This is a genomic window from Streptomyces sp. M41(2017) (assembly GCF_002078175.1).
Classification (GTDB): Bacteria; Actinomycetota; Actinomycetes; order Streptomycetales; family Streptomycetaceae; genus Streptomyces.
Map to the genome: position 1 here is coordinate 4,643,627 of NZ_MWFK01000001.1, position 228,272 is coordinate 4,871,898.

201 protein-coding genes, 1 tRNA gene and 5 pseudogenes (2 of these 207 running past the window's edge) are annotated in these 228,272 nt (G+C 72.3%); 107 read left to right on the plus strand and 100 right to left on the minus strand.

Features of this window, described 5'->3' with window-relative positions; translation table 11 throughout:
* A protein-coding gene (locus B0675_RS20250) for an MBL fold metallo-hydrolase (RefSeq protein ID WP_081220227.1) crosses the window boundary here: on the plus strand, window positions 1–641 show its 3' portion. Its footprint begins 430 nt before the window's first position; the window shows 641 of its 1,071 coding nt (coding positions 431–1,071); its start codon lies off the left edge, out of view; it ends in the stop codon at window positions 639–641.
* A 277-nt stretch (window positions 642–918) separates the two neighbouring features.
* Here B0675_RS20250 and B0675_RS20255 read toward each other — a convergent pair whose 3' ends face one another.
* Both B0675_RS20255 and B0675_RS20260 read right to left on the minus strand, forming a co-directional pair.
* Window positions 919–1,545 (minus strand): VTT domain-containing protein, encoded by a 627-nt coding sequence (locus tag B0675_RS20255; RefSeq protein WP_081221898.1) that lies wholly within the window; start codon window positions 1,543–1,545, stop codon window positions 919–921.
* A gap of 56 nt (window positions 1,546–1,601) precedes the next feature.
* Entirely contained in the window at window positions 1,602–2,375 is a 774-nt protein-coding gene (locus B0675_RS20260; protein ID WP_081220228.1) for an MBL fold metallo-hydrolase, read from the minus strand.
* A 184-nt stretch (window positions 2,376–2,559) separates the two neighbouring features.
* Here B0675_RS20260 and B0675_RS20265 point away from each other — a divergent pair, with 184 nt between their 5' ends.
* The 6 genes and pseudogenes from B0675_RS20265 to dnaK all read left to right on the plus strand — a co-directional run bounded on the left by B0675_RS20265 (window position 2,560) and on the right by dnaK (window position 8,648).
* Window positions 2,560–2,955 carry a hypothetical protein gene (locus B0675_RS20265; protein ID WP_081221899.1) on the plus strand — a complete coding sequence of 132 codons (396 nt, stop codon included), beginning with the start codon at window positions 2,560–2,562 and terminating at the stop codon, window positions 2,953–2,955.
* A gap of 140 nt (window positions 2,956–3,095) precedes the next feature.
* Window positions 3,096–5,189 (plus strand): alkaline phosphatase family protein, encoded by a 2,094-nt coding sequence (locus B0675_RS20270; protein ID WP_107482685.1) that lies wholly within the window; start codon window positions 3,096–3,098, stop codon window positions 5,187–5,189.
* A 122-nt stretch (window positions 5,190–5,311) separates the two neighbouring features.
* Window positions 5,312–5,481 (plus strand): annotated as a pseudogene (locus B0675_RS40620) (MoxR family ATPase); the annotation flags it as partial.
* A gap of 22 nt (window positions 5,482–5,503) precedes the next feature.
* Window positions 5,504–5,983, plus strand: a pseudogene (locus B0675_RS20275) (hypothetical protein); the annotation flags it as partial.
* Window positions 5,984–6,172: 189 nt separating this feature from the next.
* Window positions 6,173–6,598, plus strand: a complete 426-nt coding sequence (locus tag B0675_RS20280; protein WP_081220230.1) for an OsmC family protein — start codon at window positions 6,173–6,175, stop codon at window positions 6,596–6,598.
* A 142-nt stretch (window positions 6,599–6,740) separates the two neighbouring features.
* Entirely contained in the window at window positions 6,741–8,648 is a 1,908-nt protein-coding gene (dnaK, locus tag B0675_RS20285; protein WP_081220231.1) for a molecular chaperone DnaK, read from the plus strand.
* Window positions 8,649–8,688: 40 nt separating this feature from the next.
* On the opposite strand, the gene B0675_RS20290 is transcribed toward dnaK, so the two are convergent.
* Window positions 8,689–9,552 carry a helix-turn-helix transcriptional regulator gene (locus B0675_RS20290; RefSeq protein ID WP_081220232.1) on the minus strand — a complete coding sequence of 288 codons (864 nt, stop codon included), beginning with the start codon at window positions 9,550–9,552 and terminating at the stop codon, window positions 8,689–8,691.
* A 145-nt stretch (window positions 9,553–9,697) separates the two neighbouring features.
* The gene (locus tag B0675_RS20295; protein ID WP_081220233.1) at window positions 9,698–10,540 is read right to left on the minus strand and encodes a helix-turn-helix transcriptional regulator; all 843 of its coding nucleotides are present in this window, start codon (window positions 10,538–10,540) and stop codon (window positions 9,698–9,700) included.
* 27 nt (window positions 10,541–10,567) lie between these two features.
* On the opposite strand from B0675_RS20295, the gene B0675_RS20300 reads away from it, so the two are divergent.
* From B0675_RS20300 to B0675_RS20310, 3 genes are all read left to right on the plus strand, one after another.
* On the plus strand, window positions 10,568–11,638 hold the full coding sequence (locus B0675_RS20300) for an ADP-ribosylglycohydrolase family protein (protein ID WP_081220234.1): 1,071 nt from the start codon (window positions 10,568–10,570) through the stop codon (window positions 11,636–11,638).
* A 113-nt stretch (window positions 11,639–11,751) separates the two neighbouring features.
* Entirely contained in the window at window positions 11,752–12,057 is a 306-nt protein-coding gene (locus B0675_RS20305; RefSeq protein ID WP_081220235.1) for a 4a-hydroxytetrahydrobiopterin dehydratase, read from the plus strand.
* Window positions 12,058–12,062: 5 nt separating this feature from the next.
* Window positions 12,063–12,779, plus strand: coding sequence for a class I SAM-dependent methyltransferase (locus B0675_RS20310; RefSeq protein ID WP_081220236.1), 717 nt, complete (start codon window positions 12,063–12,065; stop codon window positions 12,777–12,779).
* Window positions 12,780–12,797: 18 nt separating this feature from the next.
* Here the strand turns inward: B0675_RS20310 and B0675_RS20315 are convergent, their stop codons facing one another.
* The gene (locus B0675_RS20315) at window positions 12,798–13,289 is read right to left on the minus strand and encodes a hypothetical protein (protein WP_081220237.1); all 492 of its coding nucleotides are present in this window, start codon (window positions 13,287–13,289) and stop codon (window positions 12,798–12,800) included.
* Entirely contained in the window at window positions 13,286–13,858 is a 573-nt protein-coding gene (locus B0675_RS20320; protein WP_241539821.1) for a hypothetical protein, read from the minus strand. The genes B0675_RS20315 and B0675_RS20320 overlap by 4 nt, the downstream gene beginning before the upstream one ends.
* Before the next feature lie 39 nt (window positions 13,859–13,897).
* Here B0675_RS20320 and B0675_RS20325 point away from each other — a divergent pair, with 39 nt between their 5' ends.
* From B0675_RS20325 to B0675_RS20345, 5 genes and pseudogenes are all read left to right on the plus strand, one after another.
* A complete protein-coding gene (locus B0675_RS20325) occupies window positions 13,898–14,851 on the plus strand; it encodes a YafY family protein (protein WP_081220238.1) in 954 nt (317 codons plus the stop codon).
* A gap of 160 nt (window positions 14,852–15,011) precedes the next feature.
* A pseudogene (locus B0675_RS20330) lies at window positions 15,012–15,140 on the plus strand (sporulation protein); the annotation flags it as partial.
* A 121-nt stretch (window positions 15,141–15,261) separates the two neighbouring features.
* Complete coding sequence (locus tag B0675_RS20335) at window positions 15,262–15,846, plus strand: TerD family protein (protein WP_081220239.1); 585 nt, start codon at window positions 15,262–15,264, stop codon at window positions 15,844–15,846.
* Window positions 15,847–16,259: 413 nt separating this feature from the next.
* Complete coding sequence (locus B0675_RS20340; protein ID WP_081220240.1) at window positions 16,260–17,243, plus strand: class I SAM-dependent methyltransferase; 984 nt, start codon at window positions 16,260–16,262, stop codon at window positions 17,241–17,243.
* A 213-nt stretch (window positions 17,244–17,456) separates the two neighbouring features.
* A complete protein-coding gene (locus tag B0675_RS20345; protein ID WP_241539822.1) occupies window positions 17,457–18,218 on the plus strand; it encodes an SDR family oxidoreductase in 762 nt (253 codons plus the stop codon).
* 116 nt (window positions 18,219–18,334) lie between these two features.
* Here B0675_RS20345 and B0675_RS20350 read toward each other — a convergent pair whose 3' ends face one another.
* The 4 genes from B0675_RS20350 to B0675_RS20365 all read right to left on the minus strand — a co-directional run bounded on the left by B0675_RS20350 (window position 18,335) and on the right by B0675_RS20365 (window position 23,646).
* Window positions 18,335–19,030, minus strand: a complete 696-nt coding sequence (locus B0675_RS20350; RefSeq protein WP_081220241.1) for a glycoside hydrolase family 75 protein — start codon at window positions 19,028–19,030, stop codon at window positions 18,335–18,337.
* Between the two features lie 178 nt (window positions 19,031–19,208).
* The gene (locus tag B0675_RS20355) at window positions 19,209–20,000 is read right to left on the minus strand and encodes an aldo/keto reductase (protein ID WP_081221902.1); all 792 of its coding nucleotides are present in this window, start codon (window positions 19,998–20,000) and stop codon (window positions 19,209–19,211) included.
* A gap of 257 nt (window positions 20,001–20,257) precedes the next feature.
* Window positions 20,258–22,084 (minus strand): AMP-dependent synthetase/ligase, encoded by a 1,827-nt coding sequence (locus B0675_RS20360; protein ID WP_081220242.1) that lies wholly within the window; start codon window positions 22,082–22,084, stop codon window positions 20,258–20,260.
* 689 nt (window positions 22,085–22,773) lie between these two features.
* Window positions 22,774–23,646: a LysR substrate-binding domain-containing protein gene (locus B0675_RS20365; protein WP_081221903.1), complete on the minus strand. Its 873-nt coding sequence runs from the start codon at window positions 23,644–23,646 to the stop codon at window positions 22,774–22,776.
* Between the two features lie 185 nt (window positions 23,647–23,831).
* Here B0675_RS20365 and B0675_RS20370 point away from each other — a divergent pair, with 185 nt between their 5' ends.
* Entirely contained in the window at window positions 23,832–24,941 is a 1,110-nt protein-coding gene (locus B0675_RS20370; RefSeq protein ID WP_081220243.1) for a bile acid:sodium symporter family protein, read from the plus strand.
* Here the strand turns inward: B0675_RS20370 and B0675_RS20375 are convergent.
* Both B0675_RS20375 and B0675_RS20380 read right to left on the minus strand, forming a co-directional pair.
* Window positions 24,877–26,112 (minus strand): DUF4185 domain-containing protein, encoded by a 1,236-nt coding sequence (locus B0675_RS20375; RefSeq protein ID WP_081220244.1) that lies wholly within the window; start codon window positions 26,110–26,112, stop codon window positions 24,877–24,879. The genes B0675_RS20370 and B0675_RS20375 overlap by 65 nt on opposite strands.
* A gap of 10 nt (window positions 26,113–26,122) precedes the next feature.
* Window positions 26,123–28,129 (minus strand): sialidase family protein, encoded by a 2,007-nt coding sequence (locus B0675_RS20380; protein WP_179165331.1) that lies wholly within the window; start codon window positions 28,127–28,129, stop codon window positions 26,123–26,125.
* A 398-nt stretch (window positions 28,130–28,527) separates the two neighbouring features.
* On the opposite strand from B0675_RS20380, the gene B0675_RS20385 reads away from it, so the two are divergent.
* A complete protein-coding gene (locus B0675_RS20385; RefSeq protein WP_081220245.1) occupies window positions 28,528–29,070 on the plus strand; it encodes an isochorismatase family protein in 543 nt (180 codons plus the stop codon).
* A gap of 273 nt (window positions 29,071–29,343) precedes the next feature.
* Here the strand turns inward: B0675_RS20385 and B0675_RS20390 are convergent, their stop codons facing one another.
* The 3 genes from B0675_RS20390 to B0675_RS20400 form a co-directional block, all read right to left on the minus strand.
* Window positions 29,344–29,538, minus strand: a complete 195-nt coding sequence (locus B0675_RS20390; protein WP_241539823.1) for a hypothetical protein — start codon at window positions 29,536–29,538, stop codon at window positions 29,344–29,346.
* 223 nt (window positions 29,539–29,761) lie between these two features.
* Entirely contained in the window at window positions 29,762–30,625 is an 864-nt protein-coding gene (gene fdhD / locus B0675_RS20395; protein WP_081220246.1) for a formate dehydrogenase accessory sulfurtransferase FdhD, read from the minus strand.
* 170 nt (window positions 30,626–30,795) lie between these two features.
* Window positions 30,796–31,767 (minus strand): 2-dehydropantoate 2-reductase, encoded by a 972-nt coding sequence (locus B0675_RS20400; RefSeq protein ID WP_081220247.1) that lies wholly within the window; start codon window positions 31,765–31,767, stop codon window positions 30,796–30,798.
* Between the two features lie 278 nt (window positions 31,768–32,045).
* On the opposite strand from B0675_RS20400, the gene B0675_RS20405 reads away from it, so the two are divergent.
* From B0675_RS20405 to B0675_RS20445, 9 genes are all read left to right on the plus strand, one after another.
* Window positions 32,046–33,377: an OFA family MFS transporter gene (locus B0675_RS20405; protein WP_081221905.1), complete on the plus strand. Its 1,332-nt coding sequence runs from the start codon at window positions 32,046–32,048 to the stop codon at window positions 33,375–33,377.
* Window positions 33,378–33,617: 240 nt separating this feature from the next.
* A complete protein-coding gene (locus B0675_RS20410) occupies window positions 33,618–34,565 on the plus strand; it encodes a beta-ketoacyl-ACP synthase III (protein ID WP_081220248.1) in 948 nt (315 codons plus the stop codon).
* A 178-nt stretch (window positions 34,566–34,743) separates the two neighbouring features.
* Window positions 34,744–35,418, plus strand: a complete 675-nt coding sequence (locus tag B0675_RS20415) for a GntR family transcriptional regulator (protein WP_081220249.1) — start codon at window positions 34,744–34,746, stop codon at window positions 35,416–35,418.
* A gap of 240 nt (window positions 35,419–35,658) precedes the next feature.
* The gene (locus tag B0675_RS20420; protein WP_081220250.1) at window positions 35,659–36,840 is read left to right on the plus strand and encodes an ROK family transcriptional regulator; all 1,182 of its coding nucleotides are present in this window, start codon (window positions 35,659–35,661) and stop codon (window positions 36,838–36,840) included.
* Between the two features lie 148 nt (window positions 36,841–36,988).
* The gene (locus B0675_RS20425) at window positions 36,989–38,527 is read left to right on the plus strand and encodes a sugar ABC transporter ATP-binding protein (protein ID WP_081220251.1); all 1,539 of its coding nucleotides are present in this window, start codon (window positions 36,989–36,991) and stop codon (window positions 38,525–38,527) included.
* Window positions 38,524–39,543 carry an ABC transporter permease gene (locus B0675_RS20430; RefSeq protein WP_081220252.1) on the plus strand — a complete coding sequence of 340 codons (1,020 nt, stop codon included), beginning with the start codon at window positions 38,524–38,526 and terminating at the stop codon, window positions 39,541–39,543. The genes B0675_RS20425 and B0675_RS20430 overlap by 4 nt, the downstream gene beginning before the upstream one ends.
* Before the next feature lie 20 nt (window positions 39,544–39,563).
* Window positions 39,564–40,613 carry a substrate-binding domain-containing protein gene (locus B0675_RS20435; protein ID WP_081220253.1) on the plus strand — a complete coding sequence of 350 codons (1,050 nt, stop codon included), beginning with the start codon at window positions 39,564–39,566 and terminating at the stop codon, window positions 40,611–40,613.
* Window positions 40,614–40,693: 80 nt separating this feature from the next.
* Complete coding sequence (locus B0675_RS20440; RefSeq protein WP_081220254.1) at window positions 40,694–41,989, plus strand: Gfo/Idh/MocA family oxidoreductase; 1,296 nt, start codon at window positions 40,694–40,696, stop codon at window positions 41,987–41,989.
* A 10-nt stretch (window positions 41,990–41,999) separates the two neighbouring features.
* Window positions 42,000–43,004: a sugar phosphate isomerase/epimerase family protein gene (locus B0675_RS20445; protein ID WP_081220255.1), complete on the plus strand. Its 1,005-nt coding sequence runs from the start codon at window positions 42,000–42,002 to the stop codon at window positions 43,002–43,004.
* A gap of 123 nt (window positions 43,005–43,127) precedes the next feature.
* Here B0675_RS20445 and B0675_RS20450 read toward each other — a convergent pair whose 3' ends face one another.
* From B0675_RS20450 to frc (B0675_RS20460), 3 genes are all read right to left on the minus strand, one after another.
* A complete protein-coding gene (locus B0675_RS20450) occupies window positions 43,128–44,534 on the minus strand; it encodes an OFA family MFS transporter (protein ID WP_081220256.1) in 1,407 nt (468 codons plus the stop codon).
* Entirely contained in the window at window positions 44,534–45,922 is a 1,389-nt protein-coding gene (locus B0675_RS20455; RefSeq protein WP_081220257.1) for an OFA family MFS transporter, read from the minus strand. The genes B0675_RS20450 and B0675_RS20455 overlap by 1 nt, the downstream gene beginning before the upstream one ends.
* Before the next feature lie 164 nt (window positions 45,923–46,086).
* The gene (gene frc, locus B0675_RS20460) at window positions 46,087–47,319 is read right to left on the minus strand and encodes a formyl-CoA transferase (protein ID WP_081220258.1); all 1,233 of its coding nucleotides are present in this window, start codon (window positions 47,317–47,319) and stop codon (window positions 46,087–46,089) included.
* 168 nt (window positions 47,320–47,487) lie between these two features.
* On the opposite strand from frc (B0675_RS20460), the gene sucC reads away from it, so the two are divergent.
* From sucC to B0675_RS20475, 3 genes are all read left to right on the plus strand, one after another.
* On the plus strand, window positions 47,488–48,618 hold the full coding sequence (gene sucC, locus B0675_RS20465) for an ADP-forming succinate--CoA ligase subunit beta (RefSeq protein ID WP_081220259.1): 1,131 nt from the start codon (window positions 47,488–47,490) through the stop codon (window positions 48,616–48,618).
* Between the two features lie 11 nt (window positions 48,619–48,629).
* Window positions 48,630–49,556, plus strand: a complete 927-nt coding sequence (gene sucD, locus B0675_RS20470; RefSeq protein ID WP_081220260.1) for a succinate--CoA ligase subunit alpha — start codon at window positions 48,630–48,632, stop codon at window positions 49,554–49,556.
* Window positions 49,557–49,725: 169 nt separating this feature from the next.
* A complete protein-coding gene (locus B0675_RS20475) occupies window positions 49,726–51,297 on the plus strand; it encodes an aldehyde dehydrogenase family protein (protein WP_081220261.1) in 1,572 nt (523 codons plus the stop codon).
* Between the two features lie 50 nt (window positions 51,298–51,347).
* On the opposite strand, the gene B0675_RS20480 is transcribed toward B0675_RS20475, so the two are convergent.
* Complete coding sequence (locus B0675_RS20480; RefSeq protein WP_107482687.1) at window positions 51,348–52,679, minus strand: DUF2254 domain-containing protein; 1,332 nt, start codon at window positions 52,677–52,679, stop codon at window positions 51,348–51,350.
* A 142-nt stretch (window positions 52,680–52,821) separates the two neighbouring features.
* Here B0675_RS20480 and B0675_RS20485 point away from each other — a divergent pair.
* Window positions 52,822–52,906 (plus strand) — tRNA-Leu (locus B0675_RS20485).
* Between the two features lie 85 nt (window positions 52,907–52,991).
* Here B0675_RS20485 and B0675_RS20490 read toward each other — a convergent pair.
* The 6 genes from B0675_RS20490 to B0675_RS20515 all read right to left on the minus strand — a co-directional run bounded on the left by B0675_RS20490 (window position 52,992) and on the right by B0675_RS20515 (window position 61,842).
* A complete protein-coding gene (locus B0675_RS20490; protein WP_081220262.1) occupies window positions 52,992–54,662 on the minus strand; it encodes an alpha-amylase family glycosyl hydrolase in 1,671 nt (556 codons plus the stop codon).
* Window positions 54,663–54,755: 93 nt separating this feature from the next.
* A complete protein-coding gene (locus B0675_RS20495; RefSeq protein ID WP_081220263.1) occupies window positions 54,756–57,284 on the minus strand; it encodes a CBM35 domain-containing protein in 2,529 nt (842 codons plus the stop codon).
* Between the two features lie 155 nt (window positions 57,285–57,439).
* Entirely contained in the window at window positions 57,440–58,324 is an 885-nt protein-coding gene (locus B0675_RS20500) for a carbohydrate ABC transporter permease (protein WP_081220264.1), read from the minus strand.
* Window positions 58,325–58,335: 11 nt separating this feature from the next.
* Window positions 58,336–59,331, minus strand: coding sequence for a sugar ABC transporter permease (locus B0675_RS20505; RefSeq protein WP_241539824.1), 996 nt, complete (start codon window positions 59,329–59,331; stop codon window positions 58,336–58,338).
* Window position 59,332: 1 nt separating this feature from the next.
* Complete coding sequence (locus B0675_RS20510) at window positions 59,333–60,688, minus strand: extracellular solute-binding protein (protein ID WP_081220265.1); 1,356 nt, start codon at window positions 60,686–60,688, stop codon at window positions 59,333–59,335.
* A gap of 146 nt (window positions 60,689–60,834) precedes the next feature.
* Window positions 60,835–61,842, minus strand: a complete 1,008-nt coding sequence (locus tag B0675_RS20515; RefSeq protein WP_081221908.1) for a LacI family DNA-binding transcriptional regulator — start codon at window positions 61,840–61,842, stop codon at window positions 60,835–60,837.
* A 152-nt stretch (window positions 61,843–61,994) separates the two neighbouring features.
* On the opposite strand from B0675_RS20515, the gene B0675_RS20520 reads away from it, so the two are divergent.
* From B0675_RS20520 to B0675_RS20530, 3 genes are all read left to right on the plus strand, one after another.
* Window positions 61,995–62,843: a DUF429 domain-containing protein gene (locus tag B0675_RS20520; RefSeq protein ID WP_081220266.1), complete on the plus strand. Its 849-nt coding sequence runs from the start codon at window positions 61,995–61,997 to the stop codon at window positions 62,841–62,843.
* A gap of 315 nt (window positions 62,844–63,158) precedes the next feature.
* Window positions 63,159–63,707 (plus strand): carbonic anhydrase, encoded by a 549-nt coding sequence (locus B0675_RS20525; protein WP_081220267.1) that lies wholly within the window; start codon window positions 63,159–63,161, stop codon window positions 63,705–63,707.
* 197 nt (window positions 63,708–63,904) lie between these two features.
* The gene (locus tag B0675_RS20530) at window positions 63,905–64,891 is read left to right on the plus strand and encodes an acyl-CoA dehydrogenase family protein (protein WP_081220268.1); all 987 of its coding nucleotides are present in this window, start codon (window positions 63,905–63,907) and stop codon (window positions 64,889–64,891) included.
* A 17-nt stretch (window positions 64,892–64,908) separates the two neighbouring features.
* Here B0675_RS20530 and B0675_RS20535 read toward each other — a convergent pair whose 3' ends face one another.
* Window positions 64,909–65,595, minus strand: a complete 687-nt coding sequence (locus B0675_RS20535; RefSeq protein ID WP_107482688.1) for a GntR family transcriptional regulator — start codon at window positions 65,593–65,595, stop codon at window positions 64,909–64,911.
* 360 nt (window positions 65,596–65,955) lie between these two features.
* Between B0675_RS20535 and B0675_RS20540 the strand changes: the two genes are divergently transcribed.
* The 5 genes from B0675_RS20540 to B0675_RS20560 all read left to right on the plus strand — a co-directional run bounded on the left by B0675_RS20540 (window position 65,956) and on the right by B0675_RS20560 (window position 72,181).
* Window positions 65,956–66,435: an NAD(P)H-dependent oxidoreductase subunit E gene (locus B0675_RS20540; protein ID WP_081221909.1), complete on the plus strand. Its 480-nt coding sequence runs from the start codon at window positions 65,956–65,958 to the stop codon at window positions 66,433–66,435.
* On the plus strand, window positions 66,432–68,045 hold the full coding sequence (locus B0675_RS20545) for an NADH-quinone oxidoreductase subunit NuoF (protein ID WP_081220270.1): 1,614 nt from the start codon (window positions 66,432–66,434) through the stop codon (window positions 68,043–68,045). The genes B0675_RS20540 and B0675_RS20545 overlap by 4 nt, the downstream gene beginning before the upstream one ends.
* Window positions 68,042–70,912 (plus strand): formate dehydrogenase subunit alpha, encoded by a 2,871-nt coding sequence (gene fdhF, locus B0675_RS20550; RefSeq protein WP_107482689.1) that lies wholly within the window; start codon window positions 68,042–68,044, stop codon window positions 70,910–70,912. The genes B0675_RS20545 and fdhF overlap by 4 nt, the downstream gene beginning before the upstream one ends.
* Before the next feature lies 1 nt (window position 70,913).
* Window positions 70,914–71,126, plus strand: a complete 213-nt coding sequence (locus B0675_RS20555; protein ID WP_239155169.1) for a formate dehydrogenase subunit delta — start codon at window positions 70,914–70,916, stop codon at window positions 71,124–71,126.
* Window positions 71,127–71,248: 122 nt separating this feature from the next.
* Window positions 71,249–72,181, plus strand: a complete 933-nt coding sequence (locus tag B0675_RS20560) for a LysR family transcriptional regulator (protein ID WP_081220271.1) — start codon at window positions 71,249–71,251, stop codon at window positions 72,179–72,181.
* Between the two features lie 26 nt (window positions 72,182–72,207).
* Here the strand turns inward: B0675_RS20560 and B0675_RS20565 are convergent, their stop codons facing one another.
* Complete coding sequence (locus B0675_RS20565; RefSeq protein WP_081220272.1) at window positions 72,208–73,797, minus strand: FadD7 family fatty acid--CoA ligase; 1,590 nt, start codon at window positions 73,795–73,797, stop codon at window positions 72,208–72,210.
* A gap of 293 nt (window positions 73,798–74,090) precedes the next feature.
* Between B0675_RS20565 and oxc the strand changes: the two genes are divergently transcribed.
* Together oxc and frc (B0675_RS20575) are read left to right on the plus strand one after the other, a co-directional pair.
* Window positions 74,091–75,842, plus strand: a complete 1,752-nt coding sequence (gene oxc / locus B0675_RS20570) for an oxalyl-CoA decarboxylase (RefSeq protein WP_081220273.1) — start codon at window positions 74,091–74,093, stop codon at window positions 75,840–75,842.
* A gap of 65 nt (window positions 75,843–75,907) precedes the next feature.
* Complete coding sequence (gene frc / locus B0675_RS20575; protein ID WP_081220274.1) at window positions 75,908–77,164, plus strand: formyl-CoA transferase; 1,257 nt, start codon at window positions 75,908–75,910, stop codon at window positions 77,162–77,164.
* Between the two features lie 95 nt (window positions 77,165–77,259).
* On the opposite strand, the gene B0675_RS20580 is transcribed toward frc (B0675_RS20575), so the two are convergent.
* Together B0675_RS20580 and B0675_RS20585 are read right to left on the minus strand one after the other, a co-directional pair.
* The gene (locus B0675_RS20580) at window positions 77,260–77,694 is read right to left on the minus strand and encodes a PAS domain S-box protein (protein WP_081220275.1); all 435 of its coding nucleotides are present in this window, start codon (window positions 77,692–77,694) and stop codon (window positions 77,260–77,262) included.
* Between the two features lie 199 nt (window positions 77,695–77,893).
* A complete protein-coding gene (locus tag B0675_RS20585; protein WP_081220276.1) occupies window positions 77,894–78,472 on the minus strand; it encodes a TetR/AcrR family transcriptional regulator in 579 nt (192 codons plus the stop codon).
* 361 nt (window positions 78,473–78,833) lie between these two features.
* Between B0675_RS20585 and B0675_RS20590 the strand changes: the two genes are divergently transcribed.
* Window positions 78,834–80,318, plus strand: a complete 1,485-nt coding sequence (locus B0675_RS20590; RefSeq protein WP_081220277.1) for an MFS transporter — start codon at window positions 78,834–78,836, stop codon at window positions 80,316–80,318.
* Window positions 80,319–80,502: 184 nt separating this feature from the next.
* Here the strand turns inward: B0675_RS20590 and B0675_RS20595 are convergent, their stop codons facing one another.
* Window positions 80,503–82,185 (minus strand): aromatic amino acid ammonia-lyase, encoded by a 1,683-nt coding sequence (locus B0675_RS20595; RefSeq protein WP_081220278.1) that lies wholly within the window; start codon window positions 82,183–82,185, stop codon window positions 80,503–80,505.
* 101 nt (window positions 82,186–82,286) lie between these two features.
* Complete coding sequence (locus B0675_RS20600; RefSeq protein ID WP_081220279.1) at window positions 82,287–83,246, minus strand: ABC transporter substrate-binding protein; 960 nt, start codon at window positions 83,244–83,246, stop codon at window positions 82,287–82,289.
* 332 nt (window positions 83,247–83,578) lie between these two features.
* On the opposite strand from B0675_RS20600, the gene B0675_RS20605 reads away from it, so the two are divergent.
* From B0675_RS20605 to B0675_RS20620, 4 genes are read left to right on the plus strand one after another with little or no spacing between them, the layout of a single operon-like run.
* On the plus strand, window positions 83,579–86,152 hold the full coding sequence (locus tag B0675_RS20605) for an ATP-binding protein (protein WP_241539825.1): 2,574 nt from the start codon (window positions 83,579–83,581) through the stop codon (window positions 86,150–86,152).
* A 2-nt stretch (window positions 86,153–86,154) separates the two neighbouring features.
* The gene (locus tag B0675_RS20610; protein WP_081220280.1) at window positions 86,155–86,628 is read left to right on the plus strand and encodes a roadblock/LC7 domain-containing protein; all 474 of its coding nucleotides are present in this window, start codon (window positions 86,155–86,157) and stop codon (window positions 86,626–86,628) included.
* Between the two features lie 56 nt (window positions 86,629–86,684).
* Window positions 86,685–87,116 carry a DUF742 domain-containing protein gene (locus tag B0675_RS20615; RefSeq protein ID WP_081220281.1) on the plus strand — a complete coding sequence of 144 codons (432 nt, stop codon included), beginning with the start codon at window positions 86,685–86,687 and terminating at the stop codon, window positions 87,114–87,116.
* Window positions 87,117–87,150: 34 nt separating this feature from the next.
* Window positions 87,151–87,678: an ATP/GTP-binding protein gene (locus tag B0675_RS20620; protein WP_241539967.1), complete on the plus strand. Its 528-nt coding sequence runs from the start codon at window positions 87,151–87,153 to the stop codon at window positions 87,676–87,678.
* Window positions 87,679–87,748: 70 nt separating this feature from the next.
* Here B0675_RS20620 and B0675_RS20625 read toward each other — a convergent pair whose 3' ends face one another.
* The 4 genes from B0675_RS20625 to B0675_RS20640 form a co-directional block, all read right to left on the minus strand.
* Complete coding sequence (locus B0675_RS20625) at window positions 87,749–88,423, minus strand: ABC transporter permease (protein ID WP_081220283.1); 675 nt, start codon at window positions 88,421–88,423, stop codon at window positions 87,749–87,751.
* Complete coding sequence (locus B0675_RS20630; protein WP_081220284.1) at window positions 88,420–89,130, minus strand: ABC transporter permease subunit; 711 nt, start codon at window positions 89,128–89,130, stop codon at window positions 88,420–88,422. Before B0675_RS20630 ends, B0675_RS20625 begins: the two co-directional genes overlap by 4 nt.
* Window positions 89,130–90,263: an ABC transporter ATP-binding protein gene (locus B0675_RS20635; protein WP_081220285.1), complete on the minus strand. Its 1,134-nt coding sequence runs from the start codon at window positions 90,261–90,263 to the stop codon at window positions 89,130–89,132. Before B0675_RS20635 ends, B0675_RS20630 begins: the two co-directional genes overlap by 1 nt.
* Window positions 90,264–90,425: 162 nt before the next feature.
* Entirely contained in the window at window positions 90,426–91,307 is an 882-nt protein-coding gene (locus B0675_RS20640) for a DNA-3-methyladenine glycosylase (RefSeq protein WP_081220286.1), read from the minus strand.
* A gap of 260 nt (window positions 91,308–91,567) precedes the next feature.
* Between B0675_RS20640 and B0675_RS20645 the strand changes: the two genes are divergently transcribed.
* Entirely contained in the window at window positions 91,568–92,872 is a 1,305-nt protein-coding gene (locus B0675_RS20645; RefSeq protein WP_081220287.1) for a hypothetical protein, read from the plus strand.
* 170 nt (window positions 92,873–93,042) lie between these two features.
* Here the strand turns inward: B0675_RS20645 and B0675_RS20650 are convergent, their stop codons facing one another.
* Complete coding sequence (locus B0675_RS20650; protein WP_081220288.1) at window positions 93,043–93,876, minus strand: CDP-alcohol phosphatidyltransferase family protein; 834 nt, start codon at window positions 93,874–93,876, stop codon at window positions 93,043–93,045.
* 106 nt (window positions 93,877–93,982) lie between these two features.
* Here B0675_RS20650 and B0675_RS20655 point away from each other — a divergent pair, with 106 nt between their 5' ends.
* The 5 genes and pseudogenes from B0675_RS20655 to B0675_RS42580 form a co-directional block, all read left to right on the plus strand.
* Window positions 93,983–94,963 (plus strand): zinc-binding alcohol dehydrogenase, encoded by a 981-nt coding sequence (locus B0675_RS20655; protein ID WP_081220289.1) that lies wholly within the window; start codon window positions 93,983–93,985, stop codon window positions 94,961–94,963.
* A 137-nt stretch (window positions 94,964–95,100) separates the two neighbouring features.
* The gene (locus B0675_RS20660) at window positions 95,101–95,499 is read left to right on the plus strand and encodes a 6-carboxytetrahydropterin synthase (RefSeq protein ID WP_081220290.1); all 399 of its coding nucleotides are present in this window, start codon (window positions 95,101–95,103) and stop codon (window positions 95,497–95,499) included.
* 71 nt (window positions 95,500–95,570) lie between these two features.
* Entirely contained in the window at window positions 95,571–96,722 is a 1,152-nt protein-coding gene (locus B0675_RS20665; RefSeq protein ID WP_241539968.1) for a glycosyltransferase family 4 protein, read from the plus strand.
* Window positions 96,719–97,666: a class I SAM-dependent methyltransferase gene (locus tag B0675_RS20670; RefSeq protein WP_081220292.1), complete on the plus strand. Its 948-nt coding sequence runs from the start codon at window positions 96,719–96,721 to the stop codon at window positions 97,664–97,666. The genes B0675_RS20665 and B0675_RS20670 overlap by 4 nt, the downstream gene beginning before the upstream one ends.
* 266 nt (window positions 97,667–97,932) lie before the next feature.
* Window positions 97,933–98,736, plus strand: a pseudogene (locus tag B0675_RS42580) (lysylphosphatidylglycerol synthase transmembrane domain-containing protein); the annotation flags it as partial.
* Window positions 98,737–98,873: 137 nt separating this feature from the next.
* Here the strand turns inward: B0675_RS42580 and B0675_RS20680 are convergent.
* On the minus strand, window positions 98,874–99,635 hold the full coding sequence (locus B0675_RS20680) for a creatininase family protein (protein ID WP_107482690.1): 762 nt from the start codon (window positions 99,633–99,635) through the stop codon (window positions 98,874–98,876).
* A 39-nt stretch (window positions 99,636–99,674) separates the two neighbouring features.
* On the opposite strand from B0675_RS20680, the gene ribA reads away from it, so the two are divergent.
* The 3 genes from ribA to B0675_RS20695 all read left to right on the plus strand — a co-directional run bounded on the left by ribA (window position 99,675) and on the right by B0675_RS20695 (window position 102,749).
* A complete protein-coding gene (ribA, locus tag B0675_RS20685; RefSeq protein ID WP_081220295.1) occupies window positions 99,675–100,382 on the plus strand; it encodes a GTP cyclohydrolase II in 708 nt (235 codons plus the stop codon).
* Window positions 100,379–101,365 (plus strand): ornithine cyclodeaminase family protein, encoded by a 987-nt coding sequence (locus B0675_RS20690; protein ID WP_081220296.1) that lies wholly within the window; start codon window positions 100,379–100,381, stop codon window positions 101,363–101,365. Before ribA ends, B0675_RS20690 begins: the two co-directional genes overlap by 4 nt.
* Before the next feature lie 148 nt (window positions 101,366–101,513).
* On the plus strand, window positions 101,514–102,749 hold the full coding sequence (locus tag B0675_RS20695; protein ID WP_081220297.1) for an MFS transporter: 1,236 nt from the start codon (window positions 101,514–101,516) through the stop codon (window positions 102,747–102,749).
* Between the two features lie 12 nt (window positions 102,750–102,761).
* Here B0675_RS20695 and B0675_RS20700 read toward each other — a convergent pair whose 3' ends face one another.
* The 3 genes from B0675_RS20700 to B0675_RS20710 are packed head-to-tail and all read right to left on the minus strand — an operon-like array spanning window position 102,762 to window position 106,125.
* Window positions 102,762–103,988, minus strand: a complete 1,227-nt coding sequence (locus tag B0675_RS20700) for a serine hydrolase domain-containing protein (protein WP_081220298.1) — start codon at window positions 103,986–103,988, stop codon at window positions 102,762–102,764.
* A 29-nt stretch (window positions 103,989–104,017) separates the two neighbouring features.
* On the minus strand, window positions 104,018–105,541 hold the full coding sequence (locus B0675_RS20705; protein WP_107482820.1) for an MFS transporter: 1,524 nt from the start codon (window positions 105,539–105,541) through the stop codon (window positions 104,018–104,020).
* A gap of 5 nt (window positions 105,542–105,546) precedes the next feature.
* A complete protein-coding gene (locus tag B0675_RS20710) occupies window positions 105,547–106,125 on the minus strand; it encodes a TetR/AcrR family transcriptional regulator (protein ID WP_081220299.1) in 579 nt (192 codons plus the stop codon).
* Window positions 106,126–106,254: 129 nt separating this feature from the next.
* Between B0675_RS20710 and B0675_RS20715 the strand changes: the two genes are divergently transcribed.
* Window positions 106,255–106,704 carry a PPOX class F420-dependent oxidoreductase gene (locus B0675_RS20715; protein ID WP_081220300.1) on the plus strand — a complete coding sequence of 150 codons (450 nt, stop codon included), beginning with the start codon at window positions 106,255–106,257 and terminating at the stop codon, window positions 106,702–106,704.
* On the opposite strand, the gene B0675_RS20720 is transcribed toward B0675_RS20715, so the two are convergent.
* Entirely contained in the window at window positions 106,660–107,601 is a 942-nt protein-coding gene (locus B0675_RS20720) for an NAD(P)-dependent oxidoreductase (RefSeq protein ID WP_081221913.1), read from the minus strand. The two genes, B0675_RS20715 and B0675_RS20720, sit on opposite strands and share 45 nt — an antisense overlap.
* Before the next feature lie 148 nt (window positions 107,602–107,749).
* On the opposite strand from B0675_RS20720, the gene B0675_RS20725 reads away from it, so the two are divergent.
* Window positions 107,750–108,349 (plus strand): TetR/AcrR family transcriptional regulator, encoded by a 600-nt coding sequence (locus B0675_RS20725; RefSeq protein WP_081220301.1) that lies wholly within the window; start codon window positions 107,750–107,752, stop codon window positions 108,347–108,349.
* 250 nt (window positions 108,350–108,599) lie between these two features.
* Here the strand turns inward: B0675_RS20725 and B0675_RS20730 are convergent, their stop codons facing one another.
* Both B0675_RS20730 and B0675_RS20735 read right to left on the minus strand, forming a co-directional pair.
* Window positions 108,600–109,952, minus strand: coding sequence for an MFS transporter (locus tag B0675_RS20730; protein ID WP_081220302.1), 1,353 nt, complete (start codon window positions 109,950–109,952; stop codon window positions 108,600–108,602).
* Between the two features lie 231 nt (window positions 109,953–110,183).
* A complete protein-coding gene (locus tag B0675_RS20735; protein ID WP_081220303.1) occupies window positions 110,184–110,849 on the minus strand; it encodes a TetR family transcriptional regulator in 666 nt (221 codons plus the stop codon).
* A gap of 201 nt (window positions 110,850–111,050) precedes the next feature.
* Between B0675_RS20735 and B0675_RS20740 the strand changes: the two genes are divergently transcribed.
* The gene (locus B0675_RS20740) at window positions 111,051–111,935 is read left to right on the plus strand and encodes a shikimate dehydrogenase (RefSeq protein WP_081220304.1); all 885 of its coding nucleotides are present in this window, start codon (window positions 111,051–111,053) and stop codon (window positions 111,933–111,935) included.
* Window positions 111,936–112,044: 109 nt separating this feature from the next.
* Window positions 112,045–113,919, plus strand: coding sequence for a sugar phosphate isomerase/epimerase and 4-hydroxyphenylpyruvate domain-containing protein (locus tag B0675_RS20745; RefSeq protein ID WP_081220305.1), 1,875 nt, complete (start codon window positions 112,045–112,047; stop codon window positions 113,917–113,919).
* A 9-nt stretch (window positions 113,920–113,928) separates the two neighbouring features.
* Here B0675_RS20745 and B0675_RS20750 read toward each other — a convergent pair whose 3' ends face one another.
* Window positions 113,929–116,055, minus strand: a complete 2,127-nt coding sequence (locus B0675_RS20750) for a TIM-barrel domain-containing protein (protein WP_241539969.1) — start codon at window positions 116,053–116,055, stop codon at window positions 113,929–113,931.
* A 956-nt stretch (window positions 116,056–117,011) separates the two neighbouring features.
* Here B0675_RS20750 and B0675_RS20755 point away from each other — a divergent pair.
* The 3 genes from B0675_RS20755 (at window position 117,012) to B0675_RS20765 (ending at window position 121,485) form a co-directional block, all read left to right on the plus strand.
* A complete protein-coding gene (locus B0675_RS20755; RefSeq protein WP_081220306.1) occupies window positions 117,012–118,496 on the plus strand; it encodes an APC family permease in 1,485 nt (494 codons plus the stop codon).
* A gap of 13 nt (window positions 118,497–118,509) precedes the next feature.
* Window positions 118,510–119,487: a hypothetical protein gene (locus B0675_RS20760; protein WP_081220307.1), complete on the plus strand. Its 978-nt coding sequence runs from the start codon at window positions 118,510–118,512 to the stop codon at window positions 119,485–119,487.
* A 549-nt stretch (window positions 119,488–120,036) separates the two neighbouring features.
* Window positions 120,037–121,485, plus strand: a complete 1,449-nt coding sequence (locus B0675_RS20765) for a hypothetical protein (protein ID WP_081220308.1) — start codon at window positions 120,037–120,039, stop codon at window positions 121,483–121,485.
* 83 nt (window positions 121,486–121,568) lie between these two features.
* On the opposite strand, the gene B0675_RS20770 is transcribed toward B0675_RS20765, so the two are convergent.
* The 7 genes from B0675_RS20770 to tkt are packed head-to-tail and all read right to left on the minus strand — an operon-like array spanning window position 121,569 to window position 130,543.
* Window positions 121,569–122,180 (minus strand): histidine phosphatase family protein, encoded by a 612-nt coding sequence (locus tag B0675_RS20770; protein WP_081220309.1) that lies wholly within the window; start codon window positions 122,178–122,180, stop codon window positions 121,569–121,571.
* Between the two features lie 8 nt (window positions 122,181–122,188).
* Complete coding sequence (gnd, locus tag B0675_RS20775) at window positions 122,189–123,067, minus strand: phosphogluconate dehydrogenase (NAD(+)-dependent, decarboxylating) (protein WP_081220310.1); 879 nt, start codon at window positions 123,065–123,067, stop codon at window positions 122,189–122,191.
* Window positions 123,068–123,073: 6 nt separating this feature from the next.
* Complete coding sequence (gene pgi / locus B0675_RS20780; RefSeq protein ID WP_081220311.1) at window positions 123,074–124,723, minus strand: glucose-6-phosphate isomerase; 1,650 nt, start codon at window positions 124,721–124,723, stop codon at window positions 123,074–123,076.
* The gene (gene opcA / locus B0675_RS20785; protein ID WP_081220312.1) at window positions 124,716–125,648 is read right to left on the minus strand and encodes a glucose-6-phosphate dehydrogenase assembly protein OpcA; all 933 of its coding nucleotides are present in this window, start codon (window positions 125,646–125,648) and stop codon (window positions 124,716–124,718) included. The genes pgi and opcA overlap by 8 nt, the downstream gene beginning before the upstream one ends.
* Window positions 125,645–127,306: a glucose-6-phosphate dehydrogenase gene (gene zwf / locus B0675_RS20790; RefSeq protein WP_107482691.1), complete on the minus strand. Its 1,662-nt coding sequence runs from the start codon at window positions 127,304–127,306 to the stop codon at window positions 125,645–125,647. Before zwf ends, opcA begins: the two co-directional genes overlap by 4 nt.
* Window positions 127,303–128,448, minus strand: a complete 1,146-nt coding sequence (tal, locus tag B0675_RS20795) for a transaldolase (RefSeq protein ID WP_081220313.1) — start codon at window positions 128,446–128,448, stop codon at window positions 127,303–127,305. Before tal ends, zwf begins: the two co-directional genes overlap by 4 nt.
* Window positions 128,449–128,467: 19 nt before the next feature.
* A complete protein-coding gene (tkt, locus tag B0675_RS20800; protein ID WP_081220314.1) occupies window positions 128,468–130,543 on the minus strand; it encodes a transketolase in 2,076 nt (691 codons plus the stop codon).
* A gap of 146 nt (window positions 130,544–130,689) precedes the next feature.
* Between tkt and B0675_RS20805 the strand changes: the two genes are divergently transcribed.
* Window positions 130,690–131,619, plus strand: coding sequence for an AraC family transcriptional regulator (locus B0675_RS20805; RefSeq protein ID WP_081220315.1), 930 nt, complete (start codon window positions 130,690–130,692; stop codon window positions 131,617–131,619).
* Window positions 131,620–131,701: 82 nt separating this feature from the next.
* Here B0675_RS20805 and B0675_RS20810 read toward each other — a convergent pair whose 3' ends face one another.
* Window positions 131,702–133,105, minus strand: coding sequence for a glycoside hydrolase family 16 protein (locus B0675_RS20810; protein ID WP_081220316.1), 1,404 nt, complete (start codon window positions 133,103–133,105; stop codon window positions 131,702–131,704).
* A gap of 238 nt (window positions 133,106–133,343) precedes the next feature.
* Entirely contained in the window at window positions 133,344–134,603 is a 1,260-nt protein-coding gene (locus tag B0675_RS20815) for an Ig-like domain-containing protein (protein WP_241539970.1), read from the minus strand.
* Window positions 134,604–134,945: 342 nt separating this feature from the next.
* On the opposite strand from B0675_RS20815, the gene B0675_RS20820 reads away from it, so the two are divergent.
* Complete coding sequence (locus B0675_RS20820) at window positions 134,946–137,696, plus strand: FAD/NAD(P)-binding protein (protein WP_179165332.1); 2,751 nt, start codon at window positions 134,946–134,948, stop codon at window positions 137,694–137,696.
* Here the strand turns inward: B0675_RS20820 and B0675_RS20825 are convergent.
* A complete protein-coding gene (locus tag B0675_RS20825) occupies window positions 137,677–138,249 on the minus strand; it encodes an XRE family transcriptional regulator (protein ID WP_107482692.1) in 573 nt (190 codons plus the stop codon). The two genes, B0675_RS20820 and B0675_RS20825, sit on opposite strands and share 20 nt — an antisense overlap.
* Before the next feature lie 150 nt (window positions 138,250–138,399).
* Here B0675_RS20825 and B0675_RS20830 point away from each other — a divergent pair, with 150 nt between their 5' ends.
* Window positions 138,400–139,032 (plus strand): class I SAM-dependent methyltransferase, encoded by a 633-nt coding sequence (locus B0675_RS20830; RefSeq protein ID WP_081220320.1) that lies wholly within the window; start codon window positions 138,400–138,402, stop codon window positions 139,030–139,032.
* A 21-nt stretch (window positions 139,033–139,053) separates the two neighbouring features.
* Here B0675_RS20830 and B0675_RS20835 read toward each other — a convergent pair whose 3' ends face one another.
* Together B0675_RS20835 and B0675_RS20840 are read right to left on the minus strand one after the other, a co-directional pair.
* Window positions 139,054–139,833 (minus strand): IclR family transcriptional regulator, encoded by a 780-nt coding sequence (locus tag B0675_RS20835; RefSeq protein ID WP_081220321.1) that lies wholly within the window; start codon window positions 139,831–139,833, stop codon window positions 139,054–139,056.
* Complete coding sequence (locus B0675_RS20840) at window positions 139,830–140,258, minus strand: MarR family transcriptional regulator (protein WP_081220322.1); 429 nt, start codon at window positions 140,256–140,258, stop codon at window positions 139,830–139,832. Before B0675_RS20840 ends, B0675_RS20835 begins: the two co-directional genes overlap by 4 nt.
* A gap of 221 nt (window positions 140,259–140,479) precedes the next feature.
* On the opposite strand from B0675_RS20840, the gene B0675_RS20845 reads away from it, so the two are divergent.
* Genes B0675_RS20845 through B0675_RS20860 form a run of 4 tightly spaced genes read left to right on the plus strand, consistent with a single transcriptional unit; the run spans window position 140,480 to window position 144,259 of the window.
* A complete protein-coding gene (locus B0675_RS20845) occupies window positions 140,480–141,397 on the plus strand; it encodes an SDR family oxidoreductase (RefSeq protein ID WP_081220323.1) in 918 nt (305 codons plus the stop codon).
* Complete coding sequence (locus B0675_RS20850) at window positions 141,397–142,281, plus strand: amidohydrolase family protein (protein ID WP_081220324.1); 885 nt, start codon at window positions 141,397–141,399, stop codon at window positions 142,279–142,281. The genes B0675_RS20845 and B0675_RS20850 overlap by 1 nt, the downstream gene beginning before the upstream one ends.
* Window positions 142,282–142,291: 10 nt before the next feature.
* Window positions 142,292–143,794 (plus strand): long-chain fatty acid--CoA ligase, encoded by a 1,503-nt coding sequence (locus B0675_RS20855; RefSeq protein WP_081220325.1) that lies wholly within the window; start codon window positions 142,292–142,294, stop codon window positions 143,792–143,794.
* A gap of 9 nt (window positions 143,795–143,803) precedes the next feature.
* The gene (locus B0675_RS20860; RefSeq protein WP_081220326.1) at window positions 143,804–144,259 is read left to right on the plus strand and encodes a MaoC family dehydratase; all 456 of its coding nucleotides are present in this window, start codon (window positions 143,804–143,806) and stop codon (window positions 144,257–144,259) included.
* A gap of 21 nt (window positions 144,260–144,280) precedes the next feature.
* Here the strand turns inward: B0675_RS20860 and B0675_RS20865 are convergent, their stop codons facing one another.
* Entirely contained in the window at window positions 144,281–145,126 is an 846-nt protein-coding gene (locus B0675_RS20865) for a hypothetical protein (RefSeq protein ID WP_081220327.1), read from the minus strand.
* 351 nt (window positions 145,127–145,477) lie between these two features.
* On the opposite strand from B0675_RS20865, the gene B0675_RS20870 reads away from it, so the two are divergent.
* Window positions 145,478–146,815, plus strand: coding sequence for a 6-phospho-beta-glucosidase (locus tag B0675_RS20870; protein ID WP_081220328.1), 1,338 nt, complete (start codon window positions 145,478–145,480; stop codon window positions 146,813–146,815).
* A 38-nt stretch (window positions 146,816–146,853) separates the two neighbouring features.
* Here B0675_RS20870 and B0675_RS20875 read toward each other — a convergent pair whose 3' ends face one another.
* The 4 genes from B0675_RS20875 to B0675_RS20890 form a co-directional block, all read right to left on the minus strand.
* The gene (locus B0675_RS20875) at window positions 146,854–147,903 is read right to left on the minus strand and encodes a D-cysteine desulfhydrase family protein (RefSeq protein WP_241539826.1); all 1,050 of its coding nucleotides are present in this window, start codon (window positions 147,901–147,903) and stop codon (window positions 146,854–146,856) included.
* A gap of 138 nt (window positions 147,904–148,041) precedes the next feature.
* A complete protein-coding gene (locus tag B0675_RS20880; RefSeq protein WP_081221917.1) occupies window positions 148,042–149,724 on the minus strand; it encodes a carbohydrate binding domain-containing protein in 1,683 nt (560 codons plus the stop codon).
* A gap of 147 nt (window positions 149,725–149,871) precedes the next feature.
* Entirely contained in the window at window positions 149,872–150,357 is a 486-nt protein-coding gene (locus B0675_RS20885) for a GNAT family N-acetyltransferase (RefSeq protein WP_081221918.1), read from the minus strand.
* 57 nt (window positions 150,358–150,414) lie between these two features.
* Window positions 150,415–151,710, minus strand: coding sequence for an ATP-grasp domain-containing protein (locus B0675_RS20890; protein ID WP_081220329.1), 1,296 nt, complete (start codon window positions 151,708–151,710; stop codon window positions 150,415–150,417).
* 272 nt (window positions 151,711–151,982) lie between these two features.
* On the opposite strand from B0675_RS20890, the gene B0675_RS20895 reads away from it, so the two are divergent.
* The 5 genes and pseudogenes from B0675_RS20895 to B0675_RS42025 all read left to right on the plus strand — a co-directional run bounded on the left by B0675_RS20895 (window position 151,983) and on the right by B0675_RS42025 (window position 155,718).
* Complete coding sequence (locus tag B0675_RS20895) at window positions 151,983–152,891, plus strand: metallophosphoesterase (RefSeq protein WP_241539827.1); 909 nt, start codon at window positions 151,983–151,985, stop codon at window positions 152,889–152,891.
* Complete coding sequence (locus tag B0675_RS20900) at window positions 152,839–153,549, plus strand: 4'-phosphopantetheinyl transferase superfamily protein (protein WP_081220331.1); 711 nt, start codon at window positions 152,839–152,841, stop codon at window positions 153,547–153,549. Before B0675_RS20895 ends, B0675_RS20900 begins: the two co-directional genes overlap by 53 nt.
* Before the next feature lie 10 nt (window positions 153,550–153,559).
* Window positions 153,560–153,775 (plus strand): annotated as a pseudogene (locus B0675_RS42020) (GNAT family N-acetyltransferase); the annotation flags it as partial.
* Between the two features lie 156 nt (window positions 153,776–153,931).
* On the plus strand, window positions 153,932–154,519 hold the full coding sequence (locus tag B0675_RS20910) for a YciI family protein (RefSeq protein ID WP_081220333.1): 588 nt from the start codon (window positions 153,932–153,934) through the stop codon (window positions 154,517–154,519).
* A gap of 170 nt (window positions 154,520–154,689) precedes the next feature.
* Entirely contained in the window at window positions 154,690–155,718 is a 1,029-nt protein-coding gene (locus tag B0675_RS42025) for a hypothetical protein (protein WP_179165333.1), read from the plus strand.
* Between the two features lie 122 nt (window positions 155,719–155,840).
* Here B0675_RS42025 and B0675_RS20920 read toward each other — a convergent pair whose 3' ends face one another.
* Entirely contained in the window at window positions 155,841–156,077 is a 237-nt protein-coding gene (locus B0675_RS20920; protein ID WP_081220334.1) for a hypothetical protein, read from the minus strand.
* A 261-nt stretch (window positions 156,078–156,338) separates the two neighbouring features.
* Between B0675_RS20920 and B0675_RS20925 the strand changes: the two genes are divergently transcribed.
* Complete coding sequence (locus B0675_RS20925) at window positions 156,339–157,382, plus strand: alpha/beta hydrolase (protein ID WP_081220335.1); 1,044 nt, start codon at window positions 156,339–156,341, stop codon at window positions 157,380–157,382.
* Between the two features lie 43 nt (window positions 157,383–157,425).
* Here the strand turns inward: B0675_RS20925 and B0675_RS20930 are convergent, their stop codons facing one another.
* From B0675_RS20930 to B0675_RS20940, 3 genes are read right to left on the minus strand one after another with little or no spacing between them, the layout of a single operon-like run.
* Window positions 157,426–158,715 (minus strand): MAB_1171c family putative transporter, encoded by a 1,290-nt coding sequence (locus B0675_RS20930; RefSeq protein WP_241539828.1) that lies wholly within the window; start codon window positions 158,713–158,715, stop codon window positions 157,426–157,428.
* Between the two features lie 13 nt (window positions 158,716–158,728).
* A complete protein-coding gene (locus tag B0675_RS20935; RefSeq protein ID WP_081221919.1) occupies window positions 158,729–159,259 on the minus strand; it encodes a toxin-antitoxin system, toxin component in 531 nt (176 codons plus the stop codon).
* Window positions 159,260–159,291: 32 nt separating this feature from the next.
* On the minus strand, window positions 159,292–159,948 hold the full coding sequence (locus tag B0675_RS20940; RefSeq protein ID WP_081220336.1) for a helix-turn-helix transcriptional regulator: 657 nt from the start codon (window positions 159,946–159,948) through the stop codon (window positions 159,292–159,294).
* Window positions 159,949–160,217: 269 nt separating this feature from the next.
* On the opposite strand from B0675_RS20940, the gene B0675_RS20945 reads away from it, so the two are divergent.
* On the plus strand, window positions 160,218–160,877 hold the full coding sequence (locus tag B0675_RS20945; protein WP_081220337.1) for a hypothetical protein: 660 nt from the start codon (window positions 160,218–160,220) through the stop codon (window positions 160,875–160,877).
* Window positions 160,878–160,916: 39 nt separating this feature from the next.
* Here B0675_RS20945 and B0675_RS20950 read toward each other — a convergent pair whose 3' ends face one another.
* Both B0675_RS20950 and B0675_RS20955 read right to left on the minus strand, forming a co-directional pair.
* Entirely contained in the window at window positions 160,917–161,696 is a 780-nt protein-coding gene (locus B0675_RS20950) for a cache domain-containing protein (protein WP_081220338.1), read from the minus strand.
* Window positions 161,653–162,471 carry a GntR family transcriptional regulator gene (locus B0675_RS20955; RefSeq protein WP_081221920.1) on the minus strand — a complete coding sequence of 273 codons (819 nt, stop codon included), beginning with the start codon at window positions 162,469–162,471 and terminating at the stop codon, window positions 161,653–161,655. Before B0675_RS20955 ends, B0675_RS20950 begins: the two co-directional genes overlap by 44 nt.
* A 121-nt stretch (window positions 162,472–162,592) precedes the next feature.
* Between B0675_RS20955 and B0675_RS20960 the strand changes: the two genes are divergently transcribed.
* Genes B0675_RS20960 through B0675_RS20975 form a run of 4 tightly spaced genes read left to right on the plus strand, consistent with a single transcriptional unit; the run spans window position 162,593 to window position 166,586 of the window.
* Window positions 162,593–163,630, plus strand: coding sequence for an ABC transporter ATP-binding protein (locus B0675_RS20960; protein ID WP_081220339.1), 1,038 nt, complete (start codon window positions 162,593–162,595; stop codon window positions 163,628–163,630).
* Between the two features lie 36 nt (window positions 163,631–163,666).
* The gene (locus B0675_RS20965; RefSeq protein WP_081220340.1) at window positions 163,667–164,863 is read left to right on the plus strand and encodes an ABC transporter substrate-binding protein; all 1,197 of its coding nucleotides are present in this window, start codon (window positions 163,667–163,669) and stop codon (window positions 164,861–164,863) included.
* A 6-nt stretch (window positions 164,864–164,869) separates the two neighbouring features.
* Window positions 164,870–165,760 (plus strand): ABC transporter permease, encoded by an 891-nt coding sequence (locus B0675_RS20970; RefSeq protein ID WP_081220341.1) that lies wholly within the window; start codon window positions 164,870–164,872, stop codon window positions 165,758–165,760.
* A gap of 10 nt (window positions 165,761–165,770) precedes the next feature.
* Window positions 165,771–166,586 carry an ABC transporter permease gene (locus B0675_RS20975; protein ID WP_081220342.1) on the plus strand — a complete coding sequence of 272 codons (816 nt, stop codon included), beginning with the start codon at window positions 165,771–165,773 and terminating at the stop codon, window positions 166,584–166,586.
* A gap of 34 nt (window positions 166,587–166,620) precedes the next feature.
* On the opposite strand, the gene B0675_RS20980 is transcribed toward B0675_RS20975, so the two are convergent.
* Entirely contained in the window at window positions 166,621–167,238 is a 618-nt protein-coding gene (locus B0675_RS20980) for a hypothetical protein (protein ID WP_143661078.1), read from the minus strand.
* 187 nt (window positions 167,239–167,425) lie between these two features.
* Entirely contained in the window at window positions 167,426–168,835 is a 1,410-nt protein-coding gene (locus B0675_RS20985; RefSeq protein ID WP_241539830.1) for an aminopeptidase P family protein, read from the minus strand.
* A 162-nt stretch (window positions 168,836–168,997) separates the two neighbouring features.
* Between B0675_RS20985 and B0675_RS20990 the strand changes: the two genes are divergently transcribed.
* From B0675_RS20990 to B0675_RS21045, 12 genes are all read left to right on the plus strand, one after another.
* Entirely contained in the window at window positions 168,998–170,149 is a 1,152-nt protein-coding gene (locus tag B0675_RS20990) for an FAD-binding oxidoreductase (RefSeq protein WP_081220344.1), read from the plus strand.
* A complete protein-coding gene (locus B0675_RS20995) occupies window positions 170,146–170,478 on the plus strand; it encodes a (2Fe-2S)-binding protein (RefSeq protein ID WP_081220345.1) in 333 nt (110 codons plus the stop codon). The genes B0675_RS20990 and B0675_RS20995 overlap by 4 nt, the downstream gene beginning before the upstream one ends.
* Complete coding sequence (locus tag B0675_RS21000) at window positions 170,471–171,895, plus strand: NAD(P)/FAD-dependent oxidoreductase (protein WP_081220346.1); 1,425 nt, start codon at window positions 170,471–170,473, stop codon at window positions 171,893–171,895. Before B0675_RS20995 ends, B0675_RS21000 begins: the two co-directional genes overlap by 8 nt.
* A 130-nt stretch (window positions 171,896–172,025) precedes the next feature.
* A complete protein-coding gene (locus B0675_RS21005) occupies window positions 172,026–172,925 on the plus strand; it encodes a dihydrodipicolinate synthase family protein (RefSeq protein ID WP_081220347.1) in 900 nt (299 codons plus the stop codon).
* A 52-nt stretch (window positions 172,926–172,977) separates the two neighbouring features.
* Complete coding sequence (locus tag B0675_RS21010; protein ID WP_081220348.1) at window positions 172,978–173,979, plus strand: proline racemase family protein; 1,002 nt, start codon at window positions 172,978–172,980, stop codon at window positions 173,977–173,979.
* A gap of 106 nt (window positions 173,980–174,085) precedes the next feature.
* Window positions 174,086–174,775 carry a GntR family transcriptional regulator gene (locus tag B0675_RS21015; protein WP_081220349.1) on the plus strand — a complete coding sequence of 230 codons (690 nt, stop codon included), beginning with the start codon at window positions 174,086–174,088 and terminating at the stop codon, window positions 174,773–174,775.
* 79 nt (window positions 174,776–174,854) lie between these two features.
* Window positions 174,855–175,853 carry a LacI family DNA-binding transcriptional regulator gene (locus B0675_RS21020; protein WP_179165334.1) on the plus strand — a complete coding sequence of 333 codons (999 nt, stop codon included), beginning with the start codon at window positions 174,855–174,857 and terminating at the stop codon, window positions 175,851–175,853.
* 167 nt (window positions 175,854–176,020) lie between these two features.
* On the plus strand, window positions 176,021–177,376 hold the full coding sequence (locus tag B0675_RS21025) for an extracellular solute-binding protein (RefSeq protein WP_081220351.1): 1,356 nt from the start codon (window positions 176,021–176,023) through the stop codon (window positions 177,374–177,376).
* An 8-nt stretch (window positions 177,377–177,384) separates the two neighbouring features.
* Window positions 177,385–178,356 carry a sugar ABC transporter permease gene (locus tag B0675_RS21030; protein WP_081220352.1) on the plus strand — a complete coding sequence of 324 codons (972 nt, stop codon included), beginning with the start codon at window positions 177,385–177,387 and terminating at the stop codon, window positions 178,354–178,356.
* Window positions 178,353–179,228 (plus strand): carbohydrate ABC transporter permease, encoded by an 876-nt coding sequence (locus B0675_RS21035; protein WP_081220353.1) that lies wholly within the window; start codon window positions 178,353–178,355, stop codon window positions 179,226–179,228. Before B0675_RS21030 ends, B0675_RS21035 begins: the two co-directional genes overlap by 4 nt.
* Window positions 179,229–179,267: 39 nt before the next feature.
* A complete protein-coding gene (locus tag B0675_RS21040) occupies window positions 179,268–180,869 on the plus strand; it encodes a glycoside hydrolase family 13 protein (protein ID WP_081220354.1) in 1,602 nt (533 codons plus the stop codon).
* Window positions 180,870–180,922: 53 nt separating this feature from the next.
* On the plus strand, window positions 180,923–183,106 hold the full coding sequence (locus tag B0675_RS21045) for a discoidin domain-containing protein (protein ID WP_081220355.1): 2,184 nt from the start codon (window positions 180,923–180,925) through the stop codon (window positions 183,104–183,106).
* Here the strand turns inward: B0675_RS21045 and B0675_RS21050 are convergent.
* The 4 genes from B0675_RS21050 to B0675_RS21065 are packed head-to-tail and all read right to left on the minus strand — an operon-like array spanning window position 183,075 to window position 186,503.
* Window positions 183,075–183,887, minus strand: coding sequence for an ABC transporter ATP-binding protein (locus B0675_RS21050; RefSeq protein ID WP_081220356.1), 813 nt, complete (start codon window positions 183,885–183,887; stop codon window positions 183,075–183,077). The genes B0675_RS21045 and B0675_RS21050 overlap by 32 nt on opposite strands.
* 23 nt (window positions 183,888–183,910) lie before the next feature.
* Complete coding sequence (locus B0675_RS21055) at window positions 183,911–184,720, minus strand: ABC transporter permease subunit (RefSeq protein WP_081221921.1); 810 nt, start codon at window positions 184,718–184,720, stop codon at window positions 183,911–183,913.
* A 5-nt stretch (window positions 184,721–184,725) separates the two neighbouring features.
* Window positions 184,726–185,535 carry an ABC transporter permease gene (locus tag B0675_RS21060; protein WP_241539831.1) on the minus strand — a complete coding sequence of 270 codons (810 nt, stop codon included), beginning with the start codon at window positions 185,533–185,535 and terminating at the stop codon, window positions 184,726–184,728.
* Window positions 185,532–186,503, minus strand: coding sequence for an ABC transporter substrate-binding protein (locus tag B0675_RS21065; protein WP_081220358.1), 972 nt, complete (start codon window positions 186,501–186,503; stop codon window positions 185,532–185,534). The genes B0675_RS21060 and B0675_RS21065 overlap by 4 nt, the downstream gene beginning before the upstream one ends.
* A 185-nt stretch (window positions 186,504–186,688) precedes the next feature.
* On the opposite strand from B0675_RS21065, the gene B0675_RS21070 reads away from it, so the two are divergent.
* Complete coding sequence (locus B0675_RS21070; RefSeq protein WP_081220359.1) at window positions 186,689–187,504, plus strand: IclR family transcriptional regulator C-terminal domain-containing protein; 816 nt, start codon at window positions 186,689–186,691, stop codon at window positions 187,502–187,504.
* Here B0675_RS21070 and B0675_RS21075 read toward each other — a convergent pair.
* From B0675_RS21075 to B0675_RS21105, 7 genes are all read right to left on the minus strand, one after another.
* Entirely contained in the window at window positions 187,455–188,390 is a 936-nt protein-coding gene (locus B0675_RS21075) for a PDR/VanB family oxidoreductase (RefSeq protein ID WP_081220360.1), read from the minus strand. The genes B0675_RS21070 and B0675_RS21075 overlap by 50 nt on opposite strands.
* Complete coding sequence (locus tag B0675_RS21080) at window positions 188,387–188,566, minus strand: hypothetical protein (protein ID WP_081220361.1); 180 nt, start codon at window positions 188,564–188,566, stop codon at window positions 188,387–188,389. Before B0675_RS21080 ends, B0675_RS21075 begins: the two co-directional genes overlap by 4 nt.
* Complete coding sequence (locus B0675_RS21085) at window positions 188,563–189,627, minus strand: aromatic ring-hydroxylating dioxygenase subunit alpha (RefSeq protein ID WP_081220362.1); 1,065 nt, start codon at window positions 189,625–189,627, stop codon at window positions 188,563–188,565. The genes B0675_RS21080 and B0675_RS21085 overlap by 4 nt, the downstream gene beginning before the upstream one ends.
* A 259-nt stretch (window positions 189,628–189,886) precedes the next feature.
* Window positions 189,887–190,744, minus strand: coding sequence for a YhjD/YihY/BrkB family envelope integrity protein (locus B0675_RS21090; RefSeq protein ID WP_081220363.1), 858 nt, complete (start codon window positions 190,742–190,744; stop codon window positions 189,887–189,889).
* Window positions 190,745–190,854: 110 nt separating this feature from the next.
* Window positions 190,855–191,868, minus strand: coding sequence for an FAD-dependent monooxygenase (locus B0675_RS21095; RefSeq protein WP_081220364.1), 1,014 nt, complete (start codon window positions 191,866–191,868; stop codon window positions 190,855–190,857).
* The gene (locus tag B0675_RS21100; RefSeq protein ID WP_081220365.1) at window positions 191,865–192,404 is read right to left on the minus strand and encodes an isoprenylcysteine carboxylmethyltransferase family protein; all 540 of its coding nucleotides are present in this window, start codon (window positions 192,402–192,404) and stop codon (window positions 191,865–191,867) included. Before B0675_RS21100 ends, B0675_RS21095 begins: the two co-directional genes overlap by 4 nt.
* A 30-nt stretch (window positions 192,405–192,434) precedes the next feature.
* Complete coding sequence (locus B0675_RS21105; RefSeq protein ID WP_081220366.1) at window positions 192,435–193,529, minus strand: 3-oxoacyl-[acyl-carrier-protein] synthase III C-terminal domain-containing protein; 1,095 nt, start codon at window positions 193,527–193,529, stop codon at window positions 192,435–192,437.
* A 164-nt stretch (window positions 193,530–193,693) separates the two neighbouring features.
* Here B0675_RS21105 and B0675_RS21110 point away from each other — a divergent pair, with 164 nt between their 5' ends.
* From B0675_RS21110 to B0675_RS21120, 3 genes are all read left to right on the plus strand, one after another.
* Complete coding sequence (locus tag B0675_RS21110) at window positions 193,694–194,563, plus strand: UbiA family prenyltransferase (protein ID WP_081220367.1); 870 nt, start codon at window positions 193,694–193,696, stop codon at window positions 194,561–194,563.
* Window positions 194,564–194,776: 213 nt separating this feature from the next.
* On the plus strand, window positions 194,777–196,828 hold the full coding sequence (locus tag B0675_RS21115) for a phospholipase C, phosphocholine-specific (RefSeq protein ID WP_081220368.1): 2,052 nt from the start codon (window positions 194,777–194,779) through the stop codon (window positions 196,826–196,828).
* A 52-nt stretch (window positions 196,829–196,880) separates the two neighbouring features.
* Window positions 196,881–197,738 (plus strand): phospholipid scramblase-related protein, encoded by an 858-nt coding sequence (locus B0675_RS21120; RefSeq protein WP_081220369.1) that lies wholly within the window; start codon window positions 196,881–196,883, stop codon window positions 197,736–197,738.
* A gap of 171 nt (window positions 197,739–197,909) precedes the next feature.
* Here the strand turns inward: B0675_RS21120 and B0675_RS21125 are convergent, their stop codons facing one another.
* On the minus strand, window positions 197,910–198,866 hold the full coding sequence (locus B0675_RS21125; protein ID WP_081220370.1) for a hypothetical protein: 957 nt from the start codon (window positions 198,864–198,866) through the stop codon (window positions 197,910–197,912).
* Entirely contained in the window at window positions 198,863–199,792 is a 930-nt protein-coding gene (locus tag B0675_RS21130) for a phosphatase PAP2 family protein (protein ID WP_081220371.1), read from the minus strand. The genes B0675_RS21125 and B0675_RS21130 overlap by 4 nt, the downstream gene beginning before the upstream one ends.
* Before the next feature lie 230 nt (window positions 199,793–200,022).
* Here B0675_RS21130 and B0675_RS21135 point away from each other — a divergent pair, with 230 nt between their 5' ends.
* Complete coding sequence (locus tag B0675_RS21135; protein WP_081220372.1) at window positions 200,023–200,640, plus strand: TetR/AcrR family transcriptional regulator; 618 nt, start codon at window positions 200,023–200,025, stop codon at window positions 200,638–200,640.
* A 152-nt stretch (window positions 200,641–200,792) separates the two neighbouring features.
* Here B0675_RS21135 and B0675_RS21140 read toward each other — a convergent pair whose 3' ends face one another.
* Together B0675_RS21140 and B0675_RS41400 are read right to left on the minus strand one after the other, a co-directional pair.
* Entirely contained in the window at window positions 200,793–201,821 is a 1,029-nt protein-coding gene (locus B0675_RS21140) for a DUF2510 domain-containing protein (RefSeq protein WP_081220373.1), read from the minus strand.
* Between the two features lie 63 nt (window positions 201,822–201,884).
* Complete coding sequence (locus tag B0675_RS41400) at window positions 201,885–202,031, minus strand: hypothetical protein (RefSeq protein WP_179165335.1); 147 nt, start codon at window positions 202,029–202,031, stop codon at window positions 201,885–201,887.
* Window positions 202,032–202,290: 259 nt separating this feature from the next.
* On the opposite strand from B0675_RS41400, the gene B0675_RS21145 reads away from it, so the two are divergent.
* Window positions 202,291–204,957, plus strand: a complete 2,667-nt coding sequence (locus tag B0675_RS21145; RefSeq protein ID WP_081220374.1) for an AAA family ATPase — start codon at window positions 202,291–202,293, stop codon at window positions 204,955–204,957.
* Between the two features lie 135 nt (window positions 204,958–205,092).
* Here B0675_RS21145 and pcaD read toward each other — a convergent pair whose 3' ends face one another.
* Genes pcaD through B0675_RS21180 form a run of 7 tightly spaced genes read right to left on the minus strand, consistent with a single transcriptional unit; the run spans window position 205,093 to window position 211,537 of the window.
* Window positions 205,093–206,223 carry a 3-oxoadipate enol-lactonase gene (gene pcaD / locus B0675_RS21150; RefSeq protein WP_081220375.1) on the minus strand — a complete coding sequence of 377 codons (1,131 nt, stop codon included), beginning with the start codon at window positions 206,221–206,223 and terminating at the stop codon, window positions 205,093–205,095.
* A complete protein-coding gene (gene pcaB, locus B0675_RS21155; protein ID WP_081220376.1) occupies window positions 206,220–207,569 on the minus strand; it encodes a 3-carboxy-cis,cis-muconate cycloisomerase in 1,350 nt (449 codons plus the stop codon). Before pcaB ends, pcaD begins: the two co-directional genes overlap by 4 nt.
* Complete coding sequence (pcaG, locus tag B0675_RS21160; RefSeq protein WP_081220377.1) at window positions 207,566–208,129, minus strand: protocatechuate 3,4-dioxygenase subunit alpha; 564 nt, start codon at window positions 208,127–208,129, stop codon at window positions 207,566–207,568. The genes pcaB and pcaG overlap by 4 nt, the downstream gene beginning before the upstream one ends.
* A 2-nt stretch (window positions 208,130–208,131) precedes the next feature.
* Complete coding sequence (gene pcaH / locus B0675_RS21165; protein ID WP_081220378.1) at window positions 208,132–208,899, minus strand: protocatechuate 3,4-dioxygenase subunit beta; 768 nt, start codon at window positions 208,897–208,899, stop codon at window positions 208,132–208,134.
* 9 nt (window positions 208,900–208,908) lie between these two features.
* Window positions 208,909–210,111, minus strand: coding sequence for a thiolase family protein (locus B0675_RS21170; RefSeq protein ID WP_081220379.1), 1,203 nt, complete (start codon window positions 210,109–210,111; stop codon window positions 208,909–208,911).
* The gene (locus tag B0675_RS21175; protein ID WP_081220380.1) at window positions 210,108–210,755 is read right to left on the minus strand and encodes a CoA transferase subunit B; all 648 of its coding nucleotides are present in this window, start codon (window positions 210,753–210,755) and stop codon (window positions 210,108–210,110) included. The genes B0675_RS21170 and B0675_RS21175 overlap by 4 nt, the downstream gene beginning before the upstream one ends.
* Entirely contained in the window at window positions 210,755–211,537 is a 783-nt protein-coding gene (locus B0675_RS21180) for a CoA transferase subunit A (RefSeq protein WP_081220381.1), read from the minus strand. The genes B0675_RS21175 and B0675_RS21180 overlap by 1 nt, the downstream gene beginning before the upstream one ends.
* Window positions 211,538–211,782: 245 nt before the next feature.
* On the opposite strand from B0675_RS21180, the gene B0675_RS21185 reads away from it, so the two are divergent.
* Entirely contained in the window at window positions 211,783–212,247 is a 465-nt protein-coding gene (locus B0675_RS21185; RefSeq protein WP_081220382.1) for a MarR family transcriptional regulator, read from the plus strand.
* A 20-nt stretch (window positions 212,248–212,267) separates the two neighbouring features.
* Here the strand turns inward: B0675_RS21185 and B0675_RS21190 are convergent, their stop codons facing one another.
* On the minus strand, window positions 212,268–213,263 hold the full coding sequence (locus B0675_RS21190; protein WP_081221922.1) for a DUF3048 domain-containing protein: 996 nt from the start codon (window positions 213,261–213,263) through the stop codon (window positions 212,268–212,270).
* Window positions 213,264–213,430: 167 nt separating this feature from the next.
* Window positions 213,431–214,501 carry an ATP-dependent DNA ligase gene (locus B0675_RS21195; RefSeq protein WP_081220383.1) on the minus strand — a complete coding sequence of 357 codons (1,071 nt, stop codon included), beginning with the start codon at window positions 214,499–214,501 and terminating at the stop codon, window positions 213,431–213,433.
* Window positions 214,502–214,575: 74 nt separating this feature from the next.
* On the opposite strand from B0675_RS21195, the gene ligD reads away from it, so the two are divergent.
* Window positions 214,576–215,607, plus strand: a complete 1,032-nt coding sequence (gene ligD / locus B0675_RS21200) for a non-homologous end-joining DNA ligase (protein WP_081220384.1) — start codon at window positions 214,576–214,578, stop codon at window positions 215,605–215,607.
* A gap of 205 nt (window positions 215,608–215,812) precedes the next feature.
* Entirely contained in the window at window positions 215,813–216,847 is a 1,035-nt protein-coding gene (locus B0675_RS21205) for a LacI family DNA-binding transcriptional regulator (protein ID WP_081220385.1), read from the plus strand.
* A gap of 182 nt (window positions 216,848–217,029) precedes the next feature.
* Here the strand turns inward: B0675_RS21205 and B0675_RS21210 are convergent, their stop codons facing one another.
* Window positions 217,030–217,821, minus strand: coding sequence for a VOC family protein (locus B0675_RS21210; RefSeq protein ID WP_081221923.1), 792 nt, complete (start codon window positions 217,819–217,821; stop codon window positions 217,030–217,032).
* Between the two features lie 272 nt (window positions 217,822–218,093).
* Here B0675_RS21210 and B0675_RS21215 point away from each other — a divergent pair, with 272 nt between their 5' ends.
* The gene (locus B0675_RS21215; protein ID WP_179165336.1) at window positions 218,094–218,339 is read left to right on the plus strand and encodes a WhiB family transcriptional regulator; all 246 of its coding nucleotides are present in this window, start codon (window positions 218,094–218,096) and stop codon (window positions 218,337–218,339) included.
* A gap of 306 nt (window positions 218,340–218,645) precedes the next feature.
* On the opposite strand, the gene B0675_RS21220 is transcribed toward B0675_RS21215, so the two are convergent.
* The 3 genes from B0675_RS21220 to B0675_RS21230 form a co-directional block, all read right to left on the minus strand.
* Complete coding sequence (locus B0675_RS21220) at window positions 218,646–219,623, minus strand: acyl-ACP desaturase (protein WP_081220387.1); 978 nt, start codon at window positions 219,621–219,623, stop codon at window positions 218,646–218,648.
* Between the two features lie 230 nt (window positions 219,624–219,853).
* Window positions 219,854–220,630, minus strand: coding sequence for a dimethylargininase (gene ddaH / locus B0675_RS21225; protein WP_081221924.1), 777 nt, complete (start codon window positions 220,628–220,630; stop codon window positions 219,854–219,856).
* A 124-nt stretch (window positions 220,631–220,754) separates the two neighbouring features.
* Window positions 220,755–222,389 carry an ABC-F family ATP-binding cassette domain-containing protein gene (locus B0675_RS21230; protein WP_081220388.1) on the minus strand — a complete coding sequence of 545 codons (1,635 nt, stop codon included), beginning with the start codon at window positions 222,387–222,389 and terminating at the stop codon, window positions 220,755–220,757.
* Window positions 222,390–222,691: 302 nt separating this feature from the next.
* Between B0675_RS21230 and B0675_RS21235 the strand changes: the two genes are divergently transcribed.
* A complete protein-coding gene (locus tag B0675_RS21235) occupies window positions 222,692–223,372 on the plus strand; it encodes a GPP34 family phosphoprotein (RefSeq protein WP_081220389.1) in 681 nt (226 codons plus the stop codon).
* Between the two features lie 118 nt (window positions 223,373–223,490).
* Window positions 223,491–224,327, plus strand: coding sequence for an isocitrate lyase/phosphoenolpyruvate mutase family protein (locus B0675_RS21240; RefSeq protein ID WP_081220390.1), 837 nt, complete (start codon window positions 223,491–223,493; stop codon window positions 224,325–224,327).
* 15 nt (window positions 224,328–224,342) lie between these two features.
* Here the strand turns inward: B0675_RS21240 and B0675_RS21245 are convergent, their stop codons facing one another.
* Window positions 224,343–224,759 (minus strand): SsgA family sporulation/cell division regulator, encoded by a 417-nt coding sequence (locus B0675_RS21245; protein ID WP_081220391.1) that lies wholly within the window; start codon window positions 224,757–224,759, stop codon window positions 224,343–224,345.
* A 272-nt stretch (window positions 224,760–225,031) separates the two neighbouring features.
* On the opposite strand from B0675_RS21245, the gene B0675_RS21250 reads away from it, so the two are divergent.
* Entirely contained in the window at window positions 225,032–226,135 is a 1,104-nt protein-coding gene (locus B0675_RS21250) for a YCF48-related protein (protein ID WP_081220392.1), read from the plus strand.
* A 37-nt stretch (window positions 226,136–226,172) separates the two neighbouring features.
* Here B0675_RS21250 and B0675_RS21255 read toward each other — a convergent pair whose 3' ends face one another.
* Window positions 226,173–226,469 (minus strand): YciI family protein, encoded by a 297-nt coding sequence (locus tag B0675_RS21255; RefSeq protein ID WP_081220393.1) that lies wholly within the window; start codon window positions 226,467–226,469, stop codon window positions 226,173–226,175.
* A gap of 63 nt (window positions 226,470–226,532) precedes the next feature.
* On the opposite strand from B0675_RS21255, the gene B0675_RS21260 reads away from it, so the two are divergent.
* Together B0675_RS21260 and B0675_RS41405 are read left to right on the plus strand one after the other, a co-directional pair.
* Window positions 226,533–227,222 (plus strand): endonuclease V, encoded by a 690-nt coding sequence (locus B0675_RS21260; RefSeq protein WP_081220394.1) that lies wholly within the window; start codon window positions 226,533–226,535, stop codon window positions 227,220–227,222.
* 185 nt (window positions 227,223–227,407) lie between these two features.
* The gene (locus B0675_RS41405; protein WP_179165337.1) at window positions 227,408–227,554 is read left to right on the plus strand and encodes a hypothetical protein; all 147 of its coding nucleotides are present in this window, start codon (window positions 227,408–227,410) and stop codon (window positions 227,552–227,554) included.
* Between the two features lie 85 nt (window positions 227,555–227,639).
* On the opposite strand, the gene B0675_RS21265 is transcribed toward B0675_RS41405, so the two are convergent.
* Window positions 227,640–228,272, minus strand: partial view of a saccharopine dehydrogenase NADP-binding domain-containing protein gene (locus tag B0675_RS21265; protein ID WP_081220395.1) — the 3' portion only. The gene runs 540 nt beyond the window's last position; the window shows 633 of its 1,173 coding nt (coding positions 541–1,173); its start codon lies beyond the right edge, outside the window; its stop codon occupies window positions 227,640–227,642.

Below are 228,272 nucleotides of genomic sequence, written 5' to 3' on the forward strand. Positions count from 1 at the left end.
GCGTGGCCTGGAGCGCGCTGCCCCGCGTCGACGCGGTCGTCATCAGCCACAACCACTACGACCACCTGGACGCCCCGACCCTGCGCCGACTCCCGCGCGACACAACGGTGTTCGTGCCCGCCGGCCTCGGACGCTGGTTCAGGCGGCGCCGGTTCACCCACGTCACCGAGCTGGACTGGTGGGAGGCGGTCGAACTGGGCGGCGTCCGCTTCGACTTCGTCCCCGCGCACCACTGGTCCAAGCGGGGCCTCACCGACACCTGCCGCACCCTGTGGGGCGGCTGGGTCCTCACCTCGCCCGAGGGCCGGCGGGTGTACTTCGCGGGCGACACCGGATACGGCCACTGGTTCGCCCGCATCGGGCAGCGCCACCCCGGGATCGACCTGGCCCTGCTGCCCATCGGGGCCTATGACCCGCGCTGGTGGCTGAGCGACGTGCACTGCGATCCGGAGGAGGCGGTGCGGGCCGCCGTCGACCTGCGGGCCCGGCGGATGGCGCCGATGCACTGGGGGACGTTCGTCCTCTCCGCGGAACCGGTGCTGGAGCCGCTGCGCCGGGTGCGGGCCGCCTGGGAGAGGGCGGGCCTCGCCCGCGAGGACCTCTGGGATCTGCCGGTCGGAGGATCCCGGGTGCTGGGCTGAGACCGGCGCCCCGGGACGGCGGGCGGGCGGCGCCGCGCAGCGACCGCAGGCTCCCCGAGGCGACCGCAGGCTCCACGAAGCGACCGCAGGCTCCCCGAGGCGACCGCAGGCTCCCCGAGGCGACCGCAGGCTCCCCGAGGCGACCGCAGGCTCCACGAAGCGACCGCAGGCTCCACGAAGCCCCGCACGCTCCACGAAGCCCCGCACGCTCCCCGAGGCGACCGCACGCTCCACGAGACGGCTCGCCGGGAAGGGGTTTCGCTACGAAGGAGGTTCGCTACGAGGCGGCCGGCCTGCGGATCCTGCGCCACAGGCCCGGCACGGCGCTGATCGCCAGGGTCAGCGCCACCGCGGCCACCACGCCCTCCCACGGCTCACTGAACAGCGAGCCCCCGAGGATGCCGATGACCTGGTAGGTGGCCGCCCAGGCGAGGCACGCGGGTATGTCCCCGCGGGCGAAGGTCCGCAGCGGCATCTTCGCCATCAGGCAGGCCAGCATCACCGGGATGCGGCCGGCCGGGACCAGCCGGGACAGCACGAGCACGGCCATGCCGTGGTCGTGCAGCTTCTCCTGCGCCTGCGTGAGCCGGTCCTCGGGCGCCCGCTGCCGGATCGCCTCCAGCCAGCGCGAGCCGTTCTTCGAGCCCATGCCGCGCCGGCCGAGCCAGTACAGCGCGATGTCCCCGAGGAACGCCGCGAGCGAGGAGACCAGGAACACCGTCAGCAGCGCGAACGGCGCCGTCTGATGGAACGCCACCACAGCCGCCGAACTCACCAGCGCGCCCGTCGGCACCACCGGCACCAGGGCGCCGATCAGCACCAGCAGGAACAGGGTCGGATACCCGATCGCCTGCTGCGCCGACTCCTGCGATCCCCGCGCGGCCGCGGCGGACAGCAGCGTCACCGGAGCCGCGCCCTTGACCGACATCAGGAGAGAGGGGACCACGGCGGCCCAGGGAGTCACCGCGCGACCTCCGGACGCACCCGCTCGCCGTGGTCCGGACGGTGCACCGACACACCGGGCGCACGCTCGGCGGCCAGGCGCACGAACTCCTCACCCGGCGCGTGGAATTCGTGCGGGCGCACGGCGTCCATCCCGATGGGCCAGAACGTGCCGTAGTGCACGGGCACGGCGCTGCGCGGCCGCAGGTCGGCGAGTGCCTCGGCCGCCCGCCCCGCGTCCAGATGCCCCTCACCGAGATGGGGACCCCAGCCGCCCACCGGCAGCAGTGCCACGTCGACCTCCCCCACCTCCTCGGCCATCTCCGGGAACAACCCCGTGTCCCCGGCGAAATACGTCCGCGCGTCGCCCTCGATCACATACCCCACGGCGGGGGAGCGATGCGGCCCGACCGGCAGCCGACGCCCGTCGTGCCGCGCCGACACGGTCCGAACGAGGAGGTCGCCGACCCGGGTCATGTCGCCGGGCACGACCTCGGTCAGCCGCAGATGGTCCAGCCGGCGCAGACCGGGCACCGCCCGCGGGGCACCTCGCGGGACCAGCACCCGGGTGCCCGGGGCCAGTCGGGCGAGTGACGGCACATGCAGATGATCCGCGTGCAGATGGGAGACCAGGGCGACGTCGGCGACCGCGGCCGACGGCGGGGGCGGCGCCCCGCGCCGGCGGCGCAGGTGCGCGAGCCGGCGCGCGAAGAGCGGATCCGTGAGCACGCGCGTGCCGGAGTCCTCCAGCGTGCACGTGGCATGCCCCCACCAGGTGATCTCCACCGGCACCTCTTTGCCTCCTTCGCACGACTCCCCCCGAGCCTACGGGCAGGAGTAGGGTCGGCGACGAAACCCGGAGGTGAGGGGGGACACCATGGGAGAAACGGGCGGTGCCTCCGGCACCGACGCCCCGGAGCGCCCGTACGGCAGGAGCGGCCCCGCGCCACGGCACCCCGGACCACGGCCCCCGGCGCTGCGCGTCACGGCGATCGCCAGCCTGACGCCCCTGGAGGAACTCGACGCGGACCCGTTCCTCGTCGACTCCCGCAGCCAGCACGCGATGTGTGCCCGCTGGGCCGCCGAGCACGGGTACGTCGTCACCCGGGAACTCCTCGTCCGCGCCCTGCGCCCGGACCACCGCACCCTGTGGGCCGACGTCGAGGCCGGACTCGTCGACCTGTTCGTCGCCCCCAGCCGCCGCGTGCTGGAGCGGGCCCTCGCCTCCGTCGACGAGTTCACCGCCGAGTGCGCGCGCCGCGGGGTGCGCGTCGAGACGGTCGGCAGCGCCGAACCGTTCTACGACGCCCGGATGAAGGCACAGGTGCACCGCCGTCTCTCGATGCCGACCGCCGGCTACGACGGCCGCTGACCCGGTTCACCCAGTTCACGCATTGCCCCCGCACGGCCGGGGAAGGGCTGTCCGGGGGACTTCGGGGGACGTCCGCGCGTTGTGACAGGGTGGGAGCAGGCCGCGCGGACCGGGCGGGCCCGGACGTGAGGTGGCAGGACGTGGACGCAGGACGGTGGCGGCGCGTCGCCAGCGGGGTGGGGCGGAGCGTCGCCGTGTGGGCGGTGTCCACGGTCACGATGCTCGTCCTCGCCGGACTGTTGCCCGACTTCCAGGTGCAGTCGGACAGCGGGGACAGCGCGACCCGGATCGCGGTCACCGCGGCGGCCGGCGCGGGCGTCTTCGGCCTGCTGTCCTCCCTGGTGTGGCCCTTCCTGGTGCGGGCCCTGCTGCTCGTCCCCGCCCTGGTGCTCGGCGTGCTCGTCTTCTTCCTGAACGGGTCGCTGCTGCTGATCGCCCTGCGCGTCAACCCCTCGGGGCGGGGAGAGGCGGCCCCCGAGACCGCCGTGGTCGTGGCCGCCGTGATGTCCGCCGTCGCCTCCGCCACCGGCGGTGCCCTCGCCGTCCGGGACGACGACGCCTACCGGCGACGGCTCTACCGGCTGGCCGACCGGCGCCGCAGACGCGCGGCCGGGCGAGCCGGCCCCTCGACCCCCGGCGCGGTCTTCCTCCAGCTCGACGGCGTCGGATACGACGTGCTGCGGGAGGCGATGGCCAAGGGGCTGATGCCGACCGCCGCCCGGTGGCTCGGCGGACCGCGCCCCACCCACCGGATCGTGCCCTGGCGCACCGACTGGTCCAGCCAGACCGGCGCCAGCCAGCTGGGCATCCTGCACGGCAGCAACCACGACGTCCCGGCCTTCCGTTGGTACGAGAAGGAGAGCCAGGAGGTGATGGTCTGCAACCGGCCGAACAGCGCCGCCGAACTCCAGCGCCGGGCCGTCGAGCGCACCGGTGACGGAGGACTGCTCACCCTCGACGGCGCGAGCCGCGGCAACCTCTTCAGCGGCGGCGCCGACGAACTCGCCCTCGTGCTGTCCATCGCCGCCCGCAGAGGCCGCGACAACCGCTCACGCGCCGGCTACTTCGCCTACTTCTCCGACCCGGCCAACGCCGTCCGTACCGCCCTGTCGTTCGTCGCCGAGGTCTTCCGGGAGATCGGCCAGTCCCTCACGGCCCGCGTCAGGCAGCGCCGGCCGCGCGTCAAACGGGGCGGGCTGTACCCGATCATCCGTGCCTTCGCGACCGTCGTCGAACGGGACGTCGTCGTCGCCGCGGTGATCGGCGACATGCTCGCCGGGCGCAACGCCGTCTACGCGGACCTCGTGGCGTACGACGAGGTGGCACACCACTCCGGTCCGCATGGCCGGGACGCCGAGAAGATCCTGGAGCGGCTCGACCGCTCGCTCGCGCTGATCGCCAAGGTCGCCGAGCACGCCCCGCGCCCGTACCGGATCGTCGTGCTCTCCGACCACGGCCAGAGCCCCGGCGAGACGTTCCTGACCCGCTACGGCCTCACCCTCGGCAGCCTCGTCCGGGCCGGCTGCGATCTGCCCGTGCCCCGCAGGGCGCGGCGCACCCACAGCGGCGCGGAGGCGCGGACCGCCGTCCGGGCGGCCCTGCGCCGCCCCGTGGAGGAGCGCGCCGAGCGGGCCGAGCGCGAGGAGCGGCTGCGGCCGTCGGGGCGCCGCTCCGAACCCGTGGTCCTCGCCTCCGGCAACCTCGGCCTGGTCTCCTTCCCGGACGTGCCGCACCGGATGACCCGCGAGGAGATCGACCGCCGCCACCCCGCGCTGCTGACCACCCTCGCCAACCACCCCGGCATCGGATTCCTCCTGGTCCGCAGCGAGGAGCACGGCGGCGTCGTGCTCGGCGCACACGGCGTCGAGGTCCCGCTGGACCGGCTCGACGACGAACACCCGGGCCCGCTGGCCGACTTCGGACCCGGCGCCGCCGACGCCGTACGCCGCACGCACTCCTTCCCGCACACCGCCGACATCATGGTCAACTCCTGGTACGACCCCGCCGGGGGCGAAGTCCTCGCCTTCGAGGAGCAGATCGGTTCGCACGGCGGCCTCGGCGGCGCCCAGGGCAGGCCCTTCCTGCTCTCACCGGTGACCCTGTCCGCACCGGCCGATGAGGCTGCCGACCTGGTCGGCGCGGAGCAGATCCACCAGGTGCTGCGCCGCTGGCTGCGCGAGTGCGACGGACCCCAAGTACCCCTGGACATGAACTCGGACGAACGGGCGGCCTGAACGCGGCCGGGGCGCGACCGGCCCGGGACCCCGAACAGGAGGCGGGTGCGGGGGCCGGCGCGCCCACACTCACCGGCGCCGTGTTCGCGGGTCCGCGCCGGACATCCCCGAGGAGCTCGCCCGTGCAGGCAGCCGTCACCGTCACGCCCGCCCGTGTCCCGGAGCTGCTGCTCGGTCCCACCACCGTGCGGCCGGTCTTCCTGTGGGGTGCCCCGGCATCGGAAAGTCCTCCCTGCTGCGGGAGTTCGCCGAGTCGCTCGGACTGGAGTGCGTGAGCCTGCTCGGTACGCAGCCGGCTCTCCCCGGCCCGGACCCTGCGGTCGTACGCGCGTCCCTCGCGCCGGCAGGCGGCCACCCCCGACATCCCCGGGCCGGGCGCCGGTTCCCGCCGGAGGAGGTCGCCCGCTGCACCTTCGGCGTCGTCCTCGACACCTCCGCCGCCATGGACCGCATCCCGCTCGGCAAGGCGCTCGGGGCCATCGCCTCGTACGCAGCGTCCCGGGACGTACCGGCGGCACGCGGGGTGTTCTGCGACGCGGCGCCGCACGACGCGGGCTGTCTGCCGGTCGCCGAGATCGCCGCGAGCGGGCGGGTCCGCGGTCGCGGCGGCACCCTGCTGCAGCCGGGCGTCGACCTGCTGCACCGCGCCGACGACTTCGCCCGGCGCGCCGATCCTGGTGATCACGGACGGGTGGTGCGACGTGCTGCGGGTGCGGCGCGAGCACGCCTGTCCGATCCCGCAGGGCGCCCGGCTGCCGTTCACCGCCCGCGGCCCCGTGTCCCGGGTGCGCTGAACTCCCGTACCCGCAACGGCACACGCGAGGGGAGCGGGAGCGGGGCGCCGCTCCTCCGCACGCCCCTGCCGGTGAAATCCCGTACACCGTCCGGCAGGTCCACCCCCATCCGCGGGGTGGACCGGTCCCGGGTGTGATCGGATGGGAGCACGGACCCCGGCAACGGGACCACACGCGAAAGGAAACACCGTGGCTACCACGCGCACCGCACACACCGAGTGGGAAGGCAACCTGCTCGAGGGCAAGGGCGTCGTCACCTTCGACTCCTCCGGCATCGGCGAGCAGCCGGTGACGTGGGCGTCGCGGGCCGAGCAGGCGAACGGCAGGACCAGCCCCGAGGAACTGATCGCGGCCGCCCACTCCAGCTGCTTCTCGATGGCGCTGTCGCACGCCCTCGCGGGCGCCGGCACCCCGCCCACCAAGCTCCTCACCAACGCCGACGTCACCTTCCAGCCCGGCGAGGGCATCACCGGCATCCACCTCACCGTGGAGGGCACGGTGCCGGGCCTCGACAACGACGGCTTCGTCGCCGCGGCCGAGGACGCCAAGAAGAACTGCCCCGTCAGCCAGGCGCTGACCGGCACGACGATCACCCTGTCGGCGAAGCTCGCCTGACGCGAACACACCGGTGCCGCGCCTCCGTCGGGGGCGCGGCACCGTCGTGTCCCCCGCCGTCCCGGCACCACGCGCCATTGACAAGCGGGTACGGGCGTCCTGTGCTGGGGAGCGGACAGAGCCCTTCTGGAAGGGGACGGACATGACACGTGCGGTCGGGATCGATCTCGGTACGACGAACTCGGTGGTCGCCGTCCTGGAGGGCGGAGAGGCCACCGTCGTCGCCAACGCCGAGGGCGCGCGCACCACACCCTCGGTGGTGGCCTTCGCGAAGAACGGCGAGGTGCTGGTCGGCGAGGTCGCCAAACGCCAGGCCGTGACGAACGTCGAGCGCACCGCACGGTCCGTGAAGCGGTACATGGGCGACGTGGACTGGCGCTTCCCCGAGTCGGGCGGCATCGACGGCACCCGGTACCGCGCGCAGGAGCTGTCGGCGCGGGTGCTGCAGAAACTGAAGCGGGACGCCGAGGCCTATCTGGGCGAGGACGTCACCGACGCCGTGATCACCGTGCCCGCCTACTTCGACGACGCGCAGCGCCAGGCCACCAAGGAGGCGGGCGAGATCGCCGGCCTGAAGGTGCTGCGGATCGTCAACGAGCCGACGGCCGCCGCCCTGGCGTACGGGCTCGACCGCGGCGAGGAGCAGACCGTCCTCGTCTTCGACCTGGGCGGCGGCACCTTCGACGTGTCGCTGCTGGAGATCGGTGACGGCGTCATCGAGGTCAAGGCGACCAACGGCGACACCCGGCTCGGTGGCGACGACTGGGACCAGCGGGTCGTCGAGCACCTGGCCCAGCGCTTCAAGGCCTCGCACGGCATCGATCTCGGCCACGACAAGATGGCGCTGCAACGGCTGCGCGAGGGCGCCGAGAAGGCCAAGATCGAACTGTCCTCGTCCACCGAGACCACCGTCAACCTGCCCTACATCACCGCGACGTCCGACGGCCCGCTGCACCTCGACGAGAAACTGACGCGTGCCCAGTTCCAGGAGCTGACGGCCGACCTGCTGGCCCGCTGCCGGACACCGTTCCACCAGGCGGTCAAGGACGCGGGTGTGAAACTGGCCGCGGTCGACCACGTCATCCTGGTCGGCGGCTCCACCCGGATGCCCGCCGTCACCGACCTGGTGAAGGAACTGACCGGCAAGGAACCGCACAAGGGCGTCAACCCGGACGAGGTCGTGGCCGTCGGCGCGGGGCTCCAGGCCGGGGTGATCCGCGGCGACGTGAAGGACGTCCTGCTGCTCGACGTGACCCCGCTGTCCCTCGGCATCGAGACCAAGGGCGGCATCATGACCGCGCTCATCGAACGCAACACCACGATCCCCACCCGGCGTTCGGAGATCTTCACGACGGCCGCCGACAGCCAGCCCTCCGTCGGCATCCAGGTCTACCAGGGCGAACGCGAGATCGCCGCGTACAACAAGAAGCTCGGCGTCTTCGACCTCACCGGGCTGCCGCCCGCGCCGCGCGGGGTGCCGCAGATCGAGGTCGCCTTCGACATCGACGCCAACGGGATCATGCACGTCTCCGCGAAGGACCTGGCCACCGGGCGCGAACAGAAGATGACCGTGACCGGCGGCTCGGCACTGGGCAAGTCCGACATCGACCGCATGATGCGTGAGGCCGAGCAGTACGCGGAGGAGGACCGGAACCGGCGGGAGGCGGCGGAGACCCGCAACCACGGGGAGCAACTCGTCTACCAGACGGAGCGGTTCGTCCGCGAGAACGAGGAGAGCATCCCCGCCGGGACACGCACGGAGGTCGCGTCCGCCGCGGTGGACCTGAAGCAGCTCCTGGACGACTCCTCCACCGACACCGCCGCGCTGCGCACCGCGATCGAGAAACTGGCCGGCGTCAGCCAGCAGATGGGCCAGGCCATGTACGCGCGCACCGAGCAGCGCACGCCTCCGCAGGACGAGCCGCCCACCGGGCAGGCCGCGGGCGAGGACGAGGGCGTGGTGGAGGCCGAGATCGTGGAGGACGACCGGGAAGGTGACGGGTCACAGGGCAGGGACAGGGACCGGGACCCGAGGGACGGCGCCGCGTGAGCGCCGGCCCTCCCGCACCGCGCCCGCACGGGGTGGGTGCTCAGAAGCTCCGGCGGCACTCCTCCAGGATCTCCTTGGTGCGCTGCGCGGAGGCGGCGTGCGCCGTCATGTGGTCCAGCACCTCCAGGTGCAGGGCCACCTCCTCCCGCGCGTCGAGGTAGAGGGCGCCCGTCACGTACTCGCTGTAGACGACGTCCGGCAGCTCCGGCTCGGCGAACCGGAACAGCGTGAAGGAGGTGTACGTCCCCGGGTGCGGACCGTTCGCGAACTCCGCCACCTGGAGCGTCACATGGTCGAGCTCGACCCATTCGAGGAGCCGCTCCATCTGGTCGCGCATGACCTCGCCCCGGATGCTCACCGGACGCAGCAACGCCGTCTCGTCCATGATGATCCACAGGTGGGGCGGGTTCGCGCGGGTCAGCAGAGCCTGCCGCTTCATCCGCAGTGCCACGTGCCGCTCGATGGCCCCGGGACCCGTCTGCCAGACCGTTCCGGCCTCCAGCACGGCACGCGCGTAGTCCTCGGTCTGGAGCAGTCCGGGCACGAAGTGCGGTTCGTAGGAGCGGATCAGCTGGGCGGCGCCCTCCAGACTGACGTGCATGCTGAACCAGTCGGGCAGCACGTCGTGGTACCGCTGCCACCAGCCGGGCCGGTTCGCCTCCTCGGCCAGCGCGACGAACGCGGCGGACTCGTCGTCGCCCACCCCGTACGTCGTCAACAGGACCTGTACGTAGGGAATCTTGAGGGCGACCTCGGCCATCTCCATCCGCCGCACGGTCGCCGGCGCGACCCGCAGGACCCGGGCCGCCTCCTCACGCCTCAGACCGGCCGCCTCGCGCAGTTCCTGCAGCCGCCGCCCCAGTACCACCTGCCCCACGGTGGGCGCGGGTCGCCGCTCACTCACGCCACGCCTCCCCACGCGCCGAAGTATGCGTGCAGTGTGCCATGTCCGTGAAGAACCATCACGGTTCGGCCGCGACCGGTTGCGGACCGTCCCCTTTGTCACACGGGACGCCACGTCACGGGCGCTCCAGGGGGATGAGGCACCGTCAGGACGCCAGTGAATGCAGGTACTTGACCGTCGCGGGGTCCGCCGGGAGGAACGTCTCGACGGCGAGCTCGGCGACCGTCACGTCCATCGGGGTGTTGAACGTCGCGATGGAGGAGATGAACGACAGCACCCGCCCCTCGTGCTCGATCCGCATCGGCAGCGCGAAGGGCGGCACGGCACCGAACGGCTCCGCGTCCCCCGCAGGCTCCGCGTCCGCGTCCGGGACCGGATACGCGGCCACCTCCTCGTGCAGCGCGCGCAGCGCCTTCGAGCGGCGCAGCGCGATCTGCCGGTCCATCTGGGCGAGCAGATGCTCCCGCCAGGCGCGCAGGTTGCGGATGCGCGGGGCGAGACCCTCGGGGTGCAGGGTCAGCCGCATCGCGTTGAGCGGCGGCACCAGCAGGTGCTCGGGGACCCCCTCCAGCAGCATCGCGACACCCCGGTTCGCGGCCAGCACGTCGTACGTCGCGTCCACGACCAGCGCCGGATACGGCTCGTAGCCCTGGATCAGCCGCTCCACCCCCTCGCGCAACGCCTCCATCGACGGGTCGTCGAGCGGTGTCTCCGGGTAGTGCGGGGCGTAACCGGCCGCGAGCAGCAGCGCGTTGCGCTCCCGCACGGGCACGTCGAGGTGCTCGGCGAGCCGCAGCACCATCTCCTCGCTGGGCCGGGAGCGGCCCGTCTCCACGAAGCTGATGTGACGTGCCGAGGAGCCGGCCCGCAGCGCGAGCTCCAGCTGGCTCACCCGCCGCTGCTCCCGCCACCCGCGCAGCAACGGGCCGACGCCGCTCCCCGCGGGGGCACTTGAGGAGCCGGCGGCACCGGGCGGGACAATGCTCATACGAGGACCGTAGTCGAGGAGTGGCACGTGAACGAGCTGGGGAACCTGTCCTGGGACGCCGAGGCCCGATACCGGGCGCGCGTCCGCGGCTGTCTGCTCGGCGGCGCACTCGGCGACGCCCTCGGCTACCCGGTCGAGTTCGACGCGCTGGACGCCATCCGCGCGGCGCACGGCCCGCGCGGCCTGCGGGGCCCGGTCGCCGACGGCTCCGGCTCCGTCGGCCTGGTCAGCGACGACACCCAGATGACCCTCTTCACCGCGGAGGGCCTCCAGCAGGCGCACGCGCGGGAGCGGCACAAGGGGATCGGCGGCGGCTGGTCCCGGCTCGTGCGCACGGCGTACGGACGCTGGCTGGACACCCAGACCGCGCCCGGACCCGCCCCGGACGTGCGCGGCGGACTCGCCGCGCAGACCTGGCTGTACGCCCGCCGGGCCCCCGGCAACGCCTGCCTCTCCGGGCTCCGCGAGCGCGAGTACTGCCCCGACCCGGCGAGCGAACTCGGCCCGCCCGGACCCGTCAACCCGGACTCCAAGGGCTGCGGCTCGGTGATGCGCTCCGCGCCCTTCGGACTCACCCGGACCTCGGCCGAGTCGGCGTTCGCCATGGCCGCCCGCTGCTCGCGGATGACCCACGGCCACCCGACCGCCTCCTACGCGTCCGGCGCGCTCGCCGCGATCGTCACCCACCTCGTCGCCGGGGACTCCCTGGAGGGCGCGGTCCTGCGCGCGCTCCGGCTGCTCGCCCGCCACCCCGCCCACGAGGAGACCACGACGGCGCTGAACCGGGCCCTCGACCTCGCCTCCGAGGGCGCTCCGAGCGCGGAGAAGGTCGCGTCACTCGGCGCCGGCTGGATCGCCGAGGAGGCGCTTGCCGTCGCCGTCTACTGCGCCCTCGTCGAATACACGGTCACCGACGCGCTGCTGCTGTCCGTGAACCACTCGGGCGACAGCGACTCCACCGGCTCGCTGTGCGGGAACCTCCTGGGCGCCCTGCACGGCGACCACGGGCTGCCGCACGAATGGCTGGAGCAGGTCGAGGGCCGCGCCACGATCACCCTCCTGGCGGACGACCTCGCCGCGGAGTGCGTCCGCCGGTGACGCGGGGCGGCCCGGAGCCCGCGCGGCTCCCCGACGGCGCCCGGCCGGGTCCGCCCGGCTGTGGCACGCTGAGGGAACGTCCCCCAGCTCCGCCGTACGAAGGGAACCCGCTCATGGCCGTCGAACCGCTGGCGCAGAAGGACATCGAGGAGCGGCTGGCGGGGCTGCCCGGCTGGTCCCTCGACGGCGACCGGCTCGCCCGTTCCTACCGGCTCGCCTCGCACTTCGCGGCGACCGCGATGGTCGTGCACATCGCGCAGGTGCAGGAGGAACTCGACCACCACTCCGACCTCACCCTCGGCTACAACACGATCGCCCTCACCGTGAACACGCACAGCGTCGGCGGCGCCGTCACCGCCCTCGACTTCGACCTCGCCCGCAGGGTGGAGGACCTCGCCCCGGGCCACGGAGCACACTGACCCACGTGCTGGACTACGACAGGGAAGCCGACCGGTACGACGCCACCCGGGGCGGCGAGCCACGGGCCGCCGCGGCCGCCGACGCCGTCCTCACCCTGGTCCCCGGCGGAGCCCGGACGCTCCTCGACCTGGCCTGCGGAACCGGCATCGTGACCCGGCGGCTCGCCGCCGGGCGGCCGGGGCTCCGGGTGCTGGGCGCGGACGCGGCGCACGGCATGGCCCGCAGAGCCGCCACTCGTCTCCCCGGCGCCGTCGTCCGCGCCGACTCCCGCCGACTGCCCTTCCCGGAGGCGTCGTTCGACACCGTGTCGGTGGTCTGGCTGCTGCATCTGCTGGACGACGCGCGGCCCGTGGTCGCCGAGGCCGCCCGGCTGCTGCGCCCCGGCGGCGTGCTCGTCACCACCGTCGACAAGGCCGCCGCCCACGATGTCGGCAGCGACATCGACGCGCTGTGCGCGCCCCACCGGGCCGGGCACGCGGCCGACGGTTCGGCCCGCGTCACCGCGTACGCCGTCGAGCACGGCCTCACGCCGGACGGGACCGCCCTGTTCCGGGGCCACGGGCAGGGCCGGACCCCGCGCCGCGTCGCCGAGCAGATCCGGGCGGGCCGGCTGTACGTCACCGGCGGCCCGCGGCTCGCCGGCCGTGTCGAGGCACTGCCCGCCCCCGACAGCCCCCGCCCGGAACCGGAGTTCACCCTGCGGGCCTTCCGCAGGATCTGAACTCCCCCGACAGGCTGCTCAGTCGGCCGTCCGCCGGGTGAAGTCCATCGTCCAGTTGGACAGCCAGGTCCGCTCGCCGTCCAGCGAGAACGCCTGCTCCCAGCGAGCGGTGGTCGCCGAGATCCCCGACCACAGGTACCGCACCCGCACCTCCTTGCCCTCGTGGGTGTCGTCCCCGAAGAACACGCCCCGTCCGTCCGGCCCGAACCTCCCCAGCACCGGCGGGAACAGCCTCCCGCTGCGGCTGGACGACCAGTTCAGCGACCACCGTCCGCTCTCCACGTCGAAGAGCCGCAGGGTCAGCCCCTTCCAGCCCTGGTCCGGCACGTCCAGCTCGTCGAGGTTCGCGGCCCCGCCGAACAGGTTCCAGCAGCGGCTGGTCGCCGGGAACCGGACCCAGTCGCCGTCCGGGTCGAGGAAGTCCGTACGCCGGGTGTTCAGGACGTCCCAGTCGCCGTGCAGGAAGTCGAAGTCGTGGGATGCGGCGGCGGTGTCGTGGGCGGTGTTCACGAGCGGTCTCCCGTGGTCCCCTCGGGCAGCGAGTCGGCCACGTAGGCCTTCAGATCGGGCACGTCGGGGGCGAGCAGGTGCCGTACCCAGGCGTCCCGCTCGTGCAGGATCGGCGGCAGCTCCCAGACACAGCCGATCCACGGCAGGTCGGGCCGGACGAAACGGGTCGGGTCCCGGTCCGGGCATCCCAGCACCGGCTGGCCGGCGGCGGCGCCCCGGAAGTGCAGCACGTTGTCCCACACCCAGCTGTAGGCGTTCAGATAGGCGCCGGAGTCGGCACCCCGGTGCAGGACGACGAACGTGGCCGGGGGAGTGCCGTCCGGCTCGGGCAGCAGCCCCGGCAGCGCCGCGTACGCCGCGCGCTCGACGTCGGGTTCGACACCGGCCGGGTCGGAGGTGACGTGGTAGCGCTTGATCCACCGCCCCGCCACCTCGACGGGCGGCGGCACGGTGAGGAACTTCTCCCGGAAGGCGCCGGGGGACCCGGAGCCGGGGGGTGCGGGAGGGGAACCGGCGGAACCGGCCGAACCCGGGGAACCGTCGGACTGCAGGGAGGTCGTCGAAGCCATGGCAGGACGCTAGGCCCGCTCCACTGACATCCTGTGTCAGTGAAGTCCAGCCGTCTCGTCTCGATCCTCCTGCTGCTCCAGACCCGTGGACGGCTGACCGCGGCCCAGCTCGCCGAGGAGCTGGAGGTGTCGGTCCGGACGGTGTACCGCGACGTCGAGGCCCTGAGCGCGGCGGGCGTACCGCTCTACGGGGACGCGGGGCACGCGGGCGGCTACCGGCTCCTCGGCGGTTATCGCACCCGTCTCACCGGCCTCACCACCGAGGAGGCCGAGGCCCTCTTCCTCGCCGGGGTGCCCGGACCGGCCGCGGAACTCGGCCTCGGCGCGGTCCTCGCCGCCGCCCAGCTCAAGGTGCGCGCCGCCCTCCCGCACGAGCTGCGCGAGCACGCCGACCGGATCTCCGGACGCTTCCACCTGGACGCGCCGGGCTGGTACGCCGACGCCGACGCGACCCCGTACCTCCCCGCCGTCGCGGACGCCGTCTGGAACAGCCGTGTCCTGCATGTCCGTTACCGCCGCTGGCGGGAGCCGACCGACGTGGAGCGCCGCCTGGAGCCCTACGCCCTCGTCCTCAAGGCGGGCCGCTGGTACGTCGTCGCCGGCCCGGGACCGCGTACCTTCCGCGTCGACCAGATCCTCGAACTCAGGACTCCCGGCGAGGAGTTCACCCGCCCGGACGACTTCGACCTGACGGCCTACTGGACTCGGTACCAGCGTGACTTCCACGACCGGCTGCACCGGGCGGAGGCGGTTCTGCGGATCGCGCCCGGCGCGGCCCCGGGCGGCCTCACGGGACGGGCGGTCGAGGACAACGGGCGTACGGAGGAGGACGGCTGGACACGGGTCACTGTCCCCATCGAGTCGGTCGACCGGGCGCACGACGAGTTCCTGCGTCTCGGTACGGCGATCGAGGTCCTGGAACCTCCCGAACTCCGCGCCCGCCTGGGCGCGACGGTCGCCGAACTGGCCCGGAGGTACGCGCCGCGGACGTGACCACGTCCCCTCCGCCCGCCGGTCCCGTCGGGCGGGAAAGCACCTCCGATCAGGCGACTTGGGAACTTCTTTGCCACCCCGGTGAGTTCTGACAGGGCGGCCGGCGTTGCACCGGCCGGCAGGGAACGACCAGTGCGACGAGTGAAGGAGCAACGCCGGCATGGTGTTCGAACGGCTGCTGGGGGCGACCGGCGTGGGCGGCCCCGCGGTGGACACGGTCCTGGACGCCGGGGCGGTGTCGCCCGGCGGGTCCCTCTCCGGAGAGGTGCGGCTGAGAGGCGGAGGCGCAGCGGGGGAGGACGAGACATAGCGCGTGCCAGGCCCCCGATCGAAGGCCCCGGCTCACGGGCCGAGAGTCCCCAGGCACAATTTGCCTGACGCAGTCCCATCTCGCAGAGGATGATCCACGCATGATGACGCTCACCAAGGAAGACGGCCCGGCGGATCTGGACGGTGTCACCCACCTGTCCATAGGGGTGTCCTGGGACCCCACCTCCGGAAGCAGCGGCGGGGTGCTGGGCGCGCTCCGACGCAAGAGTGGAACCGACCTCGACCTGATCGCCATCGCCATGCAGGGCGGCGAACCGGTGCGCCTCGCGGGCCTCGACTCCCTCGACCCGATGGGCAACGGCTCGCTGCTGCACAGCGGCGACAACCAGACCGGCCGCGGGGACGGCGACGACGAGACCGTCACCGTCGAGTTCGCCCGCGTCCCGCCCAACATCACGTCCATCGTGTTCATCGCCGCCGCCTACAAGAAGGGAAGCTCCTTCCAGAAGGCGCGCAACATCAGCTTCAAGGTGTACGACGCCACCGGGGGCAGCAGCACGCAGGTCGCCGACATCTGGCCGAGCCTGCTGTCGCAGGACAACGGCTGCGCGGTGGCCAAGGCCCAGCGTGACGGCAATGCCTGGAAGCTCCAGGTGATCAATCTGACCGGGAAGATCAAGCAGGGTGACGAGAACGCCCTCATGCGGTTCGCCGTCAGCAAGTGACCGACGGGCGGCGGTCCTTGCCGAGCGGCCCGGGCACCGGGCCGGCGCCGGGGCCGTCGTAGCCGGCCGGACGCCGTCCGGGACGCGTGACGCTGCGCGGCCCCCTTCGCGGGAGGGGGCCGCGGCCTCCCGGCGCCGGGCAAACACCTCCCGGCCGGACGACGCCCCCGGGCCAGGCGCCCCGGGGCCGGGAGGACATCGTCCCCGCGCCCACTCCACGGATCTCCACGCGACGGCCGGCCACCCGCCCCGATCCCCCCGACGGATCACGGGCTCCACCGCGACCGGCCCCGTCCGTTCGCCGCCCCGCGGCCCTCGGGCGGAGCCCCTCTTTTTGCCGTTCGAGCAAGGCGACTGGCCGTTTCCGGGAAGCGCGGGCACGCTGTCGGCATCCCGAGAGAGAGGCTTCCGCCATGGCACAGGACCACGACCACGGGCACGACCCGGCGCACCAGCGGGACGCGGTGGCCGGTGCTCCCGCCCACCAGCACGCGCACGGCCGCACCCACGGCCCCACCCACGGTCACACCCACGTGGACTTCGCCGAGATGCTTCCGCTGCTGGTGCGGGAGGCGGAGCTGTTCTCCCCGGCCTACACCGAGGCCGCGTCGTGGCTGCGCGAGCAGCGCCCCGAGCCGGGACTGGTCGTGGACGCGGGCAGTGGCCCCGGCGTCGTCTCCTGCCTGCTCGCCGAGACCTTTCCCGGCGCGCGGGTCGTCGCCGTGGACGGCGCGGAACCACTGCTCGCGGAGGCCCGGTCCCGCGCCGAACGTCTCGGCGTCGCCGACCGCTTCAGCACCGTGGAGGCCGAACTCCAGGACGGCATCGGGGACGTCGAGTACCCCGCCGACCTGATCTGGGCCAGTCGCTCGCTCCACCACGTCGGCGACCAGCGCGCGGCCCTCGCGGCATTCGTGCGCGGTCTGGCCCCGGGCGGGACCCTCGCCCTCCTCGAAGGCGGCCTGCCCACGCGGTTCCTGCCGCGCGACATCGGCATCGGCCGGCCGGGCCTGCAGGCCCGCGTCGACGCCGTGCACGACGAGTGGTTCACGCGGATGCGGGAGGACCTGCCCGGCGCGGTGTCCGAGACGGAGGACTGGCCGGCCCTGCTCACCGCCGTCGGTCTGCGCCACGCAGCGACCCGCACCTTCCTCGTCGACCTCCCCGCCCCTCTGTCGGACGAGGCCCGCGCCTTCGTCGTCGCCTCCCTCGCCCGCCGGCGCGACGGCCTCGCCGAGGGTCTCACCCCCGAGGACGTCACCACCCTCGACCGCCTCCTCGACCCCGACGACAAGGCGAGCGTCCACCACCGCACCGACACGTTCGTCCTGACGGCGATGACGGTGCACGTGGGTGTGAAGCCGGAGCAGCGGTCCGCAGGCCCGGCACCGGAGTAGCGGTCGGCAGGCCCGGCACCGGCGAGGGTCCGTGCGACGGAGGCCCCGAGACGGCGGGCCGGTCACCCAAGTCCCCTATGCTGGGCGCCCCTTGACATCGAGAGCGCTCCAAGTGATGGACTCCCGGGGTCCGCCGTACACCGGTCCGTGGCAGTGCGGACCCGCGGACGGGCCGTCCGCGAGGCGGTCGGCCGGACTCTCTGGGGGTAGACCATGACCGACACGCGCGCCACATCCGACACCGACACCGGCCGTGACGACGGAGCCGTGCCGGCCTCCGACGCTCCCGTGGCCCTCGTCACCGGCGGCGGCAGCGGTATCGGAGCCGCGGTAGCGCGGCGGCTGCTCGGTGCCGGGCACCGGGTGGCCGTGACGGGGCGCGGGGCGGAGCGGCTGCGCGAGTTCGCGGAGGAACTCGGCAACCCCGAGGGGCTGTTGACGCTCGTCGGACACGCGGCCGAGTACGACCAGGTGCGGGCGGCGGTCGAGGCGACGCTCAAGGAGTTCGGACGGCTCGACACCGTCGTCGCCAACGCGGGATTCGCGACGCACGACACGGTCGCCGAGGGCGACCCGGCCGGCTGGACCGAGATGGTGCTGACGAACGTGCTCGGGCCCGCGCTGCTCATCAGGGCGTCCGTCGAGGCGCTCAAGGAGAGCCGTGGCCGCATCGTGCTGATCGGCAGTGTGGCGGGGCACGTGAACACGCCCGGCAACATCTACGGGGCCACCAAGTGGGCGGTGACCGGGCTCGCCGAGAACACCCGGCGTCAGGTCACCGAGTTCGGCGTGGGCGTGACCCTGATCTCCCCCGGGCGGGTGGAGACGCCGTTCTGGGACAGTTACGGGAGCCTGCCGCCGGGACATCTCCTGACGGCGGACCAGCTCGCCGACTCGATCGTGTGGGCCGTCGGGCAGCCCGCGGGGGTCGACGTGAACACCGTGGTCGTCCGCCCGATCGGCCAGCCCGCCTGAACCCGGCGGCCGGTGAGGCCGTGCCGCGCGAACGGCCTCACCGGCGCGGGAGACCGGCCACCGGCCGCTCCGCGCGAACCTGCTGCGGGGAGCGGCCGACGGCGCGGCGACGTCGGTCAGTTGGCGGCCAGGAACTGCTGGGCCAGCGAATTGCCGAGCGTCACGGCCGCGGTGTGGCTCTCGATGGGCGACACCTGCGAGTTCTTGAACACGATGTACGTCACGCCGGAGTCGGTGCCGCCCGTCTCCGGGTCGGGGTCGATGCCGAGCGCGCTCGCCGTGGCGTACGAGGCCTCACCGATGATGCTCGTCGGACCGGTGTCGCCGACCACCGCGTACTCGACCTTGTTGTTGTATATGACGGCGACCACGCCGCCGCCCTTGATGCCCGAACTCGTGTACTTCCAGATGCTGCTGGTGGACGGCACCACCACGTAGGGCAGCGAATCGGCGCGCAGCGGCTGGCCGTTGGACTGATGGAAGGCCGTGTCGTCCTGGAACCAGGGGTCGGTGTCGGCGCTGCACCTGCTGGTGACCTGGCCGTCGCAGTCGATGTCCATGTCGGCCTTCCAGAACACGGCGCCGTTCTTGCCGCACACGGGAATCGTGGCCGACGTCTCCTCGTCGGTGCGGTACTTGCCGCTGGAGATCTGCGAACAGGACGTCACCTTGGCGAGAAGGGAGGCCGCGCTGACCGATCCCTCCTGTGCCGAGCGGGGGTTGACGGTTCCTGAGGCCTGGGCCGGGAGGGCGGCGCCGGCCAGGAGCGCGGCGCAGGCGGCCGCGGACAGGGTCAGTGTTCGAGTGCGCACTGTGGGGGAACCCTTCTGTTAGGAAACTTTCCTTACTGGGTTGCCGTACAAGGTGGCCCTCCTTGCATGACCGCGTCAAGACCTTCCGCGGAGTCGGTCCGGTCCAGGATGCGAAAAACACCGCCGGCCCGGACGCTTCGAAGCGTCCGGGCCGGCGGTGGTGGCCGGTGCGGTCCGGTCAGCCGATCTCGAAGGTGGCCGGGTCCGGGCCGAGCCGGCGGTCCTCGTTCAGGGCGGAGATGGCGGCGATGTCCTCGGTGTCGAGGGAGAAGTCGAACACGTCGATGTTCTCCTTGATCCGCGACGGGGTCACGGACTTCGGGATCACGACGTTGCCGAGCTGGATGTGCCAGCGCAGGACGACCTGTGCGGGGGTGCGGCCGTGCTTCTGGGCGATCGCGACGATCGCCGGAACCTCCAGGAGGCCCTTGCCCTGGCCCAGCGGCGACCAGGCCTCGGTCGTGATGCCCTGCTCCGCGTGGAACTCACGGGCGGCGTTCTGCTGGAGGTGCGGGTGCAGCTCGATCTGGTTGACGGCCGGGATGACGGACGTCTCGTCGATCAGCTTCGCCAGGTGCTCCGGCAGGAAGTTCGACGTGCCGATGGCCTTGGCGCGGCCGTCGGCGTGGATCTTCTCGAAGGCCTTGAACGACTCGATCGCCGTGCCGCGGGAGGGCATCGGCCAGTGGATCAGGTACAGATCCACGTGGTCCAGGCCCAGCTTCTCCAGCGAGGTGTCGAAGGCGCGCAGGGTGGAGTCGTACCCCTGGTCGCTGTTCCAGAGCTTGGTGGTGACGAAGAGTTCCTCGCGGGGGACGCCCGACGCGGCGATGGCCTTGCCGGTGCCCTCCTCGTTGCCGTAGATCGCCGCGGTGTCGATGCTGCGGTACCCGGACTCCAGCGCGGTGGCGACCGCCCGCTCCGCCTCGTCGTCCGGCACCTGCCAGACACCGAAGCCCAGCTGCGGCATCTCGACGCCGTTGTTCAGGATGATCGGGGGGACCTTGCTCACGAGCTCTCGATCCTTCAGTCGTCGGGTGGTACTCCCATGGTCAACGATCACGGCCCGTGATGCATTCCTGACCGGGCCCGTGGTCCTGTGAAATACAGATTGGCCGAAAGGCCCACCGCGCCGACCCCACCGCGCCGACCCCACCGCGCCGACCCCACCGCGCCGACCCCACCGCGCCGGCCTTCGCCGCGTACCGCGCCCGCGCCGTCCTGCCGCTACGCCCGGTACAGCGCCTCGACCTCCGTCGTGTACGCCTTCTCGATCGCCTTGCGCTTCAGCTTCAGCGAGGGGGTGAGCAGCCCGTGCTCCTCGGTGAACTGGTGGGCCAGTATCCGGAACGTACGGATCGACTCGGCCTGCGAGACCAGCGTGTTCGCGGCGACCACGGCGCGCCGCACCTCGGTCTCCAGGTCGGCGTCGCGCACCAGGTCGCCGGCGGCCAGCTGCGGCTTGCCCCGCATCTGGAGCCAGTGCTCGACCGCCTCGGAGTCGAGGGTGACGAGCGCCGCGATGTAGGGACGGTCGTTGCCGACCACGATGCACTGCGCCACCAGCGGATGGTCGCGCACCCGCTCCTCCAGCACGCCCGGCGAGACGCTCTTGCCCCCGGAGGTCACCAGGATCTCCTTCTTGCGCCCGGTGATCGTGAGATAGCCGTCCTCGTCCAGGGAGCCGAGGTCACCGGTGGCGAGCCAGCCGTCGTGCAGGGTGGCGTCCGTGGCCTTGTCGTTGTTGAGGTAGCCCTGGAACACGTTGCCGCCGTGCAGCCAGATCTCGCCGTCGTCCGCGATGTGCACGGTGGTGCCCGGGATGGCCTGTCCGACGGTGCCGAACCGGGTGCGCTCGGGCGGGTTCGCGGTCGCGGCGGCCGTGGACTCGGTGAGCCCGTAGCCCTCGTAGATGACGACGCCCGCGCCCGCGAAGAACAGTCCGAGCCGCCGGTCCATCGCCGAACCGCCCGACATGGCGTGCTTGACCCGGCCGCCCATCGCGGCCCGCACCTTGGAGTAGACGAGCTTGTCGAAGACCTGGTGCTGCATGCGCAGACTCGCGGAGGGGCCGGGGCCGATGCCCCAGGCCTTCGACTCGACGGCGTCCGCGTAGCGCACGGCGACGTCGACGGCCTTCTCGAAGGGGCCCGATCTGCCTTCCTTCTCGGCCTTGCGGCGCGCGGCGTTGAACACCTTCTCGAAGATGTAGGGCACGGCCAGGAAGAAGGTCGGCCGGAAGGCGGCCAGGTCCGGCAGCAGCGCGGCCGCGTTCAGCTGCGGCTGGTGCCCGAACTTGACCCTCCCGCGCACCGCGGCCACCTGCACCATCCGCCCGAAGACGTGCGCGAGCGGCAGGAACAGCAGGGTCGCCGCCTCGTCGCCGCGCTTGGAGTGGAAGACCGGCTCCCAGCGCTCGATGACGGTGTCCGCCTCGAACATGAAGTTCTCGTGCGACAGGACACAGCCCTTGGGCCGCCCCGTCGTCCCCGAGGTGTAGATGATCGTCGCGGTCGACTCGGGGGTGACGGCCCGGCGGTGCCGGTGCACCACGTCGTCGTCGATGTGCGCGCCGGCCTCGTACAGCTCGTGCACCGCGCCCGCGTCGAGCTGCCACAGCTGCTGCAGCGTGGGCAGCCGGTCCACGACCGTGGCGATGGTCATCGCGTGGTCCTCGTGCTCCACCATGATCGCCGACACCTGCGCGTCGTGCAGCATCCAGAAGACCTGCTCGGCGGAGGACGTGGGATAGACGGGCACGACCTGGGCGCCGACCGTCCACAGGGCGAAGTCGAAGAGGGTCCACTCGTAGCGGGTGCGGCACATGATGGCGACGCGGTCGCCGAACCGCACGCCCTGGGCGAGGAGGCCCTTGGCCAGGGCCAGGACCTCGTCGCGGAACTCGGCGGCGGTGACGTCGCGCCACTCTCCCCGCTCGTCCTTGCGGCCGAGCGCGATGCGCAGCGGATCCTCCTGGGCATACTCGAAGACGACGTCGGCCAGGCCGCCCACCGGCGGCGCCGACGCCAACGGGGGGTTGGTGAACTCGCGCAATACCGCTCCTCGTGGCGCTCCGCACAGCGCCGTGAAAGCTACCCCACCCCGAGAGCGGACGGGAGGGGGCTCGAACCGCCGACGGACACGGCGTCCGCACTGGTCAGCCGAGGAAATGCCCGCACAAGGGGAAGGGCCGGACAGAATTGCCTACGGTTCCGTAGGTTTCGGGTCCGCAATCTCCACGGAATCTGTACGACCCCGCACCAGTCCGCGGCGCCACCCGCGCCGGAGAGGAATCCTCCCCCTCCGGGAGCCCCCCGAACCCTCCCGGCCGACCCCGGGACCCCCCTTCCCGCCCGGCGCGGCGCGCTTCCCGAGCCCGCGGCAGCCCCCACCGGCCCAGCATCACGCCGACGAAGGCGGGCTTGCGCGGCAGCGCCGGACCGAGCAGCGGCCCCGCCACCCGCCCCCCGCCACTCGACGATGACGAAGGCGAGCAGCGCGCCGCCGCGACCGCGAAGGAGCCGGTGGTCACGGCCGAGGCCCAGCCGTCGGACCCCGCCCGCACGACCGCGAAGGTCGTCGCTCCCGTGAAGGAGGTGACCGCCGTCGTCCCCGACACGGCCGGCCTCGCCGCGCAGCTGAGCGGCCCGCTCGGCCGGCTCGACGGTGTCCGGTACGTGGAGACCACGCCGTTCCTGCGCCGGGTCGAGCGGCTCACGTACACCCCGCCCCGCCGACCTCCGTCAGCCGCGCCGCCCCCGGTGCAGCCGGTCCCCGCCGGCCAGGACCGCCGCCGCGAGCGCGTCCGCCGCCCCCTGTGCCGACGGCCTCCGTCGCCCGTGCACCAGCACGAAGTCCACCTCGCCCAGCGTGGGCAGGCCCGCCCGCTCCGGGACCCGGACCAGCCCCGGCGGCACGAGTCCCCGGGAGTGCGCCATGACGCCGAGACCCGCGCGGGCCGCGGCGATCAGCCCGTTGAGGCTGCCGCTGGTGCAGGCGATGCGCCAGGACCGGCCCTGGAGCTCCAGCGCCTCCAGGGCGAGGGCCCGGGTGATGCCCGGTGGCGGATAGACGATCAGCGGCACCGGGCGGTCGGGGTCGAGGCGCAGCCGCGGGGCGCCGATCCACACCAGGTGGTCGTGCCAGACGAGTTGGCCGACCGGGTCCTCGGGCCGCCGCTTCGCCAGCACCAGATCGAGGTGGCCCGCCGCCAACCGCTCGTGCAGGATGCCCGACAGCTCGACCGTCAGCTCCAGGTCGACCTCGGGATGGTCGGAGCGGAACCCCTCCAGGATCTCGGGCAGCCGGGTGAGCACGAAGTCCTCGGAGGCGCCGAAGCGCAGCCGGCCGCGCAGCCGTGTCCCCGCGAAGAACGCCGTGGCCTGGTCCTGCACCTCCAGGATCCGCCGCGCGAACCCGAGCATCGCCTCGCCGTCCTCGGTGAGCTCCACGGAGTGCGTGTCCCGGGAGAAGAACTGCCGCCCCGCCGCGTCCTCCAGCCGCCGCACGTGCTGGCTGACCGTCGACTGGCGCACCCCGAGCCGCCGGGCTGCCTGCGTGAAGCTGAGGGTCTGCGCCACCGCAAGGAACGTACGCAGCTGCGAAGGGTCGTACATGCCGGCCACGTTATCGTGGAACGTGATGACAGTCAGAGCGGTGTGAAGGATTCCCGATCGCGCAGGGGGAGAGGACGATGGAGAGGGCACGATCCGGGCCGGCCCGCACGGCACCCCGGCCGGCCCCGACCGACGCACCGAGCGAGTAGTGGAGCACCGTGAAACGCCTGCAGTGGCCGAGTTGGATGCCGATCGATCCGTACATCCTGCTGTTGCTCGGGACCGTGGGGCTCGCCGCCCTGTTCCCGGCGAGCGGGACGGGGGCGGACGTCGCCTCGGGGGCGTCCACGGCGGCGATCGCGTTCCTCTTCTTCCTGTACGGCGCCCGGCTGTCGACCCGTGAGGCGGTGGAGGGCGTCAAGCACTGGCGGCTGCACACCACGGTGCTGGTGTGCACCTTCGTGGTGTTCCCGCTGCTCGGCCTCGCCGCCCGGGGCCTGGTCCCGGTCTTCCTGACGCACGACCTGTACACCGGTCTGCTCTTCCTCACCCTCGTTCCCTCGACCATCCAGTCGTCGATCGCCTTCACCTCGATCGCGCGCGGCAATGTGCCCGCCGCGATCTGCGCCGGCTCCTTCTCCTCGCTGGCCGGCATCGTCGTCACGCCGCTGCTCGCCGCCGCCCTGCTCGGCAACAGCGGCGGCGGGTTCTCCGCCGACTCGCTCGTCAAGATCGTGCTGCAACTGCTCGTCCCGTTCGTCGCCGGACAGGTGCTGCGGCCCTGGATCGGCGCGTTCATCACCCGGCACAAGAAGGTCCTCGGCTACGTCGACCGCGGGTCGATCCTGCTCGTCGTCTACACCGCGTTCAGCGAGGGCATGGTGCAGGGCATCTGGCACCAGGTCAGCGCCGTGCGGCTGGCGGGGCTCCTGGCCGTCGAGGCGGTGCTGCTCGCCGTGATGCTGGTCCTCACCTGGTACGGCGGCAAGGCGCTGCACTTCGGGAGGGAGGACCGGATCGCCCTTCAGTTCGCCGGGTCGAAGAAGTCGCTCGCCTCCGGACTGCCCATGGCCAGCGTGCTGTTCGGCGCCCACGCCTCGCTCGCCGTGCTCCCCCTGATGCTCTTCCACCAGATGCAGCTGATGGTGTGCGCGGTGATCGCCAAGCGCCGCGCCCGCGACCCCGAGGCGACGGGACCGTCCGACGGGACCGGACCGGACCGCCCGGACGCGACGACGGGCACCGGCCGAACGCGCGGTGCGGGCGGCACGGCCGGACCGGGCGGGAACCCTAGGAAGGCGCCCCCAGGCGCAGCGTCACGAAGCGCGGTCGGTACAGGGACACGTTCCGGCTGAGGTTCGTCTGTGCCGCACCGCCCGTGGTGTCCAGCCAGTTGACGTCGTAGCTCAGGACGATCCGGCCGCCCCCGTCCAGTTCGGGATGGGCCTGCGGGTTGTACGCGGCCACCTCGCCCCGGGGCAGCGGCGGACGGAAGCCCCTGCCGGGCCCGTGCCAGGGCCCGGTCGGCGCGCACGCCCAGTACGAGGCGACCGTGGTCAGGCCCGCGGTGCCCGCCGCCATGGTGAACAGGACGTACGTCCCGCCGTCCCGCACGACGGTGAACGCGCTGCCCACACCCGTGCTCCGGCCGTTCCCGAGCACCGGCGCGGGACGTCCCCGTACCGTCCACGCCGTGCCGTCCCAGTACTCCCAGGCCCCCGGCTCGCCGAGCCGGCCGCTCGGCACCCGCGCCACGTACGCCCGCGACGCCGGGCGCCCGACGGCGCGGCCGTCGTCGCCGCCGAAGACGTAGGTCCAGCCGTCCGCGTCGACGGCCGTGGTGCCGAGGAGGACCCGCTGGGAGGCGTCCCGCACGGGACGCTGGTCCAGGACCGTCGTGATGCCTTCGAGGCGCAGCGCGGGCAGGGACAGCGTGGCGACCTCGGTGGCCACGGGCACCCCGTAGATCCAGGGCGCCGGGCCCGTGGAGCGCGTCCACAGCAGGACGCGCAGGACCTGCTCGCCGGAGCCGGGGGAGCGGGGTTCGACGCGGGCCGCCACCGGCCAGCGCCACTGCTGGGGCGCCGGGTCGGGGAACAGCGGCGCGGGCAGCGTGCTCAGCAGTCGGCCGTCGCGCGACATCACGACCGCCGCGTTGCGCACGAGGGGTGTGCTCGCGTCACGCCAGGCGTACGACTCGCCGACCGGGTTCGGCGGCGCGTACACCCGCCCGAGATAGGTGTCCGAGAACAGCCACAGCACCCGGCCGTCCGGCAGCCGCACCGAGTGGGTCCCGTCGCCGCCGGTCCAGTCGTCGGCGCGGCCGGCGTCGTCCCCGTACCGCGCGAACGCGTCCGTGCGCCGGGCGTCCACGGTCCACGACCGGACGGTGCGGGCGGCGCACGTGTCGCCGCCCTCCCGGTCGCGGTCCGGGAGGGCGGTGAGCAGCACGGCGGCCGAGACCAGGGCCAGCAGCACGCCGAGCCCGGTCCCGGTCCGCCGTCGCCGCGTTGCGTCGTCGGGCACGGGCGGGACGTTAGCGGCCTCCGCGCACCCGGTCCATGGGGAGCCACAGGACGGTGTCGCGGGTGACGTGCGCCGCGTGCCCGGCCGCCTGCTCGGCGTCGCTCAACGCCCGGTCCTGGACGCGCACGTCGTCGATGGCACCGGTGAAGTAGGCGCGGCTGTCGGTCCGTTGGCCGATGTGAACCCCGAACGGTGCGTTCCGGCTGACAGATCCGGGCACGTCCGCGGTGCTCACGGCCACCCCGTCGACGGACAGGGTGAGCTGCCCGCCGCCGCGGCGCAGCGCCAGACGGTGCCACCGGCCGTCGTTGTACGCGCCCGTGGTCCGCACGGACGCGGTGGCCGGGGCCGCCGCACCGTTCCTCGTGGTGATGAGACCGGTGATCCGGCCGGACGCCGGCTCCCCGCGCACCCACACCTGGGGCTGTGTCGTCCCGATCCCGCCCATCCACAGCAGGGGCTGTTCACCGGTGGTGGCCGTGTAACGGAACCAGAGGGAGGCCGTGAAGTCCTTCACGCCCAGCGGTAGTCGGCTGCTGTAGGGCAGGCGTACGGCGTCGTCGGTGCCGTCGAACTCCAGCGCCCCGCCCCGGACGCCCGCCGTCTCGTGGGCACCGCCGAGGACCGCGGCGGGCCGGGCGAACGGCACGAGGTCGGCGGTCGTCGGGTCGGGGCCCCGGCGGGGCCGGAGCCAGTCCTCGGTGAAGCGGGCGAAGCGGATCTCGTCGCGTGCGTCGACCGCGCCGCCCTCGTACAGCAGGCCCACCGCGTCGCCGTCGATCCGCACGAGGTCGGAGTAGCCCGACCAGTCGGTGGTCACGACGGTGCCCCGGTCGACGCTGTCCCACGTGCGGCCGCCGTCGTAGGAGGAGCGGATCATCATCGTCCGGCGGCGGTCCGGGTCGCCGGGGCAGGCCAGCAGGATCCGGCCGCCGACGCGCAGGACCGAACCCTGCACCTGCGGCGCGTACAGGTCGGGGAGGGCGGCGAAGGGCGACACGAAGCTGTCGCCGCCGTCCCGGCTCACCGCCTGGGTGCGGTGTCCCAGGTCGGTGCCGTCCTGCTCGCGGCCGCTGACCAGGACCGATCCGTCGGTCCGCTCGGTGAGCGTCATCTCGGACGGCTTCTGCCGGAAGGTCCCGTCGTCCGCGATCGGCCAGGAGTCCCGGGCGCCGATGTCCCAGTGGTCGCCGCCGTCGTCACTGGTGATGAGCGCGGCGTTGTTGGCGGTGACCCGGCTGCCGTTCCACGTCTCGGTGTTGACGGCGAAGACGAGGCGTCCCGCGTGGCGTCCGCGGGTGAGCTGGATGCCGTGCACCGGGCCGGTGGCGTACCAGGAGTTCCAGTCCGCGGGCAGGATCTCGTCGCTCAGGTCGCGCGGCTGCGACCAGCTGAGGCCGTCGTCGTCGCTGTACTGGAGGTGGGGGGTGCGGTCGCACGGCACGGAGCAGCTCGCGCTGTCGGTCCGGCCGGTGTTGTAGGTCTCGGCGAGCAGGATCCGGCCCGTCTCGCGGTCGACGACCGGGGTGGGGTTGCCGTGGGTGTCGCCCTCCCCGTCGTTGACGACGCTCAGCGGGCTCCAGGTGCGGCCGCCGTCGTCGGAGCGCTTCACCACGATGTCGATGTCCGCCGCGTCGCCGCAGTTCAGGACGCGTCCCTCGGCGAACGCCAGCAGCGTCCCGTCGGTGGTCCGCACGACCGACGGGATGCGGAAGCAGGCGTAGCCGGGGTCCTGGGAGGCCTTGAACAGCACCTGTTGCTCGAACGCGCCGGGCGCGGTGGCGGTGGCTGGAGCGGTGGCGGCGGCCGTGACGGTGTCGGCCGGTGCGGCGTGGGCCGTGCCGGGCAGTGCGAGCAGTGCGACGGCGGCGAGGAGGGCCGTGAGGGCGGCGACCGGACGGGTGCGGGAGGGGTGGCGCGGTCGGGGGGTGGAGACGGGCCGTCGGCGGGCGGGTAAGCGCGGGCCCGGTCGCGCGGCGAGGACGGATCTCGGACGGCTGCGGAGGCGTGACGGCATGGTGCGACCTGCCCTTCGTACGGCTGGGCAATCCGGATTCTCTGGACATCCCACGTCCAACGTTCGCGCCGCAGACGCTACTTGGGGCCTCGCGCACCTCACAAGGAGCGTGCACCGGTCGTGTTCACGCCATGTTTTCGCCTGCCCGGCCAGGGGCGTCGGCGCGTTCGTGCGCAAGATCACCTTGCCTCGGCCCGCCTCGGTGGGACCGGACGCGGGACGGCCGCGCGTGTCGGTTCGTGGCGGTACGGCGGACGGGCGCGGGAGGGGCCGGGACCGCGGGAACGCGGGCCGCCCCGGCCCGCCGTGCCCCGCCCGACGGCCCCGGCGAGAGCAGTTCACGGGCCTGTTGATCCGGATTTCCGGTACGGACGGCTGATGCGGGCTAACGTTCCGTCATGACCGCACCCGAAGCCGAACCCCGTCTCGCCCTCGATCCGGCGTGCACCGCCCTCGTGCTCGTCGATCTGATGGAGCGCATCGTGGCGCTGCCCCTGGCGCCCCACAAGGGCACCGAAGTCCTGGCCACCGCGGAGGAGTTGGCGGCCGCCTTCCGCAAGGCGGGCGCGCTCGTCGTGCTCGTCCGGGTCGAGCGGTCCGGCGTGCCCGAGCAGCCTCCCGGCAGCGGACTCGTCGCCGGGCTCGCCGAGGCGGGCGACCTGGAGATCGTGAAGCGGACCATCGGCGGGTTCCAGGGCACCGGCCTCGACGACAAGCTGCGCGAACATGGTGTCTCCACCCTGGTGTTCGGCGGGATCGCCACCAATCTCGGGGTCGAGTCGACCGCGCGCGCCGCCGGAGACCTCGGCTACGACCTCGTCTTCGTCGAGGACGCGATGGCCGCGTTCACCGCCCCCGAGCACGACGCCTCCATCCGGCTGGACTTCCCCCGCCTCGGCACGGTCGTGGCGGCGGCGGAGGTGCGCTTCACGAGTCGGTGAGCGGCGGACCGGGGAAGCCGGTGTGCGGCCCAGTGCGGGTACCGGGTGAGCCGGTGTGCCTCGTCACGTCCCGATGGGCGCCGCGGACCGACGATCCCGCCGAGGTGCGCCGGGCGCCGGTGAGCATTCCGGGTGTCGGGACGTGCATCCGGCCATGTGCCCCGCCGTGCGGCGCGTCCCACCGCGCGGCCCCGTCCGATGCGCGTGCCGGACCGGCCCGCCGGTCCGGCGCCCCGCTTCGGCCCGGCGCCGCACGTCCGGCGGCGCCGTTCCTCAGACCGGCACCCCGCGCCCGTCCACGACGACCACCGAGCCGGTGCTGCAGCCACCGCGCATCAGGTACAGGTGGGCCTCGGCGATGTCCTCCGGTTCGCCCGCCCGGCCGACGGGCGGGGAGCCTGCGGCGGACGCGAACAGTCCGTCGCGGTCCTCGGCGGGCAGCTTCCGCCACAGCTCCGTGCGGACCACCCCGTGGCCGCGCAGTACTCCCGGCCGGACATCGCCTACGTGCCCGTCGCGGACGTCCCGCCCGACCAGGTGTCCCTCGCCCGGGAGGTGGGCCGCCGCACCCCTGGTCGCCGCGTTCGCCGAGGTCGCGGGGGGGGGGGTACGCGGCTGAGGCGGGGCCCCTCCGGCGCAGGGGGCGCACCCCGCCGTTCGGGGCCCCGCCGCCGTGTCGCGGGGAGCCGGGTCAGCCCTGGGCGGCCGCGGCCCGCAGAGCGATCCGGTGCTCGCCCGCGTACACGTTCATGTTGGAGCCGCGCAGGAAGCCGACCAGGGTCAGGCCCGTCTCCGCGGCCAGGTCGACCGCGAGCGACGACGGGGCGGAGACCGCCGCCAGCACCGGGATGCCGGCCATCACCGCTTTCTGCGCCAGCTCGAAGGAGGCCCGGCCGGAGACCAGCAGGACCGTCCGGGACAGCGGGAGCGTGCCGTTCTGCAGGGCGCGGCCGACCAGCTTGTCGACCGCGTTGTGCCGGCCCACGTCCTCGCGGACGTCCACCAGCTCACCGTCCTCGGTGAACAGCGCCGCCGCGTGCAGACCCCCGGTCCGGTCGAAGACCTGCTGGGCCGCGCGCAGCCGGTCGGGGAGGCGTGCGAGCAGTTCGGGCTCCAGCCGTACCGGGGGAGTCGTGTCGCCCGCCGTGTCGTCGACGGGCCAGCGGGCCGTGGTGCGGACCGCGTCGAGGCTCGCCTTGCCGCACAGGCCGCAGGAGGACGTCGTGTACACGTTGCGTTCGAGCGTGATGTCGGGGATGACGACGCCCGGCGCGGTCCGCACGTCGACGACGTTGTAGCTGTTGGAGCCGTCCACGGTGGCGCCGGCGCAGTACACGATGTTCTGCAGCTCCTCCGCCGCGCCCAGCACCCCCTCGCTGACCAGGAAGCCCGCCGCGAGCGCGAAGTCGTCGCCCGGGGTGCGCATCGTGATGGCGAGGGGCTTGCCGTTGAGACGGATCTCCAGCGGCTCCTCGGCGACCAGCGTGTCGGGGCGGGTGTTCACCGCCCCGTCCCGGATGCGGATCACCTTGCGTCGTTCCGTGACTCGTCCCATGTCCTGATCAGTCCCGGTTCTGTCCGTGCGGCCGGCCGGAGAGGCCCTTCATGCGGCGGTTGCCGTGCGGGCCACCGGCCCGTCGCGCGACCGGGTGACCGTCAGACCCTCATTGTCCTGCACGGACGGAGCGGACCGCATGCCGCCCGGCCCCGCGGCCCGCTCCGCGCTCACGCCGCCGTCCGCAGCGCGAGCAGATCCGAGATGGCGTGGACGGTGCGCAGGGTCGGCACCGGCACCCCGGTGATCTCGGCCAGTTCCACGACGGCCGCGAGCAGCACGTCGAGCTCCAGTGGTTTGCCGCGCTCCAGGTCCTGGAGCGTGGAGGTGCGGTGGTCCCCGACCCGCTCGGCGCCCGCGAGGCGCCGCTCGATGGACACCCCCACCTCGCAGCCGAGGGCCTCGGCGACGCTCAGCGTCTCGGTCATCATGATCTCGATGACCCTGCGCGTCCCGCCGTGCAGGCACATCTGCCGCATCGTGGCGCGGGCGAGTGCGCTGATCGGGTTGAAGGAGATGTTGCCGAGCAGCTTGAGCCAGATGTCGTTGCGCAGATCCGGCTCGACCGGGCACTTCAGCCCGCCCTCCCGCATCGCGTCGCCGAAGGCCCGGCACCGCGCGGAGACGGACCGGTCCGGCTCCCCGATGGAGAACCGGGTGCCTTCGAGGTGGCGGACGACGCCGGGCCCCTCCAGCTCCGTCGCGGCGTACACGACGCAGCCGACGGCCCGCTCCGGCGCGAGCACCGCACTGACCGCGCCGCCGGGGTCCACGCTCTCCACACGGTGACCGTCGTGGGGCCCGCCGTGCCGGTGGAAGTACCACCAGGGAATGCCGTTCTGGGCGGCGATCACCGCCGTGGTGTCGTGCAGCAGCGGCTCGATGAGCGGCCCGCACGCCGCGTACGAGTTGGCCTTGAGGCCGAGGAAGACGTAGTCGACCGGACCGATCTCGGCCGGGTCGTCGGTGGCATGGGCCCGGGCGGTGAAGTCGCCGCGCGGACTGATGACTTGGACGCCGTGCTGCCTCATGGCCGCGAGATGCGGTCCACGGGCCACCAGATGCACGTCGGCGCCCGCCCGGTGCAGCGCGGCGCCGACGTAGGCGCCGATCGCACCGGCGCCGAGAACTGCGACTCTCACTGTGTGGCGCTCCGTTCGGTCGAGGGTACCGAGGAACTTCCGAACTCTGTCGACGAAATATTGTCTACAGGATGGAATGAGTGGCGGCAAGGGATTCGACAAGCACCGGGCACAGGAGGGGAATCGGCCACGTGCCCGACCCGGCCGGTGCCGGCGGGCCCGCCCGGCGCGCCTCCGCGACCGTTCGTCGCGTCAGGAGGACCGCTCGTCGCACGCGTCCCGACGGTTTGCGTCACGCGGGTTCCCAGCCGGGCAACCGCTTCCTATCGTTCCGGATCATGAGCCCCCCTGTCGCACCCCCCGGCTGGAGCCGCTGGCTCGTCCCGCCGGCCGCCCTCTCGGTCCATCTCTCCATCGGCCAGGCCTACGCCTGGAGCGTCTTCAAGCCGCCCCTCGAATCCTCGCTCGGCCTCAGCGGGACCGAGAGCGCGCTGCCCTTCCAGCTCGGCATCGTGATGCTCGGTCTGTCCGCCGCGTTCGGCGGCACGCTCGTCGAGCGCAACGGCCCGCGCTGGGCGATGACCGTCGCCCTCGTCTGCTTCTCCTCAGGCTTCCTGATCTCCGCGCTCGGCGCCGCCACCGAGCAGTACTGGCTGATCGTGTTCGGCTACGGATTCGTCGGCGGGACAGGCCTCGGCATCGGCTACATATCCCCGGTGTCCACCCTGATCAAGTGGTTCCCCGACCGGCCCGGCATGGCCACCGGCATCGCGATCATGGGCTTCGGCGGCGGCGCGCTGATCGCCTCGCCCTGGTCCGCCCAGATGCTGAAGTCCTTCGGGTCGGACTCCTCCGGCATCGCCCTCGCCTTCCTCGTGCACGGCCTCGCGTACGCCGTGTTCATGACGCTCGGTGTCCTGCTGGTGCGCGTCCCGCGCGGCGAGCGCCCGGTCGCGTCCGGGCCGAGCGCGCTCGACGGCGTCCAGGTCTCGGCGCGCAGCGCGGTGCGCACCCCGCAGTTCTGGTTCCTGTGGATCGTGCTCTGCATGAACGTGACGGCGGGCATCGGCATCCTGGAGAAGGCCGCCCCGATGATCACGGACTTCTTCGCCGGCACCTCCACCCCCGTGTCCGTCTCCGCGGCCGCCGGGTTCGTCGCCCTGCTGTCCGCCGCCAACATGGCCGGCCGGATCGGCTGGTCCTCGACCTCCGACCTGATCGGGCGCAAGAACATCTACCGCGTCTACCTCGGCGTCGGCGCGCTCATGTACGCGCTCATCGCCTGGTTCGGGGACTCCTCCAAGCCGCTGTTCATCGTCGGCGCCCTGGTGATCCTCTCCTTCTACGGCGGGGGCTTCGCCACCGTCCCGGCCTACCTCAAGGACCTCTTCGGCACCTACCAGGTGGGGGCGATCCACGGGCGGCTGCTCACCGCCTGGTCCACGGCCGGTGTGCTCGGACCGCTCATCGTCAACCGGATCGCGGACCACCAGGAGGCGGCGGGCAAGCACGGCTCGGACCTCTACGGCATGTCGTTCCTGATCATGATCGGGCTGCTGGTCGTAGGCTTCGTCGCCAACGAGTTCGTGCGCCCCGTCCACCCCCGTCACCACGTCCCCGCACCGAGGGAGGCAGCCGATGTCGCACGACAGCAGCCCGAGTCCGCCTGACCGCCGACCGCTCATCGCCTTCGCCTGGCTCTGGGTGGGCGCCCCCCTGTGCTACGGCGTCTACGAGCTGGTACAGAAAGTGACACAACTGTTCAGTGGGTGAGTGTTCGGGCGTCCGAGAGTCTGACAGAAGCCGACAAGCCTGGCGCCCAGATCCTGTGGCATCACCTGCCGTCGTACCCGTGAGTCACTGATCAGACTGGTGGATCCCGCTACCCAAGGCAACGAGGGGGACCACTCATGAACGGCTCACGGATCGCCGCCGTCGGCCATTACCAGCCCGCCAAGATCCTCACCAACGAGGACCTGGCGGGCCTGGTCGACACCAGTGACGAGTGGATCAGGAGCCGGGTCGGCATCCGGACGCGGCACATCGCCGGGCCCGACGAGCCGGTCGACGAGCTGGCCGCGCACGCCGCCGCCAAGGCGCTCGCCTCCGCCGGACTGACGCCGGGCGACATCGACCTGGTGCTCGTCGCCACCTCCACCGCCGTCGACCGCTCCCCGAACATGGCCGCCCGGGTCGCCGCCCGGCTCGGCATCCCCTCCCCGGCCGCCATGGACGTCAACGTCGTCTGCGCCGGCTTCACGCACGCCCTCGCCACCGCCGACCACGCCGTGCGCGCCGGTGCCGCGACCCGGGCGCTGGTCATCGGCGCCGACAGGATGTCCGAGGTGACGGACTGGACCGACCGCACCACCTGCGTGCTGGTCGGGGACGGTGCGGGCGCCGCCGTCGTCGAGGCCTCGGCGCCGGGCGCGGAGCCCGGCATCGGCCCGGTGCTGTGGGGCTCGGTGCCCGAGATGGGGCACGCGGTCCGCATCGAGGGCACCCCCGCGCGCTTCGCGCAGGAGGGCCAGAGCGTCTACCGCTGGGCGACCACCCAGCTCCCGCCGATCGCCCGCAAGGCCTGCGAACGCGCGGGCCTCACCCCCGAGGACCTCGCCGGGGTGGTCCTGCACCAGGCGAACCTGCGCATCATCGAACCGCTCGCGCAGAAGATCGGCGCCGTCAACGCCGTCGTCGCGCGGGACGTCGTCGAGTCCGGCAACACCTCGGCCGCGAGCATCCCGCTCGCCTTCTCCAAGCTCGTCGAGCGCGGGGAGATCTCCACGGGCGACCCCGTGCTGCTGTTCGGCTTCGGCGGCAACCTCTCGTACGCGGGACAGGTCGTCCGCTGCCCCTGACGGCTCCCACCGACCGGACCGGGCCGCCGACGGGCCCCGGCCGGGATCCGTACCCACCCCGTGTGACAGGCCCAACTCCCGTGCCCGCGCCGCTTTGTGCGCCGTAGACTGTAGGCGAAAGACAATTCATAATTGACTTTCCCTATCGCGGCGACGGCGCTGCCCAGGAGGGACCGTGATGTTGTCGGCAGGACTGCCTCAGGGAGCGGTACCCAAGCTCGAACGGCCCGGCCCACTGCGCGACCGTGTGTACGAGGCGCTGCTCGAACTCATCACCACCCGGGCCCTCCAGCCGGGCCAGCACCTCGTCGAGAGCGAACTCGCCGGTCACCTCGGGGTGTCCCGGCAGCCGGTGCGGGAGGCGCTGCAGCGGCTGAGCACGGAGGGCTGGGTCGATCTGCGGCCCGCCCAGGGCGCGTTCGTGCACGAGCCGACCGAGGAGGAGGCCGACCAGCTCCTCACGGTGCGCACTCTCCTGGAGGCCGAGGCGGCCCGGCTCGCCGCCGGCAACGCGGGCGGCGACGCGATCGGCGCGCTGGAGGACCTGTGCGCGCAGGGCGAGCGAGCGGTGGCCGCCGACGACGTGGACGCCGCGGTCGCGCTGAACGCCCGGCTGCACGCCAAGGTCATGGAACTCGCCGGCAACGCGGTGCTCGCCGAACTCGCCGCACAGGTCGACCGCCGGGTCCGCTGGTACTACACGCCGGTCGCCCGGCAGCGCGGCCGGCAGTCCTGGATCGAGCACCGCGAGCTGATCGCCGCGATCGCGGGCGGCGACGGACAGCGCGCCACCGCGGTCATGCGGGCCCACACGGAGCACACCCGGAAGATGTACCACGAGCGTCCGAAGTGACCCGCTGAGCACCTGAGCCGACCGGCCTGCCGACCGTCCGCGGCACCCCCGCCGACGGTCCGCGGCACGCCCGCGCGCCCGGCTTTGTCCACGGAGTGGAGAAAGTAGGTGCCGATTGCTGCGCTACTTCTTCCCCCCTCCGGCAGCCGCTGCTACGTTCCCCTCGAAAGCGCGACCGGTGCGGGTGGCCGGAAACCGACGGACGCAGGCCGGTGGGGCGGGGAGGGGCTCGTGAGACGGATGACGGCACGACCCGCGAACGCCCATCAGGCCCGGCTGCTGCGGCTGTTGCGTGACGGCGGCCCCAACTCCCGTGCGCAGCTCGGCGATCAGGTCGACCTCTCCCGGTCGAAACTGGCCGTCGAGGTGGACCGGCTCCTGGGGACCGGACTCGTCGTGGCCGACGGCCTCGCCGCCTCACGCGGCGGTCGCCGCTCCCACAACATCCGGCTCGCGCCGGCGCTGCGCCTCCTGGGCGTCGACATCGGGGCGACCTCGGTCGACGTGGCCGTCACCAACGCCGAACTGGAGATCCTCGGGCACCTCAACCAGCCCATGGACGTCCGCGAGGGCCCGGTCGCTGTCTTCGAGCAAGTCCTCGCCATGGCGGCGAAGTTGAAGGCGTCGGGGCTCGCGGAGGGGTTCGACGGCGCCGGCATCGGCGTCCCCGGACCCGTCCGCTTCCCCGAAGGCGTACCGGTCGCCCCGCCGATCATGCCCGGCTGGGACGGGTTCCCGGTCCGCGAGGCACTCAGCCAGGAACTCGGCTGCCCGGTCATGGTCGACAACGACGTGAACCTGATGGCGATGGGGGAGCAGCACGCGGGCGTCGCCCGCTCCGTGGGCGACTTCCTCTGCGTCAAGATCGGCACCGGCATCGGCTGCGGCATCGTCGTCGGCGGAGAGGTGCACCGCGGGGCGACGGGCAGCGCGGGGGACATCGGGCACATCCAGGCCGTGCCCGGCGGACGATCGTGCGCCTGCGGCAACCGGGGCTGCCTGGAGGCCCACTTCAGCGGCGCCGCGCTCGCGCGCGACGCCGTGGACGCCGCCCACCAGGGACGCTCGGCCGAACTCGCCGCGCGGCTGGAGGCGAACGGCGGCCTCACCGCCGTCGACGTCGCCGCCGCGGCCGCGGCGGGCGACGCCACCGCGCTCGACCTGATCCGGGAGGGCGGCAACCGCACCGGCCAGGTGATCGCCGCACTCGTCAGCTTCTTCAATCCGGGCCTGGTGGTGATCGGCGGCGGGGTGACGGGCCTCGGCCACACCCTGCTCGCCGCGATCCGCACCCAGGTCTACCGCCAGTCGCTCCCGCTCGCGACCGGCAACCTGCCCATCGTCCTCGGAGAGCTGGGTCCGACCGCCGGAGTCATCGGCGGAGCCCGGCTGATCAGCGACCACCTGTTCTCACCCGCGTAACCCGCACAGTTCACCTCACCTCACCTCACCTCACCGCACCTCGTCACGGTCCACCGGCACGACGCCCGGCTCCGCCGTGTCCGAAAACAGCTCGCCTGAACGCGCACCACCCGGCAACCGGCCCGCACGCCTGCCAAGGGGAACCGTCATGGCACCCGAACCACCACTGCTCACCATGTCCGGCATCACCAAGTCGTTCCCCGGCGTCCGGGCCCTCGACGGCGTCGACCTCGACGTGCAGGCCGGCGAGGTCCACTGTCTGCTCGGCCAGAACGGCGCCGGGAAGTCCACCCTCATCAAGGTCCTGGCCGGCGCCCACCAGCCCGACGACGGCACCATCGGCTGGCGGGGCGAACCCGTCACCCTCCGGTCCCCGATCGCCGCGATGCGCCTCGGCATCGCCACCATCTACCAGGAACTCGACCTGGTGGAAGGCCTGTCGGTCGCGGAGAACGTCCATCTCGGACACGAACTCACCACCGCCGGATTCGTCGTGCGCGGGAAGGCCGCCAAGGCGTCGACAACCGCGCTGCTCCACCGGCTCGGGCACCCGGAGATCGATCCGGGGCGCCTCGTCGGCGACCTGTCGGCGGCCCAGCAGCAGATCGTCTCCATGGCCCGCGCGCTCTCCCACGACGTACGGCTGATCGTCATGGACGAACCGTCCGCCGCCCTCGACCCCGACGAGGTCGACAACCTCTTCCGCATCGTCGGCGACCTGACCCGCGCCGGCGTCGCCGTCGTGTACATCTCGCACCGGCTGGAGGAGATCCGCCGCATCGGCGACCGGGTCACCGTGCTGAAGGACGGGCGGGCGGTCGCGGGCGGACTGCCCGCCCGGTCCACCCCGACCCGCGAGGTCGTGGCCCTGATGACCGGCCGCAACGTCGAGTACGTCTTCCCCGACCGGCCCGCCGGATCGCCGGCGGCCGACCCCGTCCTCACCGTCCGGGGCCTCTCCCGTCAGGGTGAGTTCGCTCCCCTCGACCTCGACGTCCGCCCCGGCGAGATCGTCGGCCTCGCGGGACTCGTCGGCTCCGGACGCTCCGAGATCCTGGAGACGATCTACGGGGCGCGCAGACCCACCACCGGCCGGGTCGCCGTCGCGGGCAGGCCACTGCGCACCGGGAGCGTGCGGGCGGCCGTACGCGCCGGGCTCGGCCTCGCCCCCGAGGAACGCAAGGCCCAGGCCCTGCTGATGCTGGAGTCCGTCACCCGCAACGTGTCCGTGTCGTCCATGTCCCGCTACGCGCACGCCGGCTGGATCGACCGGCGGGCCGAGCGCGGCGCGGCACGGGCGGCGACCCGGGAACTCTCGCTGCGCCCCGACAACCCGTCCGCGCCGGTGCGCACCCTGTCCGGCGGGAACCAGCAGAAGGCCGTGCTCGCCCGCTGGCTGCTGCGCGGCTGCCGGGTCCTGCTCCTGGACGAACCCACCCGCGGGGTCGACGTCGGCGCCCGCGCCGAGCTGTACGCCGTCGTCCGGCGGCTCGCCGACGAGGGACTCGCCGTCCTCATGGTCTCCAGCGAGGTGCCCGAGGTGCTCGGGCTCGCCGACCGGGTCCTCGTGCTCCGCGAGGGCCGCGTCGTCCACGAGGCACCGGCCACGGAACTGGACGAACACCGCGTACTCGACCTCGTCATGGAAGGAAGCCCTGTGGCCAGTGAAGGGAGCCCGGCGTCATGACGCAGCACGTGTCCCCGCCCCGGGAAGGCGCCGGCAAGGCGCCCTCGACGGGTGAACTCCCGGTGTGGCGAACGGCGGTGGCCCGCGCCGACGTCCGCACCCTCTCGCTCCTCGGTGTCCTCGCGGTCCTCGTCGTCATCGGAGGGGTGACCCGGCCCGACGAGTTCCTCGACACCCGCAACCTCCAGCTCGTCCTCACCCAGGCCTCGGTGATCGGCGTCGTCACCGTCGGCATGACCTTCGTCATCACCTCCGGCGGCATCGACCTGTCGGTCGGCGCGATCGTCGCCCTGTCCTCGGTGTGGGCCACCACGGTCGCGACGCAGGAGTACGGCTTCGCGGGCATCCTCTTCACCGCGGTGCTCGTCGGTGTGGGCTGCGGCCTCGTCAACGGACTGCTCGTCGCGTACGGCGGGATGGTGCCCTTCATCGCCACCCTCGCCATGCTCGCCTCGGCCCGCGGTCTCGCGCTCCAGATCACCGACGGCAGGACCCAGATCGTGTCGGTGGACGGCGTCCTCCGACTCGGCGAACGCGACGCGTACGTGCTGGGCGTTCCGCCGCTGGTCCTCGTCTTCGCCGTCGTCACCGTCATCGGCTGGCTGATCCTGAACCGCACCACCTTCGGCCGCCGCACCGTCGCCGTCGGCGGCAACGCGGAGGCCGCCCGCCTCGCCGGCATCGACGTTCGACGCCAGCGGCTCTACCTCTACCTGCTGTCCGGACTGTGCTGCGGCATCGCCGCGTTCCTGCTGATCGTCCTGTCCGGCTCCGGCCAGAACACCAACGGCAACCTGTACGAACTCGACGCCATCGCGGCCGCGATCATCGGCGGCACCCTGCTCAGCGGAGGCCGCGGCACCATCACCGGCTCCGTGCTGGGCGTCCTCATCTTCACGACGATCACCAACATCTTCGCGCTGAACAACCTCCAGAGCGACGTCCAGCAGATCGCCAAGGGCGCGATCATCGTCGCCGCGGTCCTGGTCCAGCGGCGCACAGCAAGCACGACCTGACACGGGAAGGGTCCACCGCCATGCCAGAACCCACGAGTCTGACCAGCCGCAGAGGACTGCTCTTCGGCACCGCCGCCGTCTCGGCCGGCGTCCTCCTCACCGGCTGCACCAGCAACGACACCAAGGACGAGAAGCCGGCCGCGAACGACCGGCCGGCCGCCGACGACAAGCCCGGCAAGCACGTCACCATCGGCTTCGCCGGGCCGCAGGCGGACCACGGCTGGCTGAACGCCATCAACGACAACGCCAAGAGCCGCGCCAAGAAGTACGCGGACGTCAGTCTGGAGATCACCGAGGGCTCCAACGACACCGCCGCGCAGATCGGCCAGATCGAGACACTGATCAACAAGAAGGTCGACGTCCTGGTCGTGCTGCCCGCCGACGGCAAGGCGCTCACCCAGGTCGGCCTCAAGGCGATGCGCGCGGGCATCCCCGTCATCAACCTCGACCGGATCTTCAACTCGCCCCAGGCGTACCGCTGCTGGATCGGCGGCGACAACTACGGCATGGGGCTCAGCGCCGGCCACTACATCGGGGAGAAGCTCAAGGGCAAGAGCGACGCCCGGGTCATCGAGCTGGCCGGGATCGACAACCTGGAGCTGACCAAACAACGCACCCAAGGATTCGACGCGGCGCTGAAGAACTACCCGAACATCAAGAAGGTCGCCCGCCAGGCAGCCGAGTTCACCGTCGAGACCGGCCAGGCCAAGATGGCCCAACTCCTGCAGGCACAACCGAAGTTCGACGCGCTGTGGAACCACGACGACGACCAGGGCGTGGGCGCCCTGCGGGCCATCGAGCAGGCGGGACGGGACGGCTTCCTGATGGTCGGCGGCGCCGGCGCGCTCTCCGCATTCCAGGCCATCGAGGCCGACGACAGTGTCCTGAAGGCCACCGTCCTGTACCCGCCGACGATGGCCGCCTCCGCGATCGACCTCGCCCGCACCCTCGGCCAGGGCAAGGGCGTCGGAGGGCTGGCCGAGTTCGAGATCCCCGCCTCGCTCACCCTCTACTCCGCCGTCGTCGACAAGGACAACGTCAAGCAGTACATGCCCACCGGCTTCAAGTGAGCCGCCCCCGTTCCAGGGGCCCGGCACGGGGGTCCGGGCCCCTTCCCGCACCGCGCGACGACGACGAGGAGGACATCCGTATGGGACAGCCGCACCGGGGTGACGAGGCCGCGAAGCCCCCATTGCGTGTCGGCATGGTCGGCTACGCGTTCATGGGCGCCGCCCACTCGCAGGGCTGGCGCACCGCGGGCCGCGTCTTCGACCTGCCGCTGCGCCCCGTGCTCGCCGCGGTCTGCGGCCGGGACGGGGCGGCGGTGCGGGCGATGGCCGACCGGCACGGCTGGGCGGCGGCCGAGACGGACTGGCGTGCGCTGATCGCCCGGGACGACGTCGACCTCGTCGACATCTGCACCCCCGGCGACAGGCACGCCGAGATCGCGGTCGCCGCGCTGGCGGCGGGCAAGCACGTGCTGTGCGAGAAGCCCCTCGCGAACACGGTCGCCGAGGCGGAGACGATGGCCGCGGCGGCCGCGACGGCCCTCGAACACGGCCGGCTGTCCATGGTCGGCTTCAACTACCGCAGGCTGCCCGCCACGGCGCTCGCCCGCTCCATGGTCGCCGAGGGCCGCCTCGGAGCCCTCCGGCACGTACGGGTGACCTACCTCCAGGACTGGCTGGTCGACCCGGACTTCCCGCTCACCTGGCGGCTCCGCAAGGAGGTGGCCGGCTCGGGGGCGCTCGGGGACCTCGGCGCCCACATCATCGACCTCGCCCAGTTCCTGGCGGGCGAACCGCTCGGCGGCGTGTCCGCGCTCACCGAGACGTTCGTGCGCAGCCGGCCGTGGCCCACGGGAGCGTCCAGCGGCCTGTCGGCCGTGCCGGAACCGGGCGGACCGGCGGGCGGCACCGGGGCGGCGGCCGCGGGTTCCGTACCCGGGACCGCCGCGGACGCGGCAGCCGTGGGCAGCGTCCACGGGCCCGGTCCGGGAGCCGTCACCGTCGACGACGCCGCGCTGTTCACCGCCCGCTTCGCCTCCGGCGCCCTCGCCTCCTTCGAGGCCTCCCGCTTCGCCACCGGACGCAAGAACGCCCTGCGCATCGAACTCAACGGAGAGCGCGGCTCGTTGGCCTTCGACCTGGAGCGCCTCAACGAACTCTCCTACCACGACCACACCGAGCCCGCCACGCACGCCGGCTTCCGCCGCATCCTGGTCACCGAGCCCGACCACCCCTACCTCGACGCCTGGTGGCCGCCGGGCCACGGCCTCGGCTACGAGCACACCTTCGTGCACCAGGCCCGTGACCTGGTCCTGGCCGTCGCCGAAGGTCGTCCGCCCACCCCGTCCTTCGCCGACGGTCTCCAGGTGCAGCGCGTCCTCGCCGCGGTCGAGGAGAGCGCCGAGAAGAACTCCGTCTACACCCCCATCGCGGTCTGAGGAGGCCCCAATGCCGCGCACCTTCACGCTGTTCACCGGCCAGTGGGCCGACCTGCCCCTCGAAGCGGTCTGCCGCCTGGCCCGCGACTTCGGCTACGACGGCCTCGAACTCGCCTGCTGGGGAGACCACTTCGAGGTCGACAAGGCGCTCGCCGACCCGGCCTACGTCGACTCCCGGCGCGCCCTGCTCGACAAGTACGGGCTGACCTGCCGGGCCATCTCCAACCACCTCGTCGGGCAGGCCGTCTGCGACGCCGTCATCGACGAACGCCACCGGGCCATCCTGCCCGCCCGCGTCTGGGGCGACGGCGAGGCGGAGGGCGTACGGCAGCGGGCCGCCGCCGAGATCGCCGACACCGCCCGGGCGGCCGCCACGCTCGGCGTCGACACCGTCATCGGCTTCACCGGCTCGGCGATCTGGCACCTCGTCGCGATGTTCCCGCCCGTCCCCGAGTCGATGATCGAGCGCGGCTACGAGGACTTCGCGACCCGCTGGAACCCGGTCCTCGACGTCTTCGACGCCGAGGGCGTCCGGTTCGCCCACGAGGTCCACCCCGGCGAGATCGCGTACGACTACTGGACCACCCACCGGGCCCTGGCCGCCGTCGACCACCGGCCGGCCTTCGGCCTCAACTTCGACCCGTCCCACTTCGTGTGGCAGGACCTCGACCCGGTCGGTTTCCTCCACGACTTCCGCGACCGGATCTACCACGTCGACTGCAAGGAGGCACGCAAGCGCCTCGACGGCCGCAACGGCCGCCTCGGCTCCCATCTGCCCTGGGGCGACCCGCGCCGCGGCTGGGACTTCGTCTCCGCGGGCCACGGCGACGTCCCCTGGGAGGACGTCTTCCGCATGCTGCGCTCCATCGGCTACACGGGACCGATATCGGTCGAGTGGGAGGACGCCGGGATGGACCGGCTCCAGGGCGCGCCCGAGGCGCTGAAGCGCCTGAAGGCCTACGACTTCGACCCGCCGTCGGCATCCTTCGACGCGGCCTTCGGAGGCAACGGCTAGACGGGCGAGGGCGGTTGCCCGTCCACCGGCGTTCCGCCGGGAGCGCGACGTGAGGGGCCCTCCCGCCGGTACGGCCGGGAGGGCCCCTCACCTGTCGGGCCGCCCCGGTGCGGGCGGCCGTCCTCAGCCCACCGGTTGCGGCTGGGGCGACGAGGTGTCCGCCGTGCTGCGTCCCGGCTGCCTCAGCAGCAGGGCGATCGCGGCCGCCACCATGGAGATCCCGCCCGCCAGCGCGTACGCGCCGTTGTAGCCCCACGCCGCGACCACCATCGAGCCGAGACCACCGCCGAACAGACCGCTGATCAGCTTGCCGCTGTACACCAGGCCGTAGTTGGTGGCGTTGTAGTTCTCGCCGAAGTAGTCCGGGGTCAACGCCGCGAACATCGGATAGAACGCGCCGCCGCCGAACCCGGAGAGGAAGGCGAAGAACAGGAACAGCGCCTCGCTGTGGATGTCACCGGCCCAGATCACGCCGAACTGCGCGAGCCCGAGGACCACGATGACGAACACCAGGGACTGCTTGCGGCCCCAGGTGTCGGACAGCCAGCCCACCACACCCCGGCCGACGCCGTTGATGACCGCCATCACGCCCATCGACGACGCCGCCACCAACGGGCCGAAGCCCACCTCCTTCGCGAAGTCGACCTGGAAGGAGATGCCGAAGATCGACACGCCCGCGGTCATCACCAGCGCGACCCACATCAGGGGGAGCATCCCGGTCCTGATGGCCTCCTTGGGCGTGTACTGCTTCACCGCCGGAGGGTTCTTCGCGAGGCTCGCGGCCCCCTTCGCGCTGCCGCCGTACGTCAGCGGATCGATGTCCGCCGGCCACCAGTTCTTCGGCGGGTCCTTGAAGAAGAACGCGGAGACGAACACCACGACCATCACGTAGACCCCGATGAGGTCGAGCACCCGGTGGTAGTTGGCCGTGTCGAAGGCGTAGTTGAAGATGAAGATGAACGGCAGCGACCCATAGGCGAAGCCGCCGTTCACGAACCCCGTCTTCGCGCCCCGACGTTCGGGGAACCACTTGCCGACCATGTTGATGCAGGTCGCGTACACCAGCCCGGAACCGAGCCCGCCGATCACGCCGAAGCCGAGGATGGCCAGCAGCACGTTGCCGAGGTGCGACAGGGCGAGGAAGCCGATCGCGCACATCACCGAGCCCACGTACATCGCCCTGCGGGCCGTGAGGATGCCCTTCTCCCGCAGCCAGCCCGCCGGGAACGCGATGCCCGCCTGGAAGAACACCCAGACGCTCAGGATCCAGAAGGTGTTGCTCTGCGTCCAGCCGTGCGCGTGCGACAGGGTGTCCTCGGCCGAGCCGAAGGCGTACTCGAAGACACTGATCGCCATCATGGCCGCCCACGGCAGGTACACCATGAACTTCCGTGAGTGGCCGAGGATGTCCCGGTCGCTCTCGCCGATCCGGTAGACCCGGCCCCGGGGGTCGGTGACCTCCCGGTAGGCACGCCGGGGGGTGCCGGAGTCGTCCGGCCGGTCCTTCGCCGCCATGGGTTCCGCCGTCATCACGCCATCTCCTCGCCGAGCGGGTGCGGATTGGGAACGATGCTCCGGGCCTGCGGTCGGTCCGGCGCCTTGAGGAACAGAGCCAGTACGGCGGACGCCAGTCCGACGGACCCGGCCAGCACGAAGGCCCCGTGGTAGTCCCACGCGCCCACGACGACCGCGCCCATCCCGGAACCCACCAGGCCCGAGATCAGCTTCGAGCTGTAGACCATGCCGTAGTTGGACGCGTTGTTGTTCTCACCGAAGTAGTCCGCCGTCATCGCCGCGAACAGCGGGAAGATCGCGCCGCCGCCGAAGCCGGAGACCATGGAGCAGAACAGGAAGAACGGCATGCTGCCCATCTGGCCGGAGATCAGCACCCCGAACTGTGCGGTGCCCAGCACCAGACACACGATGATCAGCGTGTGCCGGCGGCCGGCCCGGTCGGAGATCCAGCCGATCACGCCGCGCCCGGTGCCGTTGACGATGGCCTTCAGGGACATCGCCGTGGCCACGATCCCGCCCGCGAAGCCCATGTCCTTGCCGAACGGCACCTGGAAGGCGATGCCGAAGATGTTGATCCCGGCCGTGCACAGCAGACAGAACCACATCATCCACAGAACGGGGGTACGCGCCGCCTCCCTCGGGGTGTACTGCTTCACGGCGGGCGGGTTCTTCTTCAGCGCCCGGCGGATCTTCGGGTCGTCCGACACCTTCAGCGGATCCACGTGCGCCGGCCACCAGCCCTTCGGCGGGTCCTTGAAGAACCAGCCGGCCACCGCGACGATCGCGCAGCACAGCAGACCGACGCCCACCAGCACGCCCCGGTAGTTGCCCAGGTCCATGTACGAGGTGAACAGGAACACGAAGGGCACGGACCCGTAGGCGAAACCGCCGTTGACGAAGCCCGTCTTGCCGCCCTTGCGCTCCGGATACCACTTGCCGACCATGTTCACGCAGGTCGCGTAGACGAGACCGGCCCCGATGCCGCTGCACACGCCGAAGCCGAGATAGGCGATCGCCACATGGGGCGCGAACGCCAGCGCCAGATAGCCGAGCAGCGTGCCCAGCGCCCCCAGCAGCATCGCCGTACGGGCCGGCAGCCGCCCGCTCTCGCGCAGCTGCCCGGCGGGGAAGGCCACGGCCGCCTGGAAGAAGATCCAGACGCCCATCAGCCAGAAGATGTGTCCGCTGCTCCACAGATGCGCGTCGTGCAGCGTGTCCTCCGCCGAGGTGAACGCGTACTCGGCGGAACTGATGCCCATCATGCCCGCCCAGGGCAGGAGGACCATCCACTTGCGTGTGCGGCCCATGATGTCGACGTCGGACTCGCCGACGCGGTACACCCGGCCGCCCGGATCCGTCACCTCTTGGTAGGGGACGGAGGTCGAATAGTCGGTGGTTGTCATGTCGGTCCAGCACCCCTTGCGTCGAAAGATCTGGTCAGCGCCCCCTGCCAAATGCCTTTCGTGCGCTCACGGGTCCCGGGGCCGGCCGACGCGCACCGTCGGCCGTCCCCGCGCACACTCATGTCATCGACGCGCCCCCCAACAGCAGGTACGGACAGGCCATCTCAGATCACCCCGGTGGACTGGAGCAGCCGCAGTTCCTCGTCGCCCAGGCCGAGTTCGCCGACGTAGATCTCCGCGTTGTGCTCACCGAGGAGCGGGGAGGCGGTGATCTCGACGGGGGAGTCGGAGAGCTTCAGCGGGTTGCCGACGGTGACGTAGGACCCGCGCTCGGGATGCTCGACCTCGACGACCATCTCGTTGGCGGCGAGGGAGGAGTCCTCGATGATCTCCCGGGTGGACAGGATCGGCCCGCACGGGATGTTCTCGGCGTTGAGCCGTTCCAGCACCTCCCACTTGGGCAGGGTGCTGGTCCACTCCTCGATGAGCTGGAACATCTTGGCCAGCTTCGGCAGCCGGGCCTGCGGGGTGGACCACTCGGGGTCGTCGGCGAGTTCGGGCCGGCCGATCAGCCGGGTCAGCGGCTGCCAGCCGGCCGGCTGGACGATGACGTACACGTAGTCGTTGGGCCCGCCGGGCGCGCAGCGTACGGCCCAGCCGGGCTGTCCGCCGCCGGAGGCGTTCCCGGACCGGGGCACCTCGTCCCCGAAGTCCTCGTTCGGATACTCGGCGAGCGGTCCGTGCGCGAGGCGCTGCTGGTCGCGCAGTTTGACCCGGCAGAGGTTCAGGACGGCGTGCTGCATCGCGACGTTGACGCGCTGCCCGCGGCCGGTGCGGGTGCGCTGCAGCAGGGCCGCGAGGACGGCGGCGACGGCGTGGATGCCGGTGCCGGAGTCCCCGATCTGCGCGCCGGTCGCCATCGGCGGGCCGTCCTCGAAGCCGGTGGTGGCCATGGACCCGCCCATGGCCTGCGCGACCACCTCGTAGGCCTTGAAGGCGGTGTACGGACCGTCCCCGAAGCCCTTGATGGACGCGTAGACGATCCGCGGGTTGATCTCGCGGATCCGGTCCCAGGTGAAGCCCATCCGGTCGACGGCGCCGGGGCCGAAGTTCTCCACCATGACGTCCGAGCGGCGGATCAGCTCGGTCAGGAGCTGCTTGCCGCGCTCCGTCTTGGTGTTGAGCGTGATGCTGCGCTTGTTGCTGTTGAGCATCGTGAAGTAGAGGGAGTCGGCGTCCGGGATGTCCCGCAGCTGGGTGCGGGTGATGTCCCCGGCCGGCGCTTCCAGCTTGACCACGTCGGCGCCGAGCCACGCCATCAACTGGGTCGCCGAGGGACCGGACTGAACGTGTGTCATGTCGAGCACGCGGATGCCTTCGAGAGCCTTGGTCGTCACAGGTCACCTCACTTGTCCGTTGCCTTGGGCCGCCCATGGTGCCGCCGGTGGTCGGACCCCACCCGGCACATTGCATACAGTCGACGAATACTGTATGAAGATTGTTATCCCGCATCCGCTGGGTGATGTCCAGAGGTCGCGCACCACTTTCAGGACAGGAGCGGAAACATGGACCTGTACGAGCACCAGGCGCGGGAACTCCTCGCGGAACACGGCATCTCGGTGCCACCCGCCGGCATCACGGACTCGCCGCGGGAGGCCCGCGCCATCGCCCGCCGGCTCGGCGGACCGGCCGTCATCAAGGCACAGGTCAGGGCCGGCGGGCGCGGCAAGGCCGGCGGCGTCCGGTTCGCGGCCGACACGGCCGAGGCGGAGCTGATGACCCGGCGGATCCTCGGCACGGACATCAAGGGACACCCCGTCCGCACCGTGATGCTGGCCCGACCCGTCGACATCGACGCCGAGTTCTACGTCGCGTACGTCCTCGACCGCACCCGCGGACAGTTCCTCGCCGTCCTCTCCACCGAGGGCGGCACGGACATCGAGGAGGTGGCCGCGACCCGGCCCGAGGCGGTGACCCGCGTCCCCGTCGACCCGGCGGAGGGCGTCACCCCGGCGAAGGCGGCCGGCATCGTCCGGGCGGCCGGACTCCCCGCGCGGGCCGCCGACGTCCTCGTACGCCTCTGGCACGTGCTCGTCCGCGAGGACGCCCTCCTCGTCGAGGTGAACCCCCTCGCCCTCACCGCCCAGGGCAGGCTCACGGCCCTCGACGCCAAGATCACCCTCGACGACAACGCAGGCTTCCGCCGGGCCCGGAGGGGCGAGGGGGGCGCCCCGCACGACGACCCCCTGGAGGCGTCCGCCGCGGCCAGAGGACTCACCTACGTGAAACTGGACGGCGAGGTCGGCGTCATCGGCAACGGCGCGGGCCTCGTCATGTCCACCCTCGACGTGATCGCGGGCTGCGGCGCCCGCCCGGCGAACTTCCTCGACATCGGCGGCGGAGCCTCCGCCCGGGTCATGTCCGACGGCCTCTCCGTCGTCCTGCCCGACCCGGACGTCAAAGCCGTCCTCGTCAACGTCTTCGGCGGCATCACCGCCTGCGACGCCGTCGCCGACGGCATCGTGGCGGCCCTCGACACCCTGCGGCCCACCAAGCCGATCGTCGTCCGGCTCGACGGCAACAACGCCGCACGCGGCCACACCGTCCTCGACGACCGCGCGCACCCGCTCGTGCACCGGGCCACCACCATGGACGACGCCGCCCGCCGCGCCGCCCACCTCGCCAACACCACCTGAAGGAGCGGGACATGGCCGTCTTCCTCACCAAGGAGTCCAAAGTCCTCGTGCAGGGCATGACCGGAGCCGAGGGCATGCGGCACACCCGCCGCATGCTCGCGGCCGGCACCGACGTCGTCGGCGGCGTCAACCCCCGCAAGGCGGGCCGGACCGTCCGCTTCGACGTCCCCCAGAACCCCGCGGGCCTCGGCACCGCGCACCGGTCCGTCCCCGTCTTCGGGTCGGTGCGCGAGGGCGTCGAGGCGACCGGGGCGGACGTCAGCGTCGTCTTCGTGCCGCCCGCCTTCGCCAGGGCCGCCGTCGAGGAGGCGGCCGACGCCGGCACCGGCCTCGTCGTCGTCATCACCGAAGGCATCCCCGTCCACGACGCGGTCGCCTTCCGCGCCCACGCCGCCGAACGGGGCACCCGCGTCGTCGGCCCCAACTGCCCCGGCCTGATCACCCCCGGACAGTCCAACGCGGGCATCATCCCCGCCGACATCGCCGGACCGGGACCCATCGGCCTGGTCTCCAAGTCCGGCACCCTCACCTACCAGCTCATGCACGAGCTGCGGGACATCGGCTTCTCCACCTGCGTGGGCATCGGCGGAGACCCCGTCGTCGGCACCAGCCACATCGACTGCCTCGCCGCCTTCCAGGACGACCCCGACACCGAACTCGTCGTCCTCATCGGGGAGATCGGCGGCGACGCCGAGGAACGGGCAGCCGCCTTCGTCCGCGACCACGTCACCAAACCCGTCGTCGGCTACGTCGCCGGATTCACCGCCCCCGAGGGCAGGACCATGGGCCACGCGGGCGCCATCGTCTCCGGCTCCTCGGGCACCGCCCGGGCCAAGAAGGAGGCACTGGAGGCCGCCGGCATACCCGTCGGCGGCACCCCGACCGAGACGGCCCGGCTGGTCCGCGCCCGGCTCGGCAACCCCGCCCGGCCCGCCTGACCCGACGTGACCTCACTCATAGTCGATGTGAGGTGACTCCCGGAAACCGCGCCACCTCACTACCTTCCCCTTACCCGGCGCGACGCCTGTTCGCGCCGGCCCGGGCGACCCGCCGCAGGGCGGACGCCGGGCCCCCGCCCCCGACTGTGCACCGAGAGCGGAGACACCCATGACGACCCTCGACCCCACCCCCGCGGAAGCCCGCGACCCCCTCGTCCTCAAGTCCGGAACGTCCTGGACCGACGCCTGGCGGCGCTGCCTCACCGTCGCCCCCGAGGCCTTCCGCGACGACCGTGTCCTCAACCTCTGGAACGCCGCCTGGCAGGCGGACGGCCGGAGCCTGCCCGCCACCAGCCCCGTCGACGGCGCACCCATCGCCGGCCCGCCCCGCCTCGACGGCGCCACCGCCCGGCAGGCCGTCGGCGCGGCGCTCGACCAGCACCGCGCCTGGCGCCACGTCCCGCTCGCGGAGCGCCGCGCCCGCGTCGCCGCAACCCTCGACGCCCTCACCGAACACCGCGAACTCCTCGCCCTCCTCCTCGTCTGGGAGATCGGCAAGCCCTGGCGACTCGCCCAGGCCGACGTGGACCGGGCGATCGACGGCGTGCGCTGGTACGTCGACGGCATCGAGCCCATGCTCGACGGCCGGACACCGCTCGACGGACCGGTCTCCAACATCGCCAGCTGGAACTACCCGATGAGCGTCCTCGTCCACGCGATGCTGGTGCAGGCCCTGGCCGGCAACGCGGTCATCGCCAAGACCCCCACCGACGGCGGCGTCTCCTGCCTCACCCTCGCCTGCGCGCTCGCGGCCCGCGAAGGGGTCCCCGTCACCCTGGTCAGCGGCAGCGGCGGCGAACTGTCGGAGGCACTCGTGCGCGCGCCCGAGATCGGCTGCGTCTCCTTCGTCGGCGGACGCGACACCGGCGCCGCCGTCGCCACCGCCGTCGCCGACCTCGGCAAGCGCCACGTCCTCGAACAGGAGGGACTCAACACCTGGGGCATCTGGAACCACACCGACTGGGACGCGCTGACCGCCGTCGTCCCCAAACTCTTCGACTACGGCAAGCAGCGCTGCACGGCCTACCCGCGGTTCGTCGTCCAGCGCTCCCTCTTCGACGACTTCCTCACCGCGTACCTCCCCGCCGTCCGCACCCTGCGGACCGGCCACCCCCTCGCCGTCGAGCACCCCGACGACCCCTGCCCCTCGCTCGACTTCGGCCCGGTCATCAACGCGGCCAAGGCCAAGGAACTCCACGACCAGGTCGCCGAGGCCATCGACCGGGGCGCCGTCCCGCTGCACCGCGGCAACCCGGCCGACGCGCGCTTCCTGCCCGGCCAGGACACCTCGGCGTACGTCCAGCCCGTCACCCTCCTCAACCCGCCGCCGTCCTCCCCGCTGCACCACGCGGAACCCTTCGGCCCGGTCGACACCATCGTCCTGGTCGACACCGAGGCCGAGCTGCTCGCCGCCATGAACGCCTCGAACGGCGCGCTGGTCGCCACCCTGTCCACGGACGACGAGGCGACGTACGACCGACTCGCCCCGCAGATCCGCGCCTTCAAGGTCGGCCACGGCAGGCCCCGCTCGCGCGGCGACCGCGACGAACTGTTCGGCGGCTTCGGCGCGTCGTGGCGCGGCGCGTTCGTCGGCGGGGAACTCCTGGTCCGCGCGGTCACCCAGGGCCCGCCCGGGGAACGGCTCCCCGGCAACTTCCCGGACCACCACCTGATGCCGTGAGGCGAGGGGCGGCGCCCGGCCCGGGCGCCGCCCCGTCCGCGGCGGGCCCGCTACGCGATGCCCTGCCGGTCCGGCCGCAGCGCGAAGGCGCGGTCCGACGGTTCGGCGACGGAGAGCTGCACGGCCTCCACCAGCAGGGCGCGGTGCCGCAGCAGCGGCTCCCGGCGCTCCTCCGGGGCGACGAGCAGCAGGTCGTCGAGGCCGGCCATGAGACGCCGCGTCACCTGCGGACTGCCCACCGCGCACGCCCGGATCTCCGCGAACGCGAGATCGACCAGTTCCGTCCACCCGGGCACCGGCTGCACCAGGCGCACCGCCCCGCGCCGGTCGCGGTGGAGCGCCGTGTCGAGGGGCCGGCGCACGACGGCGGACAGGAACTGCACGATGCGGTCGATCGCCTGCACGGCGGTGGTCGGGTCGTTCACCGCCGCCGACAGCGCCCGCAGTCCGATGTCGGCGAGCTGCCGCAGCCCGAACGAGAAGTCCTGATGGAAGGTCCGCTCCACCCCGACGTTCACCGTGTAGCTCAGCGACCGCCGCGAGGGGGCGGGCCCTCCGTGCACGGCGAGCAGCGGGGTGCCGGGGACGACGAAGTCCCCGATCCGGGGGATCAGCCGCAGGACGACGTCCTGCTGCCGCGCGGTCCGCACCAGCCGGGCGATGTTCACGTCCCGCAGCACCCCGGCCCGTCCCTGATGGGCGACCCGCGCGGTCTCCGGCCCGAGGGCGTCCTCCTCGCCGGTCGAACGGACCACCGGCATCCGCCCGACGAGCTTGAACGCGTCCCGGGTGATGTGGTCGATGACATGGCTGATGCGCATGAGCCGCAGCGTCTGGTTCACGTACAGCACGAAGAGCAGCAGGCTCAGCCCCAGCATCAGGAGCGTCAGCACCGACTGCACCAGCGGGACCGAGGTCACCAGCCGTGCCTCGGTGTTCGACTCGTAGGAGGTGAGCACGAGGAGCGACAGCAGGAACGTCGCGAGGAACACCGCGAACGTCGCCTTGGTGATCCGGCTCCGTACGAAGATGCGCACCACCCGCGGGCTGAACTGCCCGCTCGCCATCTGCACGGCGACCAGCGAGATGCTGAAGACCACGCCGATGAAGGTCATCATCGCCGAGCTGACCGACGTCACCACGGTCTTGGTGTCCTCGGCCAGCCGCAGCAGGTTGTCGAGCGTGTCGTAGTCCCGCGACCGCTGGAGCGACTCGACGATCGCGGTGTCGAGCGCGCCGGCCACCGTCCACACCACGAAGACCAGCACCATGGCCGCGGTGGGCGCGAACCAGAACGTGTCCCGCAGATGCTCCCGCAACGGCGACAGCGCTCGCGGCCGACGCCCCTCGGGCAAGCCCCCGGTAGTCATCCAGTCACCCATGGTGAGACTGTAGGCGCACCCCCGTCCGACCGCGCGGACCCGCTCCGGAGGCCCGGATATGCAGGTGAAGGGCACTCCGAAAGCTTGGTATTGTTGTCCATGTCGCCGCGGGGAAGACCCCCGTCCAGGCGGCAGACACCTCGTCCGGGTGGCGGAATGGCAGACGCGCTAGCTTGAGGTGCTAGTGCCCTTTAACGGGCGTGGGGGTTCAAGTCCCCCCTCGGACACAGAAATCATCATCGATGGTGCAGACCGGAACCGGTCTGCACCATCGGTGTTTTCCCGGGGCGTTTCACCCCCGGTGTCCCCGTTTCAGGAAGTGGCCCCCCGCTCCCACGACCACACCGTCGTGTCCCCCGGCACCGTCACCCGTCCCTCCGCGTCCTCCTCCAGGGGGCCGCTGGCCAGGACCACCTCCGTGTCCCGGGGGAGGGGCTGCGGGGTGGGGGACAGGTTGGTCAGGCAGTGGAAGCCGTCCTGGCGGGTGAAGCTCAGGACGTCGGCCGCCGACTCGGTCCACGTCAGGGTCTCGGGGAGACGGGTCAGCCGGGTCCGGCGCAGGGACAGGGCCGTGCGGTAGAGGTTCAGGACCGAGTCCGGGTCGTCCTGCTGGGCGGCCACGGCGAGGCCGTCCCAGTCGGCGGGCTGGGGGAGCCAGGGGGTGGCCGCCGCGCCCGCGGGGGAGAAGCCGAGCGACGGGCCCTCGGCGGTCCAGGGCAGCGGGACACGGCAGCCGTCGCGGCCCCGGTCGGTGCCGCCGGAGCGGGTGAACGTGGGGTCCTGGAGAAGCTCGTCGGGCAGGTCCTGCACCTCGGGCAGGCCGAGTTCGTCGCCCTGGTAGACGTACACCCCGCCGGGCAGGGCCAGGGTGAGGAGCGCCGCGGCACGGGCCCGGCGGCGGCCCAGTCCGGTGTCGCTGGGGTCCAGCAGCCGCTTGTCGGACATGTCGAACGACGTGTCCTCGCGGCCGTAGCGGGTGACGTGCCGGATGGTGTCGTGGTTGGCCAGCACCCAGGTCGGCGGGGCGCCGACCGGCGCGTGCGCGGCGAGCGTGCGCTCGACCACCTCGCGCAGCACCCGCGCGTCCCAGGGAGCGCACAGGATCTCGAAGTTGAAGGCCGAGTGCAGCTCGTCGGGGCGCAGATAGCGGGCGAACTGTTCGGCGGTGGGCAGCCACACCTCGCCGACGAAGGTGCGCTCCCCGTCGTAGGCGTCGAGGATCTTGCGCCAGGAGCGGTAGACCTCGTGGACGTCGTCGACGTCCTGGTACGGCAGGTCCGTCGGGTCGGGGGCGGGGCCGACGTCCGGCAGGCCGGGCTTCTTGGCCAGGCCGTGCGCGACGTCGATGCGGAAGCCGTCCACGCCGCGGCGCAGCCAGAAGTGCAGGATGTCCTCGAACTCGGCCCGCACCGCGGGGTGTTCCCAGTTCAGATCGGGCTGCTGCGGCGCGAACATGTGCAGGTACCAGTCGCCGGGTGTGCCGTCGGCCTCGACGACGCGGGTCCAGGCGGGCCCGCCGAAGTACGACTGCCAGTCGTTCGGCGGGAGTTCGCCGTGCGCGCCGCGGCCGGGCATGAACCAGAAGCGGTCGCGCGCCGGTGCCTGCGGGCCCCCGGCGAGTGCCTCCCGGAACCAGGGGTGGCGGTCGGAGCAGTGGTTGGGCACGAGGTCGACGATGACGCGCAGGCCCTGCGCGTGCGCCTCGGTGATGAGGGACTCGGCCTCGGCGAGGGTCCCGAAGACGGGGTCGATGTCCCGGTAGTCGGCGACGTCGTAGCCGCCGTCGGCCATGGGGGAGACGTACCAGGGGGTGAACCACAGGGCGTCCACGCCGAGTTCGCGCAGATACGGCAGCCGGTCCCGGGCGCCGGCCAGATCGCCGACGCCGTCGCCGTTGCCGTCGGCGAAGCTGCGGACGTAGATCTGGTAGATCGCGGCGTGTCGCCACCAGGGGGCGGCGGTACGAGGCGCGCGCTCGGTCACGTGGACTCCTTTACGTTGCTTGCTGCGTGTGCCGGGTGGAGCTGGGCGGGCCCGGCCTGCGGGGCGTGGCGACCGGGCCCGCGTACGAGGGGGCTACCAGCCGGAGTTGCCGGAGCCTCGGTTGACGGTGAAGCCGCCGGCGAGGTTCAGGCCGCCGGACGCCGTGCCGGTCACGGTCACGCCGGAGAAGGTGCCGGAGCCCGCGGAGTTGATCTCGATCCCGTAGGCGCCGGTCTTGTCGATGGTCAGGTTGCTGACCGTGAGGTTGCTGACCGTGAGGTTGCTGACGGTCTTCTGGTAGGAGATGAGGACCGCGCTGTAGGTGGAGTCGAGGATGGTGTTGTCGGTGACGTTCACCGGGGCGGTGATGTCGGAGGCGTCGGCGTAGATCCACAGGGCGCCGAACCTGCTCTGCCAGTTGGGCTCGTAGCCGCCGGTCCTGGTCAGCGTGTTGCGGGCGACCGTCGTGGTGCCGGCGAAGGGCAGCGGGGCCGGGTTGAAGTTGCGGGTGCTGATCGCGATGCCCGCGGAGGCGGTGACCGTGTCGGAGATCAGGCTGTCCTCGATGCGGTTGCCGCTGCCGCCGTAGATCGCCGCGCCGTTGGCGAGCAGCGGGACCTGGACCGTGTCGAAGCGGTAGGCGGAGTCGGTGACGGCCTGGGCCTCGGAGAACATCGCGAGCGCGTCGTCACCGGTGTTGCGGACACTGGAGTTGGAGATCTCGGTGCCGGCGGTGCCCTTGTGGAGGTTGACGCCGTCGGCGAACGTGTCGCGGATGCGCAGCCCGCTCGCGTACAGGCCGTTGGTGGGTGCGTCGATCCACAGGCCGACCTTGGTGTGCTCGATCCAGACGTTCTGGACGGTGGAGCCGTTGCCGAAGTCGCCCTCGACGGCGGTGTCGAAGCCGGCGTCGTCCCGGTAGGTGACGTCCCCGGAGATGCTCAGGTCCTGCACCGTGTTGGTGCCGCCCTGGCCGAAGAGGCCGCCCTTGCCGTTCTTGCCGCGCAGTACGGTGTACCACTCGCCCGCGCCGCGCAGCGCGATGCCTGTGAGGTTGACGTGCCCGGAGATGTCGTACGTGCCGGACGGCAGCCAGAGTCCCTTGCCCTGGTTCTTGGCGGTGGCGACGGCGGAGTTGAGGGCGGCGGTGTCGTCGGAGCCGTCGTCGGCGGTGACGCCGAGCGTGGTGGCGGAGACGAATCCGGCGGGCATGGCGTAGGCGGCGGGAGCGGTCTCGGTCTCGACGAGGTCGAGGGTGTAGGAGGAGGCGGTGTCCGTCGCGTCCTTCTGGAACTTGAGCACGGTGCCCGCCGGGAGGGTGCTCGCCAGCCGGACGTGGACCTCGTCGAAGAAGTGGTGCCCGGACCCTTGCGAGGGATCGTTGTTGTAGGGGTAACCGCCGTACACCCAGGAGTACTTGTCGGTCAGGGTGATGTCGCGGAGGTGGGTTCCGGCCGAGTACAGGCTCAGGGGCGTCTCGTAGGCGGAGCCCGAGGCGCTGTCCGGGATCGAGTAGCGCAGGGTGAGGGCGTTGGCCGGCTTCGACAGGGTGAACTGGACGTACTCACCAGTCTGGTCGAGGACGACGGCCTTGCGGCCCGAGGCCTCCGATGCGGTCTTGAGGTAGGTGCGGTCGGGGCCGAGGACGGAGCCGTTGGTGCTGCCGTTCTCCGCCTCGTAGGTCGTGTACGGGACGGTGGCGCCGCGGGTGGCGTTCGCGGCGGCAGCGGTGATGTTCAGGCCGTCGAGCTGGAGGTTGCCGTTGTCGCCCGATTCCCGGCGCAGGGTGAGGTTGTTCAGGCCGGCGCGCAGGGGCGCGTCGGTCGTCAGGGTCTGCCAGGCGCCGGAGGTGGCGGGCAGCGAGAGCCGGCGGACGGTGAGACCGTTGGCGACCAGGGTGATCGTCGCGGCGGTGGCGTCGGGCGTGCGGTAGCGCACGTCGAAGGAGTAGCTCTTGGCCTCGGCCGCGTTGACGGCGAAGGCGGCGCGGGCGCCGGTGGTGCCGAACCCGGTGAGGTAGCCGCTGCCGGTGTAGCCCGTGACGGAGGACGCCCTGGTGGGGCCGCCGGAGGCGAACGCCTTCTCCGCCTCGTGCGTCACGCTGCCCGTGGGGGCGGTGGGCGTGATGGCGGTGACGTTGTCGAGGTTGATGTTCCCGCTGTCGGAGGACGTGAAGGTCAACGCGACGGTGTTGGCGCCCTTCTGGTAGGTCAGGGCCTCGTCGGTGGTGGACCAGGTGTCCCAGTTCGCCGTCGCGGGGAGGCTGATCTGCCGGACCTTGCTGCCGTTGACGTACAGGCTGAGCGTCATGACGGCGGTGGTGCCGTTGGCGTACCGGATCTTGAGGGATCCGCTGCCCGCCACCGCCGAGGAGACGGTGAACGACGTGGACGCGGTGCCCTTGTGGCTGTCGGTATAGCCGCCGACGTAGCCGGTGCCGGTGTAGCCGGGGTGCTCGGTCTCGGTGACCGCCCCGCCGGTGCGGGTGGCCGACTCGGCTTCCAGCGTGGTGGACGCGGCGTGGGCCCTGGGTGCGGCGACCACGAAGAGCAGCGCGGCCAGCAGGGCGAGGAGCAAGGGGGGAACGAGTGCTCTGGCGCGGATTCCCGGTGATCGTGACATGGCGATCTGTCCTTCCGTCGGGGCGGCTCGCCCGTGGGGGTTCGGTTCGGACGGGAAAGGGGCTGCCCGGTCGCGGGCAGCGCTCGGCCGGGGAGGCGGGCCGAGGGGAGCGGGGGAGGGGGAAACGAGAGGTACCGGTGGGAGGGGTGCGGGGGTCAGCCCTTGAGGCTGCCGGCGGTGAGGCCCGTGATGATGTGGCGCTGGAAGATGAGGAAGAGCACCAGCAGGGGGACGGAGGCCATGACCATCCCGGCGAGGAGCTGGTTGGCCGGCATGAACTCCGCGAGACGGCCGAGGGCGACGGTGATCGGCTGCTTCGACGGCTCGGGCAGCACGAGCATCGGCCAGAGGTAGTCCTTCCAGACGCCGACCACGGCGAATATGGAAACGACGGCGAGGACCGGACGGGACAGCGGCAGCACGATCGAGACGAGGACGCGGACCGGCCCCGCACCGTCGATGCGCGCCGAATCCAGGAGCTCGCCCGGGATCTGGTCGAAGAACCGCTTCAGGATGAAGATGTTGAAGGCGTTGGCCGCCGCCGGGAGCCAGATCGCGAAGGGCGTGTTGATGAGGTTGACGTGCACGAGCGGCACGTCGGTCACGGTCAGATAGGTCGGGACGAGCAGCGCCGACACCGGCAGCATCAGTGTCGCCAGCATCATGCCGAGGACGATGTTGCCGAGCGCCGGGCGCAGTTTGGACAGGGCGTAGGCGGCGGACACGTCGATGACGAGCTGGAACAGCCAGGCGCCGAGGGCGAGCAGCAGGGTGTTGAGGAAGTAGGTGCCGAGTCCCACGTTGGTCCAGGCGTCGGCGTACGCCTCGGGGTGCCAGGTGTGGGGCAGCAGCGTCGGGTCCGGGTCGGCGAGTTCCGCCGACGACTTCAGCGCGCCGGTCGCCATCCAGTAGAGGGGGAAGACGAACGCGAGCGTGAAGCCGGTCAGGGTCAGGGTGAGGACGGTGCGGTAGAGGATCCTGCCGGTGCGGCGGGTCATCTCGGTGGGCGCGATCAGGGTGCGTTCGGCGGTGCCGGCCATGTCGGTTCCTCTCAGCCCTTGGTCCGGGTCAGCCGGAGATAGACGGCCGCGAAGGTGCCGAGCACCACGAAGAGCACGGTGCTCATGGCGCTGGCCATGCCGAAGTCGTTGTAGATGAAGGCGTAGCGGTACAGCAGGAGCAGGACGGTGACCGTCGCGTCGTCGGGGCCGCCGCCGGTGAGGACGTACGGCTCGATGAAGACCTGCATCGTTCCGATGATCTGGAGCAGCAGCGTGATCATCAGGATGAACCGTGTCTGCGGCAGGGTGACGTGCCACAGGCGTCGCCGGACGGAGGCGCCGTCGATCTCCGCCGCCTCGTACAGCTCGCCGGGGATGCCGCCGAGCGCCGCCAGGTAGATCAGCGTGGTGGTGCCCATGTTGGCCCAGGTCGACACGAGGACCAGCGAGACCATCGCGAGGTTCTCGGACTCCAGCCACTGCTGTGCCGGCAGGTGCACGAGTTCCAGCGCGTTGTTGAAGAGGCCGGGGCCGGGATCGGAGAACCAGCGCCACAGGAGCATCGTCACGATCGGCGGGAGCATCACCGGCAGGTAGACGGTCATCCTCAGGTACGCGCGTCCGTGCCGGAGTTCGTTCAGCACGACCGCGGTGAGGAAGGGGGCCGCGAAGCCGAAGACCAGGGCGAGCAGGGTGAAGTAGCCGGTGTTGCGCCACGCGGTGACGAAGAGGGGGTCCTCGAAGAGCCGCCGGAAGTTGTCCCAGCCCACCCATTCGGCGGGCCGGGCGAACGTGACCTGCTGGAAGCCGAGCAGCCAGCCGCGGACGATCGGGTACCAGGAGAACAGGGCGAAGCAGAGCACCCCCGCGGTCAGGAAGGCGTACGCGACGAGGTTCTCGCGGAGGCGCCGGCGCCGCCGGGACGGGCTCGCCCCGCCCGGCGCGGACGCGGACGGTGCCGCGTCCTTCCGGGCGGTGGGCGGTGCCGTCGGAGCGGGCGGGTGACGTGGGGAGTTCGGGGTCGGGGTGAGGGGGTGCACGGTCATGTCACTTGACCGTGGCGAGTATCGAGTCGACCTTCTTCGCGGCGTCGCCCAGCAGGTGGCCGATGTCCGCGTTCTCGCGCGTGAGCACCGCCTGCATGACGCTGTCGAGGACCGTGTAGATCTGCTGGGCGTTCGGCGGCTCGACCTTCTGCGTCAGACCGCTGTTGCGCTCCATGAACGGCTTGTAGTTCTCCTGCGGGACGGTCGCGTACCGGGCGTGGACCGCGTCCACCTCGGCCTGCGTCCGGGCGGTGAAGAGCCGGTCGAGCGGCAGGCCGATGGGCACGTCACCGCCCTTGGCGCGCTTGTCGTCGTGCTGGGTGCGGTCGGGGTTGAGGTATTTCCACTGGATCCACTGGACGCCGGCCTTGATCTGTTCGGGCGTGGCCTTCGGGTTGAACATGAAGCCGTTGCCGCCGCCCAGGGTCGCGGTGCCGGGCATGGCGGCCACGCCGAACTCGGAGTACTTGCGCTCGAACTGCTTGACGATGGTGGGGATGTTGTCGGGGCCCGCCATGTAGATGCCGAGCTTGCCGGAGCCCATCATCTTCTGGACGTCCTCGATCTGGAGCAGCTGGCGGGTGCCCATGCTGCGGTCGGTCCAGCGCATGTCGTGCAGGTGGGTCAGCGCCTGTCGTCCCGCGTCACTGTCGAACGCGGCCTTCCAGCGGCCCCCTTGGCGGGTGGCGATGTCGCCGCCGAGCGAGTACACCCACGACGTGAGGTGCCAGCCGCCCTGGTTGTTCTTGCTGTAGTCGGCGTATCCCACGACGCCGTCGCCGAGCGCGGTGATGCGCCGTGCCGCCTCGCGGACCTCGTCCCAGGTCGTCGGCGGCTTGTCGGGGTCGAGTCCGGCCTTCTTGAACAGGTCGCGGTTGTAGATCAGGCCGAGCGAGTACTGCCCGTTCGGCAGGCCGTAGATCTTGCCGTCGGGCCCGGTGAAGACCTTCTTGAACGCGGGAGCGACGTCCTCGACGTACGGAACCCCCTTGAGGTACGGCGTGATGTCCGCGCCCTGCCGGCGCTGGATGAGGCCGGAGGGGTCGGTGAAGTAGACGTAGTACACGTCCTCCAGCTGGCCGCCCGCGAGTTTGGCCGAGAAGGTCTTCGGGTCCATGTAGCCCTCGCGGGCGTCGATCCTGATGTCCGGGTGACTCTTCTCGAAGTCCCTGACGTCCTGCTCGTACCACTTGCGGTCGACGGGCTGCGTCTTCGGCGGCATGCCGTTCACGGAGATCGTCACCTTGCCGCCCTTCCCCTCGGACGACGAGGAGCCGCCGCACGCGGAGAGTCCGAGAGCGAGCGTCGAGGCGATACCCGCACCGACGAAGCCGCGGCGGGAAAGAGAGTCGGCCATACGATCAGCGCCTTCCTGAAGTGAGCCCGGGGACGCCGGTTCCCGGGCAGCAGCGATGACGCAGACCGTAAAAGCTGGCACGCAAATCGTCAATGAAAGTACGCAAAAAATTGATCGTGCTGACGAAGTCGGCTGACGCGATGTCGCTAGCGCGGGCGGGCGGCGGTCGATCCGCGCACGATCAACTCCGTTCCGAAGAGCAGGGGTTCGGCCGGTGGCGGCTGTCCGTTGAGCTGGGTGACGAGCGCCGTGATCGCCGCGTCGGCCATCGCCTGCACCGGCTGCCGCGCGGTCGTCAGGGGCGGATCGGTGGCGACCATGAACAGGGAGTCGTCGAACCCGACGACGGAGAAGTCCTCCGGCACGGCCAGGCCCTGGCGCCGTGCTCCGCGGATCACGCCGAGTGCCAGGGCGTCGCTCGCGCACACGACCGCGGTGACGCCCCGGGCGGTGAGTTGGGGCACCGCCGTGGCGCCGCCCTCCATCGAGAACATCGTGTGCGCCACCCAGCCGTGCCACTCCTCCGGCGGCACTCCGCGGGCGCGCCAGAAGGCCGCGTACCCGGCCAGTTTCCGCGCCGACGGAACGTGCCCGATCGGTCCCGCGACCAGGCCGATCCGCTCGTGACCCAGGGCGGTGAGGTGCGTCAACGCCTGTTCGGCGGCCTGTGCGTCGTCCGCCGACACCTGGGCCGGGCCGCGGTTCTCGTCGGCCGCGTTGATCAGCACGAGGGGGGTCCTGCGGTCGCGCAGCGCCCTGCTCTGCTCGGGTCCGGCGTCGGCGTAACTGGACCCCACGAAGACGATGCCGCCGATGTTCTGCCCCAACAGCCGCTGGATGTAATGCGCTTCGGAGGACCCGTCCGCGGTGCGGGTGCAAAGCACGGGTATCAGCCCCTGCTTGTTCAGACGTCCGGCGAGCGCCTCCGTGAACGCGGGGAACACCGGGTTCTGCAGCTCGGGCACCACCAGGCCGACCAGCGGCGCACGTTCGGTCCGGCCGGCCGCGGGGCGCTCCAGGCCGAGCACGTCGAACGCCCTGAGCACCTTGTCCCGGGTGGCGGGCGCCACGACCGAACTCCCGCTCGCCACCCGGCGGACGGTCACTTCACTGACGCCGGCGAACGCGGCCACCTCGGAGAGTCTCGTTGTCACACGGGTACTGTACAGCTGGTAACGCAAAACAGAATCAGTTCTACGCAAGAAAGTGACAGCAATGGTGGGCGGGTGATCGGACCGGTGATCGGACCGGCGGTCCGGGAGGACGCGTCCCCGCTCACGGCCCGTGGGGCGGGTACAACCGGCCCATGGCGCTTGAACGGTTCATCGGCATCGACCTCGCCTGGGCCCACGACGAGGCACGGGCCCGGCCCAACGAGACGGGTGTGGCCGTCATCGACGGAGAGGGCGAGATCCTCGACTGCGGCTGGACCCGGGGGATCGACGGGACGGCGGAGTGGATCGCGTCGGTGGCGGGGGGCGGGGCGTCGTCCCTCGCCTTCGTCGACGCCCCGCTCGTGGTCGACAACCCGTCCGGACAGCGGCCCTGCGAACGGGAGGTCGGCCGACGCTACGGGCGCTGGAAGGTGAGTGCGAACAGCACGAACCAGGCGTCCCCGCGGCTGGCCGGCGTTCTGCTCCTCGACCGGCTGCGTGCGGCGGGCTGGAGGTACGACGACGGCCGGGGCGGTCCGCCGGACGACGGGGGTGCCCTGTCCGAGTGCTACCCGTACACGACGCTGGTGGGCGCGCCCGAGCTGGGCTACCCGCTGTCGCGGCCGACGTACAAGCGGCGTCCCGCGAGTGTGCCGACGGCACGGTGGCGCGCGGTGCGGGCGGAGGTCTGCGACGAGCTGATCGCCCGTCTGGCCGGCCTCGCGACGGTGGACCCTCCGCTGCGGCTCGATTCGCACCCGGTCGCACGCCGCCTGCTCGACGAGCCGACGCCCGAGGCGGCCGGCGCCTACAAGCACCGCGAGGACCTCATCGACGCGCTGCTGTGCGCGTGGACGGCTTCCCTCTGGGCCCGCCACGGCCTGACGCGCTGCCAGGTGCTGGGGCCGGGGGAGTCCGCCGGTCCGGAGCCTGCGGGAGGCGTGGCCACGATCATCGCGCCCGCCCGGCCGGAGCAGCGGCGGGACGGCGCCGGGCGGTGATGGCGAAGCCGGTGGCGGTTCCGGCCGTCTGGACACCGTGCGGCCGACGGTTCAAGAATGCTGGTTCCTGGATACCGTATGCATCATCCTGACGCGTGTTCGCGCGATGCCCGTTCGCCGCGACTGCTCCTGCGCGGAGCGGTCGCGGCGGGACCGCAGGCCCGGACGCCGGGGCCGCGGCCCGGGCGGAGGCACTGCGGGCTCCACGCGCGCCGGCGCCTTCGGCCCGGTGACGTGTGCCTGTGGCGTCGTCGCGTGGGCATGCTCACCGACGCGGTACTCCTTTCGAACCCGACCGGAGTGAGGTGGCCCAGCATGACTCCAGCACCCCGACTCGCCCCGTCCATCGACGATCCGCCCGGTGACGGCTCGGTCATCGACCGCCTGGTGGCGGCCAACCGCACCTACGCCGCAGGGTTCGTCGACCCGGGCATGGGCGCCCGGCCCGTCCTGCGGGTCGCCGTCGTGGCCTGCATGGACGCCCGGATCGATCTGCATGCCGCGCTCGGTCTCGAACTGGGCGACTGCCACACCGTGCGCAACGCGGGCGGAGTCGTCACCGACGACACCATCCGCTCCCTGACGATCAGCCAGCGGGCCCTCGGCACACGCAGCGTGATACTGATCCACCACACCGGCTGCGGCCTGGAATCCCTCACCGAGGAGTTCCGGCACGAGCTGGAGATGGAGGTGGGCCAGCGACCGGCCTGGGCGGTGGAGGCCTTCCGTGACGTCGACCAGGACGTACGGCAGTCGATGCGGCGCGTGCGGACCTCGCCGTTCCTGCCGCACACCGACGACGTGCGCGGCTTCGTCTTCGACGTCACCACGGGGCTGCTGCGGGAGATCGACCCCGGCAGCTGAGTCCTGGGGCGTGTTCGCGGGCCCCCTCGGCGTGCCGTCGAGGGGCCCGCGGCCGTCACGGCCCGTCACCGTCCGATTCCCTGCACCGTCCTCTGGCGCACCGAGCTCCCCATCGGCATACTGTATGCAATCCTTGGGAGGGTGCTTCTGCGTGCTCCCGGGGGAAGCCGGTCCGGATTCCAGAAGGGGGTCACCCCGTGTCGTACCGCAGTTCTCTCTCCGCGGTCCTCGCCGATGTCGTCGCGCCCGCCGCCGAAGTGACCGGTGAGCAGGGCCGGTTCCCGCGTGCGGCCGTGACGGCCCTCGGCCGCGCCGGGCTGCTCGGGCTCACCGCTCCCCCGGCCGACGGCGGTGGGGGCCGAGGGTGTGCGGAGGCCGCCGAGGTGGTGGCGCGGACCGCGCGCGTCTGCCCGGCGACCGCCGCCGTGCTCACCTCCCACTTCGCCGCGGTCGCCGCGCTGGGGGCGTACGGGAACCCCTGGCTGCGGGGCGAGATCGCCGCCGGACGGCACCTCGCCACGCTGGCCCTCGGGGACATCGGCCCCGAAGGGCTCCGCGCCGAGGAGGGGACGGGGCGGCGGCACCTGCGGCCCCGGGGAGGCGGCTCGACCGCCGTCCGCTCCGGTGGTGTCGTCGCCCTGCGGGCCCGGCGGTACGGAGTGGTCGCCGCGGGTGAGGCGGACAGCTATCTCTGGTCGTCCGAGGCCCTGGAACCATCTCGGCCGGCCGTGCCGGGGTCCCTCTCGGGGCGCAACCGGCGGACGGACCGGGGCACCGTGACCCTGTGGGTCGTTCCGGCCCACGCACCCGACCTGTTCGTCCCGGCGCGGCCCGACGGCGGGGGGCCCGGCGGCAGCGGGACCTCGTCCGTGTGCGCGGACCCGGTGCTCGTTCCGGCCGACGCGATGCTCGGACCGGACCGCGGGGGAGGGGACATCGTCCTCGGCGTCGTGCGGCCCTGGCTGCTGGAACTGACCGCCGCGATGGCCGCGGAGGTGCCGCGAACCCGGGAAGTGCCCTGCGGGGAGCACGGCTTCGCGGACACGCGTACCGGCACCGGCCCGTCCCGGAGTGCGGGCGCGGGTGACGTCCGGTCCGGAGCCGGTCCGGCCGGGGCCGCGCGGTCGGAGGACGCCGGCCTCGCCCCCGCGGGCCGCTCCGCCGGAACCCTCGCGCCGACGTGAACCGGGCCGGCTGCCGCCTACGCCCGACCGCCCGCCGCGATCTGCTTGCGGTAGAAGCCCGTGGTGCGCTCGGTGTGCTTGCGCATCACCTCGCCGGCCCGGTCGGCGTCGCCCTTGGCGATGGCCCTGATCAGCTGGGCGTGTTCGTTCCACGCCTCCTTGCCGCGCGGGCGGGCGATCGGCGTGTAGTACCAGCGCACCTTCTGGCCGACACCGGAGATGAGTTCGGCCAGGACGTCGTTGCCCGCCACCGAGGTGATGAAGGCGTGCAGGGCCGTGTTCGCGGCGACCAGCCGCTCGACGTCCCCTTCGGCGAGCGCGTCCACGCCCTCCTGCTGCAGCTCCCAGAGCCGCTCGATGTCCTCGGGCTTCGCGTTCTGCGCGGCGAGCTGCGCCGAGTAGGTCTCCAGGACCGCCCGGACACCGAGGAGTTGGGCTGCCTCCTCCTCGGTGGGGGAGTGGACGAACGCGCCCTGGGCGGGACGCAGGTCCACCCAGCCGTCGGTCTGGAGCCGCTGCAACGCCTCGCGGACGGGCTGGCGGCTGACGCCCAGGTGCTCGGCGAGCTCGGCCTCGACGAGGTGTTGGCCAGGCTTGAGGGAGCCGCTGACGATCAGCTCGGTCAGAGCGTCGTACACGGCCTGGCGCAGTGGTGCCGGGCGGGTGACGCGCCGGGCCGCGGCGGCCGTGAGTGCCTCGCGCATGGGAGCCCCCGTTCTGCCACCGGGCCCGCGGGCCGACGGCTCTGCCAAGTGGTGGCCGCCGAGTCGGTCGCCGACGGCCCGGTCAGCATACAGGTTTTGGTATGCAGGATGGCGGGCTCCTCCGGAAGGAATCCCCAGGTCGGCCGCTGGTTCCGACGTGCGGCGCACCGCCGTAGAGGCCCCGGAGCGCGACGGCGGCGGGCGGCGCCGGAACGACGTATCCCTCCGGGCGGCGCCAAATCCCTCTCAGGAAGCCGCGATTGATGATGATTGAGTTCTGTATACAGAAGCCTGTATGAGGTATCGTCCAGTCTCCCGCGAGCATCGCCGGGAGCCCGCGTGACGGAAGGCGGAGCGATCATGACGACCAGCGCGAGCGACGTGACGGTCGAGGGCGTGGTCCGCAGAGCGGCGGCCGGCCACCGGGACCAGCGCGGTGCGCTGCTGCCCGTACTGCACGCCGTGCAGGCCGAACTGGGGCATGTGCCGCAGGAGGCGATCCCGGTGCTCGCCGACGAGTTCAACCTCTCCCGGGCCGATGTCCACGGGGTGGTGACCTTCTACCACGACTTCCGCCGCGAGCCCGCCGGGCGCACCCTCCTGCGCATCTGCCGGGCCGAGGCGTGCCAGGCCCTGGGTGCCGAGGGCCTGATGACCTACGCCCGCGAGGCGGGACTTGCCCCCGGAGAGACGACCCCCGACGGTGCCGTGACCGTCGAGCAGGTCTTCTGTCTCGGCAACTGCGCCCTCGGCCCTGCGGTCGAGGTGAACGGCCGCCTGCACGGCCGCGTGACCCCGGCCCGGCTGGGCTCGATCCTCGACGGGACGGTCTCCGCATGAACGACACCACGCACCCGGCCGCCACGGTCTACGTCCCCCGCGACTCGGCGGCCCGGTCCGTCGGCGCGGACGACGTGGCGACCGCCCTCCAACGGGCCGCGGATCGCGGCGACTTCACGCTCGATGTCGTACGCAACGGATCGCGGGGCATGCTCTGGCTGGAACCCCTCGTCGAGGTCGTCACCCCTCGCGGCCGCATCGGATACGGCCCCGTCGCCCCGTCCGACGTCGAGGACCTGCTCGCCTCCGGTCTCCTCGACGGCGCCGACCATCCGCTGTGCCGCGGAGTGGTGGACGAACTGCCCTGGCTGGCACGCCAGAACCGCGTCACGTTCGCCCGCGTCGGCGTCACGGACCCGCTGTCGCCCGAGGACTACGTGGCGCACGGCGGCATCGAGGGGCTGCGCACCGCGCTGGAGCGCCCGCCCGCCGACGTGGTCGCCGAGGTCACCGCGTCCGGACTGCGCGGCCGGGGCGGCGCGGGATTCCCCGCCGGCATCAAGTGGAAGACCGTCCTGGACTGCCCGGACGAGCTCAAGTTCGTCTGCTGCAACGCCGACGAGGGCGACAGCGGCACCTTCGCCGACCGGATGGTCATGGAGGGCGACCCGTTCCTGCTCATCGAGGGCATGACCATCGCCGCGCACGCCGTCGGGGCGACCGAGGGCTACCTCTACATCCGCTCGGAGTACCCGGACGCCGTCGCCTCGATGCGCGCCGCGATCGGCATCGCCCGTGAACAGGGCTGGCTCGGCACGGGCATCCTCGGCTCCCCGCTCGACTTCGACCTGCACGTCCGTGTCGGCGCGGGCGCGTACATCTGCGGCGAGGAGACCTCCATGCTGGAGAGCCTGGAGGGCAGGCGCGGCACCGTGCGCGCCAAGCCGCCGATCCCCGCGATCGAGGGCCTGTTCGGCCGACCGACGGTCGTGAACAACGTCCTCACGCTCGCGACGGTCCCCGTCGTGCTCGCCGCGGGCGCGGCCGCGTACCAAGAACTCGGCGTCGACCGCTCCCGCGGGACCCAGGTCTTCCAGCTCGGCGGCAACATCGCGCACGGCGGCATCGTCGAGACCGCGTTCGGCGTCACCCTGCGCGAACTGGTCGAGGACTACGGCGGCGGTACGTTCACCGGGCGCCCGGTACGCACGGTGCAGGTCGGCGGCCCTCTCGGCGCCTACCTGCCGCCGTCGATGTTCGACCTGCCGATGGACTACGAGGCGTTCGCCGCCGCGGGCGCGATGGTCGGGCACGGCGGGGTCGTGGTCTTCGACGACACCGTGGACATGGCGGCCCAGGCCCGCTTCGCGATGGAGTTCTGCGCGGCGGAGTCCTGCGGCAAGTGCACGCCGTGCAGGGTCGGTTCGGTACGGGGTGTCGAGGTGATCGACAAGATCGTGGCGGGCCAGCACCGGGACGAGAACCTGGCCCTGCTCGAGGACCTGTGCGACCTGATGACCGACGGATCGCTGTGCGCGATGGGCGGCCTCACGCCGATGCCGGTGCGGAGCGCCCTCGCGCACTTTCCCGACGACTTCCTCGCCCGCGGAGCGGGACAGGGAGCCCCACCCGAGCCGACGAGCGGCGTACGCACGGAGGGCACGGCATGACACTGCTCAAGGAACCCGACTTCGGAACCCCGGAACGGCCCGGCGCGGCCACGGTGTCCGTGGAGGTGGACGGACTCCCGGTGACGGTCCCCGAGGGCACCTCGGTGATGCGCGCCGCCGCCCTGGCCGGCGTCGACATCCCCAAACTGTGCGCCACCGACAGTCTGGAGCCGTTCGGCTCCTGCCGGCTGTGCGTGGTGGAGATCGACGGCAGGCGCGGCACCCCCGCGTCCTGCACCACACCGGTGGCGGCCGGGATGCGGGTGAGCACCCAGACGCCGAAGGTGGAGAAGCTCCGTCAGGGCGTCATGGAGCTGTACATCTCCGACCATCCGCTGGACTGTCTCACCTGCCCCGCCAACGGCGACTGCGAACTCCAGGACATGGCGGGCGTGGTGGGACTGCGGCAGGTCCGCTACGGCGTCGAGGGGGAGAACCACCTCGACACCGAGAAGGACACCTCCAACCCGTACTTCGACTTCGACGCCGCCAAGTGCATCGCCTGCTCCCGCTGCGTGCGGGCCTGCGGCGAGGTGCAGGGCACGTTCGCGCTGACCATCGAGGGACGCGGCTTCGACTCCAAGGTGTCGCCCGGCGCCGGCGAGACGTTCATGGACTCCGAGTGCGTCTCCTGCGGTGCCTGCGTCCAGGCCTGCCCGACCTCCACCCTTCAGGAGAAGTCGGTGGTCGAACTCGGCATGCCGACCCGGTCGGTGGTCACCACCTGCGCGTACTGCGGGGTCGGCTGCTCCTTCAAGGCCGAGCTGCGCGGCGACGAACTCGTGCGGATGGTGCCGTACAAGGACGGCGGCGCGAACGAGGGCCACTCCTGCGTGAAGGGCCGCTTCGCCTTCGGGTACGCCACCCACCCGGACCGGATGCTCAAACCGATGGTCCGCGACCGGATCACCGACCCGTGGCGCGAGGTCGACTGGGACGAGGCGATCGGCACCGTCGCCCGCCGGATGCGGGACATCCAGGCGCGGTTCGGGCCCGGTTCGATCGGCGCGATCTCCTCGTCGAGGTGCACGAACGAAGAGGTCTACGTCGTCCAGAAGATGGTCCGCGCCGCCTTCGGCAACAACAACATCGACACCTGCGCCCGGGTCTGCCACTCCCCGACGGGATACGGGCTCAAGCAGACGTTCGGAGAGTCGGCCGGCACCCAGGACTTCCGGTCCGTCGCCGAGGCCGACGTCATCATGGTGATCGGCGCCAACCCCACCGACGGACACCCGGTGTTCGCCTCGCGGATGAAGCGCAGGCTCCGCGAGGGCGCCCAGCTGATCGTCATCGACCCGCGCCGCATCGACCTGGTGCGCTCACCGCACGTCGAGGCCGCGCACCACCTCCAGCTCAGGCCCAGCACCAACGTCGCCGTCGTCAACGCCCTGGCCCACGTGGTCGTCACCGAGGGGCTCGTCGACCGGCCCTTCGTGGAGAGCCGGTGCGAGGGCTTCGAGGAGTGGGCGCGTTTCGTCGCCCTGCCCGAGAACAGCCCGGAGGCCACCGAGGAGATCAGCGGGATCCCCGCCGGCCAACTCCGCTCCGCCGCACGCCTGTACGCCGGGGCACCGAACGGCGCCATCTACTACGGCCTCGGCGTCACCGAGCACAGCCAGGGCTCCACCATGGTCATGGGGATGGCGAACCTGGCCATGGCCTGCGGCAACATCGGACGCGACGGCGTCGGGGTGAACCCGCTGCGCGGCCAGAACAACGTGCAGGGCTCCTGCGACATGGGGTCCTTCCCGCACGAGCTCCCCGGCTACCGGCACGTCTCCGACGACGCGGTCCGCGAGGTGTTCGAGAACCTGTGGGGCGGCACGCTCCTCGCCGAACCGGGCCTGCGCATCCCCAACATGTTCGACGCCGCGATCGACGGCACCTTCCGCGGACTGTTCGTGCACGGCGAGGACATCGCACAGTCCGACCCCAACCTCCGGCACGTCACGGCCGCCCTGGAGGCGATGGAACTCGTCGTCGTGCAGGACCTGTTCCTCAACGAGACCGCCAAGTTCGCCCACGTCTTCCTGCCCGGCGCCTCCTTCCTGGAGAAGGACGGCACCTTCACCAACGCGGAGCGCCGCATCAACCGGGTGCGCGCCGTCATGAAACCGAAGACGGGCAAGCACGAGTGGCAGATCGTCTGCGAGATCGCCACCGCCATGGGCTACCCGATGGCCTACGACCACCCGGCCCGCATCATGGAGGAGATCGCCTCGGTCACCCCGACGTTCACCGGGGTCTCCTTCGAGGTGCTCGACAAGCTGGGCAGCGTGCAGTGGCCGTGCAACGCGGCGGCTCCCGACGGCACACCGGTCATGCACGTGGACGCCTTCGTACGGGGCAAGGGCAGGTTCGTCGTCACCACGTACGTGCCGACCAAGGAGCGCTCCACCCGGCGCTTCCCGCTGGTGCTCACCACGGGGCGCATCCTCAGCCAGTACAACGTCGGCGCGCAGACCCGGCGCACCGGCAACGTCGCCTGGCACCCGGAGGACATCCTGGAACTGCATCCGCACGACGCCGAGGTGCGCGGCATCACCGACGGCGCGCTGGTCACGCTCGCCAGCCGGGTCGGGCGCACGACCCTGCGCGCCGAGATCTCCGACCGGATGCCGGCCGGCGTCGTCTACACCACGTTCCACCACCCCGTGACCGGCGCCAACGTGGTGACCACCGAGAACTCCGACTGGGCCACCAACTGCCCCGAGTACAAGGTGACCGCCGTCCAGGTCGGCCTCGTGCACCCCCTCGGCCGCGCCGGCGCGCCACCCGGGGGGACGGGGGACACGGCACCGGGACCCCGCGCGAACGGGGCCCGGAAGGCCGCCGGCGACGACGCGCTCACGGCGGTGGACTGAGATGACGGGGACCGTCCCGGCGGAGCGCCGGATGGCGAACGACATCGCCCTGAACCTGGGACACCTGCCCGGGGACGAGGCGGCACAGGCGGTCGCCGGGCACATCGGCCGGTTCTGGGACCCGCGCATGCGGTCCCGGCTCGTCGCGGACGTCGACGCCGGCGCCGACGGACTGCATCCGCTGGTGGTCGCGGCGGTACGGCTCCTGCGCTGACCGGGGCCGTGCACGGAAGGACGCGGGAGGCGGCCGGATCGGTAGGCTCGGGATGATCACGGGGCAGCCGGCCGGCCCGTCCGCGGTGCCGGGGTGCGGCGCGAGCGAGAGAGGAGTCGTGCATGCTGTTCCGGCAGCTCGAGTACTTCGTGGCGGTGGCCCGCGAGCGGCACTTCGCGCGGGCGGCGGAGTCCTGCTACGTCTCGCAGCCCGCGCTCTCGGCGGCGATCGCCAAGCTGGAGCGGGAGTTGAACGTCACGCTCATCAACCGCGGCCACAACTACCAGGGTCTGACCCCCGAGGGCGAGCGGCTCGTCGTGTGGGCCAAGCGCATCCTCGCCGAGCAGGACGCGTTCAAGGCCGAGGTGGCCGCCGTGCAGTCGGGCATCACCGGCACCCTCCGCCTCGGCACCGACCCCACCGCCTCCACCACCCTCGCGATGCCCGTCGCCGCGTTCTGCGCCGCGCACCCGCTGGCCAAGGTGCAGGTCCGCTCCCGACTGTCGACGAAGGAACTCCACCGCCAGCTCCGCGACTTCGAACTCGACGTGGCGATCGCCCACTTCGACCCGGGCGACCAGGAGGGCCTCCAGGTCGTCCCGCTGTACCAGGAGCGCTACATGCTGCTGGTCTCCGACGACCAGCTGACCGCGCAGGCCTCCACGATGACCTGGGCGGACGCCGCCCAGCTGCCGCTCGCGCTGCTGACCCCGGACATGCGCATCCGGCAGATCGTCGACGGTGTGTTCGCGGACAAGGGCTTCGTGGTGACCCCGCAGGTGGAGACCGATTCGATCGCCTCGCTGTACGCGCACGTCGGCGGCGGCGAGTGGGCGAGCATCGTCCCGCACACCTGGCTGCGCGCGATGCCGGTGATCGGCAGGACACGGGCGCTGCCGCTGGTCGACCCGGAGGCGGGCGCCCAGGTGTCGGTGGCGATCCACGCGGCGACCCCCGGATCGGTGGCCGCCCGCGCCTTCGTGAACGCGGCGACGGGCCTCTCCCTCGACGACTTCTTCGGCAGACCCCTCACCGCGGAGCACCGCGTGCGCTGAGCCGGGACACGACCGCCGCCCCTCGTTCAGCGCGCGAACCGGGCCGCGACCGCCCGCCGGTCGAGACCGCCCTTCGCGGTGTACGGCAACGCCGCGACGAACACCAGCCGTTCGGGCACCTCGAAGGGGGCGAGCCGCTCACGGCAGTGGCGCAGCACCTCGTCGGCGCCCGCGCACTCCGGGTCGCGAACGACCAGAGCCGCGCCGACCCGCTGCCCGTACACGGCATCGGGGAGGGCGAACACGGCGGCCTCGGCGACGCCCGGGCAGCCCGCGAGGACGTCCTCCACGTGCTCCGGGGAGATCTTCTCCGTACCGCGCCTGATGACGGTGGTGATCCGTCCCGTCAGACGGAGATGACCGTCCTCGTCGAGGGACCCGAGGTCTCCGGTGCGCAGCCAGCCCCCGGAGAAGCCGCGCGCCGTCTCCACGGGGTCGGCGAGATAGCCGCGGGCCACCGTGGGCCCGGACAGCCACACCTCGCCCTGCACCCCGGCCGGGCACGGCCGCCCCTCCCGGTCGACGACCCGCACCGCCACGCCCGTCGGCCGGCCGGCCGACCCGTGCTTGAGGACGCCGTCCTGCGGCAGCGGTTCACTGGTCGCCTGGTGGGTGGACTCCGTCATCCCGTAGGCGGAGAGCAGCGGGGCACCGAACGCGCGCTCCAGGGCCCGCTGCGTGGCCGGGTTGAGCGGGGCACTGGAGCTGCGGACGAAACGCAGCGGCGGACCCTGGGGCGCGGGATGTCCGAACTCCGCCCGCTCCAGCAGGACCTCGTGCAGGCTCGGGACCGCGGTGAACCAGGTGGCGGACGCCGCCCGCATGTCGTCCCAGAAGGTCCGCGCGGAGAACCGGCCCCCCGCGGGCAGCAGGACGCCGCCCCCGCCGGCCAGCGACGCCAGGAGGGACGCGAACAGGCCGTGCCCGTGGAAGAACGGCATCACCGCGACGGTCGCGTCCCCGGGTCCCAGCCGGTAGGTGGCGCAGATGCCCCGCACGGAGGCGGTGACGTTCGCCTGCGTCAACGGCACCATCCGGGCCCGGGCCGCGGTTCCGGAGGTGTGCAGCACCAGGGCGTCGCCGGAGGTCAACTCATGTGCGGCTCCCCCTGCTTGACGGGGGGCGGCGGCCAGGTCGGCGACCAGGGCCGCCGTCCCGGCCGGGGAGACCTCCACCCGCAGCGGCCAGGCCGGGACCCGGAGCGGTGCGAGGGGCGGGCCGCCGTCCGCCGAGGGGCCGAGCAGGACGGCGGGGACACCGAGCGCGTCGAGCCGTGCGGCGAGTTCGGGCGCGGGCAGCGCCGGGTCCAGCGGAGCGGCCACCAGTCCGGCCCGCGCCGCGCCGAACAGCGCGACGACGAACTCGGCGGTGCCGGCCGCGACCAGACCGATCGGGTCACCCGGGCGCAGTCCGGTGGCGGCGAGCCGCGCGGCCAGGTCGCCGGCCAGCGCCGACAGGTCCCGGAACGACACCGGCCGCCGGCTCGCGCCCACCACCAGGGCCCGAGCGCGCGGGCGTTCCCGCGTGGGCCGGTCCAGCAGGTCGGCGAGGCCGGTCAGTTCGGGAGGACGGTACCCGTCCGCCGCACGCGCCGACGCCGAGGCCGGAACGGCCATGACCCCACCTCCGTCCCCCAGGTCCGACGGAGCCGTCGTCCGCCGCGGCGGGCCCCGGCTTCGGCGGGACGCTCCTCTGCGAGCCTGCGGCGAGGCGCGGAGCGCGTCCAATACGCAGCGGCGAACGGCCGATAGAGGCCGTCTATCGAGGGAGTTGGCAGGGCCCGGGGGCGCCCTCGATAGACGCTGCTTATCGGCTGGTCGCCGATGGGTCTTGGACGCGGACGGACGTGCTGCCGATGGTGGGAGAAGGAGCCGCACCGGCAGGATCTGCCCAAGGAGGACCTCGGACCATGACCGCCCCCTCGACACTGGAGACCGCGGCGAACGCCGACGTTCCGACCGAGCTCACCGACGGGTACCACCTGGTCGTCGACGCGCTCAGGATGAACGACGTCGACACCATCTACGGGGTGGTCGGCATCCCGATCACCGACCTGGCCCGTCTCGCGCAGGCCCGGGGCATCCGTTACGTGGGCTTCCGGCACGAGAGCAACGCCGGCCACGCCGCCGCGGCGGCCGGCTACCTCACCCGGAAACCCGGCATCTGCCTCACGGTGTCCGCACCGGGCTTCCTGAACGGTCTCGTCGCCCTGGCCAACGCCACCACCAACTGCTTCCCCATGGTGCAGATCTCCGGCTCCAGCGAGCGGCACCTCGTCGACCTGCGGCAGGGCGACTACGAGGAGATGGACCAGCTCGCCGCCGCCCAGCCGTTCTGCAAGGCCGCCTACCGGGTGGGCCGCGTCGAGGACATCGGCCGGGGCATCGCCCGCGCCCTGCGCACCGCGGTCTCCGGGCGCCCCGGCGGTGTGTATCTCGACATCCCCGCCGCGGTGCTCGGCTCCATCATGGACGCCGAGGCCGGCGCGCGGACGCTGAGCCGTCTCGTCGACCCGGCGCCGCGCCAGCTGCCGGCGCCCGAGGCCGTCGACCGGGCGATCGAGCTTCTCGCGGGCGCCGAGCGGCCGTTGGTGGTCCTCGGCAAGGGCGCCGCGTACGCGCGGGCCGACGACCAGGTCCGCGAGTTCGTCGAGTCCACCGGCATCCCGTACGTCCCCATGTCGATGGCCAAGGGCCTGCTGCCCGACGACCACCCGCAGTCGGCGGCCACCGCCCGCTCGCTGGCCCTGAAGAGGGCCGACGTCGTCATGCTCGTCGGCGCCCGCCTCAACTGGCTGCTCAACCACGGCGAGTCACCGCAGTGGAACCCCGACGCGAAGTTCATCCAGGTGGACATCGAGGCACGGGAGATGGACAGCAACCAGCCCATCGCCGCCCCGCTCGTCGGCGACATCGGGTCGGTCCTCGACGCCCTCGCCGAGCGGACCAAGCCCGGCCGGATCTCCGCCCCCGCCGCCTGGCGCGAGGAACTCGGCGCGCGCTCGGCGCGCAACGTCGCGAAGATGGCGGAGCGGCTGAAGGCCGACCCGCACCCCATGCAGTTCATGGGCGCCCTCAAGGCCGTACGCGACGTACTGCGCGAGCGCCCGGAGACGTATCTCGTCAACGAGGGCGCCAACGCGCTGGACATCGCGCGCAACGTCATCGACATGCACGTGCCGCGGCACCGCCTCGACAGCGGCACGTGGGGCGTCATGGGCATCGGCATGGGGTACGCGATCGCCGCCGCCGTGGAGAGCGGCGCGCCGGTGGTGGCCGTCGAGGGCGACAGCGCCTTCGGGTTCAGCGGCATGGAGCTGGAGACGATCTGCCGTTACGGCCTGCCCGTCGTCACCGTCGTGATGAACAACGGCGGTGTCTACCGCGGCGACGACGTCAATCCGCTCGGCGACGCACCCTCCCCGACGACCCTGATGGCCGCGGCGCGGCACGACCGGATGATCGAGGCGTTCGGCGGCAGGGGCTATCGCGCGACCACGCCGGCCGAGGTCACCGCCGCCCTCACCGAGGCACTGGCCTCCGGCGGCCCCGCGCTCATCGACTGCGTGATCGACCCCGCGGCCGGCACCGAGAGCGGTCACATCGCGCACCTGAACCCCAAGGGCATCACCGTCGGCAACATCCAGCCGGCCCGCACGTGAGCCCTCGACCCCCCGCCCGCAGCGACGACTCCCGCACCGCGATCATTCACGAGAAGGAAACCGCCATGAGTGAAAAGCCGCTCGCCGGAATCAAGGTGATCGACTTCACCGGAGTCCAGGCCGGTCCCGCGTGCACACAGATGCTCGCCTGGTTCGGCGCCGACGTCATCAAGGTCGAGCGCATCGCCGGCGGCGATGTGACCCGGCGTCAGCTCCGGGACATCCCCGACCTCGACGCGCTCTACTTCACCATGCTCAACAGCAACAAGCGGTCCCTGGCCATCAACACCAAGTCCCCCGAGGGCAAGGAGGTCATGGAGAAGCTGATCCGCGAGGCGGACATCCTGGTGGAGAACTTCGCGCCGGGCGCCATGGACCGGATGGGCCTCGGCTGGGACCACATCCACGTCCTGAACCCCCGGCTCATCTTCGGCTCGGTCAAGGGCTTCAACGACGACTCCCAGTGGAACGACCTCAAGGTCTACGAGAACGTGGCCCAGGCCGCCGGAGGCGCCGCGTCCACCACCGGGTTCTGGGACGGGCCGCCCACCATCAGCGGCTCGGCGCTCGGCGACAGCAACAGCGGGATGCACCTGCTGATCGGCCTGCTCACGGCGATCATCCAGCGCAACGCCACCGGCGTCGGCCAGAAGGTCTCGGTGTCCATGCAGGACGCCGTCCTCAACCTGACCCGGGTCAAGCTCCGTGACCAGCAGCGCCTGGAGCGCGTCGGCCACCTGGAGGAGTACCCGCAGTACCCGAACGGCGAGTTCGGCGACGCGGTGCCGCGCGGCGGCAACGCGGGCGGCGGCGGCCAGCCCGGCTGGATCCTCAAGTGCAAGGGCTGGGAGACCGACCCCAACGCCTACATCTACTTCACGATCCAGGAGCAGAACTGGGCCCGCACCTGCGAGGCCATCGGCCGTCCCGAGTGGACCGAGGACCCCGAGTACACCACCGCCCTCGCCCGGCAGCCGCACATCATGGAGATCTTCGGCGAGATCGAGAAGTGGCTCGCCGACAAGACCAAGTACGAGGCGGTCGACATCCTGCGCACCTTCGAGGTGCCCTGCGCGCCCGTGCTCAGCATGAAGGAACTCGCCGCGGATCCCGACATGCGCCGCAGCGGCACGATCGTCGAGGTCGAGCAGAAGGAACGCGGCACCTATCTGACGGTGGGCAGCCCGATCAAGTTCTCCGCCTTCAAGCCCGAGATCGCCGGCGCCCCGCTGCTCGGCGAGCACACCGACGAGGTGCTCGCGGACCTCGGTTACGACGCGAACGCGATCCGCGCGCTGCACGAGGGCCGGGTCGTCGCCTGACCCCCGACCGCGGGACAGTACGAAGGGCCCCCCGAACGGAAGCCGTTCGGGGGGCCCTTCGTACTGTCCCGCGGTCGGGAGGACCGTCGTGCGGATCACACGGCCGTACGGTCCGTCTCGGCCCGCCGCCGCATCAGTTCCTTCTCCCGGGCCCGCCGCGCGGTGACGTCCCGGACGACGGCGCCGACGTAGGGGGCGCCGTCGTTCCCGGTCAGCAGCACCACGCTGAACTCGATGGACAGGGTGCGGCCGTCCGCCGCCAGCGCGGGTACCGTCAGGAGGTCGGCGTCACCGTACCTGGTGGTCCCTCGCCGCACGGCGGTGTCGAAGCCCTCCCAGTGCCGCCGGCGGTGCTTCTCCGGAATGATGACGTCGAGACTGCCGCCGTCCACCTCGGCCGCGGAGAAGCCGAAGATGCGCTCGGCCCCACTGTTCCAGTACCGGATCAGACCTTCCCTGTCGATGATCACCACACCGTCGGGTGCCCGGTCCGCCATTCCCAGCACCACTTCGGGATCCAGCTCAGCCATGTCGCCTCCGGGTCGTCGGGGCCATTTGGTGGGCGACAGTATACAGAATCCAGTCTGTAGGGAGCCGGGTCTGCAGCTCCCGCAGCGGAGTTCGGGGGGCGCTTCGGGGTGGTGTGGAAGGGGTCCGCCTCGGGCGTCCGGAGGTGCCGTCGAACGGGCCCGCCGTCCCTCGTCGGGCGGCGGACCCGTTCGTCGCCGGTCAGACCGGTGCCCGTACTCCGTCCAGGGCCACCGACAGGACGCGGTCGCGCTGGGCGTCGTCCAGGAAGTTCGTCGCGGTGATGCCGGCGATCATGCGCAGCAGGTCGTCGAAGTCCATGTCGGTCCGGGCCTCGCCGGCCTGCTGGGCCCGCCGGAAGAGGGGGCCGCCCGCCGCGTACATCGAGTCCCGGCAGGCCAGGAAGATCTCGGACTCGTCGTTCAGCGCCTCCCGGATGGCCCGCTTGGTGACCGTGTAGTCCACGAAGCGCCGCAGCCAGGACGTCAGCGCGTCCCACGGCTCCAGGCCGGACACCTCCTCGGCGACCCGGCACAGGTCGTCGACCTCGCCCGCGTAGACGCTCTCGAAGAGGTGGCGCCGGGTCGGGAAGTTCCGGTACAGCGTGCCGATGCCGACGCCCGCACGGCGGGCCACGTCCTCCAGGGACGCCTCCGCGCCCTTCTCCGCGAACGCCTCACGGGCCGCGGCCAGCAGCGCGTCGTAGTTGCGGGCGGCGTCCTTCCGGTGCGGACGGCGGGACGCGACGATCTCGCTGACGGGGTACGGCTCTGCCGTCACTGCTGCCTCCCGGCTGGATCGAGTTGAAGCGGAGGTATGCCTCCGCTACAGTGGAGGGGTACCTCCATTTTAACAGCCGGGGTGCGTCCGGCGTCGGCCGCGTGCGGCCGCACGCGACGCCGACGTGCACCGCTCCGGCCCATGACCCCGGCGGGCCGTGCGACGACGCTCCACCCCCGCCCCCCCCGACGTTCCCTTCCTTTCTGCTTCTCGCTCTGTTCCTTTCCTTTCCCCTCTTCCTCCTTCCCCGCGCGACCGCCGTCGCGGTCGCCGGTGTGCCCGGGTGCCGACCGGCGCCCCGCCCGTCCCGTACGACCGTGGCCCGACGACCTCGGCCGCAACCTGTCCGGAGAGGCTCTTCATGCCCCGCACGTCCCCCCGCCTCACCTTCGCGGTCCTCGCGACCGGTGCCGGCGTGTTCTCCATGCTGCAGTCGCTGATCGCGCCGGCCCTGCCGACCGTTCAGCACGCGCTGCACACCTCGCAGTCCACCGCGACCTGGGTGATGACCGCGTACCTGCTGTCCGCCTCGATCTTCACGCCGATCCTCGGACGGGTCGGCGACCTCATCGGCAAGAAGCGCACCATGGTCGCCGTCCTGGTCGCCGTCCTGGCCGGCTGTCTGCTCGCCGCGCTCGCGCCCACCATCGGCGTCCTCATCGTCGCCCGCGTGGTGCAGGGCATCGGCGGTGCGCTCTTCCCGCTGTCCTTCGGCATCATCCGTGACGAGTTCGACGCCTCCCGGGTCAGCGGCAGCATCAGCAACCTCTCCGCCGTGATCGCCGCGGGAGGAGGGGTCGGCATGGTGGCCGCCGGCCCGATCGTGAGCGCGCTCGACTACCGCTGGCTGTTCTGGATCCCCGTCGGCATCGTCGCGGTGACCACGCTGATCGCCCTGCGCTACGTCCCCGAGTCGCCCCGCCGGGCGGCCGGGCGCGTCAACTGGCTCGGCGCCGTGCTGCTGTCGGGCTGGCTGGTCGCGCTGCTGCTACCCCTCAGCCAGGCCGGGCAGTGGGGCTGGGGATCGGGCCGGGTGATCGGTCTGTTCGCCGCCGCGGTCCTGCTGTTCGCCGTCTGGCTGACCTCCGAGGCCCGGTCCGCCGGCCCGCTGATCGACCTGCGCATCATGCGACTGCCCGCGGTGTGGACCACCAACACGGCCGCGCTGCTGTTCGGCGCGGGCATGTACGCGATCTGGTCCTTCCTCCCCGGCTTCGTCCAGACCCCGAAGTCCGCGGGCTACGGCTTCGGCGCGAGCGTGACCGCGGCCGGACTGCTCATGCTGCCGATGCTGGTGGCGATGTTCTGCTCCGGCGTCCTCAGCGGCCGTCTCGAACCCGTCCTCGGCGCGAAGAAGCTGCTGGTCGCCGGTGCCACGCTCGGCGCCGTCGCGTGCGCGATCCTCGCCCTGTGGCACGACCGGCAGTGGCAGGTCGCCCTCGCGGCAGGCGTGTTCGGCCTGGGTATCGGGCTCGCCTTCGCCTCGATGGCCAACCTCATCGTCGGCAGCGTCCCGGCCGAACAGACCGGCGCCGCGACCGGGATGAACGCCAACATCCGCACCATCGGCGGTTCCATCGGCGCCGCCGTGACGAGCGTCCTGGTGACGGGGCATGTCCAGTCCTCGGGCCTGCCGTACGAGTCCGGATACACCCACGGCTTCACGCTGCTCGCCCTCCTCTGCCTGGCCGCCGCACTGGCCGCGCTCCTCGTCCCGGCCCGGCGCACGGCCCGCCTCCCGGGCCCGCGCGCCTCGGGGGACACCCGGCGTGCCGACGCCGGTTCGGCCGCCCCGGCACAGGAGCGGACGCGGACGGAGGCCGTCGCTCCCGCCGAGCGGAGCTGACGCGGACCGGGTCGCGGCGTGGTCGCCCGGTGGGGCGTCGTGCCGCGGCCCCGGACCGCAGCCCGACGCCGTGCGGGGGTCGTGTCGTGGGACCGGCCCCCGCGTCGCCGTGTCCGCGGGGTGTGTCGCAGGGCCCGCTCCCCGTGTCCGGGCGCGAGCGGCCTCAAGGGTGAACGCACGACCCTCAGCGGGCGGCGGGGAGCGCGGCGAACTCGTCGAGCAGGGCCGCCGCGGTGGTCACGTCGTCCGTGAGGGGACGGTCCCGCATCTCGGGGTCCAGCTCGTCGGCCGCGCGGGCGTAGGCCCGGCCCGCCGGTGTCTCCGGACGCGGCACCCTGCCCCGTAGCCGCAACGCCCGTACGGCGGCGACGAGTTCGCAGCCCAGGATCAGCCGGTACGCCCGGGCCAGCCGCAGCGACGTGCGGGCGGCCTGGGTGGCGAAGGTCGCCGCCTCCTCCATCCCCTGGGACAGCACCACGTGCCCGAGCGCGGCCGGAGTGGCGCAGAGCTGGATCTCGGCGAGGGCGGACGCGGCGCTGTACTCCAGGATCATCATGCCCGACCCCGCCGAGGTCGTGTCGGCCAAGTAGGAGCGCAGGCCCGTCAGTTCGGGTCGCCCGAGGCCGGACAGCCGGGCCGCGGAGAGGCGGGCGGTGCCGAGTACGGCGAGGCCCAGCTGGTCGAGCGCGAGCGTGAGCGGCGCGGTGAAGAAACCGCCGTGATGCAGGGCGACCGGCTCCCGCGTGGTCGCGTCCCAGCCGATCAGCGGGTTCTCGGTGGCGGAGTTGAGGTCGATCGACAGCACCCGCTCCAGGGACTCCCAGGCCTCGGTCGCCGGACCGTGAGCCTGCGGGAAGCAGCGGAAACCGTAGGGGTCCTGCACCCGGGACGTACCGACCGGAGGCTCCGGTGGCACCGCGAGCGGGACCTCGTCGGTGCCGAGCAGGACCCGGACCCGGGCCGCCGCACCCTGGACCGCCGGATGCGGATGGGCGGCGTGGACCGCGGGCGCGTACGGCTCCATGGACGCGTCCGCCGCGAGCAGCGAGAGCGCGGCCACCACGTGCCCGGCGCTCAGCAGGACGCCCAGGTCGTGGCAGGCGAGCGCGGACTGGCCGAGGGTGAGGGCGCTGCTGCTGAGCAGGGCCAGCGCGTCGCCCCGGTGGACCGGCAGACTCGCCGGGATCCGGTGCCCGGCATCCGCCCGGTCGGGGATCCAGGTGCCGTGCCCGAACAGGGCCAGCCCCAGTTCGGCCAGGGCGGTCAGATCCCCGGTGCCCACCGCCCCGTACTCCGGCACCCGGGGGTGGACATGTGCCCGGAGCGCGGCCGTGACGGCCACCGCGATCTCGGGACCGAGCCCCGATCCGCCGGCGAGCAACTGGTTGGCGCGCACCAGCATCATGGCGCGGACCTCGCGTGCGGGCAGCGGCTCGCCCACGCCTCCCGCGTGACTCAGCAGCAGCCGCAGGTCGTGACCGGCGCCGTCGGACTCCTCGACGGCGAGGCCCCGGTGCGCACCGACGCCGGTGCTGCGCCCGTAGACGCGGGCGCCCTCGGCCGCCAGCCGCCGGGCCGCACGGCGGGTGTGCTCCATCGCCTTCAGGGCCGCGGGGTGCGGCGGAGGAGGCGGGGCCCCGTCGGCGACCGAGGCCACCGTCGCCGCGTCGAGCCCCCGGCCGTCCAGGACGGCCCCGGGCGGCCGGGCGCTGCGGGCCGGGCCAGGAGCGCCCGCCACGCCGGCGCCCGGGCCGGTGTCCCCGAGCACGGCCGGCGGGCCGCCCTCGGGGGCGAGGGGCGTCTCCCCGCCGCCCGCGTCCGCGAGGGCCGTTGCTGCCTCGGCCGCGTCGGCCGTGCGCTTGAGCATGACGGGCGTTCACTCCTCCGTACGCCGCGGGAAGGCCGGGGCCGGGATGTCCCCCCGGCCCCCGGCCCCCGGCATCCGTCAGCCGGCCGACGGCCTGCGCGTCAGCTGAGTCCGGCCGAGGACAGCCAGGACTTCGCCACGTCCAGCGGGTCCTTGCTGTCGTTCTGCACCTGGCCGTTGAGCGACACCAGGGTTTCCGTGTCGAGCTTCGCCGAGACGTCGTTGAGAACGGCAATTCCCGCCTTCGGGAGGCCCTTCTTGTACGTCAGCGGCGTCACGTTCTCGAAACCGAAAAGACTCTTCGGGTCCTGGAGCACGACGAACTTGTTCTTGCTGATTCCGGGGTCCGTGGAGAAGATGTCCGCGGCCTGGATGTTGTTCCCCTTGAGGGCCGCCACGGTGAGGGGGCCGCCGGCGTCCAGCGCCTTGAAGTTCTTGAAATCGAGACCGTATACGGACTTCAGTCCCTTGAGACCCTGCTGCCGGGTCTGGAACTCCGGCGAGCCGCCGATCACCAGGTCCTTCGCCGAGTCGGCGAGGTCGGAGATGGTCGACTTGTCCGTCAGGTCGTACTTCTTCGCCGTGGCCTCGTTGACCGCTATCGCGTCCTTGTCCTCGGCCTTGGACGGCGTCAGCAGGCTCAGCTTGGAGTCGAGCTTGGCCGTGATGGCCGTGCTGGTCTCCTCGACGGTCTTCGGGGTGGCCTTCGCGTCGAGGTAGGCGAGCAGCGCGCCGTTGTACTCCGGCAGCACGGTGATCGTGCCGTTCTTGATGAGGCCGTACGTGGTCTCGCGGCTGCCGATGTTCAGCTTGTAACTGACCTTTATCCCCTTGGACTTGAGAGCCTCGCCGTAGATGTCGGCGAGCAGGATGCTCTCGGGGAAGTTGTTGGAGCCGACAACGACCGTACCGCCCTTGGCGGCGTCACCCTTCAGCGGGTCGGACGTGCCGGAGTCGTCGGAGGAACCGCAGCCCGTCAGTGCGGCCGCGGCCACAACCAGCAGGGTGGCAGCGTACGTTGCGGACGTTCGGGTGCTTCTGGCGATGGTCACGTTGGTCATCCAGACTTGGCATCGGGTGGGGCGTGGGCGCGGGTCTTGACAGTCCAGACGATCCAATCGAGCCACATCGAGAACCGTCAAGACACGAATAGATCACTGGTGGGGACCGTACAGCTTCGCCCCGTAGGCGCAACGCGACCAATACGCGCGCGATTCCGGCGTCACCGCATGTCACTTTTTGGTTGATCATGGCCGTACTCTTACGCCAGCCGCTAGGGTTGGCCGCGTCGAGGGCCCCCTTCCACTTGTCGGCCCGAGCGCGCTGTCGTGACCACTGATCCATGCAGGCCTGCCAAAAGGCTTCCAACGGGGAATGAAGTCAAGGAGGTTGGGTGCCCGCGCACAGAAAAGCCGCCTCGGGGCAGCCGTCCACGGCTCTTCCGATCGGTCGGACACCATCTCCGCTGGACCGCTGGCCCTTTCGCCGGAAACTCAACGTCCTGGTGATCGTGCCGCTCGCGGTCATCTCCGCGATGATCGCCTATGTCGTGTACGGCGAGATCGACAAGGCCCGCTCGGCCGCCGACACCGCCCAGCTCGTCCGGGACAGCGCCCAGGTGACCAAACTCATCGACGCCGTGCAGACGGAGCACCGCCAGGCACTCCTCGTCTCCCTGCGCCACGAGGCGGGCGGTTCCGGAAAGGGCGCGCAGGACACCGCCTCCTACCTCGACGCGCAGCAGGAGGTCGGCACCCGCATCGCGGCCGTCCGCACCGCCTACGGCGACCGGCTGCCCGACGCCGAGGCCCAGGCGCTGAAGGAACTGGAGGGCCTGGACAGCCTCCGCACGACGGTCGAGCAGGGCCCGATCCCCGCCGACAACATCGACCCCGCCTACGGATCGGTGATCGAGGGGCTCATCAACGGCCTCGGCCTCGGAACGGCGGGCGGCGAGTCCGGCTCGTCCTCGGCCAACCTGCTCGACGCCCTGCTGCGCGCCGACACCGCCCACGCCTCCTTCGAGACCAGCGTCTTCGCGGCCCGTACCCGCGACTCCAACGCGCTCATCGAGTTCACCGGTGCCGTCGGCGACTACGACCAGTACTCCTACCAGGCCGAACGGTTCACCCGGTTCGCGAGCCAGGACCAGAGCACCGCCCTCGCCGGGATCGAACGCAGCCCCTACCAGAGCGTCATCACCCAGCACTGGGCGGCTCTCCAGGTCGACCCCAGCGCCCTGGTCGCCGAGACCCCGTCCCAGCTGCGGACCGCGCTCGGTGACGCGCTGCGCGCCGACCCCACCTACGAACGGCAGGCCGGCAACCGCCTGAAGATCGTCCAGTCGCTCATCGGCGAGATCGCCGCGGACGCCCAGTCCGCGTCCAGCGAGGCCTGGTGGCGCGTGGCCTGGCTGGTCGCCGGCAACCTCCTCGCCTTCGCCGCGTGGCTGCTGTTCTCCGTGCTGGCCCGCCGCTCCGTGGTCCGCACCGTACGGTCCCTCACCGCGGCCGCCCAGCACGTCGCCGGCGCCGCCCGGACGGAACTCGCCCGGGTGGCGGACGACGACGCCGACGACGCGAGCCCGCCGCGGCTGGAGGCCGTGCCCGTGCCGGTGCGCGACGAGATCGGCGAACTCGCCGAAGCCTTCAACCAGGTCCAGGTCACCGCGACCGCCCTGCTGGAACGCCAGGTCGTCAGCCGGCGCAACATCGCCGAGATGTTCGGCAACGTCGGCCGCCGCGTCAGCAACCTGACGGCTCGTCAACTCGCGCTGATCGACTCGGTGGAACGCGGGGAGACCGACCCCGAGGTGCTCGACCGCCTCTATCGCATCGACCACATCGCCGTCCGGCTCCAGCGCAACGCCGACAGCCTCATGCTCCTCGCCGGCATCAGCGAGACCGGCCTCACCACCGAACCGATGCGGCTCAGCAACATCGTCCGCGCCTCACTCGGCCAGATTGAGGGCTACCAGCGTGTCACCCCGCACGCCGAGGGCGATGTCACCGTCGTCCCCGACATCATCGGCGACCTGACCCTGATGCTCGCCGAACTCCTGGAGAACGCCGTCATGTTCTCCCCGGCGAGCAGCGGCGTCGAAGTCGTCCTGCGGCCCCGGCACGACGGGGGAGGCGCGCTCGTCGAGATCATCGACCACGGCCTCGGCATGAGCCCCGAGCGGCTGGAGCAGGAGAACGCCCGCCTGATCCGCCGCGAGCGCCTCGACCTCGCTCCGACCGAGGTCCTCGGCCTCTTCGTGGTCGGCGGTCTCTCCCGGCGCTGGGGCATCGAGGTCGTCCTGTCCCGCACGCCGGGCGGCGGCGTCACCGCCACCGTCGCGGTCCCCGCGTCCCACCTGGTGTCCGGCGACCCCGGCAGGTCCGCCCCGCGCGCCCCGCGCATGATGCCGCCGGCCCGCCACCCCGGACCGGCCGAACCGCGTCCCGCGCAGGTCGAGTCGCCTCCGGGACCCGCGGGCCTGCCCCGACGGGTGCCCGCCCGGCCCCGGGCCGCGGAGCCCGCCGGCCACGCCCGCCGCGCGGAACCCGCGACGGGCCCCGGCGCCGAGCAGGCCATGACTCACGGCGGCCTCCGGGCGGGCACCGGAGCCGACCCGGGCCGCGGCCCCACGGCGCCCGCCGCACCGGCACGGCCCGGCGAGGCCGGTCCGCTGCGCCGCCGGGTGCGCGGGGCGACCCTGTCGGCCACCACGGCCTCGACGCGGCTGCCCAAGACCCGGGAAGCCGTCACCCACCGCAGACCCCCCTCCTGGCAGCCCACGGACGCCGAGGCGGCCCGCTCCGAACTCGACGAGTTCGAGGAAGCCGTCCAGCGTGCCCAGCGCGAGAGCGAGACCGGGGAACACCCGGTCTGGGCGTTCCGCCCCGACGACGGACCCGGCGGACCCGCCGGCCCCGACACCCTGAACAGAAGACCCTCTTCCCCGGAAGGCATGAGCACGTGACCATGTGGACAGGCGGGCCGGAGTCCCGAACCGCGGAGCCCGATACGGACGTGAAGGCCGCGGCAGCCGACTTCAACTGGCTGCTCAACCGGTTCGCCACCGAGACGGCCGGGGTCGTCGACGTCATCGGAGTCTCCTCCGACGGACTGCTCATAGCCGTCTCCCAACTGCGCGGCCAGGCCGACTCCGAGCGCCTCGCGGCGATCGTCTCCGGCATCACCAGCCTGGCCATGGGCGCTTCCGGGAACTACGGCCTCGGCGGCCTCAACAAGGTCATCATCGACCTGGAGGAAGGACACGTCCTGGTCTCCGCCCTCGGCGCCGGAGCGGTGCTCGGGGTGGTGGCGTCGAAGGAGGCGAAGCTCGGCAACATCGCCTACGAGATGACCCTGTTCGCCAACCGCGCGGGCGCCGTGCTGAGCCCGCAACTGGTCATGGAACTGAAGAACACCGTGGGCATCGCCCCGGCCGGATGAGGTCCGAGACGTCGTCGCACGGCCGGTGACCGCAGTGGGTGAAGGGGGAGGACGTGATGACGTCCGGCGAGCCACGGGCCGGCGGCGACGCCGAGTGGGGGGCCGAGCGCCCCGCCTCGGTGGTCCGGCCGTTCCTGCTCACCGCGGGACGGATCGCCGGCGGCGACAGCCTCGTCCCGCCGATCCCGATCGAGACGCAGGTCGTGGCCACCGAGGTGGGACTGGCCGCTCTCGACGCGTTCGTCTTCGACCAGCACCGCGACATCATCACGGTCTGCCGTGAGCCGCAGTCCCTCGCGGAGATCGCGGCGAAACTCCGGATGCACCTCAACGTGATCCGGGTCCTCGCCGACGATCTGCGTGCCGACGGCCAACTGGCCCTGTACCTGCCCCAGGCCCACTCCAACCGCGATGTCTCCGTATTGCGAAGGGTTATCGATGGTCTCCGAGCTGTCCCCGACTCCCGGGGAGCGATCCGTGAGGGCTGACGACGAGCGGCCCCGGCCGCCGCTGCCGGTGAAGATGGTGATCGCGGGCGGCTTCGGCGTGGGCAAGACCACCACGGTGGGTGCCATCTCCGAGATCGAACCGCTCACCACCGAGGCGTCCATCACCTCGGTCGCCGCCGGTGTCGACGACCTCTCCCACACACCGGAGAAGGTGACGACGACCGTCGCCATGGACTTCGGCTGCGTGACGCTCGACCCCACGCTCAAGCTCTACCTGTTCGGCACCCCCGGCCAGGAGCGCTTCGGCTTCATGTGGGACGACCTCGTCGAGGGAGCGCTCGGCGGGCTCGTCATCGTCGACACCCGGCGGCTCGACGACTGCTACGCCGCCGTCGACTACTTCGAGCACCGCCAGATCCCCTTCGCGGTCGCCGTCAACGCCTTCGACGGCCGGCTCGAACACGATCTGGACGACGTCCGGTGGGCGCTCGACGTCGCCGACCACGTGCCGCTGACCGTGTTCGACGCCCGCGAACGCGGCTCCGTGCGCGACGCGTTGCTCGTCGTCCTCGAACACGCCCTCGCCACGGCACAACGCTGACGCGGACGCTCGCCACGACGGAGGCGGGGAGGGCCCGAGGGCCCTCCCCGCCTCCGTCGTACCGACCGCCTCAGGCGGACCGGCGCCTGCGCACTCCGGGAGAGACGGCCACCCGTCCCACGGCCCAGAACAGCATGAGGACGAGCAGCGCGAGGACGGCCGTGAGGGCGGCTCCGCCGACGACCTTCTCGTAGTCCCGCTGGTACAGCCCGTCCAGGATGTAGCGGCCGACCCCGCCGAGGGACACGTACGCCGCGATCGTCGCCGTCGACACGATCTGGATCGTCGCCGAGCGCAGCCCGCTGAGGATCAGGGGCAGGGCCGCCGGGATCTCGACCTGGAACAGGATCTTCGACTCCTGCATGCCCATGCCGCGGGCGGCGTCCACCGGGGAGGGGTCGACGGTGCGGACCGCCTCGTAGGTGGTGATGAGGATCGGCGGGATCGCCAGCACCACGAGCGGGATCATCACCGGCACGATCCCGAGTCCCAGCCACACGAACATCAGCACCAGGAGACCGAAGGTCGGCAGGGCGCGGGCGCCGGCGGAAAGGAACGCGAGCGCGTTGCCGCCGCGCGCGGTGTGCCCGGTGACCAGACCGACCGGCAGCCCGATGGCCGCCGCGATCGCGAGGGCGCCCGCCGTGTACTGCAGGTGCTCCCACACCCGCTGCGGAATCCCGTCGTAGCCGTGCCAGTGGGCGCCGTCGCTGAAGAACGACTGCATGAAGGTGAACACGTTCACGACACGGCCTCCGGGGTGCGGACCGCCGGGTCCTCGAGCGTGGCCGCGGGACGCCGCGCGGCGCGGCCGGACGGGGGCTCCCACGGGGTGAGGAGCCGTCGCAGCAGGACCAGCAGCGCGTCGACCACGATCGCCAGCACGGCGGTGGTGACCACGGAGGTCACCGCGAGCCGCGGCCGGTGGTAGAGCATCGCGGTGGTCAGCAGGTTGCCGAGGGCGCCCTGGTTGCCGATCAGCGACCCGACGCTCACCAGGCTGATGCTGGAGGCCGTGGCCACCCGCAGTCCCGCCATGATCGCGGGGACGGCGATGGGCAGTTGGACCTGGAAGTAGCGGCGCACGGGTCCGATGCCCATGGCGGCGGCGGCCGCGTTGGTCTCCTCGGGGACCGAGCGGATCCCGTCGACCACCGCGGGCACCAGGACCACCAGGCTGTACAGGCACAGCGGGATCATCACGGTCAGCTGGGTCAGCCCGGTGGAGTCGATGAGGACCACGAAGAACGCGATCGACGGGATCGCGTACAGCACCGTCGAGGTCCACAGCACCGGTGGGTACAGCCAGTCGTAGTGGACGCACAGCAGGCCGATCGGCAGGGCCAGCAGCAGACCGACGAGGACCGGGACCAGGGCCTCCTGCATGTGGATGCCGATCAGGCCCAGGTAGCTGTGCTGGAGGTCGCTCGGTATGTCGAAGAAGCCGTTCATCACAGGGCCTTCGCCGGGGCGGCGTCGGGTGCGGCGTCCGTGGACGTGCGCTGTCGGGCCGCGCGGATCGCCGCGGCGATCGTCTCCTGTCCGGCGACACCGAGGACCCGGCCCGAGGCGTCGACGCCCACGGCCCGCCCGGTCGGCGCCAGCACGGCCCGGTCGAGCGCGACGCGCAGCGAGTCCCGGCCCACCTCGAAGGACTGCCCGTGGGGTTCGAGCGTCTCCACCTCGCCGTTCCAGGCGGGCGGCGCCCAGCCGAGCGGCTTGCCGTCCGCGTCGGTCACCAGCACCGGCTCCTGCGCCGCACCGCGCCCGGCGGCCTCCTGGGCCTCGGGACCGACGGGCACGACCCGGGAGCGGTCGAGTTCGAGGTCGCGGGTGGACAGGAACGACAGCCCGCGGATGCCCCGGTCCGCGCCGAGGAACTGCTCGACGAACGGGTCGGCGGGCGCCGACAGGATCTCGTCGGGCGCGGCGAACTGGGCGAGTTTGCCGCCGGTGCGCAGCACCGCGATGCGGTCGCCGATCGTGATCGCCTCGTCCATGTCGTGCGTCACGAAGACGATGGCCTTGCCCAGTTCGCCCTGGATGCGGAGCAACTCCTCCTGCAGACCCCGCCGGACGACCGGGTCGACCGCGGAGAACGGCTCGTCCATGAGCAGGATGGGCGGGTCCGCGGCGAGCGCGCGGGCGACGCCGACGCGCTGCTGCTGACCGCCGGAGAGCTGGTACGGGTAGCGGCGGGCCATCCCCGGGTCGAGGCCGACCCGTTCCATGAGCTCCGCCGCGCGGTCCCGGGCGCGCTGCTTGGACCAGCCGAGCAGCCGCGGCACGGTGGCGATGTTGTCGAGGATCGTCCGGTGCTGGAACAGACCGGCGTTCTGGATGACATAACCCATCGAGCGGCGCAGCGCGTTGACCGGCTGCCGCGTGATGTCCTCGCCGTCGACCCGGATCGTGCCGCTGCTCGGCTCGACCATGCGGTTGATCATGCGGAGCGTGGTCGTCTTGCCACAGCCCGAGGGTCCGACGAGGACGGTGATGGAGTGGTTCGGTATCTGGAGGGACAGGCGATCGACGGCCACCGTGCCGTCTGCATATCGCTTGCTGACATCTTCGATGGCTATCAAGCGTCGAAACCCTTCGGGGACGGCATCGATCGCGCGTGGCGCGATCACGTGCACAAGGGGTCGTAGTCTAGCCAGTTGCTGTCTGATCTCGGCCGGGGCAGGTCCTGACGTGCGCGAGTGTGCCCGGTTTCGGTGGAGTCGTGCCGGGAGCGGTGCGGGTGGTCACGTCGCCCGGGTCCGCGGGGGCCGGTGCCCGTCGGCGCCCAGCCGTTCGGCCCGCCGGACGCGCAGATGGAGCGCGGCCCAGGTGCGGAAGGGCCGCCAGTTCTCCGCGATGTCCGCCGGATCGCGCCCGGGCCCGTACTGGTCCTCGATCTCCGCGGCCAGCCGCCGCTCCTGCGTGGGCAGCACGTCCGGGTGTCCCGCGCCCCGGACGACGACGAGTTCGGCGGCGAAGACGCCGAGCCCCTTGACCCGCCGGACCCGGCGCATGGCCTCCTCCGGCTCCAGGGACCGCAGTTCGGCCCCGTCCAGTTCCCCGTCCAGCGCGGCGGCGGCGACGGCGTGCAGGTACTCGGTCTTGCGCCAGGGCAGTTCGACGTCCAGCCGGAGCAGCCGCTCGGGCGAAGGGAACGCCCCGCCGTCGCCGAGCCGCGCGACGATGCCGGCCCGGGTGCCCCGGGCCGTCGTCCTCCCGGTGCGCTGGGTCAGCACCGCCCACGCGGCCGCCTCGTAGGGGGAGTGGAAGCCGCAGGGGCGAAGTCCGGGCCTGCTCGCCCGGATACGGCCGATCACCGGGTCCCGGTCGCCGACGGCGGGCCAGCCGCGGGCGTCGACGTCCAGGGAGAGGAAGCGGGCCACCTGGTCGGCCGCAGCGTCCAGGTCGCCGTCCCCGGTGACCACGATCCGTGCGGCGGACCCGACCTGCGTGACCTCCGCGGTGACGTGCCGCCAGTCGGCGTCCGCGGTGAACGCCGTCCGCAGCGTCCCTTCCGTGCCCGCCGCCCCGGCCGGCGGCACCGGCGCCATCTCCTCCCAGAACTCCCGGCTGCTCTCCAGGGACCAGGGACCCCTCACCTCGTACCCGACCTCGTGCCGCGCCATGTCCGACCTCCCGCTGGGGACACGCTCACCGTGTCGACGCGCACCACTGTGACGGCGATACCTGACACATGCCGTCAACCAATCCGCGCGGGGCGTCGCACCGGTCGCGGCGGACCGCGCGCACCGTCTTGGCCCGTCGGGGTGAACCATGCCCGGCCCCCGCACCGGGTTCGTACGAATATCGGGCCGGGGTGCCGACCATGATCGCGTGCGGGGCCTCCCGGCCGCCGCTCCCCGTACTCACGCCCCGAGGTGGAGACATGCTCAGCCCGCGCGCTCGGCGGACCACGACCCGGCTTCTCGCCCTGGTGACGGGCTGCCTGCTGCTCGGTGCCGCCGGTGCGGTGTCCGCACCGGCGGCGGAGCCGGGCCGGGTCACCGTCCCGGCCCCCGGAGCCGGCGGGTGGACCCGCAACGGATCCGCCCGGCTGTCCGGCGCCGACCTCCAGCTCACCCGGACCACGGCACACCAGGCGGGGTCGGCGGTGTTCCAGGTCCCGGTGGTCACCGACGGCCTCAAGGCCGCGTTCTCGACCGTCATCGGCGGCGGCAGCGGTGGCGACGGCCTCACCTTCGGTCTGCTCGACCCGTCGCGGGCCACCCCCACGGCCCTCGGCGCGGACGGCGGCGGTCTCGGCTGGGCGGGGAAGCCCGGCGTGGCGATCACCTTCGACACCCACCGCAACACCGGCGACCCGTCGGCCAACTTCATCGGCGTCACGGCCGCCACGGGCGACAGCTCCCGCACCCTCGCGACGACATCCGCCAGGGTGCCGGACCTCCGCTCGGGCCCGCACGCCGTCGCGATCGCCGTCTCCGGGAAGACCCTCTCCGTCTGGATGGACGGCGCCCGGCTGCTGACCGCCACCGTCCCGGCACTGCCCGCGACGGCGCTGCCCGTCTTCACCGGCGCCAACGGCGGGAAGACCGACAACCACGCCGTCCGCGACACGGTCATCACGGCGACCTCCTACGCGGTGGCGCCGCCCGGGCCGAACGGCTGGACCCGCAACGGTTCCGCCGCGCAGTCCGGCGGCGACCTCGTGCTCACCGACGCGGTGCGCGACGCCAGGGGATCCGCCGTCCAGGCGGCCGCCGTGCCGTCGGCGCGGCTGCGGGCCCGCTTCACCGCTCGGCTCGGCGGCGGCAGCGGCGCGGACGGTCTCGCCCTGCTCCTCCTCGACGCGGCGAAGGCGACGCCGACGGCCCTGGGCGGGGGCGGCGGGGGACTCGGCTCCGCGGGTCTGCCGGGAGTCGCCGTCGCCCTCGACACCCATCGCAACACCGGGGAGCCGGCGGCCGGATTCGCCGGGGTGGCCGTCGGCGGAACGGGGTCCCCGCTGCGGTACGCCGCCACCTCGGCCGCCCTGCCCGGCCTGCGGACCGGTACCCATGCCGTGGACGTGTCCGTGACCGGGGCGGGGCATCTGCGGGTCGCCGTGGACGGCACACGGGTCGTCGACGCGGAGATCACCCTCCCGCGGAACGTGCTGGTCGGTTTCGCCGCGGCCACCGGAGGCCGCACGGACCGGCACACCGTGCGCGACGCGGTGATCACCTACTGAACCCGCCCGGCCGCATCACGCGCCCGAACCGGATCACGGGTCGGGCGGCATCACCGGCCGGACCGGAGTCACGACCGGACCGGGGCACGGTCGGGGGAGCGGATCACGGGCCCCACGGGCCGGGGCGGGCCACGGGCCCGGAGCCGGTCACGGGCGCGGGCCGGTCGGGGTCAGGCCGCCGTGCGGGTCGTCGGGGCGACCAGGCGCTGAGCCGCAGCCGGCCCCGTCGCGGTGGCGCCGACCAGCCGGCGGGCCGGCGGCTCGGCCTGCGCGACGAGCTCCACGGCCGGACGGGCGCCGTGCCGCCACAGCCACACGATGTCGCGGCCGAACGACCAGACCAGCGAGCCGAGCGCCAGCGCCACGGCCGCGGCCGTCACCCCGTACGGCAGGATCCCGGCGCCCGCGACCAGCAGCACGACGCCCTGGAGCGCCGCCACCGTCTTGCGGGCCATGCTCGGCGGCAGCGCCCCGTTCAGCCAGGGCAGCACCCGGGCCGCCGCGACGAACACGTACCGCATGGTGCCGATCAGCAGCACCCACGGGCCGAGCGACATCGCGACGTACACGCTCAGGACCAGGATCAGGAACGCGTCCACCTCCATGTCGAAGCGGGCGCCCAGGGCGGAGGACGTACCGGTCCGCCGGGCGACCTTGCCGTCGACACCGTCCAGGATCAGCGCGACCGCCGTCAGGCCGACGAGGAGGCTCACCGGCGGCGAACTCTGGAAGGAGTCCGCGACGAGCGCGGTGACACCGCCCACCAGGATCGCGCGGCCGAGGGTGACGCGGTTGGCCGGACCGAAGGAACGGGGGCGCGTGCGCCGCAGGGCCCGGGTGAGCACCGCCCACGTCGCGATCCCGAAGGCCAGCCCGCTCAGCCAGCCCGCCGGACCCATCCCTATCACCGTGCCCAGCAGCACCAGCAGGAGAAGCTGCACCCCGGCTCCCACCATGGTCTCCTGTTGGGGGAGCCTCGCGCCGTACGTGTTGTTCAGGGCCACCGCACATCCTCCGGCCGTGTGACAGAGTCGATCAACGCCGCGTACCGTCCGCGGCTTGTCACTGGTCCGTACGTGAAGATCTGCTGAATCGTTCAGGGGGACGCTCATGGAACGCACGACTCGCGCCTTCTGGCTCGCCGAACCCGGCCACGGAGAGATCCGGCCGGCACTTCTGCCCGCTCCCGGGAACGGAGAGGTCCTGGTGCGCACCCTGTACTCCGGGGTCAGCAGGGGCACGGAGACCCTCGTCTTCCGCGGCGGGGTCCCGGAGAACCAGCACGCCTCGATGCGCGCGCCCTTCCAGGAGGGCGACTTCCCCGCACCCGTGAAGTACGGCTACCTGAACGTCGGCCGGGTCGAGGAAGGACCCGAACCGCTCCTCGGGCGCACCGTCTTCTGCCTCTACCCGCACCAGACGCACTACGTCGTCCCGGCGAGCGCCGTGACCGTCGTGCCCGACTCCGTGCCCGCGTCCCGCGCGATCCTCGCCGGCACGGTCGAGACCGCGGTCAACGCCCTGTGGGACGCCGCCCCGCTGATCGGGGACCGGATCGCCGTCGTGGGCGGCGGCATGGTCGGCTGCTCGGTCGCGGCCCTCCTCGCCCGGTTCCCCGGGGTGCGGGTCCAGCTCGTCGACGCCGACCCCGAACGCGCCGCCGTCGCCCGCGCACTCGGCGTCGGCTTCGCCCTCCCCGAGGACGCCGCCGGCGAGTGCGACCTCGTGGTGCACGCCAGCGCCACCGAGGCCGGCCTCACCCGCTCCCTGGAACTCCTCGCCCGGGAGGGCACCGTCATCGAACTGAGCTGGTACGGCGACCGCCGGGTCGGTCTGCCGCTCGGGGAGGCCTTCCACTCCCGGCGGCTGACCCTGCGCAGCAGCCAGGTCGGTTCCGTTTCCCCCTCCGGCCGGGCCGGACGGACCTACGCCGACCGGCTCGCGCTCGCCCTCGAACTCCTCGCGGAACCGGCCTTCGACGCCCTGATCACCGGAGAGTGCGCCTTCTCCGAACTCCCCGACGTGATGGGAAAACTCGCCTCCGGATCGATCCCGGCGCTGTGTCACCGCGTCGCCTACGACGAGGTTTGAGCCGACCGGAACCGGCCTGACCTCCAGCGACTCCGAAGAAAGGGCGACCGGCGGCTGAACACGGTGCGCCGGGTACCCGTACTAGAAGACGTGATCCCGGCAGAGGATCAGACGTACCGCACCTGGAGGGTCGTCCGTTGTTCAGCATCACCGTCCGCGATCACCTGATGATCGCCCACAGCTTCCGTGGCGAGGTCTTCGGACCCGCGCAGCGCCTGCACGGAGCGACGTTCCTGGTGGACGCCACCTTCCGCCGCCCCGAGCTCGACGACGACAACATCGTCGTCGACATCGGGCTCGCGACGCAGGAACTCGGCGCCGTCGTCAGCGAGTTGAACTACCGCAACCTCGACAGCGAACCGGACTTCAAGGACACCAACACCTCGACCGAGTTCCTCGCCAAGGTCATCGCGGACCGGCTCGCCGCCCGCGTCCACACGGGCGGGCTCGGTGAGGGTGCCCGCGGCCTGACCGGCATCACCGTCACCCTCCACGAGTCGCACATCGCCTGGGCGAGTTACGAGCGTGCCCTGTGACCGACGTGATCCTCGACAAGACGACTCCACGGGCCGGACACGGCACCGTGACGCAGGGCCCCGACGGCGCCCTGAACTACGTGCCCGTGCAGCACACGGCTCTGAAGAACGCCGAGATCATCCCCATGTCCCTGCGCTCCGTGCACTTCGTCATGCCCGGCGGTGTCGACGACCCGGCGGCGCCGAGCGGCGGCAACGCCTACGACCGGCGCCTCTGCCTGGACCTGCCCGGCTTCGGCTGGCAGGTCCACCGGCACGCCGTCCCCGGCGAATGGCCGCAACCCGGCGTCGCGGCCCGCACGGAACTCTCCCGCACCCTCGCCGACCTGCCCGACGGCACGGTCGTCCTCCTCGACGGTCTCGTCGCCTGCGGGGTCCCGGAGATCGTCGTCCCCGAGGCCGACCGGCTGCGCCTGGTCGTCCTGGTGCACCTGCCGCTCGGCGACGAGACCGGGCTCCCGCCCGCCGTCGCCGCCGACCTGGACGCCCGGGAACGCACGACCCTGCGAGCCGTGTCGGCCGTCGTCGCCACCAGCGAATGGGCCGTCCGCCGGCTCGTCGCCCACCACGGCCTCGCCCCCGACCGCGTCCACGTCGCCGCCCCCGGCGCCGACATCGCGCCGCTCGCCTCCGGCACGGACGGTGTCTCCCGGCTGCTGTGCGTCGCCGCGGTCACGCCCCGCAAGGGCCAGCACCGGCTCGTCGAAGCCCTGGCGACCGTCACCGACCTGCCCTGGAGCTGCGTCTGCGTCGGCGGACTCGCCCAGGACCCGGCCTACGTCGCCCACCTGCGGTCCCTCATCGCCCAGTACGGCCTCGGCGACCGTCTCCACCTGGCGGGCCCGCAGGCCGGACCCGAACTCGACGCCAGTTACGCCGCCGCCGACCTCATGGTCCTCACCTCGTACGCCGAGACGTACGGCATGGCCGTCACCGAGGCGCTGGCGCGCGGCATTCCGGTGCTCGCCACCGACGTCGGCGGGCTTCCCGAGGCGGTCGGCCGCGCACCCGACGGCGGGGTGCCCGGCATCCTCGTGCCGCCGGAGGACCCGGGGGCGCTCGCGGCCGAACTGCGCGGCTGGTTCGGCGAGGCCGACGTGCGCCGCCGGCTGAAGGCAGCCGCCCGCGGACGCCGTGCCGCGCTCGACGGCTGGGCGACCACCGCGCGCAGCCTGGCCGGAGTGCTCGGCCGGCTGCCCGACGCACCCCGGAGGGCCGCATGAGTGCCCCGACGACGTCCACGGGAGGGCCGGACTCCGGCACACCCGAGGAGCCCGAGCAGAAGGTGAGGACGGGCGTGCCCGGTCGGCGAGGGACCGAGTCCGACGCCGACGAGGTGCCGCGCTACGCACCCCAATGGCTCCGGCTGCGGGAACCCGCCGACGCCGCCGCCCGCGCGGCCGACCTGCTCGACCCGCTGCGCGTCCGGCTGGCCAACCGGCCGGTGCGCGGCGGCGACCTGGTGATCCACGACCTGGGCTGCGGCACCGGCTCCATGGGCCGCTGGCTGGCCCCCCGGCTCGACGGCGCCCAGCACTGGATCCTGCACGACCGGGACCCCTACCTGCTGCACTTCGCCACCGTGGGGGCGCCCCGCGCGGCGGCCGACGGCAGCCACGTCGGCGTCACCACCCAGCGGGGCGACATCGGCCGGCTGACCGCCGACGCCCTCGCCGGAGCATCCCTGGTGACCGCCTCGGCGCTGCTCGACGTGCTCACCGGCGAGGAGATCGACCGGCTCGCGGCGGCCTGCGCCGGCGCAGGCGTGCCCGCCCTGCTGACCCTGTCCGTCGTCGGCCGCGTCGAACTGTCCCCGGCCGACCCGCTGGACGCCGAGATCGGCGAGGCGTTCAACGCCCACCAGCGGCGCGGCGAGAGGCTCGGCCCCGAGGCCGTCACGGCCGCCTGCGAGGCCTTCGGCCGGTACGGCGCTACGGTGCGCGCGCATCCGAGCCCCTGGCGGCTCGGCCCCGACCGGGCCGAACTGACCGCGGAGTGGCTGCGCGGCTGGGTCGGCGCGGCCGTCGAGCAGCGTCCCGACCTCGCGGAACGCGCCGCGTCCTACCTGAGCGCCCGCCTGGAGGCGTGCGCCGCAGGGGAGTTGAGCGTGCTCGTGCACCACAGCGACGTCCTGGCACTGCCCGGGGGCACCAGGGGTGCGGCGTGAGTGCCGGCCTGGAGACGATGACCGCGACCGGGCCCGCCGTACCGGCACCTCCCGTCCCCGTGGGCGCGGTTGGCCTGAACGGCGAGGCGGCGAACCCGGCCGGCGGTGTCGGCGGTCCGGCCCGCACGACCGTGTCCGACGCCGCCTCCGCGTCGGCGGGCACCGCGGCACCGGTGAGCGCCCCCGGGCCGATTCCCGGCGACGGGCCCGCGGACGAGGCCGCCGATCCCGGCGCCGGACCGCGCGGCCGAGGTGTCGTCCGCCGGATGCGCAAGCACCTCGGCACGGTCGCCGGTGTCCTCATCCTCGGTGTGCTGCTCTGGCGACTGGGTACAGGGGTGTTCCTCGACGGACTGCGACGGATCGACGGGACGACGCTCTTGGCGGCGATCGGGATCGGACTGCTCACCACGGCGTTCAGCGCCTGGCGGTGGTGCCTCGTCGCGCGCGAACTGCGCATCCGGCTCCCCCTCGGCGCGGCCGTCGCGGACTACTACCGCGCGCTGTTCCTGAACGCCGCACTGCCCGGCGGCGTCCTCGGCGACGTGCACCGGGCCGTACGGCACGGACAGAGCGCCGGCGACATCGGCCGGGGCGTCCGCGCGGTGGTCATCGAACGCACCGCCGGACAGGCCGTGTTGATCGCCGTCGGCGCGGTGGTGCTGCTCACCCAGCCCTCTCCGGTGCTCACCCAGTCCCGGGAGTCCGCCTTGCTGCTCGCCGTCGTCTCGGTGTGCGGCGTGGTGACCGTGGGCGCCGTCCGCAAGGGCCGGGCCCCGGCGTCCGCCACCCGGTACGGCTCCGTCCGCGCCGCTCTCACCGAGGCGCGCGGTGCCCTGCTGGCCCGGCGCAGCTGGCCCGGCGTGACACTGTCGTCCGTCCTGGTGCTCGCCGGACACCTCGCGATGTTCGTACTGGCGGCCCGGGCGGCCGGCTCCGACGCGTCCGTCACCCGCCTGCTGCCGCTCGCCCTGCTGGCCCTGCTCGCCATGGGGCTGCCCCTGAACATCGGCGGCTGGGGCCCCCGCGAGGGCGTCACCGCCTGGGCGTTCGGTGCCGCCGGACTCGGTGCCGGCACGGGCCTCACCGTCGCCGTGATCTACGGCGTGCTGAGCTTCGCGGCGAGCCTGCCCGGCGCCGTGGTCCTGGTCGTCCGGTGGGGAGCCGCGCTGCGGCGCCCCCACGAGGAGAACGCGGAAGGGCGTGATCAGTGCAGCGACTCGGACGTCACCAGAGCGAAGTACGCGCCGAAGGCCTCGGCCAGCCCGGCCAGGAGCGCCCTGCCCTTCTCGGCGGACGCCATCGACGGACGGCCGATGACCCCGGACTCGGTATAGGCCGACATGCCGAGCGTGAGCAGATGCCGACGGTCGTCGGCGACGAAATCGGAGGCCTCATAACCGTCTTTGACGCATTCCGGATGGGCATGCAGGAGAATGGACGTCTCGATTTCTCCCGCGTGCATGTCGCTGAGCAACGACGTCTGCACACCCGCCTGTTCGCAGGCGCCCTCCCAGTCCTCCGCGGCGGGGAAAAGCGCCATACGCGTCCCGGTGCCCGCGGATTCCTGCACGACATTCCCCAGCACGTAATTCCCGCCGTGGCCGTTGACCACCACCAGGGTGTCGACGCCCGAGCGCCGCAACGACGCGGCGATGTCACGGACCACCGCGTACAGGGTGACCGCGGAGATGCTCACCGTGCCCGGCCAGGCGGCGTGCTCGTGCGAGCAGGAGATCGTCACCGGGGGAAGGAGCTGCACCGGGTAGGAGGCCGCGATCTCCCGCGCCACGGCGCACGCGACGAGCGTGTCCGTCGTCAACGGCAAATGAGCCCCGTGCTGTTCGAGACTGCCGACGGGAAGAACGGCGACCTGACGGGGGACACCGGCCCCCCGTGCGCGGACATCCTCCGTGGTGTCCAGCGGCAGTACACCCGACACCGTCGAGCGCGTTCCCGAACCACTCATGTTTTCACGGCCCTTTCGACTCTGCTTAGGAACCAGATCATGACAGATAACTTTGGCGTACTCGGCGGGAATGCCCACCTCACAGGTGTCGAACGAGTCGTGATTGCCCCCCTGCCCACCGAATACGGCGATTTCCAGGCCGTCGGCTACCTCGACCACGACCGGGGCGAGGAACAAGTCGTCCTCGTCTACGGCGACTTGGAAGCCGTACGCGAAGGGGACGTGCTCACCCGGCTGCATTCGGAATGCCTGACCGGTGACGCGTTCGGATCGCAGCACTGCGAGTGCGGGCCCCAACTCGCCGCCGCGCTGCGGGCGATCGTCGCCGAGGGCCGCGGAGTCCTCGTCTACCTGCGGGGCCACGAGGGCCGGGGCATCGGCCTGCTCGCCAAGCTGAAGGCGATGAAGCTCCAGTCGGAGGGACTCGACACCGTGGAGGCCAACCTCGCCCTCGGCCTGCCGGTGGACGCCCGCGACTACGGGGTGGCGGCGCAGATGCTGCACGACCTCGGCGTACGGTCCGTGCGGCTGCTGTCCAACAACCCGCGCAAGCGTGAGTCGCTGGTGCGGCACGGCATCAGGGTCGCCGAGCAGGTGCCGCTGCTGATTCCGCCGTGCGAGGACAACCTCACCTACCTGCTCACCAAGCGGGAGCGCCTCGACCACTACCTGCCGCACCTCGACGGCGACGAATGGGCGAAGGCGATCTTTTGCGGGTCGGCGAAAACGGTCATCACTGAGGAATGACACACGACGCCCCCGGACCGCTGTTCCTCTCGCGCGAGCGGGTGACCGCACTGCTGGACACCGACGCGGCGATCGCCTCGCAGCGCGCGGCCTTCACCGCGCTCGGTGACGGCACCGCGGAACTGCCCGGCAAGATCATGCATCCCAGCCGCTTCGACGACAGCGTGGTCTTCGCCTACCTGGCGCGGCTGTCCGCGGACACCGGGGCGGTCGCCAAGATCGGCAGCGTCAACCCGGCCAACGCGGCGGCCGGGCTGCCCACCGTCCACGCGGTGGTCACCGTGCTCGACCCGGACACCGGGCAGGTCGTCGCCGTCCTGGACGGCACGGCGGTGACGACGCTGCGCACCGCCGCGGCCAGTGCCGTCGCCTTCGACGTCCTGGCCCGCCCCGACAGCGCGGAACTGGGCCTCATCGGCTCCGGAACCCAGGCCCTGGCCCACGCACGGGCCGTCGCCCGGGTGCGCGAACTGCGGTCCGTACGCCTGTGGAGCCCGGATCCCGGCCGCCGCACCGGGGCGGCGGCCCGCCTCACCGCCGAACTCTGGGTGCCGGTCGAGGCGGTCGGCTCGGCCGAGGAGGCCGTCGCGGGCCTGCCGATGGTCGCCGCCTGCACCCTCAGCGCCACCCCGGTCGTCCGCGGCGACTGGCTGACCCCCGGCTGCACGGTCGTCAGTGTCGGTTCCTTCGAACCCGGCCGCAGCGAGGTCGACGCGGAGGTGCTCCGCCGGGCCGCGGCGGTCGTCGTCGACGATCCGGCGACGGCGGCCGAACACGCCGGACCGGTGGTGGACGCCCTGCGCGAGGGGCGCCTGACCGTCGGCGACCTGGTCCCGCTCGGCGCCGTCCTCACCGGCCGCCACGCCGGCCGTACCGCCCCCGAGGACATCGTCTTCCACAACAGCACGGGCCTCGGGATCCAGGACGCCGCGGCGGCATGGGCGGTGGTGCGCGCCGCCGCGGCGGCGGAGCCGGAGGCCTGACAGACGGCGCGCCCCACAGGCCGCGCGCCCCGGTCCGCCACCCGCCACCCGCCCTCGCGTCCCTCGGCCGACCTCGTATGATCGCCCGGCACGGGGAGTCGATCGAGGGAGTCGGGCCGTGACCCGGCGCCTTCGGTGAGGGAGGACGATGAGGACCGCGGCGCGCCCGCGGACGACCGGGACGACGCCGCTGCGCAGCGCCGCCTTCCGCCGGTTCGTCCTCGCCAACCTGATCTCGGCGACGGGGACGGCGATGGCGCCGCTCGCCCTCGCCTACGCGGTGATCGGGGAGGGCGGCGGGGCCGGCTCGCTCGGCCTGGTGCTCGCCACGAACACGGTGCCCACCGTCGCCTTCCTGCTCGCCGGCGGGGTCCTCGCGGACCGGATGTCCCGCAGCCGGATCCTGGTGGCGGGCAACGTCGTCGCGGCCGCCGCCCAAGGCGCCCTCGCCGTCGTCGTGCTGAGCGGCGCGGCCTCGACCCCCTCGATCGCCGCCTGCGGATTCCTCTCGGGCGTCGCCATGGCGTTCACCGTGCCCGCCGGACAGGGCGTGGTGAACCAGCTGGTCGCGGCCGAGCACCTGCAGCAGGCCAACGCGCTGGTCAGACTGCCGAGCAACGCGGTACGGGTGCTGGGCCCGGTGGCGGGCGGGCTCGTCGTCGCGCTCTGCGGACCCGGATGGGCACTGGCCTGGGACGCCCTCACGTTCCTGATCGCGGCGCTGCTGCTGCACGGGCTGCGCCTGGAGAAACCCGTGACCGTGCACAGCGCTCTGAGTGATCTGCGCGCGGGCTGGGCCGGATTCCGCTCGCGGACCTGGCTGTGGACGTACACCGTGGCCGGCATGATCGTGGTCGCCGCCTGGCTGGCCGGCTTCCAGATGCTCGGGCCCCTTCTCGCGGCGGAGCTGTACTCCGGCGCCGGCTCCTGGGGACTCGTGCAAGGGGCCTTCGCACTCGGTCTGTTGGCGGGCGCGCTGGTCTGCCTGTGGTGGAAGCCGTACCGGCTGCTCGTCGTCGCCGTGAGCACCGCCTCGCTGCTCTTCCTGCCGTTGACCGCGATGGGGCTCGGACTGCCGCTGCCCGCCGTACTGGTCGCGGCCCTGCTCGCCGGCATCGGCCTGGACGTCGCCATCGTCGCCTGGACGACCGCCTTCCAACTGCACATACCTGAGCAGGAGTTGGGGCGGGCAGGCTCCTTCAACAGCGTCGGCGAGCGCCTCGCGATCCCGCTCGGCTATCTGCTCGCGGCCCTCGCCGCGGGCACCTGGTCCGACCGGGACGTCCTCCTCGTGTGCGCGGGGGTCATCGTGGCGACCACGGTGGTCAACCTGTGCGTACGGGACGTGTACCGCGTCAACCGGGCGGCCCGGCAGCCCGGTTGACGTCGCCCGCGGTCAGCCCTGGAGCGCCTCGTGCACCAGACGCTTGAGCTCGGGGTAGACCGAGTGGGAGGCGGTCGGGCGCAGCTGGCTGAGGAACTGCACCGTGAGGTCGTTGCGCGGGTCGACCCAGAAGGTGGTGGTGGCGACGCCGCTCCAGCCGAACGCGCCCTCGCTGGAGGGCGACCGGGTCAGTTCCGGGTCCACCACGACCGAGACGCCGAGGCCGAAGCCGAGGCCCGCGTTGCCCGGCTCCTGGTGGGAGGGGGTGCCGACGGTGCGGCGGTCGGCGTTGCCCGGAAGGTGGTTGGCCGTCATCATGTCCACGGTCCCGGGGCGCAGCAGCCGGACCCCGTCGAGCTCGCCGCGCCGGCGGAGCATCTCGGCGAAGCGGTGGTAGTCGTGGGCGCTCGCGACCATCCCGCCGCTGCCGGAGAGGAAGCGGGGCCGGCCGCGCAGCGGCAGTCCGGCGACGGGCCGGATGCCGCCCTCCCCGTCCTCCCCGTACAACTCGGCCAGCCGGGGCTCCTGTTCGGGTGATACGTGGAAGCCGGCGTCCGTCATGCCCAGCGGCCGGAAGATCCGCTCGTGGAGGAAGGTGTCGAGGTCCTGGCCGGACACCACCTCGATGACGCGGCCGAGGACGTTCGTGGCGACGGAGTAGTTCCATCGGGTGCCGGGCTCGAACTGCAGGGGCAGCCCCGCGTACACCTCGCAGGTCCGGGCCAGGTCGGCGCCCGGTGCCACGGAGGACTCCACACCGGCGTCCCGGTACAGCGCGTCGACGGGGTGCGCGTGGTAGAAGCCGAAGGTCAGACCGGCGGTGTGGGTGAGCAGGTGCCGGATCAGGATGGGCTGTTCGGCGGCCCGTGTGACCGTCCCGGACCCCGAACCGCTGACGTGGACCCGTGGTTCGGCGAAGGCCGGGAGATGGTCGGACAGCCGGTCGTCGAGCCCGAGACGTCCCTCCTCGACCAGCGTCAGCGCGGCGACGGAGGTCACCGGCTTGGTCATGGAGTACATCCGCCACAGCGTGTCGGTCTCCACCGGGAGTCCGGCCTCGCGGTCACGCCGTCCATAGGTGGTGAGGTGGGCGACCCTCCCGTGCCGGGAGACGCAGACCAGATAGCCGGGCAGGTGGCCGTCGTCGACCATGTGGGTGAAGTGCTGGTCGAGTCGGGCCAGCGCCTTGGTGTCGAGGCCGACCGATCCCGGTTCGACTTCCTGTCGCAGATGTCCCATGGCTCTCCTCCGGGCTGCGCCTGTCTCGTTCATGGTCCCGTACGCGCCGGAGCCGCGTCGTCCGGGCTTCGGCGAGCGGTGCTCACGGTGTTCTTGTGCCCAGGAAGCCGCAGCGCGAGCAGGGTGCCCGCCGTGCAGATCGCCGCCAGCGTGACGAGGGGGAGGCCGACGGAGCCGGGGGTCACGGTCAACAGCGTCGCCGCGGCGGCGATGCCGAGGACGGGGCCGATGTTCATCGCCGTCTGCTGCAGACCGCCCGCCACACCGGCCGATCCCGCGGACGCCTGCCGGACGACGACCGCGGTCGCGGTGACCATCACGGTGGCGAACCCGGTGCCCAGCAGCAGGAAGCCCGCCCCGACGTCGACGGCGGTCGACGCCGTGTCGAGCCGGGACAGGAGCAGGACACCGCAGGTGAGAAGGAGTGTTCCGGACAGTGTGGTCGCGCGGGCGCCGAACCTGCGCAGGAGGACGGCGGCGACGGGGGCACCGAGCACCATCATGACGCCGCCCGGCAGGGCCCGTACGCCGGTCTCCAGCGGATCGAGCCCCAGGGTTCGCTGGAGGAAGGAGCTGGCGGTGAACAGGGTGCCGAACATGGCGGCGGACGCGACGACCAGGATGCCGAGCGCGGCCGCCACGGTCGCCGAGCCGAGTACGTCGATCGGGACCAGTGGGCTCGGGGCACGCCGTTCCCGGCGTACGAACGCGGCACCTGCGAGAGCCGTCACGGTCAGTCCGAACGCGGTCGCCGCCGTCCAGCCGGAGTCCGGGATCCCGACCAGGGTGTGGACCAGCGCGACCAGCGCCACTGTGAGAAGGCCGGCCCCCGGCATGTCGAGGGGGCCGGAAGCGGCCGGACCGCCGGTCTTCGCACCCGCACCCGCACCCGCACCTGTTGTCCCCTCCGCACTCCCACCCGCCTCCGGAACCGAGGTCACCGCCCCGCCCGTCTCCGTGGCGGCGGGCGGCCGGACCGTGAGCGCCAGCACGCCGAGCACCAGCGCGGGAAGGACGTTGAGGGTGAAGACGGCCCGCCATCCGAACTGGCTGACCAGCGCGCCGCCGAGGAGGGGACCGGAGGCCGCGGCGACACCGATGGCGCTGGTCCGCAGCGCGATGGGCATCGCGAGCCGGTCGGCCGGAAACGCGGTGCGCAGCATCCCGAGGGTGGCCGGCTGCAGCAGCGCCCCGAAGACGCCCTGCGCCACCCGGAGGGCGATCACCCAGCCGAGTCCGGGAGCGAGGCCGATCCCCGCCGACGCCACGCCGAAGCCCAGAACGCCCAGGCCGAAGACCCGTTGATGGCCGTGGCGGTCCCCGAGCCGTCCCGCGAACACCAACAGCCCGGCCACCGCGATGAGGTACCCGGTGCTGGTCCACTGGACCCGGGCGAACGAGGCGTGCAGATCGCGCTGGAGCGTGGGCTGCGCGACGGTGAGGACCGTGCCGTCGAGCGCGACGATCACGGCACCGACGACACTGCTCGCCAGGGTGACCCGGCGGTGCGTCGCCGGGGTCGCCGTACGGTGGGCCCCCTTCAGGGAGCGGATCGTGCTCACCGCTCCTCCGGTCCGAGGTGCGCGTCGAGCGCCGCCCGCAGCAGGGGTGCGAACTCGGCTGCTCCGGTGCTGAGTTGGAGACTGCCCCACCCCCACAACTGGGCGATGCCGTGCAGGTTCGCCCACAGGGCGCCCGCGACGGTGGGGGCGTCGGCCTCGGGGCGTACCCGGCCGACGAGGTCGACGAGCACCCCGAACAGCGGAAGGCTCGTCTCCCGGAGTCCCAACCGGTTGCTCTCCAGGAGGTCGTGACGGAACATCAGCTCGTACATGCCGCGCCGGGACAGGGCGAAGTCCAGGTAGACCGTGGCGAGCGCGGTGAGCCGGGACCGCGGGTTCGCCGAGCCGTCGTCCACCGCCGCAGCCCGCGCCTGGAGTTCGCCGAACCCGCGCTGCGCGATGGCGGACAGCAGTTCCAGGTGGGTCGGGAAGTAGCGGCGCGGGGCGCCGTGCGAGACCCCCGCCCTGCGGGCGATCTCCCGCAGGGTCAGCGCCTGCGCGCCCTCCGCCGTCACCAGGTCGACGCCCACGTCGATCAGGCGCGCCCTCAGTCCGCCGGTCTCCGGATCACTCATAGACACTGTCTACCAGAAGTCCGTAGACAGTGTCTACCGGTCATGGCGCACGCGATCGGGGAACGGCCGGACGGGTGATGCGGGTCCATGGGCGGAATGGGACGTCCGGCGCCGGGCGTTGCCACGGACATGACTGCTGAAGAGAAACGGGACGGGGCGCAGGACGAGCTGCTCGAACTGCTCTCCGCGTACAAGGGCGGCGTGCTCGTCACGCTCAAGAAGGACGGCCGGCCCCAGCTGTCCAACGTCAGCCACGTCTACTACCCCGACGAGGGGATCGTCCGTGTCTCCCTCACCGACGACCGGGCCAAGACGCGCAACCTCCGCCGGGACCCCCGGGCCTCGTACCACGTGACCAGCGACGACCGCTGGGCGTACACCGTGGTCGAGGGCACCGCCGAACTGACGCCCGTCGCCGCCGAACCGGACGACGAGACGGTCGAGGAGCTGATCCGCCTCTACCGTGACGTCCTCGGCGAACACTCCGACTGGGACGACTATCGCGCGGCCATGGTCCGCGACCGCCGCCTGGTGCTACGCCTGCACGTCGAGCGGGCCTACGGAATCCCCGCCCGCTGACCGCGCGGCGTCGCCCCGCGCCGGCACCGCTTCCGTGCGGTGCTCGATCGCCCGCAGCACCGCGACCATGTCCAGGTCCCCGTGACCGAGCGCCACGGTCTCCGTGAAGAGGGCGTGACAGGCGTCCAGCAGGGGCGACGCCAGGCCGGTGAGCCGGGCCGCCCGCGCGATCAACTCGTTGTTCTTCAGGACGTCCTGGACGGCGGCCTGCACCCCGAAGTCCCCGGCCAGCAGCTTCGGGGCCTTCATCCGGGAGACGCCGCTGGCCATCGGGCCCGCGTCCAGGACGTCGAGGAACAGGCCCCGGTCCAGGCCCTGTCGGTCCGCGAAGTGGAACGCCTCGGTCAGACCGGTCACCAGGGTGATCAGGAACAGGTTCACCGACAGCTTCATCAGCAGGGCGTTCGGCACCGCCCCGCACGGGAACGTCTCCTGGCACAGGGGTGCGAGCAGGGGGCGTACGGCCTCGACCGTCAGCGGGTCGCCGGCGAGCATCGCCACCAGCCGCCCCGCCTCGGCCGGAACGCGCGAGCCCGAGACCGGGGCCTCGGCGTACCGCCCGCCGGCGGCGCGGATGTCGGCGTCGAGGCCGCGCGAGTACTCCGGTGACGTCGTGCCCATGTGGACCACGGTGCGTCCGGCGACACGGGTCGCGAACCCGCTCGTACCGCGGCCGAGGACCGCGTCGACGGCGTCCTCGTCGGCCAGCACGAGAAGGACCGTGGCCGCCCGCTCGAAGACCTCGGCCGGACCGGCCGCCACCTGTGCCCCCTCGGCACGCAGCGGTTCGGCCCGGGAGGCCGTGCGGTTCCACACGACGAGGGGGACACCCGCACGCACCAGGTTGAGCGCCATCGGCGTGCCCATCACGCCGAGGCCGATGAAACCGACGAACACCAGGAACCGCCTCTCCGGCCGGAGCACGGGCCCGCCCCGCGGGCCCTCGCCTCCACCACCGCCTATGACAGCGGTCATAGTAGACGGCTTCATGACAGCCGTCATAGTGGATAGGGTGCGACAGGTCGGTCGGCACGGGAGGTCGGTGATGGCGCAACCCGAACGCGGGCCGCGCGAGCGCATGGTGTTCAGCGCGGCGCAGCTCGTCCGCCGCGACGGGGTGACCGCGACGGGGATGCGGGACGTGGCCGAGCACGCGGGGGCACCCCGGGGCTCGCTCCAGCACTACTTCCCCGGCGGCAAGGAGCAGTTGGTCAACGAGGCCGTGGACTGGGCCGGCCGCTACGCGGGCAACCGGGTCGCCCGCTTCCTCGCCGCGCTGCCGGAGCCGACGCCCGCCGGGCTGTTCGCGGCGATGGTGGGGCAGTGGACCGAGGAACTCCGGGCGACGGGCTTCGTCTCGGGCTGTCCGGTCGCGGCGGCCACCGTCGACTGCGCCGAGTCCGCCGACGCGACCAGGGCCGCCGCTGCCGCCGCCTTCGCCCGCTGGACCCGTCCGGTCGCCGAGGCCCTCGCCGGGATGGGCGTCCCCGGCGAACGCGCCGAACCGCTCGCCACCGTGATGATCAGCGCGCTGGAGGGCGCGCTGCTCATCGCCCGGGCCGAACGCGACGTACGCGCCCTGACCGCCGTGACCCGCGAACTGGGGCCCCTGCTCGACGCGGCACGCGGGGGAGCGGCCCCCTGACGCCCGGTCACCGGACCTCCCCGGGGGCAGGCGGGATCGGTGGTGTGCGGCCCCGCTGTTCCCGCCCGCGACGGGCACTCCGCGCACACCGGCCGCCCCTGAACCCGGCCGGGGTGCGCGGAGCCCCTCTCAAGGGTGCCGCAGACCAGTGCGTCGCGGGTGCCCTGATCGTCGGTCAATACCTGATGCTGCCTCAAGTGCCCCGCTGTGAAGGGCCGGTGAACGTGGCCGCACGGCCGGGGCCGTCGGATCAGGCGGCGACCGTGGTCCGCCGGACCGCCTCGTCCCGCGGCCGCTCGCCGAGCTGCTCGGTCGGCACCTCGTGCGTCTCGCGGGCGGTGAGCACGGCGATCACCGGCGGGACGCACAGGGCCGCGGTGAACAGGGCCACCGCCGACCAGTCGTCGCCGTCCGGACCCGCGATCCGCGCCGCGAACGTGACGGCGAACCCGGCGACCGCGAAGCCGATCTGTGTGCCGACGGCCATGCCGGACAGCCGGACCCGGGTGGAGAACATCTCGCCGTAGAACGACGGCCAGACACCGTTCGCCGCGCTGTAGACGACGCCGAACGCGAGGATGCCGAAGAGCATGACCAGGGCGTACGAGCCGGTGGAGATCGCCCACAGGTAGGCGGTCATCAGGACGGCGCTGCCGGCGGCGCCGATCAGGTACACCGGACGGCGGCCGATGCGGTCCGAGAGCGTGGCCCAGGCGGGAATCGCGCCGAGCGCGACCACGTTGGCCAGCGCGCCCACCCACAGCATCTGTGTCCGGGACAGGCCGACGGCGTCACTGGTTCCGTAGGCCAGTGCCCACACGGTGAAGATCGTGCTGACCGACGCGATCAGCGCACCGGCGACCACCCGCAGCACGTCCGCCCAGTGGTCGCGGAAGAGCACGCCGAGCGGCAGCTTCACGACGCCCTCCGTCGTGGCCTGCCGTGTGAAGGCCGGGGTCTCCTGGAGCGTGCGGCGGATGACATAGCCGACCACGGCGACCGCGACGCTCGCCCAGAAGGGGACGCGCCAGCCCCACGAGAGCAACTGGTCCTCGGGCAGCGCGGCGATCGGCAGGAAGACGAGGGTCGCCAGGAGCTGGCCGCCCTGGGTACCGCTGAGGGTGAAGCTGGTGAAGAAGCCGCGCCGGCCCGGCGGCGCGTGTTCCAGCGTCATCGAGTTGGCGCTGGCCTGCTCGCCGGCCGCTGAGATCCCCTGGAGGACGCGGCACAGGACGAGCAGCACCGGAGCGAGGCCGCCGACCTGGTCGCGCGTCGGCAGGCAGCCGATCAGGAACGTCGAGAGCCCCATCAGGATCAGCGTGAAGACCATGATCTTCTTGCGGCCGACGCGGTCCCCGAAGTGGCCGAGGAACAGCGCGCCGACGGGCCGGGCCGCGTAGGCGACCCCGAAGGTGGCGAGCGAGAGGAGGGTCGCGTCCGCCGGGTCCGAGTCGTCGAAGAAGACCTTCGGGAAGATCAGGGCCGCGGCGCTGCCGTAGATGAAGAAGTCGTAGTACTCCAGGGCGCTGCCGATCCAGGCGGCCGTCGCGGCCTTCTTCGGCTGGCCCGGTGGCGCGGTGAGCGGGGTGGCGGGATCGGACACGGCTGCTCCTTCGGGGAACTCCGGGGACGGGAGTGCGGCGGTGCCAGGGGAGTGGTGCCGGGACCCTGGGGGTGTACGGGTCGGCCGTGCCGGGAGAGGTCGTGTGGCGCCTGCTGTTCCGGCTAATTAACCCACTGGATAGTTAGTACCGACTGGCTACGGATGCTGCGCCCACGTCTCCCGGGTGTCAAGGGGTCGTGCCGAAGGATCTCCCCGCGCCCGGCGGGCCGTTCAGCCGGTCGCGCGGTCCGCGGTGAGGTAGGCGATGACCATGTCGCCGAGCATCGCCCGGTAGCGGTCCCGCTGGTCGGGGGCGACCAGGTCGCGGCCGAACAGGGCGCCGAACGTATGGCGGTTGGAGACCCGGAAGAAGCAGAAGGAACTGATCATCGCGTGCAGGTCCACGGCGTCGACGTCCGCCGTGAACAGCCCCGACGCGCGGCCGGTCGCCAGGATCCGGCCGATCACGTCGAGTGCGGGCGAGCCGATGCTGCCCAACTCGTCGGAGGCGACGATGTGTTCGGCCTCGTGGATGTTCTCGATGCTCACCAGGCGGATGAAGTCGGGGTGCGCCTCGTGGTGGTCGAAGGTCAGCTCGGCGAGTCTGCGGATGGCCGCGACCGGGTCGAGATGCTCGACGTCCAGCTTCTGTTCGGCCTGCCGGATGACCGTGTACGCCCGCTCCAGGACCGCCGTGAAGAGCTGTTCCTTGCCGCCGAAGTAGTAGTAGATCATCCGCTTCGTGGTGCTGGTGCGGGCGGCGATCTCGTCGACCCGGGCGCCCGCGAAGCCGGCGCGGGAGAACTCCTGGGTCGCCACGTCGAGGATCTCGGCCCGGGTGCGGGCGGCGTCGCGGATGCGGCCGCCGGGTCGTGCCGGTTCTTCGACGCTGGTCATCGGGTTCCTTCGGGCGAGACGGTCGGTGCCCGCGATTCTAGAAGCAGGGTGCGACGGAGCGGGCGCGCGCGGTCCCCTCCCGCCGCCTCCCTTCCCATCGGACGGACGCCTTGATATGACTAACGAACCAGTTCGTACATTAAGCCTGCCATCACTCGTCACGCGTCACTCGTCACTCGTCCTCGCCACCGGAGGCCCGCCGTGTCCCAGACCTCGTACCTCGTCGGCCTGATCGGCTCGGGGATCGGTCCCTCGCTCAGCCCGGTGCTGCACGAACGCGAGGCCAACCGGCAGGGACTGCGCTGTCTGTACCGGCTGATCGACCTCGACAGGCTCGGCGTCGCCCCCGAGGCGGTCGGCGATCTCGTCCGCGCGGCACGCGACGTCGGCTTCGACGGGCTGAACATCACGCACCCCTGCAAGCAGCTCGTCATCGGCCACCTCGACGACCTCACCCCGCAGGCGGCGGCCCTCGGCGCGGTCAACACCGTGGTCTTCGAGGACGGCCGGGCGTTCGGCCACAACACGGACGTCACCGGCTTCGCGGCGTCCTTCGCCCGCGGCCTGCCCGACGTGTCCCTGGAACGGGTCGTCCAGCTGGGCGCGGGCGGCGCGGGGGCCGCCGTCGCGCACGCGGTGCTCACCCTCGGCGCGGGTCACGTCACCGTCGTCGACGCGCTGCCCGACCGCGCCGCCCGGCTCGCCGCCGCCCTGCGCCGGCACTTCGGCACCGGCCGGGCCGCCGCCGCGGCACCGGACGCGCTCGCCCCGCTGCTCGCCCGTGCCGACGGCGTCGTGCACGCCACGCCCACCGGTATGGCCGCGCACCCCGGACTCCCCTTCCCGGAACGGTTGTTGCGTCCCGGGCTGTGGGTGGCGGAGGTGGTCTACCGGCCGCTGGAGACCGAGCTGGTGCGGGCCGCCAGCGCCGCCGGGTGCGCGGTCCTCGACGGAGGCGGCATGGCCGCCTTCCAGGCCGCGGACGCCTTCCGGCTCTTCACCGGACGGGAGCCCGACCCGGCCCGGATGCTCGCGGACATCGCCGAACCGGCGGGCTCCCCGGTGCCCGCGGCGGAGAACGCGTGACGGCGGACCGCATCGCGATGGTCCCGACCGCTCCGACCGCTCCGGCCGGTCCCCGGCCACCTCGACGGCCCCCGTCACCCCGACTGCCCCGGCTACGGAAGGAAGCAGCGTGCGCACGTCCATCGCCACCGTGTCCCTCAGCGGTTCGCTGACCGAGAAGCTCACCGCGGCCGCCCGCGCGGGTTTCGACGGTGTGGAGATCTTCGAGAACGACCTGCTCGCGAGCCCCCTCACCCCCGAGGAGATCCGGGACCGCACCGCCGACCTCGGTCTGACCATCGACCTGTACCAGCCGATGCGTGACGTCGAGGCCCTTCCGGAGGCGGAGTTCGCGCGCTCGCTGCGCCGGGCGCGCCACAAGTTCGCTCTCATGCGACGTCTCGGCGCCGACACCGTGCTCGTGTGCTCCAGCGTCTCGCCCCTCGCCGTCGACGACGACGCGCTCGCGGCGGAACAACTGCACCGACTGGCCCGCCTCGCCGAGGACTTCGGCATCCGGGTGGCCTACGAGGCGCTCGCCTGGGGGCGGCACGTGAACACGTACGACCATGCCTGGACCGTCGTCGAGACCGCCGGTCATCCGGCCCTCGGCACCTGTCTGGACAGTTTCCACATCCTGGCGCGCGGCTCCGATCCCAAGGGGATCGAGGACATCCCCGGGGACCGGATCTTCTTCCTGCAACTGGCCGACGCCCCGCTGATGGCCATGGACGTCCTCCAGTGGAGCCGCCACTACCGCTGCTTCCCCGGGCAGGGCGGCTTCGACCTCTCCGGTCTGCTGGCGCACGTCCTGCGCGCCGGATACCGGGGGCCGTTGTCGCTGGAGGTGTTCAACGACGTGTTCCGGCAGGCCGCGGCGGGGCCGACCGCCGTCGACGCCCGGCGTTCCCTCCTCGTCCTCCAGGAACGGACACGGCGGGCCCTCCCCGACGGGGTGGCCCTCGCCGCGCCGCCCGCCCCCGTCGTGCCGACCGGTGTCGCCTTCGCTGAACTCGTCACCCCCGACGTCGTCCCCGTCGCCGGCCTCCTCGGCGCGCTCGGCTTCACCCGCACCGCCCGGCACCGGGGCAAGCCCGTGGACCTGTGGCAGCAGGGCGGGGCCCGTGTCCTGGTCAACACCGGTCCGGCCGCCTCGCGAGAGGGCACGGCCCTCACCGCGATCGGCCTGGAGTCGCCCGACCCGGCCGCCGCGGCCCGTCGCGCCGAGGCACTCCTCGCGCCGGTGCTGCCGCGCCGCCGGGCTCTCGACGACGCCGCGCTCGACGCCGTGGCGGCGCCCGACGGAACGGAGGTCTTCTTCTGCGCCCCCACCGGGTCCCCGGCCCCGTCCGGCCCGCGGGCGGCCTCCGCCGGTCCCGAACCCCGCCGGTGGACGGACGACTTCGAGCCGGTCGACGCCGGCGTACCGGTCGCGCGTCCGGCCGGCCGTGGCTCCGTGGACCGGATCGACCACCTCGCGCTCACCCAGCCCTGGCACCAGTTCGACGAGGCCGCGCTGTTCCACCGCAGTGTGCTCGGCCTGACCGGCCAGGAGAGCGTGGACGTCGCCGACCCCTACGGGCTGCACCGCAGCCGCGCCGTCACCAACGCCGACGGGAGCGTCCGGATCGCCCTCGGTGTCGGCCCCGCTCCCACGGACGACGGAGCCCGTATCCAGCACATCGCGCTCGCCACCGACGACGTGGCGGAGGCCGCCCGGCGGTTCCGCGCGGCCGGCGGCCGACTGCTGCCCATCCCCGCCAACTACCACGACGACCTGGCCGCCCGGCACGACCTCGACGCGGAGGAACTCGCCGTCCTGCGCGACCTCGGCATCCTCTACGACCGCGACGCCCACGGGGAGTTCAGGCACTGCTACACGGAGACGATCGGCCGCGTCTTCTTCGAACTCGTGCAGCGCGACGGCGGATACCGCGGCTACGGAGCGCAGAACGCCCCGGTGCGCCTCGCCGCGCAGCACGCGACGGGACGCCCGGGGCGCTGACCCGCCCTGCTACCGGACCAGGCGCAGGGTGAACCCCCGGTCCAGCGTCAGGCGGGGTGTGCTCACCGTGGTCACCCCGGTGCCGCTGTCGTACGACCACGAGGTGCGGGGCAGCGGGTGTCCGTCGAGGAGTACCCGCCGGGGCGCCGGCTCGCCGTGCACGGTGAAGCGGTACGCGCGGGACGCGGGCTTGTCCTGGTAACTCCCCTTGCTCGCGCCGACGTCGACGGTCGTTGCGGTCCGTCGGGCGGCGACCGTGACGCGCTGGGTCGCCGAGGCTCCCTCGGTGAAGTGCCGGGTCACGCCGTCGTCCTCGTACAGCGTGTAACCGCTGTCGCCCTTCGGGTACAGGTCCCAGTCCAGTTCGCTCCGGTCACGGGTCTTCCAACTCGTGGTGCCCTTGGGCCACATGGGGACGATCGAGCCGCCCTTCACGAAGAGGGGCAGGGTGTCGAGCGGTGCGTGGTAGCCGTCGACGGTGGTCGGGCCCCGGTACGTGCGGCCCGTCCAGTAGTCCGTCCAGGTGCCCTTCGGCAGATAGATGCCGTCCCGGGTGTCGGAGTCCTCGTAGACGGGAGCGACCAGGAAGTCGGAACCCGCGAGGAACTCGTACCTGGCGTCCGCTCCCAGGGTCTTCGGGTCGTCCGGATACTCCAGCCAGAGCGGGCGCACGGCGCCGACGCCCGAGGTCGCGGCCTCGGCGGACAGTGTGTACATGTAGGGGAGCAGGCGCTCCTTGAGCTGGAGGTACTTGCGGTTGACGGAGGTGTACGGCTCCCCGTCGCGCCAGGGCTGCTGGTCGGCCGGCTTGCCGGTGGTGATGTCGGAGGCCCAGCCGTCCATGGTCATGACGGCCGGCAGGAACGCCTTCCACTGGAGGTCCCGGGCGTACATCTCCGGGTCGTGGCCGTAGATGGAGCCCACGTCACCGGTGTTGTACGCGATGCCCGACAGGGTGGCCCCGGCGTATGTGGGGATCTGCCAGCGGATGTAGTCCCAGGACAGCTTCTGGTCGCCGCTCCACAGGACGCCGCAGCGTTGGGCGCCCGCCCAGGACACCGGCAGCCAGACGAAGCCGCGGGCGTCGCTGTTGTCCTCGATCCCGGCCTTCGCGCGGTCGCAGGCGTCGAGCGCGAAGCCGTAGCCGTTGCCCACCCAGGCCACGTCGAGCTTCGCCACCCGCTGGCCCGCCTTCACCTGGTCGGCGAGCTTGTCGATGCCGTCCTGGGTCCACAGCCCGAGCTGGGCGTTGTGCTCGTCCAGGCCCTTGGCGGTCCGGTCGAGATCCTCGTAGCCGCAGCCGTACCCGTCGTTGACGAGCATCCAGCCGAGCGGCATGTCGTGCTCGGTGTAGCCGTCGGCGACCTTCAGGGCGTCGAGGGTGTGCCGCTCGCCGCGGTTGGCGTTGTGCAGATAGCAGTCGGAGTCGCCGGGTTCGAGGCCGTACACCGGTGGCATGAACGGTTTGCCGACCAGGGCCGTGTACTTGCCGATGACCTTCTTCGCGTCCCCGAGGAAGTAGTAGGCGTCCAGACGCCGTTCCTGCTGTCCGGTGCGTACCGGCGAGCCGAAGTCGTACACGCCCGGCGCGAACGTGTTGCGGTAGACGCCGTACCCCGCGCTCGACAGGTAGAAGGGCTGCGAGTTGTTGTAACCGCCCTCGTTCCAGTCGAAGTTGTTCGCGACGTACATCGTCCGATCGCGGTGCGCGAAGGAGCCGTTCTGTTCGCCGCCGCCGAAGAACTGCTCGTCCGCGCCGCGCGCCAGGCTCTGCCGCATCCCGCTGGTCGACCAGCGCAGCGGCTTGTCCTCCTGCCAGATCCGGGTGCGGTTGTCGGGCTTGTAGAGGCCGAAGCGCAGGGGCTTCTTGTACACGCGCAGGACCGCGTCGGGTGACCGGACGCCGTAATAGGCACCCGCGTCGAACGACGTCGTGCGGGTCTGCCGGGCGGGTCGCTCGCGGACGATCGCGCTGCCGGCGGGGTCGCTGAACGTTCCGGACGGGTCCGCCTGCAAACGGAGCCGGCCGTTCGCCAGGAAGTCCGCCCTGGCCTTCAGCGCTCCGGCCGCGACGGTGTAGCTCCCGTGGTCGCCGCCGAAGGAGGTCAGGTCGCCCGCGTCCGTGGTCTGCGGCAGATAGACCTTTCCCGTGTAGCCGTTGTCGTGCACGTCGTACGGCACCACCAGCACGTGGTACGTCCCCGACGCGTTCGGGATCACGGTGGCCTCGGGGTCGGCGGTGCCCGCGCTGGAGGCGACCTCCTTGCCCGTGCCGTCGTACACGTACAGGTCGAAGTCGTCGGTGGGGTGCTGCCACTCGATGGAGATCGGCACCCCGCCCTCGGGGTTGTCCGCCCAATAGCCCTCGGGAACCTCGACGTTCACGTCGAATCGGTCGCAGACCTCGCTGTCGGGGTCCTCGGCGGCCGGTGGGCAGGCCTCGGTGCCGCCCGAGGTGCCCTGGCTATAGACCGGGCTCTGCCAGGTGACGCTCTGGTGGGTGGCGTCGAGGACGGCACTCGCCGGAGTCGCCGCGAGCGCCGGTCCCGCGGGCGGGCCGAGCAGGGTGACGGCCAGAGCGGTGGCCAGCCCCGCCACGGCCCAGGAACGATGTCGGAGTCTTCGCACGGTACGTATCTCCACTCGACGGATGCGAACCAGGTGCTGCACCGGCCTCAACAGTCCGATGCTCGCTCGTGCTTGAACAGTCGTCATTCCGCGCAACTTCGAGCATGAAGGGTCACAGGCTTTGCGGGAGCTGTCAACGGCGCGATCGCACATCCGGACGGGACGCAGGGGAGTGGAGCGGGGTGATCCGCGAGCCGGTCCGGGAGCGGACCGCCGACTGCCCCGGGGAATGCGCCACCCCGGGCACGGCTCATCAAAAGCCGTGAATTACCGACCGGTTGACGTTGAAAAGGCAACGGTCACCGCTATCATCGCAGCACCCGTGGAGCGACCCTCCGCATCCGCGGCGTGACCCTCTGCCCGACGGCGGCGCCGGCGCGGCATCGGCCTTCACACCCCCCACTCGCACGGCGCTGCCCGGCGTGCCCGCCGACGCGGCGTGCAGCACGGAAAGCAGCACGACCATGAGCAAGAACAGGGGAAGAGGGCTTCAGGCCAACGCCCTCGGCACCTTCGACACGATCGTGATGGCGGTGGCGGGCAGCGCTCCCGCGTACTCGCTCGCGGCCACCACCGCCGTCCTCCTCGGCGCGGTCGGCCTCGCCGGTCCCGCCGCGCTCCTCTACTGCGCGATACCCATGCTGGGCATCGCCCTGGCCTTCAGCTACCTCGGCCGCATCGACGTCAACGCCGGTGCCGGCTACTCCTGGGTCGGCCGCACCCTGCACCCCTTCCTCGGCTTCATCAGCGGCTGGGCCCTCGTCGTGTCCGCCACCATCTTCATGGTCGCCGGCTCGCTGCCCGCCGGCGCCATGACCCTCGCCCTCGTCGACCCGGACCTCGCCGACGACACCGCCCTCGCCACCGTCGTCGGCGCGGCCTGGTTCCTCGTCATGCTGTGCGTCGTCCTCGGCGGCGCCCGGCTCACCGTGCGCGCCCAACTGGTCATGTCCGGGGTGGAACTGGCCGTTCTCGCCGTCTTCGCCGTGGGCGCCCTGCTGCACGACGGCAACGCCCGCGCCTTCTCCTGGTCCTGGCTCGGCCTCGGCGGATTCGACGGGGTGAGCGGCTTCGCGTCCGGCGCGCTCATCGCCGCCTTCTACTACTGGGGCTGGGACGTCACCAGCAACCTCAGCGAGGAGACGAGGAACAGCCGCCGCACGACCGGGCTCGCCGGCCTGGTCGGCGTCGGCATCGTCTTCCTGCTCTTCGAGGCCTTCACCGTCGCGGTGAACGTGATCCTCACCGACCGGCAGATCCAGGACAGCGGCGCCGACGTGCTCGGCGCGCTCGGCGAGGAGATCTGGCCGGGCTGGGGCGGAAAGCTCATCGTGGTGGCCGTGATGCTCTCCACCATCGCCACCCTGGAGACCACGCTCATCCAGGTCACCCGCTCGCTGTTCGCGATGGGCCGCGACCGGACGATGCCCAGCGCGCTCGGCCGGGTGCACCGCCGCTGGAACACCCCGTGGGTGGCGATCGTCGTCGTCGGCGCCGTCGCCCTCGCGATGTTCGTGACCTCCAACGCCCTCGGCTCGGTCGGCGACATCCTCACCGACGCCATCGCCGCCATCGGCCTGCAGATCGCCGTCTACTACGGCCTGGCGGGCCTCGCCGTCGTCGTCGCCTACCGCAAGATGCTGCTGAAGTCCCCGGCCAACTTCCTCTTCGGCGGCCTCTGGCCCCTCGTCGGCGCCGCGTTCATGTTCTGGGTCTTCGTCGAGTCGCTCGGCGAACTCAGCGCCCCGTCCATCGCGATCGGGATCGGAGGCATCGCCGCCGGGCTGCTCCCCATGCTCTGGTACTGGGGGCAGGGCAGCGACTACTACCGGCCCGCGCGGCTGGACGCCACCCGCGTCATCGAGGCCGAGTACATCCCCGACGGTCACACCGGCGTGGCGGCCGCCGCCGGAACCCGTGGCCACGAGGGCCTGCCCACCGACTTCTGAGGGGGCCTTTTCGATGGCGGGACACCGCTTCACGCCCGATTTCGACCCCGACTGCGGCGACGCGCCCCTCACCTCGGCACGCCACGACATCGTCATCGGCCGCTGGCAGGGACTGCGCGAACTCCTGCGCGCCACCGGCGACGACTGGGCCGCGCGCAGCCACCGCGTGCGGCTGCTCGCCCCCGCCTGCGCGGGCAACTCGACGGCGGAATCCTGGCTCGCCGCCGAACCGCACAGCGCCGACGCCCTGGTCCTGCGGGCCGCGACCGACGTGACCCGGGCCTTCAACCTGGCCATCGCGGCGGGCCGCGGGGTCCCCATCGACGGGCAACGCCTCGACAGGGCGGTGCTGGCCTGCCTGCGCGCCGCCGACGCCCACCCCGAGGACCCCACGCCGTGGATCTTCCTGGTCTCGGTCGCGCGCCTCTACCCGTCCGGCGTGCGCCGCGGGGATCTCGGCCGCTGGTGGGACGAGTTGCACGGACGGGACCCGTACAGCATGGAGGGACACCTGCAGATCCTGCACTACTACTCCTCGCGCTGGCACGGCACCCACGGCCTGATGTACGACTTCGCGCGCGACGCGGCGGGCGTCGCGCCGGCCGGCTGCGCGCTGCCCGTGCTGGTGCAGTACGCCCGCGTCGAGGAGTACCGCTCCGTCCTGGACGCGGCCGGCGGCCGACGGGACGCCGTCGTCGGCATGGGTCGGCACTGGAGTCACGACGCCGCCGTCAACGACGTACGGCGCACCTGGCAGCGCTGGCTCGGCGCGCGCCCGGAGGGGCCGCCGGCGCCGGTGGAGCTGCGCGATCTCAACTACCTCGCCCACGCGGCCTGTTACGCCGACACGGCGGACACCGCGGCCGTCGCGGCCGACGTGTTCCGGATCATCGGGCGGCGCGCCACCCGGACGCCGTGGACCGCCACCGGCGACGCGGAGAAGGAGTTCGTGCGGTGGGGCAGACGCTCCGCCCGCGGAGAGGCGCGCTGAACGGTCCGGCCCGCCGACCGTGCCGCCGGGCGCCGGACCAGATGCGGGGGTGAGTTCGGTAGGGCCCGGCGGTGGCCGGGTGGGGGGTTGAGCTGTCGCGTTCCGGGTGCGGCCGGGCGTCCGTGATGTGGACCGGTCCTTGTCCACGTCCACCCCCGCCTGCCAGGATCCGTGTCCATGACAGCCGCTACGGGAATCAGGTGCACGACCGTCGTGCTCGTCGCCCGTCGCCATGTCGACCAGTGCCGGCAGTCCAGCGCGCTCTGTCGCTGACGTAGCCGCCCCTCCCGGCCGCACAGCCCTCCCCGGAGCGGGATCTCGCCGTTCCGCCGGGCCTGCCGCCGCGCCGACGCCGTCCCGTCGTCCCCGGCCCGAACCGATCGTCCCCGACCCGCGTCCCGTGCGGGCCGCTCCGCCGTGCGCCGTGCCCGGCCGGCGCGCTCGGGACGACGTCCCGGTGCCCGAGGGTGAACCGTCCCGGCGTCCGCCCGCCCTCCGGTGGTCCACACCGGGCGGCGCACGTCCTCCTCACCCGAAAGGGACCCCGTCATGCCGCGTTCCCCGTTGTTCCCGCGCGCCGCCGTGCTCGGAGCCGCGTGCCTGCTCGCGCTGGTGGCCGCCGCGCCGACGGCCGAGGCCGCCCCGGCCTTCGGCCCGCTGCCGCCGCACAACCCCTACACCGGGCCCCAGGGCACCGCGACCATGCACGGCGACACCGGCTCCTCCGACGCCACCCCGCTCCCCGGTCCGGGCACCGGTTCCCTCACGTCCCGGCGCGTCGCCCTCCAGTCCGCCTGCCCCACCGTCCTCGTGGGCTCCGACGGCTATCCGGTCGCCCTGTGCACCCCCCTCCTCGGGCAGGTCCCCACCGTCCACCTGCTCGATCCCGGGACCGGCGCATCGCTCGCCGAACTCCCCATCGCCAAGGGATCGTTGCTGGGCGGCGTCTACGCCTACCTCGACGACCAGGACCAGTTGGTCGCGGTCGACGGCGACCGCACCCTGCTGCGGATCGCCCACCGTCGGACCGCCACGGGCGACTGGGAGCTGTACGTCGCCCGATCGCTCTCGCTCCGGCAGGCCGTGCCCGACGGGGACGCGGTCACCGGCCTCTCCCCGGACTGGCGGGGCCGCGTCTGGTTCGCCACCGGCGGCGGTGTGGTCGGCACCGCCGACGACCGCACGGGCGCCGTCCACGCGCTGTCGCTGCCGGAGGGTGAACGCGTCGACAACTCGATCTCGACCGCCCCGGCCGGAGCCGCCGTCGCCACCACCCACGCCACCTATCTGCTGACCGCCGCCGAGGACGGGACTCCGGGCGTCGCCTGGCGCCGGCCGTACGACCGCGGGCCCGCGCGCAAGCCCGGCCAGCTCAGCCGCGGCACCGGCTCCACCCCCACCTTCTTCGGCCCCCGGACCGGCACCGACTACGTCACCGTCGTCGACAACGCGGCACCCACCGAGAACCTGCTCGTCTACCGGACGGACACCGGCGACCAGGTCTGCTCCGTGCCCGTCCTGAAGGCGGGCGGCAGCGGAAGCGAGAACTCGCCCATCGGCACCGGCAGTTCGGTCTTCGTGGCCAGTACGTACGGCTATCCCTACCCGGCGCTGCCCGACGACGCCGGCACGTCCAGCCCGGCCTCCGCCGACTTCAAGGGCGGACTCAGCCGGGTCGACGTCCGCGCGGACGAGTCGGGCTGCGACCTGAAGTGGGACAACACCGTCCGCTCGTCGGCCGTTCCCCGGCTGTCGACCGCGGACGGACTCATCCACACCATCGTCCGCACCCCGGTCGTCCCGTTCACGAACACGACGTCGATCCTCGACTCGTTCTCCTACGCCGAGATCGACCCGGCGACGGGCAGGACCGTCCGCACCCGCTACCTCGGCACCAGCTCCCTGTTCGACACCCTCCAGATGGTCGGCTCGATCGCGCCGGGCGGGGTGATCTACCAAGGCACCGTCACCGGCGTCGTGCGCATCGCCAACGGCTGACGCGGAAGAGGCTCTCGGTCCGCCCGGGCGGGCGGACCGAGAGCCTCTTCGGTCCCTGCGGAGCATGCACGGAGAAGGCGGGACTAGCCGACGGTGACGGCGGGGCCCGGCTCGTTCCACGTCGCGATCACCGGATCGCCGTGCTCGGTGGAGAGCCGGCTCACGGTACCGGTCGCGAGCTGGAACAGCCGCCCCGACGCGGCCGGAAGGCCGAGCTTGCGGGCTGTCAGCACCCGCAGGAAGTGCGCGTGCGCCACGAGCACCACATCGCCCTCCTCGGCGCGCAGCGCCGCATCCACCCGGGCCAGCACCCGGTCGGCGCGCTCACCGACGTCGCGGGGGGACTCGCCGGGACGGCCGTCGGGACCCGGCGGCACCCCGTCCGTCCACAGCACCCAGTCGGGCCGCTCCGCGTGGATGGCGAGGCTGGTGACGCCCTCGTAGCCGCCGTAGTCCCATTCGTGGAGATCGGGGTCGATCCGCGCGCCGGACAGACCCGCCAGCTCGGCCGTGCGGACCGCGCGGCCGAGCGGGCTGGTGAGGACCCGGGCGAAGGAGCGCCCGGCGAAGAACGGGGCCAGGGACTTGGCCTGTTCCTCGCCGTGTCGCGTGAGCGGGAGGTCGGTCCGGCTCGTGTGCTGTCCCGACACGCTCCACTCGGTCTCGCCGTGGCGGACCAGGACGAGGTCGCCCATGGCGCGGGCTACTTCGCCGACTCGACGGCGTGGCCGCCGAACTGGTTGCGCAGCGCGGCGATCATCTTCATCTGCGGAGAGTCGTCCTGGCGGGACGCGAAGCGCGCGAAGAGGGAGGCCGTGATGGCGGGCAGCGGGACGGCGTTGTCGATGGCCGCCTCGACGGTCCAGCGGCCCTCGCCGGAGTCGTCGGCGTGGCCGCGCAGCTTGTCCAGGTGCTCGTCGCCGTCCAGGGCGTTGACGGCGAGGTCGAGCAGCCAGGAGCGGATGACGGTGCCCTCCTGCCAGGAGCGGAACACCTCGCGCACGTCGGTGACGGAGTCGACCTTCTCCAGCAGCTCCCAGCCCTCGGCGTAGGCCTGCATCATGGCGTACTCGATGCCGTTGTGGACCATCTTGGAGAAGTGGCCGGCGCCGACCTTGCCGGCGTGGACGAAGCCGAAGTCGCCCTCCGGCTTGAGCGCGTCGAAGACCGGCTGGACCTTGGCTATGTTCTCGGCGTCGCCGCCGACCATCAGCGCGTAGCCGTTCTTCAGGCCCCAGACGCCGCCGGAGACACCGGCGTCGACGAAGCCGATGCCCTTGGCCGCCAGTTCCTCGGCGTGCTTCTCGTCGTCGGTCCAGCGGGAGTTGCCGCCGTCCACGACGGTGTCGCCGGGCTCCAGCAGATCGCCGAGCTCGTCGATGACGGTCTGGGTGGGGGCTCCGGCCGGCACCATCACCCAGACCACACGCGGTCCTTCGAGCTTGCCCACGAGTTCGGCGAGGCTGTTGACGTCGGCGAGGTCCGGGTTGCGGTCGTATCCGACGACGGTGTGGCCGGCGAGGCGTATCCGCTCCCGCATGTTGCCGCCCATCTTGCCGAGACCGATGAGTCCGAGCTGCATATCAGTTCACTTCTTCCCGAGAGAGCGGTAGGTGGCCACGAGGGCGGTGGTGGAGGGGTCGAGACCGGGTACGTCGGTGCCGTCGGTGAGGGCGGGTTCGATGCGTTTGGCGAGGACCTTGCCGAGTTCGACGCCCCACTGGTCGAAGGAGTCGATGTTCCAGACCGCGCCCTGGACGAACACCTTGTGCTCGTACAGGGCGATCAACTGGCCCAGCACGGACGGCGTCAGCTCGGCCGCCAGGATCGTGGTGGTGGGATGGTCACCGCGGAACGTCTTGTGTGCGACCAGTTCCTCCGGGACCCCTTCGGCACGGACCTCGTCGGGCGTCTTGCCGAACGCGAGGGCCTGCGTCTGGGCGAAGAAGTTCGCCATCAGCAGGTCGTGCTGCGCCTTGAGCGTCTCACTCAGCTCACCCACCGGGTTCGCGAACCCGATGAAGTCCGCCGGGATCAGCTTCGTGCCCTGATGGATCAACTGGTAGTAGGCGTGCTGCCCGTTGGTGCCCGGCGTCCCCCACACCACCGGACCCGTCTGCCACTCCACCGGCCGGCCCTCACGGTCGACCGACTTGCCGTTGGACTCCATGTCCAGCTGCTGCAGATACGCCGTGAACCTGGACAGGTAGTGCGAGTACGGCAGCACCGCGTGCGACTGCGCGTCGTGGAAGTTCCCGTACCAGATCCCCAACAGGCCCATCAGTAACGGCGCGTTCGCCTCCGCCGGAGCCGTACGGAAATGCTCGTCGACCAGACGGAACCCGTCCAGCACCTCCCGGAACCGGTCCGGACCGATCGCGATCATCAGCGACAGGCCGATCGCCGAGTCGAAGGAGTACCGGCCCCCGACCCAGTCCCAGAACTCGAACATGTTCGCCGTGTCGATCCCGAAGTCCGCGACCTTGCCGCTGTTCGTCGACAGCGCCACGAAGTGCCGGGCGACCGCCTCCGAACCCGCTTTCAGACCCTCCAGCAGCCACACACGCGCGGACGTCGCGTTCGTGATCGTCTCGATCGTCGTGAACGTCTTCGACGCGATCACGAACAGCGTCTCCGCCGGGTCCAGGCCCTGCAACGCCTCGTGCAGGTCCGCGCCGTCCACGTTCGACACGAACCGCACCGTCAGCCCGCGGTCGGTGAACGGGCGCAGCACCTCGTAGGCCATCGCCGGGCCCAGATCCGAGCCGCCGATCCCGATGTTCACCACATTGCGGATCGGTCGCCCGGTGTGACCGGTCCACTCACCCGAGCGCACCCGCGACGCGAACGCGGCCATCTTGTCCAGCACCGCGTGCACCCCGGGCACCACGTTCTGCCCGTCGACCTCCACGACCGCGTCGGCCGGCGCCCGCAACGCGGTGTGCAGCACCGCCCGGTCCTCCGTCGTGTTGATCTTCTCGCCCCGGAACATCGCGTCCCGCAACCCGAACACGTCGGTGGCGGTCGCCAGTTCCTGGAGCAGGGCGAGCGTCTCGTCCGTGATCAGGTGCTTGGAGTAGTCGATGTGCAGATCGCCGACCCGGACGACGTAGCGCTCGGCGCGGCCGGGGTCGGCGGCGAACAGCTCACGCAGGTGCGGCTGGAGCAGCGTGGTCGCGCGGTGGTCCTCCAGGGCCACCCACTCCGGACGCCGCGTGAGACGGGGGAAGTCAGGCACGTGAGGTCTCCTTGGTGGCCTCGCCCCGCAGGGCGACGGCGTACATCTCGTCCGCGTCGAGGCGGCGCAGTTCCTCGGCGATCAGCTCGGAGGTGGAGCGCACCTTCAGCGCCAGGGTGCGCGGGGGCTGTCCCGGCAGCGACAGCGTGGCCAGCGGCCCGTCGGGACGGTCGATCACGATCTCGCCGTTCTCGGTGCCGAGCCGTACGGCGGTCACCACGGGCCCCGCGGTGACGACGCGTTCGGCGGTGACCTTGAGGCGGGCCTCCAGCCAGCGGGCGAGCAGTTCGGCGCTCGGGTTCTGCGCCTCGCTCTCCACCGTCGCCGAGATCACCTTCGCGCGGGCCTGGTCGAGGGCCGCCGCCAGCATGGAGCGCCACGGCGTCAGCCGGGTCCACGCCAGGTCGGTGTCACCCGGCGCGTACGAGGCGGCGCGGGCCTCCAGGGCGCGCAGCGGGTCCTCGACGGCGTACATGTCGGTGATCCGGCGCTGCGCGAGGGCGCCCAGCGGGTCCTTGACCGGGTTGTCCGGGGCGTCCACCGGCCACCAGACGACGACGGGCGCGTCCGGCAGCAGCAGGGGCAGGACCACGGAGTCGGCGTGGTCGGACACCTCGCCGTAGGTCCGCAGGACGACCGTCTCGCCGGTGCCCGCGTCCGATCCGACGCGCACCTCCGCGTCGAGGCGGGAGTTGGTGCGGTCGCGCGGGGTCCGGGCGACGCGCTTGATGACGACCAGCGTCCGCGAGGGGTGCTCGCGGGACGCCTCCTCGGCCGCCTTGATGGCGTCGTAGGCGTTCTCCTCGTCGGTCACGATGACCATCGTCAGGACCATGCCCACGGCGGGGGTGCCGATGGCCCGGCGTCCCTGCACGAGCGCCTTGTTGATCTTGCTTGCCGTGGTGTCGGTCAGGTCGATCTTCATGGCCTGCGCCAGCTCCGTCCGTCTCGTGCGAGCATCTCGTCGGCTTCCTTCGGGCCCCAGCTGCCCGAGGGGTACTGCGCCGGCTTGCCGTGCGCGTCCCAGTACCCCTCGATCGGGTCGAGGACCTTCCAGGACTCTTCCACCTCCTGGTGACGGGGGAAGAGATTGGCGTCGCCGAGCAGGACATCCAGGATCAGCCGTTCGTACGCCTCCGGGCTGGACTCGGTGAACGACTCGCCGTACGCGAAGTCCATGGTGACGTCCCGGATCTCCATCGAGGTACCCGGGACCTTGGATCCGAAGCGCACCGTCATGCCCTCGTCCGGCTGGACGCGGATGACGATCGCGTTCGCGCCGAGTTCCTCCGTGGCCGTGGAGTCGAAGGGGGAGTGCGGGGCGCGCTGGAACACGACCGCGATCTCGGTGACGCGGCGGCCGAGCCGCTTGCCGGTGCGCAGGTAGAAGGGGACACCCGCCCAACGGCGGTTGTCGACCTGGAGCTTGACGGCCGCGTAGGTGTCGGTCGTCGACGCGGGGTCGATGCCGTCCTCCTGGAGGTAGCCGCGCACCCGCTCGCCGCCCTGCCAGCTCGCCGCGTACTGGCCGCGCACGGTGTGCTCGCCCAGGTTCTCCGGGAGCTTCACCGCACGCAGCACCTTGAGCTTCTCGGTCAGCAGCGACTCGGCGTCGAACGCGGCCGGTTCCTCCATGGCGGTCAGCGCCATCAGCTGGAGGAGGTGGTTCTGGATGACGTCACGGGCGGACCCGATGCCGTCGTAGTAGCCGGCCCGGCCGCCGATGCCGATGTCCTCGGCCATGGTGATCTGCACGTGGTCGACGTACGACCGGTTCCAGATGGGCTCGTACATCTGGTTGGCGAAGCGGAGCGCCAGGATGTTCTGGACGGTCTCCTTGCCGAGGTAGTGGTCGATACGGAACACCTGGTCCGGGTCGAACACCTCGTGCACGATCTTGTTCAGCTCGCGCGCGCTCTTCAGGTCGTGACCGAACGGCTTCTCGATGACCGCACGCCGCCAGGACCCCTCGGGGGCGTCGGCGAGTCCGTGCTTCTTGAGCTGCTGGACGACCTTGGGGAAGAACTTCGGCGGGACGGACAGATAGAACGCGTAGTTGCCGCTGGTCCCCTGCGAGGAGTCCAACTCCTCGACAGCCTCGCGCAGTTGCTCGAACGCGTTGTCGTCGTCGAAGTCGCCGGGAATGAACCGCATGCCCTCGGCGAGCTGCTGCCAGACCTCCTCGCGGAACTCGGTGCGCGCGTGCTCGCGCACCGAGTCGTGCACCACCTGCGCGAAGTCCTGGTCCTCCCACTCACGCCGGGCGAACCCGAGGAGCGAGAAACCCGGCGGCAGCAGACCGCGGTTGGCGAGGTCGTACACGGCCGGCATCAGCTTCTTGCGCGACAGGTCACCGGTCACACCGAAGATGACGAGCCCGGAGGGGCCCGCGATCCGGGGGAGCCGGCGGTCGCGCGGGTCGCGCAGCGGGTTGTCCCAGTCGGCCGCCGAAACGACGCCGAGCGCCTCGGCGAGCGCCTCGGGCGTCACGCCGGACGGTTCCACGGGCGTGTCACCGGATCCCTGCGGCGCGGCGGGCGCGTCCTCCGGGGCGACGTCGGCGGGTGTTCCACGCTTGGTCATTCCCCCTCAACTCCCTTGCCGCGCAGCGAGGACGCGACGGCCTCCAGCAGGTCCTCCCACGCCACCTCGAACTTCGCGACGGCCTCAGTCTCCAGCTGGGCGACGACCTCGTCGTAGGAGATCCCGAGCGTCTCGACGGCGGCCAGGTCGGCACGCGCCTGGGCGTAGCCGCCGGTCACCGCGTCACCGTGGATGTCGCCGTGGTCGGCGGTCGCGTTCAGCGTCGCCTCCGGCATGGTGTTCACCGTGCCCGGCGCGACCAGCTCGTCGACGTACAGGGTGTCCTTGTACGCCGGGTCCTTGACCCCCGTGGACGCCCACAGCGGACGCTGCTTGTTGGCGCCGGACGGGGCGAGCGCCGTCCAGCGGTCCCCGGCGAACACCTCCTCGTAGGCCTCGTAGGCGAGCCGCGCGTTGGCGAGCGCCGCACGGCCCTTGAGCGCGAGGGCCTCGTCGGTGCCGACCTTGGCGAGCCGCTTGTCGATCTCGGCGTCGACGCGGGAGACGAAGAAGGAGGCGACGGAGTGGATGCCGGCGAGGTCGATGCCCGCCGCGTCCGCCTTCTCCAGGCCCGCCAGGTAGGCGTCCATGACGGCGCGGTAGCGCTCCAGGGAGAAGATCAGCGTCACGTTGACGCTGATGCCGAGGCCGATGACCTCGGTGATCGCCGGGAGGCCCGCCTCCGTCGCGGGGATCTTGATCATCACGTTCGGGCGGTCGACGAGCCAGGCGAGCTGCTTGGCCTCGGCGATGGTGGCGGCCGTGTCGTGGGCGAGCCGGGGGTCGACCTCGATGGAGACCCGGCCGTCGCGGCCGCCGGTGGTCTCGAACACGGGGCGCAGGATGTCGGCGGCGGCGCGGACGTCCGCGGTCGTCATCATCCGGACGGCCTCGTCGACCGTCACCTTGCGGACGGCCAGGTCGGCGAGCTGCTCCTCGTAGCCCTCGCCGGAGCCGATGGCGGCCTGGAAGATGGACGGGTTGGTGGTCACGCCCACCACATGGCGGTTCTCGACGAGTCCGGCCAGGTTGCCGGACTCGATGCGCTTGCGGGACAGGTCGTCCAGCCAGATGGACACGCCTTCGTCGGAGAGGCGCTTCAGGGTTGCCGCGGTCGCGGTTGCTTCGGTCACAGTGATCATCTTCCTTGGTACGAACGGATCAACCGCGCAGGGCGGAGAGGGATTCCCGCGCGGCGGCGGCGACGTTCTCGGCGGTGAAGCCGAACTCGGCGAACAGTGTCTTGGCGTCGGCGGAGGCGCCGAAGTGCTCCAGCGAAACGATGCGTCCTGCGTCACCGACGTAGCGGTACCAGGTCAGACCGATTCCGGCCTCGACCGCCACGCGGGCCTTCACGGACGGCGGAAGCACACGCTCCCGGTACTCCGCGGGCTGCTCCTCGAACCACTCGACGGACGGCATCGACACGACACGGGTGCCGACACCCTCCGCCTCCAGGCGCTCGCGCGCCTCGACGGCGAGCTGCACCTCGGAGCCGGTGGCGATGAGGAGCACGTCCGGGGTCTCGGTGGAGGAGTCCTTCAGGACGTACCCGCCGCGCGCGGCGTCGGGGTCGGCCCGGTAGGTCGGCACGCCCTGACGGGTGAGGGCCAGACCGTGCGGGGCCGGGTCGGTGGCGTGCCGGCGGAGGATCTCTGCCCAGGCGATCGAGGTCTCGTTCGCGTCGGCCGGGCGGACGATGTTCAGGCCCGGGATGGCGCGCAGCGAGGCGAGGTGCTCGACCGGCTGGTGGGTGGGGCCGTCCTCGCCGAGACCGACGGAGTCGTGCGTCCAGACGTACGTGACCGGGAGCTGCATGAGCGCGGACAGCCGGACGGCGTTGCGCATGTAGTCGGAGAACACCAGGAAGGTGCCGCCGTAGATGCGGGTGTTGCCGTGCAGCGCGATGCCGTTCATCTCCGCGGCCATCGAGTGCTCACGGATGCCGAAGTGCACGGTGCGGCCGTACGGGTCGGCCTCCGGCAGCGGGTTGCCCCTCGGCAGGAAGGACGACGTCTTGTCGATGGTGGTGTTGTTCGAGCCTGCCAGGTCGGCGGAGCCGCCCCACAGTTCGGGGAGTACCTCCCCGAGGGCCTGGAGCACCTTGCCGGACGCGGCGCGGGTGGCCACGGAGGTGCCTTCCTCGAAGACCGGCAGCGCGGCCTCCCAGCCCTCGGGGAGCTGGCCCGCGACGATCCGGTCGAAGAGCTTGGCGCGCTCGGGTTCGGCGGTGCGCCAGGCGCCGATCCGCTTGTCCCAGGCGGCGTGCGCCTCGGCACCCCGGTCGAGGGCCTGCCGGGCGTGGGCCAGCACCTCGGCGTCGACCTGGAAGGTCTGCTCCGGGTCGAAGCCGAGGATGCGCTTGGTGGCGGCGATCTCCTCGGCTCCGAGCGCCGAGCCGTGCGAGGCCTCGGTGTTCTGCGCGTTCGGCGCGGGCCACGCGATGATCGTGCGCATCGCGATGATGGAGGGGCGTTCGGTCTCGGCCTTGGCCGCGGTGAGCGCGGTGTGCAGCGCGTGCACGTCGATGTCGCCGCCGAGGGCGGGCTCGATGCGCTGCACGTGCCAGCCGTACGCCTCGTAGCGCGCCAGGACGTCCTCGGAGAAGGCGGTCGCGGTGTCGCCCTCGATGGAGATGTGGTTGTCGTCGTAGACGAAGACCAGGTTGCCGAGCTTCTGGTGGCCGGCGAGCGAGGACGCCTCGGCGGAGATGCCCTCCTCCAGGTCGCCGTCGGAGACGATCGCCCAGATGGTGTGGTCGAAGGGCGAGTCGCCCTCGGGGGTCTCCGGGTCGAAGAGACCGCGTTCGTAGCGGGCGGCCATCGCCATGCCGACCGCGTTGGCGACGCCCTGGCCGAGCGGGCCCGTCGTGGTCTCGACACCCGCGGTGTGGCCGTACTCGGGGTGCCCCGGCGTCTTCGAGCCGTGCGTGCGGAACGCCTTCAGGTCGTCGAGGCCGAGCTCGTAGCCCGACAGGAAGAGCTGCGTGTAAAGAGTGAGCGAGGTGTGGCCGGGGGAGAGGACGAAGCGGTCGCGTCCGGTCCACTCCGGATCGGCCGGGTCGTGACGCATCACCTTCTGAAAGAGGGTGTACGCCGCCGGGGCCAGGCTCATCGCGGTTCCGGGATGGCCGTTGCCCACCTTCTGCACGGCGTCAGCGGCCAGGATGCGGGCGGTGTCGACGGCTCGGCGGTCGAGCTCGGTCCAGGTGAAGTCGTCGGAGCTCTGCGTACTCATCTTCAAGAAGTCCTCACGGGAGGGGTCGTCGCTGGTCGAACGCCTTCAAACCTAAAAGTCAGACTTTTGCCGGGGAAGGTGCCCGTGTGTCAGCCTTCGGTGAAAGTGGGACACGCAGAGTCGTGGCGAGCCGACGCGAGAAGGACATGGCAGACAGAACCACCCAAGGCGGGAGCCCGGTCCGCAGCGGTGCCGCGGGCGCGGGCGGCACCCCGGACGGGATCAGGACGTTTCCCTTCCCGTCCGACCTGAGCCTCTCCGGCGTCGGGATGCAGGTCGGCGCGATGGGCACCGGGCGCACCTGGCACGCGGAGGCCCCGCTGGAGCGCGTGCACCGCATCGACTTCCACGTCGTGATGCTCTTCAGCGAGGGCCCGGTCCGGCACATGATCGACTTCGCCGAGTACGAGGCCGCGGCGGGCGACATCCTGTGGATCCGCCCCGGCCAGGTGCACCGCTTCTCCAGCACCGACCGCTACCGCGGCACGGTCCTGACCATGCAGCCCGGGTTCCTGCCCCGCGCGACCGTCGAGGCGACCGGCCTCTACCGGTACGACCTGCCCCCGCTGCTGCACCCCGCGGCGGACCGGCTGGCTGCCTTGGAGCACTCGCTCGCCCAGCTGGAGCGCGAGTACGTCGACACCACCACGCTGCCGCTCAGCCTGCACACCTCGGTGCTGCGGCACGCGCTGACCGCGTTCCTGCTCCGCCTCGCCCATCTCGCGGCCAGTTCCGCCGAGGCGGCCCGGGAACACACCGACACCACCTTCACCCGCTTCCGGGACGCGGTCGAGAAGGACTTCGCCACCAATCACAGCGTCAGCGCCTACGCCGACGGGCTCGGCTACTCGCGGCGCACCCTGGTCCGCGCGGTGCGCGCCGCCACGGGCGAGACGCCCAAGGGGTTCATCGACAAACGGGTGGTCCTGGAGGCCAAGCGGCTCCTCGCCCACACGGAGATGCCGATCGGGCGCATCGGGGTCGCCGTCGGCTTCCCGGACTCGGCGAACTTCTCGAAGTTCTTCCAGCAGCACACGGGCGCGGCTCCGGCGGCCTTCCGCGCCGAACTGCGCTGAGAGGGGCGGACCGTGCGGCCCGCCCCTCCCGTCCGGCCGGCCGTCCGGCCGTCGGTCACCGCTCCCCGCGGGGAGCCGCGGCTCAGTGACCGAAGTCGAACCAGTTGACGTTGACGAAGTCGGCCGGCTGACCGCTGGTGAAGGTCAGATAGACGTCGTGCGTCCCGGTGACGGAGCTGATGTTCGCCGGTACGGTCCGCCAGGACTGCCAGCCACCGGTGTTGCCGAGCGCGAAGCTGCCGACGGGCGTCGCGGTCCGGCTGTCGAGACGCACCTCGACGAGGCCGCTGACACTGCCGCCCGCGCCGCTCGCGACCCGCCCGTAGAACTGCCGGGCCGCCGTGGAACCGAAGTTGACGCCCTTGTAGAGCGCGTAGTCGCCGTTCGCGATGGAGCTGATGTTCTGGCCGCCGCCGGTGTCCGTGGTGGTCTCGGTGCCGACGCCCGCCTGCCCGTCGTACGACTCGGCCTGGATCGCGCCGTAGGCGTCACGGTTGCCGGTGGGCGGCGGGGTGGTCCCACCGCCGCCGCCGGCCGACTGGAGGACCTGGACGTAGTCGACGACCATCGGGTGGCCCGGCACCGTGCCGCTGTCCGGACCGCCGCCGAACGCGTCGGGGAAGCCGCCGCCCATCGCCACATTCAGGATCACGAAGTAGCCGTGGTTGGTGGCGTTCGCCCAGGTGGTCGCGTCGACCTGGTTCGCCTTCACCGTGTGGAAGTTGACCCCGTCGAGGTAGAAGCGGATCTCCTCGGGGCTCGTCGACCGGTCCCACTCCATGGCGTACGTGTGGAAGCCGGCCTGGCAGGTGCTGCCCGCGCACGGGGTGTTGCCGCCGATGCCGGACGTCTCGTTGCACGGGCCGCCCGGGTTGGTGCCGCAATGCATCGTGGCCCACTCGGTGTTGAGGCCCTGGACGTTCTCCATAATGTCCAGCTCGCCGACGCTCGGCCAGTTCTGGTAGTTGCCGCGGTACGGCGCGCCGAGCGCCCAGAACGCGGGCCAGTAGCCCTTGGCGGCGGCACCGGTCACGTTCGGCATCTGGAGCCGCGACTCGACGCGCAGTTTGCCCCCGGCGGGCGGCTGGAAGTCGGTGCGCTTGGTCTCGATGCGGCCCGAGGTCCAGTTGCCGGACGCGTCACGGCGCGGGGTGATCAGCAGATTGCCGCTGCCGTCCAGGGCGACGTTGTTGGTGCTGGAGGTCATCGTCTCGACCTCGCCCGTGCCCCAGTTGGCGGCGCCGCCCGGGTAACTGGTGCCCGTGTCGTACTGCCAGTTGGCGGTGTTGACGCCGGTTCCGGCCGTGCCGTTGAAGTCGTCGAGGAAGACCTGGGACCAGCCTGAGGGGGGAGTGGGGGCGGACGCGTTGGCGGGGAGGGTGGCGGCCGTCGCGGCGGCCGCGGCCAGACTCAGTGTGCTGACCACGGCGATGAGTACACGCCGGAGGGAGCCGCGTCTGACGGGTGTGCCGGAAGTTTCACTCATGGGTGCCTCTTCGGGTACGGAGTGTGGGGTGCGCGGGTAACCGTGAGAGCGCTCCCATGGACCTTTGAGAGCGCTCTCACAGCAGCTGCGCGGCCAATGTGCTCTCTGTCACTCCGGCCGTCAAGAGGTGAAGCCGAGAAACTCCTTGCGCCGCACGGGAGTTCACGCCGTGAAAGAAGGAGTCACGTGGCCGGGGCGGGCGGCGTGCCGCGCCGGCACCCGCCCTTCGGCGCCACCGTCACAGGGCGCTGCCCGCCTTCCAGTCCGCCCAGGACAGGTTCCAGCCGTTGAGGCCGTTCGACGCCTCGACGGTCCGTTCGCCGGAGTTCACGACCACCACCACGTCCCCGAGCATCGAGCTGTCGTAGAACCGGTGGCCCGGCACGGAACGGTCCGCCCCGCCCTTCGCGTCGCGCAGGCCGATGCAGCCGTGGCTGGTGTTGCCGCTCCCGAACGCCGAGGACGCGGCCCAGTAGTTGCCGTGGATGAACGTGCCGGACGTGGTCAGACGCTGGGCGTGCGGCACGTCGGCGATGTCGTACTCGTCGCCGAGGCCCACGGTCGAGGACTCCATCCGGGTCTGCCGCAGCCGCTCGCTGATCACCATGATCCCGGACCAGGTGGTGTGCTCCGTGTCACCGCCGGTGACCGGGTAGCTCGCGACGGCCGTGCCGTCCCGCTCGACCGTCATCGTGTCCTTCGCGAGATCCACGGTGCTCACCTGGCGACGGCCGATACGGAAGGTGACGTCCTTCGACTGGACGCCGTAGACGCCGTCCGCGCCCTCGACGTCCTTCAGCCGCAGGCTCAGCGTGATCTTCGTCCCGGCGGCCCAGTACTCCCGGGGCCGGAAGTCGAGCCGGGTGTTCCCGAACCAGTGGCCGACGATCTCGACCGCCGGCTCCGCCGTGACGGTGATGGCCTTCTCGACGGCCGCCCGGTCCGCCACGGCGTGCGTGAAGGCGATCGACACGGGCATGCCGACACCCGAGGTGGAATTCGCCTCCGGCGTGAACCGGCCCACGAAGGTCTCGCCCGGGGACTTCGTGACGAAGCTCGTGATGTGTTCCGAGCCGTCGTCCGTCTTCGCCGTGACCGTGTATTTGGTGCCCGAGTACGGATGCCTCGTGGAGGTCCACCGGGTGCGGCCCGCGTCGAAGGATCCGGCCAGCAGGGAACCGTCGTTGCCGGACACCACGACCGTCGACAGGGTGCCGTCCGTCACGGCGATCCCGACCGGGCTGGTGAAGGCGGCCTTCTTCGTGCCGTCGGCCGGAGTGACGGTGACGGTCGGCGTCCTGACCTGGGGTGTCGCCCCAGAACCGGGCGTCGCGCCGCCGGTCGCCGTCCCGCCGGTACCCTCCGCCGCGTCGGCGGACGAGCCGCATCCGGTCAGGGCGAGGGCCGGTACGGCCGCGCCGAGCGCGGTGAGCACCCCGCGCCGTGACCAGGCGGGACGCGCCGTCCGGCGCGGGTGCCGTCCTGCGGTCTCCGGCACGGACGCGGGCCGGACGGATATCTCGGGGACCTCCACGGAACGCCTTTCCTCGATTCTGCTCCCCCTTGCCTCCGAGGCATCTTGTGCGACGTTCATGGGTCGATTCTTTGAATTCGGCGTCCCTCACCTGAGATTCCTGTGAGGACTCCCGCGCAGACGTCCGGAATCCACGGTGTCCGTCGGCCTCCTTCGGTGAACAGAGTAGGAAGCGCCGAACGGAATCCTGCGTTTCCGGTGAAAGCCCCCTCTTTTCATCCGGGGGTCTTTCCGGCGGCTCCGGCCGACGGGGGAGACGAAGGAGTTCCACCTGTCGGATCCGCACCCGACCCGCCGGAGGTATCCGTGAGTCCTGCCCGTGAGCGACCCACCGTGGCCATCGTCGGGGCGGGCGCGGCCGGCACCCTCACCGCCGTGCAGCTGTGCGAGACGGCGGCCCGCCGCCGGACGCCCCTCCGCCTCGTCCTGATCGACCCCGCCCCCGAGGCCGGTCGCGGCACCGCGTACGCCACCACCGACCCCCGTCACCGGCTCAACGTGCCCGCGGGTGGCATGAGTTGCTACCCCGACGACCCCGGCCACTTCACCCGCTGGCTGTGCCGGCACGGCGAACCCACCGTCAGGCCGGCCGACTTCGCCACCCGCTACCGCTACGGCGCCTACCTCGCCGACACCCTCGCGCGGGCCGTCGTCCACGCCCACGGCACGGTCGCCCTACAGCGGCTGCGGACCAGGGCCGAGGCCTGCACCCCCACCTCCGACGGCCGACCGGAACTCCTGCTCGCCGACGGGACAAGCATGGTCGCCGACGCCGTGGTCCTCGCCACCGGACCGGCGGGCGCCACCGCCGGCTGGGCCCCGCCCCGCCTCCGCGCCTCGGAGCGCTTCGTCCGGAACCCCTGGGCACCGGGCGCCCTCGACGAGCTCCTCACCCGCCGGAACACGGGCGCCGACGACGGCGCCGGGGCCGACGTCCTGCTCGTCGGCACCGGCCTCACCGCGGTCGACCTGGCGCTCACCCTTGACCAGCCCGACCGCACCGTGCACGCCGTCTCCCGCACCGGACTGCTGCCCCAGCCGCACGCGCTGAGCCCCGCCGAGCCGATGGCCGCGCCCGACGACCTCGACGCCCCCACCCTCTCCGCGCTGCGCCGGACCGTCTACCGCCACATCGGCCGTGCGGTACGCACCCACGGCGACTGGCGGCCCGCCCTGGACAGCCTGCGCCCGCACACCGCGCGCCTCTGGCACAGCCTCACACCCGGCGAGCGCGCCGCGTTCCTGGAGCGCGAGGGCGCCCTGTGGAACACCCACCGCCACCGCATGGCGCCGGTCACGGCCGAAGCGGTGGAGCGGGCGCGAACGGCCCGACGGCTGCGCCTGCACACCGGGCGGATCACCGGCACGGCAGCACGACCCGACGGCACCCTCCTGGTGACCCTCTCCGACGGTACCTGCCTGGAGGCCGGATGGGTGATCGACTGCACCGGACCCGGCCCGCGCCCCGAAGACCCGCTGTGGCGTCGCCTGTTCGACGCCGACGCGGCGGTCCCCGGACCATTCGGCCTGGGCGTCGCGACCCGTGACGGGCGGCTCGTCGACGCGTCGGGGCGGACCGGCCCCGCCCTGTTCACCCTCGGCGCCCCACGCCGCGGGGAACTCTGGGAGACCACCGCGGTCCCCGAGATCCGCGCCCAGGCGGCCGACCTGGCCCAGCGGTTGCTCACCCTCCTCGTCCCGCCGCGACGAGCCGCCCGCCGCCGCCCCCTCGACTCCCACGGACTCCCGCTGTCCACCCACGCCGAAGCGGCGGCCGCCCACCGCAGCGGACTCGAACGGGTCCTCAAGGTCAGGTCGGGCGCCGCGGACGCCTTCCGCCGGGCCGTCGCGCTCGACCCCGGCTTCGCCCTCGGACACGCGGCGCTCGCCCTGCTCGGTCACGAGGGCGGCGCCGACGTGGACGTACCGAGAGCGCTGGCCGACGCCCGCCGCGCCGCGCGGGACCGGGCCGACGAACGCGAGCGCTCCTTCGTCGACGTGGTCGACCGCCGGGTGCGCGCCGGCACCCCCGACGCCGGCGCGGGCGCCCTGCTCGGCCACCTCGCCGCCCACCCGGCCGACGCGCTGGCCCTCGCCGCCGCCGTGCCCACCATCGCCTTCTCCGGCATCAACGACCTCGACACCGCCTACGCGTTGAAGCTGGTCGAACAGGCCTCACCCGCCTACGACGGACACTGGTTCCCGGCCTCGCTGCTCGCCTTCCTGCGGCAGGAGCAGGGCCGCCGGGCGGAAGCGGCCGAACTGGCCCACCACGCCCTCGCCGCCGAGCCCGCCGCCGGGCACGCCGTGCACGCGCTGGCCCACGTCCACTACGAGTCGGGCGCCCACGCGAAGGGCCGCGACTGGCTGGACGCCTGGGTCTCCGGCCGGGGCAGGGGAGCCGTCCACCGGGCCCACTTCTCCTGGCACATCGCCCTGCACGAACTCGCCCTGGACGACGCCGAAGCCGTCCGCAGACGCTGGTCCGCCCAGCTGGCCCCGGGCCGGGTGACCGGCGTGCGTGCACTGGTCGACTCGGGGTCCCTGCTGTGGCGGGCCCGGCTCAGCGACAGCTGGCGGGGCCGGACACCGGCGTCGGACGTGCTCGACAGCGTCGCCCCCGAGCACGTGGAGCGCCCGGCCACGGCCTTCACCGCCCTGCACGCGGCGGTCGCTCTCACGGCCGCCGGTGACCTCCCCGCCCTGCGCCGCCTCCGCGACCACGCCGCGGGTGCCGACCCGGTGCAGCGGGCGGTCGTCGCCCCGCTCTGCGAGGCCCTCGCCGCCCTCGTCGAGGAGCGCTTCGCCGACGCCGCCGCGGGCCTCACCGCACTCCTCCCGGTCCTCACCCGCGTCGGCGGCAGCGCGGCCCAGCGCGAGGTCGTGGAGGAGACCCTGTTCCACGCCCTCGTGGCGGCGGGCCGCTGCGAGGCGGCCCGCCGGCTGCTGACCACCCGCCTCGACCGGGCCGACGCCCCGAGGGACCGCCGGCTGCTTGCGGAGCTGGGCGCCGCCGGTGACCCCGCCGCTGCGGACGTCAGCCGGTACGTGCCCTGAGGTGGGCCCGTTCTCCCTGCTGTCCGAAGAGAACCAGGAGTTCCACGGTCCGGTCGTCGTCGGAGCCGAGCCAGTGGGGCACCCGCGTGTCGAACTCGGCCGCCTCGCCCGCCGTGAGAACGGTGGTCCGGTCGCCGAGCACGAGGCGGAGCCGGCCGGTGAGCACGTAGACCCATTCGAAGCCCTCGTGGGTCTTCAGGTCCGGTTGGACGCCGGGCCGGGGCGGGATGAGCAGTTTGTGGGCCTGGACGCCGCCGGGCCGGCTGAGGGGCACGTAGGTCATGCCGTCGCGGGTGACCGGGTTCAGGTGGATACGCGGGTCGCCCGTACGGGGCGCGCCGACGAGGTCGTCGAGCGGCACCGCGTAGATCTCGGCGAGCGGCAGCAGCAGCTCCAGGGTCGGCCTGCGGGCGCCGCCCTCCAGACGGGACAGGGTGCTCTCGTTGATCCCCGACCGCCCGGACACGTCCGCGAGGGTCAGTCCGCGTCGGCGCCGCAGTTCCCGCAGACGGGGTCCGACCGCGTCCAGCACGTCCTTCTTCGCGGTGCCCATACCGGCAGCTTGCCGAAACGGCATGATCCGTTGCAACTCCGGGAGCGGCGCTCGCATGCTCGGTTCGCCGGCACATCGCCCGGGAATCCCGCGGAGCGGGATGAGGCCCCGAGGCGCCGGTCACCCGCCGGCCACGCCCGAGAGGACCCCATGAACGACAGCAGCACGGACTCCGCAGCCTTCTGGGAGAAGCACTACGCCGGCATGGACGCGCGGTGGGGCACCCGGCCCAACGTCGTCCTGACGGACCTGCTCGGCGACCTGGCGCCCGAGCCGGGCACCGCACTGGACCTCGGCTGCGGGCACGGCGGGGACGCCCTGTGGCTCGCGGGGCTCGGCTGGCACGTCACGGCCGTCGACGTGTCACAGACCGCCCTGGACCGGGTGGCCGCGGGAGCCGCGGCCGCCGGCGTGGCGGACCGTGTCACGCTCCGCCGCCACGATCTGGCCGAGACCTTCCCCGACGGAACCCACGACCTGGTCACCGCCACCTACTTCCACACCCCGGTCACCATCTCCCGCGAACAGGTGCTCCGCCGGGCCGCCCGGGCGGTGGCCCCCGGTGGCCTGCTGGTCGTGATCGAGCACGCCTCACTGGCACCCTGGTCCTGGCAGGCCGGCCAGGACATCCGTTTCCCCACGCCCGGCGAGGTCGTCGCGTCCCTGCACCTGGACGACACCTGGCGCGTCGAACGGGCCGAGGCACCCCGACGCACGGCCACCGGCCCGGAGGGGCGGACGGCGACGGTCACGGACAACGTGATCGCGGTACGACGCGACTGACGGGACGCGGCCCCTGCGGGATCAGGTCCCCGTCCCCGCCGTCCCCGCCGGGCCTTCCGGCCGCCAGCCGAGTCCCCTGGAGATCCCCCGGGCCGCCAGCCGCACCGCCGGTATCAGGGCCGGGACGCGCGCGCCGGTGTACGGGACCACGACCGACACGGCGGCGGCGACCGTTCCGGCCGGGCCGTGGACCGGGGCCGCCACCGACAGGGCGTCGTCCGTGACCTGACGGGCGCTCACCGCGACGCCGGTGCGGCGCACGTCGGCGAGGGTGCGGCGCAGGAGGTCGGGGTCGGTGATCGTGTGCGCGGTGAACGCCGCCAACGGGCCCGCGCAGTAGGTGTCCTGGAGTGCCGCGGCCTCGTGGGCGAGCAGCGCGAGGCCGACGCCGGTCGCGTGCAGGGGCCAGCGCGCGCCCACCTGGATCCGGACGCCGACGGCCGAACGCCCCGAGATCCACTCGATGTAGACGACCTCGTCCCCGTCCCGGACCGCCAACTGGACGTTCTCGTGGGTCGCTTCGTACAGGTCCTCCAGATACGGCAGGGCCACCTGCCGCAGCGCCAGACCGCGCGGTGCGAGCGCCGCCGTCTCCCACAGACGCAGCCCCACGTGGTAGACGCCGTCCGCGTCCCGTTCCAGCGCGCCCCACGTGGTCAGGGCGGCCGCCAGCCGGTGGGCGGTGGTGAGGCTGAGGCCGGCCCTCCGGCTGATCGCCGTGAGCGACAGCGCCGGGTGGGCGTGGTCGAAAGCGGCGAGCACGGCGAGGAGCCGCTCGGGCGCGGACCGGCCGCCGGTCATGCGTTCGGTTCGATGTCCGCGATCCGTTGCAGCAGCGCGTGCAGGGTCGCGCGCTCGGCGGTGCCCAGGGGCTCCAGCAGGTCGTTCGTCACACGCAGCCCCGCCTCGTCCGTGTCGCGCAGGAAGGCCCGCCCGTCCTCGGTGAGCACGACGACGCGGCTGCGCCGGTCGTCGGGGGAGGGGCGCCGCTCCGCGAAACCGAGCCTCTCCAGGTCGTCGACCAGCCCGACGATCGCACTCGGGTCGTAACCGAGCCGCGTGCTCAGCTCCCTCTGCAGCGCGCCCTCCGAGCCGGCGAGGAAGCGCAACAACGCGTAGTGGCGCAGCCGCAGTCCCGACTCCTGGAGGAACGCGTTGAACAACTGCCCGGAGCGCAGGCCGAGCCGGTAGAGCAGGTAGCCGGTGTCCGCGTGGAGTCCGCGCATCCACGGCTCCCGCGCGTCGATCCGGACGGGGGCTGCTGCCTGGTCGGTGGCGCGCTGCTGGCCTGCGATGACGGACTCCCTGGGGCCGGGCCCCGGGCGGGGCGGTTCGGACGTGCGGCACCAGCATGCCGCACGGAACGGGCTTCAACAACTATTGACGTCGACAACTATTGCTCTTAGCTTCGATCTCGGAAGCCGCACCGCATCGAAGGGACCCTCTCGTGCCCAGCATCGATCTCACCGGCAAGGCCGCCGTCGTCACCGGCAGCGGCCGTGGCCTCGGACTCGCCTACGCCCGGGCCCTCGCCGCCGCCGGCGCCCGCGTGGTCGTCAACGACCTCGACGAGGACGTGGCCCGGCAGGCCGTGAAGTCCATCACCGCGGCCGGCGGGGAGGCCGTGGCGGAGGTGGTGGCGGTCGGTACGGCGGAGGCCGCCGACCGTCTTGTCGACCGTGCCGTAAGGGAGTTCGGACGGATCGACGTCCTGGTCACCAACGCGGGCATCCTGCGGGACAAGGTCCTGTGGAAGATGACCGACGAGGACTTCGACGCGGTGGTCACCACTCATCTGAAGGGCACCTTCACCTGTGCCCGTGCCGCCGCCGTCCGGATGCGCGAGCAGGGGGAGGGCGGCAGTCTGATCCTCGTCGGCTCGCCCGCCGGACAGCGCGGGAACTTCGGCCAGACGAACTACGCCGCGGCGAAGGCGGGTGTCGCCGCCATGGCCCGTACCTGGTCGATGGAGCTGGGCCGCGCCGGCATCACCGTCAACGCGATCGTGCCGGTCGCCGCCACGGCCATGACCGAGACGATCCCGGCGTTCGCGCCGTACGTCGAGGCCCTGCGTGACGGCACCCCGCTCCCGGACTTCCTGCGCAGGGGCGAGGGCTTCGGCACCGCCGAGGACTGCGCGGCCCTGGTCCCCTTCCTCGCCTCCGACGCCGCCCGCGGGATCACCGGACAGGCCATCGGGATCGGCGGTGACAAAGTCGCCCTCTGGTCCCATCCGCAGGAGATCAAGGCGGCCTACGCGGACGGCGGCTGGACCCCCGAGGCCCTGGCCGACGCGTGGCCGGGGACGCTCGGCGCCGAACCGCAGACCGTCGGCATCCCCGCGCCGAAGCTGCCGGTGGCGTGATGACGCATGCTCCGAACCTCGACGAACTGGTCGCGATCGACGTCCACACCCACGCCGAGGTGTCCTCCAAGGGGCACTCCTCGCTCGGCGACGACCTGCACGACGCCTCCAGCGCCTACTTCAAGGTCGAGGGCAGACGGAAGCCGACCCTGGAGGAGACGGCGGCGTACTACCGCGAACGGAGGATGGCCGCCGTCGTGTTCACCGTGGACGCCGAGTCCGCCACCGGCACCGAGCCCGTCCCGAACGAGGAGGTCGCCGAGGCGGCCGCCGCCCACCCGGACGTACTGATCCCCTTCGCCTCCATCGACCCCTTCCGCGGGAAGGCCGGCGTGCGCCAGGCCCGGCGGCTGGTCGAGGAGTACGGGGTGAAGGGCTTCAAGTTCCACCCCAGCATCCAGGGCTTCTTCCCCGACGACCGCGCCGTCGCGTACGGGCTCTACGAGGTCATCGAGGAGACCGGCACCATCGCCCTCTTCCACACCGGGCAGACCGGCATCGGCGCCGGGGTGCCGGGCGGCGGCGGGATCCGCCTCAAGTACTCCAACCCGCTGCACGTGGACGACGTCGCCGCGGACTTCCCCCACCTCAAGATCATCCTGGCGCATCCGTCGTTCCCCTGGCAGGACGAGGCCCTCGCCATCGCCACCCACAAACCGGGCGTGCACATCGACCTGTCCGGCTGGTCACCGAAGTACTTCCCGCCCCAACTCGTGCAGTACGCCAACACGTTGCTGAAGGACAAGGTCCTCTTCGGCTCCGACTATCCCGTCCTCACCCCGGACCGCTGGCTCGCCGACTTCGAGAAGCTCCCGGTCAAGGACGAGGTCAGGCCGAAGATCCTCAAGGAGAACGCGGCCCGGCTCCTCGGACTCACACCGTAAGGGGCCCACGATGCGCAACGAGGGACTGGGGTCGTGGCCCGCACGCCGGGCCCGCAAAACCCCGCACCGCACCGCCCTGATCCACGGCGACTCCACCACGGACTACGCGGAACTCCACACGCGCAGCACCCGGCTGGCGCACGCCCTCCGTGCCCTGGGTGTCCGCCCCGGCGACCGGATCGCCTATCTCGGCCCCAACCACCCCTCCTACCTGGAGACCCTGTTCGCCTCGGGCGTCCTCGGCGCGGTCTTCGTGCCGCTCAACCCGCGTCTCGCCGGACCCGAGATCGCCCACCAGCTCACCGATTCCGGCGCGCGGGCCCTCGTGTACGCCCCCGGCCTCACCGGCCTGGTCGCCGGGCTGCCGGGCGGTGGCGAGGTCCGTACGTACATCGATGTCGGCCGGACCTACGAGGAGTTGATCGCCGGAGCGTCCGAGGAGCCGATCGACCAGCCCGTCACCGCCGACGACACCTGCATCATCATGTACACCTCGGGCACCACGGGCCGTCCCAAGGGCGCGATGCTCACCCATGGCAACCTCACCTGGAACGCCGTCAACGTCCTCGTCGACCACGACCTCACCGCCGACGAGCGCGCCCTGGTGTCCGCCCCGTTGTTCCACACGGCCGGTCTGAACATGCTCACCCTCCCGGTGATCCTCAAGGGCGGAACCTGCGTCCTCACCGAGTCCTTCGACCCGGCCGCCACCCTCGACCTCGTCGAACGGCACCGCATCACGTTCATGTTCGGTGTACCCACCATGTTCGACCGGGTGGCCCGACACCCGCGCTGGGCCGAGGCCGACCTGTCCTCGCTGCGCATCCTCACCTGCGGCGGCTCACCCGTACCGACTCCGCTCATCGCCGCCTACCAGCGACGAGGGCTGACCTTCCTCCAGGGGTACGGCATGACCGAGGCCGCCCCCGGCACCCTCTTCCTCGACGCGGAGCACGCCGTCGAGAAGGCAGGATCGGCGGGCGTGCCGCACTTCTTCAGCGACGTCCGCGTGGTCCGGCCGGACCTGACACCGGTCGGCGCCGGCGAGACGGGGGAGGTCGTCGTGCGCGGACCGCACGTCATGCCCGGCTACTGGGGCCTGCCCGAGGAGACGGCGGCCGTCTTCACCGACGGATGGTTCCGCAGCGGGGACGCCGCCCGCGTCGACGACGACGGCTACGTCTTCATCGTGGACCGCCTCAAGGACATGATCATCTCCGGTGGGGAGAACATCTATCCCGCCGAGATCGAGGATCTCCTGCTCGCCCACCCCGGCATCGCCGAGTGCGCCGTGATCGGTGTCGCCGACTCCCGTTGGGGCGAGGTTCCCCGCGCCGTCGTCGTCCCCCGCGCCGGCGCCGAGCTGGACCCGGACGAGGTCCTCGCCTCGCTCGCCGGCAGTCTCGCCCGCTACAAGATCCCGAAATCGGTGGTCGTCACCGACGAACTGCCCCGCACCGCCTCCGGAAAGCTCCTCAAGTCCCGCGTCCGTACCCGCTACGGCACCCCCTAAGGAAGACGCATGAGCATTACCGTGAACGGCCTCGACGAACTCCGCGCCCTCGCCGGGCGCGACCTCGGCACCAGCGACTGGATCGAGGTCACCCAGGAGCGGATCGACACCTTCGCCGACGCCACCGGCGACCACCAGTGGATCCACGTCGATCCGGAGCGCGCGAAGGCGGGTCCGTTCGGCGCCCCCATCGCCCACGGTCATCTGACCCTGTCCCTCTTCATCCCCCTCTTCACCTCGCTCCTCGACGTCGGGGGCGTGACCACGAAAGTCAACTACGGGCTGAACAAGGTGCGTTTTCCCGCGCCCGTGAAGGCGGGCTCACGCATCCGGCTGGCCGCGCGGCTCGCCTCGGTCGAGGACGTGCCCGGCGGGGTGCAGATCGCCGTCGACGGCACGGTCGAGACCGACGGCGGCGGCAAACCCGCCGCCGTCCTCCAGAGCCTGTCCCGGTTCTACGCCTGACCGCCCGCACCGGGCCGCCGGCTACCGCAGCCGGTACGCGTACACGGAGGTCGCGACGGCGCACACGCCCGGCTGGACGACCTGGGCGCGCAGTGTCCCGCTCGCCGTGTCGTAGTCGACGCCCTCCGCCTCGTACGTCCCGTCGCACACCCCGCGTTGCGGCAGGGCGAAGAGACTGGTGACGTGCCCGGTGACGGAGCTGCCGTCCACCGCGTGCTCCAGGTCGACCTGGAGCAGCGGCCGGTCCTCCGGGAACAGGGCGCGCGAACCGTCGTCCGAGGCGCACAGCAGTCGGGTGGCGTCGACGAAGTCGCAGCCCTGGATGTCGCGGACGGGTCGGTCGAGCGTGATCGGACCGGCCTGCGGCAGGGCGCCGCCGGTGCGCGGGGTCGACGGGTTCAGCAGCGGGGCCGGGAACACCTGGAGCCGGTCCTGGTCGCCCCACTCGCCCGACACCAGCCACTGTCCGTCCGGCGACACCGTGGCGAAGGAGTTGTTCAGCTTCTCGCCCGGGTCGAGCCGGTGGACGTACTCGTAGCGCTTCCCGGCGGGGGTGGTGACGGCGAACATCTTCGTCGTCGCGGAGTCGGGCCCCTGATAGGCGTCGAACACGTTGCCCTGGGCGATGTCGGGGTCGCCCACGTGGTTCCAGCCCTTGATCCGCAGGCCGAGGGGGATGCTGAGCAGCCCGCGGTGCAGCAGCGACCCGTCCGCCCGGCTCGCCAGGCCCTGTCCGCCGCTCAGCGAGTCGACGTACGAGGTGCCGGCCTCGGTCCACACAGGCGCTCCCGACGCCGCGGCCGACGATCCCAGACCGAGCGAGAACGCTCCCAACAGGCTTACCAGCGTGACTAGTTGACGTTTCATCAGCAACCTTCCGCAGCGCGACGGACACCGGGCTGGAATGGAATCACGGGGTGCCCGGCCACGCGTAGGGCCCAGGACCACTTGTGGGGACCGCTCCGAGCGGCTAGGCGGCGTCCGGGGACCGCCCCCACGGCGCTGCGGGGAAAGCCGGACGGCGCCGAGTACTGTTCACGGCGTGCCGGCGGAGCGACGACACCGGCCACGGGACCGGGACGTGTGACGTGGGACGACGCGGGAGCCCCTGGCCCGGTGACGCGGTCCGCCCGGGAAGGAACGGGCGTCCGGGCGGCCGTGGCGTGACCCTCGCCGCGCGGCCCGCGGCCCCGGACGAACTGCGAAGGTGGTACTTGCGTGAGGCTGACCATTCTCGGCGGCGGCGGATTCCGTGTCCCCCTCGTCCACGGGGCGCTCCTCGGTGACCGCGCCGAGGGCCGCGTCACCCAGGTCGTGCTGCACGACCTCGACGCGGACCGGCTCTCCGCCGTGGCCCGGGTCCTCGCCGAACAGGCGGCGGACGTGCCCGACGCGCCGGAGGTGACGGTCACCACCGACCTCGACGAGGCCCTGCGCGGCGCCGACTTCGTGTTCTCCGCGATCCGGGTCGGCGGCCTGGAGGGACGTGCCGCCGACGAGCGGGTCGCCCTCGACCTGGGAGTCCTCGGCCAGGAGACGGTCGGCGCCGGAGGCATCGCCTACGGCCTGCGGACCGTGCCCGTCGCCGACGACATCGCGCGGCGCGTGGCCCGCCTCGCGCCCGACGCCTGGGTCATCAACTTCACCAACCCGGCGGGCCTGGTCACCGAGGCCATGTCCCGCCACCTCGGCGACCGGGTGATCGGGATCTGCGACTCGCCGGTGGGCCTCGGCCGCCGGATCGCCCGGGTCCTCGGCGCCGATCCGCGCGAGGCGTTCATCGACTACGTCGGGCTCAACCACCTCGGCTGGGTACGGGGTCTGCGCGTCGCGGGCCGCGACGAACTCCCGCGCCTGCTCGCCGATCCCGCCCTGCTCGGTTCCTTCGAGGAGGGGAGGCTCTTCGGCACCGAGTGGCTCCAGTCGCTCGGCGCGATCCCCAACGAGTACCTGCACTACTACTACTTCAACCGCGAGACCGTCCGCGCCTATCAGCAGGCCGACCGGACCCGCGGAGCGTTCCTGCGCGACCAACAGGCCGGTTTCTACGACGAGATGAAGCGGCCGGACGCCGCCGCACTGAGCGCCTGGGACCGGACGCGCGCCGAACGCGAGGCCACCTACATGGCGGAGAACAGGGACGCGGCCGGCGCCGGCGAGCGGGAGGCGGACGACCTGTCGGGCGGTTACGAGAAGGTGGCGCTCGCCCTGATGCGGGCCATCGCCCGCGACGAGCGCACCACCCTGATCCTCAACGTCCGCAACCGGGGGACGCTCGCGGCCCTCGACAGCGAGGCCGTCATCGAGGTGCCCTGCCTGGTCGACGCGAACGGCGCCCACCCCGTTGCCGTCGACCCGCTGCCCGGCCACGCCACCGGCCTGGTGTGCGCGGTCAAGGCCGTCGAGCGCGAGGTGCTCTCCGCCGCCGCGTCCGGGTCCCGCACGACCGCGGTGAAGGCCTTCGCCCTGCACCCGCTCGTGGACTCCGTGAACGTGGCCCGCGCCCTGGTCGACGGCTACACGGCCGTGCACCCGGGCCTCGGCTACCTCACGTAGCCGGCGCCGGCGGCCTCCCGGGTCCGACGCCCCCCGCGTCAGGGACTTGGCGAGGAGGGTGTCGTCGGGTCGTCCGGCAGGCCGCGCAGCCCCGCCTCCGCGCGGGCGACCGCCGTGGGGTGGCCGAAGAAGCCGGGCAGCCCGCCGGTGTGCAGGAACACGGTGCGCTGCCCGGGGGTGATGTCGCCGTCCGTGACGGCGGCGGCCAGCCCGGCCAGGGCCCGGCCGGTGTAGACCGGGTCGAGGACGATGCCCTCCGTCCGCGCGGCCAGGGTCAGGGCGTTCATGACGGGTTCGGTGAGCGTGGCGTATCCCGCCCCGACCTGGTCGTTGCGCACCCTGAGCGCGCGCGGGTCGCAGGGCCTGCCGCACAGCCGGGACACCAGGTCCGCGACGGTCCGGGCGGGCTCGTCGACGGCGCCGACGTGCACGCCGAGGACCCGCTCGTCGCCCAGCCCGGCGACGAGCCCCGCCATCGTGCCGCCCGAGCCGAGCGCGACGACCACGCTCGCCACGTCCGGTGCCTGGTCGATGATCTCGTTCGCGCACTCGGCGTAGCCTCGGGCGCCCAGCGGGCTGGAACCGCCGAAGGGGATCAGCGCCGGGACCTCTCCGGCCGCCCGCAGTTCCTCCGCCACCTGCTCCGCCCGTGCCGCGAGGCGGGTGCGGTCGCCCTCCCAGACGACCCGCGCGCCGAGGAGGCCGTCGAGCGCGAGGTTGCCCGAGGCGGTGTTCGCGGGGGCACCGGCGGGCCCGGACTCCGGAGGCGGGCCCGCGAGGACGAGGACCACCCGCAGGCCCAGCCGGGCGCCCGCGGCCGCCGTCAGCCGGGCGTGGTTGGACTGCGCCGCACCGGTCGTCACCAGCACGGTGGCGCCGTCGGCGAGTGCCGCGCCGCAGGTCCACTCCAGCTTGCGGATCTTGTTGCCGCCGCCGCCCGGACCGGTCAGGTCGTCGCGTTTGACCCACAGGTCGTGGGGGCGGAGGCCGAGCGCCGCCGCGAGCCGGGGAGCCGGTTCGAGGGGAGTGGGCCAACTGCCCAGTCGGGCGCGGGGCGGGGTGTCCCCCTCGGAGAGCGTGCTGGTCACCGCGGGCCTTTCTGCTGACGCCGGTCGTGCGGGGAGCGTAACGCGACGGGCCGCCCGGAGATCCGGGCGGCCCGCCGCGTCGTCGCGTTGTCCGGCGGCCCCGCGAGGCGAGGACGACCCGCAGGCCCGCTGCCGGCCTCAGCCCGTGAAGCCGGCCGTGATCGACGTGAACTGCCAGGTGCTCTGGCTGATGCCGGAGCAGTTGCTCACCACGCCGCCCCCGGGGCAGGGCCGGTCGCGGTTGACCGACCAGTAGGCGAGCCGGGCGATGTGGTGGGTGTTGGCCCAGTCGCGAATCGAAGTCCAGATGGCAGGCGTCGTGTTCTCCTGCTGGTCGGACAGGCCGTTCATGCCGGAGATGCCGATGTGCGAGTAGGCCGTCGCGTCGTCCCAGCCGAAGGTCGACTTCAGCTTGGTCTTCAGCCCCTCGGCCGCGTTCACGGTGTTGCCGTACATGTCGGAGCCGCCGCCGAAGTCGAACGGCATGATGGTGAAGACGTCGATGTTGGCGTTCAGGGACTGCGCCTGCTCGATGAGCCGGTTGCCGTAGTAGGTCGGGCCGGTCGTCGAGGTGCCGAACGTGACGATCGTCCTGAGGCCGGGGTTGTTGGCCTTGACGGTCTTCAGCGCGGTCAGGATCTTCGCCTGGACGGCCTCGTTCTCGAACTCGTCGGTGTTCTCGATGTCCATGTCGATCGCCTTGAGGCCGTAGGCGTCGATCACCTTCTGCAGCGCGCCGGCGAGTGCGCTCGCCGAGGAGCAGTTGGCCCCGAGCTTGCTGCCCTGCCAGCCACCGAACGACGGCACGATGTCACCGCCCGCGGAGCGGATCTGGTTGATGGCGGTCTGGTCGACCCCGCCGGTCAACGGTCGGCTGCTGTCCCAACTGGGCGTGCAGCCGCCGGAGTCCAGGACGAACGCCATCGTGAACCACTTGACGCCGGTGGCGTTCATCACCGTGGTCGGGTTGGGCGGGTCGCCCCAGCCCTCGTACAGGTAGGGCGCGGCCTGCTTGAAGCCGGTGCCGCCGCCACCGCCCGCGTTCGTCGTGACGCTCACGGAGTTGGAGGCGCCGGAGATGTTCCCGGCCGCGTCCCGCGCCTTGACGGTGAAGGTGTAGGCGGTGGAGGGGGACAGCCCGCTGACGGTCGCGCTGGTGCCCGACACGCTGAGCAGCTGGTTGGAGCCGCTGTAGATGTCGTACGCGGTGACGCCGACGTTGTCGCTCGACGCGGCCCACGACAGCGACACGCTGGAGGAGGTCTTGCCGGTCGAGGTCAGTCCGGTGGGCGCGGTCGGCGCCTGCGTGTCGGAGCCACCGCCACCACCGGGACCGTCCAGGCTGATGTCGTCGGCGTAGTAGGTGCCCTGCGCGTACCAGCCGTGCACGTAGATCTTCGCGCTGGTCTGCGAGGCGCCGGTGGTGAAGGAGACGCTGAGCTGGCTGTACGCGGACGGGGACGACGTCCAGGTGGAGGCGCCGCCGTCGACGCCGAGGTAGACGTAACTGCCGCGGACCCAGCCCTTGAGGCTGTACGTCGTGTTCGGCTGCACCGACACCGTCTGGGTGCACTGCGCGTTGTCGCTCGAACTCACGGCCCCGGCAAGGGCTTTGGAGCCCCCGTGCACCGGGCTGGAGACGATGGAGCCCAGGTTGCCGGAGCAGGACCAGGGGGAGAGGCTGCCCGTCTCGAAGCCGGGGTTGGTCAGGATGTTGGCCGCCTGTGCCGTACCCGGCAGGGCGACGGCCCCGGCCAGGGCCAGCGCGGCCGTGCCGAGGAGGGCGAGGAAGCGATGTCTGGATCGTCTGAGCTGTCTGATGCGCACGCGATCTCCCTGGGGAATGGGGTGTTCGGGAGTGCAGAGAGGTGCGCCACCAAGTTGGTATGGACCAATCGCGCTGTCAAGATGCGGAGCGGATTTCGGTTCTCCGATCAACTGCGTTCTCGCCGACGGGAGTTCGCGGCGTCACGGTAGTGGTCGAGGAGTGCTCTCCGGTGTCCAGCGGAGCGTCAGGTCGGGCAGGTGCTCCATGTTGCGTTCACCGTCACTCACCTCGACGACGGTGAAGCCGTGCCGGTCGTAGAACGCGCGGGCGTCGGTGTTCTGCTGGAAGACGTGGAGGGACACCCCGTCGCGCCGGTGCCGGCGCACCTCGTCGAGCAGGAGCGTGCCGATGCCCCGCCGACGGACGTCCGGGCGCAGATAGAGGTGTTCGAGCAGGTCGCCGTTCAGGGCCGCGTAGCCGACGACCTCCGCGTCGCACACCGCGACCCACACGCGGCACTCCATGAACAGGACGTCCAGGACCCAACGGGTGACCTGCTCGTGGTTCCGCCTCTGCGGGGGCAGATACGGCATGGTCGCCGCCCGCGAGGCCATGTGCACGCGCGCGATCACGGCCGCGTCGGCCTCCCGCGCGCACCGGATCCGTGTCCCGCCGTCAGCGTTCACGGGGGACCACCGGTCCGTCGGCACCCGCTCCGGGGCTCGGCCCGACCGGATACGCGTTCACCGGCGCCGTACCGGGGTGTGCCAGGTGTCGTCGGGCAGGCCCGGCGTCGCGGACAGGACCTGGGCCGGCGCCGCGGCGGCGCTTCCCACCGGGGCAGCGGTCGCCGACGCCGAGACGTTCGCCTGGCCCGCCGGCGCGGACGCCGTGGATCCCGTCGCGTTCGCGGCGACCGCCCCGTGCGGGCCGGACGGGGAGTCCGTGGGCTGGGCCGGCACCGCCGGGAGCATGGGCACCGCCGCGTCCCCCGCCGTCCGCTGCTGCGGCAGCGACACCGGACGCACCGGACGCGGACCCGACACCACCGTGTAGTCCTGCGCGAGGAACGGCGGGACGATCTCGCCCGTCTCCTCGCCCAACGCCAACTGCACAGCCGCCCAAGGGGCGTTCACCCCGCACTGCGCGAGCTGGTGCAGCCCGCCCGCCGGACGGGTGTTGACGTCCATCAGGACCGGCTGGTCGCCGTACATGCGGAACTGGATGTTCGACAGGTGCTTCAGACCGAACGCCTCCGCGAGCAGCGTCGCCGGCTCGATCCAGGAGGGGTGCAGGGTGAAGCCGCGACGGCGTCCGTTCTTGGTGCGCCCGATCGCCATGCGCACCCGGCCGTCGGGCCCGGTCAGACAGTCCACCGACACCTCGGGCTGCCCCAGGTGCGGCATCACCAGCCAGTCGACCGGCTCCTCGGCCGCGCGCAGCGCCTCCACGACCAGGTCGAGAGGGACGTACGCGCTGGGGAAGCCGTTCAGATGCGTGAGGGAGAACGGCGTGCGGGTGATGACCCGGAAGCCCACCCCGCCCGCTCCGGCGGCCGGCTTGAAGCAGGCCCGCTGACCCGCCGCCTCCAGCGGCTCGACCGCGGCGACCAGCTCCTCCTCCGTGCGTACCCGCCACCACGGAGGCACCGGCACCCCCACGGACTCGACCGCCTGGTACGCGGTGGCCTTGTCGTGGAAGACCGCGACGGCCTCCGCGGGCGGCGCCAGCAGCGCCGTGCCCACGGCGGCGAACTCCGCGCGCTGCGCCACGATCGCCGCCTGGTGCAGGACCGGCACGAACACGTCGATCGAGCGCCGGGCGCACACGTCGAGCGCGTACTCGACATAGGCGCGCGGCGACAGCCCGTCCGGCTCCAGCTCGGCGGTGTCCGCCGCGGCCAGGACGGGGGAGTCGGCGTCGCCGTGGGTGGCATGGACCTCGACCGCACGATGCTGCGGATTACTGCGCAGCTGATCGATGAAGAACACGTTCTCCGCGTACGTGCGGTTGAGCCAGACGCGTACGCGAGAGCCCATGCAAGCCACCTTTACGGTTTCCGGGCACGGCGGAGCAGGCCGAGCCCGGCCAGGGGTAGGGGAGGTACACCCGGCCGCCATCGGCCAAGGCCGGTTCGAGACGGTGGTGTTGGGGCGATCATAGGGGGCGCGGAACCCCTTCGCTGCTACAGGGATGTTACGGATTCACCGATCGTCCGGCCGGCCTGCCGAAGCGGCGCCTCCTTGTCCCCCGGCGGCCGTGTGTGTTCTTGTGTTGCCGTCCGATGTCCACGGTTCTTCGGGGGTGCCGCGTGCGGCCGATCGACGGCGGTGACGGGAACCTGCTCGCCATCAGTGACCTGCACATCGGCTATCCCGAGAACCGCTCCATAGTCGAACGGATGCACCCGGAGACGGACCGCGACTGGCTCCTGGTGGCCGGGGACATCGGCGAGATCGTCGACGACATCCGCTGGACCCTGGAGACCCTCGCCGGCCGCTTCCGCAAGGTCGTCTGGGTCCCCGGCAACCACGAGCTGTGGACCCACCCGAAGGACTCCGTCCAGCTGCGGGGCGTCGCCCGGTACGACCACCTCGTCGGTCTGTGCCGGGAGATGGGCGTCGCGACCCCCGAGGACCCCTACCCCGTCTGGGAAGGTCCCGGCGGCCCGGCCGTCGTCGCCCCGCTCTTCCTGCTCTACGACTACTCGTTCCTGCCGGCGGGCTGCGCCGACAAGGACCAGGGCCTGGCCTACGCCCACGAGACCGGGGTCGTCTGCACCGACGAGTACCTGCTCCACCCCGACCCCTACCCGAGCCGTGAGGCCTGGTGCCGGGCCCGCGTCGCGGAGACCGAACGCCGGCTCGCCGAACTCCCCGACGACCTGCCGGTCGTGCCCGTCAACCACTATCCGCTGGACTGCCATCCGACGGACATCCTGCGCTACCCCGAGTTCGCCATGTGGTGCGGCACCACCGCCACCGCCGACTGGCACCGCCGGTTCCGCGTCGAGACGATGGTCTACGGACATCTGCACATCCCGCGGACCACCTGGCACGAGGGTGTGCGCTTCGAAGAGGTCTCGGTGGGTTACCCGCGAGAATGGCGCAGGCGCCCGGGACAGCCGGGCACGCTGCGCCGCATTCTGCCGATGGAGGTCAAAGCCGGTGATGGAGGAGCTGCTCCCGGAGTCGGTGGTGGCCGTGGAGAGCCACGGTGACGACGGGACCGAGGCCGCACCGCTGTACCCCGAGGAGCAGGCGCTCCTGACCCGCGCCGTGGCGAAACGGCGACGCGAGTTCGCGACCGTGCGTCTCTGCGCACGGCGGGCCATGGAGAAGCTGGGCATCCCGCCGGCCCCCGTGCTGCCCGGCGAGCGCGGCGCACCGCAGTGGCCGGCCGGACTGGTCGGCAGCATGACCCACTGCGACGGCTTCAGCGCCGCCGCCCTCGCCCGCGCCGCGGACCTCGCCTCACTCGGCATCGACGCCGAGCCCCACCAGAGCCTGCCGGCCGGTGTCCTCGACACCATCGCCCTGCCCGCCGAGTCGGCCGGCCTCGCCCGCCTCCGGGCCCGGACTCCCGCCGTGCACTGGGACCGCCTCCTCTTCAGCGCCAAGGAGTCGGTCTACAAGGCGTGGTTCCCCCTCACCGGCGAGTGGCTGGACTTCTCCGAGGCGGACATCGACATCTCCGTCGCACCGACCCCGCCCGGCGCCACCCCGTCGGCCGCCCTCAGCGGCCGCTTCCGCGCCCGACTCCTGGTCCCCGGGCCGGTGGTGGACGGACGACCCGTCGCCTCCTTCGACGGGCGCTGGACGGTGAAGGGCGGCCTGTTGGCCACAGCGGTGACGGTCCCGCGCACTCCCGCACGCTGAAGGCCCCGTCGCCGGCCTCCGCGGCGGCACGACCGTCCCGCGATGCAGAGGCCGGGGACTCTACCGCGCCCTCACCGCGGCCCGGGCCCGCCTGGCCGTGGCCCGAGGCGCCGAACACCTCCATGTCGACGCGTCCCGGGCCAGCGCACCGACCCTGCGCCGCCTCGGCTTCCACCCGGCGACCACGGCAACGCCGTACACGTGGACACCTCCGCGGGAGCGCTGAACGGAGCGAGCAGAGCGCGCGCCTTCACTTTCCTGCTCCCTGCTCCCCACCCGTTCCGGTCGTCTCACGGTGGGGTCCGGGGGCCGTCGGTGTCGCGGGTGCGCCGGCTTCTCCATGGCCGGGGCGGACGGCTGTCCGGTGGTACAGAGTGGGGGTATGGAGTTCTTCTGCTATCACCGTGACCGGGCCGAATCGCTCGCGCTGCGTGACGAGTTGCTGGAGGACCACTGGTCCTACATGGACGGGTACGCGAAGGAGATGATCGCCCGCGGGCCGACCCTCACCGGCCCCGGTGACGACGACGCTCCCACCGGCAGCGTGCACATCGTCGACCTGCCGGACGTCCCGGCCGCCCGCGCGTTCGCGTTCGACGAGCCCGGCTATCAGGCGGGTGTGTACCGGGACGTGATGCTGCGCCGCTGGCGGAACCTGCTGGGGCGCACCATGTGGGACTTCCCCGGCGGGCGGACCGGCGGCACACGCTACCTGGTCCTCGGCCTCGGCGAGCGGCGGGATATCGACGCCTCCGGCCTCCCCGACCCGGTGCCTGCCACCGAGCGCGCCGAGTTGATCGCGTACGGGCCCCTGTTGTCCGACGACGGGCGCACCTGGCTCGGTACGGCCGCGTTGGTGCGCGCGTCGGATCCGGACGCGGCGCGTGCCGTGCTCGACGCAGACCCCCGCGCCGCTGACCGTTACGCCGACATCGAGGTCCACCTGTGGCAGTTCGGCGGCCGGCCGTGAGACGAGACGGGCCGTGGGACGCGACGGGCCACGAGGTGGGCCGCGGCCGGATCCGGGCGGCAACTCCGCCGAGTCCGCCCGTCCGTGGCCGCCCACGCCCCGACGCCGGTCACCGGTCGTCCTGAAGCCACCCCCTCCGCCCACCGATCCCGCGTGAAAGAGGCAGCCCCGTGGACGCCCTGTCCGTAACCCTGGTCTCCGCGGTGACCTCGGGCGCCATCTCCCTGACGCTCGCGTGGGTGTCCGGTCGGCAACAGCGCCGTGACAGCGAGCGGGTCCAGCGGGAGACCCGGACCATGGCCTACCTCAACCCCCTCCGGTGGCACACCGCCGAGGTCCACCACCGGCTCTCCCTCTACGCCACCTCCGTGGAACGCGAAGGCTGTTACCCGCCCGCGCAGGTCCTCACCGACCCGCGGGAGATGGAGGGCAAGGGCGCCGACTGGTTCGCCGGGAAGGGCGTCGTCCTCGGGTCCAGCGTGTGGATGACCGCCTGCCTGTTCGCACAGATGACCCGAACCCGCCACGACCTGCCGTTCCTGCGCCTGGCCGGGAACGACGACACGCGGCTGCCCGGCCTGTTGCAGAAGGTGCACGCGGCCTTCGCCGCCTGCGAGATCTATTACGCGACCCAGTCCAGCATCGGCACCGACGTCCTCCTCGAACCCGAGGGACGGCTGCGCAGCTACCGGGAGTTCTGCGACCTCCTGGCGGAGCCCGACCGCAGGGTGTGGGCCGATCCCGTCATCTGGTTCCTGATCGCCGTCGCGCACGGTGAACGGCGCCCCGCGCTCCAGCGGGCCCTGGACGCGCTCTCCGAACTGTCCGCGTTCCTCGACGGCAGCCTCGCCGGGGGAGCGTCGCTCCGGGCTCGACACGGCGCCGAGATCCACCGGCCTCGCGGCCGTTCGCCTGTCACAGGCACAGGCACAGGCACAGGCACAGGCACAGGCGCAGGCACAGGGGCTGGGGCGGGCTCAGGACCAGACGCGGCCGTGGGCCGTGGTCGGGTGCCGAGTCCGTCTCCGCACCCCATCCCGGCCCCTGGTCCCGACCCCAGCCTCGACCCCAGCCCCGACCCGGTTCTTCGCCCCGATCCCGCGCCTCGCCCCGACCCTGTGCCTCGCCCTACTCCTGACCCCGGCCCCCGGCCCGAGCCCGAGCCCGAGCCCGAACCCGGTCCCGGCCCCGGACTCTGACGAGGACCCGGGTACACAGCCCACCCGCACCCGTCCCTCCGTCGCCCGGCCCGGACCCCCGTCCCCGCTCCGGGGACCGGACCCACCCCCCGATCGGCCCCCGCCCCGCACCAGTTCACGTCTCACGACCAGCCCGGCTCCGGGCACCACGCCTGGAGCAGCCGGAAGAACTCCTCCTCGTTGCCCGCGAGTCCGGCCGCCGCCAGTGCCCGCTCCGCCTCGGCGAGGACGGCCGGCGGCACCATGGGTGGTCGGCCCCCGTCGGGCGGGCCGTCGAACGCTGCTCGAACCGTCTGGAGGAGACGGAGATAGGCCTGCACGGCGGCGCGTTCGTGTTCGGTCAGTACGGCGGTCGGCATCGGACGGCTCTCCCGGTCGGCTTGTCGTGACACTGCTCCTGGACCCAGCTTGCCGTCCGCCACTGACAATCCGGTCCCGGTCCGTGCGGGTTCGCCCGCTTAGCGGAGGCGAAACCTCACGGAAATCCCTGGTGAAACAGGGGCCCTACGCTGAGGAGGAAAGCTGGGGGCCGCCCACCGGACGGCCCCGGAGCCGTCGTCGCGACGGCTCGTGGACTGCGTCGGCCGCCCAGCGGTCGCCCGGAACGGGGAGGCCGACCCATGGACGACTCACCGCCCCCGCATCAGCGCCGCACCCCGCGGCTGCGCTCCGTGCACGACGCGGAACTGCGCCTGCGCCACCGTGTCGTGCACGGCTACCGGCGCGCGTACCGGATGGCCGGCGAGGGCCCGGCGCTCGTCCTGATCCACGGCATCGGCGACTCCTCCGCGACCTGGGCCGACCTGATCCCCGACCTCGCCCGCAGCCACACGGTGATCGCACCCGATCTGCTCGGCCACGGCGATTCCGACAAGCCGCGTGCCGACTACTCGGTGGCCGCCTACGCCAACGGGGTCCGTGACCTGCTGACGACCCTCGACATCGAGTCCGCCACGCTGGTCGGGCACTCGCTGGGCGGGGGAGTGGCGATGCAGTTCGCGTACCAGTTCCCGGAACGCACCGAACGGCTGATCCTCGTGAGCGCGGGCGGTGTGGGCGGCGAGGTGAATCCCGTCCTGCGCGCCGTCTCCCTGCCCGGCGCCCATCTCGTCCTCTCCTCCCTGCAACTGCCCGGCATGCGGCTCCAAGTGGGGCTCTTCCTGCGGCTGATGCGGCTGCTCGACACCGATCTGGGGCAGGACGCACCGGAGTTGCTGAACCTGGTGGACGCGTTGCCCGACACCACGTCCCGCAGTGCGTTCATCCGGACGCTGCGGGCCGTCGTCGACTGGCGCGGCCAGGCGGTCACCATGCTCGACCGCTGCTACCTCACCGAGGGCATGCCCACCATGCTCCTGTGGGGCGACCGGGACAGCGTGGTGCCGGTGCGGCACGCCTACGGAGCCCACGAGGCCATGCCCGGCAGCCGGCTGGAGATCTTCGAGGGCGCCGGCCACTTTCCGTTCCACAGCGACCCGGCCCGTTTCCTCGCCCTGGTCGAGGAGTTCACGACCGGTACGCGGCCGGCCGACTGGAGCCGCGAGCACTGGCGCGAGTTGCTGCGCGCGGGACGCCCCGGTACGGCGGCGGGTCAGCCGGACAGTGCCAGGAACCGTGCGCTGGAGCGGGATCTGCGCGAGGCGAGCGAACGCAGCGCCACCTGAGCGGGGTCGGGGTCAGTCACCCCGCGCCTGATCAGGGTCGGGGTCAGTCGCTCCGGCCCTGGTCGGCCCCCGCGGGCTCGGCCGTGCCGGGCTCGGCCGTCCCGGCGGACTCGGTGGTGGAGCCTGCGGCCCGGGAGCCGGCGTGTCCGGCCCGTCGGCGGGACGCCGCCACGACGGCCGACTCGCGCAGCGCGATCGACATACGGACGAGATCACGCGGACCGTCGCCGTGCACGGAGGAGGGGCCCGCGGTGCCCGGCGGGGTGGCCGCGTCGGCCGAGGTGATGACCCGGCCGTCGGGGTCGGCGGCCCTCGCCCGCACCGCGTCCGTCACCATCGCGGCGTCGGCCTCGGCCTGCGCGTCGCCGGGGGAGGAGCCGGCGGCGACGGCGGCGGCGTAGGCCCGGGAGCGCAGCGCGGAGTCGAAGTACGGATACAGGCTGAGCATGCCGTCGTGGATGTCGGACTCGCGCTGCGTGACCTGGAGTTCGGCGGGCGACCACCAGGAGATGCGCACGGCGCGGTCCTCCGCAGCGGCGACCGGACGCAGCTCCCGCCACAGCGGCCCGAGCCTGCGGTAGGTGGACCAGGTGTTCCAGCTGTCCCCGATGCGCTGGCAGGCCAGCGGTACACAGAAGCCGACCGCCGTGAGCTGGGCGCCGGCCGACGCCAGTACGGGTGCCACATTGGTGCTCAGTCCGTCCAGGTCGCCGCCGTTCCAGCGGGCCACCACGGCGGCGAACTTGGCGACCGAGTAGGGGATGTTGAACAGGGAGCCGAGCGCGATGATCACCAGTCCGGCGCGCAGCCGGCCGCGGACCTGCGCAGCCCAGCGCCAGCACATGACGTTCATCGCGATTCCCGCGACGGAGAGCGAGACGAGGTAGAGCACGATCATCTCGCGGATGAACGGGGTGTTGGCGTAGTAGGTGTCGAGGTCCCGCAGCCGTTCGACGGGCGTCTCCCCGAGGGCGAACAGCGCGATCAGGGCCACGCCGACCACCGTGTAGCCGAGGATCCAGCGGCGGGCGAGACGGCGGGTCACCTCGGGCGGTCCGCCGCGCCAGTTGATGATCAGCACCAGACAGGAGGCGCTGAAAGCGCTCAACAGGCAGTAGACCAGGGGCCCGGAGATGTTCGGTATCCCGGTGACGTCGTTGACGGCGGCGATGGTCGGCGGGGCCGCGAAGAGGAAGACCAGACCCGCGAGAGCCAGCAGGACACCCACGGAGCGCAGCAGCGGGTCGCGCCAGCCGCGCAGCAGCGCGGGCCCCTTGAAGGCGAGGGCGGCGCCCATGGCGACGGCAGGGATGTAGTAGCTGGATCCGTCCATGGTCGCGGGACCTTCAGCCCCGCGGCCCGCGATAGCCGAGGGACGCCTCGATGCGGCCGGCCAGACCGTCGCGCTGCACCGGGCCGCGCAGTGACGAACCGGCCAGCCAGGTGCGGCACTTGCTGGCGAGCAGCAGACCGAAGCTCTCGGCCTCCTTCTCGTCGGCGAGGTCGAAGCGGGTGCGGGCGGCCACCTTGAGGACGGTCGCCCCGAGGTCGGCGCCGTCGTCCAGTAAGCGCGCCGCGACGGCGGCGCCCGCGACGTGGTGACCGCAGTGCCCGGCCTTCATGTGCCACAGCTCGTGGCCCAGGATGACCAACTGGTGGTCCGGAGCGGTGCGTTCCTCGATGACGACGAGGTCCTGTTCGGCCATGTCGAGCCACAGACCGCTGGCGGTGCCGGGCGGGAAGGGGGCCGTACGGAACTGGACGGGACGGCCGCGGCGTCTGCTCATGGCGTCGCACAGCGCCGCGTACAGATCGGCGGGCGCCGCCGGTGCCGGGAGCGACAGCTCCGCGACCAGCTCGCCGCACAGGCGCCGCATGTCCCTTCCGATGCCCACAGTTCTCCCCCGGCTCACGACTCTGGCCGCTTGACGCTCTCCAGGAGCATGTCCAGCCACTCGGCGACCTTGTCCCGGTGCTGGTCGGTGGGCAACTGCGCGGCCCGCCAGGCGATTCCGCGGACCCCGTGGTCGAGGAGCAGCCGGTCCAGCGGGTCGTCGGCGACGGTGGCCGCCGCCCGTTCCCGGTCGGCGAGTCGTTGCAGGAGTTCCTGTTCGGAGCGCTGGAGGGCGCCCACGAGCGCCTCGGAGTCCTCCGCGGTCAGGAATCCGGCGTGCACGCGGAAGAAGCGCTGGATGGCGTCGCAGTGCTCCATCGTGGGGCGCCGGTCGCCGTTGATGAGGGCGCCCGCCTGCTGGCGCGACATGCCGGCGCCGTCCGCGATCTCCTGCTGGGTGTAGCGCCGCCCGTTGGGCTTGAGCCGGGTGCGGCGCAGCAGGTCGAGCCGTTGCAGGAAGCGGGCCTGCAGGTCGGGTTCGCCGGCGGGACGTCCGCCGAGCAGGGTCTTGACCACGGGCTCGGGGACACCGGATTCGGCCGACAGCCGCCGGACGTCGAAGACCTCGGCGTGCTGGACGCCGAGCCGGTCGGCGAGTGTGGTGACCCGGGCCACGACGGCCTGCAGCAGAACCGTCGCCGTGGCGCCCGGAACCTCGAAGCCATCCGTCACCGACAGATCTCCTACGTCTCTCTCAGGTCGCTCTCACGAAGGTCGGGAGCCATCCGGACGCGAGGGCCAGGACGCGTCCCGGCGCGAAGACCGGGGACCATGCGGAGCGTAGCCCCTTGCTCGAACTCACATCCAGGTCTCGCCACAACTGTGGCGAGATTCAGCCGTCAACAAGCGCCAAATGCCACGATAGTTGACACGCCTGTGCCCTGGGCAGCAGGATCGGTCCGCCGCGTGAAGGCCGCAGAGGCAAGAGGGGTGACCTCCCGATGGCGTACCAGGCAGGAAGGCAGCGGTCCCAGCCGCGACCTGTCCCCGACAGTCTCGAAGCTCAGGCGTACCTCCAGGACTACGCGAGCCTGATCGAGGCCGTGCCGTTCCCCTCCGTCGTGTTCGACCACCGCTGGGACGTCGTGCTCTCCAACGCCGGGTTCGAGACACTTTTCAGCGGTGTCGGAGCGCATCCGACCGCCATGCCGGGCGACAACTTCCTGCGTTTCGTCCTGTTCCACCCCGACGCGGCCACGGTCCTCGGCGAGCACGAGTCGAGCTGGTGCCTGCCCATGCTCGCGCACTTCGCGGCGGCCGTCGAGCGGCACGGACAGGACCGCGGACTTCTGTCGATCCGCCGGGACATCGCCCAGGACCCGATCATGGACGCGGCCTATCGACACGGTCTGCCGCACTGGATCCGCGCCGTCGGCCCGGGCGCGGTGCGGCACGACGGCGCGGTGCGCCCGGTCGTGCACCCGGACCCGCGCTGGGGCAGCACCGACTGCCGCATCGTCGACGACACCCCCAAAACCCTGCAGGACATGGGCTATACGCGGATGACGCTGGTCCTGCGCGAGGCGGTCCGTCCGGCGCCGGGCGGCCCCGGCACGGCGCGCACCACCCGCAACGGCGCAGCGAAACTGCGCGCGGTCTGAGCCCTCGGGCCCGATCCGCGTGGCGAACCCGCCGCCGCTTCAGCCGGCCGGCGTCACCAGGACGAGCGGCACGCCGTCGCACGGCACGAGCCGCATCCGCTCGAAGCGGGTGCTCCGGGCCGCCGTCAGCACGGACCCGAAGTCCGGTCCCCTGGTGAGTGATCCGGCCAGATGGTCCGGGTCGGCGGAGGCGGCCACCCGGCCCCGCGCGTTGACCAGATGGGAGGCTCCGGGCAGCCGCTGGAGGAGCGGTACGACCGCGCCCTCGAAGTGCCGCAGATACACGTCGGCCGCCGCCACCCCGACGAACCGGCCCTCGACATGGACGGGGGCGGACAGCGTCAGGCTGTACTCGTCGGAACAGAGGTAGTCGACATAGGGCCCGGCGACCGCGCGCCGCCCGGTGTCCCGCGGGAGCGCGAACCAGTCCCAGTGCGTGTAGTCGGAGTACGCGGAGTGGTCCGGGTCGAGATCGAGCAGCAGCGGCCGTACGTTCCCGTCGGCGCCCTGCTGCCACCACTCCAGCCATGCCGGTACGTCGCCGAGCAGGCCCGGCGCTGCCACGAAGCCGACGCCCGACACCAACTCCTGCCGTAGGAGCAGCAGATGGAGGCCCGGACGCAGCGCGGCGAGGTCCACCGTGGCGGGGCGTCGGTCCTGTGCGGCCACCCGGGTCAGCAGGGCGGCCGTCTCGTCCCGGGTCTCGGCGACCGCGGCGAACACGGTCTCCAGCGTGGAACGGACCTGGGCGGCCACGGCCGCCTCGGCACCGCCGTCAAGCGTCGCGGTCGCGCCGACCGGGCCGGGGCTCCTGCTCATGGGCGCCCTCCAGCGGACGGGAACCGGACGCGGTGCGGGGCATCGCGAGACGCAGGCCGATGAGCCGCGCCGTCGAGTCCTGCACGCACCGCTCGGCCAGCGCTCTGGCCGAATCGTGGGCCCCATCTTGCACCGCCGAGATTACGGAGCGGTGACGGTCTGCGACTTCTTCACGATATTCGTCGTCCCCGAGCACCAGGCACATCAGCGCCCCCACCTCGGTCTGCAGCGCGACCTGTTCACGGGTCAGCCTCGCGGACTGCGCCGCCGCCGCGAGTTCGACGTGGAAACGGCCGTAGACGCGGCTGCGGGCGGCGGCGTCCTCGGCCGACGCCAGTTCGTCCAGGGTGCGCCGCAGCGCCCGCAGGTCGTCCGGTTCGGTGCGCTGCGCCGCGAGCCGGGCGGCGGCACCGGAGACGGCCGCCCAGTGGTCGCCGAGGTCGCGCAGTTCCTCCGTGCTCCAGCCGGCCAGCCGGACCCGCAGCCGGTCCTCGCCCGGCACCTCGGGCAGGGAGACGAAACTGCCGCCACCGCGTCCGCGCCGCGTGGTGACGAGCCCCTGCTGCCGGAGGGCCATGAGGGCCTCGCGCAGGGTGACCGTGGACACGCCGAGCTGCCCGGCCAGCTCCATCTCGCCGGGCAGCTGCTCGCCGTCGGCGAGCAGCCCGAGCTCGATGGCGTCGCCGATCCGGTGCACCACCGTCTCGACGCGGGCGCGGTTGTCCACGGGAGTGAAGACGGCTCTGCGGACGCCGTCGTCCCTGTGTTGCTTCACGGCCACCACCTTGTGCGTTGACTCAACCTTTACTCTAAAGGGGTCTTGAGATTTGAACTATGGCTTCATATCTTTCCGGTCAGTGTTGCAACGCGCCACCGCACCAGAAAGGTTCCCGCCCATGGAGGCACAGGCGATCCGGCTCCAGGGCCTGCGCAAGGAGTTCGGCGGTGCGACCGCCGTGGCCGGAGTCGATCTGGAGATAGCCGACGGCGAGTTCTTCTCGATGCTCGGCCCCTCCGGCTCCGGCAAGACGACCGTGCTGCGGATGATCGCCGGGTTCGAGCGTCCGACCGCCGGCCGGATCGAGCTGGCCGGGCAGGAGGTCACCGGCCTCGCGCCCTTCGAACGGGACGTCCACACCGTCTTCCAGGACTACGCCCTCTTCCCGCACATGACGGTGGAGCAGAACGTCGCCTACGGCCTGAAGGTCCGCAAGGTGCCCAAGGCCGAGCGGCTGGTGCGGGCCCGCAAGGCGCTCGCCGACGTCCGCCTCGAAGGGTTCGGCCGGCGCCGCCCGGGCCGGCTCTCCGGTGGCCAGCGCCAGCGCGTCGCCCTCGCCAGGGCCCTCGTCGGCCGCCCCGGCGTCCTGCTGCTCGACGAACCGCTCGGCGCCCTCGACCTCAAGCTGCGCGAGCAGATGCAGGTCGAACTCAAGGCGATCCAGCGCGAGGTCGGCATCACCTTCGTGTTCGTCACCCACGACCAGGAGGAGGCCCTGACGATGAGCGACCGCATCGCCGTCTTCCACCAGGGCCGCATCGAACAGGTCGGCACCCCGGCCGAGATCTACGAACGCCCCGCCACCCCGTTCGTCGCGGGCTTCGTCGGCACCTCCAACCTGCTGGAGGGCCAGTCCGCACAGCGGATCGTCGGTTTCCCGGGCACCTACAGCATCCGCCCCGAGAAGATCCGCGTCCTGAAGGAGTCCGCGGAGGCCGACGAACCGGAGCACTCCGGCACCACCGGCACCGTCGCCGAGGTCGTCTACCTGGGCGACTCCACCCGCTTCCTGGTGGACCTCGACGCCGGCGGCCGCCTCACCGCGCTCCAGCAGAACCTGGACACCTCCTCCGAGGACGTCGCCGCCCTGCGCGGCACCCGGGTCCGCCTCCGGTGGCACCACCGCCACGCGGTCCGGGTCCCCGACCCCAGCTGACCCCCCGCCCAGACCCCGTCACCCAGGGAGCACGTCGTGCGCCTCACCCGAACCCTCCAGGCCGCCGCCGCCGTCGCGGTGCTCCTCGCGGCCACCGCCTGCGGATCCTCCGACTCCGGCTCCTCCTCGGCCGGCGGCCTCAACCCGCCCGACCTCAAGGCCCCGACGAAACTCGGCGCGACCGAGGGGCAGGTCAACCTCATCGCCTGGGCCGGCTACGTCGAGGACGGCTCCAACGACCCGAAGATCGACTGGGTCGGCGACTTCGAGAAGCAGACCGGCTGCCAGGTCAACTCCAAGGTGGCCGCCAGCTCCGACGAGATGGTCAAGCTGATGAAGACCGGCCAGTACGACGCGGTCTCCGCCTCCGGGGACGCCTCCCTGCGCCTCATCGCCTCGGGCGACGCGGCCCCCGTCAACACCGCCCTCGTACCGAACTACAAGGACGTCTTCAGCGGCCTGAAGAAGGGCGCCTGGAACTCCGTCGACGGCCGGATGTACGGCATCCCGCACGGCCGGGGCGCCAACCTCCTCATGTACAACACCCAGAAGGTCACGCCCGCCCCCACCTCCTGGTCCGCGGTCTTCGACGACGCCTCCGCGTACAAGGGCCACGTCACCGCGTACGACTCACCCATCTACATAGCCGACGCGGCGCTCTATCTGAAGTCCGCCAGGCCCGAGTTGAAGATCAAGGACCCCTACGCGCTCGACCAGAAGCAGTTCGACGCGGCGGTCGCCCTGCTGAAGAAGCAGAGCGCGAACGTGGGGGAGTACTGGAGCGACTACCTGAAGGAGATCTCCGCGTTCAAGAGCGGCGACTCCGTCATCGGCACCAGCTGGCAGGTCATCGCCAACCTCACCGCCGACGAGGGCGCCAAGGTGAAGGCGTTCGTCCCCGAGGAGGGCTCCACCGGCTGGTCCGACACCTGGATGGTCTCCGCCAAGGCCAAGCACCCCAACTGCGCGTACAAGTGGATGGACTGGATCATCTCCCCGAAGGTGAACGCCCAGGTCGCCGAGTACTTCGGTGAGGCCCCCGCCAACTCCAAGGCCTGCGCGGACACCAGTGACACCTCCTTCTGCGACACCTTCCACGCCGCCGACGAGAGCTACTGGAAGAACATCGCCTTCTGGAACACGCCCATCGAGCAGTGCCTGGACGGCCGCACGGACGTCCGGTGCGTCCCGTACGCCAAGTGGGTCCAGGCCTGGACCGAGATCAAGGGCTGACGAGCGATGACCTCCACCCTGCCGGCCGCCGGACGCTCCCCCGTCCGGCGGCTCGCCGGGACCCTGCACCGGCACTCCCGGCTGCGGCTGTCCCTGCTCCTGACCGCGCCGCTGCTGTGGCTCGCGGTGCTCTATCTCGGTTCGCTGGCCGTGCTGTTCGTCTCCGCGTTCTGGACGACCGACTCCTTCACCTCGGAGGTCGTCAAGGTCTGGTCGACGGACAACTTCCGTGAACTGTTCACCACGCCCGTCTTCCGCCAGGTCGTCCTGCGCAGCATCGGCGTCGCCCTCGCGGTCACCGCGCTGTGTGCCGTGATCGCCTTCCCCGTCGCCTTCTACACCGCCCGCGTCGCCCGGCCCCGGTGGCGCCCCCTGCTCGTCGTCGCCATCCTCACCCCGCTGTGGGCGAGTTACCTCGTCAAGGTCTACGCCTGGCGGCTGATCCTCTCCCAAGGGGGCCTCGCCGACTGGCTGTTGCGGCCCTTCGGGCTCAGCGGCCCCGGCTTCGGCCTGACCGCGGCGATCATCGCGCTGACCTACCTCTGGCTGCCGTACATGATCCTTCCGATCCACACGGCACTGGAGCAACTGCCCGCCGACCTCCTGGACGCGTCGGCCGATCTGGGCGCCGGGGCGGGCCGCACCTTCCGCTCCGTCGTGCTGCCGATGGTCCTGCCGTCCGTGGCCGCCGGCTCGGTCTTCACCTTCTCGCTCAGTCTCGGCGACTACATCACCGTGCAGATCGTCGGCGGCAGGACCCAGCTCATCGGCAACGTCGTCTACTCCAACATCGAACTGAACCTGCCCATGGCCGCCGCGCTCGGCACGGTCCCCGTCGTGGTCATCGTGGTGTACCTCCTCGCGATGCGCCGTACGGGCGCCCTGAGCAGTCTCTGAGGAGCCCGCTGTGCATCTCTCCCGTCCCGCGCGCATCGCCCTGCGCGTCGCCGCCGGGCTCGGCTTCGCGGTCGTCTACGTGCCGCTCGCGCTGGTCCTGGTCAACTCCTTCAACCCGGACCGCAGCGCGAGCTGGCCGCCGTCCGGTCTCACCGTCCACTGGTGGTCGGCGGCCTGGGACAACGCGGGCGCCCGCGACGCGCTGTGGGTCTCGGTCAAGGCGGGCCTCGGCGCCACGGCGATCGCCCTGGTACTGGGCACGCTGATCGCCTTCGCGGTCGCCCGCCACCGCTTCTTCGGCCGCGGCGCCGTCTCCTTCGTGGTCGTCCTGCCGATCGCGCTGCCCGGCATCGTCACGGGCATCGCCCTCAACTCGGCGTTCAGCACGGTGCTCGAACCGCTCGGCGTCGGACTCGGCATGTTCACCGTGATCGTCGGCCACGCCACGTTCTGCATCGTCGTCGTCTTCAACAACGTCGTCGCCCGTCTCCGCCGCACCTCCGGCAGCTACGAGGAGGCCGCGATGGACCTGGGAGCGGACACCTTCCGGGCCTTCGTCGACGTCACCTTCCCGCTGGTGCGCTCGGCGCTGCTGGCCGGCGGACTGCTGGCCTTCGCGCTGTCCTTCGACGAGATCGTCGTCACGACGTTCACGGCCGGTCCCGGCATCGAGACCCTGCCGATCTGGATCTTCAACAACATGACGCGACCCCAGCAGGCGCCGGTCGTGAACGTCGTCGCGGCCGTCCTCGTGCTGCTCTCCGTCGTCCCGATCTACGGGGCCCAGCGGCTCTCGGCGGACACCGCCACCGAGAGCAGGATCTGACCGGGCCCGCACCGCGGGCGGCCCCGTTCCCGGATCACCGAGGCTGCTGCCCCGGCAGGCCGGGGCCCGCCCCGTTCGACGCCGGGACGCCGGGACCGGCAGGACCCGGAGCGGGGCGATCCGGCCCCGTGGGCTCCGGGGCCGCGGCGAGGAGGTCCCGCATGTCACGCAACCGCCGCTGCCCCCGGCCGCCGCCGACGACGGCCCAGGTCAGGAAGACCACCGCCAGCAGCCCGAACCCGAGCGTCTGCCGCGGTCCCGCCGTCAGGGCCGTCAGCACCACCACACCCCCGAAGAGGAGGAAGAGGAACACCAGGGCCGCCCCACGGTGCCGGGTCCGGTGCAGCCGCCGGTCCACCAGGTCCCGCATGGCCTCCCGCCGCTCCGGATCGGCGGGCACCTCGCCCGCGCGCACCTGCCGTTCCAGGTCGGCGAGTCCCTCGGCCGAGCCACCCGCTGCCCGCTTCTCCCGGGAGCGGATCCGCAGGGCGAACCAGAGACCTCCCACGGACGTGATCACGACCCGGGCCAGCACGGCCGGGACCGAGCGCCCCGGATAGATCAGCAGCAGGACGGCCGTGGCCACCAGCCACGACAGGACGACCTGGAGCCACAGGTGCCGGGTCAGGACGTCGGAGAGCTTCCCCATCATCGGTCTCCCCTTCCGCGACGGGCTCCCTCGGATCCCGCCCGCTGCGCGCACCGTGTGTGCGCGGAGCCTTCCGACTACCCCTGAGAAGACCCCTCATGCGGGCGAAGTGACCTACGTCGGGGGCCCGTTGGGCTGCCCACGGGTGTCCGGCGGTGACCCGGACCGTGCACCCCGACGCTCGTCGCGGCTATCCCGCGTGCTCCCGCATCCACGCCTCGACCTCGTCCGCCGAGCGCGGCAGGGCGCCCGACAGGTTCTCGTAGCCGTCCGCCGTGACCAGGAGGTCGTCCTCGATCCGGACGCCGATGCCCCGCCACTCCTCGGGCACCGTCAGGTCGTCCGGCTGGAAGTACAGGCCCGGCTCCACGGTGAGGACCATGCCCGGCTCCAGGACACCGCCGACGTAGTCCTCGTTGCGGGCCTGCGCGCAGTCGTGCACGTCGAGTCCGAGCATGTGTCCCGTGCCCGCCATGGTGAAGCGACGCTGCAGACCGAGGTCGAACGCCCGTGACACCGGGCCCTCGACGAAACCCCAGGCCACCAGCCGCTCGGTCATCGACCACTGGGCGGCGTCATGGAAGGCGCGGTACGGGGCGCCGGGCTTCACCGCCGCCATGCCGGCCTCCTGCGCCTCGTACACCGCGTCGTAGATCTCCCGCTGCAGCGGTGTGAACGTGCCGCTGACCGGGAGGGTGCGGGTCACGTCGGCGGTGTACAGCGTGCGGGTCTCCACGCCCGCGTCGAGAAGCAGCAGTTCACCGGGGCGGACGGGGCCGTCGTTCTCCACCCAGTGCATGATCGTGGCGTGCTCGCCGGCCGCGCAGATCGAGCCGTAGCCGACGTCATTGCCCTCGACCCGGGCGCGCCGGAAGAACGTGCCCTCGATCCACCGCTCCGACGTGGCGACGGCCTGCGACAACTCCCGTACGACGTCGACGAATCCGCGCACGGTGGAGTCCACCGCCCGGCGCAGCTCGCCGATCTCCCACGCGTCCTTCACCAGCCGCAGCCCCGACAGCGCCTCCTCCAGCTCCGCGTCCCGCTCCTCGTCGGTGACGAGAGCCGCGTCGATCGCGGGGGCGTGCCCGCGTACGACACGGGTCGGGACGCCGGTGTCCGCCAGGTCCTGGGAGAGCGTGCGGATGTCCCGGCAGGGGAGCCCGAGCACCTGCTCCGACTCGGCCAGGGAGCGGCGCCTGCCCATCCACAGCTCGGCCGTCATGCCCGTCCAGAACTCGTCGCTGTCCCGGCTGTCACGGGGGAGCTGATAGCAGTGCGCGTCGTGGCCGCCGTCCGCCCGCGGCTCCAGCACCAGCGCCCCGTCACGGGCCTGATCGCCCGTCATGTGGACGTAGCCCGAGTACGCGCGGAACGGGTAGTGGGTGTCGTTCGACCTGTTCCGGAGGCCGCCGGACGGCACGACCAGCCGCTCGCCCGGGAACAGGGCGGACAGCGCGGCACGACGCCGGGCCGCGTGCGCCGCCTGCTCGCCCGGCGGCAGGTCGCCCCGCTCGGTGTCGGCCCAGCCCGTACGCATCAGGGCGGACAGCTCGTCGGAGATTCCACGGTAGAGACCGTTCTTCCGGGCCTTGGCCACGGCGGACACCTTCTTCTTCAGCTCGTCTCGGTCAGTTCGGGTCACGGCGGTCGGGGCGGCCCGGCTGTGCCGTGGGACGGCGGCCGGCAGGGCGCCCACCCGGCGTGTCCGCTCACGGCGCCGGCCATTCCGTACAACAGAAGCATGTGACATAGTACTGACGTGAGCAAGCCCCTTACCTGCGATGTCGTGGTCGTCGGTGCCGGAATGGTGGGTGCCGCCTGCGCTCTGTACGCGGCTCGCGCCGGCCTCGACGTGGCCGTGGTGGACCGCGGCCCGGTCGCCGGCGGCACGACCGGCGCGGGCGAGGGGAACCTCCTCGTCTCCGACAAGGAACCCGGCCCCGAACTCGATCTCGCCCTGCTCTCCGGGCGGTTGTGGGCCGACCTCGCCGAGGAACACGCGGCGGCTGTGGAGTACGAGGCCAAGGGCGGGGTCGTCGTGGCCTCCACGCCCGACGGGCTGGCCGCGCTGGAGACGTTCGCGACCGCCCAGCGCGCGGCGGGTGTCCTGGCCGAACCGGTCACCGCCGACCGGCTCCACGACCTGGAACCGCACCTGGCCGCCGGCCTCGCGGGCGCCGTGCACTACCCGCAGGACACCCAGGTGATGCCCGCCCTCGCCGCCGCCCGCCTCGTCCGGGCCTCGGGTGCGCGGCTGTTCACGGGGCACACCGTGACCGAGGTGCTGCGGGCGCGGGACGGATCGGTCCGCGGGGTGCGCACCGACCGGGGCGACCTGCACGCGCCGGCCGTCGTCAACGCGGCCGGGACCTGGGGCCGTGAGGTGGCGGCCCGCGCCGGTGTCGGCCTTCCCGTCCTGCCCCGCCGCGGGTTCGTCCTGGTGACCGAACCGCTGCCGCGCCGCGTCCGGCACAAGGTGTACGCCGCGGACTACGTCGCCGACGTGGCCAGCGACTCGGCCGCCCTCCAGACCTCACCGGTGGTCGAGGGCACGGCGGCCGGTCCGGTCCTGATCGGCGCCAGCCGTGAACGGGTCGGCTTCGACCGCTCGTTCTCGCTGCCGGTCGTCCGCCAACTGGCGGCGGGCGCCACCCGGCTCTTCCCCTTCCTGGCGGAGGTGCGCGCCCTGCGGACCTATCTCGGCTTCCGGCCGTATCTGCCGGACCACCTGCCCGCGATCGGCCCGGACCCCCGGGCGCCCGGCCTCTTCCACGCCTGCGGCCACGAAGGCGCGGGGATCGGTCTGTCCACCGGGACCGGTCACCTCCTCGCGCAGGTCATGACCGGCGCGACACCCGACCTCGACCTCGCGCCGTTCCGGCCCGACCGCTTCCCCGAGGAGGCCGTGTGAACCCGCTGGAGCTGGCCGGGGCCGAGCCCGGACCCGCGTTCACCGTCACCCTCGACGGCCGCGAGATCGAGGCACTGCCCGGCCGTACGGTGGCCGCCGCGCTGTGGGCCGCGGGCGTCGCCTCCTGGCGCACCACCCGCGACTCCGGCCGGCCGCGCGGTGTCTTCTGCGGCATCGGCGTCTGCTTCGACTGCCTCGTCACCGTCAACGACCGCCCCAACCAACGGGCCTGCCTGGTCCCGCTGGAACCCGGCGACGCGATCCGCACCCAGGACGGCACCGGCCACGACGTGGGCCGCGGTCAGGAAGGCACGGGCCACGATGACTGACGGACGGCACCACCTGGCGGTGATCGGCGCGGGGCCCGCGGGGCTCGCCGCGTCCCTCGCCGCGGCGGCCCGCGGGATCCGCGTGACGCTGATCGACGCGGGCGTCACGGCGGGCGGCCAGTTCTACCGGCGCCCCGCACCCGGTCTGCGCGCCCGTCGTCCCGGCGCCCTGCACCACCAGTGGCGCACCTGGGAGCGACTGGAGGAAGGGCTCGCGCGGCACCTGGAAGCGGGCGCGGTCGAGCACCTGACGGATCATCATGTCTGGCTGGTGGAAGGGGCGACGGCCGGGGGCGACAACGGCACGGCGCCGGCCTTCGCGGTGCACGCCCTGCCGGGCCCCCTCCAGGAACGCTCCGTCGTCGTACGGGCGGAGGCGGTGCTCCTCGCCACCGGCGGATACGAGAAGGTGCTGCCGTTCCCCGGCTGGACCCTTCCGGGTGTCGTGACGGCGGGCGGGGCCCAGGCCATGCTCAAGGGCGGACTCGTCGTACCGGGCCGCACCGCCGTCGTCGCCGGGACCGGGCCGCTGCTGCTGCCGGTGGCCACCGGACTGGCCGCCGCCGGGGCCGACGTCGCCGCGCTGGTGGAGTCCGCCGACCCGCGCGCCTTCGCCCGCCGGGCCGCCGCGCTGGCGGCCCAGCCCGGAAAGATCGCCGAGGGCGCGCGCTACGCGGCCCGACTCCTGCGCCACCGCGTCCCGTTCCTCCCCCACCACACCGTGGTCGAGGCGCACGGCGAGGAGCGGCTCGACGCCGTCACCGTCGCCGCGCTGGACGCCGACGGACGGGTCAGGGCCGGTACCGGGCGGCGCATCCCCTGCGACACCCTCGCCGTCGGCCACGGCATGATCCCGCACACCGATCTCGCCGGGGCGCTCGGCTGCCGCACCGACGGACTCCGGGTCGACGTGGACGACGAGCAGCGCACCGACGTGCCCGGTGTCTGGGCCGCGGGGGAGACCACCGGTGTCGGCGGTTCCGCCCTCGCCCTTGCGGAGGGACACATCGCGGGCCGATCCATCGCGGCCCGGCTCTCCGGTACCGCACCCGACCCGCGCGCGGCGGCCCGCGCGATCCGCTCCCGTACCCGCCTGCGGGCCTTCTCCGAGGCGCTCGACACCGTGTACGCGCCGCCCGCGCACTGGACGGACCAGGTCACCGACGACACCGTCGTGTGCCGCTGCGAGGAGGTGACGGGCGGCCCGATCCGCCAGGCCGTCGCCGACCTCGGCGCCAGTGACGTCCGCACGGTGAAGCTCCTCACCCGCGCCGGGATGGGATGGTGCCAGGGCCGGATGTGCGAGCCGGCGGTGGCCGGCCTCGCGGGCTGCGAACCGACCCCCGCGCGCAGGCTGTTGGCGCGCCCGGTACCGCTCGGCGTGCTCGCGAGGGCCGGAGAGGAACCGGATGGCTGAGCGCCGGGCCCCGTCCCCCTCCGCCCGGCCGCCGACCGTGCGCCACCGGTCCCCGTCCTGAGCCTCAGCTGAGGCCTTCCACTCGGGCTTCAGTAAAATGTCACACCCTATCGAGAGGGATGAGTACGTCATGACGGTCACCCCCGACCACCGCCCCTGGCGCGGAGTCCTCGTCGCCACCGCGCTCCCGCTGAACGACGACCTCTCCGTGGACCACGACCGCTACGCCGAGCACTGCGCCTGGCTGGTCGAGAACGGCTGCGACGGAGTCGTGCCCAACGGCTCCCTCGGCGAGTACCAGGTCCTCACCCCCGAGGAACGCGCCCGGGTCGTCGAGACGGCCGTCTCCGCGATCGGCGGGCAGCGGGTGATGCCCGGCGTCGCCGCCTACGGTTCCGCAGAGGCGCGCCGCTGGGCCGAGCAGGCCGCCGAGGCGGGCTGCGGCGCCGTGATGCTCCTGCCGCCCAACGCCTACCGGGCCGACGAGCGGTCCGTCCTCGCCCACTACGCCGAGGTCGCCCGGACGGGCCTCCCCGTCGTCGCGTACAACAACCCCATCGACACCAAGGTCGACCTGGTCCCCGAGCTGCTCGCCGAGCTGTACGCGGCCGGTTCGATCCAGGGCGTCAAGGAGTTCTCCGGGGATGTGCGGCGCGCCTACCGCATCGCCGAACTCGCCCCGGACCTCGATCTGCTGGTCGGGGCCGACGACGTCCTGCTGGAACTCGCCGTGGCGGGCGCCAAGGGCTGGGTGGCCGGCTACCCGAACGCGCTGCCCCGGGCGAGTGTCGAGCTGTACCGCGCCGCCGTCGCCGGAGACCTCGACACGGCGGGCAAGCTCTACCGGCAGCTGCACCCGCTGCTGCGCTGGGACTCCCAGGTCGAGTTCGTCCAGGCCATCAAGCTGTCCATGGACGTCGTCGGCCGCCACGGCGGCCCGGTCCGCCCGCCCCGCGTACCGCTCCTGCCCGCCCAGGAGGCGGCCGTCAGGGCGGCCACGGAACGGGCCGTCGCCGCCGGTCTCGTCTGAGCGGCGGCCGGCCCGCCGCTCGTCCGTCCCGCCGACACCACCCAGGAGTGCCATGCGCAGCAAAATCGTCCTGCACGCCGTCGACTCGCACACCGAGGGCATGCCCACCCGGGTGATCACGGGCGGCATCGGCACGATCCCGGGCGCGACGATGAACGAGCGGCGGCTGTACTTCCGTGAGCACCGCGACGACGTCAAGCAGCTCCTGATGAACGAACCGCGGGGGCACGCGGCGATGAGCGGCGCCGTCCTCCAGCCGTCCACCCGGCCGGACTGCGACTTCGGCGTGATCTACATCGAGGTCTCCGGCTACCTCCCGATGTGCGGACACGGCACGATCGGTGTCGCGACCGTGCTGGTGGAGACGGGCATGGTCGAGGTCGTCGAGCCGGTCACCACGATCCGGCTCGACACCCCGGCGGGCGTCGTCGTCGCCGAGGTCGCCGTCGAGGACGGCGCGGCGAAGGAGGTGACGCTGCGGAACGTGCCCTCGTTCTCCGTCGGCCTCGACCTGAAGGCCACGCTCGCCGACGGGCGCACGGTGACCTACGACCTCGCGTACGGCGGGAACTTCTACGCGATCCTGCCGCTGGAGCAGTTCGGACTGCCTTTCGACCGCTCCCGCAAGGACGAGATCCTCGCGGCCGGACTGGCCCTGATGGACGCGGTCGAGGACGGGGGCGGGCCCGTGCACCCCGAGGACCCGTCCATCCGCGGCTGCCACCACGTCCACCTGTACGCCCCCGGGGCGACGGCCCGTCTCTCGCGCCACGCGATGGCCATCCACCCCGGCTGGTTCGACCGGTCGCCCTGCGGGACGGGCACCAGCGCGCGCATGGCCCAGCTGCACGCGCGGGGCGAACTCCCGCTGCACACCGAGTTCGTGAACGAGTCGTTCATCGGGACACGGTTCACCGGACGGCTGCTCGGTGTGACCGAAGTGGCCGGGATCCCCGCGGTGCTGCCCAGCTTCACGGGCCGCGCGTGGATCACCGGGACGGCCCAGTACCTCCTCGACCCCACCGATCCGTTCCCGGCCGGGTTCGTCCTGTGAGCGGCCCGCCCCGGGGACGTAGATACTGGTGGTCCGAGTAGGACGTGACATGGCACCCGGCCGGTGCGGCGACAAGGCGGCGCACCGGCCCGTACGAGGAGACCCGATGGCCGCCCAGCGCAGCAGCGCACCTTCCGCCGCTCCCGCCCTGCCCTCACTGGGCGGGAAGCGGAGCAGCTATCGCGAGCGCGTGGCCGACGCGCTGCGGGCGGCCCTGATCGCGGGCGAACTGCGGGCCGGCGAGGTCTACTCGGCGCCCACGCTGGCGGCGCGCTTCGGTGTGTCGGCGACGCCGGTCCGCGAGGCGATGCTCGATCTGGCCAAGGAGGGACTGGTCGACACGGTGCCGAACAAGGGGTTCCGGGTCACCGCGGTCTCCGAGCGGCAGCTCGACGAGTACACGCACATCCGCTCCCTCGTCGAGATCCCCACGGTCGTGCGGCTGGCCACCACGGCGGACCCCGTCTCCCTGGAGGCCCTGCGTCCCGCGGCCCGGGAGATCGTGACCGCCGCGGCGGCCGGCGACCTCATCGCGTACGTGGAGGCGGACATCCGGTTCCACCTGGGCCTCCTCGCCCTCGCGGGCAACGCGCACCTGGTGGAGGTCGTCGGCGACCTGAGGAAGCGCTCGCGCCTGTACGGGCTCACGGCGCTCGTCGAGGCGGGCCGGCTGGAGGCCTCGGCGGAGGAGCACCTGGAGCTTCTCGACGCCCTCCTGGACCGCGACGAGCAGGCGGTGCGCTCGGTGATGACCCGCCACCTGGGGCATGTCCGGGGGCTGTGGGCCGCTCCCTGAGGGGTCGCCACATGGCCGTTCGTGAAATGGCCGGTCCATTACGCAAGCAGCTTGCATTTCTTGCGCTATTCTTGCGGTCATGACGCGACGACTTGCTCAGGTGGCGAAGAAGGTCGGGGTCAGCGAGGCCACGGTCAGCCGGGTGCTCAACGGCAAGCCCGGAGTCTCCGATTCCACCCGGCAGGCGGTTCTCTCCGCCCTGGACGTCCTCGGCTACGAGCGGCCGACCCAGTTGCGCGGCGAACGCGCGCGGCTCGTCGGGCTGGTCCTGCCCGAGCTGCAGAACCCGATCTTCCCGGCCTTCGCCGAAGTGATCGGCGGGGCGCTCGCCCAGCTCGGTCTCACGCCCGTGCTGTGCACGCAGACCAAGGGCGGAGTCTCCGAGGCGGACTATGTGGAACTGCTGCTTCAGCAGCAGGTCTCGGGCGTGGTCTTCGCCGGCGGTCTCTACGCGCAGGCGGACGCTCCGCACGACCACTACCGGCAGCTCGCGGACCGCAACATTCCGGTGGTGCTGGTCAACGCGGCCATCGAACACCTCGGATTCCCCTGCGTCTCCTGCGACGACGCGGTCGCCGTCGAACAGGCCTGGCGCCATCTCGACTCCCTCGGCCACGAGCGCATCGGCCTCGTCCTCGGCCCCGGCGACCACATGCCCTCGGGCCGCAAGCTCGCCGCCGCGCGCGCCCTCGCGCCGCACCTGCCCGACGAGCACGTCGCCCGGGCGATGTTCTCGCTGGAGGGCGGTCAGGCCGCGGCCACCCGGCTGCTCGACCGGGGCGTCACCGGGATCATCTGCGCGAGTGACCCGCTCGCGCTCGGCGCCGTACGGGCCGCCCGCCGCAAGGGACTCAGTGTGCCGGGCGAGATCTCCGTCGTCGGCTACGACGACTCGGCCTTCATGAACTGCACCGAACCCCCGCTGACCACCGTCCGCCAGCCGATCGAGGCGATGGGGCGCGCCGCGGTGGAACTGCTCAACGCGCAGATCGGCGGCAGCAGTGTGACGGCCGAAGAGCTCCTGTTCGAGCCGGAGTTGGTCGTGCGCGGGTCGACAGCGCAGGCCCCCCGCGGCTGAAGTTTCCCGCAACCATACGCCACAGGGATCCCTGTCGCTGTCAAATAATTACAGATTCTGCGCGACATCTTGCGGACGGATGTCGTCGGTGCTTGAGTGTGCGGCGCCAGAACACGGCGGCGCGCCCGCCGTGGGCCTTCCTCGCTCCAGCCCGAAGGGGTCCACCAATGAGAAGCACCGGGTTCCGCCGTACCTTCGTCACGCTCATGGCGTCGTCCGTCGTGCTCAGCGCCGCCGCGTGCGGTTCGAGCGACGACGACGGCAAGGCGGCCGACGGAAAGACCCGTATCACCGTCAACTGCGAGCCGCCCAAGAGCGCCAAGGTCGACCGCTCGTTCTTCGACGCCGACACCAAGGCCTTCGAGAAGGCCAACCCGAACATCGACGTCGTCAGCCACGACGCGTTCCCCTGTCAGGACCCGAAGACCTTCGACGCCAAGCTCGCCGGCGGCCAGATGGAGGACGTGTTCTACACGTACTTCACCGACGCCAAGCACGTCGTCGACGTCAACCAGGCCGCCGACATCACGAGTTACGTCAAGGACCTGAAGAGCTACAGCACCATCCAGCAGCAGCTGCGCGACATCTACACCGTGGACGGCAAGATCTACGGCGTCCCGCGCACCGGCTACTCGATGGGCCTCATCTACAACAAGGCGCTCTTCAAGAAGGCCGGCCTCGACCCCGACAAGCCCCCGGCCACCTGGGAGGAGCTGCGCGCGGACGCCAAGAAGATAGCCGCGCTCGGCAAGGGCACCGTCGGCTACGCCGATTACAGCGCCCAGAACCAGGGCGGCTGGCACTTCACCGCCGAGCTCTACTCGCAGGGCGGCGACGTCGTCAGTGAGGACGGCAAGAAGGCCAACATCGACACCGCCGAGGGCAAGGCCGTCCTGCAGAACCTCAAGGACATGCGCTGGAGCGACAACTCCATGGGCAGCAAGCAACTGCTGGTCATCAACGACGTCCAGCAGATGATGGGCTCCGGCAAGCTCGGCATGTACCTCTCCGCGCCCGACAACATCCCGATCCTGGTCAAGGAGAAGGGCGGCAACTACAAGGACCTCGGCCTGGCTCCGATGCCCGGCGGCAAGGGCACGCTCATCGGCGGCGACGGCTACATGTTCAACAAGAAGGACACGCCGGCCCAGATCAAGGCGGGCCTCAAGTGGCTCGACTCCATGTTCCTGACGCCCGGCGACGGCTTCCTCGGTGACTACGCCCGCGCCAAGCAGAACAACGCCCCGGTCGGCCTGCCCGAGCCGCGCCTGTTCACCGGCGCCGCGGACGCCAAGGACCAGGAGGTCAAGAAGGCGAACGCGAACGTGCCGGTGGAGAACTACCAGGCCTTCCTCGACGGCAACCAGAGCCTCGACATGAAGATCGAGCCGCCGCAGGCCCAGCAGATCTACTCCGTCCTCGACGGCGCGGTGTCCGCGGTCCTCACCAAGAAGGACGCCGATATCGACCAGCTCCTCAAGGACGCCTCCGGAAAGATCGACTCCATCCTGGCCCGAGGCTGACACCGTTCATGAAGACCGCATCGAAGCCCCCCGCAGCGTTCCCTCCGGCCGCCGTCGGCGCGCCGGAGGCGCCGCGGTCGGCAGGACGCCGGCCCGGGACCCCCTGGCGCCGGCGCCTGGCCGACCAGGCCCGCGCCTACGCGTTCCTCATCGGCGGTGTGCTCTGCTTCGTCCTGTTCTCCTGGTACCCGGCGATCCGCGCGGTCGTGATCGCCTTCCAGAAGTACACGCCCGGCAGCGGCGGTGAATGGGTCGGCACCGCCAACTTCACCCGGGTCTTCCACGACCCGGAGTTCACCGCCGCCTGGCGCAACACCCTCACCTTCACCGTGATCGCCCTCCTCATCGGCTTCGCGGTCCCCTTCGTACTGGCGCTGGTCCTCAACGAACTGCGGCACGCGAAGGCCTTCTTCCGCGTCGTGGTCTATCTGCCGGTGATGATCCCGCCGGTGGTCAGCGCCCTGCTGTGGAAGTGGTTCTACGATCCCGGAGCGGGCCTCGCCAACGAGGCGCTGCGCTTCCTGCACCTGCCGACCTCCAACTGGTCGAACGGCGCCGACACCGCACTCGTCTCGCTGGTCATCGTGGCCACCTGGGCCAACCTCGGCGGCACCGTCCTCATCTACCTCGCCGCGCTGCAGAGCATCCCCGGCGAGCTGTACGAGGCGGCCGAGCTGGACGGCGCGAGCCTCCTCCAGCGCGTCCGGCACGTGACGATCCCGCAGACCCGCTTCATCATCCTGATGCTGATGCTGCTGCAGATCATCGCCACCATGCAGGTGTTCACGGAACCGTTCGTGATCACCGGCGGCGGCCCCGAGGACAAGACGGTCACGGTGCTCTACCTGATCTACAAGTACGCCTTCCTCTACAACGACTTCGGAGGGGCCTGCGCGCTCAGCGTCATGCTGCTCGTCCTGCTGAGCGCCTTCTCCGCGGTGTACCTGAGGCTGACCCGCTCGGAAGGGGACGACGCATGAGCACGCGCACCCTGGTCTCCCCGCTCACCCTGGCCCGCCCGCGCGGCAAGGCCGTCTACTGGACCGTCTTCTGCGGCGTCGTCCTGCTCTTCGCGCTGGCCTTCCTGTTCCCCGTCTACTGGATGGTGACCGGCGCCATGAAGTCGCCGGACGAGGTGACGCGTACACCGCCGACCCTCGTCCCCGACACGTGGCACCTGTCCGGCTACACCGACGCGTGGGACCTGATGGACCTGCCCACGCACCTGTGGAACACGGTCGTCCAGGCGGCGGGGGCCTGGATCCTCCAGCTCGTCTTCTGCACCGCCGCCGCGTACGCCCTCTCCAAGCTGAAGCCGGCCTTCGGCAAGGTGATCCTCGGCGGCATCCTCGCCACCCTGATGGTCCCGGCGCAGGCCCTGGTCGTACCGAAGTACCTGACGGTCGCCGACCTGCCCCTCATCCACACCAGTCTGCTGAACGACCCGCTCGGCATCTGGCTGCCGGCCGTCGCCAACGCCTTCAACCTCTATCTCCTCAAACGCTTCTTCGACCAGATCCCGCGCGACGTCCTGGAGGCCGCCGAGATCGACGGCGCCGGGAAACTGCGCACCTTGTGGTCGATCGTGCTGCCGATGTCCCGGCCCGTCCTCGGCGTCGTGTCGATCTTCGCCCTGGTCGCCGTGTGGCAGGACTTCCTCTGGCCGCTGATGGTCTTCTCCGACACCGACAAACAGCCGATCAGCGTGGCACTCGTCCAGCTGTCGCAGAACATCCAACTGACCGTGCTCATCGCCGCGATGGTCATCGCGAGCATCCCCATGGTCGTGATGTTCCTGGTCTTCCAACGGCACATCATCGCCGGGATCAGCGCGGGCAGCACCAAGGGCTGACGCCTGTACGTGACCTCCTCGAACGAAAGGCATCGCACCGTGGGACAGCCCCGCCCTGCCCGAAATCAGTCCGCGTGGTGGCGATCCGCCGTCATCTACCAGGTGTACGTCCGCAGCTTCTCGGACGGCGACGGCGACGGCACCGGCGACCTCGCGGGTGTCCGCGCCAGACTTCCCTATCTCGCCGAACTCGGCGTGGACGCACTGTGGTTCAACCCCTGGTACCGCTCGCCCATGGCCGACGGCGGCTACGACGTCGCCGACTACCGCTCCATCGACCCGGCCTTCGGGACGCTCGCCGAGGCGGAGAAGCTCATCGCCGAGGCCCGTGAACTGGGCATCCGCACCCTGGTCGACATCGTGCCCAACCACGTGTCCGACCAGCACCCGTGGTTCCAGGCGGCCCTCGCGGGCGGCCCGGAACGCGACCTGTTCCACTTCCGCCCCGGCCGCGGCGAGAACGGCGAACTCCCGCCCAACGACTGGCCCTCCCAGTTCGCCGGCTCCACCGAACCCGTGTGGACCCGGCTGCCCGACGGCGACTGGTACCTCCACCTCTTCACCCCCGAGCAGCCGGACCTCAACTGGGACCACCCGGCCGTCCGGCAGGAGCACGAGGAGATCCTCCGCTTCTGGTTCGACCGGGGCGTCGCGGGCGTCCGCATCGACTCGGCCGCGCTGCTCGCCAAGGACCCCGAGCTGCCGGACTACGTCGAGGGCGTCGACCCGAACCCGTACGTCGACCGCGACGACCTGCACGACATCTACCGCTCCTGGCGGTCGGTCGCCGACGCCTACGACGGGGTCTTCGTCGGCGAGGTCTGGCTCCCCGACACCGAGCGCTTCGCCCGCTACCTGCGTCCGGACGAGCTGCACACCGCGTTCAACTTCTCCTTCCTGTCCTGCCCCTGGGACGCGGCACGGCTGCGTACCTCCATCGACGACACCCTCGCGGAGCACGCGCCCGTCGGGGCGCCGGCCACCTGGGTGCTGTGCAACCACGATGTGACCCGCACGGTCACCCGCTACGGCCGCACCGAGACCGGCTTCGAGTTCACCGCCAAGGCCTTCGGCACCCCCACCGATCTCGCCCTCGGCACCCGAAGGGCCCGGGCCGCCGCCCTGCTCTCGCTCGCCCTGCCCGGCTCCGTGTACGTCTACCAGGGCGAGGAACTCGGCCTGCCCGAGGTCGAACTGCCGCTGGAGAGCATCCAGGACCCGATGTACCTCCGCTCCGGCGGAACCGACCCGGGCCGCGACGGATGCCGGGTGCCCCTGCCCTGGCAGGCCGAGGCGCCGCACGCCGGGTTCGGCGGCGACCCGTGGCTCCCGCAACCCGCCGACTGGCCCGCCTACGCGGCCGACCGGCAGGCCGAGGACCCCGACTCGATGCTGAGCCTGTACCGGACCGCCCTCGGCATCCGCCGCGCCGAACCCGGATTCGGCGACGGCCCGCTCACCTGGCTGCCCGCACCCGAGGGCGTCCTCGCCTTCGCCCGCACCGACGGCCTGCTCTGCGTCGTCAACCTGGCCGACGGACCGGTCGAACTCCCGGAGCACTCCGAACTCCTGCTCGGCAGCGCCGCGCTGGACGCGGACGGATTCCTCCCACCGGACACGGCGGTGTGGCTGCGCGCCTGACGCCGCCGGACCGCGCACCGCTGCCCCCACCCCCACCTCGAAGGGATCAGCACATGCACAGCAGCACTGCCGGACGCGTCGGACGCGTGCCCCTCGCCTGCGCCGCGGCCGTCGCCCTCGCCGCCGGGACGCTCGCCGCCACCACGGCCCACGCCGCGGTGGCGGCGGCCGGCGCGAGTCTCCCCTTCACCTCGGTCGAGGCGGAGTCGGCCACCACGACGGGTACGAGGATCGGCCCCGACTACACCCAGGGCAGCCTCGCCTCGGAGGCCTCCGGCCGGCAGGCCGTCCGCCTGTCCGCGGGCCAGCGCGTCGAGTTCACCGCCCCGCGCGCGGCCAACGCCGTGAACGTCTCCTACAGCGTCCCCGACGGGCAGTCGGGGACGCTCGAGGTGTATGTCAACGGAACCAGGATCCCCAAGACGCTCCCGGTCACCTCCAAGTACTCCTACGTGGACACGTCCTGGATCGCCGGCGCCAAGCAGCACCACTTCTTCGACAACGCCCGGCTGCTCCTGGGCCAGAACGTCCAGGCGGGCGACAAGATCGCCTTCCAGGCCGCCTCGACCCAGGTCACCGTCGACGTGGCGGACTTCGAACAGGTCGCCGCCGCCGCGGCCCGGCCCGCGGGATCGGTGTCCGTCACCGACAAGGGCGCGGACCCCAGCGGGCAGGGCGACTCCACCCAGGCCTTCCGGGACGCCATCTCCGCCGCCCAGGGCGGCGTCGTGTGGATCCCGCCGGGCGACTACCGGGTGACGTCCTCGCTCAGCGGCGTCCAGAACGTGACCCTCCAGGGCGCCGGCGGCTGGTACTCCGTCGTCCACGCGTCCCGCTTCATCGACCAGGGCGGCTCCTCCGGCGGTGTCCACCTCAAGAACTTCGCCGTCATCGGCGAGGTCACCGAGCGCGTCGACTCCAACCCGGACAACTTCGTCAACGGCTCCCTCGGACCCGGCAGTTCGGTCTCCGGGATGTGGATCCAGCACCTCAAGGTCGGCCTCTGGCTGACCGGCAACAACGACAACCTCGTGGTGGAGAACAACCGCATCCTCGACACCACCGCCGACGGCCTCAACCTCAACGGCAACGCGCACGGCGTCCGCGTGAGCAACAACTTCCTGCGCAACCAGGGGGACGACTCGCTCGCCATGTGGTCGCTGAACGGCGCCGACAGCAACTCCAGCTTCGAGAGCAACACCATCTCGCAGCCCAACCTCGCCAACGGCATCGCGATCTACGGCGGCACCGACATCAGCGTCAAGAACAACCTGGTGTCCGACACCAACGCCCTCGGCAGCGGCATCGCCGTCTCCAACCAGAAGTTCCTCGACCCCTTCTCCCCGCTCGCCGGCACCATCACCGTCGACGGCAACACCCTGGTACGCACCGGGGCGGTCAACCCCAACTGGGGCCACCCGATGGGCGCGCTGCGGGTCGACTCCTACGACAGCGCGATCAACGCGAGCGTCGACATCACCGACACGACCATCACCGACAGTCCGTACAGCGCCTTCGAGTTCGTCTCCGGCGGCGGCCGCGGATACGCGACGTCCCGCATCAACGTGACCGGGGCGACCGTGAAGAACACCGGGACGGTCGTCGTCCAGGCCGAGACACCGGGCTCCGCGAAGTTCAGCAACGTCCAGGCCACCGGCGTCGGCGCGGCCGGCATCTACAACTGCCCCTACCCGAGCGGCTCGGGCACCTTCACCCTCACCGACGGCGGAGGCAACTCCGGCTGGAGCAGCACCTGGTCGAACTGCTCGGCCTGGCCGCAGCCCGGACAGGGAACCCCGCCGCCGGACCAGAACGCCAACCTGGCCAAGGGCCGGCCGGCCACCGCCACCGGCTCCCAGGACGTCTACACCCCCGGCAGAGCCGTCGACGGGGACGCCAACAGCTACTGGGAGTCGAGCAACAACGCCTTCCCGCAGGCCCTCACGGTGGACCTCGGCTCCGCCCAGGCGGTCCGTCGCGTCGTCCTGAAGCTGCCGCCCGCCACGGCCTGGGCCGCCCGCACCCAGACCCTGTCCGTGCTGGGCAGCACGGACGGCTCCGGCTACTCCACGGTGGCCGGCTCGCAGGGCTACCGCTTCGACCCGGCAAGCGGCAACACCGTGACGATCCCGCTGCCGGCCGGCACGAGCCTACGCTACCTCCGGCTGAACGTCACGGCGAACACCGGCTGGCCCGCGGCGCAGCTCAGCGAAGTGGAGGCGTATCCGTCCTCGTGAGGACCTCCCCGCGCTTCGCCGCCTGGATCTGCTCGTACACATGGGTCCGCAGCTCGGCGAAGCGCGGGGCCACGCGCGTGTGCAACTGGTCCCGCTCGTCCGGCAGATCCACCGTCAGCTGCTCCCGCACCACGGTGGGGGAGGCCGAAAGGATCAGGACTCTCTCGCCGAGATAGACCGCCTCGTCGATGTCGTGGGTCACGAACAGGATGGTCATCCCGCGCTCCCGCCACAGCCGGCGCACCAGGTCCTCCAGGTCGGCGCGGGTCTGCGCGTCGACCGCCGCGAACGGCTCGTCCATCAGCAGCACCTCGGGCTCGTAGGCCAGGGCCCGGGCGATGGCGACCCGCTGCTGCATCCCGCCGGACAACTGCCACGGATAGGCGCCGGCCGCGTCCGACAGCCCGACGGACTCCAGCGCGTCGGCGACCAGTTCGCGCCGCCGGCCCCTGCCCAGCCTCTTCTGCCTCAGGGGCAGTTCGACGTTCTCGCCGACCCGCATCCAGGGGAAGAGGCTGCGCCCGTACTCCTGGAAGACGAAGGCCATGCCGGGCGGCGGCCCGCTCACCGGGCGACCGGCGAGCCGCACCTCGCCCGCCGTCGGGGTGAGCAGCCCGGCCATGCACTTGAGCAGGGTCGTCTTGCCGCAGCCCGACGGGCCGACCAGACAGACGAGTTCACCCGTGTCCACCGTGAAGGTGAGGTCGCGGACCGCCTCCACCCGGCGCCCCGCCCCCTCGTAGACCTTCCGCAGGCCGGTGACGACCAGAGACGCGTGCATGGACCGCCCTTTCGCGAGCGTCGTCACGGGGACCGCCGGGAGGAGTCCCGCAGACCGTGGTACCAGCCGAGCACCCGGCGCTCCACGAGCCGGAAGACGACCGAGAGAAGGAACCCGAGCAGACCGAGGACGAGGATCCCGGTCCACATGTCGGGGATCGCGAAACCGCGCTGGAACTGCACGATGGTGAAGCCGAGACCGTTGCTGGCCGCGAACATCTCGCTGATGACCATCAGGATGATCCCGATGGACAGCGCCTGGCGCAGCCCCGCGAAGATCTGCGGGCTCGCCGCGGGCAGCACCACCGCGCGCATCCGCGCCGGGCCGGTGATCCCGTACGAGCGGGCCGTCTCGGACATCACGGAGTCGACGGCCCGCACCCCCTCGACCGTGTTGAGCAGGACCGGCCAGACGCAGCCGCTCGCGATCACCACGATCTTCATGGTGTCGCCGATCCCGGCGAACAGCATGATGACGGGGACGAGGACGGGCGGTGGCACCGCGCGCAGGAACTCCAGGACGGGTTCGCACACGGCCCGCACCGTCCGGTACGAGCCGATGAGCGTGCCGAGGGCGATCCCGGCGACGCCGGCCACCGCGTAGCCGGCGAGGAGCCGCAGCAGACTGGGCAGCAGGTCGGCGCGGAGCCGGTCGCCCGTCCAGACGTCCGGGAACGTCCGCAGGATGGTGCGCAGCGGTGGCCAGTACACGTTCGTGCTGCCGTCCGAGGCGAGCCACCACACGGCGACGAGCAGGGCGGGGAGCGCGACGACGAACAGCGCCCGCGGCAGGAGGGCCCTTCCCCTCTTCGGCCGGCTGCGGCCGGTGGGCACGTCCGTCACACCGCCACCTCCCCGCGCACCGACTGGTGCCAGGCCAGCGCGTGCCGCTCCACCGACCGGGCCCCCACATTGATGAGCAGTCCGAGCAGACCCGTGACGACGATGAGCGCGTACATCTCGGGGACCGCCTGCGAGGTCTGGGCGACCGCGATACGTGCCCCCAGCCCCGGTGCGCCGATGACGAGTTCGGCGGTCACGGTGAGGATCAGGGCGACGGACGCGGCGAGCCGGACGCCGGTCATCACGTAGGGGAGGGCCGTCGGCCACAGGACGTGGCGCACCCGCGCCCAGGCGCCGAGTCCGTACGAGCGCGCCGTCTCCTCGGCCACCGGGTCGACGTCCCGCACGCCGTACATGACCTGGACGAGGACCTGCCAGAAGGAGGCGTACACCACGAGGAGCAGCACCGACCGCAGTTCGGTGCCGTAGAGGAGCACGGCGAGCGGGATGAGGGCCACCGAGGGGATGGGGCGCAGGAACTCGATCGTCGAGGCGGTCGCTTCCCGCAGATACGGCACCACCGACACGGTCACCCCGGCGACGATGCCCGCCCCGACCGCGATGGCGAGGCCGAGGGCCCAGCCGGTGAGGGTGTCGCCGAGGTCCGTCCAGAAGGCGCGGTCGCCGATCTCGTCGACGAGCGCGCCGGCGATGCGGCTGGTGGGCGGGAAATACCGCTCCTTGACGATGCCGAGCCGCGGCACCACCTCGCCGAGGGCGAGGAAGGCCGCGAGCCCGGCGGCGCCGAGCACGGCGTTCGGGACCCGCGCGGCGGCGCCGCCCGCATGTGGTCGCCTCCGCTTCACGGCAGCAGCTTGTCCAGGTCGGGCGCGGTCTTGAACAGCCCGTCCTGCTGCCCGAGTTGCTCCAGTGCCTCGATCGACGCGCGGTTCGCCCGGGCCGGCCACTTCGGCAGCGTCACCTTCGCGAGGACGGCCGCCGGGATCTTCGTGTACGTGGTGACGATCGCGCGGACCTCGTCCGGGTGGGTGTCGGCGTAGGCGAGGGACTCGGCCGTAGCCGCCTGGAACTTCTTGACGGTGTCGGGGTGCTGCCGCGCGTACTGGTTCGAGGTGAAGTACACCGCGACGGTGAGGTTCTTGGCGACGTCGACCAGGGACGAGGCGATCTGGGTGGCGCCCTGGCTCGTGACCGTGGCGAGCGCGGGCTCGACCACCATGGCGGCGTCGATCTGGCCGCTGTCGAGGGCCGCGGGCATCTGGTCGAAGGCCAGCTCGACGAACTTCACCTTCGCCGGGTCGCCGCCCGCCTTGCGCACGGACTCCCGCACGGCCGTCTCGTTGATGTTCTTGAGGGTGTTGACGGCGACCTTCTTGCCCTCCAGCTGCTTCGGCGAGCTGATCGCACTGCCCTTCTTGACCGTGATGGCGCCGAAGTCCTCGCCCGTGACGCCCGTCGAGGCCACACCGTTGGCGATGGCGCGCACGGGAACGTTGTTCGACTGGGCGACCATCAGTGAGGTCATGTTGGAGAAGCCGAACTGGAACTGGCCCGAGACGACCCCCGGCACGATCGCGGCGCCGCCCTGCGCCGTCGTCAGCGACAGCTTCAGTCCGTGCTTGGCGTAGAAGCCCTTCTTCTGGCCCAGATAGACGGGGGCGACATCGACGATGGGGATGACACCCAGCTTGACCGTGGTGGTGCCGCCGGACGACGCGTTCTTGTCCGAGGCGCCACCGCCGTCGGACGAACCGCAGGCCGACGCGGCGACCAGAAGGGCTCCGACCGCGATACCGGCGAGCAGACGACGCATGGCTCCTCCTGTGCAGACGTAAGTGTTCCGACAGGTTGTGCGCAGACCGCACAATGGTGCACAGCGCGAAGGTAGAACCCCGCCGGAGCCGGGTCAATGGCTCTGGCTGACAATATTGTTGACAGTTGTCGAAGCGTGCTCCCGGTCGCGCGGGGAGTGCTCCGCGCGTCCCTCTGGAGGCGACGATGCCCGCGGCTGCCCGAGCACCCCACTTCGTCCGGTCCTTCGAACGCGGGCTGGCCGTGATCCGTGTCTTCGGCGCCGACCGGCCCGAACTGACCCTCAGTGAGGTCGCGCGGGGCTGCGGCCTGACCCGCGCGGCGGCGCGCCGGTTCCTGCTCACCCTGGCCGACCTCGGCTACGTCCACACGGACGGCCGGACCTTCCGGCTCACCCCACGCGTCCTGGAACTCGGCTACGCCTACCTCAGCGGCTTCACCCTCCCCGAGATCGCCCTGCCCCATCTGGAACAACTCGCCGACACGGTAGGGGAGTCGAGCTCCCTGTGCGTCCTCGACGGCGACGACGTCGTGTACGTCGCGCGGGTCCCCACCCGGCGCATCATGGCGGCGACGATCACCGTCGGCACCCGCTTCCCCGCCCACGTCACCTCCGTGGGCCGGGTGATCCTCGCGCATCTCACGGACGAGGAGACCGACATCCGGCTGGCCCGCGCCGACCTGCGGCCCCTCACCGCGCGGACCCTCGTGTCGGCGGACCGCCTGCGCACGGAGCTGCGCCGGGTGCGCCGGCAGGGCTACGCCATCGTCGACCAGGAGCTGGAGGAGGGCCTGCGGTCGGTCGCCGCCCCGGTGCGGGACCGGGACGGCGTGGTCGTGGCCGCCGTGAACATCCCCGTGCACGCCAGCCGCAACACCCTGGACTCCGTCCGCCGCGACCTGCTGCCCCACCTGCTGGCCACGGTCGGGCGGATCGAGGCGGACCTCCGGGTCACAGGTCCAGCACGAGCCTCTTCCCCCGGCAGCGGGACACACAGATGAGCATCGTCTCGCCGGACTCCCGTTCCTCGTCCGAGAGCACCGCGTCCCGGTGGTCCGGCGTGCCGTCGAGCACGTCCGTCTCGCAGGTCCCGCAGGTGCCCTGGGTGCAGGAGAAGAGCACCTCGACGCCGGCCGCGCGCACGGCGTCGAGCACCGAGACCCCGGGGACGACGGTCACGCTCCGCCCGGACCGCTCCAGTACGACCTCGAACTCCGCCTCCCCGCACGTCTCCTGGGGCCCGGGCCGGAACCGCTCGACGCGCAGCACCTCCGCCGGGCAGGCCGCCTCCACCGCGTCGAGGAGCGGACCCGGACCGCAGCAGTAGACGAGGGTGCCGTCGGAGACGCCGTCCAGCACGGGGGCGAGATCCAGCAGACCCGACTCGTCCTGCGGCGCCAGCGTGACCCGCTGCCCGTACCGCGCCAACTCCTGGGTGAACGCCATGGATCCGCGGGAGCGTCCGCCGTACAGCAGCGTCCACTCCGCGCCCGCCGCGTCGGCGGCGGCGAGCATCGGCAGGATCGGTGTGATGCCGATGCCACCCGCCACGAACCGGTAGCGCGGCGCGGGCGCGAGAACGAAGTGGTTGCGCGGTCCCCGGACCCGGACCAACGACCCTTGCGTCAACCGCCCGTGGACATGGGCGGATCCGCCCCGGCCGTCCGGCTCCCGCAGTACCGCGATCCGCCACTCCCGGCGCTCCGCCGGGTCCCCGCACAGGGAGTACTGGCGTTCCAGGCCGGGTTCGAGGACCACATCGACGTGTGCTCCCGGCCGCCAGGGCGGGAGTTCCGCGCCCCGGGGGTCGCGCAGGGTCAGGGCGACCACCTCGTCGGCGACGGACTCCCGCCGTGCGACGACGAGTTCGGCCTCGTACGTGTTCATGAACCGCCGTCCCCCGCTCCGCCGGTCTCGTGCCCCTCGGGATGGGCGAGCATCCACTCCCACATCGCGACCGGGTCCTCGGCGGTGTGCTCGGCGCCGCAGTGGCAGGTGCCGTGCAGCACGTCCGTGCCCGGCAGCCAGTCCACGCGGTAGATCTCCCCGGCCGGGCCGCTCACAGCGCCTTCTCCACCGGCTTGTCGCCCTCCTCGGCCAGCCGGGCCAGGATGCGGCGGGCGGCGAGGCCGCCGGTGTCGATGTTGATGCTCAGCTCCTGGTAGCCGGAGCGTTCGGTGCCGAGTGTCCGCTGGAGGAGGTTGAGCGCGTCGACGTCCTGCATCACCACCGTGTGGTTGAACTCCCGCAGAAAGGCGGTGACCTCCTCGTCCTCACGGGCGAAGTCCCGCGACACGGCCCAGAAGTCGTACACCGCGCCGTCGGCGGACGGTGTGATGGCGTACGTGATCTCGGTGTGGAAGGCGTTCGGGTCGCTGCCGTCCGGCTCCGGCGCCACGCCGACCGGCGCGATCCTGCTGTGCAGCAGATAGAGACACGGCGCGTGGTACTCGATGTCCTGCCAGCGGGTGATGCGGCCCTCGATGCCGGTCGAACGGGCGTAGAAGGGCGGGCACTCGGCGTCGTCCATGTGCCGCGAGACCCGCACGATCCCCGCGCCCTCGTCGACCTCGGTGGAGATCGGGGTCTCCGCCACCTCGGGCGTCCCGATGTACCCGCCGTGCAGATACGTCTCGTGGGAGAGGTCGAGGAGGTTGTCCACGAGGAGGCCGTAGTCGGCGTCGATGGGTTCCATGCCGCTGACCGTCGTCCACTCCGGCGCGTCCATGTGCCGGGCGCGCGGCACCGCGTCCGGGTCGGCGAGCGCCGGGTCGCCGATCCACACCCAGACGAACAGGTCCTGCTCGACGACCGGGTAGGCGGCGACCCGGGCGGTGCGCGGTATCCGTTTCTGCCCCGGCACGTACACGCACGTCCCGGTCGTGTCGTAGGTGAAGCCGTGGTAGCCGCAGATGATCCGGTCGCCGTCGAGCCGGCTCTCGGAGAGCGGGAAGCGGCGGTGCACACACCGGTCCGACAGGACGACGGCGGTCCCGTCCTCCTCGCTGCGGTAGAGGACGAGCGGCTCCCCGAGGACCGTCCGGCCGAGCAGTTCGCGCCCCACCTCGTAGGTGTAGGCGACGACGTACCACTGGTTCCTGGCGAAGGAGGTCGTGTGCGGCATGGAGCGGCTCCCGTCTCTGGGTGGTGGCGTCATCGTCGGGACGGACTCCGCGGCCCCGCAACACCACTTCCGTCCGGCGGAAGACGTGCCCGCTCCGCGGCAGGCCCCAGGAGGGCGCGGCCGCCGGGTCCGCCCGACCCCGACGACCACGGGGCGCCTTCGAGGACGTCGAAGAGACCGGGTGACCGCCCGCGCCTTCGCGGCGACCGGCCCCCGGCGCTCCCGGCACGCGGCCCTCGGCGCGCGCGGCGTCCGCCCGTCATCCCTCCCTGCGACCGGCCCTGCGTCTCCTCACCGCCTCGGCCACCGACGGGAGTTCCTCGTGCAGGAGCCGTCCCACCAGGGCACCGTCGAACACGACGACTCCCACGCCGACCAGCCAGGACTGGACGACCAGGGCGGTGCCGAAAGGGCCGTAGGTGACGGCGCTGGAGGCGATCAGGGGTGAGAACACGAGGCGGGAGAAGACGCGCAGGCCCAGCAGACCGAGGGCGGTCAGGACCGCGCCCGGCAGCAGCGCCGGCCAGGAGATCCGGCCGCCGAGCAGTACCCACTGCGACCACCAGAAGAAGAGGACGGCGCTCAGCGTCGCGGCCAGCGTTCCGGCGGCCGAGTGGCGCCACAGGGTGGTCGTGGCGGTCAGGAAGAGCGAGCCGACCAGCACGGCGAGCCAGAGCACATGGCGCCATCTGGCGTACCAGCGGGCCGGGGTCAGGTCCCAGACCTTCTCGTAGCCCGTCTGCACCGCCGCACCGAAACCGAGACCGAAGACGGCGAGGGCGGCGAGGCCGAAGGCCGTCGTGGTCTGCAGGACCTGACCGGGCCGCGTGAACAACCGCGCGACCTGTTCCCGCGCGGGCCGGGACACACCGAGACCGTCCCCCAGCCACTCGGCGAACCCCCGCCCGTGCGCCGGGTCCGCCGCCGAGACGACGATCAACAGCGGCACCAGGGTGAGGAATCCGAGTGCGGCGAAGCCCAGCGATCGCGACGCCAGCTCGATCTCTGTGCTCCGCCGCCAGCCCCGTCCGACGGGCGAATCACGCAGCGCGCGGCCCAGCCGGGTCCGTGGGGGCGGGCGGTCGGCGTCGGCTTCGCCGGGAGACGTCTTCGGCATGCAGGTCGATTATCACAGGTGCCGACCCCTCCGACAGGGCCCGGAACAACGTGCCTTGGCCCCGTCCGTGCCGGATCGGCGGCCGGTGGAGCCGCTGTGACCCGGGTGCGCTACTGGAGTGCCCGGACCGCCGCCGCGAAGAGCGGGGGCATCCGGGAGGCCGCCGGGACGATGAGGCGGGCCGCCCCCGGGCGACTGCTCGCCCTCAACAGTGCCCCCGTCAGCAGACGATGACGGCGTGTCAGATTTACCCAGGCGTGCTCGTACTCCTGAGGGCGTCCCGCGGCGAGACAGCGGACGGCGGCTCCGGCGGTCCCCACCGCGAGCGCGACGCCCTCGCCCGTCAGGGCGTCGAGGTATCCCGCCGCGTCCCCCACGAGCAGCACACGGCCCGCGACCCGGCGCCGCACACGCTGGAGCAGCGGCCCGGCGCCCCGCACACTCGTGTCGGCGGGGCCGCGCAGCGAGGCCGCGAGGGCCGGGAACTCGGCGAGGTGGTCGTCGTACGGGCGACGGGTACGGCTGAGGACGGCGACGCCCACCAGGTCGTCGGCCACCGGCGTCACGTACGCCTCCCCGTGCCGCGACCAGTGGACCTCCACGAAGTCCGTCCACGGCTCGACGCGGAAGTGCCGGCGCAGCCCGTAGCGGCCGTGCGGCCGGGCGGCGCGTTCCAGACCGAGTCCGCGGCGCACGGGGGAGTGCAGGCCGTCGGCGGCGATCAGCCAGCGGGCGGTGATCCCGGCGGCGGTGACCGTGTCCTCGTCCTGCCGCACCTCGCCGACCTTGCCCTGCACGACGCGCACGCCGAGTCCGAGGGCGCGCCGGTGCAGCGCTTCGTGCAGCGCGGTACGGCGGATCCCCAGCCCCGGCCGCCCCCGGAAGGGCGCCTCCGCACGGGCGGCCCCGTCCACGTACCGGATGCCGCGCAGGTCCCGCCCCGTCACCTCGACACCCAGCGCCCGCAGCGCCGCGACACCGCTGGGCATGACGCCCTCCCCGCACGCCTTGTCCACGGGGGAGACCCGGGGCTCCACGACGACGGCCTCCAGGCCCGCGAGCGCGGCGTGCGCGGCGGCGGCCAGCCCGGCCGGCCCGCCGCCCGCCACCAGCACGTCGATCACGCCGGCACCGTCGCGGCCGGTGCGGTGGCGGACGCCAGCGCCCGGTTCTCGCAGCGGATGCGCACACGGAGCAGCACCGCGTTCAGGACGGTGAAGACGACCGCGGTGACCCACGCCGTGTGGACGAGCGGGAGGGCGACACCTTCGGCGACCACCGCCACGTAGTTGGGATGGCGCAGCCGCCGCCAGCGATACGGGCCCTTCGTCACCAACGGCAGACCGGGGACGACGATCACCCGCGTGTTCCACCGCGGGCCGAGGCTGCGGATGCACCACCAGCGCAGGCCCTGGGCGGCCGCGAGCACGGCCAGCATCGGCCACGCGAGCGCGGGGACGAAGGGCCGGCCGGCCCGCCACACCTCGACGAGACACCCCGCCAGCAGGCCGGTGTGCAGGGCGACCATCGCCGGGTAGTGGCCCTGCCCCGCGACGGTCGCGCCGCGCGCGACGCTCCAGCGTTCGTTGCGGCGGGCGACGACGAGTTCGGCGACGCGCTCGGCGGCGACGACGGCCACGAGAAGTCCGTACCAGATCATGATTCCTGTGTCCTTCGGCGGTACGGGCCACTACCAGCGCAGCAGGACGAGTTCGCAGGCGAAGCCCGGTCCCATCGCCAGCAGCAGACCCGGGGTGCCCGGTGCCGGGCGGCGGTCGGCGAGGGTGTCGCGCAGCACGTGGAGCACCGAGGACGAGGACAGGTTGCCGACGTCCTTCAGGTGACGCCACGTCACATCCAGCGCGCCCTCCGGCAGGTCGAGAGCCTCGGTGACGGCGTGCAGGACCTTGGGGCCACCCGGGTGGCACACCCAGGCGGTCACGTCCTTCGGCTTCAGGCCGTGGTCGCCGAGGAACCCCTCGACGTCCTCGGCGAGATAGCGCCGCACCACGTCGGGGACCCGCGGGTCGAGGACGACCTGGAAGCCGGAGGTCCTGATCTCCCAGCCCATGACGCTTCCCGTGTCCGGGTACAGGTGACTGCGGGTGTCGATGACGGTCGGGCCGTCGCTCGCGAGCCCCGCTGTGCCCTCTGCGCTCCCGGCCCTCGCCGCGGCGCGGTCCGCGCCGCAGGCCACGACCGCGGCGGCGCCGTCCCCGAACAGGCCGGTGGCCACGAGGTTGGCCATCGAGGCGTCGTCGCGCTGGAAGGTGAGCGTGCACAGCTCGACGGAGAGCAGGACCGCCACCTGGTCGGGCCGGCCGAGCAGGTAGTCGTGCATACGGGCCAGCCCGGCGGCGCCCCCGGCGCAGCCCAGGCCGAACAGCGGCAGCCGTTTGACGTCCGGGCGCAGTCCGAGACGGCCGACCAGCCGGGCGTCGATCGACGGCGTGGCGATCCCCGTGACCGACGTGAAGATGAGCAGGTCCACGTCGGCGGGGGAGAACCCCGACCGGCGCAGCGCCTCCCGGACCGTCCTGGCGCCCAGGTCGGTGGCCGCCGTGATGAAGACGTCGTTGGCGGCGCCGAACCCGTCGAGCTCCCCGTACCGTTCGAGCGGCAGCGTCGTGTGGCGGGAGCGGACCTGCGCGCTGCTGTGCAGCCGGTCCAGGACCCGGCGGTCGGCGCCCTCCGGCAGGCAGGTGCGCGCCACTATGTCGGTGATCGCGGACTGGGCGTGACGGTGGGGTGCGAGGGCGCCGTGAACGGCGGCGATCCGCGTCATGTGGTTCCCGTCCGGTGACCGACTGGGTGGATGCCTGCACCTGTTCCCCGGGCCGCGCCCGCGCCACCAGGGATCGCCCGTCCGGCGGCTCTGCCCGGACGGACGTTCGCACCGTCGGGCGCGCATCCGGCCGGTGCGGGGCGGGCGCGCCTACGATCGGCCGCGTGGGCACTCCCGGGCAGTCGAGGACAGGTCACCCGGAGGCGGGGTGGGCCGGCCGGACGGCCGGGCTGATCGGGTCCTGCCACCCCGGGCCCGTCGTGGCGGTCACCGCCCTGACGACCGCGCTCGCCGTGACGGCGGGCCAGAGCGCGGCCCGCTGTGTACTGACCGCTCTCGCCGTGCTGACCGGGCAGTTGTCCGTCGGCTGGTGCAACGACGCGTTCGACGCGCACCGGGACCTCGCCGCGGGCCGCCAGGGCAAACCCGTCGTCGACGGCACCGTCCGGGTGGCCGAGGTGTGGGTGGCCGCGTACACGGCGCTGGCGCTCTGCGTGCCGCTGTCGTTCGCCTGCGGACTCCTCGCGGGCGCCGTCCACCTGACCGGAGTCGCGGCGGCCTGGGCGTACGACCTGCGGCTCAAGGCGACCGTCTGGTCCTGGGTGCCGTACGCGGTGGGGTTCGCGGCGCTGCCCGCGTTCGTGGCGCTGGGGCTGCCGGGCGGGCCGTGGCCGGCCTGGTGGGCGGTGACCGCGGGGGCGCTGCTCGGGATCGGCGCCCATCTCGGCGACGTCCTGCCGGACATCCGCGGTGATCTGGCGATCGGAGTACGGGGATGGCCGCACCGGCTCGGTCCGGACGGCGCCCGGCTGCTGCTGCCGGTACCGCTGGTCGCCGCGTCCGCCACGCTGGTGCTGGGACCGGCCGGACCGCCCGGCGGACGCGGGATCGCGGCGCTCGCGGCGGCCGCCCTGGTGGCCGTGGCGGGGACGGTCCTGGGCCGTCGCCGGGAACGGGCCGCGTTCGCGGCGGCCGTCGCCGTCGCCGTGGTCGACGTGGCGCTGCTGCTGGTCCGCGGCACCGGCATCGCGTGACGGTCCCGGCCTCCGCCGGCCCGGGACCGCGCTCCGGCGCCCGGTCACCGCGTCGTCCGACGACCTGTCCGGAACCGTTCGCCTCGCGTACCTCCGAGTTTCACGCAAGAGCCACAGGGCCCTTCCCTGACGTTTGGTGCTCTTGGAACACTCCTTTCGCGCACCTTCCGTCACATCCGGCCCCACCCGTCAGGACAAAGAGGTCAATCACTCATGCCCCACGTGAATCGGCGCCGATTCCTCCAGCTCGCCGGTGGCACAGCGGCGTTCACCGCGCTGTCGAACAGCATCCAGCGCGCCGCGGCCCTGCCCGCGCAGCACCGCTCCGGCACGATCGAGGACGTCGAGCACATCGTCGTCCTGATGCAGGAGAACCGCTCGTTCGACCACTACTTCGGCTCTCTGAAGGGCGTCCGCGGTTTCGGGGACCCGCGCCCGGCGACCACGACGGGCACCAAGTCCGTCTGGTACCAGTCGGACGGCACCAAGGACGTGCTCCCCTTCCACCCCGAGGCGGACGACCTCGGGCTGGCCTTCATCCAGGACCTCCCCCACGGCTGGAGCGACGGCCACACCGCCTTCAACAAGGGCAGGTACGACAAGTGGGTGCCCGCCAAGTCGGCCACGACGATGGCCTATCTGACGCGTGAGGACATCCCGTTCCACTACGCGCTGGCCGACTCCTTCACCGTCTGCGACGCGTACCACTGCTCCTTCATCGGCTCGACGGACCCGAACCGCTACTACATGTGGACGGGTTACACGGGCAACGACGGCAAGGGCGGCGGCCCGGTCCTCGGCAACGACGAGGCCGGCTACAGCTGGACGACGTACCCCGAGCGGCTGGAGGCGGCCGGCGTCTCCTGGAAGATCTACCAGGACATCGGCGACGGTCTCGACGCGGCCGGTTCCTGGGGCTGGATCTCCGACGCCTACCGCGGCAACTACGGTGACAACTCGCTGCTGTACTTCAACCAGTACCGCGACGCCAAGCCCGGCGACCCCCTCTACGACAAGGCGCGCACCGGCACCGACGCGCGCAAGGGCGAGGGCTTCTTCGACCGGCTGCGGGCCGACGTGCAGGGCGGCACGCTGCCGCAGATCTCCTGGATCGCCGCCCCCGAGGCGTTCACCGAACACCCCAACTGGCCCGCGAACTACGGCGCCTGGTACATCTCCCAGGTCCTCGACGCGCTCACCTCCGACCCCGAGGTGTGGAGCAGGACGGCGCTGTTCATCACCTACGACGAGAACGACGGCTTCTTCGACCACCTGGTGCCGCCGTTCCCGCCGCAGTCCGCCGCGCAGGGCAAGTCCACCGTCGACGTCGGCCCCGACCTGTACAAGGGGGACGCGAGCCACGCCGCGGGCCCCTACGGACTCGGCCAGCGGGTGCCGATGCTCGTCGTCTCGCCCTGGAGCAAGGGCGGCTACGTCTGCTCCGAGACGCTCGACCACACCTCCATCATCCGGTTCATGGAGACCCGCTTCGGGGTGCGCGAGCCCAACATCTCGCCCTGGCGCCGCGCGATCACCGGCGACCTCACCGCCGCCTTCGACTTCACGCACACGGACACCAGGCCGGTCGCGCTGCCCGACACCGACGGCTACCTGCCGCCGGACCACGACCGTCACCCCGACTACGTGCCGACCCCGCCGGCGAACCCGGCGCTGCCCAAGCAGGAGCGCGGCTCGCGTCCCGCCCGGCCGCTCAAGTACGCGCCGCTGGTGGACGGTTCGGCGGACACCGGTGCGGGGACGTTCACGCTCACCTTCGGCTCCGGCGCCAAGGCGGGCGCCGCCTTCCTCGTCACGTCCGGAAACCGCACCGACGGCCCCTGGACGTACACCACCGAGGCCGGCAAGACGGTCGCCGACACCTGGAACTCGGCGTACTCCAACGGCTCGTACGACCTCACGGTGCACGGCCCGAACGGGTTCCTGCGCGGCTTCAAGGGCGCCAACAGGACCGCCGGCCCCGAGGTCACGGCCCGCCACACGGGCAACGACGTGGAGCTGACGTTCACCAACAAGGGGACGGCCGCCGCGAACCTGAAGCTCACCAGCCGGTACGGCGGGCAGGCCCAGGCCTTCCGGGTGAAGCCGGGCGCGACCGTGAAGCACACGGTGGACCTGCGGGCGAGCAAGCGCTGGTACGACCTGAGCGTGGCCTCCGACACGGACGCGGGCTTCCTGCGGCGATTCGCCGGACATGTCGAGAACGGCCGGGCGGGCGTCAGTGACCCGGCTCTCGTCACCGTCTGATGGCCGCTCGACCGCCGGTTGATTTCCGGCCATGTCACGGTAGTGTGCCCCGGTGACCACGCATTCGAACACTCCTGCAGGTTGGTACCCGGACCCGAACGGAACGCCCCAGACGGTGCGTTACTGGGACGGATCGCAGTGGACCGACCACACGAATGCGGACCAGCAGGCCTCGGCCGCGCAGCAGGTTCCGCAGCAGGCCCAGGCGCCGCAGCAGGCGTTCCCCCAGCAGGCCGCGCCGGCTTCCGACCCGCGCGTCCAGCGTCAGGTGCAGCAGCAGGCCGGAGTCGCCGCGGGCGGCGCCGGCGGCGGCAGCCTGTTCACCGAGCCGGTCCTGGTGGTGAACCAGAAGGCCAAGCTGATCGAGCTGACCAACGAGTACAAGGTCATGGACCAGCAGGGCAACCTGATCGGCTCGGTCGTCCAGGTCGGGCAGAACGCCTTCAAGAAGATCCTGCGCTTCGTCTCCAGCCTCGACCAGTACATGACCCACAAGCTGGAGATCCGTGACGCGCACGGGCAGCCGCAGCTGCTGCTGACCCGTCCCGCGAAGTTCATCAAGTCGCGGGTGATCGTGACGCGTCCGGACGGTTCGCCGGTCGGGGAGATCGTCCAGCAGAACATGTTCGGCAAGATCAACTTCGCGATCAACGCCAACGGACAGCAGGTCGGCGCGATCAAGGCGGAGAACTGGCGGGCCTGGAACTTCGCGATCGTGGACCACGCCGACAACGAGGTCGCCCGGATCACGAAGACCTGGGAAGGCCTCGCCAAGACCATGTTCACGACCGCGGACAACTACGTCCTGCAGATCCACTTCCAGCTCCCCGAACCCCTGCTGAGTCTCGTCGTCGCGACGGCGCTCACCGTCGACACGGCGCTCAAGCAGGACTCCCGCGGACTGGGATGAACCGACCGGGCCGCTGTGGCCCGTAAGCACGGAAGGGCGGTCGCGGATCTCTCCGCGACCGCCCTTCCGTTTCCCGCCGGGGTGCCGGGGTGCCGGGGTGCCGGGGTGCCGGGGTACGGGGTGCTGTGGCGCCCGGCCCCGCGGTCCGTCCGGACCGCGGGGACGCCCGCGCTACAGCGACGTGAGGTGTCCGGGACTGGGCTGCTGCGGCAGCAGTGACGGCTCGCACGCCGCCGATCCCGGTTCCAGCGCCAGCACCGCCGCGACCGGGTGGTCTTCGTCGACGGCCGGTTCGGCCGCGACCGCGGCGCGTTCCGGAGCCGAGCGGGACAGTGTCACCACACCCCAGCCCGCCACCGAAGCCCCGGCGAGGGCGAGCAGGACCCCCGCCGCTCCGCCCTGCAGCCGTTCGCCCAGCAGCGACAGGCCGATCGCCGCGGCGGCCAGCGGATTGGCGAGGGTCACGACCGCCAGCGGTGCGCCGAGGCCACCCTGATAGGCGGTCTGCGACAGCAGCAGTCCGCCCGCCGCGAAGACCGCCACGAGCAGCGCCACCACGACGACCTGGGCGCTCAGCAGCGAGTCCGAACGGTCCGTCGCGGCCACCGTCACGGTCTGGGTCAGGGCGGAGGCGACACCCGACGCGAAACCGGAAGCCGTCGCGTGCCGCAGCCCCGGTCGCGCGCCGCGCGACAGGGCGCCGATGAGCACGGCGGTCGTACCGGCCACACCCAGCGCCTGCGGCAGGCTGAGCACGTCGTCGGGCGCAGGGCCGGACGCCGTGACGAGCAGGGCCGCGAGGCCGATGAGAGTGAGCGCCGTACCGCGCCACTCCACCGGGCTGACCTTCCGGCCGGCGACCCGCGCGCCCAGCGGGACCGCGGCGACCAGGGTGAGCGCGCCGAGCGGCTGCACCAGCGTGAGCGTTCCGTACTTGAGGGCGGCGACGTGCAGCAGCGCGGCCGCGGCGTTCAGCACCACCGACCACCACCAGGCACCGTCGGCCAGCAGGCGCAGGGTGCCCGAGCCGCCCGACCGGGCGGCGAGCCGCTCCTGGGCGACGGCCGCGGCGGCGTAGGCGACCGCGGAGAACAAGGACAGCACGATGGCGGCGAGGGTCGGGTTCATCGGCCCGCTCCGACCAGCTCGGGCCGGTCCTGCGCCGGGATCCTGGTCCGTCCGTGCCCCTGGCCCCGGACCGCGGTCGTCGCGGTGCGGCGCGGCGCGTGGACCACGGCGAGCGCGACGCCGAGCAGCGCGGCCGCGACGACGGAGTCGAGCCAGTAGTGGTTCGCGGTGCCGACGATCACCACGAGCGTCACCAGCGGATGCAGCAGCCACAGCCAGCGCCAGCGCGACCGGGTCGCCGCGATCAGCCCGATCGCGACCATCAGCGCCCAGCCGAAGTGCAGTGACGGCATGGCGGCGAACTGGTTCGCCATCGCGTCGGTCGCCGGGTGCGCCCCGTAGACCGAGGGCCCGTACAGCTGCCCGGTGTCCAGGAGGCCGGACTCGGCGAGCAGCCGCGGCGGGGCCAGGGGGAAGGTGAGGTGCCCGACCAGGGCGGCCGCGGTGACCAGGGCGAGCACCCGGCGTGCCCACACGTAGTGCGTGGGGCGTCGCAGATAGAGCCAGACCAGGAAGGCCGCGGTGGCCGGGAAGTGCACGGTCGCGTAGTAGGTGTTCGCGATGTGCACGAGGGTGTCGCTGTGCAGCAGGGCGGTCTGCACGGCGCCTTCGCCCGGCAGGTGGAGGGAGCGCTCCGCGTCCCACACCCGGTGGGCGTTGGTGAACGCCTCCGCGGTGTGACCGGTGGCCAGCTGACGGCCGACCTTGTAGACGACGAAGAGGCCGACGACGAGCAGCACCTCGCGTACGAGCGGCGGCCGCGCGGCGCTGTCGCGCAGGTCGGGCCCGGTGCGGTGCGCGGTGGTGTGCGCCCACGCGAGCGCGCTGCGCGGCGCCCCGGCGGGTTCGGCCGCGTCGGGTGGCTCCGGTTCCGGCGCGGACTCGGATGCTGACGTGGAAACTGCAGGCTCGGTTCGGGAATCCATCCCCCGGCCCCCTTGCTGACGATCGTGCGTGGGGTGGTGCGCGGTGAGCCCAGGACAGGATCCACTCGGTGTCCGGTCCGGAGGAGTGGATCCTGTCCAAGGCTCATCGATACGACAGTGTACCGATACGCCAGTGTACCGATACGGAGCAGTACCGGTACAGTGGCGTATCGATTAGAGTGTGTGCAGCACGACACCCACACGCGTCGGATGCAGCGAGGAGAAGCGCCATGACGTCGCAGGCCGCGGACGGACCGGAAACGGTCGTCGCCTCGCGCCGCTCCAAGATCACGCCCGAGCGTGAGCAGGAGTTCTTCGACGCCGTGCTCGAACAGATCCGGGAATGCGGCTACGAGGCGCTCACCATGGAGGGCGTCGCCGCCAGCACCCGCTGCAGCAAGTCCACGCTCTACCGCCAGTGGCGGACCAAGCCCCAGTTCGTGGCCGCCGCGCTGCGCAACAACCGCTGCCCGCGTTTCACGGGGATCGACACCGGCTCTCTCGCGGGTGATCTGCGGGAGGCGGCCCGGGCCGCCGGCGAGTGGGCCGGCCGGGACAGCACCCAGCTGCTCCAGGGCCTCGGCAACGCCGTGATGCAGGACAAGGAGCTCCAGCAGGCGCTCCGCGACGCGCTCGTCGAACCCGAGGTCGTCGAACTGCGGCAGATGATCGCCCGTGGCGTCGAGCGCGGTGAGATCGCCGCCGACCATCCGGCGCTGGAGTTCGTACCGGCCCAGATGCTCGGCGTCCTGCGGGTGCGCCCTCTCCTGGAGGGGCAGTACGCGGACGCGGCGTATCTCACACAGTTCGTGGAGGCGGTCGTGCTGCCTGCCCTGGGCCTGACCTGAGACTCAGGCCGCCGTCCGCGGGATGACCGGACGACGGCCTGTCACGCGCCGCACCGTGGGGACGGGGGCGGCGCGCACCCCCCGGCCGGGTGGGGTTCCCCTTGAGCGGAGGGGCGCTCCACCCGGCCGAACCATGTCCGGGGGACCTGCCGCTACACGTTCTGTCCGTCGCCGCCGGTTCCCGAGGCCACCTTGATGCCCTTGGTGATGGTGTCGATCGTCGACAGCTCGGGCGCCTTGGAACCGACGTCGACGCCGAAGCGGACCACGACGAGCGAGGTGGTGTCGGCGGGGGAGGGGAAGACGAGCGATTCGACGTACCCGTCGTCGCCCTTGCTCGTCGCGACCTTCCAGCGGACCAGGTAGCCCTTCTGCCCGGCCACCGTGACCGCCTTGGAGGCCAGCTCCTTGTGCGAGGTGATCGAGCCGTAGCCCTTGCCGTAGGACTCGGTGGCGTTCTTGGAGATGTCCTCCTTGGCCGCCGCCTCAGCGGTCTTCGCCTTCAGGCCCTGCAACTTGGCGGGGGCCGAATAGGCGCCGCCGCGCTGGCACTTCTGCGAGGTGTCGCCGGGGCACTTGTACGTGTCCTTGGTGGAGACCGTCGCGCTGCCCGTGCCGTCCTGGCCGGTCCAGCCGTCCGGCACCGGGATGCTGATGCCGTTGTAGGAGTCCGTGGCGTAGCCGGCCTCGGTCTGCGGCTGTCCCGACTGGCCGGGCGCCGGGCTCTGTTCGCCGGGGCCTCCGGAGCCGCCGGATCCTCCGGAGTCCCCGGGAGCACCACCAGGGCCGCCGGACCCGCCCTCGCCGCCGGAACCGCCCTGCCCGTTCGGACCGCCGCTCGGTCCGCCCCGGCCGTCGGGGCCGACCTGGCCACCGGGGCTCCGGGAGGCGGAGCTGCCGCCGTCGTCCTTGGTCAGGGCGTACACGCCGCCGCCGATCCCCGCCAGCACGGCGATGGCGGCGGCGACCGCTATGCCCGTGCGCAGTCCGCGCCTGCGAGAACCCGGCGGTGCCGGATGGGGCCCCGTCGGCGGGTACCCCGGGGGACCCCAGGGGGCGGCCGACCCGACGGGGCGGACCTGATCCGTCCATGTCCTACCGTCCCACCAGCGCTCGGCGGCGGGAGCGTCACTTGTCTGCCCGGGGTCGGGATACCAGCCGGGGGGAGTCACCTGCGTCATGGGCCCACCGTATGAGCCCAGGGTGAAAGGCGGATGAGAGGGTTCCCCTCCCGGGCCGCCGGGTCACTTCGGGACCAGCCGCACCGGGGTCCGCTCCGCCGGGGACTCGTCCCCCTCGATGACGTTGCCCACGGATCCCGCCGACAGGGCTCCGCGGAACTGCCCGGGCCGGACGGCGCGCAGGTCGCAGTCGTGCGCGGGAGCGCTCATGCCGGTTCCTCCCGGGGGCGTGCGGGGAGCGGTCACGGTCGGACCGCGGCGAAACGATGTTGGAAAGTTGGCGCCATTTCCCCGGCCGTCGCCTGTCGGTAACTTTCACAACGGTCGTCGGAGGCCCCGGGGCGTCGCCTCCAATACCTCGCCGTCACCCGTCCCGGCAACTGGTGACGGGTCCCGCCTCCACCGAGGCGTCCAGAAGGCTAGGCTCGTTCCCTGTACGTCGTTTGGGCGACCTTGGGGAGGGAGCGGGATGACGGAGGTACGGCCCGGAGCGGTCGCCTCGGCCTCCCTGTGGGAGCGCGACGAGGAGGTCGCCACACTCGAGGCGGCGATCACGGCGCTGCGCGCGGACTCCGCGACCTCGGGCAGTCTGCTCGTGCTCAGCGGCGACGCGGGCCTCGGCAAGACGGCCCTCCTCGCCGAGGCGCGCCGCATCGCGGAACGCAACGGCTGTTCGGTGTGGTCGGCGCGCGGCGGCGAGACCGTCACGTCCGTCCCCTTCAACGTCGTACGGCATCTGCTGCAGCCCGCCCTCGTCTCGCTGCTTCCGGAGGAGGCGCGCGAGTACCTCGGCGACTGGTACGACATCGCGGGACCCGCCCTCGGCATAACCGAACCGGGCGACCGGCAGCCCGACCCGCAGGGCGTCTGCGACGGACTCGTCGCCGCGGTGCGCCGGCTCGCCAAGCGCGACTGGCCGCTCGTCCTGCTCATCGACGACGCGCACTGGGCGGACCAGGAGACCCTGCGCTGGCTCGCCGCGTTCGCCGAGCGCCTCGACGACCTGTCCGTCCTCGTCGTGGTCGCCCGCAGGCCCGGCGGGGTCAGCGGCGAGAGCGCCCGGCTGCTCGACGCCGTCGCCGCCGCGGCCCTCCCGATCTCCACCCTGAGCGCGCTCACCCCGGTCGCGACCGAGGGCCTCACCCGGGCCACGCTCGGGGAGCACGCGGACGCGCCCTTCTGCCGCGAGGTCTGGGCGGTCACCGGCAGCAACCCCTACGAGACCGTGGAACTGCTCGCCAAGGTCCAGGACAGCGAACTCGAACCGGGCGAGGGCTCGGCCGCCGAACTGCGCGACCTGAACCGCTCGGCGCGCGGCCGCGGACTCGTCGCCCGCCTCGAAGGACTCGGCATCGACGCCACCCGGTTCGCCTGGGCGGCCGCCATCCTCGGCACCGGCATCTCCCTCGACCTCGCCGGCCAACTCGCCGGAATGCCCGACGACGAGGCCCAGCGCTGCGCCGAACTGCTGGGTGCCGCACGCATCCTGACGACCGCTCAGTCCACGAACGGCCACGGTGCCGAGGGCGACCTGGAGTTCGTGCACCCGCTCATCGCGACCGCCGTCTACCGCTCGATCCCGGACGCCCTGCGCACCGCCATGCACGGGCAGGCCGCCTGGGCGGTCACCGAGTCGGGACGCGGCGCCGCGGCGGCCTCCCGCCACCTCCTCGAAGTGCACCCGGACGACGACCCCGAACTCGTCGAGCAGATGCGGGAGGCGGCCCGCGAACACCTCGCCGTCGGCGCCCCGGACGCAGCCCGGCGCTGTCTGGAGCGTGCGCTCCAGGAGCCGCCGCTGCCCGAGGTGCACGCGCTGCTGCTCTACGAACTGGGCTGTGCCACCCTCCTGACCGCGCCGTCCACGACCATCGGCCACCTGCGCGCCGCGCTCGAACGCCCCGGCCTGGAGGACACCGTCCGCGTGGACGCCGTCTTCCGGCTCTCCCAGGCGCTGTTGCACAACAACCAGCTCGACGAGGCCGTCCGCACGGTCGACGCCGAGGTGGACCGGCTCACGCCCGGACCCGCCCGGATGCGGCTTCAGGCCGTGCACTACATGTGGGAGGGCATCCACGCCGGCGAGGAGCGTTCCGGACACTCCAGCGGCCTCGCGGAACTCGCCGAGACCTGCGCCGGCCGCGACAACTCCGAGCGTGCCGTGCTGATACTGCGCGGCTTCGACGCGATGACCCGGGGCGAGAACGCCGAGGAGGTCGTGGAACTCTGCGACCGTGCCCTCGTCAACGGCCGCCTCGCACCCGGACTCGGCTGGACCGACACCGAGTGGGGTGTCGAACTCCTGCTGATGCTGGGCAGCGCGTACGCCTACGCCGACCGGCTCGACCGGGCCGAGAGCCTGTTCAGCGAAGCCCTGCGCGCCTATGTGAAGGCCGGCTGGAGCGGCGGCCATCTGTCGCTGGCCAACGCCTATCTCGGACTCGCCCACCGCCGCCGGGGCCGTCTCGCCGACGCCGAGCACTACCAGCGCGAGTCCCTGCGGCTCGCGGAGCGCGTCGGACGCGGACTGCCGCTGTACTGGTCGGCGACCTGCGGTCTCATCGACACCCTGCTGGCGCGTGGTCACGTCCAGCAGGCCGCCGAGATCGCCGAACGCTACGGCTTCGCACCGCCGTACCCCTCCACGATCGTCCTCCCGGACACCCGGTCCGTCCGCGGCCGCCTGCTGATCGCCCTCGGCCGCACCAAGGAGGGTGTCAACGAACTGGAGGCGGCGGAGAAGGCGGCCACCGCGCGCGGTCACCACAACACGGTGCTCGCGCCCTGGGCCGTCGACCTCGCCAGAGCGCTCGCCGCGGAGGACCCGTCCCGTGCGGCGGCCCTCGCGGCCGAGGCGCGCCGCCAGGCCGAGCGGTTCGGCACCGACACGGCGATCGGTGAGGCCCTCCGCTGCGCCGCCGCGCTGGAGACCGGCCAGCGGGCCGTCCGGCTGGCCGCGCAGGCGGTCACCTATCTGGAGGCCTCGCCCTGCCAGTACGAGCACGCGGCGGCCCGCATCGAGTACGGCATCGCCTCCCGCTCGGTGACGGAACTCAACAAGGGCCTCACTCTGGCCCGCACGAGCGGAGCCGACGGTCTGGTGAAGAAGGCGGAACGCGCCCTGGCGGGGCTGTAGGCACGGCGCCCGGCCTTCGAGGAGCGGGGTCCGGGGCGGCGCCCCGGAAGGGAAGGGAAGGGAAGGGGCGGAGGGGGAACCCACTGCTCCGCTTCCTTTCCCCTTCCCTTCCCTTCCCCCCTTCCCTGACGGAGGTCACTCCGCGAGCGGGCCGTCCTCGTCCGCCAGCACCCGCTGGGCCACGGCGAACGCGGAGTTGGCGGCGGGGACACCGCAGTACACGGCGGTCTGCAGCAGCACCGCGCCGATCTCCTCGGGCGTGAGTCCGTTGCGCCGCGCCGCCCGGACGTGCATCGCCAGCTCGTCGAGATGACCGTGCGCCACCAGCGCGGTCAGCGTGACCAGGCTGCGCTCCCGGCGCGTCAGCGTCGGATCGGTCCAGATCTCGCCCCAGGCGTAGCGCGCGATGAAGTCCTGGAACCGGGCCGTGAACGGCGTCTGGCGGGCCTGCGCACGGTCCACGTGATCGTCGCCGAGGACCTCGCGGCGGACCTCCATGCCCCGCCCCGGGTCCCCCGAGAGATGGGGACGCAGCGCCGTCAGGACGGCGTCCGGACGCTCGGCGGGCGCCAGGTGCGAGGCACCCGGGATCTCGACGAGCGCCGCGCCCGCCACCGCGTCCGCGATCTCCCGCAGATGGGCGGGCGGTGTGGCGGGATCCTCGCGTCCGGCGACGAGCAGCGTCGGCACGGTGATCGACGCGAGCCGGTCCCGGATGTCGAACGCGGCGAGGGCGTCACAACAGGCGGCGTACGCGGCGGGATCGGCGGTGCGGTGGTCCTCCACGAGGCCCGGCACGGTGAATCCCGGTGTGAACCAGCGGCTCTGGGCGCTCGCGGCCACCGGGGCGAGGCCCTCGCGGCGCACCAGTTCCGCCCGCTCCTCCCACGGCTTCGACCCGTTGAAGTGGGCGGAGGAACAGATCACGGCGAGGGAGGTGAGCCGTTCGGGGTGGTGGACCGCCAGGTGCAGGCCGACGGCGCCGCCCAGCGAGACACCGGCGTACGCGAACCGCTCGATGCCGAGCACGTCGGCCAGCTTCAGCACGAGTCCCGCGAGGTCGGCGACCGTCGCCCCGGGGCCGATCAGGTGGCCCGGAGAATCGCCGTGGCCGGGAAGGTCCCAGCGCACGACGTTGTGGGTGACGGACAGTTCGGGTGCGAGGCCGTCCCACAACGCGGTCGACGTCCCGAGCGAGGGCCCGAGGAGCAGCGGGGGAGCGGTCAGAGGGCCTTCGCTGCGGTGGTTGAGGATCTTCCCGGTCAACGTCGCTCCAGTGCACGGTCGGTGAGGGCCCCGGCGGAGCCCGTGTAGCGGGTGGGGTCGGTGAGGTCCGCGAGGTCGGAGGCGGTGAGGTCCGCGAGGTCGGGTTCCTCGCCGAGCACGTCCGCCAGGGGCCGCCTCGCGGAGACGGCGCGTTCGGCGGCGCGGGTGAGGAGCTCCTTGGCGCGGGACCGGCCGAGCAGGGGGGTGAGTTCGGCGGCCAGCCGTTCGGAGACGATCAATCCGTGGGTGAGGTCCAGGTGTTCGCGCATCGCCGCGGCGTCCACACGCAGCCCTTCGGTGAGTTCGGCCGCCTGCGCGGCGGCCCCGCCGACCAGCCGGAGCAGGTCGCGCAGTGGCTCCCACTCGGCGTGCCAGGCACCGGCCGGGCGTTCGTCCTCGGCGGTCAGCGCGCCGTACAGCGTGGCCGCGAGCAGCGGTGCCCGGCGCGCCGCCGCGACGACGAGGGTGGCGCGCACCGGGTTCGCCTTGTGCGGCATCGCGGACGAGCCGCCCCCCGAGCCCTCGGCCAGTTCGGCGATCTCCGTGCGGGACAGGGTGAGGACGTCGGCGGCCGTCTTGCCCAGCGCGCCCGCCGTGAAGGCGAGCGCGCCGGCCAGGTCGGCGACCGGCGTCCGCAGGGTGTGCCACGGCAACACCGGCTCGGTGAGCCCGAGTTCGCGGGCGTACGCGGCGGTCAGCTCCCGGGTGTCGTCCGCCCCGAACACGGTGAAGGCCGCCAGCGTGCCCGCGGCGCCGCCGAGCTGGGCCGGCAGGGACGACCGTACGGTCCGCACACGGTCCCCGGCGTCGAGGACCAGCGAACGCCAGCCCGCCGCCTTCAGCCCGAAGGTCGTGGGCACCGCGTGCTGGGTGAGGGTGCGGCCCGGGAGCACGGTGTCGCGGTGCTCCCGCGCCAGCCGGGCCAGCGCCCGCGCCGTGCGGTCGAGGTCGCCGAGGAGCACGTCCAGGGTGCGGGCGGAGACGAGCATGGTGGCGGAGTCCAGGATGTCCTGGCTGGTCGCGCCGCGGTGCACGTACGGGCCGTGCTCCGCGGCGACGGCGGCGGTCAGGTCCGCGACCAGGGGGATCACCGGGTTGCCGCCGGACCGGGCGCGCAGCGCGATCGACGCGACGTCGAAGCCCGCCCCGCCGGCCGCCTCGGACACCGCCGCGGCGGCCTCGGCCGGGGCCAGTCCGAGCGACGCCTGGGCGCGGGTCAGGGCGGCTTCGGCGTCGAGCAGGGCCCGCAGATACGCGGCGTCGCTCGTCTCCGTCGAGGCCGGGGAGCCCGCCCATCCGGGGGCGAGCAGACCGGCGTCGGCGGAGACGGGGTCGACAGCTGTCACGGGAACTCCAGGAAGACCGTTTCGCCTTCGCCCTGAAGGCGGATGTCGAAACGGTACGTCCGCGGGGCGTCCCCGGCCGCGACCAGCGTGGCGCGCCGCTCGGCCGGCAACGTGTCGAGCAGCGGGTCCGCTCCGTCGGCCAGATAGGCGCGGGTGAACAGGTGGTGGGTCAGACCGCGCGCGAACACGCAGACGCTGATGTACGGCAGCCCGGTGTTGCCCGGCGGCAGCGTGCGCAGCGTGTAGTGGCCGTCGGCGTCGGTGCCGACCCGGCCGAAGCCCGTGAAGTCGACGCCGTTGCGGCCGAGGAAACCGCCCGTCGACGGATCGCGGCGCAGGGACCCCGGGGCGCCGGTGAGGGAGCCGTCGGGTGCCGCCTGCCAGAAGTCGAGCAGGGCGTCGGGGACCGGCACACCCGCGCCGTCGGTCACGTGCCCGTGCAGGGTGATGGTGTCGGGGTGGCCCTCGGGCGCTATGGCACCGCCGCCCGGGAAGGGCAGCGCGTGGCCGTAGAAGGGGCCGATGGTGTGGGACGGGGTGGGGAGCAACCGCTCGGTCATGCTCAACGGCCTTCCTCGATCCAGGTGGCGGAGGGGCCGTCGAGGACGATGTCCCAGCGGTAGCCCATGGAGAACTCGGGTCGGGAGAGGCCGTGGTCGTAGGCGGCGATCAGCCGGCCGCGGGCCGCCTCGTCCGTCACGGACCGCAGGATCGGGTCGTAACGGAACAGCGGGTCGCTCGGGAAGTACATCTGGGTGATCAGGCGCTGTGTGAACGCCGTGCCGAACACCGAGAAGTGGATGTGGGCCGGCCGCCAGGCGTTGGTGTGGTTGCCCCACGGGTACGGTCCCGGCTTGACGGTCGTGAACGCGTACCGCCCCTGATTGTCCGTCAGGGTGCGGCCCACGCCGGTGAAGTTGGGGTCCAGTGGTGCGGGGTGCTGCTCCCGCAGGTGGGCGTACCGGCCGGCCGCGTTGGCCTGCCAGATCTCGACGAGCTGGCCGCGCACCGGTCGGCCGTCCCGGTCGAGGAGCCGGCCGGAGACGGTGATGCGCTCGCCGATCGGCTCGCCCCGGTGCTGCAGGGTGAGGTCGTTGTCGATCTCCGTTATGTCGGTGACGCCGAAGACCGGGCCCGACAGTTCGACGGTCTCCGGATCGCCGCTCACGGCGACCAGCGGCTGCCGGGGATGCCGGAGCCGGGAGCTGCGGTAGGGCGGATAGTCGCGTGCGGGGTGGTGCCGTACGGGCGCGCCGCCGGCGACCGCCTTGTCGTAAGCGTCCTGGAGATCCGTGATCTCGACGTCGATGTCCGACTGAGTGAGAGCCATCTCGGGTTCCTAGCGTTCGAGGACGAGGGCGAGGCCCTGGCCCACGCCGATGCAGAGGGTGGCGACACCGACCCCGCCGCCCGCGCGGGCGAGTTGGTGGGCGACGGTGCCGGCGAGGCGGGCGCCCGAGGCGCCGAGGGGGTGACCGAGGGCGATGGCACCGCCCTGCGGGTTGAGGATCGCCGGGTCGAACGCGGGCCATTCCGCGAGGCATCCGAGCACCTGCGCGGCGAACGCCTCGTTCAGCTCCAGGGTCGACAGGTCGTCGAATCGCCTGCCCGCCTTGGCGAGCGCGCGCGTCACCGCTTCGACGGGGGCGAGTCCGAAGTACTGCGGGTCGATCGCCGAGACGCCGGTCGAGCGGACCCGGGCGAGGGGTTCGCGACCGGTGGCCGCGAGACCCTCCTCGTCGACCAGCAGCAGGGCGGCGGCACCGTCGTTGAGGGGCGAGGCGTTCCCCGCCGTCACCGTGCCGTCTTCCGTGCGGAAGGACGGCTTGAGGCGGGCCATGGCGTCGAGGGACGCGTCCGCGCGCACGCACTCGTCGGCGTCGAACACGACGGGGTCGCCCTTGCGCGCCGGGAGGGTCAGCGGGGCGATCTCCGCGTCGAACAGGCCCTTGTGCCGGGCCTGTTCCGCCTTCCGGTGGCTGGTGAGGGCGAACTCGTCCTGCTGTTCCCGGGTGATCCTGTGCTTGTCGGCGATGAGTTCGGCCGACTCCCCGAGGGGGATGGTCCACTGCGGGTCCATCCGCGGGTTGACCATGCGCCAGCCGAGCGTGGTGGAGTACATCTCGGTGTGCCCGGCGGGGAACGCGCGGTCGCTCTTGGGCAGGACGTAGGGCGCGCGGGTCATCGACTCGACGCCGCCGGCCAGGACGATCGAGGCGTCGCCGACGGCGATGGCGCGGGCGGCCTGCACGACGGCTTCCAGCCCGGAGGCGCAGAGCCGGTTGACGGTCACGCCCGGTACGGAGGTGGGGAGTCCGGCGAGGAGCGCGGCCATCCGGCCGACGTTGCGGTTCTCCTCGCCCGCTCCGTTGGCGTTGCCGACGTACACGTCCTCGATCCGCGCCGGATCCAGGCCGGGTGTGCGGGCGAGGAGTGCACGGATGGCGTGGGCCGCCAGGTCGTCCGGCCGGACACCGGCCAGCGAACCGCCGTACCGGCCGATCGGTGTCCGTACGGCGTCGACGATGTAGACGTCCTTCACGACGGGATCTCCTCGGTGACGCGGACTTCGGCTGCGGTCTTCGCGGTGATCTCCTCGACCGTGACACCGGGGGCGGTCTCCACCAGCACCAGGCCCTCGTCGGTGACGTCGAGGACGCCGAGGTCGGTGATGATCCGGTCGACGCACGCCTTCCCGGTGAGCGGCAGCCCGCACTCGCGCAGGATCTTCGGGGAACCGTCCTTCGCGGTGTGGGTCATCACCACGATGACCCTGCGGGCGCCGTGGACGAGGTCCATCGCGCCGCCGATGCCGGTGATGAGCTTTCCCGGGACGGCCCAGTTGGCGAGGTCGCCGCCCGCGGACACCTGCATCGCGCCGAGCACCGCCACGTCGATGTGCCCGCCCCGGATCATCCCGAAGGACAAGGCGGAGTCGAAGTACGCGGCGCCGGGCAGGACCGTGACGGTCTCCTTGCCGGCGTTGATCAGGTCGGGGTCGACCTCGTCCTCGGTGGGGTAGGGGCCGGTGCCCAGGATGCCGTTCTCCGACTCCAGGATCACCTCGACGCCCGGCGGCAGGTGGTTGGGGATCAGCGTCGGCAGGCCGATGCCGAGGTTCACGTACTGGCCGTCCGCGAGTTCCCGCGCGGCCCGGGCCGCCATCTCTTCCCTGCTCCAGGCCATCAGCCGCTCACCCTTCCGTCGGCGGCGGGCGCCGAGACAGTCCGCTTCTCGATCATCTTGGCGTTCGCCTGCGCGGGCGAGAGCGCCACGACCCGCTGCACGAAGATGCCCGGCAGATGCACCGCGTCCGGGTCGATCGCCCCCGGTTCGACCAGTTCCTCGACCTCCGCGATCGTGACCCGTCCCGCCATCGCCGCGAGCGGGTTGAAGTTCCGCGAGGACTTGTTGAAGACGAGGTTGCCGTGCCGGTCCCCCCTCGCGGCACGGACCAGTGCGAAGTCCGTGCGGATGCCGCGCTCCAGCACGTACGGGGTGCCGTCGAAGTCGCGTACCTCCTTCGGCGGGGAGGCCAGCGTGACACCGCCCGAGCCGTCGTACCGCCAGGGCAGGCCGCCCTCGGCGACCTGGGTGCCGACGCCGGCGGGCGTGTAGAAGGCGGGGATCCCGGCGCCGCCCGCACGGAGCCGCTCGGCGAGCGTGCCCTGCGGGATCATCTCGACCTCCAGCTCGCCGGCCAGGTACTGACGCGCGAACTCCTTGTTCGCCCCGATGTAGGAGCCCGTGACGCGGGCGATCCGCCCCGCCGCCAGCAGGACCGCGAGCCCGGACTCCATGGCTCCGCAGTTGTTGGAGACCACGCCGAGCTCGCGGACCCCCCGCTCGTGGAGCGCCTCGATCAGCACGTTCGGCACACCGCTGAGGCCGAAGCCACCGACCGCGAGTGTCGCGCCGTCCGGCACATCGGCCACCGCCTCCAGCGCCGTGGCGACCACCTTGTCCATCCGCGAAGCCCCATCTCTCCCGAGCGCCCGGCCCTCAAATTACTCAGGGCACTGATTATTTCTCCGAGGTTTCCCACACGCTGCCACCGCGGCTCGCGGACGTCAATACCCCCTGTGGCGCCTCGGTTGTGATGCGGTCGCACGGTGGGACAGGAGCGAGTGGGCGGGGTATCGTTCAGTACACAGACGATTCATGACGTGGTGGCGCGTAACCGGATGCGCGTACCGGAACCCGAGGAGCGCACATGGCCGCGGTGGATCTCTCCACCCACCCCGGGCACCTGGCCCGGCGACTCCAGCAGGCCCACTACCTGCTGTGGAACACGATGGTCTCCGAGGAGATCACCTCGCCCCAGTTCGCGGTCCTGAACGCGCTGGTGGCCGAGCCCGGCCTCGACCAGCGCACGGTGGGGGAGCGTGTCGGGCTCGACCGGTCCACCATCGCCGAGGTCATCAGCCGGCTCGGGCGCCGCGGGCTGCTCGACAAGGTGCGCGACCCGCAGGACGGCCGGCGCTTCCTGCTCCGGCTCACCGACGAGGGGCTGCGCACCCACCGCAGGCTGACCGTGCGCACCGCGCGGATGAACCAGGTCTTCCTCGGTCCGCTCTCCGCCGCGGAACAGACCCTCTTCTTCGACCTCATCCAGCGGGTCGCGGACGCAGCCGAGGGACTCCGCAACCCCGCGGAACCCCTCGGTGCCCGGCAGTAGCGACCCGCCGCCGTCTCCGCTCACGCCTTGGCGAAGACGACCCAGACCTGTCCGCGGGCGAAGTTCATCGGCGCGCCGTCCGGCGTCGTGAAGTCCGTCCCGTGCGACGCCTCGGACCGGTTCCAGTCGGCGTCGTACGCCCGGCCGTCGCGCAGCACCGTCGCGGTCCCCGAACCGACCGACTCGGTGTACGGCGTGTTGTTGCCGAGGACGTCGTGGTACTTGGACGAACGCACCTTGACGTACTGGATGACCACCGTCGCCGGCGCGACCGAGGTGCCCTCCGTGGTGACGGTCGGCGTGCCGTCCATGGCCACCGTCCAGCGCTTGCGCTCGGCGGACCAGGTGAAGGTGAACCGGGCCGACGGGAACTTCACCGTACGGGAGGTCTCGGGGGTCCCTCCGGCGGGCGCCGAGCCGAAGCGGAAGCCCGTGCTGAGCGCGGCGTCGCCCGGCGCGTCCCCGACGAGCCGCTGCGGGCGCAGATACAGGTTGTGCGGCGCGGCCTTGTCGTTGCCCCGGTACCAGGCGTCCGGCACCTTCCCCGGAAGCTGCGGGTGCAGCGGTGCCTTGTCGATCAGCGGCAGCAGTTTGTGCTGGGCCCCCGAGAAGGCGAGCGTCGGCTCGTCGAACTGTCTCAGCAGCTCCAGATCCGACTCACGGGCGCTGCGCACCGGGCCGACGGCCTTCGGGAAGGTGCTCGCGAACACCGCCATCAGCCGGCTCAGACCGCCTTCCACCTGCTCCGCGTACACCACGTCCGCCGCGTCGAGGCCGGTCTGCGGACGGGCCGCGGCCACGTTGTCGATCTTCACCGCGAGCACCGAACCGGTCCTCGCGGTGGGGCTCGCGCTGTCGCTCGGACCGGTGCTCGGCACCCGGGCCCTGCCGTCGTCGGTCGGGCCGCCGCCCCTGCCGTCCCCCGCGGTGCAGCCCGTCATCAGGGAGCCCGTCACCGTGACGGCCAGCAGTGCCGCCGTCCATGCGCCGCGCCGCGTCCGCACCATCTCTCGCATGCCCACCGTGCCACCCGTCTCGTACCGTCGATTGTGCGTTCATCAGTTCATCGGTGGCCATACCCGATCGTTTCTGATTGCGCGCGTCGACTGGGCCGATCGGCTCAGCGAGATGATCGGGGGAGAGTGAACCGGAACCGCGGAAGCCTCCGTTCCACGTCCCGCGGTCAGTCCTGCGGCCCGAAGATCTCCGCCAGGTCGTAGCCCACCGGCTCCTCCAGTTGTCCGTACGTACAGCTCTCCGCGGTCCGGTCCGGGCGCCATCGGCGGAACCGGGCGGTGTGCCGGAACCGGGCGCCGTTCTCCATGTGGTCGTACGCCACCTCCGCCACCCGCTCGGGCCTGACCGGCACCCACGACAGGTCCTTCTTCCCCGACCACCTGCTCGGCGCGCCCGGCAGCCGCGCCGAGGCGTGCGCGGACTCCTCGGCCCAGGCCGCCCACGGATGCTCCGAGGCGTCCTCCAGACGCAGCGGCTCCAGCTCCTCCACCAGCTCCGCGCGCCGCTTCATCGTGAACGCGGCGCTCACCCCGACGTGCTGGAGCGTGCCCCGGTCGTCGTACAGACCGAGCAGCAGCGACCCGACGACCGGCCCGCTCTTGTGGAAGCGGTACCCGGCGACGACGACGTCCGCCGTCCGCTCGTGCTTGATCTTGAACATGGCCCGCTCGTCCCGCAGGTACGGCGACGTGAGCGGCTTGGCGACCACCCCGTCGAGACCCGCGCCCTCGTACTGCTCGAACCACCGCTGCGCCACCGCGCGGTCCCTGGTCGCCGGCGCCAGGTGCACCGGCGCGGTCACGCCGGACAGGGCCGTCACCAGCAGTGCCCGCCGGTCGCCCAGCGGGACATCCAGGAGCGACTCGTCGGCCAGGGCCAGCAGGTCGAACGCCACGAAGGAGGCCGGAGTGCGCTCGGCGAGCGTCCTGACCCGTGAGTCCGCCGGGTGGATCCGCTCGGTGAGCGCGTCGAAGTCGAGCCGGCCGTCCCGGGCGATCACGATCTCGCCGTCCATCACGCAGCGCTCCGGCAGCCGATCGAGCAGCGCCTCGACCAGCTCCGGGAAATACCTGGTCAGCGGCTTGCCGGTGCGGCTCCCGATCTCCAGCTCCGCGCCGTCCCGGTACACGATGGCCCGGAAACCGTCCCACTTGGCCTCGTAGTGCATGTCCGGCGGGATCTTCGCGACGGACTTGGCGAGCATCGGCTTCACGGGCGGCATCACCGGCAGGTCCATGCTCCGATTCTCCGCGCAACCGCGGGCATCCGCCCGGTGTGCGGGGCCACGGCACTGCGCCTACCGTGGCTCGCATGGGCGATGCGGTGGAACTCGAGGCAGCCGGCAGGACCGTACGTCTGTCCAGTCCGGGCAAGATCTTCTTCCCGGAGCGCGGCTTCACGAAGCTGGACCTCGCCCAGTACTACCTGGCCGTCGGTGACGGCATCCTGCGCGCCCTGCGCAACCGCCCCACCACCCTGGAGCGCTATCCCGACGGCGTGGCGGGCGAGTCCTTCTTCCAGAAGCGGGCGCCCAAGAACATGCCCGACTGGATCCCCACCGCCCACATCACCTTCCCCAGCGGGCGCAGCGCCGACGAGATGTGCCCCACCGAGCCGGCCGCCGTCCTCTGGGCCGCGCAGTTCGGCACGCTCACCTTCCACCCGTGGCCGGTACGCCGCGACGACGTCGACCGGCCCGACGAACTCCGCATCGACCTCGACCCGCAGCCCGGCACCGACTACACGGACGCGGTCCGCGCCGCCCACGAGCTGCGCCAGGTGCTCCACGACTACGGCGACCTGCGCGGCTGGCCCAAGACCTCCGGGGGCCGCGGCCTGCACGTCTTCGTGCCGATCCAGCCGCGCTGGACCTTCACCCAGGTACGCCGGGCGGCCATCGCCGTCGGCCGCGAACTCGAACGCCGGATGCCCGACCACGTCACCACCGCCTGGTGGAAGGAGGAGCGGGGCGAGAAGATCTTCGTGGACTACAACCAGACCGCGCGGGACCGCACCATCGCCTCCGCCTACTCCGTGCGCCCCCGGCCGCACGCGCCCGTCTCCGCGCCGCTGCGCTGGGACGAGGTGGACGACGCCCGGCCGCGCGACTTCGACCTGGCGACGATGCCGGCCCGCTTCGCCGAACTCGGCGACGTGCACGCCGACATGGACGATCACGCCTTCTCGCTGGAGGCCCTGCTGGAGCTCGCGAGCCGCGACGAGCACGACCACGGCCTCGGCGATCTCCCGTATCCGCCCGAGTACCCGAAGATGCCGGGCGAGCCGAAGCGGGTCCAGCCGAGCCGCGCCCGGCACGAGGACGCGGAGCCGCCCGGCGCCTGAGCGGTCCCCGCCCGAAGCGATCGCCGCGACGGGAGTGGCCACCCGGGCGGGCGCCTCGGACCGCCCCGTCGCGCCCGCCGGGAGTGCCGCCCTCGCCGGCGGCCCGGAACGGCCGTCCCGCACAGCGGGGTTCGCGCTGATCCGCACGGCACCCCCGGTCGCGGCGCGGCTATCCTGATCCGCATCCGCCGAGGAGGTGCCCCGCATGACCGAGACCGTGTCGCGCCCCACGCTGGAGGCCGTGGCCGCGCGGGCCGGGGTCTCCCGGGCCACCGTGTCCCGGGTGGTGAACGGCGGCGACGGGGTGCGAGAACCCCTCGTGGAGCGGGTGCGCCGAGCCGTCGAGGAACTCGGCTACGTGCCGAACCAGGCCGCGCGCAGCCTGGTCACCCGCCGCCACGACGCCGTCGCCGTCGTGATCGCCGAACCGGAGACCCGGGTCTTCGCGGACCCTTTCTTCGCCCATCAACTCCGCGGCATCAGCAAGGAACTGACGGCGCACGACTCGCAACTCGTGCTGCTGCTGACGGAGGGCCGCGACGACCACGCGCGCGTGGCCCGCTATCTCGCGGGCGGCCACGTCGACGGAGCGCTCGTCTTCTCGCTGCACCTCGACGACCCGCTGCCCGGCCTGATCCACGGGGCGGGCGTGCCCACCGTGTTCGGCGGGCGGCCCGACTGGGGCGGCAGCGACCGGGAGTCGCTGTACGTCGACTGCGACAACCGGGGTGGTGCCCGCGAGGCCGTACGCCACCTCGTCGGCCTCGGCCGCACCCGCATCGCCCACATCACCGGCGCCCTCGACCAGACCTCCGCCGTCGACCGCCTCGACGGCTTCCGGGACGTCGTGGGCGAGGTCGACCCGGCGCTCGTGGCGGAGGGCGACTTCACGCCCTCCGGCGGCGAACGCGCGATGCGGGAACTGCTGGAGCGCCGCCCGGACGTGGACGCCGTGTTCGTGGCGAACGACCTGTCGGCCCTCGGCGTGCTGCGCGTCCTGCGCGAGGCCGGGCGGCGCGTCCCCGAGGACGTCGCCGTGATCGGCTTCGACGACATGCTGCCGATCGCCGAGCAGACCGACCCGCCGCTGACGACGGTCCGTCAGGACATAGAGGAGATGGGCCGGTTGATGGCCCGGCTGCTGATCCGCGGCCTGGAGGGCGCGACGGGGACGGACACCGACCCCGAACGCTCCGGTGTCGTCCTGCCGACGACCGTGGTGGTCCGCGGCTCGGCGTGATCCGGCCGGACCGGCCCCGATCGGAACGGCCGGCCGGCGGAACGGCTCCGATCGGACCGACCGACGGGCCGGGCGCGGATTCCGGCAGGGCCGAACGCGCGGGGGCCGCCCTGGAACGCACCGGGGACGGCTCCCCTCGATTCGGATCCGCGACCCCGGTCCGAGTGCCTCCGGGTGCCGGATCAGCCCTGCTGCTGCGCGCTCTTGATCACCGCGAAGCGCGCCCCGTACGGATCCGTGAGCCGGGCGGCGCGGCCGACGCCCTCCAGGTCGGTCGCGGGCATCCGCACCGTGCCGCCGAGTTCCCGCGCCTTCGCGACCACGGTGTCCGTGTCGGCGACCTCGATGTACGGCAGCCAGTACGCCCCGGAAGCGGCCTCGACCGGGTCGTCGGCGAGCGGGACGATGCCACCGAACATGTCCTCCGCCTCCGAACCGGCAGGATTGACGCAGGTGTAGACGCCGCCGGGGAACGGGGCCGCCGAAGTCTCCCAGCCGAACACCGCGTTGTAGAACGCGGCGGCCGCCGGGAGGTCCGGGGTGTACAGCTCGACCCAGCACAGCGAACCCGGGTCCGTGGCGAGCCCCAGTCCCTTGGTCCGGGCCGGCTGCCAGATGCCGAAGTGCACGCCCGCCTTGTCGGCGAGCATCGCCATGCGGCCCTCGCCCATCACGTCCATGGGCGGCATCAGCACGGCGCCCTTCGCCTGCTCCACCGCCTTGGCCGTGGACTCGGCGTCCGCGCTCCGGAAATACACGTTCCAGGACGGCGGGCCCTGCTCGGGGGTGGTCTGCATGCCGCCGGCGACGGTCTTCCCGTCGATCTGGAAGAAGCCGTAACCGCCGGCGTCGGGTCCCGCCGACGTGAACTGCCAGCCGAACAGGGCTCGGTAGAAGGAGATGGCGCCGTCGAGATCGGATGTGCCTACGTCCAGCCAGTTCGGCGAGCCGTCGACGAAACGGGTGGTGAGCATCATTGCCCTCCTTTGAGGGGTCCCGCTGCCTTTGGTACCGAGTCTTCCACCGCCCGCCGACCGGCGCGGCCGGGACGCGCACTCCCGTCCCGAGACCCCCGCGCCACTACGCTCGGTGTCCGGGCGGATCCGCATGGTTCTCCTCGTCCCCCGCGCGCCGCCGTGCCCGGGACCGTCCCGCCGGGGCATCATCAGGGCCGCCGGGGGCGTCGGAACGCCGCGTTGATCCCGCGTTGATCGAACGTTTTTCGCGGCGGGGCACGATCCTGAGCATGCCCATGGAAACGATCACTCCGTCCGACATCGCCTGGCAGCAGCAGGCGCTGTGCGCGCAGACGGGGGCGGACTTCTTCTTTCCCGAGCCCGGCAGTTCGGTGCGCGAGGCCAAGCGCATCTGCGGGATGTGCGACATGCGGTCCGCTTGCCTCGACTACGCGCTGAGCAACGACGAACGCTTCGGCGTCTGGGGAGGGCTCTCCGAGAAGGAGCGCCTCGGTCTGCGCCGCGCCCGCGAATGACGGAGCACGCGCCCGGCCGGCGGCGAACTCACCCGCAGCCCTGAACGGCTGGTGACCGCCTCGTCCGAACGGGCCCCCTTCCCGTGCCGCACCGGCATCAGGGCGGGGCGGTGCGTTCGGACGCGAGAGCGGGGTCGTGGCACCGAGGCGGGCGCGCCGGTCCCCAGCACCGGAGAGCAGGACCTCGCTGGTTCCGGTCCAGCCGAGCCGCCCCCTGGACATGCGAAAGCCCCCGCCTCGCGGACCCTGTGCGAGCAGGGTCGGGAGACGGGGGCCGAACGCGGGCAGGTCCGGGAGCGCGGGGGCCTAGGCGGTCGCGCGGGCCGCCATGCGGGCCTTGCGGGCCGCGAGCTTCTCGTCGAACTTCGACGCCTCGGCGTCGAGGCCGCCCATGAAGAAGCCGAGCTCCTCCTGGGCCTGGAGACCCTCGGGGCCCAGACCGTCGATCTCCAGCACCTTCAGGTGACGCAGCACCGGCTGGAGCACGTCGTCGTGGTGGATACGCATGTTGTAGACCTCGCCGATGGCCATCTGCGCGGCCATGCGCTCGAAGCCGGGCATCCCGTGACCGGGCATCCGGAAGTTGACCACGACGTCCCGCACGGCCTGCATGGTCATGTCGGGGGCGAGCTCGAACGCGGCCTTCAGGAGGTTGCGGTAGAAGACCATGTGCAGGTTCTCGTCGGTCGCGATGCGGGCCAGCATGCGGTCGCAGACCGGGTCGCCCGACTGGTGGCCGGTGTTGCGGTGCGAGATGCGGGTCGCCAGCTCCTGGAACGCGACGTACGCGACGGAGTGCAGCATCGAGTGGCGGTTGTCCGACTCGAAGCCCTCACTCATGTGCTGCATCCGGAACGCCTCGAGCTTGTCCGGGTCCACGGCGCGCGAGGCGAGCAGGTAGTCGCGCATCACGATGCCGTGCCGGCCCTCCTCCGCGGTCCAGCGGTGCACCCAGGTGCCCCAGGCGCCGTCCCGGCCGAAGAGGGAGGCGATCTCGTGGTGGTAGCTCGGGAGGTTGTCCTCGGTGAGGAGATTGACGACCAGCGCGATGCGGCCGATCTCGGTGACCTTGGACTGCTCCTTGTCCCAGGCCTCGCCGTCCTCGAAGAGACCGGGGAAGTTCCGGGCGTCGCTGAACGGCACGTACTCGTGCGGCATCCAGTCCTTGGCCACCTTCAGGTGGCGGTTGAGCTCCGTCTCGACCACTTCCTCCAACGCGTACAGCAGGCGTGCGTCGGTCCAGGCGGCTGACGGGCTGCCGAGGTGAGGAGAAGTGATCGTCACGGTTGCTCCAGAGGGGGACGGGGACTACGACGAGCGGAGAAGCCAACCTACGGCATCGTAGGCTACGTATCCGTAGGTTACGTTGCCGTAGGTTAAGGACTCCGTAAAGAGCGCTGATCAGCAGGGTTTTCGGGGCGATCGCTCACTCCCTGGAACCCTCCGGAAGCGCTCCGAAGGCGCTCCGGAAGCGCAGGTCCGCGGGTACCCGCGAGCGTCTCGATCACCCCCGGTCAGGTGTACAGCTCCCGGAGCCGGACCGAGAGGCATGTCACACATCCTTCGAGCTTCTCGAACTCGCTGATGTCGACGAGGACCGGCGTGTGTCCGAGGTCCGCCAGCAAGTCCGCTGTCCTCGGAGCACTCCTGGCCATCAGGAGCCTCCCGCCGCCCAGCAGCACCACATGCGCCCCGGACTCCTCCGGTACCGGCAGGAAGCGCGGGAAGAGAGCGGGGGAGTCCACGAGGGGCTCGTACCCGATCACCGTTCCGTCGGGCAGCGCGGTGACCGCCGACTTCAGATGGAGCACCGTGCTGACGGGGACGGCCACCACGCGCGCCCCGAGCGGCTCGAAGACGGCGCGCAGCTGCCCCACGCCGGACGCGTTGGTCCGTCCGCCCCGGCCCACGTAGATCGTGTCGCCGACCTTCAGGACGTCGCCCCCGTCGAGGGTGCCCGGTTCCCGGATCCGGTTCACCGAGCAGCCCAGACGCTCCACGGCCTCCTCGACCCCGGCGGTCTCGCCGCGCCGGGACCGCGCGCCGGAGCGGGCGATCAGGGCGACGTTGCGGAAGACGACGACGGCGTCCTCGACGAACACCGCGTCCGGGCAGTCGTCCGCCGGGTCGGCCTCGACGGTCTCCCAGGCGTGCGCGCGCAGCGCCTCGACGTAGGCCTCCCACTGCTCGACCGCCCGGCCGACGTCGACCGGGGTGCGCTCGACGTGCGTCACCAGCCCCTCGGCGAGGCGGGGGCCGGGACGGCGTACGAGCGCTTTGCGGCTGGGCACGGGCAGGTCTCCGATCTCGGCAGGGGGCGTCGGCGCACAGGCGGCGCGCCCGGAGCGCGCGAAAGCCCCCAGCTTCACGTCGGGCACCGTCACGTCCGACGCTAGGCGGCCCCCGCCGTCCGCACTAGAAGGGATACCCGACAGTTTCCGGAGCGATTTCTTTCAGTTCTCCTCCTTCCAGCAGCAGTCGGCGCGTGATGCCGATCGACTCCAGGAACGGCATGTCGTGGCTGGCGACGACGAGCGCGCCCTCGTACGACTCCAGGGCGCTGGTGAGCTGGCGGACGCTGGCCATGTCGAGATTGTTCGTCGGCTCGTCGAGCATCAGCAGCTGCGGCGCGGGCTCGGCCAGCATCAGGGCCGCGAGCGCCGCCCTGAAACGTTCGCCGCCGGAGAGCGTCGCCGCCCGCTGGTCGGCCTTCGCCCCCTTGAACAGGAAGCGCGCCAGCCGCGCCCGGACGCGGTTGTTGGTGGCCGTCGGCGCGTACCGGGCGACGTTCTCGGCGACGGTCAGCTCGTCGTCGAGGACGTCGAGACGCTGCGGCAGGAAACGCAGGGGCACATGGGCCCGGGCCTCACCGGACACGGCGTCCAGTTCCCCGGCGATCGTGCGCAGGAGCGTCGTCTTGCCCGCTCCGTTGCGCCCGATCAGCGCGATCCGCTCGGGGCCGCGCAGGTCGAACATGCCGTTCACGCGCGCGCCGTACCGCAGCTCCAGCTGTTCGAGCGTGAGGACGGTGCGCCCCGGCGGTACGGCCGTGTGGGGCAGATCGACGCGGATCTCGTCCTCGTCCCGTACGGCCTCCACCGCCTCGTCGAGACGCTCCTTCGCCTCGCTGAGTCTCTCCTCGTGCATGATGCGGTGCTTGCCCGCGGACTCCTGCGCCGACCGCTTGCGTGCCCCCATGACGATCTTCGGCTCGCGCTTCTGGTCGTTCATCTTCTGTCCGTACCGCTTGCGCCGGGCCAACTTGACCTGGGCGTCCACCAGTTCGCGTTTCTGCTTCTTCAGGTCGGACTCTGCGACGCGCACCATGCGCTCGGCCGCCTCCTGCTCGCCGGCGAGGGCCTCCTCGTACGCCGAGAAGTTCCCGCCGTACCAGGTGACCCCGCCGGAGTGCAGGTCGGCGATCTGGTCCACCAGGTCCAGGAGTTCGCGGTCGTGACTGACCACGACCATGACGCCGGACCAGGCCGCGACGGCCGCGTAGAGCCGCTGCCGCGCGTACAGGTCGAGGTTGTTGGTGGGCTCGTCGAGGAGGAGGACGTCGGGGCGGCGCAGCAGCAGGGCCGCGAGGCGCAGCAGCACCGACTCGCCGCCGGACACCTCGCCGATGGTGCGGTCCAGGTCGACGTGTCCGAGGCCGAGTTCACCGAGGGTGGCCAGGGCCCGTTCCTCCACGTCCCAGTCGTCGCCCACGACGTCGAAGTGTTCCTCGGCCGCGTCGCCGGACTCGATCGCGTGCAGGGCGGCCCGCCGAGCGGCGATGCCGAGTGCCTCGTCGACCCGCAGGCCCGTGTCGAGCGTGACGCTCTGCGGCAGATGGCCGATCTCGCCCGCGACCCGGACGGTGCCGTCGGCCGGGGTGAGCTCCCCGGCGATCAGCTTCAACAGTGTTGATTTTCCTGATCCGTTGACTCCGACGAGACCGGTCCTGCCCGGTCCGAACGCGATCTGGAGGTCGTCGAAGACGTCGGTGCCGTCAGGCCAGGCGAAGGACAGGGAGGTGCATGTGACGGAGGTGGGGGAGGTTGACATGAGGCCTCGCGGTTGCTGGAAACGGTCGGGGGTACGCGTTCGGGACACCGCGAGGCGACGACGATCCAGTTCGGAGGAGAGCGAGGAAAGGGCCCTGCGCCGAAGGACGGCTCGAACGCCGAGGTCGCACGCTGCGCACACGGAAGCCGGACAGAACCGACTGCGTGTGACGCGGTGTCTCAGACCTCAGACGAGCAACGTCCTTCTCCATTCGACGGCAACAGAACCGCTGTACACCGTAGGGACGGCCCCGGGGGCTGTCAAAGGATTAACGTGGCCCTCACGACACCTAAGGAGATCCCGTGCCGAACGGCCCGCTCTCGCTGCCCGCCCGGCTGTACCTCCTGGCCTGGGACACCACCAAACCCAAGGTCACCGGGTCGACCCATCTCCACCACCTGGTCCGCGCCGGTGCCCTGACCGAGCTGGCCCAGCGCGGGCTGCTCGTCGACGACGACGGCATCGTCACCCCGGTGGACCCCGACTCCCGGACCGGGGACCTGGTCCTCGACGGGCTGCTCGAACTCGTCGCGGAGTCCCGGCCCCGCAAGTGGAAGGCCTGGGTCACGCTGCGCGCCCGGGTCACCCTGGACGCCGTCCGCGCCCAGCTGGCCGCCGAGGGGTACCTGCGGGCGGAGAAGAAACGGGTCCTCGGGCTCTTCCCGTCCGTGGACTACACCCTGGACCGGGTCCCCGTCGTGGACGCGCTGCGCGCCGAGGCCCGCCAGGTGCTGGAGGGGCCGGTGCCGGTCGCCGAGGTCGGGGACCGCGACGCGGCCCTCGTCGCCCTCGCCACCGCGGCCGAGCTGCGCACCCTCGCCTCGGCCAAGGAGCGCAAGCTGCACAGGGCCCGTATCGACGAACTCACCGAACGGGGCGGCGCGGCGGCCCCGGCCCTGAAGAAGGTCATCCAGGAGGTCAGGACGGCGGTCATCGTGGCGGCGACGACCGCCTCGACCACGGCGGCGACCACCGGAGGCTGAGCCGCACGGACCGGCACCCGGGCGCTCTTCGAACCGGTGTTCCTGGCAGGCGGACGGCCGCACGTCCCTGTCGGATTCCTGCCGGCGCCCGCGGTCCGGCCCGTGTTCGGCTCCTCCCATGACGACCACGGAACAACTCCGCGCAACCGCACTCGCCTTCCACGCCCTGCACGTCCCCGGCCGGCCCCTCGTCCTGCCGAACGCCTGGGACACCGCCAGTGCCCGGATCGTCGAGGAGGCCGGCGCGGGGGCGGTGGCGACGACCAGCGCCGGCCTCGCCTGGGACCTGGGCGCCGCCGACGGGGACGTACTCGACCGGGACCGGGCGCTGGCCGCCGTCGCGAGGATCGCGGCCGCGGTAGCCGTGCCGGTCAGCGCGGACATCGAGAGCGGCTACGCGCCCGACGCGGCGGGCGTGGGCGGCACCGTCCGCGCCGTGCTCGCGGCCGGCGCCGTGGGCGTGAACATCGAGGACGCCCTCCACGAGGACGGTGCCGGGCCGCTGCGCCCCGTCGCCGAACAGGCGGACCGCATCGCGGCGGCCCGCGCGGCCGCCGACGCGGCGGGCGTGCCGCTGTTCGTCAACGCCCGCATCGACACGTTCCTGCGCGGCGCGGGCGGCGTCGCGGAGACCCTGGAGCGCGCCGGGGCGTTCCTCGCGGCCGGAGCCGACGGCGTCTTCGTCCCCGGAGCCGTCGACCCGGTGACCGTCAAGGCACTCGCCGAGGGCATCGACGGGCCGTTGAACATCATGGTGGGCCCGGGCGCGCCGACCGTCGCCGAGCTGGCCGCCCTCGGGGTGGCCCGCGTCAGCGCGGGGTCGGGCGTCGCGCAGGCCGCCCACGCCCTGGTCCGTCGTGCCGCGCGGGAGCTGCTGGACACGGGGACCTACGGGGCGATGGCCGACGGATACGACTACGGGGAGCTCAACTCCCTGCTGGGCGGCTCCCGCTGACGGGACCTCAGCTCCTCAGCAGGTGCCCCGCATCAGCTCCGCGAGGTCGTGGTCCAGGTCGACCTGGAGGTGCTCCAGACCGACCGGGACCAGCTCGGTCGTCAGCCCCAGGAAGTCCCTCACCTGTCCCGAGCGCACATGCACCACCGCGGTGCCCTCGGGGGCGTGGAACTCCAGCACGGTGCGGTCGTAGCCGTACGGGCGCACCCGTACGTCACCGAACCCCACCGCGTCGTCGAGGCCCGCCACCAGCAGTTCGCGGGCGAAGGTCCAGCAGACCTCCACGCCTTCGAGGGTGGCGGGCGCGGGGAAGGTCATGCGGACGGCGAACGGGTCGGTCCGGTCGTAGTGGAGGGTCGCGGGAATGCTCGGCATCCGCGGGGCGGCGGCGACGAGGCGGGCCTCAACGGGCTGCTCGATGACGGTGGACAACGCCTTTGCTCCCTTGTGACGACTGGACGGACTCCGGGTGGATGACGCCGGTCATTGGAAGAGACGGAAAAATGACACGGCGCGTGCACCCGTGACCCGAGTGACCTCTGTCACCGGGGTCATGCACCGGGGAGATCCACTTTCCCCGACAGCGGCCGTCCCATTCCGTCCCGTGCTCGCAGGACACCCCTGAGGACACCCGGACGGGCCCCCGAGGTTCCCGCCGGAGGCCATCTGGACGGCATCGGGCGGGTGCACTAGCTTCGCCCGCCATGAGGGGCTTGGGGAAGACGAGGCGCACGGGTCGGTCGGTCACGGTGGGTCTGAGCGTCGCCACGCTCGCCGCGGCGCTCGCGGCGGCCGTGCCCGCGCGGGCGCACGAACCGTCCCACGAGCAGGTGCGGACCCCGCACTGGGCGGTCAAGGACACGGGGACGGACGCGCGGTTCCGCGGACTGGCCGCCGTCAGCCGGAACTCCGCCTGGGTGGCCGGCTCGAAGGGCACCGTGCTCCGCACCACCGACGGCGGTGCGCACTGGCGCGACGTGTCGCCCCCCGGCGCGGCCGACCTGGAGTTCCGTGACGTCGAGGCGTTCGACGGGCGGCGGGCCGTGGTCCTCGCCATCGGTGAGGGCGAGGCCTCCCGCGTCCTGCGGACCGAGGACGGCGGCGCGACCTGGACCGAGTCCTTCCGCAACACCGACGCCAAGGCCTTCTACGACTGCCTCGCCTTCTTCGATCCGCGCCACGGCCTGGCGATGAGCGACCCGGTGGACGGCCGGTTCCGGATTCTGTCGACCGGCGACGGCGGCCGCTCCTGGAAGGTGCTGCCGAGCCGCGGCATGCCCGCCGCGCAGGAGGGGGAGGCCGGATTCGCCGCGAGCGGCCAGTGCCTGGTCACCTCGGGGCCGCGCGATGTGTGGCTGGCCACGGGTGGGGCGGCGAGCGCACGGGTGCTGCACTCCGCGGACCGCGGGCTGACCTGGACCGCCACCGGCACACCCGTGCCCGCGGGCGACCCCGCACGGGGTGTGTTCGGCCTCGCCTTCCGCGACCGGGCCCACGGGCTCGCGGTCGGCGGCGACTACCGCGCCGACCAGGCGTCGCCCCGGGCCTCCGCGGTCACCGCCGACGGCGGCCGCACCTGGACGACGGCCGACCGGCCCGTGCCCGCCTACCGCTCCGGCGTCACCTGGCTCCCGCACAGCCGCACGTCCGCGCTCGCCGTCGGCCCCACCGGCACCGACCTGACCACCGACGGCGGCCGCACCTGGCGCACCCTGGACACCGGCTCGTACGACACCGTGGACTGCACACCCGACCTGGGCTGCTGGGCCTCCGGCGAGAAGGGGCGGATCGCCCGGCTGGAACGCTGAACGGGGCGGGTGCCGGCCGCCGGGGGAGAGGTGCCGCTCAGCCGAGCGGCTCGCGGTACCGCTCCAGGCCGGGTGCCGTCTTCGTCGCGACGAACTCGGTCACGCGGTACGCGCACACGCCCGTGGTGACGAACGGGTCGCCCGCGGTGATCTCCTCGATCCGCGCCCGGTCCTTGGCGACGGCCAGGATCACCCCGCCGTCGCGCGGGTTCTTGCGCCCCGACGCCAGGAAGGAACCGGCCGCGTACTGCTGGTCCAGCCAGGCGACATGGGCTTCCAGGACGGCGTCTACGGCTTCGAGCGGCGCGGTGTAGGTCAGCTCCAGTACGAACATGATCGCGAGCCTACCTTCGGCCCGGTCGGGCGCCGCGGGGTGAGGTCCTAGGCTCCTTCCATCATGAAGACCGTGAGGATTCCGGCGGGTTGGCCCGTCACCGAGAACCAGGCCCGCGCCGTGCAGGACGAGTTGAGGGAGCGGGTCGTCCTCGACGAGCCGGGGCCGCCGCCCGGCACCGGCCATGTCACGGGCGTCGACGTGGCCTACGACGACGAGCGGGACGTCGTGGCGGCGGCGGCCGTGGTCCTCGACGCGGCGACCCTCGACGTCGTGGCGGAGGCCACCGCGGTCGGCCATGTCTCCTTCCCGTACGTGCCCGGGCTCCTCGCCTTCCGGGAGATCCCGACCGTCCTCGCCGCTCTGGACGCCCTGTCCTGCCCGCCGGGCCTGGTGGTCTGCGACGGCTACGGTCTCGCCCACCCGCGCCGCTTCGGTCTCGCCGCCCATCTCGGCGTCCTCACCGGACTCCCCACCATCGGCGTCGCCAAGAACCCGTTCACCTTCGCGTACGACGAACCGGGCCCCCGGCGCGGCAGCGCCTCGCCCCTCCTCGCCGACCGTGAAGAGGTGGGCCGCGCACTGCGCACGCGGGACGGGGTGAAGCCCGTGTTCGTCTCCGTCGGCCACCGGGTGGATCTCGACAACGCCTGCGCGCACACGCTGGCGCTCACCCCGAAGTACCGCCTCCCGGAGACCACTCGGCGTGCGGACGCCCTGTGCAGGCGCGCTCTTCAGGAGGCAACGGCCTGACAGCGCCGCCCGGTCGGCCCTGCCCGCCGCGCACACGGCGTCCACCTGCGCCATCCGTGGCACGCCGTCCGAGCGGGCCGCCGGAGCGGTTCGTCCGGGTGAGGGGACCGGACGAGGTGTCTGAGTACGTCTTCTGAGTACCCGCACGGATGTGACGCACGGCCGTGTTCGGCACGCTGGCCCGCATGACCTCACACCGCGCCCCGAAGGCCGCAGCCGGCCCCGCCCAGTCCGTCGAGCGCGCCGTCACGACGGCGCTGCTCCTCGCCGTCCTGGCCGGACTCGCCTGGATCGCCGGGATGATCTGGACGGTGACCGGCTGGGCGATGTGACGGACGCAGGGCCGGGCCGCGGGGCCCCGGCCCGAAGCGCTCCTCGCGCACCGGTGGTGCCACCGGACGGCCCGAGCCCGCTGACCTAGCGCACCGCGGCCACCCGGAACGTGATGCCCGCCGCGCGGAGCCGCTCGATCAGCGCGTCCCCCATCGCCACCGCGGGCGTGACCTGCCCGGACGTCTTCGGCAGGTCGTCGAGGGCGAGGGCCATCGCCGCCTCCGCGAGCATCTTGGCCGTCTCGTCGTAGCCGGGGTCGCCGCCCGCGACCTCGGTGAACACCCGTCGGCCGCCGCCCTCGCCCACGAACCGCACCGAGAACCAGCTCTTCGCGCGCCGCGCCGCGCTCGGCCCCTCGCCGGGCTTGAAACGGTCGGACAACCAACGCCTGGCGGGCGGAAGTTGGGCCGCGGCGAAGAGCGCGCTCACCCCGGCCAGCCCGCCGAGCACGACGGGCAGCCGCCGTACGGCCGCGTAATGGCGGTAGCGGAAGTCCGGCCCGTACCGCTCCAGGGCCCGGGCCGAGCGCTGCACCACCTGCGCGTCGATGGTGGGCAGGGGCAGCGCCCAGGCGCCGACCTCCCCCGCGAACCGCGGGGCGCCCAGCGGTGCCACGGCACGGCGGCCCATCAGCCGGGGCTCGTGGTGCCTGCGGTCCCGGGCGGCCGCGATCATCTGCGGGCCCCGGGCGAACTGGTTGAGGGCGGAGTTGAACGT

What these genes read in the sequence shown, in the direction of transcription:
- B0675_RS21075 (WP_081220360.1), bottom strand. Translation starts at nt 188,390, where the DNA reads ATGAACACGTACGAGGCCGAACTCGTCGTCGCACGGCGGGAGTCCGTC.
- B0675_RS20655 (WP_081220289.1), top strand. Translation starts at nt 93,983, where the DNA reads ATGGAACGCACGACTCGCGCCTTCTGGCTCGCCGAACCCGGCCACGGA.
- B0675_RS20415 (WP_081220249.1), top strand. Translation starts at nt 34,744, where the DNA reads ATGTTGTCGGCAGGACTGCCTCAGGGAGCGGTACCCAAGCTCGAACGG.
- B0675_RS20970 (WP_081220341.1), top strand. Translation starts at nt 164,870, where the DNA reads ATGACCTCCACCCTGCCGGCCGCCGGACGCTCCCCCGTCCGGCGGCTC.
- B0675_RS20925 (WP_081220335.1), top strand. Translation starts at nt 156,339, where the DNA reads ATGGACGACTCACCGCCCCCGCATCAGCGCCGCACCCCGCGGCTGCGC.
- B0675_RS20430 (WP_081220252.1), top strand. Translation starts at nt 38,524, where the DNA reads ATGACGCAGCACGTGTCCCCGCCCCGGGAAGGCGCCGGCAAGGCGCCC.
- B0675_RS20645 (WP_081220287.1), top strand. Translation starts at nt 91,568, where the DNA reads ATGCTCAGCCCGCGCGCTCGGCGGACCACGACCCGGCTTCTCGCCCTG.
- B0675_RS21105 (WP_081220366.1), bottom strand. Translation starts at nt 193,529, where the DNA reads ATGACGCGGATCGCCGCCGTTCACGGCGCCCTCGCACCCCACCGTCAC.
- pcaH (WP_081220378.1), bottom strand. Translation starts at nt 208,899, where the DNA reads ATGGCTCTCACTCAGTCGGACATCGACGTCGAGATCACGGATCTCCAG.
- B0675_RS21140 (WP_081220373.1), bottom strand. Translation starts at nt 201,821, where the DNA reads ATGACGCAGGTGACTCCCCCCGGCTGGTATCCCGACCCCGGGCAGACA.
- B0675_RS21125 (WP_081220370.1), bottom strand. Translation starts at nt 198,866, where the DNA reads ATGAACCCGACCCTCGCCGCCATCGTGCTGTCCTTGTTCTCCGCGGTC.
- B0675_RS20710 (WP_081220299.1), bottom strand. Translation starts at nt 106,125, where the DNA reads ATGAGTGATCCGGAGACCGGCGGACTGAGGGCGCGCCTGATCGACGTG.
- B0675_RS20700 (WP_081220298.1), bottom strand. Translation starts at nt 103,988, where the DNA reads ATGGGACATCTGCGACAGGAAGTCGAACCGGGATCGGTCGGCCTCGAC.
- B0675_RS20715 (WP_081220300.1), top strand. Translation starts at nt 106,255, where the DNA reads ATGACTGCTGAAGAGAAACGGGACGGGGCGCAGGACGAGCTGCTCGAA.
- B0675_RS20355 (WP_081221902.1), bottom strand. Translation starts at nt 20,000, where the DNA reads ATGCCGCAGCTGGGCTTCGGTGTCTGGCAGGTGCCGGACGACGAGGCG.
- B0675_RS21010 (WP_081220348.1), top strand. Translation starts at nt 172,978, where the DNA reads ATGCGCAGCAAAATCGTCCTGCACGCCGTCGACTCGCACACCGAGGGC.
- B0675_RS21205 (WP_081220385.1), top strand. Translation starts at nt 215,813, where the DNA reads ATGACCGAGACCGTGTCGCGCCCCACGCTGGAGGCCGTGGCCGCGCGG.
- B0675_RS20920 (WP_081220334.1), bottom strand. Translation starts at nt 156,077, where the DNA reads ATGCCGACCGCCGTACTGACCGAACACGAACGCGCCGCCGTGCAGGCC.
- B0675_RS20380 (WP_179165331.1), bottom strand. Translation starts at nt 28,129, where the DNA reads ATGCCGTCACGCCTCCGCAGCCGTCCGAGATCCGTCCTCGCCGCGCGA.
- B0675_RS20525 (WP_081220267.1), top strand. Translation starts at nt 63,159, where the DNA reads ATGACTCCAGCACCCCGACTCGCCCCGTCCATCGACGATCCGCCCGGT.
- fdhD (WP_081220246.1), bottom strand. Translation starts at nt 30,625, where the DNA reads ATGGGACGAGTCACGGAACGACGCAAGGTGATCCGCATCCGGGACGGG.
- B0675_RS20455 (WP_081220257.1), bottom strand. Translation starts at nt 45,922, where the DNA reads ATGACAACCACCGACTATTCGACCTCCGTCCCCTACCAAGAGGTGACG.
- B0675_RS21025 (WP_081220351.1), top strand. Translation starts at nt 176,021, where the DNA reads ATGAGAAGCACCGGGTTCCGCCGTACCTTCGTCACGCTCATGGCGTCG.
- B0675_RS41405 (WP_179165337.1), top strand. Translation starts at nt 227,408, where the DNA reads ATGACCTCACACCGCGCCCCGAAGGCCGCAGCCGGCCCCGCCCAGTCC.
- B0675_RS20810 (WP_081220316.1), bottom strand. Translation starts at nt 133,105, where the DNA reads ATGAGTGAAACTTCCGGCACACCCGTCAGACGCGGCTCCCTCCGGCGT.
- B0675_RS20370 (WP_081220243.1), top strand. Translation starts at nt 23,832, where the DNA reads ATGCCGATCGATCCGTACATCCTGCTGTTGCTCGGGACCGTGGGGCTC.
- B0675_RS21175 (WP_081220380.1), bottom strand. Translation starts at nt 210,755, where the DNA reads ATGGCCTGGAGCAGGGAAGAGATGGCGGCCCGGGCCGCGCGGGAACTC.
- B0675_RS21100 (WP_081220365.1), bottom strand. Translation starts at nt 192,404, where the DNA reads ATGATCTGGTACGGACTTCTCGTGGCCGTCGTCGCCGCCGAGCGCGTC.
- B0675_RS20555 (WP_239155169.1), top strand. Translation starts at nt 70,914, where the DNA reads ATGACGGGGACCGTCCCGGCGGAGCGCCGGATGGCGAACGACATCGCC.
- B0675_RS21050 (WP_081220356.1), bottom strand. Translation starts at nt 183,887, where the DNA reads ATGCACGCGTCTCTGGTCGTCACCGGCCTGCGGAAGGTCTACGAGGGG.
- B0675_RS21195 (WP_081220383.1), bottom strand. Translation starts at nt 214,501, where the DNA reads ATGGACCTGCCGGTGATGCCGCCCGTGAAGCCGATGCTCGCCAAGTCC.
- B0675_RS20755 (WP_081220306.1), top strand. Translation starts at nt 117,012, where the DNA reads ATGAGCAAGAACAGGGGAAGAGGGCTTCAGGCCAACGCCCTCGGCACC.
- B0675_RS20510 (WP_081220265.1), bottom strand. Translation starts at nt 60,688, where the DNA reads ATGGCCGACTCTCTTTCCCGCCGCGGCTTCGTCGGTGCGGGTATCGCC.
- B0675_RS20960 (WP_081220339.1), top strand. Translation starts at nt 162,593, where the DNA reads ATGGAGGCACAGGCGATCCGGCTCCAGGGCCTGCGCAAGGAGTTCGGC.
- B0675_RS20725 (WP_081220301.1), top strand. Translation starts at nt 107,750, where the DNA reads ATGGCGCAACCCGAACGCGGGCCGCGCGAGCGCATGGTGTTCAGCGCG.
- B0675_RS21030 (WP_081220352.1), top strand. Translation starts at nt 177,385, where the DNA reads ATGAAGACCGCATCGAAGCCCCCCGCAGCGTTCCCTCCGGCCGCCGTC.
- gnd (WP_081220310.1), bottom strand. Translation starts at nt 123,067, where the DNA reads ATGCAGCTCGGACTCATCGGTCTCGGCAAGATGGGCGGCAACATGCGG.
- B0675_RS20445 (WP_081220255.1), top strand. Translation starts at nt 42,000, where the DNA reads ATGCCGCGCACCTTCACGCTGTTCACCGGCCAGTGGGCCGACCTGCCC.
- B0675_RS20545 (WP_081220270.1), top strand. Translation starts at nt 66,432, where the DNA reads ATGAACGACACCACGCACCCGGCCGCCACGGTCTACGTCCCCCGCGAC.
- sucC (WP_081220259.1), top strand. Translation starts at nt 47,488, where the DNA reads ATGGACCTGTACGAGCACCAGGCGCGGGAACTCCTCGCGGAACACGGC.
- tal (WP_081220313.1), bottom strand. Translation starts at nt 128,448, where the DNA reads ATGATCACTGTGACCGAAGCAACCGCGACCGCGGCAACCCTGAAGCGC.
- B0675_RS21020 (WP_179165334.1), top strand. Translation starts at nt 174,855, where the DNA reads ATGACGCGACGACTTGCTCAGGTGGCGAAGAAGGTCGGGGTCAGCGAG.
- frc (WP_081220274.1), top strand. Translation starts at nt 75,908, where the DNA reads ATGAGTGAAAAGCCGCTCGCCGGAATCAAGGTGATCGACTTCACCGGA.
- B0675_RS20950 (WP_081220338.1), bottom strand. Translation starts at nt 161,696, where the DNA reads ATGAGCAGGAGCCCCGGCCCGGTCGGCGCGACCGCGACGCTTGACGGC.
- pcaG (WP_081220377.1), bottom strand. Translation starts at nt 208,129, where the DNA reads ATGACCGAGCGGTTGCTCCCCACCCCGTCCCACACCATCGGCCCCTTC.
- B0675_RS20560 (WP_081220271.1), top strand. Translation starts at nt 71,249, where the DNA reads ATGCTGTTCCGGCAGCTCGAGTACTTCGTGGCGGTGGCCCGCGAGCGG.
- B0675_RS21250 (WP_081220392.1), top strand. Translation starts at nt 225,032, where the DNA reads ATGAGGGGCTTGGGGAAGACGAGGCGCACGGGTCGGTCGGTCACGGTG.
- oxc (WP_081220273.1), top strand. Translation starts at nt 74,091, where the DNA reads ATGACCGCCCCCTCGACACTGGAGACCGCGGCGAACGCCGACGTTCCG.
- B0675_RS20670 (WP_081220292.1), top strand. Translation starts at nt 96,719, where the DNA reads ATGAGTGCCCCGACGACGTCCACGGGAGGGCCGGACTCCGGCACACCC.
- B0675_RS21255 (WP_081220393.1), bottom strand. Translation starts at nt 226,469, where the DNA reads ATGTTCGTACTGGAGCTGACCTACACCGCGCCGCTCGAAGCCGTAGAC.
- B0675_RS21065 (WP_081220358.1), bottom strand. Translation starts at nt 186,503, where the DNA reads ATGCGTCGTCTGCTCGCCGGTATCGCGGTCGGAGCCCTTCTGGTCGCC.
- fdhF (WP_107482689.1), top strand. Translation starts at nt 68,042, where the DNA reads ATGACACTGCTCAAGGAACCCGACTTCGGAACCCCGGAACGGCCCGGC.
- B0675_RS20930 (WP_241539828.1), bottom strand. Translation starts at nt 158,715, where the DNA reads ATGGACGGATCCAGCTACTACATCCCTGCCGTCGCCATGGGCGCCGCC.
- B0675_RS21005 (WP_081220347.1), top strand. Translation starts at nt 172,026, where the DNA reads ATGACGGTCACCCCCGACCACCGCCCCTGGCGCGGAGTCCTCGTCGCC.
- B0675_RS21090 (WP_081220363.1), bottom strand. Translation starts at nt 190,744, where the DNA reads ATGCCGAAGACGTCTCCCGGCGAAGCCGACGCCGACCGCCCGCCCCCA.
- B0675_RS20480 (WP_107482687.1), bottom strand. Translation starts at nt 52,679, where the DNA reads ATGGGTGACTGGATGACTACCGGGGGCTTGCCCGAGGGGCGTCGGCCG.
- B0675_RS20475 (WP_081220261.1), top strand. Translation starts at nt 49,726, where the DNA reads ATGACGACCCTCGACCCCACCCCCGCGGAAGCCCGCGACCCCCTCGTC.
- B0675_RS20840 (WP_081220322.1), bottom strand. Translation starts at nt 140,258, where the DNA reads ATGCGCGGACTCCACGCGGACACCGGCTACCTGCTCTACCGGCTCGGC.
- B0675_RS20435 (WP_081220253.1), top strand. Translation starts at nt 39,564, where the DNA reads ATGCCAGAACCCACGAGTCTGACCAGCCGCAGAGGACTGCTCTTCGGC.
- B0675_RS21230 (WP_081220388.1), bottom strand. Translation starts at nt 222,389, where the DNA reads ATGTCAACCTCCCCCACCTCCGTCACATGCACCTCCCTGTCCTTCGCC.
- dnaK (WP_081220231.1), top strand. Translation starts at nt 6,741, where the DNA reads ATGACACGTGCGGTCGGGATCGATCTCGGTACGACGAACTCGGTGGTC.
- B0675_RS20495 (WP_081220263.1), bottom strand. Translation starts at nt 57,284, where the DNA reads ATGTCACGATCACCGGGAATCCGCGCCAGAGCACTCGTTCCCCCCTTG.
- B0675_RS20320 (WP_241539821.1), bottom strand. Translation starts at nt 13,858, where the DNA reads ATGGCTTCGACGACCTCCCTGCAGTCCGACGGTTCCCCGGGTTCGGCC.
- B0675_RS21135 (WP_081220372.1), top strand. Translation starts at nt 200,023, where the DNA reads ATGACGTCGCAGGCCGCGGACGGACCGGAAACGGTCGTCGCCTCGCGC.
- B0675_RS21000 (WP_081220346.1), top strand. Translation starts at nt 170,471, where the DNA reads ATGACTGACGGACGGCACCACCTGGCGGTGATCGGCGCGGGGCCCGCG.
- B0675_RS21035 (WP_081220353.1), top strand. Translation starts at nt 178,353, where the DNA reads ATGAGCACGCGCACCCTGGTCTCCCCGCTCACCCTGGCCCGCCCGCGC.
- B0675_RS21085 (WP_081220362.1), bottom strand. Translation starts at nt 189,627, where the DNA reads ATGCCGCACACGACCTCCTTCGCCAGGAACCAGTGGTACGTCGTCGCC.
- B0675_RS20805 (WP_081220315.1), top strand. Translation starts at nt 130,690, where the DNA reads ATGGCAGACAGAACCACCCAAGGCGGGAGCCCGGTCCGCAGCGGTGCC.
- B0675_RS20630 (WP_081220284.1), bottom strand. Translation starts at nt 89,130, where the DNA reads ATGAACGGCTTCTTCGACATACCGAGCGACCTCCAGCACAGCTACCTG.
- B0675_RS41400 (WP_179165335.1), bottom strand. Translation starts at nt 202,031, where the DNA reads ATGAGCGCTCCCGCGCACGACTGCGACCTGCGCGCCGTCCGGCCCGGG.
- B0675_RS20405 (WP_081221905.1), top strand. Translation starts at nt 32,046, where the DNA reads ATGAGCCCCCCTGTCGCACCCCCCGGCTGGAGCCGCTGGCTCGTCCCG.
- B0675_RS20640 (WP_081220286.1), bottom strand. Translation starts at nt 91,307, where the DNA reads ATGGCGCGGCACGAGGTCGGGTACGAGGTGAGGGGTCCCTGGTCCCTG.
- B0675_RS20540 (WP_081221909.1), top strand. Translation starts at nt 65,956, where the DNA reads ATGACGACCAGCGCGAGCGACGTGACGGTCGAGGGCGTGGTCCGCAGA.
- B0675_RS20850 (WP_081220324.1), top strand. Translation starts at nt 141,397, where the DNA reads ATGACGCATGCTCCGAACCTCGACGAACTGGTCGCGATCGACGTCCAC.
- B0675_RS20910 (WP_081220333.1), top strand. Translation starts at nt 153,932, where the DNA reads ATGGAGTTCTTCTGCTATCACCGTGACCGGGCCGAATCGCTCGCGCTG.
- B0675_RS20830 (WP_081220320.1), top strand. Translation starts at nt 138,400, where the DNA reads ATGAACGACAGCAGCACGGACTCCGCAGCCTTCTGGGAGAAGCACTAC.
- B0675_RS20855 (WP_081220325.1), top strand. Translation starts at nt 142,292, where the DNA reads ATGCGCAACGAGGGACTGGGGTCGTGGCCCGCACGCCGGGCCCGCAAA.
- B0675_RS20365 (WP_081221903.1), bottom strand. Translation starts at nt 23,646, where the DNA reads ATGTACGACCCTTCGCAGCTGCGTACGTTCCTTGCGGTGGCGCAGACC.
- B0675_RS20450 (WP_081220256.1), bottom strand. Translation starts at nt 44,534, where the DNA reads ATGACGGCGGAACCCATGGCGGCGAAGGACCGGCCGGACGACTCCGGC.
- zwf (WP_107482691.1), bottom strand. Translation starts at nt 127,306, where the DNA reads ATGACCAAGCGTGGAACACCCGCCGACGTCGCCCCGGAGGACGCGCCC.
- B0675_RS21180 (WP_081220381.1), bottom strand. Translation starts at nt 211,537, where the DNA reads ATGGACAAGGTGGTCGCCACGGCGCTGGAGGCGGTGGCCGATGTGCCG.
- B0675_RS20835 (WP_081220321.1), bottom strand. Translation starts at nt 139,833, where the DNA reads ATGACCGGCGGCCGGTCCGCGCCCGAGCGGCTCCTCGCCGTGCTCGCC.
- B0675_RS21240 (WP_081220390.1), top strand. Translation starts at nt 223,491, where the DNA reads ATGACGACCACGGAACAACTCCGCGCAACCGCACTCGCCTTCCACGCC.
- B0675_RS21070 (WP_081220359.1), top strand. Translation starts at nt 186,689, where the DNA reads ATGCCCGCGGCTGCCCGAGCACCCCACTTCGTCCGGTCCTTCGAACGC.
- B0675_RS20680 (WP_107482690.1), bottom strand. Translation starts at nt 99,635, where the DNA reads ATGAGTGGTTCGGGAACGCGCTCGACGGTGTCGGGTGTACTGCCGCTG.
- B0675_RS20335 (WP_081220239.1), top strand. Translation starts at nt 15,262, where the DNA reads ATGATGACGCTCACCAAGGAAGACGGCCCGGCGGATCTGGACGGTGTC.
- B0675_RS20565 (WP_081220272.1), bottom strand. Translation starts at nt 73,797, where the DNA reads ATGGCCGTTCCGGCCTCGGCGTCGGCGCGTGCGGCGGACGGGTACCGT.
- B0675_RS21145 (WP_081220374.1), top strand. Translation starts at nt 202,291, where the DNA reads ATGACGGAGGTACGGCCCGGAGCGGTCGCCTCGGCCTCCCTGTGGGAG.
- B0675_RS20865 (WP_081220327.1), bottom strand. Translation starts at nt 145,126, where the DNA reads ATGAAACGTCAACTAGTCACGCTGGTAAGCCTGTTGGGAGCGTTCTCG.
- B0675_RS20535 (WP_107482688.1), bottom strand. Translation starts at nt 65,595, where the DNA reads ATGCGCGAGGCACTCACGGCCGCCGCGGCCCGGCGCGTCACCCGCCCG.
- B0675_RS20945 (WP_081220337.1), top strand. Translation starts at nt 160,218, where the DNA reads ATGGCGTACCAGGCAGGAAGGCAGCGGTCCCAGCCGCGACCTGTCCCC.
- B0675_RS20505 (WP_241539824.1), bottom strand. Translation starts at nt 59,331, where the DNA reads ATGACCGTGCACCCCCTCACCCCGACCCCGAACTCCCCACGTCACCCG.
- B0675_RS21115 (WP_081220368.1), top strand. Translation starts at nt 194,777, where the DNA reads ATGCCCCACGTGAATCGGCGCCGATTCCTCCAGCTCGCCGGTGGCACA.
- B0675_RS21190 (WP_081221922.1), bottom strand. Translation starts at nt 213,263, where the DNA reads ATGCGAGAGATGGTGCGGACGCGGCGCGGCGCATGGACGGCGGCACTG.
- B0675_RS20690 (WP_081220296.1), top strand. Translation starts at nt 100,379, where the DNA reads ATGACACACGACGCCCCCGGACCGCTGTTCCTCTCGCGCGAGCGGGTG.
- B0675_RS20595 (WP_081220278.1), bottom strand. Translation starts at nt 82,185, where the DNA reads ATGCTCAAGCGCACGGCCGACGCGGCCGAGGCAGCAACGGCCCTCGCG.
- B0675_RS20935 (WP_081221919.1), bottom strand. Translation starts at nt 159,259, where the DNA reads ATGCGGCGCCTGTGCGGCGAGCTGGTCGCGGAGCTGTCGCTCCCGGCA.
- B0675_RS20770 (WP_081220309.1), bottom strand. Translation starts at nt 122,180, where the DNA reads ATGGGCGACCTCGTCCTGGTCCGCCACGGCGAGACCGAGTGGAGCGTG.
- B0675_RS20305 (WP_081220235.1), top strand. Translation starts at nt 11,752, where the DNA reads ATGGCCGTCGAACCGCTGGCGCAGAAGGACATCGAGGAGCGGCTGGCG.
- B0675_RS20500 (WP_081220264.1), bottom strand. Translation starts at nt 58,324, where the DNA reads ATGGCCGGCACCGCCGAACGCACCCTGATCGCGCCCACCGAGATGACC.
- B0675_RS21210 (WP_081221923.1), bottom strand. Translation starts at nt 217,821, where the DNA reads ATGCTCACCACCCGTTTCGTCGACGGCTCGCCGAACTGGCTGGACGTA.
- B0675_RS20695 (WP_081220297.1), top strand. Translation starts at nt 101,514, where the DNA reads ATGAGGACCGCGGCGCGCCCGCGGACGACCGGGACGACGCCGCTGCGC.
- B0675_RS21215 (WP_179165336.1), top strand. Translation starts at nt 218,094, where the DNA reads ATGCCCATGGAAACGATCACTCCGTCCGACATCGCCTGGCAGCAGCAG.
- opcA (WP_081220312.1), bottom strand. Translation starts at nt 125,648, where the DNA reads ATGAAGATCGACCTGACCGACACCACGGCAAGCAAGATCAACAAGGCG.
- B0675_RS20980 (WP_143661078.1), bottom strand. Translation starts at nt 167,238, where the DNA reads ATGATGGGGAAGCTCTCCGACGTCCTGACCCGGCACCTGTGGCTCCAG.
- sucD (WP_081220260.1), top strand. Translation starts at nt 48,630, where the DNA reads ATGGCCGTCTTCCTCACCAAGGAGTCCAAAGTCCTCGTGCAGGGCATG.
- B0675_RS21015 (WP_081220349.1), top strand. Translation starts at nt 174,086, where the DNA reads ATGGCCGCCCAGCGCAGCAGCGCACCTTCCGCCGCTCCCGCCCTGCCC.
- B0675_RS20410 (WP_081220248.1), top strand. Translation starts at nt 33,618, where the DNA reads ATGAACGGCTCACGGATCGCCGCCGTCGGCCATTACCAGCCCGCCAAG.
- B0675_RS20425 (WP_081220251.1), top strand. Translation starts at nt 36,989, where the DNA reads ATGGCACCCGAACCACCACTGCTCACCATGTCCGGCATCACCAAGTCG.
- B0675_RS20345 (WP_241539822.1), top strand. Translation starts at nt 17,457, where the DNA reads ATGACCGACACGCGCGCCACATCCGACACCGACACCGGCCGTGACGAC.
- B0675_RS20590 (WP_081220277.1), top strand. Translation starts at nt 78,834, where the DNA reads ATGCCCCGCACGTCCCCCCGCCTCACCTTCGCGGTCCTCGCGACCGGT.
- B0675_RS20295 (WP_081220233.1), bottom strand. Translation starts at nt 10,540, where the DNA reads ATGAGCATTGTCCCGCCCGGTGCCGCCGGCTCCTCAAGTGCCCCCGCG.
- B0675_RS20735 (WP_081220303.1), bottom strand. Translation starts at nt 110,849, where the DNA reads ATGACCAGCGTCGAAGAACCGGCACGACCCGGCGGCCGCATCCGCGAC.
- B0675_RS20340 (WP_081220240.1), top strand. Translation starts at nt 16,260, where the DNA reads ATGGCACAGGACCACGACCACGGGCACGACCCGGCGCACCAGCGGGAC.
- B0675_RS20440 (WP_081220254.1), top strand. Translation starts at nt 40,694, where the DNA reads ATGGGACAGCCGCACCGGGGTGACGAGGCCGCGAAGCCCCCATTGCGT.
- B0675_RS20385 (WP_081220245.1), top strand. Translation starts at nt 28,528, where the DNA reads ATGACCGCACCCGAAGCCGAACCCCGTCTCGCCCTCGATCCGGCGTGC.
- ligD (WP_081220384.1), top strand. Translation starts at nt 214,576, where the DNA reads ATGGGCGATGCGGTGGAACTCGAGGCAGCCGGCAGGACCGTACGTCTG.
- B0675_RS21260 (WP_081220394.1), top strand. Translation starts at nt 226,533, where the DNA reads ATGAAGACCGTGAGGATTCCGGCGGGTTGGCCCGTCACCGAGAACCAG.
- B0675_RS21045 (WP_081220355.1), top strand. Translation starts at nt 180,923, where the DNA reads ATGCACAGCAGCACTGCCGGACGCGTCGGACGCGTGCCCCTCGCCTGC.
- B0675_RS21185 (WP_081220382.1), top strand. Translation starts at nt 211,783, where the DNA reads ATGGCCGCGGTGGATCTCTCCACCCACCCCGGGCACCTGGCCCGGCGA.
- B0675_RS20765 (WP_081220308.1), top strand. Translation starts at nt 120,037, where the DNA reads ATGCCGCGTTCCCCGTTGTTCCCGCGCGCCGCCGTGCTCGGAGCCGCG.
- B0675_RS20600 (WP_081220279.1), bottom strand. Translation starts at nt 83,246, where the DNA reads ATGACCAACGTGACCATCGCCAGAAGCACCCGAACGTCCGCAACGTAC.
- tkt (WP_081220314.1), bottom strand. Translation starts at nt 130,543, where the DNA reads ATGAGTACGCAGAGCTCCGACGACTTCACCTGGACCGAGCTCGACCGC.
- B0675_RS20420 (WP_081220250.1), top strand. Translation starts at nt 35,659, where the DNA reads ATGACGGCACGACCCGCGAACGCCCATCAGGCCCGGCTGCTGCGGCTG.
- B0675_RS21130 (WP_081220371.1), bottom strand. Translation starts at nt 199,792, where the DNA reads ATGGATTCCCGAACCGAGCCTGCAGTTTCCACGTCAGCATCCGAGTCC.
- B0675_RS20620 (WP_241539967.1), top strand. Translation starts at nt 87,151, where the DNA reads ATGGTGATCGCGGGCGGCTTCGGCGTGGGCAAGACCACCACGGTGGGT.
- B0675_RS20825 (WP_107482692.1), bottom strand. Translation starts at nt 138,249, where the DNA reads ATGGGCACCGCGAAGAAGGACGTGCTGGACGCGGTCGGACCCCGTCTG.
- B0675_RS20760 (WP_081220307.1), top strand. Translation starts at nt 118,510, where the DNA reads ATGGCGGGACACCGCTTCACGCCCGATTTCGACCCCGACTGCGGCGAC.
- B0675_RS20890 (WP_081220329.1), bottom strand. Translation starts at nt 151,710, where the DNA reads ATGGGCTCTCGCGTACGCGTCTGGCTCAACCGCACGTACGCGGAGAAC.
- B0675_RS20860 (WP_081220326.1), top strand. Translation starts at nt 143,804, where the DNA reads ATGAGCATTACCGTGAACGGCCTCGACGAACTCCGCGCCCTCGCCGGG.
- ribA (WP_081220295.1), top strand. Translation starts at nt 99,675, where the DNA reads ATGACAGATAACTTTGGCGTACTCGGCGGGAATGCCCACCTCACAGGT.
- B0675_RS20580 (WP_081220275.1), bottom strand. Translation starts at nt 77,694, where the DNA reads ATGGCTGAGCTGGATCCCGAAGTGGTGCTGGGAATGGCGGACCGGGCA.
- B0675_RS20610 (WP_081220280.1), top strand. Translation starts at nt 86,155, where the DNA reads ATGTGGACAGGCGGGCCGGAGTCCCGAACCGCGGAGCCCGATACGGAC.
- B0675_RS20615 (WP_081220281.1), top strand. Translation starts at nt 86,685, where the DNA reads ATGACGTCCGGCGAGCCACGGGCCGGCGGCGACGCCGAGTGGGGGGCC.
- B0675_RS20520 (WP_081220266.1), top strand. Translation starts at nt 61,995, where the DNA reads ATGGCGCTTGAACGGTTCATCGGCATCGACCTCGCCTGGGCCCACGAC.